Raw genomic sequence first — 228,361 nt, 5'->3', positions numbered from 1 at the left:
GTGCGTCGGCTGTCGCGTCGGCAGGCCTTGCGGGTGCTCACGACGTCCTCCTCTCCGAGGGCAGGTGGGGCGGGCACGGGGGCCCGGTGGGGTGCGGGCGGGTTCGGGACCCGGCGGGGTGCGGGCGGGGCGGGGCGGGTGTGCTGCTCGGCTCCGTCGGGGACGCGTCGTGGTGGGGCGGGCGCCGACCCGCCCCACCACGTGCGGTCACGGCGCGGGCGTGGGCGTCGTGGCCGTGAAGTCCGTCCCCGAGCGCACCTGCTCCAGGGTGACCGCGAGGCCGCCGAGGGTGGTCGTCTCCTGCACGGACACCTGGTCGGGCGTCCCGTAGGCGAAGGTCGCGGTCACCACGACCGTGAGGTTCGCGGTGGCGTCGGCACCGGTCTTCACCTCGGTCCGGTCCACGACGACGGCGTCGGTGTCGGTCGGGCTGCCGGCGGCCCGCCCCTCGCGGGGTGCCCGGAAGCGGAGCGTGGTGTCCGCGCCCAGGGCGACGTCGCTCGCCAGGACCTTGCCGTCGGCGTCGCGGACGTCGTACGTGACGCTCATGCCCGTCGGCAGCGTCGCCGCGGGGTCCGCGGTGTCGACCTTCAGCTCGGCGACGAGGTTGTCACCCTCGAGCGCGACCTGGAACCCGTACGTGCCCTCGGCCACGTCGCCGGGGACCATCCGCCAGGTGTCGATGTCGATGGCGTGCGGGCCGTCGGCGCGGTCGTCCGATACGTCCTGCCAGGCGGGCGTGCCCACCGGCGCGACGTCCAGGTTGCCGTTCGTGATCACGCCGCCGGCGACCGAGGCGCTGTCGCTCCACAGCGCGAAGGTCGTGCCGCCGGCCAGGAGGGCGACGCCGGCTGCCCCGGCGATGACGCCCTTGGTCCTGTTCTTCATGGTTGCCTGCCTCTCTGGTCGACGCCCGGGACGGGCGGTGCAGCACCTCCCGGACGGGAGAATGCGGTTCGGGGGTTCGGGGGTTCGGGGGTTCGGGGGGTTCGGAGGACGAGGTGCCCGGGCTGCCCGGTCAGGGCCGCGGGACCACCTGGCGCCCGGCGGTGCACGTGACGTGGGCGCCCGCCGCCAGCTCGGCGACGGTCACGTCGGTGCCGCTGCCGTGCGCGCCGCAGTCGAGGTGGAGCGGTTCGTCGGTCACGAGCGGGTCCCCGTCGCGGGTCTCGGTCACCAGGTCGGCGACCGACACCTGCCGCACCGGCAGCGAACCGGTGTTCCGCACGACGTAGCTCCAGGTCACCGTGGTCCCGGGGGCGAGGGTCGCCCCGCTGGGCAGCGGCACGCCGTCGACGGCCGCGGTCTTCTCCACGCTCAGCCCGACGCCCGGCAGGTCGACGGCCGCGCACCGGCCCGCCAGCTGCGTGACGGACCCGTCCTCGCAGGTGACCGGGTCGTCGTCACCGGGGGGCACCGTCGTCGCGAGGGCGACGTTGCGGACCGCGGTGTCGGGGGCGTGGGGGATACTCGTGATCGTCAGCTCGTACGTGAGCGTCACCGTGGCACCGGCCGCGAGGGGCCCGGACCACGTGATCCGGTCGCCCTGGACCACGACCGTGCCGCTGGACGCCGTGACGGCGCCGACGGTCCCGTACGGCAGCGCAGCGCCCAGGTCGTCGACCACGTGCGCCGGCCGCTCGGCGGGGAACCCCACGTTCCCGGTGTTGGTGACCGTGACCGTGTACCGCACCGTCCCGGTCTCGGCGGTCACGTAGGGGACGTCCGCGGACTTCGTCAGCGCGAGCCGCGTCACCAGCAGCTGCACCGGCCAGTCCTCGGTCTCCCCGGCCAGCACGGGGCCGGTGCCGGAGCCGAGCTCCGCCGCCGCGGTCGAGGTGCGCAGCCGCAGGAACGACGCGCCGCCGACCGCGTCCGCGGGCACCGACGACCAGGTGAGGGTCACGGTGCCGCCGTCGGGCGAGGCGCCGGGGCACGGCACGACGTCGGACCGTTCGTCGTCGTCGAACCTCCCGTCGCCGTCCCAGTCGAGCCAGGCGGCCACGTGCGCGTCGCCCCCGCGGCAACGCGCCGTCGTCAGGGCGTACGAGGCCTGGACGACCGGCTCGACCTCGACCGTCGCCGGGGTGCCGCCCGCGCCGAACACGTCCTCGTCGGGGACGTCGGCGCTCGCGTCGGCACTGAACGGCACCGTCGTGTTCGCCCGGGTGTCGACGCCGAGGCCGGTGGGCGGGCCGCCCCGGGTCGCGACCGGGGTGGTCACCTGCCCGCAGCCGGACCCGCACACGGTCCCGGCCAGGCGGGTCGTCCCCCACCACAGCTCCCCGCCGCTCCACGTCGGCCGCACGAGCGCACCGGCCACGCCGTAGCTCTGCGGTGCGTCACCGTGGTCGACGCCGAGCACGTAGCCCACCGCTGCGGCGCTGTAGCCCTCGCCGAGCAGCTCGACCTCGAGCTGCTCGACGTCCTGGGCCAGCAGGACGGCCGTGGCGGACCCGTCCGCGCACTGCTCCGCCTCGTTGGAGAGCCGCGCCGACCAGTCCCGGCCCGACTGCGTGACGTCGACGGTCGCGGTGTGCGTCCGGTTCGCGCAGCGCCCCTGGTAGCGGTCGACGACGCGCCACGGGGAGCCCGTCGACGACTGCGCCGTCGCCCGGACGTGCTCGACCACCCACTCGCTCGCGGGGTTCTCACCCTGGCTGAGCGACTCGGCCTCGGCCAGCACCAGCCCGCCGAGCTCGACCGGGTCGCTGCCCAGGCGGCGGCCACCCGCGCGACCGCCCTGGTCGTAGCGCACGACCTCCGCCTCGCAGGACACCGTGAACCGGGTGAGGCCGAAGTCGGTCACCTGCCGGATCCCCGCGGGCGGCATGCCGGGGTAGAGCTGCCCGAGCCCGTCCGTCGACCGGCCGGTCGTCCCGTCCCCGTTCTGCCAGGTGTTCCCGCTGGGCGTGTACGCGGCCACGGGGCCGTCGCCCGACAGGTCGGACAGCGTGCAGGTGACCTCGAGCCACGTGTCGTCGCCCATCGCGTGCCAGTTGGTGACCGTGGTCCCGTCCGCGATCCGGCGACCCGCCTGCGCCCAGGAGATCCAGGCGATCTCCGGGGCCTTCGCGCTCGGGTGCGGCGCCCCCGTGGCGTACACCGGCGCGCCGGTCGTGCTGCCGACGAGCGGCTCGTCCGCCGCACCCGCCGGCAGCACGTCCGCCGCGGGCACGAGCGCCAGGGCCAACCCCAGGACCGCGGCGCCCGCGACGACGCGAGCAGGGCCGCGGGTGGGGGCTGCGGCTCGTGACCGGCGACCACCGACCGGATGCATGCCGTGCGTGCGCATGCCGTTCCTCCTGCTGCGTCCTCTCACCAGCCACCGGGAGGGAGCGGTCGTTGCTCCGTCCGGGTGGTGGACTCCAGTACGCACGCCCGACCGGGTGAACGTCCAGTACGTCAAACGGGGCAACGGCAGGACATGTCGGCGTTGTCCGGCGCCCCGTGACGGGATCGCCGATCGCTCACCCGGAGGCGGTCGGGACCTGCGTCCCACGGGACGCGCAGGTCGTCTCGTGGCGTACGTCACTCCGGGGTGGCGGTGCGGCCCGGGCACGCGGGAGCGCGCCGGACCGGCCGGCGCGGGGGGTACGGCGGCGGGTCGGGCGAACGCTCGTCCGTTCGCCGGCGAGTCCTACCGCGGCGCCGGCGACACCCCGCGCGGGTCCGCCTCCGAGGCGTCGCGACGCCGCCGGGCGGCACCCAGCAGCAGCGACCCGGTACCGATGCCGACCACCGCGAGCAGCGCGGCACGCACCGCCTCGAGGCCGGTGAGGGCGAGCGCCGCGGAGCGATCAGGGGATCGAGCTCGCTCACCGTGTCCGAGGGCCGCGTCCGACGAGACGCCCGGCCCCGTGCTGATGCCGTCTCCGCCCGCCTGGGGCACACCCGACCCGGACGAGCCTGGCTCGGTCGCACCGGGCACTCGCCCGTCGAGCCGCAGCAGGAACTCGTAGGTCGCTCGTCGGGGCGCCACGTTGGCCCGGTTGCCGGAGTCGGCCTCGAGCGGCAACGCCGTCACGAGGGTGACCTCGGTGCTCGCGCCGCGCGGCAGCGGGACGTCGACGACCGCGGTCCGGCCCGCTGCGGCCAGCTGGCGGAACGACGCGCTGCCGTCATCCGACGCCGTCCGCCAGGCGAGCGTCAGGTCGGAGTAGAAGTCCCCCTGCGGCACACCGGTCGCGTGATGGACGTCGCGGGCACCGGGGTCGAGCAGGTCGACCGCGTGGACCCATCCACGCAGCACCGCGTCCGTGGGACCGTCGTTCCTGACGGTGATGGTGCGCCCCTGCACGTCCCCCGGGACGACCACGGGGGTGCCGGAGAAGGACGTCGAGGTCGTCGAGTACGTCGACCCGTCCCAGGCCAGACTGACGGTCGGCCCTTGCCACGCTGTCGCGAGCGCGTCGTCCTGGGCCGCGGCCGCGCCGGGTCCTGCGCCGAGCACGAGCAGTGCCCCGATGGTGAGCGTGACCCCCGCCCTGCGTGCCCGGGTCACTCGCCCGCCCTGAAGGTCGTGAACGAGAAGGTCACGCGGTGCGTACCCTCGTTCGCGGGGACGAAGGTCTTGCGCACCTGGGCGCTCCAGCCGTCCTGGTCGCTGACCGTGCCAGCCGCTGCGCCGCTCGACGTCGTCACGCCGGCGGTGACGGACGCCTGGTTGTCGTACGTGCCCTTCATCGGCTGGAACGCGGCCGCGAGGCACCAGTACTCCGTCGTCAGGGCCGTGGTCGTGCTGTAGTCGGCCGTGACGGGGGCAGACCCCGTCGTCTCCTCGCCGACCACGCCGGCCCGGCAGTCGGCCATCCTCGGGACCTTGACGAGCCGGAGGACCGAGTCGGCGAAGACCCCACCGGGCGCGATCTGGCGTGACACCGTGTACCGCAGCCCTCGGTGGCCTTGCGCCAGCGCATCGACCTGGATCGGGATGAACACCGACCCGGTCGTGTAGAGCGTCTCCGCCGCGCCGGGTCCGAACCTGAACTCGACGGTGTCATCGGGTCCGGTGGCGTAGTCGGCGAGGGGCCCCGCCGGAGCGGGTGCCCCGGCACCGAAGACGACGACGCCGGCCGGCATGCTCGCGGTGACCTGCTCGACGTCGCGCCACAGGGCCAGCGTCCCGCCACCGGCGGCACCCACCAGGCCCGCCACGGCGACGGTCAGCACGAGCACCACCACGGTCGGTAGGCCGACCAGCCGTTCCCGCAGGCCGGTCACGGTGTCGTGAACCCGTCGCCGGCACGCACCTGCTGGAGGTCGAGCTGGAGCGCGCCGTTGACGGACGTGGCAGGCGGGGCTGCCAGAGCCGCCGGGGGGACGACGCGGTCGGAGCCACCCCACACCACGGTGGCAACGACCTCCCACTCCGACACGTCGCTGCCCAGCCGCGCCGGTGGCAGCGTCACGGGCGTCCCGAGCTGCGTCGGCCCGCTGACGACCTGCGAGCCGGACCTCACCACGTACGTGCCGGCGACACCCGCCGGGACGGACGTCGCGGGCAGCCACCGGACGCTGAGCTGCGCGCGCAGGTTGTCGCCCTCGAGAGTCGTCCGGAACCTCTGGGCGACGGTGAACGAGTCGCCGGGGACCGCGAGGTGGTCCGCCGCACCGCCCGCGCCGCTGTCGATCCGGTGGCCGGTCAGGCCCGGTGACGTCTCGGCCCAGTGCACGCCGCCGACGAGCTCGAGGTCGAGATCGCCGGAGCGCAGGACGCCGATCGAGGCCTCGGCGTCGGTCGACCACAGGGCATAGGTGGCACCCCCCGCGACCGACGCCACCAGGACGGCGGACAGCGCGACCGCGGCGATGCGGCGGCCCCTCACGAGACGACCTGCACGCTCGACGCGCGCTGCTCGGCGGAGTCGGCCGCAGGGGTCCGGGCGGTTTCCGCGCGGCTCTCCGGGGTCTCCTCGCCGGGTCCGGCTGCGGCACGGGCGGCGCTGCGGGCGCGGTCGGGGGTCAGCACCATCCACGCCCCGTACACGAGCAGCGCGACGGCGGCACCCATGACGACGGCGGAGCGGTGCTGGCCGACCGCCAGCGTCACGTGCCCCACGTAGGGGACGCGGTAGACGACCTCGGCCTTGATCTGCTTGGCCTGCAAGGGCTCGTCGTCGGCACCGTTGGCGTCGCCGCGGGTGACCCAGCGCGGGCCGTCGGACGTCGACCGCACCTCGACGACACGGTGCGTCACGAGCGTGGGGTCGTCCGGCAACGGCTGGAAGGAGACGACATCACCGGTCCGCACCTCGGCGGCGGCGTCCTTGACACCGCGGACCACCACGACGTCGCCGGGGTTGTACGTCGGAACCATCGAACCGGTGAGGACGGTCAGCGCGGCACCGTCGAGCATGCGCGGGACGACCACGAGGGCGACGGCCAGTGCGAGTGACGCCAGGAGCGCGGCCGTGGTGAGACTGGAGAGGACTCCGGCGAGCCGGCTGTCACGAGTCGTGGACAACTGCGTCATGGCGTCCTCCTGTCCGTGCGGACCGATGTCGGGGAGCGTTGGAGACCCGGGCGGCGGGGCGGAGCGCGCCGCACGCCGCCCGGGTGGCCAGTCAGAAGCCCGCAACCTCTGCGGAGCCGCGGACCTGCGTGAGGCTGACGCCCACCTGGCCCAGGGTGAAGACGTCCGCCTGCACGTTCTCCCGCCGGTCTGCGGCGAAGTCGACGGTCACCACCACGTGCACGTCCGCGATGGCGGCGCCGCCCGGTCCGGTCGCGCCGTCCACCACGACGTTGCTCGCGTTCTTCAGGCTCGGGCCGGCGTCCCCGCCGACGAACGTCAGCTTGCCCCCGACCACCTTGCTGGTGATCTCGGCCGCGTCCTTGTCGTACACCTTGTACGACGCGGTCGCGCCGTTGGCGGCGAGGCTCGGGAAGTTCGACAGGTCCAGCTTGGCGGCCAGGTTGTCGCCCTCGAGCTTGACGTCGAACGAGTACGTGGCCTCGGCACGGTCGCCGGGAACGATCTTCCACTGCGTCAGGTCGACCGTGTGGGCGGGCAGATTGGTCACCGGCGTCACGGCGCCGCCGTCGGTCCGGTCGGCGGAGACGTCGTACCACGTCGGGGCGCCGACGGGCTCGATGTCGAGGTTGCCGGAGGTGATCACTCCACCGTTCTGCGTCGCGGAGTCGCTCCACGTCGCGAACGTCGCGCCGCCCGCGAGGAGTGCGATACCGGCGGTCCCGGCGATGATGCCCTTGGTCTTCTTGTTCATGGTCGTGCCCTTCTGGTCGGTCCGCCCGGAGGCGAGAGCTGGGACGTCCGGGCGGAGGCCCCGAGGTGTGGAACAGTCGGTGGAGACGGCGGTGGTCGCGTGGATCGAGGGGGTCACAGCACCCCCGACGACTGGCAGTGGACCTCCTGGTCAGGAGCCAAGGACGCGATGCTCACGGTGGTCGGGCCCTTCACCACGGCGACCCCGGGACAGGTGATCTCGGCCCAGCTCTCCGTCCCGGTGCCACCCCGCGGGGTCGTCGTGACCCGGTCGCCCAGGACGATGTCCCTGAGGGGCGTCTGGCCTGTGTTGCGTACCGTGTATCGCCAGACCAGCGCCGTCCCGGCCTGCCGCTGCTGCGCCGCGGCCAGCGGGCTGGTGAACCCGGTGTCGGTCGCGCGGTACGCGCGTTTGACCAGGTCGACCGACGCCCGCAGGTTCACCACGGTGCACGTGTGGCTGCGCCCACGCTCGAGGGTCAGCCGGTACGGGTTCACCGTTACCGTGGACGAGGGAGTCGTCTGGTCGTTGCGCCGGCAGCTCACCCGGTCGAACACGAATCCCGCCTGGACGGTCTCGGTGACCTGCACGACCCGCGTCGGGTCGGGCACCGGGATCGTCGCGACGGCGGAGCCGTCGGTGCCGGTGACGAGGGGTGAGCCCAGCGCGTCGACCGAGAACGACCAGCCACCGGTCGGGACGGCTGCGGTCCCGCTGGGGATCGTCGTGCTGATGAGCGTCAGCGTGGTCGGCGCGACGTAGCTGCCGAGGAAGGTGCACGTGATGGGGACGGCGGCGCTTCGCGCGGCTTCGGGCACGTTCGCCAGCACGAGGCGGCGCGCGGCCAGGTCGACGGTCGCACCCGATGCCAGACCGGTGCCCTCACCGTCGACGCAGGTGATCGCCGTCAGCTCCCACCCGGCGCCTGCCACGCCGTCGGTCAGCGTGAGCGTCTCCCCCGTCGCGCGGAACTCACGGGCCGCGAGGGCCACACTGCTGCCCGGTCCCGTGATCGCGGTCGGGGTGAGCGTGAAGGCCGGGGCCTTCCACGGGGAGCCCGCGAGTGTGGAGTCCGAGGTGAAGGTGCTGGCGGGGATCACCGCGGGAGCATCGCCCACGGCCGCGACCTGCTTGACCACCGTCACCGGGCGGATCTGGTCGAGGCGGGCCCACAGGCACGCGACGGTGGTCGTCGCCTCGACCGTGGAGATCGTGCTGGAGAGCGTGCCGGTCGGACTCTGGGCGCACTGCGCGTTCCCGGTCCCGGCCGACGTGAAGCCCTGGACGCTCAGTCGGTAGGACATCCCGTCGAGGGTGACCGTCTCGGCACGGATGAGGTTGCTGAACGTCACGGTCCCGGCAGGCTCGTCGAGGACGTACTCCGTCGAGAACCGGTTCCCGCCGACGCCGAGGCCCAGCGCACCCCTGAACGACGTGGCGGCCGTCTGGACGCGACTGTTCTGGTGGCTGAACGTGCCGAGCAGGAACGAGCTGCCGGCCGGGACGCTCGCAGTGGCCCCCGGGGTCAGGCTGATGACGCTCTGCCCGGGCGCCCGCTCCTGGTACCGGATGATCCCGGACCAGAACTCCCTCGCACCGTATCCGACCGCATCGAGGGTGGCCGGGCAGGGCGACGCCGCGTCACTCTCCCAGGTGGACCATCCGAAGACGTACCAGAACCGCGTCTCCCGCATCGGGCGCCCGTGAGCAGCACGCACCTGACCGTTCGACCATGTACCCGAGGCCGGGTCGAACTTCACGCAGTTGCTGGTCGTGTCGCCGGTCCCGCTGGCTCCGGTGTGGTTGGTGAGGCTGGCCTCGATGACGCCGACCGGTGCGGCAGCGGCCGGGGCCGCGGTGGCCACTCCCACGACCGGCGCAACACCCAGGCCCAGGACGAGCGCGAGCACAGCACCGAGGGAAGCTCGACGCGTGCCCCTCCGCGGCCCGTGGCCCACCACTGCGCGCATGTCCCGTGATCCCCTGTCATCCGATCGGCCGCGGTGCCCTCCGCTCCTCGTGAGCGGGGCTCCCGGACGGCCGTCCAGGACTCCAGTAGGTCATCCGTCCAGGAGGGCGTCCACCGCGGGGAACCGCCGCAGAGCGGACGCGTCGGACCTACTCCCCCACAACGACGGGTGCTAGTTCCCAGCCTCCGACACCTTTCACCCTGCCCTTCGAAAGTTGAAAACGCTTGCCGCGCGCACCCGGCCGACCCGTGCTAAGTCGTAGGCCTCCTGACCGCAGTGTTGAGCCGATCGCACGCTCCCGACCCGTCCGAAACCTTTCGAGAATAGTCACACCCGACGATGTCGCGGTCACTCCCGGGTACGACGAAGCGGGCGGCCCCGGGATCTCTCCCGGGACCGCCCGCTTCGGGTGGTCCAGCCGTGCGGACGTCAGGCGGGGCGTCAGCCCTGCGCGACGCTCCCGCCGGCGGCCTCGATCTTCTCCTTGGCGGAGGCGGAGCACTTGTCCACGTCCACCGCGACCTTGACGGTCAGCTCGCCGTCACCCAGCACCTTGACGGGCTGGCCCTTGCGGACCGCGCCCTTGGCGACCAGGGACTCGACCGTCACGTCGCCGCCGTCGGGGTACAGCGCCGAGATCTTGTCCAGGTTGACGACCTGGTACTCGACGCGGAACGGGTTCTTGAAGCCGCGGAGCTTGGGCAGCCGCATGTGCAGCGGCATCTGCCCACCCTCGAAGCGGTCCGGCACCTGGTACCGGGCCTTGGTGCCCTTGGTACCGCGGCCGGCCGTCTTGCCCTTGGACGCCTCACCACGACCCACACGGGTCTTGGCGGTCTTGGCGCCCGGGGCCGGACGCAGGTGGTGCACCTTGAGGGTGCCACCGGCGCCGGGCTGGGCAGCGGCCTCGGCGGCAGCCTTGGCGGCAGCCGTCGGGGCCTTCTTCTTCGCGGGGGCCTTCTCGGCCTTCGCGGAGGACTCGGCCGTGGCGGAGTCGTCCTTGGCGGCCGCAGCCGTCTTGGTCGACTTCTTCTCCGCAGCCGGAGCGGACTCCGTCTTCGCGGCGGCCTTCTTCGCCGGAGCCTTCTTGGCGGCCTTGGGCGCCTCGGTGGTCTCCGTCGTCTTCTCGTCGGCCTTCTTGTCGTCGGCCATGGTCACTCGACCTCCTCGACCGCGACGAGGTGCGTCACCGTCTTGACCATGCCGCGGATCTCAGGGCGGTCCTCCTTGACGACGACGTCGCCGATCCGCTTCAGGCCCAGGGTGCGCAGCGTGTCGCGCTGGTTCTGCTTTCCGCCGATGGCGGACCGGGTCTGGGTCACCTTCAGACGCGCCATCACGCACCTGCCTTCGCGGCCACAGCAGCGGCACGGCCCTCGGCCTGCGCCCGCAGCAGCGAGTGCGGCGCGACGTGGTCGAGCGGCAGCCCACGACGGGCGGCCACGGCCTCGGGCTCCTCGAGGGAGCGCAGGGCCTCGACCGTGGCGTGCACGATGTTGATCGCGTTGGACGACCCGAGCGACTTGCTGAGCACGTCGTGGATGCCGGCGCACTCGAGCACCGCACGCACCGGACCACCGGCGATCACACCGGTACCCGGCGACGCGGGACGCAGGAACACGACACCGGCGGCCTTCTCACCCTGGACGGGGTGAGGGATGGTGCCCTGGATGCGGGGGACGCGGAAGAAGTTCTTCTTCGCCTCCTCGACACCCTTGGCGATCGCCGCGGGCACCTCCTTGGCCTTGCCGTAGCCGACACCGACCGTGCCGTCACCGTCGCCCACCACGACGAGCGCGGTGAAGCTGAACCGGCGGCCGCCCTTGACGACCTTGGCGACACGGTTGATGGTCACGACGCGCTCGACGAACGCGCTCTTCTCGGCGGCGTCACCGCGCCGCCCGCCGTCACGACGGCCGCCGTCCCGGCGGTCGCCGCCGGTGCCACCGGCACCGGTGTTGCTGCGCTGAGGAGCAGCCATCAGAAAGTCCTCTTCTTCGATGCGGAGTTCGTCGTCACAGGTTCAGACCACCCTCGCGGGCGCCGTCAGCAACTGCGGCCACGCGACCGTGGTACTTGTTGCCGCCGCGGTCGAACACGACCGCCTCGACGCCGACGGCCTTGGCACGGGCGGCGATGAGCTCGCCGACCTTCTTGGCCTTGGCGGTCTTGTCGCCGTCGTTCGCGCGGAGGTCGGCCTCGAGCGTCGACGCGGACGCGACGGTCTTGCCGATCGCGTCGTCGACGACCTGGGCCGTGATGTGCCGCGCGGAGCGCGTCACGACGAGACGGGGACGAGCGGCCGTACCGACGACCTTCTTGCGAAGGCGCAGGTGGCGGCGACGACGGGCGATGGACGTGCCCTTGCCCTTGATGCCGATAGCCATGGCTTACTTCCCAGCCTTTCCGACCTTGCGGCGCACGTTCTCGCCCGCGTACCGCACACCCTTGCCCTTGTACGGCTCGGGCTTGCGGATCTTGCGGATGTTCGCGGCGACCTCGCCCACCTGCTGCTTGTCGATGCCCTGCACCGAGAACTTGGTCGGCGCCTCGACGACGAACGTGATGCCCGCCGGCGGCTCGACGACGACCGGGTGGCTGAAGCCGAGCGCGAACTCGAGGTTGTCGCCCTTCGCCGTCACGCGGTAACCGGTGCCGACGATCTCGAGCTTCTTGATGTAGCCCTCCGTGACACCGGTGACCAGGTTGGCCAGCAGCGTGCGGGTCAGGCCGTGCAGCGAGCGCGAAAGGCGCTCGTCGTCGGGACGCGTCACCACGAGGGCTCCCGCGTCGTCGCGGTCCACCACCAGGGGGGCGGCGACCGTGTGGCTGAGCGTGCCCTTCGGGCCCTTGACCGTCACGAGGCGGTCGTCGATGGTGACATCGACGCCTGCCGGCACCGGGACGGGGATCCTGCCGATTCGAGACATGGCTGTTCTCCTCTCCGTCTCGGACTTACCAGACGTAGGCGAGGACTTCCCCACCCACGCCCTTCTTGGCGGCCTGCTTGTCGGTCAGCAGCCCCGAGGACGTGGACAGAATTGCCACACCCAGGCCGCCGAGCACCTTCGGCAGGTTGGTCGACTTGGCGTACACGCGCAGGCCCGGCTTGGACACGCGCTTGACACCGGCGAGCGCACGCTCGCGGTTGGGGCCGTACTTCAGCGTGATCGTGAGGTTCTTGCCCACGGGCGCGTCCTCGACGGTCCAGCCGGAGATGTAACCCTCGGCCTGCAGGATCTCGGCGATGTGGCTCTTGAGCTTCGAGAACGGGATCGTCACCGTGTCGTGGTGCGCCGAGTTCGCGTTGCGCAGACGCGTCAGGAAGTCTGCGATCGGGTCGGTCATGGTCATCGGGCGTCAGCCCTTTCTCGCCGGGGTATCCGCGGCCCTGGGACAGGGCCGCGGACCTACCGACGTCAGGAGGGTGTTACCAGCTGCTCTTGGTCACGCCGGGGAGCTCGCCACGGTGGGCCATCTCCCGCACGCAGATCCGGCACAGGCCGAACTTGCGGTACACCGAGTGCGGGCGACCGCACTTCTGGCACCGCGTGTACCCGCGGACCGCGAACTTCGGCTTCGCGGCCGCCTTGTTGATGAGGGCGGTCTTCGCCATGTCAGTTCTCCTTGAACGGGAAGCCGAGGAGCTTGAGGAGCGCGCGGCCCTCGTCGTCCGTGGTCGCGGTGGTCACGATCGTGATGTCCATGCCGCGCACACGGTCGATCTTGTCCTGGTCGATCTCGTGGAACACGGACTGCTCCACGAGGCCGAACGTGTAGTTCCCGTGCCCGTCGAACTGCTGCGGCGACAGGCCGCGGAAGTCGCGGATGCGCGGCAGCGCGGTCGACAGCAGGCGGTCGAGGAACTCCCAGGCACGGTCGCCGCGCAGCGTGACGTGCGCGCCGATCGGCATGCCCTCACGCAGCTTGAACTGCGCGATGGACTTGCGCGCCTTGGTGACCTGCGGCTTCTGGCCCGTGATCTGGGTCAGGTCGCGGATCGCGCCCTCGATGAGCTTGGAGTCCTTCGCGGCCTCACCGACGCCCATGTTGACGACGACCTTGACCAGCCGCGCGACCTGGTTGATGTTCTCGTGGCCGAACTGCTCGAACAGCGCCGAACGGATCTCGTCGTTGTAGCGCGTCTTGAGGCGCGGCAGGGCCGGGGCCTCGATGGTGGTCTCGGTCATCAGATGTCCTTACCGGAGCGCTTGGCGACGCGGACACGCACGGTGCGCGTGCGTCCGTCGCGCTCGACCTGCTCGGTGCGGTAGCCGACCCGGGTGCCCTTCTTGGTCTCCGGGTCCACCAGCATCACGTTGCTGATGTGGATGGGGGCCTCGATCGTCTCGATGCCACCGGTGCGGGTGCCGCGCGAGGTCTGGCCGGCCTTCGTGTGCTTCTGCACACGCTGGACGCCCTCGACGACGACGCGCTGCGTCTCGGGGAGGACCTCGAGGACGCGCCCCTGCTGGCCCTTGTCGCGGCCCGAGATGACGACGACGAGGTCGCCCTTCTTGATCTTGGCCATGGTCAGATCACCTCCGGAGCGAGCGAGATGATCTTCATGAACTTCTTGTCACGCAGCTCACGGCCCACGGGGCCGAAGATGCGCGTGCCACGAGGCTCACCGTCGTTCTTGAGGATCACGGCCGCGTTCTCGTCGAACTTGATGTAAGAGCCGTCGGGACGCCGACGCTCCTTGCGGGTACGGACGATGACGGCCTTGACGACGTCGCCCTTCTTGACGTTGCCACCGGGGATCGCATCCTTCACGGTGGCGACGATGACGTCGCCGATACCGGCGTAGCGACGGCCGGAGCCGCCGAGCACACGGATGCAGAGGATCTCCTTGGCACCCGTGTTGTCGGCGACACGCAGTCGCGACTCCTGCTGGATCATCTAGCTACTCCTGTCGTCTGGCGGGTTCTCGCTCACGCGATGGCGGCGAGCCTGGCCATCCGGATGGTTGCCGTGGTGCACACGCCGCGGGCGGGAGACCCGCCCGCGTCGTGGGCAACTGTCGTGGTGCTGTGCTGCTCGTGGCCTCGCGGCCGCGGCAGGGTTACTTGGCCTTCTCGACGACGTCGAGGAGCCGCCACCGCTTGGTGGCGGACAGCGGCCGGGTCTCCATGATCTCGACCAGGTCGCCGACGCCGGCGGCGTTCAGCTCGTCGTGGACCTTCACCTTGCTGGTGCGGCGGATGACCTTGCCGTACAGCGGGTGCTTGACGCGGTCCTCGACCTCGACGACGACGGTCTTGTCCATCTTGTCGGACACGACGTAGCCGCGGCGCGTCTTGCGGTACGCGCGGTGGTCCGCCGTGGCCGTGGTGTGCTCGTGCTTCGTGGTCATTGCTGCCTCACTCCGCGCTCGGGGCGGTACGGATGCCGAGCTCGCGCTCGCGCAGGATCGTGTAGATGCGCGCGATGTCGCGACGGACGGCCTTGAGACGCCCGTGGCTCTCGAGCTGACCGGTCGCGGACTGGAAGCGGAGGTTGAACAGCTCCTCCTTGGCCTTCTTCAGCTCGGCGACCAGCTTCTCGTCGTCGAAGGTGTCCAGCTCGCTGGGAGCCAGCTCCTTGGTTCCGATAGCCATCAGTTACCACCCTCGCGCACGATGAAACGTGTCTTCATCGGGAGCTTGTGCTGCGCGCGGCGCATGGCCTCACGCGCGAGCGGCTCCGGGACGCCGGCGAGCTCGAACATCACTCGACCCGGCTTGACGTTGGAGATCCACCACTCCGGCGAGCCCTTGCCGGAACCCATGCGGGTCTCGGCGGGCTTCTTGGTGAGGGGACGGTCCGGGTAGATGTTGATCCAGACCTTCCCACCACGCTTGATGTGGCGGGTCATCGCGATACGTGCAGCCTCGATCTGCCGGTTCGTGACGTAGGCGGGCTCGAGAGCCTGGATGCCGTACTCACCGAACGAGATCGTGGTGCCACCCGTGGCAGCGCCGGAGCGCTTCGGGTGGTGCTGCTTGCGGTGCTTCAGCCTGCGCGGGATCAGCACGGCTCAGGCCTCCGTTCCGGACTCGGTGGGCGCAGCCTGCTCCGCGGGCGCCTGCTCGGCGGCCGGGGCGGCAGGAGCGTCCTGACGCTCGGGACGACGACCGCCACCGCGGGGACCACGGTCACCACGGTCGCCGCGCGGGCCGCCACGCGAGGGACGCGGAGCCTGCGAAGCCTGCTCGCGGGCCCACTCCTTCTCCGTGACGTCACCCTTGTAGACCCAGACCTTGACGCCGATGCGCCCGAAGGTCGTGCGGGCCTCGAAGAAGCCGTAGTCGATGTTCGCGCGCAGCGTGTGCAGCGGCACACGACCCTCGCGGTAGAACTCCGTACGGCTCATCTCCGCGCCGCCGAGGCGACCGGAGACCTGCACGCGGATGCCCTTGGCACCCGCACGCTGGGCCGACTGGATGCCCTTGCGCATGGCGCGGCGGAACGAGACGCGGCTCGCCAGCTGCTCGGCGATGCCCTGGGCGACCAGCTGAGCCTCGATCTCGGCGTTCTTGACCTCGAGGATGTTCAGCTGGACCTGCTTGCCCGTGAGCTTCTCGAGCTCGCCACGGATGCGGTCGGCCTCCGCACCACGACGCCCGATGACGATGCCCGGGCGGGCGGTGTGGATGTCGACGCGCACACGGTCACGGGTGCGCTCGATCTCGACCTTGGCGATACCGGCGCGCTCGAGACCCGTGCTCATGAGCTTGCGGATCTGCACGTCCTCGCGCACGTAGTCGCGGTACCGCTGGCCCGGCTTCGTCGAGTCCGCGAACCACCGCGACCGGTGGTCGGTCGTGATGCCGAGGCGGTACCCGAGCGGGTTGACCTTCTGTCCCACTAGCGGGTCCCTCCCTTGGTGGACGTCGCCTTCTCGCGCTGCGAGACGACGACCGTGATGTGGCTCGTGCGCTTGTTGATCCGGCCGGCGCGACCCTGCGCGCGCGGACGGAAACGCTTGAGCGTCGGGCCCTCGTCGACGAAGACCTCCGAGATGAAGAGGTCTGCCTCGTCGAGCCGCTCGCTGTTCCGCTTGGCCCCCTCGACCGCATTCGCGACCGCGGACTGCACCGTCTTGAGGACGGGCTCTGCCGCGGCCTGCGGCGCGAACTTCAGCACCGCCACGGCCTCGGCCGCCTGCTTGCCACGGATGAGGTCCACGACGCGGCGGGCCTTCTGGGGCGTGACGCGGACGAACCGCGCCTTCGCCTTGGCTTCCATCGCTGTCCTGCTCTCTTGTCTCTGCCGTCAGGGCGTCACCAGGCTGACCCGGGGGTCAGCGGCGACGACCCTTCCGGTCGTCCTTCTCGTGGCCGCGGAACGTCCGCGTGGGGGCGAACTCGCCGAGCTTGTGCCCGACCATCGACTCCGTCACGAACACCGGGGTGTGCTTGCGGCCGTCGTGCACCGCGAAAGTGTGGCCGAGGAAGTCCGGCGTGATCATCGAACGACGAGACCACGTCTTGATGACGTTCTTCGTGCCGGCCTCGTTCTGAGCGTCGACCTTCTTCTGGAGGTGGCCGTCGACGAACGGGCCCTTCTTGAGGCTGCGAGGCATTCTCTCGGGCTCCTATCAGCGCTTCTTGCCGGTGCGCCGACGGCGCACGATGAGCTTGTCGCTCGGCTTGTTCGGACGACGGGTGCGGCCCTCGGGCTGACCCCACGGGCTCACCGGGTGGCGGCCACCGGAGGTCTTGCCCTCACCACCACCGTGCGGGTGGTCGATCGGGTTCATGGCGACACCACGGACGGTCGGGCGCTTGCCCTTCCAGCGCATGCGGCCGGCCTTGCCCCAGTTGATGTTCGACTGCTCGGCGTTGCCCACCTCGCCGACCGTGGCGCGGCAGCGCAGGTCGACGTTGCGGATCTCACCGGACGGCATGCGCAGCTGCGCGTACGGGCCGTCCTTGGCGACGAGCTGCACGGACGCACCAGCCGAACGGGCGATCTTCGCGCCGCCACCGGGCTTGAGCTCGATGGCGTGGATGACCGTACCGGTCGGGATGTTGCGCAGCGGCAGGTTGTTGCCGGGCTTGATGTCGGCACCCGCGCCGGCCTCGAGCATGTCACCCTGCGACACCTTGTTGGGGGCGAGGATGTACCGCTTCTCGCCGTCCGCGTAGTGCAGCAGCGCGATGCGCGCGGTGCGGTTCGGGTCGTACTCGATGTGCGCGACCTTGGCCGGCACGCCGTCCTTGTCGTGACGACGGAAGTCGATCACGCGGTAGGCACGCTTGTGACCGCCACCCTGGTGGCGCGTCGTGACGCGACCCGTCGAGTTGCGCCCACCCGTCTTGTGCAGCGGGCGGACGAGCGACTTCTCGGGCTGCGAGCGCGTGATCTCGACGAAGTCGGCAACGCTCGAGCCACGGCGGCCAGGCGTCGTCGGCTTGTACTTACGGATTCCCATGGGAGTTCGTCCTCTATCGCTCTCGGTCAGCCGACCGGTCCGCCGAAGATGTCGATCGAGCCCTCGCGGAGGGTGACGATCGCACGCTTCGTGTTCTTGCGGCGGCCGATGCCGAAGCGGGTCCGGCGGGCCTTGCCCTGACGGTTCGCGGTGTTGACCGACTCGACCTTGACGCCGAAGACCTGCTCGACGGCGATCTTGATCTCGGTCTTGTTGGCACGCGGGTCGACGAGGAAGGTGTACTTCCCCTCGTCCAGCAGGCCGTAGCTCTTCTCCGAGACGACCGGCGCGATCAGGATGTCGCGCGGGTCCTTGCCGGCGGCGGTCACTTCGTCTCCTCGTTGGCCTCGGCCTCGGTCGCCACGGCCTTCGCGCCCTTGACCGGGCCCGCGAGGAACGCGTCGAGCGCACCCTGCGTGAAGACCACGTCGTCCGAGATGAGGACGTCGTAGGTGTTGAGCTGGTCGGCGACGAGCAGGTGGACCCGCTCGACGTTCCGCAGCGACTTCCAGGTGATCTCGTCCTGGCGCTCGACGACCACGAGCACGTTCTTGCGACCGGAGAGGTTGTCGAGGACCGCGAGAGCGGACTTGGTCGACGGGACCTCGCCCGGGGCGAAGCCCGTGACGACGTGGACGCGGCCGGCACGCGCGCGGTCCGAGAGAGCACCGCGGAGCGCCGCGGCCTTCATCTTCTTCGGGGTCCGCTGCGAGTAGTCGCGAGGGGTCGGGCCGTGGACGACGCCACCGCCCGCGAACTGCGGCGCACGGGTCGAGCCCTGACGGGCGCGGCCGGTGCCCTTCTGCTTGTACGGCTTCTTGCCACCACCGCGGACCTCGCCGCGGCTCTTGGTGTCGTGGGTGCCCTGGCGCGCGGCAGCGAGCTGGGCGACGACGACCTGGTGGATCAGCGGGACGTTCGTCGTGACGTCGAAGACGTCACCGGGCAGGTCGGCCGTACCGGCCTTCTTGCCCTTCTCGTCGAGGACGTCGACGGTCAGCGTGTCGCTCATCGAGGTCACGCACCCTTCGCAGCGGAACGCACGACCACGACGCCGCCCTTGGGGCCGGGAACCGCGCCCTTGACGAGCAGCAGACCCCTCTCGACGTCGATCGCGTGCACGGTCAGGTTCTGGGTCGTCTGGCGGTCCACGCCCATACGACCGGCCATGCGCAGGCCCTTGAAGACGCGCGACGGGGTCGATGCCCCACCGATCGAGCCGGGCTTGCGGTGGTTGCGGTGCGCACCGTGGGAGGCGCCGACGCCGGAGAAGCCGTGACGCTTCATCACACCGGCGGTGCCCTTGCCCTTGGTCGTACCGGTCACGTCGACCACCTGGCCGGCCTCGAAGGCCGCCGCGGTGATCTCCTGGCCGAGGGTGTACTCGGCCGCGTTCGACGTGCGGATCTCGGCCACGTGCCGACGGGGGGTGACCCCCGCCTTCTCGAAGTGGCCCTTGAGCGGCTTGGTGACCTTGCGCGGGTCGATCTGGCCGTAGGCCAGCTGCACCGCGGTGTAGCCGTCGCTCTCAGCGGAGCGGACCTGCGTCACGACGTTCGTACCCACGGCGAGGACCGTGACGGGCACGAGGCGGCCTGCCTCGTCCCACACCTGGGTCATGCCGAGCTTGGTGCCGAGCAGCGCCGTGACGGGGCGCGCGTTCTGCTGGGTAGCCATGAAGATCAGTCCCTTCCCAGCGATCAGAGCTTGATCTCGATGTTCACGTCCGCAGGCAGGTCGAGTCGCATGAGCGAGTCGACGGCCTTCGGCGTGGGGTCGATGATGTCGATGAGCCGCTTGTGCGTTCGCATCTCGAAGTGCTCGCGGCTGTCCTTGTACTTGTGGGGCGACCGGATGACGCAGAAGACGTTCTTCTCCGTCGGCAGCGGCACCGGACCCACGACCGACGCACCAGCGCGAGTCACCGTGTCGACGATCTTGCGCGCCGAGCTGTCGATGACCTCGTGGTCGTAGGACTTGAGCCGGATGCGGATCTTCTGTCCCGCCATGGCGTCGTCTACTTCTCTCTCTCGAAAAACCGGTCCTGTCCGACCCCCGCACTCGGGCGTGTCGCCTTGCGCGACACGCCTCTGCGCTGCGTACCGTCTCCGGGACAGGGGCCGTGGTTGTCGACCGCTCCCCACCGGGTCACCCCGAGGTCCGAGCGTTCGCCACGTCTGTTCGCCCGGCCGACAGGCGCGCGAGAACGCACACCCCGGCGGGCAACCCCGACAGTCTGCCAGACCGGGGCCGGAAAGGCCAACCCCCGAGGTCAGGGGCCCGCGGGGGCGTCGGCGGAGCTCGTTCGCTCCCCACCGGGCCTGCTCACGTGCCGCACGACCGCCGCCGGCGGCGCAGCCCGTGCGGGACACCGGCGGGGACGACGCAGGGCCCGGGAGCGGTGCTCCCGGGCCCTGCGTGGTGGATCAGCCCCGGGGGGCGATGATCACTTGATGATCTTCGTGACCCGGCCCGAGCCGACGGTGCGGCCACCCTCGCGGATGGCGAAGCCGAGGCCCTCCTCCATGGCGATGGGCTGGATCAGCGTGACGGAGATCTCCGTGTTGTCGCCGGGCATGACCATCTCGGTGCCCTCGGGCAGCGTGATGACACCGGTGACGTCCGTCGTCCGGAAGTAGAACTGGGGACGGTAGTTCCCGTAGAACGGGTTGTGACGCCCACCCTCGTCCTTGGACAGGATGTAGACCTGGCCCTCGAACTCGGTGTGCGGCGTGATCGAGCCGGGCTTGACGACGACCTGGCCGCGCTCGACCTCCTCGCGCTTCGTGCCGCGCAGGAGCAGACCGACGTTCTCGCCGGCCTCGGCGTAGTCGAGCAGCTTGCGGAACATCTCGACGCCGGTGACGGTGGTCTTGATCGCCTTCTCCTTGATGCCGACGATCTCCACCTCCTCGTTCACCTTGAGCTGACCGCGCTCGACGCGACCGGTGACGACCGTGCCACGACCGGTGATCGTGAAGACGTCCTCGATCGGCATGAGGAACGGCTTGTCGATCTCGCGGACCGGGTCCGGGACGTTCTCGTCGACAGCGTCCAGCAGGTCCTCGACGGACTTGACCCACTGCGGGTCGCCCTCGAGCGCCTTGAGGCCGGAGACGCGCACGACCGGCGCGTTGTCGCCGTCGAACTCCTGCGACGACAGCAGCTCGCGGACCTCCATCTCGACGAGCTCGAGGATCTCCTCGTCGTCGACCATGTCGGCCTTGTTCAGCGCCACGAGCAGGTACGGAACGCCGACCTGGCGGGCGAGCAGCACGTGCTCACGCGTCTGGGCCATCGGGCCGTCGGTCGCCGCGACCACGAGGATGGCGCCGTCCATCTGCGCCGCACCCGTGATCATGTTCTTGATGTAGTCGGCGTGACCGGGGGCGTCGACGTGCGCGTAGTGACGCTTCTCGGTCTGGTACTCGACGTGCGCGATGTTGATGGTGATACCGCGCTGCTTCTCCTCCGGCGCCTTGTCGATCTCGTCGAACGGCGTGAAGGGGTTGAGCTCCGGGTACTTGTCGTGCAGCACCTTCGAGATCGCGGCGGTCAGCGTCGTCTTGCCGTGGTCGACGTGACCGATGGTCCCGATGTTGACGTGCGGCTTCGTCCGCTCGAACTTCGCCTTGCCCACTGGGTGTCCTCCTCAGGACTTGGTAGAGATTGCCCGACGGCAGCCACCTGACGGTACCTGCTCGACGTGCGGTCCTACGGGTCGGATGTGTAGCTGGAACTGCAGGGTTCGACCTGTGGGACTACTCGCCCCGGGTCTTCTTGATGATCTCTTCGGCAACGTTCCGAGGAACCTCGGCGTAGCTGTCGAACTGCATCGAGTACACGGCACGGCCCTGGGTCTTGGACCGCAGGTCCCCGACGTACCCGAACATCTCCGAGAGCGGCACCTGGGCGCGGACGACCTTGACGCCGGTCGCGTCCTCCATCGACTGGATCATGCCGCGACGGGAGTTGATGTCGCCGATGACGTCGCCCATGTACTCCTCGGGCGTCCGCACCTCGACGGCCATGATCGGCTCGAGGAGGGCCGGGTCCGCCTTGCGCACCGCCTCCTTGAGGATCATCGAGCCGGCGATCTTGAACGCCATCTCCGAGGAGTCGACGTCGTGCGCCGCACCGTCGAGCAGGATCGCCTTGACGCCCACCAGCGGGTAGCCCGCGAGGACGCCCAGCTGCATCGCGCTCTGGATGCCTGCGTCGACCGACGGGATGTACTCCCGCGGGATGCGACCACCGGTGACCTTGTTCTCGAACTCGTACAGCTCGCCCTCGGCGGGGTCCAGCGGCTGGAAGGTCATCTGGACCTTCGCGTACTGGCCCGAGCCACCGGTCTGCTTCTTGTGCGTGTAGTCGATCTTCTCGACCGCACGGCGGATGGTCTCGCGGTACGCGACCTGCGGCTTGCCGACGTTGGCCTCGACCTTGAACTCGCGACGCATGCGGTCGACGAGGATGTCGAGGTGGAGCTCGCCCATGCCGCCGATGACGGTCTGGCCGGTCTCCTCGTCCAGGCGGACGCGGAAGGTCGGGTCCTCCTCGGCGAGCTTCTGGATGGCCGTGGAGAGCTTCTCCTGGTCACCCTTCGTCTTGGGCTCGATCGCCACGTCGATGACGGGCTCCGGGAAGGTCATGGACTCGAGGATCACCGGCGCGCTCGGGTCGCACAGGGTGTCACCGGTGGTGACGTCCTTCAGACCGATGAACGCGTAGATGTGCCCGGCCTGCGCCTCGGGGACGGGGTTCTCCTTGTTGGAGTGCATCTGGAAGAGCTTCCCGATGCGCTCCTTCTTCCCCTTGGTCGAGTTGAGCACCTGGGCGCCCTGCTCGACCCGGCCCGAGTACACCCGGACGTAGGTCAGCTTGCCGAAGAACGGGTGCGCGGCGACCTTGAACGCGAGGGCCGCGAACGGCTCCGTCGCGTCCGGGTGACGCTCGACGACGATCTCCTCGTCCTTGACGTCGTGGCCGGCGACGGCCGGGACGTCCAGGGGCGTGGGGAGGTAGTCGATGACGGCGTCGAGCATGGGCTGCACGCCCTTGTTCTTGAACGCCGAGCCGCACAGCACCGGGTAGGCCTCGGAGGTGATCGTGAGCTGGCGGATGCCGGCCTTGATCTCCTCGACCGTGAGCTCCTCGCCACCGAGGTACTTCTCGAGCAGGTCCTCGCTGGTCTCCGCGACGGCCTCGATGAGCTCGGCCCGGTACTGCTCGGCCTTCTCCTGCAGATCGGCGGGGATGTCCTCGATCTCGTACTTCTCGCCGAGGGCGGTCTCGCCGCGCCACACGAGGGCACGCATCTCGACCAGGTCCACGACACCGATGAAGTCGTTCTCGGAGCCGATCGGCAGCTGGATGACCAGCGGCTTGGCCTTGAGGCGCTCGACGATCGTCTTCACCGTGAAGTAGAAGTCCGCACCGAGCTTGTCCATCTTGTTGACGAAGCAGATGCGCGGGACGTCGTACTTGTCGGCCTGACGCCAGACGGTCTCCGACTGGGGCTCCACGCCCTCCTTGCCGTCGAACACCGCGACGGCGCCGTCGAGGACGCGCAGCGAGCGCTCGACCTCGACCGTGAAGTCGACGTGGCCGGGCGTGTCGATGATGTTGATCTGGTTGTTCTTCCAGTAGCAGGTCGTCGCGGCCGACGTGATGGTGATGCCGCGCTCCTGCTCCTGCTCCATCCAGTCCATCGTCGAGGCGCCGTCGTGCGTCTCACCGATCTTGTAGTTGACCCCCGTGTAGAACAGGATCCGCTCGGTGGTCGTCGTCTTGCCGGCATCGATGTGGGCCATGATGCCGATGTTGCGGACCTTCGTGAGGTCCGTGAGCACGTCCAGTGCCACGTGATAGCCCCTTGTCGGTTGGCTTGAGGTCGGTGCCGTCCGCGCCGCCGCGGGCCGTCCCTGTCGAGCAGGGCCGGCCCACGGCGGCGGCCGGGATCACCAGCGGTAGTGCGCGAACGCCCGGTTGGACTCGGCCATCTTGTGCATGTCCTCGCGACGCTTCACCGCGGCACCCAGGCCGTTGGAGGCGTCGAGGATCTCGTTCATGAGGCGCTCGGTCATGGTCTTCTCGCGACGAGCACGCGAGAAGTCCGTCAGCCAGCGCAGCGCGAGCGTGGTGGCACGCACCGGACGGACCTCGATCGGCACCTGGTAGGTCGCACCACCGACGCGGCGGGACTTGACCTCGATGGACGGACGCACGTTGTCCAGCGCGCGCTTGAGCACGACGACCGGGTCGGACTGCGTCTTCTCACGGACGCCCTCGAGCGCGCCGTAGACGATGGACTCCGCGACGGTCTTCTTGCCGTCCAGGAGAACCTTGTTGATGAGCTGCGTGACCACCGGCGAACCGTAGACGGGGTCGACGATCAGCGGCCGCTTCGGAGCGGGACCCTTGCGAGGCATCTGTCTCAGCCCTTCTTCGCGCCGTAGCGGCTGCGTGCCTGCTTGCGGTTCTTCACGCCCTGCGTGTCGAGCGCGCCACGCACGATCTTGTAACGGACACCGGGCAGGTCCTTCACTCGACCGCCGCGGACGAGCACGATGGAGTGCTCCTGCAGGTTGTGGCCGACGCCGGGGATGTACGCGGTGACCTCGATGCCCGAGGAGAGGCGGACACGCGCGACCTTGCGGAGCGCGGAGTTCGGCTTCTTCGGGGTGGTCGTGTAGACGCGGGTGCAGACACCGCGTCGCTGGGGGGAGCCCTTCAGGGCAGGCGTCTTCGACTTGTTCGTCTTCGCCTGCCGGCCCTTGCGGACCAGCTGCTGGATCGTAGGCACTACGTCTCCGTCTGTCGGTGTTCTCTGGTCTGACCGGCACCCGTCACCCAGGACGGCCGGCTCGTCCCGGATCGTCGCCCGTCGCGCGACTACCCCGGAGGTCTTTCCTCCCGCACCGACCCCCGCGCCCGGGCGTGTCGCCCCGGTCCTCTACCCGGCGACCGTCCCTGAGGGACCGTTCCGGTGGGAGGTGGGGAGCCACCCGGTGCCTCTCGTCCCCACCCCGGAAAGGGGCGGTCGACCGAGTGCACGCGCAAGGGCCCGACGGCGCGGGCACGGTGTCCTACGTTACCCGGCGCGGAACGGGGCGTCAAAGGTGCCGATCACAGCCACGCCGGAACGCCGTCGGGGCGGGCACGGGACGCCCGAGGGGCCCGTCGGACGAACCGACGGGCCCCTCGGGGACGGACGACGAGGACGACGTCAGCGGTAGTCGCCGAAGTCGATGTCCTCGAGCGGGATCGCGTCGCCGGAGCCGAGGCCCAGCGCCGGGAAGTCGATCTCGTCGTAGCCGAAGGCCGGGTACAGCTCGGCCTTCGCCTCCTCGGTCGCCTCCACCGCCACGTTCCGGTACCGGGGAAGCCCGGTGCCGGCGGGGATGAGCTTGCCGAGGATGACGTTCTCCTTCAGACCCAGCAGCGGGTCGGACCGGCTCGACATCGCGGCCTCGGTGAGGACCTTGGTCGTCTCCTGGAAGGACGCCGCGGACAGCCACGAGTCGGTCGCGAGCGACGCCTTCGTGATGCCCATGAGCTCCGGACGACCCGAGGCCGGCTGACCACCCTCGGCGACAGCCCGCCGGTTGAAGTCCTCGAAGCGACCGCGCTCGGCCAGCTCGCCGGGCAGCAGGCCCGTCTCACCGGAGTCGAGCACCGTCACGCGCCGCAGCATCTGCCGCACGATGACCTCGATGTGCTTGTCGTGGATGTCCACGCCCTGGGAGCGGTAGACCTCCTGGACCTCGTCCACCAGGTGCTTCTGCGTGGCGCGCGGGCCGAGGATGCGCAGGACCTTCTTGGGGTCGACCGCACCCTGGACCAGCTGCGTGCCCACCGAGACGTGGTCGCCGTCCTGCACCAGCAGGCGCGACCGCTTGGTGATCGCGTAGCGGATCTCCTCCGAGCCGTCGTCCGGGGTGAGCACGAGTGCACGCGCCCGGTCGGTCTCCTCGATGGTGATCCGGCCCGAGAACTCCGCGATGTGCGCCTCACCCTTGGGGGTGCGGGCCTCGAAGAGCTCCTGGACACGCGGCAGACCCTGCGTGATGTCGTCGGCCGAGGCCACACCACCGGTGTGGAACGTCCGCATCGTCAGCTGGGTGCCGGGCTCACCGATCGACTGGGCCGCGATGATGCCGACGGCCTCGCCGATGTCGACGAGCTTGCCGGTGGCCAGCGACCGGCCGTAGCACTTGGCGCACGTGCCGACGCGGGACTCGCAGGTGAGCACCGAACGGATCTTGAGCTCGGTGACACCGGTCTCGAGCAGACGGTCCAGCAGGACGTCGCCGACGTCGTCACCGGCGTGGCCGATGATCTCGCCCTCCACCTCGATGTCGGTCGCGAGCGTCCGCGAGTACACGGACGTCTCGACCTTGTCGTGACGACGCAGCGTGCCGTCCGCCGCCGCCACGCCGATCGGCATGGTCAGGCCGCGCTCGGTGCCGCAGTCCTCCTCGCGGACGATGACGTCCTGCGAGACGTCCACCAGACGACGCGTGAGGTAGCCCGAGTCGGCGGTCCGCAGAGCGGTGTCCGCCAGACCCTTGCGGGCACCGTGCGTCGCGATGAAGTACTCGAGGACGGACAGGCCCTCGCGGTAGTTCGCCTTGATCGGGCGCGGGATGATCTCGCCCTTCGGGTTGGCCACCAGACCACGCATGCCCGCGATCTGGCGGACCTGCATCCAGTTGCCTCGTGCACCCGAGCCGACCATCCGGAACACCGTGTTGCGGGCCGGGAAGTTGGCCTGCATCGCCTTGGCGACCTTGTCGGTGGCGTTCGTCCAGATCTCGATGAGCTCCTGGCGACGCTCGTCGTCGGTGATCAGGCCCTTGTCGTACTGGCCCTGCACCTTCGCCGCACGCGCCTCGTGCTCGTCGAGGATCTCCTGCTTGACCGCCGGGGTGGCGACGTCGGAGATCGCGATCGTGACGCCCGAGCGGGTGGCCCAGCGGAAGCCGGCCTCCTTCAGCGCGTCGAGCGAGGCCGCGACCTCGACCTTCGGGTACCGCTCGGCGAGGTCGTTGACGATCGCCGAGAGGCGCTTCTTGTCGACCACACCGTTCTCGTACGGGTAGTCGACCGGCAGCAGCTCGTTGAACAGCGCGCGGCCCAGCGTCGTCTCGAACAGCAGCGGCTGACCGGTCTCCCAGCCCTCCGGCGCGTGCTCCTCGTCGAGGACCAGGTCGTCGAACCGGATCTTCACGACCGCGTTGAGGTCGAGGCTCCCCTGGTCGAACGCCATGATCGCCTCGGCCACCGAGCTGAACGCCCGGCCCGCGCCCAGCGCGTCCTCCTTGTCCGACGTCAGGTGGAACAGGCCGATGATCATGTCCTGCGAGGGCATGGTCACGGGCCGGCCGTCGGACGGCTTGAGGATGTTGTTGCTCGAGAGCATGAGGATGCGGGCCTCGGCCTGCGCCTCGGCGCTCAGGGGCAGGTGGACGGCCATCTGGTCACCGTCGAAGTCCGCGTTGAACGCGGCGCAGACGAGCGGGTGCAGGTGGATCGCCTTGCCCTCGACCAGCTGGGGCTCGAACGCCTGGATGCCCAGACGGTGCAGCGTGGGCGCACGGTTCAGCAGCACCGGGTGCTCGGTGATGACCTCCTCGAGCACGTCCCACACGACCGGGCGCGCGCGCTCGACCATGCGCTTGGCCGACTTGATGTTCTGCGCGTGGTTGAGGTCCACCAGGCGCTTCATCACGAACGGCTTGAACAGCTCGAGCGCCATCTGCTTGGGCAGACCGCACTGGTGCAGCTTCAGCTGCGGGCCGACGACGATGACCGAACGGCCCGAGTAGTCGACGCGCTTGCCGAGCAGGTTCTGGCGGAACCGGCCCTGCTTGCCCTTGAGCATGTCGGAGATCGACTTCAGCGGGCGGTTGCCGGGGCCCGTGACGGGACGACCGCGGCGGCCGTTGTCGAACAGCGAGTCCACGGCCTCCTGGAGCATCCGCTTCTCGTTGTTGACGATGATCTCCGGCGCGCCCAGGTCCAGGAGCCGCTTGAGGCGGTTGTTCCGGTTGATGACGCGGCGGTAGAGGTCGTTGAGGTCCGACGTGGCGAAGCGGCCACCGTCGAGCTGGACCATCGGGCGCAGGTCCGGCGGGATGACCGGGACCGCGTCGAGGACCATGCCCGTCGGCGAGTTGTTCGTCGTGAGGAACGCGTTGACGACCTTGAGCCGCTTGAGGGCGCGGGTCTTGCGCTGGCCCTTGCCGCTGCGGATGGTCTCGCGCAGCGACTCGGCCTCCGCGACCAGGTCGAACGCCTCGAGGCGCTTCTGGATCGCCGAGGCGCCCATCGAGCCCTCGAAGTAGTTGCCGTACCGGTCCTGCAGAGCGCGGTACAGCATCTCGTCACCCTCGAGGTCGGCGACCTTGAGGTTCTTGAAGCGGTCCCAGACCTGCTCGAGCCGGTCGAGCTCGGCGTCCGCACGCTTGCGGATCTGCGCCATCTCGCGCTCGGCGGAGTCACGCACCTTGCGGCGCGCGTCGGCCTTGGCACCCTCGGCCTCGAGCTCGGCCAGGTCGGCCTCGAGCTTCTGGGCGCGGGCGTTGATGTCGTTGTCGCGGCGGTCCGAGATCTCCTTCTTCTCCAGGTCGATCTCGTTCTGGAGGTTGGGGAGGTCCTCCTGGCGGCCGTCCACGTCGACCCACGTGATCATGTAGGCCGCGAAGTAGATGACCTTCTCCAGGTCCTTCGGCGCCAGGTCGAGCAGGTAGCCGAGCCGGCTGGGCACACCCTTGAAGAACCAGATGTGCGTGACCGGGGCGGCCAGCTCGATGTGGCCCATGCGCTCACGGCGCACCTTCGAGCGCGTCACCTCGACGCCGCAGCGCTCGCAGATGATGCCCTTGAAGCGCACGCGCTTGTACTTGCCGCAGTAGCACTCCCAGTCCCGGGTGGGACCGAAGATCTTCTCGCAGAAGAGCCCGTCCTTCTCCGGCTTGAGGGTCCGGTAGTTGATGGTCTCGGGCTTCTTCACCTCGCCGTGCGACCAGGCACGGATGTCGTCGGCCGTGGCCAGGCCGATGCGCAGCTCGTCGAAGACGTTGACGTCGAGCAAGGGGGTCCTACTTCCTTCGCTTGCCGGTTTCGTGAACCAGCGGAACGGAAATCGTGCTGAGGGGTGCGGGCACCCGGTCCGGCGTCACGTGCGTGGCACCGGACCGGGGCTCGACGTCAGATCTCTTCGACGCTGCTGGCGTTCGGGCGCCGCGACAGGTCGATGCCGAGCTCTTCCGCGGCGCGGTAGACCTCGTCGTCGTTCTCCTTCATGTCGATGGACACGCCGTCCGAGGACAGCACCTCGACGTTCAGGCAGAGCGACTGCATCTCCTTGAGCAGGACCTTGAACGACTCCGGGATGCCGGAGTCCGGGATGTTCTCGCCCTTGACGATCGCCTCGTAGACCTTCACGCGGCCGGGGACGTCGTCCGACTTGATGGTGAGGAGCTCCTGCAGCGTGTAGGCGGCGCCGTACGCCTCCAGGGCCCACACCTCCATCTCGCCGAACCGCTGGCCACCGAACTGCGCCTTACCACCCAGCGGCTGCTGCGTGATCATCGAGTACGGGCCGGTCGACCGGGCGTGGATCTTGTCGTCCACGAGGTGGTGCAGCTTGAGGATGTACATGTAGCCGACGGACACCGGCTCGGGGAACGGCTCACCGGAGCGGCCGTCGAACAGCCGCGCCTTGCCGTCGCCCTTGACCATGCGCTCGCCGTCACGGTTCAGCGTCGTGGAGCCGAGCAGGCCGGTGAGGGTCTGCTCGGGCACGCCGTCGAAGACGGGGGTCGCGACGGGGGTGCCGGGCTCGGAGCGGTGCGCGATGGCCGGGACGCCGTCCTTCCACTTCAGGTCGCCCTCGGCCAGCTCGATGTCCCAGCCCTGCTTGGCGATCCAGCCCAGGTGCGTCTCGAGCACCTGCCCCACGTTCATGCGCCCGGGGACGCCGAGCGGGTTGAGCACGACGTCGACCGCCGTGCCGTCCTCGAGGAACGGCATGTCCTCGACGGGCAGGATCTTCGAGATGACGCCCTTGTTGCCGTGACGGCCGGCGAGCTTGTCGCCGTCCGTGATCTTGCGGCGCTGGGCGATGTACACGCGGACCAGCTCGTTGACACCGGCGGGCAGCTCGTCGCCGTCGTCGCGGCTGAACGTGCGGACCTCGATGACCGTGCCGGACTCGCCGTGGGGCACCTTGAGCGACGTGTCGCGGACCTCGCGGGCCTTCTCGCCGAAGATCGCACGCAGCAGGCGCTCCTCCGGGGTCAGCTCGGTCTCGCCCTTGGGCGTGACCTTGCCGACGAGGATGTCGCCCGCCGCGACCTCGGCGCCGATGCGGATGATGCCGCGCTCGTCGAGGTCGCCCAGGACCTCCTCGGAGACGTTCGGGATGTCCCGCGTGATCTCCTCGGGGCCCAGCTTGGTGTCGCGCGCGTCGACCTCGTGCTCCTCGATGTGGATCGAGGACAGCACGTCGTCCTGCACGAGGCGCTGCGACAGGATGATCGCGTCCTCGTAGTTGTGGCCCTCCCACGACATGAACGCGACCAGCAGGTTGCGTCCGAGCGCGAGCTCGCCCTCGTCCGTCGCCGGGCCGTCGGCCAGCACGGAGCCGGGCTCGACACGGGCGCCGTGCTCGACCAGCACGCGCTGGTTGTAGCAGGTGCCCTGGTTGGAGCGGCGGAACTTGGCGATGCGGTACGTCGACGTGGTCGCGTCGTCGTTGGCGACGACGACCAGGTCGGCGGAGACCTCGGTGACGACACCGGGCTTGGTCGCCACGACGACGTCGCCGGCGTCGACCGCCGCACGCCGCTCCATGCCGGTGCCGACCAGCGGCGCCTCGGAGCGGACCAGCGGCACGGCCTGACGCTGCATGTTGGCGCCCATGAGCGCGCGGTTGGCGTCGTCGTGCTCGAGGAACGGGATCAGGGCCGTCGCGACCGACACCATCTGGCGCGGGGAGACGTCCATGTAGTCGACGTTCGCACCGGGCACCAGGTCGGGCTCGCCGCCCTTGGTGCGCACGAGGACGGCGTCCTCGACGAACGAGCCGTCGCCGTTCAGCGGCGCGTTCGCCTGGGCGATGATGTGCCGGTCCTCGTCGTCCGCGGTGAGGTAGTCGACCTCGTCCGTGACCTTGCCGTCGACGACGCGGCGGTACGGCGTCTCGACGAAGCCGAACGGGTTGATCCGCCCGTAGGTCGCGAGCGAGCCGATGAGGCCGATGTTCGGGCCCTCAGGGGTCTCGATCGGGCACATGCGGCCGTAGTGCGAGGTGTGGACGTCGCGGACCTCCATGCCGGCGCGGTCGCGGGACAGACCACCCGGGCCGAGGGCCGACAGACGCCGCTTGTGCGTCAGGCCCGCGAGCGGGTTGTTCTGGTCCATGAACTGCGACAGCTGGCTCGTCCCGAAGAACTCCTTGATGGAGGCGACGACGGGGCGGATGTTGATCAGCGTCTGCGGCGTGATGGCCTCGACGTCCTGCGTCGTCATGCGCTCGCGCACGACGCGCTCCATCCGGGACAGGCCCGTGCGGACCTGGTTCTGGATGAGCTCGCCGACCGCGCGGATGCGACGGTTGCCGAAGTGGTCGATGTCGTCGGTCTCGACGCGGATCTCCACCTGCTCGCCACCGCGCGTGCCGGGCAGCGTGGCCTTGTCGATGTGGAGCGCCGCGAGGTACTTGATCGTCGCGACGACGTCGGACAGCGTCAGCACCGAGTCGGACAGCGGGGCGTCCTGGCCGAGCTTCTTGTTCACCTTGTAGCGGCCGACCTTCGCCAGGTCGTAGCGCTTGGGGTTGAAGTAGAAGTTCTCGAGCAGCGCGCGGCCGGCCTCGACCGTCGGCGGCTCGCCCGGGCGGATCTTGCGGTACAGGTCGAGCAGGGCCTCGTCCTGGGTCTGGACGTGGTCCTTCTCGAGGGTGTCGATGACCGCCGGGTACTCGGCGAACTCCTCGCGGATCTCGGACTCCGTCATGCCGAGCGCCTTGAGCAGCACGGTCGCGTTCTGCTTGCGCTTGCGGTCGACGCGGACGCCGACGTTGTCGCGCTTGTCGATCTCGAACTCGAGCCACGCGCCACGGCTCGGGATGACCTTGGCGGTGAGGACGTCCTTGTCGGACGTCTTGTCCGCGGTGCGCTCGAAGTAGACGCCCGGGGAGCGGACGAGCTGCGAGACGACGACGCGCTCGGTGCCGTTGATGATGAAGGTGCCGCGCTCGGTCATGAGGGGGAAGTCACCCATGAACACGGTCTGCGACTTGATCTCGCCGGTCGTGTAGTTGACGAACTCGGCGGTGACGAACAGCGGCGCGGCGAAGGTGAAGTCCTTCTCCTTGCACTCCTCGGCCGTGTACTTCGGCGGCTCGAAGCGGTGCTCGCGGAAGGAGAGCGACATGGTCCCGCCGAAGTCCTCGATCGGCGAGATCTCCTCGAAGATCTCCTCGAGGCCCGCGGTCTCCGGGACGTCGGTGCGACCGGCCTCGAGGGCGGCGGCCACGCGGGCCTGCCAGCGCTCGTTGCCCAGCAGCCAGTCGAAGCTCTCGGTCTGCAGACCGAGCAGGTCGGGGACCTCGAGCGGCTCGTGGATCTTGGCGAAGGAGATGCGGCGGGATGCGGTGCGGTTCGCGACGGCGTCGGCGGACGGTGCAGAAGGGATGCGCGAGGCAGCCAAGAGGGGTCCTTCCCTGCGGATCGTGGCACGCTGCGCCGCCTGGCGAGGCGCGATCACCGGCCACAACACGAGGTCACGACGCGCACGTACGTCGGGGCCGGAGTCGGGCTATCTGAGATCGCGGGCACAGGCCAGCGCAAAGCGCTAGCGTACGCGCCTTCATGGGCACCGTCAAGCACACCCACGGGCAGGCCCGCTGCGGGCCGCACCGCCCGCACCGGCGACCTCGTCGTCGCCGCGTGCCATGGTGGCACAACCTCCCCCGCGGGGGAAACGCAGGACCCGCGTCGCGCGACCGGTCTCCCCGCACCGGGCCGCCGCCCGCACGGACAGCACGAGGCCCGGCCCCCTGACGGGGACCGGGCCTCGGGAGTGCACCGCCGGCCCGAGGGCCGGCTCAGATCACTTGAGGGTGATCGTGGCGCCGGCGCCCTCGAGGGCAGCCTTGGCCTTCTCGGCCGTCTCCTTGTTGACACCCTCCAGGACCGGCTTCGGCGCGCCGTCGACGAGGTCCTTGGCCTCCTTCAGACCGAGGCTCGTGAGCGTGCGCACCTCCTTGATGACCTGGATCTTCTTGTCGCCGGCGGCCTCGAGGACGACGTCGAACGAGTCCTTCTCCTCCTCGGCCGGGGCGTCGGCGCCACCGCCGGCCGGCGCGGCGACGGCCACGGCGGCGGGGGCAGCGGCGGTGACCTCGAAGGTCTCCTCGAAGGCCTTCACGAAGTCCGACAGCTCGATGAGCGTGAGCTCCTTGAACGCGTCGATGAGCTCGTCGGTGGTGAGCTTCGCCATGGTGGCGGTTCCTTCCGTTCGGACCCACCGTCCGGTCTCGGACGGCGGGAGGTGCTGGGGCTTGCTACGAGAGCGTGCGGCCGGAGCGTCGGGCTCAGGCTGCGGCGTCGGACTCCTGCTTCGCGCGCAGGGCCTCGACGGTGCGCACGGCCTGCGAGGCAGGAGCCGTGAACAGGTACGCGGCCTGGTAGAGCTTGGCCTTCATCGCGCCGGCCGCCTTGGCCAGCAGGACCTCGCGGGACTCGAGGTCCGCGAGCTTGGTGATGTCCGCAGCGGTCACGGGGCGGCCGTCGACGACGCCCGCCTTGATGACCAGTGCAGGGTTCGCCTTGGCGAAGTCACGCAGTCCCTTGGCCGCCTCGACCGGGTCACCGGTGACGAAGGCGATCGCCGACGGGCCCTCGAGCGCGTCGTCGAGGCCCTCGAGGCCGGCTTCCTTGGCCGCGATCGCGGTCAGCGTGTTCTTCACCACGGCGTAGTTCGCGTTGCCGCTGAGCGCCTTGCGCAGGGTCTTGAGCTGCGCGACGGTGAGCCCGCGGTACTCGGTCAGCACGGCCGCGTTCGAGCCGCGGAAGCGCTCCGTCAGCTCCGCGACAGCGGCAGCCTTGTCCGGCCTCGCCATGGCATTCCTTCCGATGGTGGTGCCACCGGTCGTCTTCCTGGCTGCCGTGAGACGACAAGAGCCCCGCGCAGGCGCGGGGCTCGAAGGCACGGCGATCCGGCACGGACCTTCTCAGGCCACGGCCGGGCACTCACATGCATCTGAACTCTCACCTGCGCAGGCCCCCGCGTCACGCGGAGCTTCGGCCGGTCCGACGAGCGGACCGACGACCGGCGGTCTTGGGCCACACGAGACTACGGCACGCCCGGCGTGCAGCCAAATCCGTCACGCGGCACCGTGGGCGACGAACGTGCACCAGTTGACGAACCCTGCCGGGGTGTCGCGGTCGATCTCGCCACGGGCGCCGTGCAGCGCCCGTGCCATCGTCTCGCCCGCCGCCAGCCGGCGGTGCAGCCCGAGCATGAGGTCCACGACCTCGACGTCGGGCACGGCGGCGATCGAGGCGACGATCCCCGCCGTCCCGCGCGCGAGCAGGCTGCTGACGAATCCCAGGACCTCGTCCCCTGCGTACGCGACGTCCGCTCCGGAGTGGCAGGACGCCAGGACCAGCCGCCGTGGTGCCACCCCCGCGGCATGCAGCTCCTGCACCGTGAGCCGGCCGTCCGCGAGGGACACCGAGGAGAACATCGGGCTGTCCGTACGCAACGAGCCGTGGCACGCCAGGTGCGCGACGTCGACACCACCCAGCGCGCGGACGACGGCCTCGGGGGTGGCGTCACCGGCGTGCAGCACCCGTGCCGAGGGGTAGATGCCCCGGAGTGCGTCGACCTCCTCGCGGGCACCGACGAGGTCGGGGCCCGCGACGAGCGCCTGCCCGTCCGCCGCCTCCCTCCCCCGGGCGATCGTCCGCTGCCACAGCGACGCCGACGGGGCCAGGCTCACGGGGCCGGGGTGCAGCGCCGACCACGGGACCCCGTGCAGCACGCCCACGGGGACGACGACGAGCTCGTCGTCGGGACCCACCCGCAAGGGCTCGACCAGCGCGGCCGCCAGTGCGTGGAGCCTGAGGTCCGCGCTCGCCCGGGCGGCGGCCGCCGCCGCGGCGCCGCGAGGGTTCGCGAGTCGCCGCAGGGCGAAGACCAGCGCCCGCAGGTGCGTGACCACCTCCCGCTCGGCCCCGAGATCGACGGTCCGGGCGCGCGACCCGTCGACCACCACCGCGACGAGGTCGCCACCGGAACGGCCCAGCTCCACGAGGACCCTCCCGTCCAGGTCCGTCCGCAGGCGGGCGAGGCTCCACCGCCCTGCGCCGGCCCGGGGCACTCGCGCGTCGTCGCGCCAGCTCGACGGCGACACGCGGTCGTGGGCGTCGGTCGGGGTGGCGCCCGCCGCCGGCGAGCCGGGCACCACCTGCGGCAGCGCGGTCAGCGCGAGCCCGCGGGTCCGTTCCATCCAGGCGAGCACGGCACCCGGGCGGCTCGTGCGTCGCAGGACCTCGAGCCCGATCGCGCCGAGCTCCGCGCCGTGTCCGGACGCGAGCGCGCGCAGCTCCATCGTCGGCAGGCTCTCGCGGTGCGCCGCCAGGTCCCGCAGGCCTGCCGCACACTGCCGGACAGCGTCGTCGTGGTCCCCGCGGAGCTGCGCCGCGCGTGCGGCCGCGACCCGCCCCTTGATGCGCACGGGCAGGGCGCCGTCGGCGGCCAGCCGGGCGGCCTGCGCGTACGACGCCAGCGCGTGGCCGACGTCACCGTGCGCGTCGGCCAGCCGGCCGGCCAGGACGTGCGCACCGACCGCCGCCGCGACGTCGCCCGCGGCGACCAGGCGCGACGCGGCCCTGCGCACCTCGGCGGACTGACCGCGTGCGGCCGTGCCCAGGAGGTGGGCCGCCTCGAGCTCGACCAGCAGCGCGTGGTCGCGCCAGCGGTCGTGGCGCTGCCCGACGGCCGCCCGACGCAGCGACGAGCCGACGCGTGCCGCGGCCTCGAGGTCGCCGGACAGCAGCAGCACGCGGCCGCGCCGGAGGCCCGCCTCCAACGCGAGCAGGGGCAGCCCCAGACGCTCGAACTCGTCCTCGGCGCGTGCGGCGGCGGCCACCGCCTCGGGCAGCAGACGCAGGTCCGTCATGGCGTCCGCGTACTCCGTGAAGTACTCACCGAGCGGGATGCCCGCCTCCGAGTAGACGCTCGACGCCTGCTCGAAGTCCCGCATGCCGGAGGCCAGACGGCCCGCACGCACCTTGATCCACGCGCGGGTCTGGAGTGCCGGGGCCAGCATCGCCGGCCCGGCTCCCTGGGCGAGCCGCACCGCCCGCTCCACCGCCCGCAACGCGTCCGCGTGCGCCGCGCGCTCCGCCAGGACCATCGCCAGGTTGTTCCCTGCCACGACCGCGGTCCCCGTCTGGAGCCCAGGACTCTCGAGCACCTGCCGGTACCCCCGCTCGGCGGCGGCGAGCCGGCCGGCGTTGTGGTCCAGCACGCTGCGGGCGAGCCGGGCGCGGCCGACCGCCTGCCGCTCGTCGGGCGCCAGGCCCATCGCGGCCGACGCACGCAGGGCCCGGTCGAGGTCACGGCGCGCCCCCGCCAGGTCGCCGAGCTCCTGGCGGACGTACGCGCGGCTGACCCGCGCTGCGGCCTCCGCCCCCGTGAGGTCTCGGCGCCGCGCGACCGTGACCGCCTCGTCGAGGAGCGCACGCGCGGTCTCGGTCTCGAGCCGCACCCGGTGCGTCCAGGCGAGCGCCCGCAACGCGAGGACCCGGAGCTCGCTGTCCCTCGTCCGTCGTGCCCGCTCGAGCGCCGCCTGCGCGCGCACCTCCACGGGGGCCGGGTCCGCCTGGTGCGCGTCCACCACGCCCCAGAGGTGTATCAGGAGCTCGGCTCGGCTCTCCTGCTCGCCGTACGACCGGTCCCGTGGCGGCGCGCCGTGCGTGGACCGCGCCCTCACCATCCGTCGATCGTATGCCGACCGCACCGTTCCCAGGAGGACAAGTGAGCGTGTACCGGACCGACCCTGCGTCCCTCGGGCGGCCGTTCGGCCGGGACTACGGCGCTGCCGTGCCCGGCTCCGCACCGGATGCCGCGCTGCGACGGGTGGTGGCACGGCAGGCGGCCGAGCTCGCACGTCGCTCGGACGACCGTGGCGTCCGCGACCGCGGCGACACGATCCGGGAGCGCGTCCGCGGTCGCTGGGCACGCACCGACCGCCGCGTCGACGTCCTGCGAGGGCCGGGTGACGAGGAGAAGTCCTTGGTCATCGGCGGCGAGGTGCTCGTGGGCGCGGCGTCGTGGCCCGACGTGGCGGACGAGGCGGCGCGGGACGGGCTCACCCGCGTCGAGGTCGGCTGCGCGGAGCTGGAGGACCGGGTCGTCCGTCTCCGCACGGACGGTGCGGACGCGACCGCGCGCCTCACACGGTTCGTCCGCGACCTCCGCGCGCAGGGGCACGCCGTGTCCTTCAGCTATGTGACGCCCCTCGCGCCCGTCATGAAGGGATGCTCCGGCGTGCCGGCGCCGGGCCTCGCCGCGTTCGCCGAGTACGGGCCCGTCGACCCCTCCTTCGGCCACGGCGTCCGTGTCGCCGTGATCGACACGGGGATCGCCGAGGCGCGTCGCGGCGACGGTTGGCTCTCCGGCGTCGCCCGCGTCGCGGACGGTTCCCCGACGGGCGCGAACATCGACCTCCTCGACGCCGATCCCGCGGACGGCTACCTCGACGTCTCCGCGGGCCACGGGACCTTCGTCGCCGGCATCATCGCCCAGGTCGCGCCCGGAGCCGAGATCACGGCCCACCGGGCCCTGACGACCAGCGGGACCGCGACCGACATCCAGGTGGCGTGCGCACTGATCCGGGCGGTGCGGGAGAACGCCCAGGTCGTCAACCTCTCCCTGGGGACCGAGACGTACTTCGACGAGCCGCCCGTCGCCTTGACGGCTGCGCTCGACGTGGTGCGCGAGATCGAGACGACGCGCGGCTGGGAGAGCGTGATCGTCGCCGCCGGCGGCAACGGCGGCGGCACCTCCCCCGTCTGGCCGGCCGCGTTCGGGCGGGTCGTGTCGGTCGCCGGCCTGACCTCCGCGCTACGCCCCAGCCTGTGGTCCAGCCGGGGCCACTGGATCGACGTCTCGACGGTGGGCGAGGGCCTCGTGTCCACGTACGTCTCCGGGCGGCAGTCCCCCGACGTCGTCGCGGAACCCCAGCAGTTCCTCGGGGACCCCTGGGCGCGGTGGACCGGCAGCTCGTTCGCCGCCCCGCAGGTGGCGGGGGCGATCGCGCGCGCCATGACGGAGCACTCGCTCTCGGCCACGCAGGCGGTGCGGGAGCTCGTGGCCGCCGGCAGGCCCGTCGCCGGCTTCGGCAAGGCGCTGCAGATCCTGCCGGGAGGATGACGTGCTGGGCACCTGCATCGTCGAGCGTCATGATGGCATTCGGGACATGTCCGACAGGCGAGGGGGCCGTGCCGTGAGCAGCCGACAACAGCTGGGCGGACCGTACGAGGGACGCACCGCGACGCAGCTCGTCGAGGGTGCCCTCACGGGTGACGAGGGATCCTGGTCCGAGATCGTGCGCCGGCACGCGAACCTCGTGGCGGCACGTGTCCGGCAGTTCCGGCTCACGCCGCAGCAGGCGGAGGACGTCGCGCAGACCGTGTGGCTCAACCTTCTCGAGCACCTCGGCGACCTGCGCGAGCCGGAGGCGCTGCCGGGCTGGATCTCGACCGCGACGCGGCACGAGTGCATCCGCACGGCGAACCTGTCCCGCCGGTCGGTCCCGGTCGACCCGACGACCGGGCGCCTCGACGCGCAGGACGACACGGAGCCCGACAGCGACCTCCTGCGCGACGAGCGGCACGCGGCCCTGCGCGCCGGCCTGGCCGAGCTGCCCTCGCACCAGCGCGACCTGCTGCTCCTGCTGTCGACCGACCCGCCCCCGAGCTACCAGGACGTGTCCGCGCGCCTGGGCATCCCGGTCGGGTCCATCGGCCCGACCCGGCAGCGCGGCCTCGCCCGCCTGCGCCGGACGGACGCCATCCGCACCTACCTCGCGACGCCCGCCGGCGTCGTGTCACGCGAAGGAGGCCGCGATGTCCTGGCACTCGGATGACCTGAGCCTCCCCCAGCCCCGCCCCGCGGACGCGTGGGAGAACGACGACGTGCTCGCGGCCGACCTCGTCCGTGCGCTCACCGAGGAGGAGACCCTCCGCCGCGTCACCGCCACCGCGTCCACGGCGTTCCGCGCCCACCGCGGGATGCTCGCGCTGCGCGAGGAGCTGGCGACCGACCTGCTCCTGCTCTCCCTGGTCCACGACTCGAGCGCCGGGGACCTGGCCGCCGGGGACCTGGCCGCTGGGGTCCGCGACCGCACCGGCAGACCGTCGCGGACCCTCGTCTTCGAGGGTGACGGCGTCGGGGTCGAGGTGGAGGTCACGGACGGTCTGGTCGAGGGCCAGCTGATCCCGGCCCGGCCCGGCCACGTCGAGCTGCGCCGACCCGACGGCGACGTCGCGCGCGCCGAGACGGACGAGGTGGGGTACTTCCGCCTCGAGGCCCGGACCGCGGGGCCGGTCCGGCTCGTCTGCGAGACGGCCGACGGGACCTGCGTCACCGAGTGGCTGCCCTGGTGAGGGGCTGACGCACCGGTTCGCCGGTGCGTGCACGGGGCCCGGTCCGCAGGGGGGACCGGGCCCCGTCGCGCGTCGGGTGCGCAGGGGCGGACCCACCCCGGACGCACGACGGCCCGGCACCCTCGCGGGTGCCGGGCCGTCGTCGTCGGTGGGGCGACCGTCAGGCCGCGTCCTCCTCCGTGAGGTTGCGCGTCTTGCTCTGGTCCAGCGGGATGCCGGGGCCGTTGGTGGTCGAGAGGGTCGCCTTGGTGATGTAGCGGCCCTTCGACGCGGACGGCTTCAGACGCAGGATCTCGTCGAGCGCGGCGGCGTAGTTCTCCACCAGCGCGGTCTCCGAGAAGGAGGTCTTGCCGATGATGAAGTGCAGGTTCGCGTGCCGGTCGACACGGAACTCGATCTTGCCGCCCTTGATGTCGGACACGGCCTTGGCCACGTCCATCGTCACGGTGCCGGTCTTCGGGTTCGGCATGAGGCCGCGGGGCCCGAGGACCTTGCCGAGGCGACCGACCTTGCCCATGAGGTCCGGCGTGGCGACGGCGGAGTCGAAGTCCGTCCAGCCGTCGGCGACCTTGGCGATGAGCTCGTCGCCACCGACCTCGTCGGCGCCGGCCGCGCGGGCCTGCTCGGCGCGCTCACCCGTGGCGAACACGATGACGCGGGCCGTCTTGCCGGTGCCGTGGGGCAGGTTGACCGTGCCACGGACCATCTGGTCGGCCTTGCGGGGGTCGACACCGAGGCGGAACGCGACCTCGACGGTCGCGTCGTACTTGGTGGTCGACGTCTCCTTGGCGAGGCGCACGGCCTCGAGCGGGGAGTAGATCCGGTCGGCGTCGATCTTCTCGACGGCGGCGCGGTACGCCTTGCTGTGCTTGGGCATCTGCCTGTTCTCCTTCGTCAGCAGTCGTGGTCATGCGGGCCGCACACGGGCCCTGCCACGTGCCCGCCGGCGCAGGTCGCGCCGGCGGACGGGTCGTTCGGGGGCTGGGTCAGCCCTCGACCTTGATCCCCATGGAACGCGCGGTCCCGGCGATGATCTTCTCCGCCGCGGCCAGGTCGTTCGCGTTGAGGTCCTCGAGCTTGGTGGTGGCGATCTCGCGCACCTGGTCGGCCGTCAGCGTCGCCACCTTGACGGTGTGCGGCGTCGGCGAGCCCTTGGCCACGCCCGCGGCCTTCTTGATCAGCTCGGCGGCCGGCGGCGTCTTCGTGATGAAGGTGAACGAGCGGTCCTCGTACACCGTGATCTCGACGGGGATGACGTTGCCGCGCTGCGACTCCGTCGCCGCGTTGTACGCCTTGCAGAACTCCATGATGTTCACGCCGTGCTGACCGAGCGCGGGCCCGATCGGCGGTGCGGGGGTGGCCGCGCCGGCGTTGATCTGGAGCTTGATGAGGCCGGTGACCTTCTTCTTCGGGGGCATGATGCCTTCCGTTCCTTCTCGTGGGCCGACGCCGTGGGCGATGACCCGGTTGCAGGGCCCCGCGGCGCGGGGCGGTCAGCAGGTCAGATCTTCGAGACCTGGCTGAAGGACAGCTCGACCGGGGTCTCCCGGCCGAAGAGGGAGACGAGAACCTTGAGCTTCTGGTTCTCGGGGTTGATCTCGGAGATCGTCGCGGGCAGCGTGTCGAACGGGCCGCCGTCGGTGACCGTGACGGACTCGCCGACCGTGAAGTCGACCTCCACCGGCGTGGCCGTCGCCTTCGCGGACTGCTGCGCGGGCGTCTTCGCCTCGATGGTGGGCGCCAGCATCGAGAAGACCTCGTCGAGGGTCAGCGGCACCGGCTGGTGCGTGTGGCCGACGAACCCGGTGACGCCGGGCGTGTGACGCACGGCGCCCCACGACTCGTCGGTGAGGTCCATGCGGACGAGGACGTAGCCGGGGATCCGCACGCGCTTGACGACCTTGCGCTGCGCGTTCTTGATCTCCACGACCTCCTCCATGGGGACCTCCACCTGGTGGATGTAGTCCTCCATGTTGAGGCTCTGCGTGCGCGACTCGAGGTTCGCCTTCACGCGGTTCTCGTACCCCGCGTAGGAGTGGATGACGAACCAGTCGCCCGGGAGCCGGCGCAGCTTGGCCTTGAACGCGGCGACCGGGTCCTCGTCGGGGTCGATCTCGTCGTCCGTCGCGACCGGCGCGTCGTCGTCGGCGACCTCGTCGGCGGCGGCGTCGTCCTCGGTGGTCTCCTCGGCGACGTCGCCGGCCTCCGTGTCGTCGACCTCGTCACCCGCGGTCACCTCGACGGCCTCGACCGACGCCAGGGCGTCCGCCAGCTCGGCCTCGGCGCCCGGCGTGGGCTCCTGCGACTCCTGCGACACGTGCAACCTGCTTTCTCCGATGGTGGGCCGGCGTGCGCGCCGGCGGTGCGCGGCTCGCCCGCGCGGGTGGGGTGGTCGCCGGCTCGGTGGCCGGCGGGCGTCACCCGAAGATCCAGAACGTCAGCTTCCCGATACCCAGGTCGATCAGCGTGACGAAGAGCATGACGACCGTGACGAACACGAGCACGACGCCGGTGTAGGTGACGAGCTCCTGCCGCGTGGGCCGGACGACCTTCTTGAGCTCGGACACGACCTGGCGCACGAAGAGGGCGATGCGCGCGAAGAACCCGCGCTTCTCCTCGCCGCGACGCGGCGCGTGCTCGCTCCTGCTGGCGGCCGAGCCCTCGGCGTCGGACGCCGCGGCGGCAGCGGTATCGCTCACGTCTGGCCCCTGTCTCGTCGTCGTGCGGCACCCGGACGGGCGCCGCGGTTCGCGGACGCACGGGCTTCACCGACGCGACGCGCCGGACCGACCGGCGGTCCTGCTCACGACGCCGACCCGGACCTCGAGGAGTCCCGAGGTCGGGCCGGTCCGCGTGCGCAGGGCAGACAGGACTCGAACCTGCAACCTGCGGTTTTGGAGACCGCTGCGCTACCAATTGCGCCACTGCCCTACGACGGCCTGGTCGCCACGACGTCGCACCACCGCGCCGGGCCGGAGCTCGGCTTCGGGCGTGCTTCATCATGGCGGACGTCAACCGCCGGTGGCCCACTGTACGCGACGCCGGGCGCGGGGTCGAACCCGTCCCGGCAGGACGTCGGAGCCGCGTGCACCGCCCCCCGCTCGCCGACGTGGCACGGACCGTCGCACGTCACCCGCACGGACGACACCGGACACCGGCGTACCACCCCGTGATATCCGGTGGCCGTGCACCCGCGGGGCTCTGCGAGGATGGTCCCGTGAGCCAGCACAGCGCACCGACGACGACGTCCACCCGCGCACGGGTCTCCGAGCGCATCGCCGCGATCGCGGAGTCCGCGACGCTGGCGGTCGATGCCAAGGCCAAGGCGCTCAAGGCCGCCGGCCGGCCCGTGATCGGCTTCGGCGCCGGCGAACCCGACTTCCCGACGCCCGACTACATCGTCGAGGCCGCGGTGCGCGCCGCCCAGGACCCGGTGAACCACCGCTACTCCCCCGCGGCCGGCCTGCCGGTGCTGCGCGAGGCGATCGCCGCCAAGACGCTGCGCGACTCGGGCTACGAGGTGAAGCCCTCCGACGTGCTGGTGACCAACGGCGGCAAGCAGGCCGTGTTCCAGGCGTTCGCGGCGGTCCTCGACCCGGGCGACGAGGTGCTGCTGCCCGCGCCGTACTGGACGACCTACCCCGAGGCGATCGCGCTGACGGGCGCCGTGCCCGTCGAGGTCGTCGCCGGCGTCGACCAGGGCTACCTCGTCACGGTCGAGCAGCTCGAGGCCGCGCGCACGCCGCGCACGAAGGCGCTGCTGTTCAACTCCCCGTCGAACCCCACGGGCGCCGTGTACTCCCCCGAGCAGACCGCGGAGATCGGGCGCTGGGCGCTGGAGCACGGCATCTGGGTCATCACCGACGAGATCTACGAGCACCTCACCTACGACGACGCCGTGTTCACGCCGATCGTCCGCGCGGTGCCCGACCTCGCCGACACCACGATCGTGCTCAACGGCGTCGCCAAGACCTACGCCATGACGGGGTGGCGCGTGGGCTGGATGATCGGCCCCAGCGACGTCATCAAGGCCGCGACCAACCTGCAGTCGCACCTGACGTCCAACGTCGCCAACGTCTCGCAGCGCGCGGCGGTGGCCGCCCTGACGGGTGACCTGTCGGCCGTCGAGGCGATGCGGGCGGCGTTCGACCGCCGCCGCCGCACGATGGTCGAGATGCTCTCGGCGATCGACGGCGTGCGCTGCCCCGCACCGCAGGGCGCGTTCTACGCCTACCCGTCCGTCGAGGGCCTGCTGGGCCGCACGATCCGCGGCGTCACGCCGACGACGTCGGCCGAGCTCGCCTCGCTGATCCTCGACGAGGTCGAGGTCGCGGTGGTCCCCGGCGAGGCGTTCGGCCCCAGCGGGTACCTGCGGCTGTCGTACGCCCTGGGGGACGACGACCTCGTCGAGGGCGTCACGCGGATCCAGGGCCTGCTGGCCGAGGCCGTCTGACCTGCCGACCCGGGGTCCACCGGTCGGTGGACCCCGGGAACGACCGTGCGGTCCTCGCGCCACGGCACCCCGGGGGCGCAGGCTGGGACCCATGACGACGACGAAGGCCCCGGCCGTCCTGGTCGAGGGCCTGCACAAGCGGTACGGCGAGAAGCGCGCCGTCGACGGGCTGGACCTGCGCGTCGAGCACGGCGAGATCGTCGCGGTGCTCGGGCCGAACGGCGCCGGCAAGACGACGACGGTCGAGACCCTCGAGGGGTTCCGCCGCGCCGACGCCGGGCACGTCCGTGTCCTCGGGGAGGACCCGGCGACCGCGGGACGCGCGTGGCGCTCCCGCCTGGGCGTCGTCCTGCAGGACAACCAGGACCTCGCGGAGGTCACGGTCCGGGAGATCGTGCACCACGTGGCCGGGTTCTACCCGGCGCCCAGGGACCCGGAGCGGGTCATCGACGCGGTCGGGCTGCGCGAGAAGGCGGCGGTCCGCACGCGAGCCCTGTCCGGTGGACAACGGCGGCGGCTCGACGTGGCGCTCGGTGTCGTGGGCGATCCCGAACTGCTGTTCCTCGACGAGCCCACCACGGGGTTCGACCCGCAGGCGCGGCACGACTTCTGGGACCTCGTGGAGTCCTTGCGCGACGAGGGCACGACGATCCTGCTGACCACGCACTACCTCGAGGAGGCGGAGCGGCTGGCCGACCGCGTGGTGGTCGTCGCGCACGGCCGCGTCGTCGCGGAGGGCGCCCCGGACGACCTGGGCGGTCGCCGGGCACGCCGCGCCCGCGTGCGGTGGACCGTCGACGGCACCACGCACGAGGAGGCGACGGACACGCCGACCGCGCTGGTGGCGCGGCTCGCCGCGGACCTGCGCCGCCCGGACGGCGAGGTCCCGGGGCTGCAGGTGCTGCGGCCCACGCTCGAGGACGTGTACCTCGGGCTCATCGGCGACGACGCGAGCCGCACGGCTGACGAGGAGGCGGCACGATGACGACGCCCCCCACCGGCGCGCACGCCCGTTCCGCCGCGCGGAGCGTCCCGCGGCTGCCCGGCGTCGGCCGCCTGGCCCTGGCCCGCACCGCCTTCGAGGTCCGCGTGTTCTTCCGCGAGCGCGACGCCGTGGTCTTCGTGTTCGCGTACCCGATCCTCATGCTCGCGATCTTCGCGACCGTCTTCGGGTCCGACGAGGAGCTGGTCCCGGGCTCCGGGGTGTACTTCCCGCAGTACTTCCTGCCCGGGATGGTCGCCACCGGCGTCATGCTGTCGAGCTTCCAGAACCTCGCGATCTCGATCGCCGCGGAGCGCGACGACGGCACCCTCAAGCGGCTGCGGTCCACACCGCTGCCCCCGACCGCGTACTTCCTGGGCAAGACGGGGCAGGTGCTCGTCACGGCGGGCGTCCAGACGGCCCTGCTGCTCGGCGTCGCCGCCCTCGCGTTCGACGTCCCGCTGCCGACCGAGGCGGGGCGGTGGTGGACCTTCGCGTGGGTCTTCGTGCTCGGCACGGCGGCGGGGTCGGTCTGCGGGGTGGCCTACTCGTCGGTGCCGCGCACGGGACGGTCCGCCAGCCCCGTCGTGATCCCGGTGGTGCTGGTGCTGCAGTTCGTCTCCGGCGTCTTCTTCCAGTTCAACGAGCTGCCGACGTGGATGCAGCAGCTGGCCTCGGTCTTCCCCCTGAAGTGGATGGCGCAGGGCATGCGCTCGGTGTTCCTGCCCGACGAGGCCGCCGTGCTCGAGCCGTCGGGATCGTGGCAGCACGGCCCGACGGCGGCGGTGCTGGTTGCGTGGCTCGTCGTCGGCCTGGTCGTCGGGGTCCGGACGTTCCGCTGGCGGCGCCGGGACGACGGGTGACGGCCGTCGCGGCGGACGGTCCGGCCCGTGGCAGAGTCGCGCCCGTGAGCACCGTGGACGCGCAGCCCGGGCCGGTCGAGCGGCACGGGTTCTGGATGCGCATGCTGATGATGTACGACCTGGTCTTCGTCGGGATGTCGGCGGTGTACCTGGTGGCGGTGCTGATCCAGGCCGACGGGTTCACCGAGGCGCGCGTGGCCGTCTCCACGATGCTGCTGCTGGCGCTGGCCTACGTCCTGGTCGGGCGGCGCGCCGCGCGGCGTGGGAGTGCGCGGCTCGCGGACGCGTACCTGGCGGTGCTCGTCGTCGTCGTGGTCGTGCAGGTCACCGGCGGGGACATCGGCTCCGCGCTCCTCTTCCTCGCGTCCACGCAGATCTGGTTCTTCGCGCGGACGCGCGTCGCCGGCGTCGTGTGGGCCGTGTGGGCCGTGTCCCTGACGGTGGCCATCACGGTCGCCGCGGTGCTGCGCATCGGGGCGACGGGTCAGGAGATCACGGAGATCGCCGCGCAGTTCGGCACGGCGCTGATGTTCGCGGTGGTGCTCGGGCTGTGGATCACGCAGATCGCCGAGCAGAGCGAGGTGCGTGCGCACCTGCTCGAGGAGCTGCACGCGACGCAGGACGCGCTCGCCGCGTTCCACCACGCCGCCACGCAGGGGCCACCCGTGTCACGCTGCACCTGACACGGGCGGACCGCGCGGTCGTCCTCGAGGTCGCCGACGACGGGCCCCCGACGTCCACGTGCTGGTGCTGACGACGTACGAGACGGACACCGACATCCTGCGGGCGGTCGAGGCCGGCGCGACCGGCTACCTGCTCAAGGACACGCCGCGCGACCAGCTGGTGGCCGGCGCGCGCGCCGCCGCGCGCGGGGAGTCCGCCCTCTCGCCGTCCGTCGCCGGGCGCCTGGTCCGGCAGGTGCGCGGCGAGCGCACCGAGCGGCTGACCCCGCGGGAGCGGCAGGTGCTGGCGGGCGTCGCCCGAGGGCTGTCCAACGCCGCGGTCGGGCGCGAGCTGTTCATCGCCGAGGCGACGGTCGAGACCCACCTGCTGCGCGCGTTCGCCAAGCTGGGCGTCGACGACCGGACGCGCGCGGTCACGGTCGCCATCGAGCGGGGCATCCTGCCCGCTCCCTGACGGCTCCGCGGCGTCGCGACCCGCCGCCCCGCGCCGTGTCCGGGCGGCTCCGGACGACCCTTCTGCCCCGGTTGTCGCACGTCCATACTGAGCCCATGCGGAACGGGCCGGCGTCGGGGCGCACCCTCGCCGCGCCCTCGGAGGCCCTGCGGGCGACCGGTGCGCGCGTCACGGTCCGCGGCCGGCTCATGACCGCCGTCGTCGTCCTCACCGCGGCCGCGATGACCGTCGCCGGCCTCACCGGGCTCGCGCTGCAGCTGCGCGCGACCGACGCCCGCATCGACGAGTCGCTGACCCGGGCCGTCAGCGCGCTGCGGACGAGCCAGACCGAGGGCGAGACCCAGCCGGACGGCACCCGGGTGCCGTGGACGTCCGTCCGGTCGCTGCTGCGCGACGCGGTCGAGGCCCGTGTGCCCGCCGAGCACGAGGGCATGCTGTCGATGGTCGACGGCACGTTCCACCTGCGCCCGGCCGACGAGACGCGGGCGATCCGGCTCGACACGGACGAGGAGCTGCTCGCGTGGCTCGCGGCCCTGGCCCCCGACGACCGGCTCGCGGACACCCCGCAGACCGTGCGCACGTCGGTCACCGAGTACCGGCTCGTGGTCGTCCCGGTCCTGCTCGCCGCGGACCCCGCCGCGACCGGCGCGTTCGTCGTGGCCACGGACCGCACGGCACAGACCGCGGGGGTCTGGCGGATCTTCCTCACCTACTCGGTCGTCGGCCTCGTGGCGCTGGCGGTGACGTCGCTGGTGGCGTGGTTCGTGGTGGGGCGCATGCTGCGCCCGGTGCGGGTGCTGCGCGACACGGTGCGACGGGTCACCGGCTCGGACCTGTCCGAGCGCATCACGGTCACCGGCAAGGACGACCTCGCGGACCTCGCGTCCTCCGTGAACTCGATGCTGCAGCGTCTCGAGCGCGCGTTCGGGTCCCAGCGCGAGCTGCTCGACGACGTGGGGCACGAGCTGCGGACGCCCCTGACGATCGTCCGGGGGCACCTCGAGCTGCTCGACCCCGCCGACGAGTCCGACGTGCGGGCCACGCAGTCCCTCGCGCTCGACGAGCTCGACCGCATGCAGCGGCTGGTGGACGACCTGGTGACGCTCGCGACCGTCGACCGCCCGGACTTCGTGCGTCGCGCGCCGGTCGACGTCGGACGCCTCACCGACGACGTGCTCGAGAAGGCCCGCGGGCTGGGCGAGCGGCGGTTCGTCGTCGTGGCCCGAGCGGACGTCGTCGCGGACGTCGACGCGCAGCGCATCACGCAGGCGTGGCTGCAGCTGCTGGCCAACGCCGTGCGGTTCTCGGCACCCGGCTCGACGGTCCGCCTGGGCAGCGAGGTCGCGAACGGCCGGCTGCTGGTGTGGGTGCGCGACGAGGGTCCCGGTGTGCCGCCCGAGGAGGAGGCCCGCATCTTCGAGCGCTTCCACCGCGGCCAGGCCGACCGCGTGCAGCACGGCGCCGGGCTCGGGCTGCCCATCGTCGCGGCGATCGCCGCCGCCCACGGCGGGCGCGTCTTCCTGGAGCACCCGCCCCCCGGCGCCGGTCCCGGCGTCGGGTTCGTCCTCGACCTTCCCGCCGTCGGTCTCGTCGACGGCGGGTCCGAGTCCCTCGAGCTCGTGGAGCCGCACCGATGACGCACATCCTGATCGCCGAGGACGAGGAGCGGATCGCCGCCTTCGTCGCCAAGGGCCTGCGCGCCCACGGGTACGAGGCCACCGCCGTCCTCACGGGCGAGGCGGCGCTGGAGCGGGTCGAGGCCGGTGGGGTGGACCTGCTGGTGCTCGACCTGGGACTGGGCGACATGGACGGCTTCGACGTCCTGCGGTTCCTGCGTGCCGAGGGGTACGCCCTGCCCGTGATCGTCCTGACCGCACGCTCGTCGGTGACCGACACGGTCACCGGCCTGGAGTCCGGGGCGGACGACTACATGGCCAAGCCGTTCCGGTTCGAGGAGCTCCTGGCGCGGGTCCGTCTGCGGCTGCGCAGCCAGCCCGCGGCCCCGTCCCGGGGCAACGTGCTGGCCCACGGACGTCTGCAGCTCGACCTGCGCACCCGGCGGATGCGCGTCGGGGACGCCGAGGTCGACCTGTCGGCCCGCGAGTTCGCGCTCGCCGAGACGTTCATGCGCAACCCGGGTGACGTGCTCACCCGCGAGCGCCTGCTCTCGGAGGTCTGGGGGTACGACTTCGACCCCGGCTCGAACGTGGTCGACGTCTACGTGCGGTACCTGCGGCGCAAGCTCGGTGCCGAGCACTTCGACACCATCCGCGGCGTCGGCTACCGGCTGGTGGACGCACCGGCCTGACGCCACCCCGCGCGGGCCCGGGCCCGCGCGACCGGCACCGTGCCGGCTGGCAGACTGGAGGCGATGCGCGACCTCAGCCTGCTGCCCAAGGCACACCTGCACCTGCACTTCACGGGGTCGATGCGTGTGGAGACGCTCGCCGAGCTCGCGGAGCTGCACGGCATCCGTCTGCCCCACGCGCTGCTGGACGCCGACCCGCTGGTGGTGCCGGCCGACGAGCGCGGCTGGTTCCGGTTCCAGCGCATGTACGACGCGGCCCGCGCGTGCGTGCGCTCCGAGGCGGACATGCGCCGGATCGTCGCGGAGGCCGCGGCGGACGACGCCGCGGAGGGCTCGGGCCGGCTCGAGATCCAGGTGGACCCCACGTCGTACGCACCGTACGTGGGCGGCATCACTCCCGCGCTGGAGATCGTGCTCGACGAGGCGCGGGCCGCGCAGGCCGCCACCGGCGTCGAGGTGGGCGTCGTGGTCGCCGCCTCGCGCATGCGGCACCCGCTGGAGGCGCGGACGCTGGCGCGGCTCGCGGCGCGGCACGCCGGCGACGGTGCGGGCGGCGTGATCGGGTTCGGCCTGTCGAACGACGAGCGCCGCGGGGAGACCGAGCAGTTCGCCCCCGCCTTCACGATCGCGCACCGTGCGGGGCTGCGGTCCGTCCCCCACGGTGGGGAGCTGCTGGGCCCGGCGCACGTCGAGGAGGTGCTCGACCACCTGCGCCCGGACCGCCTGGGGCACGGCGTGCGCAGCGCGGAGGACCCGCGGGTGCTGGCCCGCGTGGTCGACGAGGAGGTCGCGCTCGAGGTCTGCCCCGCGTCGAACGTGTCGCTCGGCGTGTACCCGACCGCCCGGGACGTGCCGCTGCGGGCCCTCGTGGACGCCGGGGCCCGGGTCGCGCTCGGCGCCGACGACCCGCTGCTCTTCCGCTCCCGCCTGGCCGACCAGTACCGCATCGCGCGCGAGGACCACGGGTTCGACGACCACGCGCTGGCGGACCTGGCGCGCGCGTCGATCACGGCGAGCGCGGCCTCACCGGCAGCCCGCGCCCGGCTCCTGGCCGGCGTCGACGCCTGGCTCGCGACGGAGCCGACGCAGGGCTGACGCGGTCCTACGGTCCGGTGGCGTCCGTCGCGTTCAGAGCGTGACGCCCACCAGCACCGGCTCGGGCTCCAGGACCACGCCGAAGCGGTCGCGCACGCCGTCGCGCACGGTCCGCGCGAGGGCGAGGAGGTCGTCCGCGCGCGCGTCGCCCCGGTTCGTGAGCGCCAGGGTGTGCTTGGTCGACAAGGCCGCCGGTCCGGGCCCCCCGAACCCGCGCGTGAAGCCCGCGTGCTCGATGAGCCACGCGGCGCTGGTCTTCACCGCGCCGTCCGGCATCGGCCAGCGCGGGGCGTCGGCCGGCAGCGCGTCCGCGTCCGGGAGCACGGGGTTGGTGAAGAACGAGCCCGCGCTCCACGTGTCGTGGTCCGCGGGGTCGAGCACCATGCCCTTGCGGGACCGCAGCGCCAGCACCGCCGCGCGGACCTCGGCGAGGGGGGCACGCTCACCGACGGCGACGTCGAGCGCGCGGGCGAGCTCCGGGTACGCGACGGGCGCGGAGAGCGAGCCCTCCTTCATCTGGAAGGTCACGTCGAGCACGACGTACCGCGGCGTCGGCCCCCACGGCGCGGCGTGGTCCGCCGGGTCCGGGCGCATCGAGCGCTTGAGCACCGACGTGCGGTAGCCGAACCCGAGGGTGACGAACGGCAGGGTCCGCACGCGCCCGCGGCCGCGGTCCCACACCCGGACCTGGGCGACGGTCTGGGCGACCTCCTGCCCGTACGCGCCCACGTTCTGCACGGGGGTCGCGCCCGTCGACCCCGGGATCCCGGACAGCGCCTCGACGCCGACGAGCCCGTGGTCGACGGCGTAGGCGACGACGTCGTCCCACACCGTGCCGGCCGGGACGGTCACGGTCACCCCGCCGCACGCCGACGCGTCGGGGACGTCGATGCCGCCGCGGACGTCACGCACGACCACCCCGGGGAACCCCGCGTCACCCACCAGCACGTTGGACCCACCGCCCAGGACCAGCAGCGGCTCGCCGGCGGCGTCGGCCGCCCGAACCGTCCCGACCAGCTCCGCCTCGGTCGCGGTCTCGACGTAGCGGGCGGCGGGCCCGCCGACGTGCAGCGTCGTGAGGTCCGCGAGCGCGGGGGTGCCGCTGTACGTCGGGACGGCCGGGCGGGCCGGCTCGGGGGCCGGGCCGGGCAGGGCGCAGGTGTCGAGCTCCACGCGACCAGGCTAGTCCGCGGGGCCGTCCACCACGTCCGCAGGGGCGGCGTGACGCACGGGCAGGGGGCGTGCGGCACCGGTCACGGCGAGCCCCAGCACGACGGGCACGAGGATGGCGAGCAGCGCCTGCCGGTAGCCGACGTGCTCGGCGAGCAGGCCCAGCAGCGGCGGGCCGGCGAGGAACGCGGAGTAGCCGATGGTCGACACGACGGCGACGCGCTGCGCCGCGCGCACCGGGTCGTCCGCCGCGGCGCTCATGCCCACGGGGAACCCCAGGGCGGCGCCCATGCCCCAGACCACCACGCCCGCGAGCGCCAGCCAGAGCTGGTCGGCCAGGCCGAAGACGAGCAGGCCGACGCCTGCCAGCAGCGCGCACAGCCGCAGCACGACGACGCGGCCGTACCGGTCGAGCAACGACGTGCCGAGCATCCGCATGGCAGTCATCGCGGTGACGAAGAGCGCGAACCCGACGGCGCCCGTGGCGTGGGTGGTGCCGAACCCGTCGACCACGGCCAGGCTGACCCAGTCGTTGGCTGCCCCCTCGGTGAGCGCGGCGGCCAGCACCACCAGGCCGATGAGCAGGGTGCGCGGCTCGAGCCACGCGCCGACCGCGGCCCGGGCGCCGCGGGGCGCGGCCGCCCCGGTCGACGCGGGGTCGCCCGGGTGCGCCGGTTCGGCGAGGAACGAGCGGACCGCGACGGCCGTGGCCACGCAGGACAGGGCGACGACGACGGGGAGGTGGACCTGCACCGGCACGTGCAGGGTCGCCAGGACGGCGGCGACGCCCGCGGCACCCATCGTCCCGAAGGAGAACCCCGCGTGGTACCGCGGCATGACGGTGCGGCCCAGCCGCTGCTCGACGACCGCGCCCTCGAGGTTCATCGCGGCGTCCCACACCCCCGCCCCGACGCCGACCAGCACGAGACCGGCCCCCACGAGCACCACCAGGTCGAGCGCGACCCCGACCGACGCGACGGCGTACCCGGCCCCGTTGACGACGGCGAAGGCCAGGACCGTGCGCCGGGCGCCCAGCCGTTCCACGACCATCCCCGACAGCGGCAGCGCGACCAGCGACCCCATGGCCCCGATCAGCAGCAGCACCCCCATGCGCTCGGGGGTCAGGCCGAGCGCGTCGCGCACCGCGGGCAGCCGCGCCGCCCACGAGGCGAAGTTGACGCCGGAGAGCAGGAACACGGCGAACACCGCCGCCGAGGCGACCCGGACCTCACGGGTCGGGGTGCTGCGGACCTCCTCCACGGGGCTCATCGTGCTCCTCCCGGTGCGGCGGGTCGATCGGGTGTGCGGCGGCGGCGCGGGCGCGGCGGAGGCACCGGACGGTGCCGGCGGACGCGCGCGACGCGGTGCGGGGCGTCGCCCGACGCAGCCGCCGGGGCGGGGCCGTCCGGCGTCCCCGGGCCGGTCGGGCCGGGGTCGTCGGCGGGCGGGCGCGGGGTGGGGACGGGTGCCACCGCGGCGGCCGGGCGGCGTGCGACGGCCGGTGCCACCACGACGCTGGCGGTCATCGCGACGACGATGAGCACGAGCGCGTGACGCGCACCCACCGACTCGGCCGCCAGGCCGAGCACGGGCGGCGCCACGAGGGAGGCCATGGAGGCGAAGGCGGACACCACGGCGACACGGCCGGCCGCGCGGACGGGCTCGTCGGACGCGGCGGCGATGCCGATGGGCACCGCGAGCGCGGCCCCCGCCCCCCACAGCAGGACGCCCGCACCGGCGAGGCCGAGCGTGGGGGCGAACCCGAACACCAGGAGGCCGACGACCGACGCGACGCCCGACGCCCGGAGCACGGCGACGCGCCCGAACCGGTCGAGCAGCCGCGTGCCGAGCAGGCGCACCACGGTCATCGCGGCCACGAACAGGCCCAGCACGGCCCCGCCGACGGACTCGGTACGACCGAACCCGTCGACGACCGCGAGGGACAGCCAGTTGTTGGCGGCGCCCTCCGAGAACGCCGCGGCCAGCACGACGACGCCCACGAGCAGCGTGCGCGGCTCACGCCAGGCGTCGAGCGCCGTACCCAGGCGTCGCGCGCCGTGCTGCAGGCGGGAGGTGCCGGCGGCACGCACGACCGCCCGGACCCCTGCACGCTCCCCCGCCTCGACCTCGGAGGGCGGCAGCACGACGCCCCGCAGGGACGCGAGGCGCCACACCACCACGACGGCGGCGGTGACGGGCAGCTGGACGCCCACCGGGACCCCGACGGCCGAGGCGAGCGCACCGGCGCCGGACCCGACGACGGCGCCGACGGAGAACGCGGCGTGGAACTGCGGGATCACGGTGCGCCCGAGCGCGCGCTCGACGCGGGCGGACTCGACGTTCATGGCGACGTTGCCGAGGGCCACGGCCACACCGTTGAGGAAGATGCCCACGGCGAGCAGGGCGCGCGAGCCGACCGTCGGCCCGACGCCGAGCAGCACCAGCGCCGTGCCCAGCAGCACCGTGGCGCCGACCAGCACCCGGCGGGTGCCGAGGCGCTGCAGCACGATGCCGGAGACGGTGACGGTGACCAGCGAGCCGACGGAGCCGACCAGGAGGAGCAGCCCCAGGTCCGCGGTGCCGAGGTCGAGCAGGTCGCGCACGGTGGGGATGCGCGCCAGCCAGCTCGCGAACGCGGTGCCGGCGACGGCGAACAACCCGACGAGCAGGAGGCGGGCGCGGGCGACGGCCGGCAGGTGGGGGCGGGTCACGGGAGGGCTCCGGGGTACGGGTGCTGCGGGCCGGGCGCCGTGGGCGACCCGGCCTCGAATCGATTCGATCGATGGGGTGCGCGATCGAATCGATATGAGGGGACGTGACCATCCTGCGGGTACGCTGACGGCGACGTCAAACGTCGCCCCACGCCCCTCGCCGGCCCCGGAGGTCAGCCCTGTCCGTGCAGCGCACCACCCTGGCCGACGTCGCAGCGAGCGCCGGGGTGTCCGTCTCCACCGCCTCGCTGGCGTTCTCCGGCTCCGGGCCCATCGCGGAGGCCACCCGCGCGCGGGTCCTGGAGGCCGCGCAGCAGCTCGGGTACGCCGGCCCCAACCCGCTGGGCCGCCAGCTGCGCCGCGGCCGCTCCGGCATCGTCGGCGTCATCATGGGCGACGCCCTGCGCCGCGCGTTCCGCGACCCCGTCGCCGTCCAGGTCCTCGACGGCCTGACCGCCACCCTCGGACCCCGCGGGCTCGGCGTCCTGCTCATCCCCGGCCCCGACGACGCGTCGCAACCCGCGGTCGACCCGCTGCTGGGGTCCGCGGCGATGGACGTCGCCGTGCAGATGTGGGGTGGCACCAGCGACGACCCGGTGCTGGAGATGCTGCGACGCCGCGGCACGCCCGCGGTCCTCGTCGAGGGCACGCCCCAGCCGGACGTGGCCGCCGTCGGCATCGACGACCACGGGGGCATGGCCGAGCTCGCGCGGCACGTGCTCGAGCTGGGGCACACCCGCATCGCCACGGTCACGCTGCCGTTCGACCGTGAGCGTGCCGAGGGCCCCGCGGACCCCCGGCGCCTGGCCCAGCTCTCCTGGGAGATCACCCGACGCCGGCTCTCCGGGCTCACCGACGCCGGGGTCTCCCCCACCCTCGTCTACGAGACGCCCGCGTCCCTGGTCGAGAACGGCGCCGCCGCCGGGCGCGCGCTGCTGTCCGGCCCGGACCGCCCCACGGCGATCGTCTGCCAGTCGGACCTGCTGGCCTCCGGCGTCGTGCTCGCCGCCCGTGAGCTGGGCCTGCGGGTGCCGCAGGACGTGTCGGTCGCCGGGTTCGACGGGCTCGACCTGCCCTGGCTGGCCCCGGACGTGCTGACCAGCGTGGCCCAGCCCCTGGCCGAGAAGGGCGCGGCGATCGGGCAGGCGGTCGAGGACCTGCTCGCGGGCCGGATGCCCGGGCCCCGGGTGCTCCCGGTGCAGCTGCGCGTCGGCACCACGACCGGACCCGTCCCCCAGGGCGCCTGAGGCCCTCGACGGACGACCGCCTGGTCCGACCGGCCCGACCGCCTGCGCGCGGACCCGGTCAGACGAGCCGGACGACCGCCTGCGCGCGGCCCAGCACGCGCGCACCGTCCACGCTCACCGTGAGGTCGAGACGGACGGTCCGGGCCTCCGCGTCGAGTGCGCCCACGGTCGCGACGACGTCGACGACGACCTCCCCCGGGTCCGGGACCACGACGGGGCGCGTGAAGCGCACCTGGTAGTCCACGACGGCTCCCGGGTCACCGGCCCAGTCGGCCACGACGGCCGCCGCCGCACCCATGGTCCACATGCCGTGCGCGATGACGCCCGGCAGGCCCACGGCCGTGGCGACCCGCTCGTTCCAGTGGATCGGGTTGAAGTCGCCGGACGCACCGGCGTAGCGCACGAGCCGTGCGCGGTCGACCGTCACGGGACGGCGGGCGACCTCCTGGCCCACGGCGAGGTCGGCCAGGGCGGGACGGGCGGGCGCGGCGGTCATGCCGCGTCCTCGGGCCGTACGGCCAGCGTCGAGACGACGGTCGCGACGGCGCCGCCGTCCTCGTCGACGATCTCGCAGCGCGTGGTGACCATCGACAGGCCGGCGCGCTGCGTCACGGCGTCGACGTGCAGCGCCGCGCGCAGCCGGTCACCGGCGTGGATCGGCCGGTGGTGCGTGAACCGCTCGTCGGCGTGGACCACGCGGCTGAAGTCGATGCCTGCCGCCGGGTCCTGCACGTACTGCGCCTCGGTGCGCTGCGCGACCACCACGGCGAACGTGGGCGGGGCGATCACGTCGGGGTACCCGAGCGCGCGAGCCGCCTGCGGGTCCGTGTGGGCCGGGTGCGTGGCACCCGTCGCCTCGGCGAACTCCCGCAGCTTCTCGCGCGAGACCACATACACGTCGCCGGGCGGGTAGGCCCGCCCGGCGAAGGAGGTGTCGACCGGCACGTCGGTCAGTCGTGGCGCGTGGCCCGCGTCAGCGGGTCTCGCGGTGCACCGTGTGCTTGTTGTCACGCGGGCAGTACTTCTTCATCTCGAGCCGGTCGGGCGTGTTCCGACGGTTCTTCTTGGTGATGTAGTTCCGCTCCTTGCACTCCGTGCAGGCGAGCGTGATCTTCGGGCGGACGTCCGCGCTCTTGCTGGCCATGTTCGTGTCACCTCTCGCGCCCCGCTGGGGCTGCGCTCTTCTCCTGGCGCGCGCCGGCCGACGCGCGCTGCTGCGACGGATGATCGCCGTACGTGGTAGCGGGAGCGGGATTCGAACCCGCGACACCACGATTATGAGCCGTGTGCTCTAACCACCTGAGCTATCCCGCCACAGCGGTCGTGCCCTGGGCCGGCCGTCCGAGGACGACCGGCCCGTGACACACCACAGAGCCCCGAAAGGGAATCGAACCCTTGACCTTCTCCTTACCATGGAGACGCTCTGCCGACTGAGCTATCGGGGCAGCGCGGACCAGAGTACACGGGCACCGCCGTGGTCGGAAATCGGCTCCGCAGCACCCCCGTCCGGACCCCTCCGTCGGCCGCCCGTGCGGGATCCGAAGCGTTTCAGTTCGTCGCGCGCGCGGGGGGTGCGTGCCACGATCCGGCGCATGCGCACCCACCCGCGCGGTCGCCTCGCCGCGGCCGCCGCCCTGTCCGCCACCCTCCTCCTGACCGCCTGCAGCGGCGACCAGGGCGTCGACCCCTCGACTGCCGACTGGCCCGCGGCCGTCACCCCCGCCGACGCCGACGGCGAGTTCTGGGTCGTCTGGACCGCGATCGCCGAGAACGGCGACGACCCGGCGCTGGCCACGGAGGTCGAGCGCCTGGCCGACGAGGGCTACGAGGTGGATCCCTGGGCCCCGAGCTGCCAGTCCGGCGCCCAGGACGCGCTCAGCGGCCTCACGGGCTACGGCGAGCCGGTGGGCGTCGGGGTGGCGTTCGGCTCCGAGGAGGACGCCGGCGTCTTCGACACCCGCGACGAGGGCAGCACCGTGAGCATCACGAAGGGCACCTGGACCTGCTGAGGCACCCCGCGCCGCGCCACGGCGCACGTCACGGGCGACACGACCCCGGGGACGACGGAGGGGCCGTCCTGGTCAGGACGGCCCCTCCGGTACGTGGCGGGTGAGGGATTCGAACCCCCGTAGGCGTTGCCAGCTGATTTACAGTCAGCCCCCTTTGGCCACTCGGGTAACCCGCCAAGGAGCACCGACCCGTCGGCCACGTCGACCCCCACGGACGGCGGGACCGGCGCGTCCGCGCGAGCGGCGTGCGGATGGAAGGATAGCAAGTCCGAGGGGGCCTCGCGCACATCGGCCCGTGGCCGGACCCGCGACCGGGGTCCGACGGCACCTGACGTGCCCCGCCCACCCCCTCGTCGGACGGACCAGCAGGCGCCCCCACCGGGGGCCGGGAGGGAGCAGCATGGCGAGCGAGTCGTCGTTCGACGTCGTCAGCAAGGTCGACCGCCAGGAGGTCGACAACGCGCTGAACCAGGCCGCGAAGGAGATCGCGCAGCGCTACGACTTCAAGGGCGTGGGGGCGTCCATCGCCTGGAGCGGCGAGAGCATCCTCATGGTCGCCAACTCCCCCGAGCGCGTGCTCGCGGTGCTGGACGTCTTCCAGACCAAGCTGATCAAGCGCAACATCTCGCTGAAGTCGCTCGACACGGGCGACGGCGAGCCCAAGCCCTCGGGCAAGGAGTACCGCCTGGCCGCCTCCATCAAGGAGGGCCTGAGCAGCGAGGTCGCCAAGAAGCTCGCGAAGACGGTCCGCGACGAGGGGCCCAAGGGCGTCAAGACGCAGATCCAGGGCGACGAGCTGCGGGTCTCCGCCAAGAGCCGTGACGACCTGCAGGCCGTCATCGCGCTGCTCAAGGGCGCCGACGTGGACGCGGCGCTGCAGTTCGTCAACTACCGCTGACGGTCCGCACAGCGCGCAGGCCGACCGGGTGACCGGTCGGCCTGCGGCAGCGCGGCGCTCAGTAGCGGGTGACGGGCCCGCCCGCCATGGCCTCGAGCCGGGCGATCCGGTCCGGCATCGGCGGGTGGGTCGCGAAGAGGCGACCGACGCCGGCGCCCCGGAACGGGTTGGCGATCATGAGGTGGGAGACGTCCACCAGCTCACGGTCCTGGGGCAGCGGCCGGGCGTTGGCCCCGGCCTCGAGCTTGCGCAGCGCGGACGCCAGCGCCAGCGGGTCACCGGTGAGCCGCGCACCGTCCTCGTCCGCGTCGTACTCGCGGGTGCGGGAGATCGCGAGCTGCACCATGGTCGCGGCCAGGGGCGCGAGGAACACCATCAGCAGGCTCGCCAGGGGGTTGCCGCCCTCGCGTCGGTCCCCGCCGCCGAAGAACATGGCGAACTGGGCCAGCGAGGTGATGACACCGGCGACCGCCGCAGCGACCGACGACGTGAGGATGTCGCGGTTGTAGACGTGCATCAGCTCGTGCCCCAGCACGCCGCGCAGCTCGCGCTCGTCCAGGATGGCGAGGATCCCCTCGGTGCAGCACACCGCGGCGTTCTGGGGGTTGCGGCCCGTCGCGAACGCGTTGGGCGCCATCGTCGGCGACACGTACAGCCGCGGCATGGGCTGCCGGGCGGCCGTCGAGAGCTCGCGGACGATGCGGTACATCGTGGGCTGCTCGATCTCGCTGACCGGTCGCGCCCGCATGGCGCGGATCGCGATCTTGTCCGAGTTCCAGTAGCTGTACGCCGTCATCACGAGGCCGATCGCCGTGAACAGCCAGAGGTACTGCGGCCCGCCGCCCAGCAGCCAGCCGATGCCCAGCAGCACGGCCCACAGGGCGCCGAACAGCGCCGCCGTCTTCAGCCCGTTGTAGTGCCGGTGACCCATCTGCGTCCTCGTCCTCCCCGCGTCCGGCACCCACGTCCGTCCGCACCTGTCACAACGCCACGCGCCGGGCCGACGTTCCCCGGCGCGCCACCGTGGACGGCGCCGCACCACCCGGGCGGCGCTCGTATCCTTGCCCCGCCCCGATGCCGTGGTGACCCCGCCCGCCCGCATCCCCTGGAGACCCCATGCGCCCCGCCCGCCTCACCGCCCTCGCCGTCGCGGCCGCCCTGACGCTGGCAGCGTGCGCGCCCGCGGACGACTCCCCCACCGCGGCGACCACGGACGGCACGCTGCCGACCGTGACCCCCGGGGTGCTGACGTTCGCCACGTCCGACCCGGCGTACGAGCCGTGGGTGGCGGGCAACGACCCGGCGAGCGGCGAGGGCTTCGAGGCCGCCGTCGCGTACGCGGTGGCCGAGGAGCTCGGGTTCGACGCGGACGACGTGGCCTGGGTGACGGCGGGCTTCGACCAGATCATCGCGCCCGGGGCCAAGTCGTTCGACGTGGCGGTCAACCAGGTCTCCATCAGCGACGAGCGCCGCGCCAACCTCGACTTCTCCTCGCCCTACTACACGACCGCGCAGGCCGTCGTGACGCTGGCCGGATCCCCCGTCGCCGACGCCACGGGCCTCGCCGACCTCGCCGGTGCGCGCATCGGGGCGATGGTGGGCACCACGAGCCTGACGGCCGCGCAGGAGATCGTCGCGCCCGACGCGGACGTCTCGGTGTTCAACGACAACGACCAGGTCAAGCAGGCCCTGACGTCCGGGCTGGTCGACGCGGTCGTGGTGGACCTGCCGACCGCGCTGTACATCACGGCCGCCGAGCTCGAGGACGGCGTGCTGCTGGGCCAGCTGCCGGACAGCGCGGGCGGTGACGAGTTCGGCCTGGTGCTCGACAAGGGCTCGGCGCTGACCGCGGCCGTGTCGCAGGCCGTGGACGCGCTGCGCGAGGACGGGACGCTCGCCGGGCTCGAGGCCGAGTGGCTGACCGACGCGGCCGGCGCGCCCGTCCTGCGGTGAGCCGGACGTGACCGCCCCCGCCGGCCACGCGGTACCCGCACAGGCGCCGTGGACGCCGTCCCCGGTGCAGCGCGAGCGGGACGCGTACCGCCGTGCACGGGCACGCCGCTCCACGCTCGCCGCGCTGGTCTCCACCGTCGCGCTGACCGCGGTCGTCGTGCTCGGCGTGCGGGCCGCGCCCGGGTGGCCGCGGGTGCAGGCCTCGTTCCTCGACCCCGAGGTCGCGCTGGCGTCGCTGCCACGCGTCCTCGAGGGGCTGTGGCTGAACGTCCGGGTGATGGCGGTGTGCGCTGTCGTCATCGTGGTCGTCGCGCTCGGGCTGGCGCTGGCCCGCACCCTGCACGGGCCCGTGTTCCTCCCGCTGCGGCTGCTGGCCACCGCGTACGTCGACGTCTTCCGTGGGCTGCCGCTGATCCTCGTGCTGCTGCTGGTCGGGTTCGGCGTGCCCGGGCTGCGCCTGCAGGGCGTCCCGACCTCGGCGGTGGTGCTCGGCGGGGTGGCGCTCGTGCTCACGTACTCGGCGTACGTCGCCGAGGTGTTCCGCGCCGGCATCGAGTCCGTGCACCCCTCGCAGGTCGCCGCCGCCCGTTCGCTCGGGCTCACCCGCGGGCAGACCCTGCGGCACGTCGTGCTCCCGCAGGCCGTGCGCCGGGTCGTGCCCCCGCTGCTCAACGACCTCGTGTCGCTGTCGAAGGACTCCGGGCTCATCTCGATCCTCGGGGCCGTCGACGCCGTCCGGGCCGCCCAGATCGCGACGGCCACGCACGCCAACTTCACCCCGTACGTCGTCGCCGGCGTCCTGTTCGTGCTGCTCACCATCCCGCTGACGCGCCTGACCGACGTGCTGGCGCGGCGCTCCGGGTGGCTGGGCGCGCAGAGCGGCCTGGCCGGGGCGGGGGCGCTGCGGTGACCGGGGCACTCGACACCCCGCTCCTCGCGGTACGCGACGTGCGCAAGAGCTTCGGCGAGCACGTCGTGCTCGACGGGCTGTCCCTGGACGTGCACGCCCACCGCGTCGTCGTGCTCATCGGCGCCTCCGGGTCCGGCAAGTCGACGCTGCTGCGGTGCGTGGACCTGCTGGAGGACGTCGACGACGGCGTGATCGAGCTGGAGGGCCGCGACATCACCGACCCGCGCCTCGACGCCGACGCGGTGCGTGCCCGGATGGGGATGGTGTTCCAGTCCTACAACCTCTTCCCGCACCTGCGGGTGCTGGACAACGTGACGCTCGCCCCGCGGCTCGTGCACCGCACGGCGCGGCGGCAGGCGCAGGACGAGGCGATGGCCGTGCTGGAGCGCGTGGGGCTGGCGGACAAGGCGCGCGCGTTCCCCGACGAGCTCTCGGGCGGGCAGCAGCAGCGCGTCGCGATCGCCCGTGCCCTGGTGGGCCGGCCGGCGGTGCTGCTGCTCGACGAGGTCACCAGTGCGCTGGACCCGGAGCTGGTGGGCGAGGTCCTCGACCTGCTCGGTGAGCTGAAGGACACCGGCCTGACGATGCTGCTGGCGACGCACGAGATGGCGTTCGCCCGCGACGTCGCGGACGAGGTGTGCTTCCTGCACGCCGGCCGGGTGCACGAGCGCGGCCCGGCCGCGCAGGTCCTGGGCGACCCGCTCGAGGCCCGCACCCGGGAGTTCGTGCGGCGGTTCACCGCCTGACGCCGCACCGCCCCGCGTGCGGGGCCCGGCACGGCGCTGCCCCGGACGGATCGACCGTCCGGGGCAGCGGTCGTGCTCAGTCCTGCGGGAGCTCGCGACCCAGGGCCACCGCGACCATGTGCTCACGCGGCACGAGCTTGACGCGCTCGCGCCCGTGCGGCTCGCCCAGCGACCGCTCGTACGCGTCCAGCAGCTCCCAGCCCTGCCACTGGATGGCCTCGACGCCCCGCTGCTCGAGGAAGTCCACCACGGCCTGCGGGTCACGCTCGGTGGCCGTGAAGAAGGCCTCGCCCCCCTCGGCGACGTCCTCGCCGAGGTGCCGGATCGTCTCGGACGCGTCGGACTTGGTGTGCCCGATGAGGCCCACCGGGCCGCGCTTGATCCAGCCCGTCGCGTACACCCCGGGCATCTGGTCGCCGTCGACGTCGATGACGCGGCCCTCGCGGTTGGGGATGACCCCCGCGACCTCGTCGAACGGGATGTCGACCAGCGGCGAGCCGAAGTAGCCGACGGCGCGGTAGACCGCCTGGACCGGCCAGTCGTGGAACTGCCCGGTGCCGGTGACGTTGCCGTCCCCGTTCAGGGCGGTGCGCTCGGTGCGCAGGCCGACCACCTTGCCGTCCTCGCCCAGCACCTCGACCGGCTTGTGCAGGAAGTGCAGGTGGATGCGGCGCGAGGCGGTGAGGTCCTCGGGCTCCTTGAGCGTCCAGTCCGTGAGGGTCTTGACGACCTGCTTGGTCTGGTTGCTCGAGTGGATGGCGGCCATCGAGCCGTCGTCGAACTCGAAGTCCTCGGGGTAGACGATCGTGTCGACGTCCGGCACGTGACCGAGCTCGCGCAGCTCCAGCGGCGAGAACTTGGCCTGCGCCGGCCCGCGGCGCGCGAACACGTGCACGTCCGTGACGGGGTTCTGCTTGAGGATGTCGTAGACGTTGGCCGGGACCTCGGTGGGCAGCAGGTCGTCCGCGTGCTTCGCCAGGATGCGTGCGACGTCGAGCGCGACGTTGCCGGCGCCGAGGACGGCGACGTGCTGCGCCTCCAGCGGCCACGTGCGCGGGACGTCGGGGTGCCCGTCGTACCAGGAGACGAAGTCCGCGGCGCCGTAGGAGCCGTCCAGGTCGATGCCGGGGATCGGCAGCGCCGCGTCCCGGATCGACCCGGTCGAGAAGATGACCGCGTCGTAGAAGGTGCGCAGGTCGTCGAGCTTGAGGTCCGTGCCGTAGTCCACGTTCGCCAGCAGCCGGATGTCCCCCCGCTCCAGGACCTTGTGCAGCGCGACGATGATCTGCTTGATGCGCGGGTGGTCGGGTGCCACGCCGTAGCGGACCAGGCCGAACGGCGCGGGAAGCCGCTCGAAGAGGTCGATGCTGACGTCGAGACCGGTCTTCGACAGGATGTCAGCCGCGTAGATGCCGGCCGGGCCGGCGCCGACGATCGCGACGCGCAGGGTCGGGGTGCTCACGTGACCAGGTTGCCTTCCGCTGTGGGGGCGCTCGCACGTCGGACGTCCGGACCCGCTGCGGGCTGCCCCTGCGGCCGTACGCCTCGCCGTCGGTGCGAGAGCAGTGCGCGGACAAGTCTAGGACGGTACGCCGACGATGCTCGACGTCCACTCCACGATACGGACATCCCGCCATGCGGACACCGGGTCGCGCAGCCCCGCGGGCTTACAGTCACCCCGTGCCCGCACCCGCCACCACCCCGCGCGCCGGGCTCGCCGCCGGGGTCGCGGCGTACGCCCTGTGGGGCGCGCTCCCCCTGTACTTCCCGCTGCTGGCGCCCGCCGGGCCGTTCGAGGTCATCGCCCACCGCGTGGTGTGGTCGCTGCTGTTCTGCCTCGTCCTGCTGCTGGTCACGCGCACCTGGGGCGCGTTCGTCGACATCCTGCGGGACCCCGGGCTCGTCCTGCGCCTCACGCTGGCGGCCGTCCTGCTGGCCGTCAACTGGCTGGTGTTCGTCCACGGCGTGACCACGGGCCACGTCGTCGACGCGGCGCTCGGGTACTTCATCAACCCGCTCGTGACGATCGCGCTGGCGGTGGTCGTGCTGGGCGAGCGCCTGCGCCCCGTGCAGTGGGCAGCCGTCGCCTTCGGCGCCGCCGCCGTCGTCGTGATCACCGTCGGGTACGGGCGCCCGCCCTGGATCGCCCTCGTGCTCGCGGCGAGCTTCGGCACCTACGGGCTCATCAAGAGCCGCCTCGGGCCCCGCGTCGGCGCGCTGCCCGGCCTGGCGGCCGAGACCGCCGTGCTCGTGCCCGTGGCGCTCGGCTACCTGCTGTGGCTGCACGTGGTCGGCCAGGGCACGTTCGCACCCGGCCTGCACGGCCTGGCCCTGATGGGCACCGGGGTGCTCACCGCGGTCCCCCTGCTGCTGTTCAACTCGGCCGCGCGACGCCTGCCGCTGTCGACCGTCGGGCTGCTGCAGTACCTGACGCCCGTGCTGCAGCTGGCGATCGGGGTCCTGGTGGCGGGCGAGCGGATGCCGCCGGCGCGCTGGTGGGGATTCGGGCTGGTGTGGGTGGCGCTGATCGTGCTCACGGTGGACGGCCTGCGGCACGCCCGGCGCCGTCCGGTCGCGGCGGCGCAGGTCCCGTCCGGCCCACCGGCCGCCTGACCGGCGGCCCGTCCTGCGGGGCGGACGTCAGTCGTCCTCGACCCGCGCCTCACGGTCGCCCAGCCGGACGGTCCACCCCGCGCCGACCACCGCGCGCGCGCCGGCGGGCAGCACCCGGGCCGCGCCGGCGGGATCGACGACGACGGTCCCGTTGGTGGAGCCGCGGTCGCTCACCCAGATCGCCGCACCCTCGTCCTCGACGGGCTCCGGCCCGAACTCGGCGTGCACCCGCGACAGGGAGCGTGCGGCGTCGCTCAGCACGACGACGTGCAGGATGTCCTGGCCGTCCTCGGCGCGCGGCCCCCGGCCCACCAGCCCTCGGCCGACGACCCGCACACGCTCGCCGGTGTCGAAGTGCAGGGCCAGCGTGCCGGTGCGACGCCGCAGCGTGCCGGGGTCGCGCACCCGGGTGTGCTCCAGCTCGGCCAGGTCGTCCTCGGTCGGCAGCGCCGGCGCGGGGGCCGGCGTCACGGGCGGGCGCGCCCCGCCCCGCTCACGCCGCCCGCCCTCGGGCGGCGGAGGGAGCAGGTCGGGCCGGGCCGCGACCGGTGCCGGGGCGGGGTCCAGGGCGGGTGCCGGGCGCACCCAGTCGGGGGCCGGGGGTGCGGGCGGCGCGGCCGGCGCCACCGGCGGCAGCGGGAACGGCGCGGCCGGTGCGGCGCCCACGGCGGGGAACCCGTCCGTCGACGGTGCGGCCGCGACCCCGGAGGTCGTCGACGTCGGCGCGTCTCCCACCGGCGACGCGTCACGCCCCGGCGGCGGGGTCGGCGTCCACGGAGCGGCGGACCGCGGTGCCGTGCCGCGCGTCGCCGTGGGACCGGCAGGGGTCTGCGCCTGTGCACCGACCCCGACGACCGCGGTACCGGACGCCCTGTCGTGCCAGCCGCGGCGCTGCGGCGAGGAGTCCCAGGCGGCCGACGCGGCCACGACCCAGTTGCCCACGCCCGCGACCAGCGCCCCGAGCCCCACCACCAGCTGCCGGACGAACGCGCGCGGCACACCCGGCGCACCACCCGTGCGCGCGTCGACCGTCCGCAGACCCGTGAGGTACGCACCGAGCGTGGCCCCCCGCAGCCCCTCGGCGAGCAGCTGGCCGAGACCGATGAGCGGCACGACCACCAGCGTCACCGGAGCCGCCCCACCGTCGCTCACGCGGGCGACGAACACCATGAGGAGCGCCACGACGACCAGCAGCAGCAGGTCGATCGCGTACGCGAGGACGCGCGGCCCGACGCCCGGCACCGCGCCCGCGTCCGCAGCGGCGGGCCGGGGCGAGCGCCCGGCGGCACGCACGTCACGGGCGGCCGCGGCCGCGTCGTACCGGGCGGCCGTCGCGGGACCGGCGGTGGCGGCCCGGTGCGTCGCGACGCCCACGGCCGTCCGGGCGTCCGTGGGCACCGACGGCGCGGGCGGGCGGTCCTCCGCACCCCGCGGCACCGCGCCGAGCGGCAGGGCACCCGACGCGGGTCGGGCCTCACCGTCGCCGGCGTCGTCCTCGTCGACGGCGGGTCGCGCGATCAGCGGCACACGCGCCCCGCAGACCGCGCAGGACTCCGCGTCCGGGGCGAGCGGCATGCCGCACGAGGCGCAGCGGGGTGCCGAGGCACGGGTGCTCACAGACGCTCCTCGAGGGTCGGGTGGGCCGTCATCGTGCCATGCCGGCGGCGTGACCACCGGCAGGCGAGGGGGTGACTCCGAGCGCGTCCACGACGACCACGGTGACGTTGTCCTGCGCGCCCGCCGCCAACGCCTCGCGCACCAGCCGGTCGGCCGCCGCGCCCGGGTGGCGCTCCGCCCGCAGCACCGCCTGCACCCGGGCGTCGGGCAGGGCGTCGGTCAGGCCGTCGGAGCACACCACCATCCGGTCCCCCGCGCTCACGGGGAACATCCGCAGCTCGGGGTCGACGTTCGACGACGCCCCACCGAGCACCCGCGTCACGACGTGGCGTCGCGGGTGGCGCGGCGCGTCCTCCACCGCGACCAGGCCCTGCTCGACCAGCTCGGCGACCTCCGAGTGGTCCCGCGTGAGCTGCTCGAGCATGCCCCCGACCATGCGGTAGGTGCGCGAGTCGCCGACGTTGAGCACCACCCAGCAGGGCACCCCCGCGTGCTCGGTGACGACCACCCCGGTCAGGGTCGTGCCGGGCCGGCGCTCCCCCTCGGCGGGCAGGTCCCGGACACGACGGTGCGCCTCGCGCACCACGCGCGTGACGTCGTCCAGCGTGGGTGCGGTCCCGGCCAGGGTCGCCACCACCTCGACGGCGAGCCGGGACGCGACCTCACCGGCCTCGTGGCCGCCCATGCCGTCGGCGACGACGAACAGTCCGTCGGCCGCCCAGGCCGTGTCCTCGTTGGTCTCCCGGGCCGCCTGGTCCGTGGCGACGCCGGACCGCAGCCGCACGCCTCCGGCCATCACCCCGCCCGCGTCACGAGGCCCGGTCGACGAGCGCGTCGGCGAACGCGACCAGGGCGTCCTTGACCGGCCCGGCGGGCAGCGGTGCGAGCTCGGTGACGGCCTGACGGGCCAGGTCGACGGCGCGGCGGCGCGTGAGGGACACGACCTCGTGCTCCCGCAGCGCCGCGACGGCCGCCGAGAGGTCGGCGTCGTCCGACAGGTCCGCGTCGAGCAGGGCGAGCACGTCCCGGTCCGCAGAGCCGGCGGGCGCCGAGGCCGCGCGCGAGCGCAGCAGCAGCGCGGGCATGGTCGGCACGCCCTCACGCAGGTCCGTGCCGGGCGTCTTGCCGGTGACGGTGCCGTCGGAGGTGAGGTCGATGACGTCGTCGGCCAGCTGGAACGCGACACCGATGGTCTCGCCGAACTGCGTGACGGTGTGCACCACGTCGGGGCGGCACCCGGCGAACATCGCGCCGAAGCGCGCGGACGTCGCGATGAGCGAGGCCGTCTTGTCGGCCAGCACCTGCAGGTAGTGGGTGACGGGGTCCTCGTCGGGGCGCGGCCCGACCGTCTCGTGCAGCTGGCCCAGGCAGAGCCGCTCGAACGTCTGCGCCTGGATCCGCACGGCCTCGGGACCGAGCCCCGAGACGATGGACGACGCCCGCGCGAACAGCAGGTCGCCGGTGAGGATCGCGACGGAGTTGCCCCAGACCTCGTGCGCGGACGGCGCACCGCGCCGCAGCGGCGCGGAGTCCATGACGTCGTCGTGGTAGAGCGTCGCCAGGTGCGTCAGCTCGACGACCGCGGCCGCGTCCACCACCTCGCGCCGGCCACCGTCGCCGAGCTCGGCCGTCAGCAGGGTGAGCAGCGGGCGCAGCCGCTTGCCGCCCGCGTTGACGAGGTGGCTCGAGGCGTCGTGCGCGATCGGGTCGGCGTACGTGACCGCGTCGCGCAGGAGCTCCTCGACGAGCCGGAGACGCCCGGTCAGCCGCTCTGCGAGGGCGGCGTCGTGGAGCGGGAGGGCAAGTGCGGTTGTCACGGCACGAACCTATCCGCCCCACGGCGCAACGGCGGAACCGGACGCCGACGATGTCCGTTCGCTCCCGGTTCGCGCCGCACCCCGCGCGTCCGGGTGCTCACGGCAGCAGGAGCGCCACGGACGCGATCGCGTCGAGCACGGCCGACGGGGCGACCCCGAGCACGACAGTGAGGACGGCGCAGACCCCGACCGCGACGGCCGTGAGGCCCTCCCCGGCGGCGACGGTCGTCCGGGCGGCGCGCACGGGCTCCGCGACGGCGACGGCGGGTGCCCCGACGGTGTCGGCGGGCTCGACGGCGGTCGTGACCTCCGGCGTCACACCGGGGGTCGCGTCCGACGTGAGACCGGGCGCGGGCTCACCGGCGACGCCCGGCGCCTCCTGCGGGTCGGTGAAGAACATCAGGACGATGATCCGGACGTAGAAGAAGGCCGCCGCCGCGGAGGCCAGCACACCCACCAGGGCGAGCTGCCAGGCACCGCCCTCGACCGCCGCGGAGAAGACCGCGAACTTGCCGACGAAGCCCGCGGTCAGCGGGATGCCCGCGAAGGACAGCAGGAACAGCGTGAAGGTGACCGCCGCGAGGGGATGGCTGCGACCCAGGCCGGCCCACTGCGACAGGCGTGTGGCCTCCCCGAGCACGACCGGGGCGTCGTCGTCGCCGGTGCGCTGCTCACGCACCAGGCTGACCAGGCCGAACGCGCCGACCGTGGCCGCACCGTACGCCAGCAGGTAGAACAGCACGGCGGTGATGCCCGCCTCGTCGAGCGCCACGATGCCCGCCAGGACGAACCCGGCGTGCGCGATCGACGAGTACGCCAGCAGCCGCTTGACGTCCGTCTGGACGAGCGCGGCGACGGTGCCGACGACCATCGTGACGATGGCCACGATCCACAGGACCACCTCGAGGTCCCACGCCATGGTCGGGAGCATCCCGTAGACGACCCGCAGCAGCGCCCCGAAGGCCGCCACCTTGGTGCACGCCGCCATGAAGGCGGTGACCGGGGTCGGCGCCCCCTGGTACACGTCCGGGGTCCACATGTGGAACGGCACGGCGCCGACCTTGAAGAACAGCCCGGCCAGGAGCAGCAGGGCCCCCACGACGAGGAGCCCCTCCATCCCGTTGGGCGTGGTCGTCGCGGCCGCGATGTCCGCGTACCGCAGGGACCCGGCGTACCCGTAGAGCAGACCGATGCCGAACAGCATGAGGGCGGAGACGAAGGCCCCCAGCAGGAAGTACTTCATCGACGCCTCCTGCGACAGCAGGCGGCGGCGGCGTCCCATGCCGGACAGCAGGTACAGCGGGAGGGACAGGACCTCGAGCGCGACGAACAGCGTCAGCAGGTCGGTGGTCGCGGGGAACAGCATCATGCCGCCGGTGGCGAACAGCAGCAGCGGGTAGACCTCGGTCTGGCGCAGCCCCTTGCGCCGGGCCAGCTCCTCGTAGTCCGAGCCGGGCACGGCCGCCGCGGACGGCGCGAACGCGTCCTCGCCGCCGGCGACCCGGTCCGCGAACAGGAGCGTGGACAGCAGGGCGAGCAGCGCGATGGTCGCCTGCAGCACGAGCGTGGGCCCGTCGACGACCAGCGAGCCGGCCAGCACGTCGGTGCCGCCCGTCCGCTCGACGTCGGACCACAGCGCGGCGACGGCCAGCAGCGCCCCGGCCAGGGCGCCCAGCGTGAGGACCAGCTGGACGGTCCGCCGGCGGGCGGCGGGCACGAACGCCTCCACGAGCACACCCACGACGGCGGCCAGCAGCACGACCAGCAGGGGCGTCATCGGCCCCCATGCGATCTCCGGGGCGGTGAAGCCGCTCACTGGTCACTCCCTTCCGTACCGGCGGGGGTCGCGGTGCTCACCGCGGGCTGGACGTCGTCGAGGCCCAGCTGGGCGACGCTCTCGACCGCGGGCGGCCGGACGAGGTCGAGCGCCGGGCCGGGCAGGAACCCGAGGACCAGCATGAGCGCGATCAGCGGGCCCACGACCCACCGCTCGCGGCCGGACGCGTCGGGCAGCTCTGCCAGCTCGGGGCGGACCGGACCGGTGAACACCCGCTGGTAGAGCCAGAGCACGTAGATCGCGGCGAGCACGACGCCCAGCGTCGCGACGACGGCCGCGGCGGGGTGGCGGGCGAAGGTGCCGACGATGACGAGGAACTCGCTGACGAAGGTCGACAGCCCGGGCAGCGACAGCGCGGACAGGCCGACCACCAGGAACAGACCCGCCATGACGGGGACGACCTTCTGCAGCCCCCCGAAGTCGACGATCTGCTGCGAGCCGCGCCGCGCCGCGAGGAAGCCGACGAGCAGGAACAGCGCACCCGTCGACAGGCCGTGGTTGACCATGTAGAACGACGAGCCCGCGATCGACGTCGACGTGAAGGCGAAGATGCCCAGGACGATGAAGCCGAAGTGCGACACCGAGGTGTACGCGACCAGACGCATCATGTCCTTCTGCCCGATCGCCAGCAGGGCGCCGTAGAGCACCGAGACGACCGCGAGCACGATGATCGCCGGCGCCGCCCAGCGGGAGGCCTCGGGGAACAGCGGCAGGCACAGCGTCAGCATCCCGAACGTGCCGACCTTGTCGAGCACGCCGACGAGGAGCGTCGAGGTCCCGGCGGGCGCCTGCTGCGCCGCGTCCGGCAGCCACGTGTGCACCGGGAACATCGGGGCCTTGATCGCGAAGGCCAGGAAGAAGGACAGGAACAGCCACTTCTCGACCGTCGGGTCGAGATCCAGCCCGACCAGGTTCTCGGTGAGGAAGCCCTCCGGGCCGCCGGGGCCCTGCAGGTACAGCGCGATGACGCCCACGAGCATGATCAGCCCGCCGGCCAGCGAGTACAGCAGGAACTTCACCGCGGCGTAGCGCCGCTGCGCGCCGCCGAACGCCCCGATCATGAAGTAGACGGGGATGAGCATCGCCTCGAAGACGACGTAGAACAGGAACACGTCCCGCGCCGCGAACACCAGGACGATGAACGCCTCGAGCAGCAGCACGAGCGCCAGGTAGTGGCGCAGCCGGTCGGTGGGGCCGTCGGCGGAGCCCTGCTCGCGCCAGGCCGCCAGCACGACGAGCGGCACGAGCACCGCGGACATCGCGATCAGCGCCAGGCCGACGCCGTCCACGCCGAGGGCCCAGGACACGCCGAGCGCCGGGATCCACGGGGCGGTCTCGACGAGCTGGTGCGTCGCCGCGGCGCCCGTGTCGAAGGCCGCGAAGGCCCCGACGACGAGCGCGACCTCGGCGAGCGCGAACCCGAGCGCGACGGCACGCGTGCGCGGTCGCGCGCCGGCGGGCAGCAGCCACAGGGCCACGGCTCCGAGCAGCGGCAGCACCACCAGCGCGGTGAGCCAGGGGAGGTTCGACATCTGTTCCGGTTCTCCTGTCGACTCTTCGGTCAGCCGCGCACGGCGAGGACGACGAACGCGAGCACGACCACACCGACGACCATGCCGGCCGCGTAGGAGCGGGCGTACCCGTTCTGCGCGCGACGCACCAGGTCGCCGAGGGCGACGGTGGCGCGGCCGAGGCCGGTGACCGCCCCGTCGACCACGGCCTTGTCGCCGTACACCAGCGACCGCGTCAGGTACTGGCCGGGCTCCACCAGCAGCGCGTCGTTGACGGCGTCCTGGTGGAGGTCCACGCGGGCGGCGCGCGTCAGCGCGGTCCCCAGCGGCGGTGTCACCGGCACGGTCGAGACCGCGTACCGGCGCCACGCCAGCACGAGCCCGAGGGCGACGGCGATGAGCGTGAGGGCGATGAGCACGGGGACCGCGAGGACCGGCTCCTCGTGCTCGGTGTGCCCCACGGACGGCTCGAGCCACTCGACGAACCCGACCGTGCTGAGCACCCAGCCCAGGCCGACCGAGCCGACCGCGAGGACGATCATCGGCCACGTCATGAGGGCGGGCGACTCGTGCGGGTGCTGCTCGGAGCCGTCACGCCGGGTGCTCCAGCGCTTCTGGCCCTCGAACGTCATGAAGAACAGGCGCGACATGTAGAACGCGGTGATGCCGGCGCCGACGAGGGCCACGGTGCCGAACACCCAGGCGCGCCACGGCTCGCCGTCCACGGGGACGAACGCGGCCTCGATGATCTTGTCCTTGCTGAAGAACCCGGCGAACGGCGGGATCCCGAGGATCGCCAGCCAGCCGGCCATGAACGTGAAGTACGTGATCTTCATGTACCGGCCCAGGCCGCCGAAGCGGCGCATGTCGACCTGGTCGTCCATGCCGTGCATGACGGACCCGGCACCCAGGAACATGCCGGCCTTGAAGAAGCCGTGCGTCACGAGGTGGAAGATCGCGAAGGCGTAGCCGATGGGCCCGAGGCCCGCGGCGAGCACCATGTAGCCGATCTGGGACATCGTCGAGGCGGCGAGCGCCTTCTTGATGTCGTCCTTGGCGCAGCCGACGATCGCACCGAACAGCAGCGTGATCGCGCCGACGACGGCGACGACGAGCTGGGCGGTGGGCGCCGCGGTGAACACCGCGCCCGAGCGGATGATGAGGTAGACGCCCGCCGTGACCATGGTCGCGGCGTGGATCAGCGCCGAGACCGGGGTGGGGCCGGCCATCGCGTCGCCGAGCCAGGACTGCAGCGGGAACTGCGCCGACTTGCCGCACGCGGCGAGCAGCAGCGCCAGCCCCACGAGGGTCAGGGTGCCCTCGGAGGCCCCGGCCACCCCGGCGTCGACGGTCGCGAAGTCCAGGCTCCCGAACGTGGCGAACAGCAGCCCCATCGCGACCAGGAGACCGACGTCGCCGACACGGTTGGCGACGAACGCCTTCTTCGCCGCCACCGCGTACGGCGTGTGGTGGTTCCAGAAGCCGATGAGCAGGTACGACGCGAGACCCACGCCCTCCCAGCCGACGAACAGCAGCGCGTACGAGTCCGCCAGGACCAGCAGCAGCATGGCCGCGACGAACAGGTTGAGGTACGCGAAGAACCGGCGGCGGGACGCGTCGTGCTCCATGTACGCCACGGAGTACACGTGGATCAGGGTGCCGACGAAGGTCACCAGCAGCACGAACGTCAGCGACAGCGGGTCCACGCGCAGTCCGGCGCCGATGCTCAGCGCACCGGCGTCCAGCCAGGTGCCGAGGTCGACGTCCTGGACGCGCTGGTCCGCGGGCAGCCCGAGCAGGCCGACGAGCAGGACCAAGCCGACGACGAAGGACGCCGCCGAGGCCAGCACGCCGAGCCAGTGGCCCCACCGGTCGGCGCGGCGTCCGAGCAGCAGCAGCACCGCGGACGACAGCAGCGGCAGCGCCACGAGCCATACGGCCGCCTGGGCGCCGGACCAGGCGACGGAGGAGACGCCACCGGCGGCCGTCGGCACGACGGCAGGGGCGGTCAGGGTGATCAGGGTGTGCACGTCGGAGCCCCTCAGCTCTTCAGCAGGTTGACGTCGTCGACGGACGCCGAGCGTCTGGTCCGGAAGATCGACACGATGATCGCCAGGCCGACCACGACCTCGGCCGCCGCGACGACCATCACGAAGAACGCGAGGACCTGGCCGGACAGGTTGCCGTGCATGCGCGAGAACGTGACGAGCAGCAGGTTCGTGGAGTTGAGCATCAGCTCGACACCCATGAACACGATGATCGCGTTACGGCGCAGCAGGACCGTGGTCGCACCGATCGCGAACAGGATCGCGGCCAGGACCAGGTAGTGGGTCAGGCTCACCGGCCGTCCTCCTCGGGGGTCGCGTCCTCGGCCGGGGCCTGCGGCTCGCGGATGGTCACCGCACCCTCGACGGGGCCGTCGGGCCCGCCGCGGTACGACTCGTCGGACGTGAACGTGCCCGCGCCGACGGCCCAGCCGCCGGCGAGCACCCGGTCGATCCGCGCGGCGTACGCCCGCGCGTCGGCCTCCTGGCCGCGGACCCGCAGCACGCGCGGGACGGAGCTCTCCAGCGGCGTGCCGTCGGGGCCGAGCGCGGGGACGTCCATCGCGTTGTGGCGGGCGTAGACGCCCGGGGCCGGCAGCGACACGGGGTGGCCGCCGGTGCGCAGCCGGCGCTCGGCCAGCTCGCGCTGCCCGACCTTCGGCGTGAGGCGGCCGCGGTGCGTCAGCACCAGCGCGCCGAGCGCGGCGGTCACCAGCAGCGCACCGACCACCTCCATCGCCAGCACGTGCTGCCCGAAGATCAGGTAGGCGACGGCCTGCGGGTTGGACGGCAGGTTCGCGTCGGCCAGGCCCGTGGGCGGACCGTAGGTCGCCCGCCCGACGACGCCGGCGAGCACCACGGCCAGGCCGAGGCCCGCGAGGGCCCCGAGCCACCGCTGGCCCCGGATCGTCTCGACCAGGGAGTCCGAGCGGTCGACACCGACCAGCATGAGCACGAACAGGAAGAGCATCATCACGGCGCCGGTGTAGACGACCACCTGGACGACCCCGAGGAACTCGGCTCCCTGCGCGACGTACATGAACGCCAGCGAGATCATGATGAAGATGACCGCCAGGGCCGCGTGCACCGCCTTGCGGGCGAACAGCAGGCCCAGGGCGGCGAGCACCATGAGCGGTCCGAGCGTCCAGAACAGCACCGCCTCCGCGGTGCTGGTCTGGCCGGACTCGGTGAGCGCGCCGGCGGCCGCCGGCAGCACGGTCAGGAGCGGGCTCACCGGGCACCTCCCTGGCGGTGGGCGGCCGCCGTGATCGCACGCTGCGCGAGACGCGTCTCGCCGAGGTCCGGCACGGTCGCGCCCTTCGCGGCGTTCTCCGGAAGCGTCGGGTCGTCCGGGCGGTGCTCGGCGACCCACGCCACCTGGTCGTCGGTCACGCCGGTGACCTCGCCGCGGTAGTAGTCGGTGTCGGTCGTGCCCTCGACCATCGGGTGCGGCGTCGCGAGCTGGCCCGAGCGCAGCGGGGCCAGCAGGTCCTGCTTCTCCCAGATCATGCCGGGGCGGGTCGGGCCGGCGAGCTCGTACTCGTTGGTCATCGTCAGCGCCCGGGTCGGGCACGCCTCGATGCACAGGCCGCAGAAGATGCAGCGCAGGTAGTTGATCTGGTAGACGCGGCCGTACCGCTCCCCCGGCGAGAACTGCGCCTCGGGGGTGTTGTCCCCGCCCTCGACGTAGATCGCGTCCGCGGGGCACGCCCACGCGCACAGCTCGCACCCGATGCACTTCTCGAGCCCGTCGGGGTACCGGTTGAGCTGGTGCCGCCCGTGGTAGCGGGGCTTGGTGGGCACCTGCTCACGCGGGTACTGCTCGGTGACGGTGGGCTTGAACATGTTCGCGAACGTGACGCCGAAGCCGGCGACCGGTGCGAGCAGCTCGCTCAGGCCCGAGCGCTTCTCGATGAGCGACTCGTAGCCCTCGGTCGGCCGGTCGACCTCGCCGCCGCCGCGCGCGGTGCGCTGCACCTGCGCGTCGCCGCCGGCCGGTCGGACCGCGCCGGGCGCCGCCTTCTTCTTGCGCTGCTCAGCCACCGCGCACCTCCAACGGGGTCTCGGGTCCGGACGTGTCGCCGGTGTCGGTCGCGGCCAGGCGTCGCTGCGCGCGCGGGGACGGCGGCAGCACCTGCCCCGGCAGCGGCGGCACCGGGTAGCCGTCCGCGAAGGGGTCGATCTCCTGCGGGCCGGTCGGCCGGGGCGTTGGCTCCCGCCGCTTGTCCGGCACCAGGAACGAGATGACCAGGCCCACCAGCACGAGGCCCGCGAGGACGAACAGCAGGGTGCGCAGGTCGACGTCCCACAGCCGGCGCGCGGCCTGCACGAACGTCACGCAGACCACCCAGGCCAGCGCGGCCGGGATGAGCACCTTCCAGCCGATCTTCATGAACTGGTCGTACCGGAACCGGAGCACGGAGCCGCGGATCCAGACGAACAGGAACATGAACAGCCAGACCTTGGCGACGAACCACAGGAACGGCCACCAGCCGGTGTTGAACATGCCGTCGTTGATGGCCGACAGCGGCCAGGGGGCGCGCCAGCCACCGAAGAACAGCGTGGTGGCCACGGCCGAGACGTTGAGCATGTTGATGTACTCGGCCAGGAAGAACCACGCGAACTTCATCGACGAGTACTCGGTGGTGTAGCCACCGACGAGCTCGCCCTCGGCCTCGGGGAGGTCGAACGGCAGGCGGTTGGTCTCGCCGACCATGGAGATGACGTAGATGACGAACGCCGGCAGGAGCGGCAGGAACCACCAGATCTGCGTCTGGGAGTCGACGATCTGCGACGTCGACATGGACCCGGCCATGATGAACACGCTGACCAGGGACAGGCCCATCGCCAGCTCGTAGGAGATGACCTGGGCCGTGGACCGCACGCCACCGAGCAGCGGGTAGGTCGAGTTCGAGGACCAGCCACCGAGCACGATGCCGTACACGCCGACCGCGGCGCAGGCCAGGATGTACAGCACGGCCACCGAGAAGTCGGTCAGCTGCAGCGGGGTGACGACGCCGAAGATGCTGACCTCGGGCCCGAACGGGATGACCGCGTACACGAGCAGCGAGCACAGCACCGCGATCATCGGCGCGAGGATGTAGACGAACTTGTCCGCCGCCTTGACGGTGACGTCCTCCTTGACCAGGAGCTTCATCGCGTCGGCGAGCGACTGCAGCAGGCCCAGCGGCCCGTGCACGTTCGGCCCCGGCCGCAGCTGCATGCGTCCCACGACGCGGCGCTCGAACCAGATGGCGATGAGGACGCTCGTCAGCAGGAAGACGATGATCCCGACGGCCTTGACCAGCCACACCCAGAACACGTCCTGGCTGAAGTCCGCCGTCACCGGGGCGACCGCACCGTCGCCGACGGCTGACGCCAGCGCCATGGGCAGTACGCTCATGCCCGCTCCTCCTCGTCCACGCGGACGCCGGCGACGGCCTCCGCGGCCTCGCCCGTGAGCCCGGATGCGGCGTGCGCCGTCACCTCGGGGTGGTCCGACCGTCCGACGCGCTCGAGCCGGACCACGGTCCCGCCGACCGCACCGAGCAGGTCGCGCACGGCACCGCCCCGGGGGTTGGTCGGCAACCAGACCACGTGGTCGGCCATGTCCGTGACCTGCACGGGCGCGGTGACCGTGCCGCGGTCGGTGCTGACGGCGACCTCGTCGCCGTCCGCCAGGCCCGCGGCCGCCGCCGTGGCCGCCGACATGCGCGCGACCGACCGCTTGGCCGTGCCGGCGAGGTACGGCTCACCGTCCTGCAGCCGGCCGGCGTCGAGCAGCTGGTGCCACGTCGCGAGCACCGCGTGGCCCGGGGGCACCGCGGGCGGCTCGGCGGGTGCGGTCGACGGGGCGTCGACGCGCACGCCGTCCCAGCCGCCGAGCTGGTCGAGCTCGCCGTGGACGTCCGCGACCGACCGCAGCCCGAGGTCCGCGCCGAGCGCGTCCGCGAGGCGGTCCAGCACCCGGAAGTCCGAGAGCTGCGTGGTCGTCAGCGCCTGCGCGAACGGCCTCGGGCGCCCCTCCCACGTGACGAAGGTGCCGGGCTTCTCGACCGGCGGGGCCACGGGCAGCACCACGTCGGCGCGGTCGGTGACCTCGCTGCGGCGGACCTCGAGGGAGACCAGGAACGGCACCGCGTCGAGCGCGGCACGGGCCAGCGCCGGGTCCGCGTGGTCCGCGGGGTCCACCCCGCCGACGACGAGCGCGCCCAGGCGACCGTCGGCCGCGGCGGCCAGGATCTCGTCGGCGCTGCGGCCGGGTGTCGCGGGCAGGTCGTCCACGCCCCAGACCGCGGCGAGGTCGACCCGAGCGGAGGCGTCGGCGACGGGACGCCCGCCGGGCAGCAGCGTGGGCAGCGTGCCCGCCTCGATCGCCCCGCGCTCGCCCGCACGGCGCGGGATCCACGCGACACGGGCCCCCGTGCGCTCGGCGAGCCGCAGCACGGCCGTGAGGGCGCCCGGCACGGTGGCCGCGCGCTCCCCGACGAGGATCACGGCACCGTCGGCGGCCAGGGCCTCCGCGGTCTCGCCCAGCGCGTCGCGCGCACCCGCGGCGATCGCGTCGAGCACCTCGGGCTCGGTGCCCGGGGCGGCCGCGAGCAGCGTGCCGTCGAGCCGCTCGAGGCCCCGGCTGGCCAGCGCGGCCACCGAGAACACCCGCGTGCGGCCGGCGACCACGGAGGACCGCAGCCGCAGGAAGAGGATGCCGCCCTCCTCCTCGGGCTCGTACGCGACGCACAGCACGCCCGGTGCGGCGACCAGGTCGCCGAACGTCACCTGCAGCGTGCGGCCCGCGACGTGGTGACCGAGGAACGCGGTCTCCTCCGCCGAGTGCGGCCGGGCGCGGTGGTCGACGTCGTTGGTGCCGAGCACCACCCGGGCGAGCTTGGCGTACGCGTAGGCGTCCTCGAGCGTGAGGCGGCCGCCGGGCAGCACACCGACGCCGGACCCGTCCGCGCCGAGCGCGGCCTGCAGGCCGGCCGCCGCGGTGTCCAGCGCCTCGGTCCACGAGCACGGCTCGAGCTCGCCGCGCGTCCCGTCCGGGAGCCGGCGGCGCACCAGCGGCGTCGTGACGCGGTCCGGTGCCGACTGCCAGTGGAACGCGAAGCGGTCCTTGTCGCTGATCCACTCCTGGTTCACGGCCGGGTCGTCGCCCGCCAGGCGGCGCAGCACCACGCCGCGGCGGTGGTCCACCCGGATCGCGGACCCGTTGGCGTCGTGCTCCGCGATCGACGGCACCGACACGAGGTCGAACGGCCGCGAGCGGAACCGGTACGCCGCCGACGTCAGGGCACCGACCGGGCAGATCTGCACCGTGTTGCCGGAGAAGTAGGACGCGAAGGGGCGTCCGCTGGTGTCGAGCGTCGAGGCGCCGACCGGGACGTCGCCCGCGAAACCGAGCACCTCGGTGTCGAACGTGCCGATCTGCTGCTGCGCGCCGCGCTTCTGCAGGTCGATCCAGACGTCGCCGGCGATCTCCTCGGAGAACCGGGTGCAGCGCTGGCAGAGCACGCACCGCTCACGGTCGAGCAGCACCTGCGTCGACACCGCGATCGGCTTGGGGAAGGTCCGCTTGACGTCGACGAACCGGGTCGCTGCCCGGCCGTTGCTCATCGCCTGGTTCTGCAGGGGGCACTCGCCGCCCTTGTCGCAGACGGGGCAGTCGAGCGGGTGGTTGATGAGCAGCAGCTCCATGACGCCGTGCTGGGCCTTGTCGGCCTCGGGCGACGTGTGCTGCGTCTTGACCTGCATGCCCGGCGTGGCCTGCAGCGTGCAGGAGGCCTGCGGCTTCGGCATCTTCGCCAGGTTGCCGTCGCGCCCGGGCGCCCACACCTCGACGAGGCACTGGCGGCAGGCGCCGGCGGGTGCCAGCAGCGGGTGGTCGCAGAACCGCGGGATCTGGATCCCCAGCTCCTCGGCGGCCCGGATGACGAGCGTGCCCTTCGGCACGGTCGTCTCGATCCCGTCGACGCTGAACGTGACGGTGTCCGACGGCTCGGCGGGCGCGGGCGGCGGTGCCGCCGGCACCAGCGGCGTCGTCTGCGTACCCCGAGGGGTCGTGATCGTCATGCGTGCACCCCCGCCAGCTGCGTGCTGCGACGCGGCGTGTAGTCGAAGAGCGCGGCGCGCTCCGGCGGGAAGAGGACGTCGGCGGGCGTGTGCGTGCCCGCCTCGAACTCCTCCCGGAAGTACTGGATGGCGCTGGTCACCGGGCTGGTGGCGCCGTCGCCGAGCGCGCAGAACGCGCGGCCCAGGATGTTGTCGCACAGGTCGAGCAGCAGGTCGATGTCCGCCGACGTGCCCTGCCCCGCCTCGAGGCGGCCCATGATCTGCGCGAGCCAGAACGTGCCCTCGCGGCAGGGCGTGCACTTGCCGCAGGACTCGTGCTTGTAGAACTGGATCCACCGCGACACGGCCTTCACGACCGAGACCGTCTCGTCGAAGATCTGCAGCGCGCGGGTGCCGAGCATGGAGCCGGCCTTGCCGACCGACTCGTAGTCGAGCGGCACGTCGAGGTGCTCCGCGGTGAAGATCGGCGTCGAGGAGCCGCCCGGGGTCCAGAACTTCAGCTCGTGGCCCTCCCGCACGCCGCCCGCCATCTCCAGCAGCTCGCGCAGCGTGATGCCCAGCGGGGCCTCGTACTGGCCCGGCCGCGTGACGTGGCCGGACAGCGAGAACAGGCCGTGACCGGCGGACCGCTCCGTGCCCATCGAGGTGAACCAGTCGGCACCGCCGACGAGGATCCCCGGCACCGACGCCACGGACTCGACGTTGTTGACGACCGTGGGGCGCGCGTACAGGCCTGCGACGGCCGGGAACGGGGGCTTGAGGCGCGGCTGGCCGCGCAGGCCCTCGAGCGAGTCGAGCAGCGCCGTCTCCTCGCCGCAGATGTACGCACCGGCGCCCGCGTGGACCGTGATCTCCAGGTCGAAGCCCGACCCGAGGATGTCGGTGCCCAGGTAGCCGGCCTCGCGCGCCTCCCGCACGGCCTCGAGCAGGCGGCGGTAGACGTGCACGACCTCGCCGCGCACGTAGATGAACGCGTGGTGGCACCCGATGGCGTAGGACGTGATGATCACGCCCTCGATGAGCTCCTGCGGGCTCGCCATCATCAGCGGGATGTCCTTGCAGGTGCCGGGCTCGGACTCGTCGGCGTTGACCACGAGGTAGCGCGGCCCGCCGTCGGGCGCGGGCAGGAAGCCCCACTTCATGCCCGTGGGGAAGCCGGCACCGCCGCGGCCGCGCAGGCCCGAGTCCTTCACCGTCGTCACGACGTCGGCCGGGTCCATGCCCAGCGCACGACGCAGACCGCGGTAGCCGCCGTCGGCCTCGTAGCGCGCGAGCTTCCACGACCGGTCCGCGTCCCAGTGCGCGGACAGCACGGGGGTCAGGGTCGTCATCACGACTCCTTCGCGTCGTCGGACTTCTGCTTGCGCTGCTCGCCGGCCGGCGAGACGTCGGCAGGGGTCGTCTCCGGGCGGTCGGCGCTCGACTGCGTCTCGCCCGCGTCCGGCTCGCCGTGCGTGGCTCCCGTCGCGGCGGCACGCTCGTCCGCGTCGAACGACGGGGCCGTCCAGCCGCGCTCCTTCGCCAGGAGCGTGCCGCGCAGCGTCGCCTCACCGGCGCCCACGCCCTCGTCGGCGCGGCCGTCCGGGAAGCCGGCCAGCACGCGGCTCATCTGCTTGAACGTGCAGACCGACGACGCGCCGCGGGTCGGCGCCACCGGCGCACCCTCGACCAGCTTGTCGACGACCTCGACCGCCGAGGCCGGGGTCTGGTTGTCGAAGAACTCCCAGTTGACCATCACCACGGGCGCGTAGTCGCAGGCCGCGTTGCACTCGATGCGCTCGAGCGTGATCGCGCCGTCGTCCGTGGTCTCGTCGTGCCCGATCCCGAGGTGCTCGCTGAGCTCCTCCCAGATCGCGTCGCCGCCCATGACCGCGCACAGCGTGTTGGTGCACACGCCCACGGTGTAGGTGCCGTTGGGGTGGCGCTTGTACTGCGTGTAGAACGTCGCGACGGCCGACACCTCGGCGGTCGAGATGCCGAGGGTCGCCGCGCAGAACGCGATGCCCCGCGGGCTGACGTAGCCGTCCTCCGACTGCACCAGGTGCAGCATCGGCAGCAGCGCGGAGCGTGCCTGCGGGTAGCGGGCGATGATCTCCTGCGCGTCGGCGGTCAGCCGGGCGCGGGTCTCGTCGTCGTACCCCGTGGCGTGCCGCTCCCCCGGGGTCCGGCCGTGGTCGTGGGGCGCTGCTGCGCCCGCGTGCTCGACGGACATCAGCGGTCCACCCCTCCCAGCACCGGGTCGATCGACGCCACGGCGACGACGACGTCGGCGACCTGCCCGCCCTCGCACATCATGGAGACGGCCTGCAGGTTGTTGAACGACGGGTCGCGGAAGTGCGCCCGGTACGGCTTGGTCCCGCCGTCGGAGACGAGGTGCACGCCCAGCTCGCCGCGCGGGTGCTCGACGGTCTGGAAGACCTGCCCGGCCGGGACGCGGAAGCCCTCGGTCACCAGCTTGAAGTGGTGGATGAGGGACTCCATCGAGGTGCCCATGATCTCGCGGATGTGGTCCAGCGAGTTGCCCATGCCGTCGGTGCCGATGGCCAGCTGCGCCGGCCAGGCGATCTTCTTGTCCGCGACCATGACGGGTCCCGGCTCGGCGAGCCGCTCGAGGCACTGCTCGACGATCCGCATCGACTGGTAGCACTCCTCGATCCGCACCAGCAGACGTCCCCACGAGTCGGCCGTGTCGTTGGTCGGCACGTCGAAGTCGTAGGTCTCGTAGCCGCAGTACGGGTCGGTCTTGCGCACGTCGTACGGCAGGCCGGTGGCGCGCAGCAGCGGCCCGGTGACACCGAGCGACATGCAGGCCGCCAGGCTCAGCACGCCGACGTCCTTCATGCGCGCCTGCAGGATCGGGTTGGCCAGCATGAGGTCCTCGAGCTGACGCATGTAGCCCCGGACCTTGCCCAGCGCCTCGCGGACCGAGTCGATCGCGCCCGGGGGCACGTCCTGCGCGACACCGCCGGGGCGGATGTACGCGTGGTTCATGCGCAGGCCGGAGATCATCTCGAAGATCTTGAGGATCTCCTCGCGGGCCGTGAAGCCCAGGATCATGATCGTCGTGGCGCCCAGCTCGTTGCCGCCCGTGGCCAGGAAGACCAGGTGCGACGAGATGCGGTTGAGCTCCATCATCAGCACGCGGATGACGGACGCCCGCTCGGGGACGTCGTCCGTGATGCCGAGCAGCTTCTCGACCGCGAGGCAGTAGCCGGCCTCCTGGAACAGCGGCGCGACGTAGTCCATGCGGGTGCAGAAGGTCACGCCCTGGGTCCAGGTGCGGAACTCCATGTTCTTCTCGATGCCCGTGTGGAGGTAGCCGATGCCGGCCCGGGCCTCGGTGACGGTCTCGCCGTCGATCTCGAGCATGAGCCGCAGCACGCCGTGGGTGGACGGGTGCTGCGGGCCCATGTTGACGACGATGCGCTCCTCGCCGAGGCGCGCGGCCTCCTCGGCGATGTCGGACCAGTCGCCGCCGGAGGCCTCGAACGAGGGCACGCCCTCGGTCTCGGACAGCGGCACGTGACGGGTCGCGTGGGGGGTCTGCGACGTGGGGGCGGTCATCAGCTGTACGACCTCCGCTGGTCCGGGGGCGGCACGGTGGCGCCCTTGTACTCGACCGGGATGCCGCCGAGGGGGTAGTCCTTGCGCTGGGGGTGGCCCGGCCAGTCGTCGGGCATCTCGATCCGCGCCAGGCCCGGGTGGCCGTCGAACACGATCCCGAAGAAGTCCCAGGTCTCGCGCTCGTGCCAGTCGTTGGCGGGGTACACCGCCGTGGTCGAGGGGATGTGCGGGTCGCCCTCGGCGACCGCGACCTCGAGCCGCAGCCGTCGCCCGTGGGTCACCGACACCACGTGGTAGACGGCGTGCAGCTCACGTCCCGCGTCGTGCGGGAAGTGCACGCCCGACACCCCGAGCGACAGCTCGAAGCGCAGGTCCGGGTCGTCACGCAGCGCCTGCGCGACCTCGACGAGGTGCTCGCGCGCGATGTTCAGCGTGAGCTCGCCCCGGTCGACGACCACCGACTCGACCGCGGCCGCGTAGCCGGTGCCCGACTCGTCGAGCACCTCGGCCAGCACGTCGACGACCTCGTCGAACCAGCCGCCGTAGGGCCGCTCGCTCGGGCCGGGCATCGCCACGGTCCGCACGAGGCCGCCGTAGCCGGACGTGTCGCCGGTGCCGCTCACGCCGAACATGCCGGTGCGGACGTCGACGATGTCCAGCGGTGTGCGCGGTGCGGTGGTCGGGTCGGGGCCCGCGGGCAGGTTCTGGGAGCCGGCCTCGAGGGCCGCAGCGCTGGTGCGCTGCGTCCCGGCGGGGGCGGGCTCGCCCGGCTTGACCGCCGCGGACGCGTCCGCCTTCTCGGCCGTCGGCTTCGTGCCCTCGGTAGGACGGTCGGCCGTCGGGGACGTGGCGTCCTCGCGCGGGCTCGACACCGCCTCGGGCTTGGTGCCCGTCGTCGGGTCGGTGCCCTCGGGGGTGCCCCCGGCGGGCGTCGTGCGCTCGTCGCTCATCGCAGCAGTCCCGTCATGTGCGACGTCGGGGTCGCGGCCATCGCGGCCTCCTGCGCCTTGCGGGCGGCCTCCTGGCGGTTGACGCCGAGGGGCTCGTCCTGGATCTGCTGGTGCAGCGCGAGGATCGCGTGCAGCAGCATCTCGGGGCGCGGAGGACAACCGGGCAGGTAGATGTCGACCGGGACGATGTGGTCGACGCCCTGCACGATCGCGTAGTTGTTGAACATGCCGCCGGAGGACGCGCAGACGCCCATCGACAGCACCCACTTGGGCCCGGCCATCTGGTCGTAGACCTGCCGCACCACGGGAGCCATCTTCTGGCTGACCCGACCGGCGACGATCATGAGGTCGGACTGGCGCGGGGAGGCACGGAAGACCTCCATGCCGAGGCGCGAGATGTCGTACCGGCTGGTGCCGGCGGCCATCATCTCGATCGCGCAGCACGCGAGCCCGAACGTCACGGGCCACAGCGATGCCTTGCGGAAGTAGCCGACGAGGTCCTCGACCGTCGTCAGCAGGAAGCCCGAGGGCGCTTCCTCGATGCCCATGTCAGCCCCTCCTCAGGGTCGGTCGGCTGCGCGTCGTGGCGGGTTCGGGGCGCTGCTGCATCAGTCCCACTCCAGACCGCCGCGCTTCCACTCGTAGACGAACGGCACCGTGATGATCAGCAGGAACGCCATCATGGCCACGAGGCCGTACGTCGCGAGCTCCGTGAAGCCGACGGCCCACGGGTAGAGGAAGACGACCTCGATGTCGAAGATGATGAAGGTCATCGCGACCAGGTAGTACTTGATCGGGAAGCGCCCGCCGCCGATGGCGTGGGGCGTCGGCTCGATGCCGCACTCGTACGCCTCGAGCTTGGCGCGGTTGTAGCGCTTGGGTCCGAGGATCGCGCTCGCGCCGACACCACCCAGGGCGAGGACGGCCGCGATCCCGATCATCACCAGGAGCGGGATGTACGGGTTGCTCATCGAGCGGTCCTCCTCGTCGACGACGCCGGGCCGGTGGTCCGGGCGGTGCGGGTGCGGGGCGTGGTGCCGGGTGCGTCAGGCATCGGGCGCCAACCGGGCGAGTCCGGCGATGACGCGGTCCACGACGTCGCCCCCTCGCGGTTCGTAGCAGTCGGCCAGCAGCTTGAGCACGAACTTCATCAGCAGCGGCCGGGGCAGACCGTACCGCGTGCACACGTGCATCACCTGCGGGTGCTCGATGAGTCGCACGAAGATCCGACCGAGCGTGTAGTACCCGCCCAGGTCGTCCTTCATGCGCTGCTGGTACGTCGCGAGGGACCGCTCACGACCGGCGGCGGACCCGCGCGCCAGCCCTTGCGCGATGGCGTCGGCCGCGACGCGCCCGGCCTGCAGGCCGTAGGCGATGCCCTCGCCGTTGAACGGGCTGACCATGCCGGCCGCGTCACCGGCGAGCAGCAGGCCGTCGGCGTAGAGCGGCCCGCGGTTGAAGCCCATGGGCAGCGCCGCGCCGCGGACGGGTGCGGTCTGGTTCTCCGGGGTGAACTCCCACTCGGCGGGCGCGTTGGCCATCCACCGGGCGAACAGGTCCTTGTAGTCGACCTTGGTGGCCGCGGCCGTCGAGCTGACCGAGCCCAGGCCCACGTTCGCGGTGCCGTCGCCGAGGGCGAAGATCCAGCCGTAGCCGGGCATGAGGTTGGACCGGCCGGGCGCACCGTCCCACAGCTCGAGGTGCGACTCCATCCAGGGGTCCTGGTGCCGCGGGGTGCGGAAGTAGGTCCGCACGGCGACGCCCATCGGGCGGTCGTCGCGCTTGGTGCGTCCGACGGCGGTCGCGAGCCGGGCGGAGACGCCGTCGGCGGCCACGACCACGGGGGCGCGGTAGGTGACCTCGTCGCCCGCGTCGACCGTCCGGCGACCGTCGGTACCGACGGCCCGCGCCCGCACGCCCACGACGCGCCCCGTGCGCTCGTCCCGCACCGGGGCCGTCACGGACGTGCCCTCGAGGAGCTTGGCGCCGGCGGCACGGGCGTGCTCGGCGAGGATCTGGTCGAACGACGTGCGCGCCCGGGCGAGGCCGTAGGACGGGTAGCTCGAGAGCTCGGGCCACGGCAGCTCGAGGCGGTGCCCGCCGCCGATCACGCGCAGGCCCTTGTTGCGGATCCAGCCGTCCTGCTCGCGGATCGGCACACCCATGCGGACGAGCTCGGCCACCGCGCGGGGCGTCAGGCCGTCGCCGCAGATCTTGTCGCGCGGGAAGGTCGCCTTCTCCAGCAGCAGGACGTCGAGCCCGGCGGCGGCGCAGTGGTACGCCGCGGAGGCGCCGGCCGGACCGGCGCCGACGACGATGACGTCTGCGTCATCGGTCGTTCCGTCCACCCTTGCCACCCCACTTGTGACGACGTTCACGTGCGACTCCGGCGAGTGTAACCAGCCCCTCAGACGCTGTCTGCGAAGGGTTGGCTTACCTCAGCGGAGCCCCGGGACGAACGTCCCGGTGAGGCGCCCGGAGCGGTGCCGACGACCCGTCGCGAGGCGTCCCGAGGGGACCGGAGCACCGTACGACGACCATCGTCGCCGACGACGCCGACGCCCGCAGCGCGGGGCGGCGCGCAGCGCACACCCCCCGGCCCGCCCCGCGGGCGGCCGGTGCGCGACGAGCGTCACACCGGACGCGCGCGGACGGGGTCGCTCAGGGGCGCCGGGCGCGGTGCAGCGCGACGACGCCGCCCGTGAGGTTGCGGAACGCGACCTGCTCCCAGCCCGCCGCACGCACCAGCCGGCCCAGCTCGCGCTGGTCCGGCCACTCCCGGATGGACTCCGCGAGGTACACGTAGGCGTCCGGCTCCTTGGACACCGCGCGGGCCACCGGCGGCAGCGCACGCATGAGGTAGTTCGTGTACACGGCGCGGAACGGCGCGAACGTGGGCTGCGAGAACTCGCACACCACCAGGCGCCCACCGGGCCGCGTCACCCGCAGCAGCTCACGCAGCGCCGCGTCGACGTCCGCCACGTTGCGCAGGCCGAACGACATGGTCACGGCGTCGAACGACGCGTCGGCGAAGGGCAGGTGCAGCGCGTCGCCCGCCACGAACGGCAGGTCGGGGCGGCGGCGCCGACCGACCCGCAGCATCCCGGTCGACAGGTCGCACGGCACCACGTGCACGCCGGCGTCGGCGAGGGGCTCGCTCGACGTGCCCGTGCCGGCCGCGAGGTCGAGGACCGTCTCGCCGCGCTGCGCGTCGAGCGCGGCGAGCGTGGCGCGGCGCCACGCACGGTCCTGACCCAGGGAGATCACGTCGTTGGTGACGTCGTACCGGCGCGCGACGGCGTCGAACATGGCGGCGACGTCGCGGGGGTCCTTGTCGAGGGCGGCGCGAGGCATGTGCCCATGGTCGCAGGTCCGCGCACCGGTCCGCGCACCGTGCTCGGGTAGCGTGGACGCGGCGCCGCCGGCGGCGCCGCACGACCGACCCGGGGGCCTCACCACCCATGCCGCAGTACGCGATCCTCGTCCAGCCCTCGGCCAACCGGGTGTACTCCCGCAACGCCGCGCGCCTCACCCGCAACGAGCTCCTCGCGCTCGACGAGCTGCTGCTCGACGGGCGCCTGCGCGCCCTCGGCGGACCGGTGGAGCGCACGATGGGCGGCGTCCCGTACCTCGTCGTCCCCGTCGCGGACCCGGAGCCCGAGGACCTGCGGGTCCTGGCGAACCTCTCCTCCCTGTTCGCGCTGTTCGAGCTGCGCGACGACGGCGCGCTCGTCCCGCTCGACGTCGAGCGGCTCGACCGCTACGACGACGACCTGCTGACGATCCTCAAGTACGTCGGCAAGACCAACGAGCAGCTCACCCGGCTCCTGCTGAACCTGACGGCCGCGGCCGCCACGACCCGCGAGGAGCTCCTCGGGTCCCGGCTGCGGGTGCTCGACCCCATGTGCGGGCGCGGCACCACGCTGAACCAGGCGCTCATGTACGGGTGGGACGCGTACGGCGTCGACGTCGACCGGCGCGACGTCGAGGCGTACACCGCGTTCGCCACCCGCTGGCTGCAGGACAAGCGGCTCAAGCACCGCTCGGCGTCGACGCGGCTGCGCATCGCCGGGAAGACCCTGGGGCGGCGCACCACGTTCACGCTCGCCGCCGACAAGGACCTGTTCCGGGCCGGCGACGTGCAGACGCTCGAGATCACGCAGGGTGACACGCTCGACGTCGACCGCACGTACCGCGCCGGGTTCTTCGACGTGGTCGTGGCCGACGCGCCGTACGGCATCCAGCACGGGTCGGTCACCGGACCGCGCACCCCGTCGCGGGCGCCGGGCGAGCTGCTCGCCGACGCCCTCCCCGGCTGGGTCACGGTGCTGCGCCGCGGCGGCGCGCTCGGGCTGTCGTGGAACACCAAGGTGCTGCCGCGCCGGGACCTCGTCGCGATGCTCGTCGACGCGGGCCTCGAGCCGCTGGACGGCGAGCCGTTCCTCGACCTGTCGCACCGCGTCGACCAGGCGATCGAGCGCGACGTGGTGGTGGCCCGCAAGCCGCGCTGAGACGCAGGTCGCACCGCCCCGGGGCGAGCCCGCGGCGGTGAGGGCCTACCCTGAACGCGATGAGCACGTCGCCCAGCTCCCCCGTCACCGGGGGCGTCCCGCACCCTCTCGTGGTCCGCACCGTCGAGTGCCACGACCTGCCCGCGGACGGGTCGGCCGACCCGGCGGACCTGCTCGACCTGCTGGGCCCGCAGGCCCCGCTGGCCTGGGTGCGCCGCGGCGACGGCCTGGTGGCCTGGGGCGAGGCCGTGCGCGTCGAGGTGCACGGCGCCGACCGGTTCGCGGCCGCCGAGCGCGCGTGGCACGAGGTCCTCGCGCGCGCGATCGTCCGGGACGAGGTGCGCCTGCCCGGCACCGGGCCGGTCGCCTTCGGCTCCTTCGCCTTCGACGACGACTCCCCCGCCGGTGGCGTCGTCGTGGTCCCGCGCGTGGTGGTGGGCCGGCGCGACGGCCGGACGTGGCTCACGACCGTGAGCACCGCGGGCGAGCTGGGCGCCGCGCCCCGCCTGGCGGACGTCCTGCCGCCGCGCACCGAGCCCCGCGCACCGGGCGACGTCACCTACTCGGACGGCGCCGTGACCGCGGACGACTGGATGGACGTGGTGGCGCGCGGCGTCGCCGCGATCCGGTCGGGCGAGGTCGAGAAGGTCGTGCTCGCGCGCGACGTGCGCGCCCGCACCGAGCACCCGCTCGACGTGCGGTGGGCGCTGCAGCGGCTCGCGGACCGGTACCGGTCGTGCTGGACCTTCAGCGTCGACGGCATGATCGGCGCGACGCCCGAGCTGCTGGTGCGCTCCGAGCGCGGGCTCGTGACGTCCCGGGTGCTGGCCGGCACGATCCGGCGCACCGGCGACGACGACGGCGACATGGCACGGGCCGCGATCCTCGCGCACTCCTCCAAGGACCTCGAGGAGCACGAGTACGCGGTCACGTCGGTCGCCCGCGCGCTCGCGCCCTTCTGCTCGTCGTCGAACGTGCCCGACGTGCCGTTCGTGCTGTCGCTGCCCAACGTGCTGCACCTCGCGTCCGACGTGACGGGTGTGCTCGCCGCCCCGCAGGGCGACGGCGCGCACCCCTCGTCGCTGGCGCTGGCCGCGGCCCTGCACCCCACCGCCGCGGTGTGCGGCACCCCGACGCAGGCGGCGCGCGCGCTCATCACCCGCATCGAGGGCATGGACCGCGGCCGGTACGCCGGACCCGTGGGCTGGTTCGGTGCCGACGGCGACGGCGAGTGGGGCATCGCCCTGCGCTCCGCCGAGGTGGACCGGCACGACCCGCACCGCCTGCGGCTGTTCGCCGGCTGCGGCGTCGTCGCGGCCTCCGACCCGGCGGCCGAGCTCGCCGAGTCGCGCGCGAAGCTCGACCCGATGCGGTACGCGCTGTCCTGACACGCGTCGTCCTGACACGCGTCGTCCTGACACGCGCCGCGCCCGCAGGGACGCCGAGGGCCCGCCGCGAGAGGGGGATCGCGGCGGGCCCGGTCGTGCGGTGGACGGCGTGGGGCGGGACCGTCAGCCCTGGCCCTGCTGCTGCTGCAGCCACTCCCAGAGCTGCTCGGGGGTGAGACCGCCGGGCAGGGACTGGTCGTCCTGACCCTGGCCGCCCTGGCCGCCCTGACCCTGGTCCTGGCGCGGCTGGGCCGAGCCGAGGTCGTCGGGGCGCGTGGCGAGCGTGACGTCGAGCTCGCGCGTCTGGCCGTCGCGCACGACCGTGAGGGTCACGTCGTCGCCCGACGACAGGGACCGCACGAAGGCCGTGAGCGCCTCGGCGCCCCCCACCGGGTCGTCGTCGATGGCGACGATGACGTCACCGGCCTGCAGACCGGCCGCGGCGGCCGGGGAGCCCTCGTTGACGGACTCGACGACGGCACCGCGGCGCGTGACGCCGTCGGCCGTCGCGACGCCGGCGGACAGCGTGACCCCGAGGAACGCGTGCTCGGCCTGGCCGTCCTCGATGAGCTGCGCGGCGACGTCGCGGGCGAGGTCCGACGGGATCGCGAACCCGAGACCGATCGAGCCGGACTGCGCGCTGAGCGTGGCGATCGAGGACGTGATGCCGATGACCCGGCCCGTCGCGTCGAACAGCGGCCCGCCGGAGTTGCCGGGGTTGACGGCCGCGTCGATCTGGATCGCGTTGGTCACCGCCGCCTCGGCCCCGCCGTCCTCCACCGTGGAGACCGGGCGGTCGACGGCCGAGACGATGCCGGTGGTCACGGTGTTGGCCAGGCCCAGCGGGTTGCCCACCGCCATGACCGGCTCGCCGACCCGGACCTCGTCGGAGTTGCCGAACGCGGCCGGCTGCAGGTCGTCGGGGGCGTCGAGCAGCTGCACGACGGCCAGGTCGGTGCTGGGGTCGGTGCCGACGACCTCACCCTCGAGGATCCGGCCGTCGGTCAGCGTCACCTGCACGTTGCCCTGCGCACCGGACACGACGTGGCTGTTGGTCAGCACGTGGCCCTCGTCGTCGATGATGACGCCGGAGCCCTGGCCACCGCCGGACTCCGTCTGGACCTCGATCGCGACGACCGAGGCCTGCACGGCGGCCGCGACGGCCTGCCAGTCCGGGTCCGCGGCGCTGGAGCCCGTGACCGGCACCTGGTCGGTCGAGGAACGGCCCACGTCGGCCAGCGAGGCGGACCGCGACGACGACCCGCCCTGGTCCAGCAGACCGGCGGCGGCGACGGAGCCGCCACCCACCACGAGGCCGACGACGGCGGCCGACGCGATCCACAGCCAGGCACGCGAGCGGCGGCGCGGCTTCTCGCCGGGTGCCTCACCCGGCGCCGACGCCGGCGCCGGTGTGGCCCACGGGTCGTGCGCGGGAGCGGCCGTGGCCGTCGCGGTCGGGGCGTTCCCGGACGTGGTCGGGGCACCGCCGGCCTGCGCGCGCTGCGCGGCCTCGTAGCGTGCCCACTCCTGCGCGGGCGACAGCCGCGCGGTGCCCTGCGGGGGGACGGCACCGTGCGGCGGCACCGCACCGTGCGGGGGGACGGCACCGTGCGAGGGGACGGCACCCTGCGGCGGGACGGGGGTGGTCGGCTGGTTCTGGGGGTGGCTGCCGGGCTGCGGCTCGGGCGTGGTGGTCATGGCTGCCTCCTTCTCGACATCCATCACACCGCGTCGTCCTGGGATCGGCCTCCCAGGCGGCTGGGAACTTCCTGTGGGCCCGCCAGGAGGGATGCGGGCGCCGGCTCAGGCGCCCGGTGACAGGGCCTTGTCCACCGCCGCCGCGACCTCGGCGGCGAGGCGCTCGGCCAGGTTGCGACGCTGCGTGCGGTCGACGCGGACCTCGACGACGCTCGTCCCGGTGCCGGGCGACGCGAGCGCCGGCAGCAGGCCGTCGGTGTCGACCACGCGGGTGTGCCGCACGCCGTAGGCGGCGCACAGCGCGGCGACGTCCACGCCGTGCGGGGTGGCGAACACGCGCTCGAAGACGTCGGCACGCTCGGGCGCACCGTGCTCCAGGGTCGTGAACACCGAGCCGCCGTCGTCGTTCGCGACGACGATCTGCAGGTCGACCGCCGGCTCGGCGGGCCCGCGCAGCAGGCCGCCCACGTCGTGCAGGAAGGTCAGGTCGCCCAGGTACGCCCGCACCCGGCGCCGCGGCAGGGCGAGCGCGACACCGGTGGCGGTCGCGACCGTGCCGTCGATGCCTGCCAGCCCCCGGTTCGCGAGCACCAGCGGCGCGAGGTCCCAGCGTGCGACGAGGTCGAGGTCCCGCACGGGGCTGGAGGACCCGACGACGAGGACGTCGTCCGGCGCGCTGGCGCGCGCGACCGCCCGCGCGAGCGCCCAGCCGCTGACGCGCGGGCCGCTGCGGGAGCGACGGCCGTCCTCCGGGGCGTCGAGCGCACCGGCGAGCACGTCCTGCGCCGCCGCGTCGGCCGTGCGCCAGGCGTCGAGCCACCCGGCCGGGGCCCCGACCCGGCCCTGGCGCATGCGCGCGGGCACGTCGAGCAGCACCTGGGAGGCGTTGCGGGCCGCGTCGGGCCAGTCCGCGCCGCGGGGCGCGACCACGAGGACGTCCACGTCGGGGCGCGCCAGCAGCGCCTGGACGGGCCGCGTCAGCGTAGGGCGGCCGAGCACCACGACACGCCCCGTGCGCCCGCCGAGGCGCTCGTCGGCGAGCAGCAGGCGGTACGCACCGATCGCGGTGGGGCCCTGCCGCGCGCCCGAGGACGGCTCGGCCAGCAGCGGCCAGCCGTTGGCCTCCGCGAGGCGGGTCGCCGCAGGGCCGGCTCCGTCACCGGCGACGACGACGGTCGGCACCGGTCCGCGCGCACGCCGCGACGGGCGTCCGGCGTCGGCCGGCTGGTCGAGGACGTCGACCACGACGGGCACCGTCCCGGTGAGCAGCCCGGCGGGCTCGGCGGGCAGCGCCCGTGCGGCCACGTGGGTCAGGCCCGCGTCGGACGGCGCGGGCCACGGCTCGTCGCCGGGCACGAGCGGGTCGCGGAAGGCCAGGTCCAGGTGCACCGGCCCGGGGTCCTGGGTCCGCGCACCGGTCGCGGCGGCCACCGCGCGGGACACCGTGCGCCGCAGGTCGCGGTCCTCGCCGGGGCGTCCCACGGGGGCGGGCACGTCGACGGCCAACCGCACCGCCGCGCCGAAGATCCCCACCTGCTCGGTCGTCTGGTTGGCGCCCGTGCCGCGCAGCTCGTGCGGGCGGTCGGCGGTGAGGACGACCAGGGGCAGCCCCGCGTGGTGGGCCTCGAGCACCGCGGGGTGCAGGTTGGCGACCGCGGTGCCGGAGGTCGTCACGACCGCCACCGGCCGCGCCGGCACGGGGCCGCGGTCGCCGACGTGGGCCGACGCCTTGCTCAGCCCCAGGGCGAGGAAGCCCGCGTCCCGCTCGTCGATCCGCACGTGCAGCCGCAGCGCGGGCGCACCCGCGGGCCGCTCGTCGTCGGGACGCGCGGCGTCGGCCAGCGCGTAGGCCAGCGGCGCGCTGCGGGACCCCGGCGCGAGGACGACGTCGCGCACGCCCAGCGCCGCCAGCGCCTGCACCAGCACCCGTGCGGCGGCGACCGCGGGGGCCGGCACGGCCGGGTCGCCCGGCGTCGCGGCGGCCGGGGCCCGGCGCCGGCGGCGCGGTGCGGACGGGTCGTCGGGGGTCACGCCGGTCATCATGCCCGACCCGTCACGGCGGCGAGACGCGCCTGCCAGTGCGCGACGACCGCCGGTGGCGCGGCGGCCGCCGCCAGCAGCCGCGGTGCCGGCTCGGGCCGACGGACCTCGATCATCCCGTCGCGGGGCAGCAGCGGGTCCTCGACCAGGTCCTCGGCCAGCAGGGCGGCGGTGGCGAGCCCGCAGGCGTGCGGCAGGTCGGGCAGGGCGGCAGCGAGCGCCAGACCGGCGGCCAGCCCGACCGAGGACTCGAGCGCGGACGACACGACCACGGGCAGGGCCAGCCGCTCCGCCAGCTCCAGGCACGCGCGCACGCCCCCGAGCGGCTGCACCTTGAGCACGACGACGTCGGCGGCCTGCAGCCGCGCGACCGCGAGGGGGTCGTCCGAGCGACGCACGGCCTCGTCGGCCGCGAGCGGCACGTGCGTGCGACGGCGCAGGGCGGCGAGGTCCTCGACGCCCGGCACGGGCTGCTCGGCGTACTCCAGCCCGCCGGCCGCCCGGTCGAGCGCGGCGAGGCGCACCACGGCCGTGTCGACGTCCCACGCCGCGTTGGCGTCGACGCGCACGGCACCGTCGGGACCCAGCGCGTCACGCACCGCCTCGAGCCGGGCCTCGTCGGCACCGGCCGGCTGCCCCGGCTCGGCCACCTTGACCTTCGCGGTGCGGCAGCCACCCGAGCCGCTGACGATGCGGTGCGCGAGCCCGGGGTCGACGGCGGGGACCGTGACGTTCACCGGGACGTGCGTCCGCACCGGCGCCGGCCAGCCCTCGTCCGCGGCCTCGCGCGCCGCCCGCCACCAGCGGGTCGCGGCCACGTCGTCGTAGTCGCGGAACGGGCTGAACTCCCCCCAGCCGGCGTCACCCCGCACCAGGACGCCGTCGCGGCGCGTCAGCCCGCGGAACCGGGTGCGCAACGGCACGTCCCACACCACGGCCTCCGGCTGCGCGCTCACGGCTCCAGGCTACGGCGCTCGTTAGGGTGGGCCGGTGAACGACAGCGGCACCCCTGCCCCCCTGCCCGTGCGCGTCTCCGAGACGTTCGACCCGACCCGCTGGCGCGACGTCGAGGGGTTCGAGCACCTCACGGACGTGACGTACCACCGGGGGCGCGCCCGCCCGACCCGCGAGCAGGTCGCCGCGGGCGCCGCCGAGCGGGACCTCCCGGTGGTACGCATCGCCTTCCACCGGCCCGAGGTGCGCAACGCGTTCCGGCCCCACACGGTCGACGAGCTGTACGCGGTGCTCGACCACGCCCGGACCACGTCCGACGTGGGCACCGTGCTGCTCACGGGCAACGGCCCCTCGCCCAAGGACGGCGGGTGGGCGTTCTGCTCCGGCGGCGACCAGCGCATCCGCGGCCGGGACGGCTACCGGTACGCGGACGGTGACACGGCCGCCGCTGTCGACCCGGCGCGCGCGGGACGCCTGCACGTCCTCGAGGTGCAGCGGCTGATCCGGACGATGCCGAAGGTCGTCGTCGCGCTGGTGAACGGCTGGGCGGCCGGCGGGGGGCACTCCCTGCACGTGGTGGCCGACCTGACGATCGCGAGCCGGGAGCACGCGCGGTTCATGCAGACCGACGCGAACGTCGGGTCGTTCGACGGCGGGTACGGCTCCGCGCTGCTCGCGCGGCAGGTGGGGCAGAAGCGCGCCCGGGAGATCTTCTTCCTGGCCCGCGAGTACTCGGCGGACGACGCGTACGCGTGGGGTGCGGTCAACGACGTGGTCGACCACGCGGACCTGGAGGACGCCGGGCTGGAGTACGCGCGGATCGTGGCGACCAAGTCGCCGCAGGCGGTGCGGATGCTGAAGTTCGCGTTCAACCTGGCGGACGACGGCCTGGCCGGGCAGCAGGTGTTCGCGGGCGAGGCCACGCGTCTGGCCTACATGACCGACGAGGCGGTCGAGGGCCGCGACGCGTTCCTGCAGCGTCGGGAGCCGGACTGGTCAGGCTTCCCGTACGCGTACTGACTCTCGTGCGGTGAGGGTGCGCCGGGCGCGGTGACGCGTCAGGCGCCGCCGACCCACGAGGCGAGGTCGACGAGCGTGGCGACCATCGCGCCACCACCCACGAGCAGGGCGACGAGCACGAGGCCCGAGGCGACGACCGCGACGGCCGACCGCAGGGAGCGGTCCTCCACGGCGGGACGGGGCGCACGCGCCGGACGGACGGTGACGGGGAGCGAGGTCTCGGTGGCCATGCGACAAGCCTGGCCGGGCACCGGCCGCCACCGCGTCGGCCTGCAGGACCGCGCAACGGCGCGGTCCTCTCGTCCCCGCGGGTGCCGCCGGTCCCCCGCAGGGACGAGGCGGGCTCCCGCGGGGTCCACCCCGGGGTGCACGGCTCCCCGCCGGCCGCGTGGTGCGGGGCCCGCGCCGGCGCCCGGCGCAGGCGGCCGGGTCGCGTCAGGAGACGGTGAGCGACCCGCTGCCGGCCGGCACCAGCTCGACCCACGTGTTGCCGGGCGCGAGCGTCGCGTCCGACCCGTCGGGCATCAGCAGCCGCAGCGGCTGGTCCTGCGCGTCCTTCTGCCAGCGCACGGGCACGGTCCGGCCGCCGGTCGCCACGACCGCGTCCCCGGAGCCGACCAGCTCGTACGTCGGGACCGGTGCACCACCCTGCGCACCGAACCCGGTGTCGGGGTGGGCCGCGGTGATCATGACGACGTTGACCGCGGAGAGCCGGGCGCCGCCGGCCGCGACCGCCGGCTCGGCGCCCTCGGAACGCAGCCAGGTGCCGGTCGCGGCGTCCCACGTCCACACCGGGTGCGACTGCCCGGAGAGGCGCAGGTCGAGCGTGCCGGCCGGCGTGCCGGCCGTCGCGGCGGCGGCCTGCTCGGCCGTGCGGGCGAACGCGAACTGCTCGGGCGGCGCCGTGCGGCCGGCCTCGGCGGTCCCCCACCACGTGCTGAGCGACCCGTAGACGTTGTGGGGCGCGCGCCGGGCGCTCACCCGGTACAGGCCCGGCGCACCGGCGTCGTGGGACACGACCTGCACGCCGGACGCGTTCACCAGGTCGAGGATGCCGCCCTGCCCGCCCGAGAACGCGAACAGCCCGTGCAGGGGCGCCACGATCAGGGGGTCCATCGGCCGCACGGAGCGGATCGGCCCGACCTCCTCGGGGGCCTGCGAGTGGAACACTGCGACGAACCGCGACACCTCGAACTCGACGATCGTCTCCCAGACCACGTCGGCCTGCTCGAGCCCCGCCTGCGGGCGCGCGGCGGAGGTGTTCTCCACCTTCACCGCGATGGCGGGCCGCGGGTCGGGGACGCCGGCGACACCCGTCAGCGGCCACGTCGGCGGGACGTCCGGTGCGGGGACGGCCTGCTTGTCGGCGACGACCTCGGCGCGCTCCGTCACCGTGGGCGCGGGCTCGGCGGCCGGCGACCCGCAGGCAGCGAGAGCGAGGGCGCCGATCGCGACCAGTGCGCCGGACCGTGCCCGCCACCTGCGCGTCGTGCGCGTGCGTCCCACCGTCGATGCCATGCGTCCGTCTCCTGTTCCCCACCGGCACGACCCGGCGTGCGCCCGTGCGCACCGGGTGCCGGTCGCGCCCCGGCCCGACCGCCGCGGTCGGACCGCGGGACACTCTACGACGCGCACCTCGGTGGGCCGGTGAGGCGGTGGTCCCGGAGCCCGGTGACGGCGCGGCGCACGGTCGGCCGCCCGACCACCTACGCTGTGCAGGTGGACCGGCCGCTGCGCGACGTGCCCGCGCAGGCGCGGGACGTCGTCCCTGCACTGACCGCGGCGATCGAGGGCACGGGCCCCGCGGTGCGGGCGCTCGACGACGCCGGACCGACCCCCCGCGCCGGCGCGCACGTGCCCGCGGACGTGGCGGTGGTCGTGCGCACCTCGGGCTCGACCGGTCGGCCGCGCGACGTGATGCTGTCGGCCGCGGCCCTGCGGGCCTCCGCCGACGCCACCGCGGCACGACTCGGCGGCCCGGGCAGCTGGCTCCTGGCGCTGCCCGTGCACCACGTCGCCGGCCTGCAGGTGGTGCTGCGCTCCGTGCTGGCCGGCCGCGGCCTCGCCACGCTGCCCGACGGGCCGTTCCGTGCCCCCGTCTTCACACGCGCGGCGCGTGCGGCCACCGACGGGCCGGGACCGCACTACACGTCGCTGGTCCCCACGCAGCTCGTCCGGGTCCTCGACCACCCGGAGGCCACCGCCGCCGCGCTGGCCTTCGACGCGATCCTCGTGGGCGGCGCCGCGTGCCCTCCCCCGCTGCTCGCCCGCGCGCGCGCCGCCGGGCTGCGCGTGGTCACGACCTACGGCATGACGGAGACCTGCGGGGGCTGCGTGTACGACGGGCGCCCGCTCGACGGCGTGTCCGTGGCGGTCGACGCCGAGCAGCGGGTGTCGCTGGCCGGGCCGGTGCTGGCCACGGGGTACCTGCACCGCCCGGACCTGGACGCGACGACCTTCGTCACCACGCGCGACCGGCGCTGGCTGCGCACGGCCGACCGGGGACGGCTGGACGACGGCGTGCTGCACGTCCTCGGCCGGCTCGACGACGTGCTGGTCACGGGCGGCGTCAAGGTCGACCCCCTGGCCGTCGAGGAGGTCGTCGCCGGTCTGCCCGGGGTCCGGGAGGTCTGCGTGGTCGGCGTGCCCGACCAGCACTGGGGCGAGTCGGTCGTGGCGGTCGTCGTCACCCACGACGGCGCCGTCCCGCCCCTGACGGCGCTGCGCACGGCCGTCGCGTCGGCGCTGGGCCCGGCGAGCGCGCCGCGCCAGGTCCTGGTGGTCGACGAGCTGCCCCTGCGCGGCCCCGGCAAGCCCGACCGGCGGGCCGTCGCCCGCCTCGCGGCCCGGCGCATGTCCGAGCACCGCACCACCTGATCCGCACCGACCGACGCCCGCACGCGCGACCGGTCCTGCCGCCGCGTCACCCGCCCCGCACCCGTCCCACGAACAGGAGCACGATGGCCACCGCCTCCGACTGGCTCGCCGGTGCACGCCCCCGCACGCTGCCCGCCGCCGTCGCCCCCGTGCTCGTCGGCACCGGTGCCGCTGCCCAGGTCGACGCCGCGCACACCGGGCGGGCGCTGCTCGCCGCGGGGGTCGCGCTGGCGCTGCAGGTGGCCGTCAACTTCGCCAACGACTACTCCGACGGAGTCCGCGGCACCGACGTGGACCGGGTGGGGCCGATGCGCCTGACGGCGTCGGGCACCGCGGCGCCCCGGCAGGTGCGCACCGCGGCGTTCGCGGCCTTCGGCGTCGCGGGGCTGCTCGGGCTCTGGCTCGTCGCCCTGTCCGGTGCGTGGTGGCTGCTGGCCGTCGGCGTGCTGTGCGTCGTCGCCGCCTGGACGTACACCGGCGGGCGCCGGCCGTACGGCTACCTGGGCCTCGGCGAGGTCGGGGTGTTCGTGTTCTTCGGGCTGGTCGCCGTCCTGGGCACCACGTACACGCAGGCCGGGACCGTCACGTGGCCGTCCGTGGTCGGAGCGGTCGCGGTGGGGCTGCTCGCGTGCGCGCTGCTCATGGCGAACAACCTGCGCGACGTGCCCACCGACGTCCTGGCGGGCAAGCGGACGCTCGCGGTGCGGCTCGGGGACCACCGCGCGCGCCGGGTGTACGCGGGCATGGTCGTGCTGCCGGTCCTGCTGGGCGCGGTGTGCGCGGTCGTGGCGCCGTGGTCCCTGCTGGTGCTGCTGCTGCTCGGCCCCGCGGTGCTGCTCGCGGTGGCCGTGCTGGCCGGCGCCCGCGGCATCGCCCTCGTGCCGGTGCTCGGTGGCACCGGGCTGCTCGAGCTGGGCTTCGGGGTGCTCCTGGGGGTCGGGCTCGCGCTGTGACCCGCGGGGCGCGGGTCAGCGCTCCGCGGCGCCGGTGCCGCGCCGCACGGCCGACGCCTCGGTGTCCTCGTCCCGGGCGTCCCGGGCCGCGGCCCCGCCGGACGCCCGTCGCCGCGCGGCGCGGGCGGCCAGGTGCAGGGCTGCGGCGTCACGCTGCCGCGTGAGGAACACGTACGACAGCCCGAACGCGAGCACCGCACCGAGCGCCGGTGCGAGCCAGGAACGCATCCCCACCCCCCACAGCACGCCGGTGGCGACCAGGAAGAGGGCGATGCGCAGCAGGGAGTACGTCACGACGGGCACCCCCCCAGGGTAGGCGTCCCGCAGCGCGCATAGGGTGGACAGGTGCTCAGGTACCTGCCGATCGTGATCGTCGTCGCACTGTCCGTCTACTGCGTCTTCGACGTGCTGGGCAGCGACGAACGCCGCCGGCGCGGGCTGTCCCGGCCGCTGTGGCTGGTCGTCGTCCTGGTGCCGCTGCTCGGCGCGGTCGCGTGGCTGCTGGCCGGGCGGGGCGCGTCGCAGGGCGGCGTCGCGCGACGCCCCGCGGGCCCGGTGGCCCCGGACGACGACCCGGAGTTCCTGTTCCGGCTCGACCAGGAGCGCCGCCGCCGCCAGCAGGAGCGGGACGCGGGCGGGACGGGCACCGGCGCGACGGGCACGGACGACGCCCCCGGCGCACGGGACGGCGGCGCACCGCGGTCCGACGACGGCACCGCCGACGGCACCGGGCCGGCGGCCAGCGACGACGCACCGTCCGCCTGACGGTCAGGACGACCCGAGGTCGGTACGGGGGCCCGTGAGGACGCCGCCGTCGACCTGACGGGACGGCACGACCCGGCAGACGCCCTGCCGACCCCCTGGCACGCGAACGCCCCGCCCCGCGGCACGAGGCCGGGCGGGACGGGGCGGGCGGTCGGGCTCAGAGCCCGGAGTACGAGTGCTTGCCGTCGATGAACAGGTTGACGACCGTGAAGTTGGCGAGCACCACCGTGTACGCGACGAACACGAGGTACGCGGCCTTGCGCCCGGACCAGCCGCGCGTGGTCCGCGCGTGCAGGTAGGCGGCGTAGACGACCCACGCGACGAAGGTGCCGACCTCCTTGGGGTCCCAGCCCCAGTAGCGGCCCCACGCCTCCTCCGCCCAGATGGACCCGCCGATGAGCGTCAGGGTCCACAGCACGAAGCCGACCGCGTGCTGACGGAACGACGAGGCCTCGAGCCGCCGGGCGTCCGGCACCTGCTCGAGCCACGCGAACGCCGGGCCGGTGACGCGGGCGCCGTGCAGCGCACGACGCACACCGTCGAGCCGCGACCAGGGGCGCTCCAGGCGGGTGCGTCCGGTGGCCCGCGCGTCGCGCAGCACCTGCAGCGCGGTGGTCGCGAAGGCGACCGTGAAGATGCCGGTGGCGAGGATGGCGACGCCGACGTGCAGGACCAGCCAGTAGTGCTGCAGGGCGGGCTGCACGGCGTCGGCGCGCACGTGCAGGGTGTTGAGCGCGAGCACGAGCGCGAGCACGGAGATGCCGGACACCAGCACCCCGACGAACGCGATCGGGTACCGGCGCTGCACCACGACGAGCGCGGCCAGCGCGCAGAACACGCCCACGATCGTGAACTCGTACATGTTGGCGGTCGGCCACCGGCCGGCCGCGACGCCGCGCAGCACGATGGCCACGAGCAGCAGCAGCGCACCGAGGGTGAGCGTCGAGCGTGCGATGCCGGCGGCCCGGCCGCCCGCCGTGCCCGCAGCCGTGCCGTCACCGGCCACGGCCGTGCCCGCCGGGGGCGTCGCGGGTGCGCCGGCCCCCACCAGCGCGGGGACGCGGACGTCCCGTGCGGCCTCGGTGAGCCGGGTGAGGTCGACGGAGTACGCGATCAGCGCGAGCGTGAGCGCTGTGGCAGCCGACCAGACGAAGAGGTCGCTCAGCTCGGCGACGGTCATGACCTGTCCTCCTGCGGGACGTCGGGCCCGGTCGGGGTGTGCGACGGGCGGGGGGCGCCGAGCACGTCCGCGAGGACGCGGTCCAGCTCGGGCTGCAGACCGACGTCGTCACCACGGGCGAGGCCGGCAGCCGTGACCACTGTAGCCGCGGAACCGGGACCTTCGTCCGTGGCCGTGGCGGGAGCGGCACGCACCCAGATCCGTCGGCGCGGGGCGAAGAGCGACGCCGTGAGGCCCGCGAGCGCGAGCAGCGAGAACGTCAGCACCCACGTCAGCGACGGGTCGTGGCGCAGGTCGAGCGCGACGAACCGGGGAAGGTCGTCGAACGTCAGGGTGCCCAGCCCGTCCGGGAGCTCGACGGTGTCGCCGGGCCGCACGTAGAGGGTGACCACGTCACCGTCCGCGTCGACGGCCTGCTCCATGCGCGACTCGTCCAGGCGGTACACGTTCTGCGGCACCCCGGTGTCCAGCCCCAGGTTGCCCGACCACACCGACAGGACCAGCAGCGGGTCGTCGGGCTGCGGGTGGACCGAGCGCCACAGCCCGGGCACGGGCTCCTGCGCGGTCGGCAGCAGGAACCCGACCAGCCCGACCTGCGGCTGGTCGCCCGACACGTCGGGGACCTTGACGACGCCGCGCGAGGTGTACACGTCGTCCTGCGGCAGGAACGGCACGGGTCCGGAGAACGCGACCTCCCCGGCCGCGTCGTGCACCGTGACGGCCGGCGCGTAGCCGTTGCCCTGCAGGTACACCTTCGCCCCGCCGGCGACCGTGGGGTGGTTGACCTTGATGGTGCGGTCCTCCGGCTCGCCGCCGGGCTCCGTGACCGTGACGTGCGCCGTGAAGTCGCGCGACTGCAGGGTCTCGGGGTCGAACCGCGCCTCGAAGTCGTCGAGCCGCATGGTGAACGGCACGAGGTCCGCGGGGTCGAACGCGGAGCCCCGCTCGAACGTGTCGTACGCGGCCTGCACGTTGGCGAACCCGGTGCCCTGCACGACGATGGCCTGGCCGCGGTAGTGCAGCATCTGGCCGGTCGCGATCGCGATGAGCAGCCCGACGAGCGCGAGGTGGAACACGAGGTTGCCGGTCTCGCGCAGGTACCCGCGCTCGGCGGACGCCGACCAGACGCCGGCGCCCTCGTCGTGCACGTCGACGCGGAAGCCGGGCACACCGAGCCGGCGGCGGCGCAGCACGGCCGCGGCGCGCTCCACGACGTCGCGCGGCGCGTCGGGGGACGTCCCGCCGCCCTGCGCGGGGAACCGCCCGAGCCGCCGCGGGGTGCGCGGCGGGCGGCCGCGCACGGCCGTCAGGTGCACGCGGGTGCGCGGCAGGATGCAGCCGATCAGGGAGACGAACAGCAGCAGGTAGATCGCCGAGAACCAGACCGACGCGTAGACGTCGAAGAACCCCAGACGGTCCAGCCAGGGCCCCGCTGCCGGGTGGTCGGTGAGGTACGCCGCCACCCCGCCGGGGTCCTGCGGGCGCTGCGGGAACATCGTGCCCGGCACGGCGGCGACGGCCAGCAGCACGAGCAGCAGCAGGGCGACGCGCATGCTCGTGAGCTGCCGCCACGCCCAGCGCAGCCAGCCGCGCAGCCCGAGGGCGGGCAGCGCGTCGGCCCGGGCCGGCGCGGTCGGCTGCTCGCCACCGTCGGTGAAGGCGTCGTCGAGGCCCTCGGGCCGGTAGCCCGGGGTCGTGGCGGGACCCGCGTCGGGGGTCACGGGGCCGCTCACAGCGCCGGCACGAACGGGTCGCCACCGGTCAGGGCGCCCTGCAGCCAGGCCGCCCACGTGCCCCACGCACCGGTGAGGAGCGCGACGCCGAGCACGACGAGGACGGCGCCACCGGTGCGCTGGACGGCGAGCCGGTGCCGCTGCAGCCAGCGCACGGCGCGCTGCGAGCGCTGCAGCCCGAGGCCGACGAGCACGAACGGCAGGCCCAGGCCCACGCAGAACACGGCCGCGAGCAGCGCGCCGCGCCCCGCGGACCCACCGGTGAGGGACAGGGTCAGGATCGCGGCGAGCGTCGGCCCGATGCACGGGGTCCACCCGAGCCCGAACGCGACACCGAGCAGGGGCGCACCCCACACGCCCGCGCGCGGCGCGAGCCGCGGCCGGCGCGCGGCCTGCAGGAAGGGCACGGCCCCGAGGAACGCGAGGCCCAGCACGACGGTGAGCGCGCCGAGCACGCGGCTCACCGGGTCCTGCCACTGCCACAGCGCGGCGCCGAGCGTGCCGGCGAGGGTGCCGAAGGCCACGAACACGAGGGTGAAGCCCGCGACGAAGAGCGTCGCGCCCAGCAGCAGCGTCCGACGACCCGCCGGCGTGGGCAGCGGCACCGCGGCACCGTCCGCGGCGGCCGGCAGCGCAGTGGCTCCGGCGTCGGCCGGCACGGCCGTCGGGCGGACGTCGGCCGCGGCGGTGGCGGGCGCGGCGGTCACGGGCGCGGCGGTGGCCGCGCCCAGGCGGACGACGCCCGTCGCGTCCACGAGCCCGAGCCGCGCGCCCGGTGCTCGGCGCACGCCACCGACGAGCCCGCCGAGCAGCCCGAGGTAGCCGGGCACCAGCGGCAGGACGCACGGGGACGCGAAGGACACCAGGCCCGCGAGCAGCGCGACGGGGACGGCGAGCAGGAGGGAGCCGTCGACGACGGTCGCGCCGAGCCCGGCGGTGAGCACCCCGCTCACCGCGCACCCCCCGCGGGTGCACCCGGCGGCGGGACGACCGTGGCCGCCGGCCCGGAGGCCGAGGCGTCCGGCGTGCTCCCGGCACCGGCCGCGTCCCGCGCCGACGGGTCCTCCGCCAGCAGGTCCTCGACCAGCGCGCGCAGCGTCGAGGGCTCGACGAGCCCGAGCACGCGCGCGGCCACGCGGCCCTCGCGGTCCAGCAGCACGGTGGTGGGGACCGCGTTGACGGGGACGACCCCCTGCAGCGCGGCGATCGCGGTACCGCTGGTGTCGTCGAGCGACGGGTAGGGCACGGCGAGCTGCCGCTGGAACGCCTGGGCGGTGCCGGCGGCGTCCCGGCTGTTGATGCCCAGCACCCGCAGGCCCTGGTCGGCGTAGTCGGTGGCGACGGCCGCGAGGTCGGGCGCCTCCGCCCGGCACGGCGGGCACGCGGCGTACCAGGTGTTGAGCAGCACGACGTCGCCGCGCCACTGCGCCAGGTCGTGCGCACCGCCCTCGTAGTCGGTGCCGGTGATCGTCAGGGGGCCGACACGGTCGTCCGGTGCCCACGTGGTGGTGGACCCGTCGCCGGACTGGTAGCCCTGGTCGACGACGTCCGGCACGTCCCCCGCGGGGTCGTCGGTGCCGCACCCGGCGAGCAGGAGGGCGAGGGTCGTGGCCAGGGCCGCGGGGACGAGGGCGGCGCGGTGCCGGCGGGCGGGGCGGCGACGCACGTCAGGCCCCTGCGACGGGGGACGCTCCGGGCAGCAGGGACGCGGCGGGCTCGCCGTAGCCGACGCCGACCAGCGTGTCGTCCTCGAACCGGAGCGTCGTGAGGGAGGCGAGCGCGCACTGCCGGCGGCGGGGGTCGTGCCACAGGCGGCGGTTCTCGAGCGCCCGGCGCGTCACCCAGATCGGCAGCTGGTGGCTGACGAGCACGGCCTCGTGGCCGCGCGCGGCGGCGCGGGCGGCGTCGACCGCGGCGAGCACCCGGTCGACCTGCTCGGCGTACGGCTCGCCCCACGACGGGCGGAAGGGGTTGCGCAGGAAGGGCCAGTGGGCCGGGTGCCGCAGCGAGCCGTCGCCGACGCCGAAGGTCATGCCCTGGAAGTGGTTGTCGGCCTCGATCAGCCGGTCGTCCGTGCCGACGGGCACACCGAACGCCGCGGCGATGGGTGCGGCGGTCTCCTGCGCGCGCTGCAGCGGGGAGGACGTGACCACGACCACGTCGCGCCGGGGCGCGCCCTGCTCGCCGGCCAGCGTGGCGGCGACGAGCTCGGCCATCCTCAGCCCCCGCTCGGACAGCCGGTAGCCGGGCAGTCGGCCGTAGAGCAGACCTTCGGGGTTGTGCACCTCACCGTGCCGCAGCAGGTGGACCGTCGTGGCGACCATGTGCACAGTGTCGCAAAGTCTGCGCCGTGCCCGTGCGCGCGTCGGCGGGCTCAGGGTGCGGCGGCCCCGTCGGCGGCGGGCGGGCACCCCGGGCCACGCAGGTGCGTGACGACGACGCGCATCGCCGCGCCCAGCGCGGCCAGCTGGGCGTCGTCCAGCACGTCGACCAGGTGCCGCCGCACGGACTCGACGTGACCCGGTGCCGCGGCCACGAGCACCTGCCACCCGTGCTCGGTCAGCACGCAGTTCACGCCGCGGGCGTCGTCGGGTGCGGGCTCCCGCCGGACGATGCCGGCGCGCTCCATGCGGGCGACGGTGTGCGTCAGCCGGCTGCGGGAGTGCGCGAGGTCGTCCGCGAGCTCGGACATGCGCAGGGCGCGGCGCGGCGCCTCGGAGAGCCGCACCAGCACCTCGTACTCCCCCATCGACAGCCCGCTGCTCTCGTCCAGCTCACGCCCCAGGACGTCGAACAGCAGCGCGGTCCCGTCGCGGAACGCGCGCCAGTCCCGCTGCTGCGTGGCGGAGAGCCAGCGCACGTCGTCGGGCACGGGTGTCCTCCTCGGGGTTGCGGTCGGCAGCCCACCGTAGTAGAAATGTCAACAACAGTTACTTGTCGAATCAACGAAATCGTTCGGCACCAACAGCGGAGGACCCCCATGACCGCTCTGCCCACCGGCCTCACCGCCGGCACCTGGAACCTCGACCCGACGCACACGGACGCGTCCTTCACGGTCCGTCACGCCGGCATCTCCAAGGTCCGCGGCACGGTCGCCGTGACGTCGGGCGCCCTCACCGTCGGTGAGGACCTGGAGTCCTCGGCCGTCTCCGTGACGCTCGACCCGTCGACGGTCACCACCGGTGACGCCAACCGCGACGGCCACCTCAAGAGCGGCGACTTCTTCGACGTCGAGACGTTCGGCGAGTGGACCTTCGTCTCCACCGCCATCCGCACGGACGGCGACAAGCACGTGGTCGTCGGCGACCTGACGATCCACGGCGTCACGCGCGAGGTCGAGCTGGAGACCGAGTTCAACGGCACCGCGGTGGACCCGTTCGGCAACACGCGCGCCGGCTTCGAGGCGACCGTCACCATCTCCCGCAAGGACTTCGGCCTCACGTGGAACGCCGCGCTCGAGGCGGGCGGCGTCCTCGTCGCCGACAAGGTCCGCATCGACCTGGACGTGTCCGCCATCAAGGCCTGACGCACCCCACCGGGGCACCGCGCCCCGACCCCGCCCGCGAGGGCGCGACGTCCCCCGTCGCGCCCTCGCGGCACGTCCGGCCACGGCCGGCACCGCCCCTGGGCGCCCCCGCTCACGACACCCCGCCGCCGGCGCTGCGCGCGCGGTCGTGGAACGCCAGGATCTGCAGCTCGGACGCCACGTCCACCGCCCGCACGTCGACGTGCGGCGGCACGCGCAGCGCGCACGGCGCGAACGTGAGCACCCCCACCACCCCGGCGGCGACCAGCGCGTCGCACACCTGCTGGGCGACGGCCGCGGGCGTCGTCAGCACCGCGATCGTCGCCCCCGTGCGCGCCACCACCTCCGCCAGGTCGTCGGCCGGCTCGACCACGAGCCCGGCCACCGTGGTACCCACCACGGCCGGGTCGGCGTCGACGAGCCCCACCAGCACGAAGCCCCGCTCGGCGATGCCGGCGTAGTTCGCCAGGGCGTGCCCCAGGTTGCCGACGCCCACCAGCAGCACCCGGCGCACGTCCGCCAGCCCGAGGGCCACCGTGATCTGCTCCCGCAGGTGCGCGACGTCGTAGCCCACCCCGCGCCGCCCGTACGAGCCGAGGTACGACAGGTCCTTGCGCAGCTGTGCCGGGGTCACGCCCGCACGCTCCGCCAGCTCGTCCGACGACGTGAGGACGGCACCGGCCGCCGCGGTCGCCTCGAGGGCCCGCAGGTAGCCCGGCAGCCGCCCGACCGTGGCGGACGGCACCGGCTGGCCGTCACGTCCCGCGCGGCCGTCGGCCCCGCGTCGTGCTGCGCTGCGCCGACCGTCCACTGACCCTCCGCACCCGCGTCGCCGGGCACGGCCCCGGCGCCAGGATCACACGCTAGGGCCTGCCGCCCCCCGCCGCGAGAGCCCGCCGCAGGCGCGCCTCGTCGATCCGCCAGTACCCGCGCCGCACCCCGTCGACGTCGACCACCGGCACCAGCTCACCCAGCTCGTCGGCCGGCAGCCGGCCGTCGGGTCCCGGCACGTCGACGTCGACCTCCGCCCAGGTCGCACCGACCTCGCCGCACACCCGCTCGACGAGCGCCCGCGCGTCGTCGCACAGGTGGCAGCCGGCCCGTCCGTACAGCACCACCCGCGGTGCGCTCGTCCCGCTCACGCGCCCACGCTAGCCGTGCCGCCCCCGGCGCCGGCACGCCCCGGCACGTGGGCACGTCGCGGACCCTGCGTCACGTCGGGCCCCGCGCTCGTTACAGTGTCGGGATGCGAACGGGCGACGGCACGGACGAGCCCGCCGTCGTGGCCGCCACCGCGCAGACGCCGCGGGCGGCGCAGGTGGACGACGGCACACGCGTGGCCGCGTTCTTCGACGTCGACAACACGATCATCCGGGGGGCCAGCGCCTTCCACCTCGCCGTCGGCCTGTACCGGCGCGGGTTCTTCCGCAAGCTGGACCTCGTGCGGTTCGCCGGGCAGCAGGCCCGCTACCGGCTGTTCGGCGAGGACAAGGACCAGATCGACGACGTGCGCGCCCGCGCCCTCGACATCATGCGCGGGCACTCGGTGGCCGAGGTGACCGCGATCGCCGAGGACGTCTACGACGAGGTCCTCAGCCTGCGCATCTACCCGGGCACCCAGGCGCTGCTCGACGCCCACCTGGCCGACGGCCACGCGGTGTGGCTGGTGACCGCCACGCCCGTGGAGATCGGCGAGCTCATCGCCCGCCGCCTGGGTGCGTCCGGGGCGCTGGGCACGGTCGCCGAGCACGTGGAGGGCTTCTACACCGGGCGGCTGGTCGGGGACCTGCTGCACGGCGAGGCCAAGGCCGCCGCCGTCCGCGCGCTGGCCGAGCGCGAGGGGTACGACCTGGCCCTGTGCCACGCCTACGGCGACTCCACGAACGACGTGCCGATCCTGTCCACCGTGGGCCGGCCGTGCGCCATCAACCCCGACCGCCGCCTGCGCCGGCACGCGGCCGAGGTCGGGTGGCCCGTGCGCGAGTTCCGCCACCGCCGCCGGCAGGCACGCCGCGGGGTGAACGCCGCGAGCCTGGCGGGCCTGACCTGGGCCGTGGCCGTGGTGGCGCGCGCCGTCCTGCGGTCGGTCCGGCGCCGGATGGGGGCCGTGTGACCGCCACGACCACGTGGTCCGTGCGGACCGCCGACGCGCAGGACGCCGCCGCCCTGGCCGCGCTCGCCGCCGTGACGTTCCCCCTGGCGTGCCCGCCCGGCTCGACGCCCGAGGACCAGCGTGCGTTCCTGGCGGCGCACCTGAGCACCGAGCGGTTCGAGCAGCACGTGGCCGACCCGGCACGTGTCGTGCTGGTCGCCGCGACCCCGGACGGGGAGCTCCTCGGCTACACCGTGCTCGTCGCCGGCGAGCCCGCCGACGAGGACGCGCGCGCCGCCGTCCACATCCGCCCCACCGTCGAGCTGTCCAAGTGCTACGTGCACCCCGACCACCACGGCGCCGGTGTCGCCGCCACGCTCCTGCGCACGTCGTTCGACCACGGCCGCGCGCTGGGCGGCTCGGGCATGTGGCTGGGCGTGAACCAGCACAACGCCCGCGCGCAGTCGTTCTACACCCGTGAGGGGTTCGCCGTCGTCGGCGTCAGGCACTTCCAGGTCGGCGGACGGCTCGAGGACGACTACGTCCTCGAGCGCCCGCTCTGACGACGGCCCGCCGACCCCGCGCCGTTCACCCCCGGTCCGCGGCCTGCTCCTCGCGCGTCGTCGCCACCGGCCACCCGTCCGCGTCCCACGCGAGCTCGCGGACGCCCAGGCGGAAGTCGCCGCCGGCCGCCGCGTCGTACCAGTGGAAGGCGAGGAACCCGCGGGAGTACGACTGCCCGCCGGGCCCCACCATGTCCCCGCGGCCGGCCAGCAGGACCTCGCCGCCGTCCATGGTCATGTCACGGCCCGCACGGTCGACGTACGGGCCCGTCACGTCGCGCGAGCGCCCGACCGCGATGCTGTACGTCGAGTCCGAGCCCCGGCAGCAGGTGTCCCGGGACACGAGGAGGTAGTACCAGCCGTCACGCCGGAGCAGGTACGGCGCCTCGATCGCGTTGGGCGCGCCGACCCGGCTCGCGATGCGCCGCGGCGGGGCGTCGGGGTCGGCCCGCAGGCCGTCCGGCCACGCCAGCTCGACCAGCTGGATGCCGCCCCAGAACGACCCGAAGGCCAGCCACGGCGTGCCGTCGACGTCGAGGACGCCGGCGTCGATGGCGTTCCAGCCGTCGCGCCCCGGCTCGGAGGACAGGACCTCCCCCCGGTCGACCCAGCCGTACGCCGGGTCGTCGGGGTCGAGCGTGGGGCTGGTCATGAGGCCGATGAGCGAGCGGTTGGAGCCGAAGGTCGACGCGGCGTAGTAGAGGTACCAGGTCCCGTCGTGCTCGACGACCTCCGGCGCCCAGAAGTTCTCGACGCCCGGGATGCGCTCCTCCACCCAGGCGGGGCGGGTCGCGGCGTCCCACACCGTCCCGACCAGCTCCCAGGTGCGCCCGTCGTCCGTGGACCGCCGGACCTGCGGGGCACCCAGCCCCACCCGCACGTCACCGGTCGAGAACACGTACCAGGGCTCCCCCGGCTCGCCGACGACGAGGGCGGGGTCGTGCGTCCGCACGTCGCCCACCGGGTCGAGTGCGGTGGCGGCCGGCGGCGCGGGCAGCAGCGTGCGCGGCAGCAGCACCCCGGCGCCGCCGGCGAGCAGGACCGCGACGACCGCGACGGCCGCCCACGCCCGCCGGCGGCGGACGCTCACGCGACGGGTCCCAGGCGCAGCACCGTCCACGACACGGGCGGCAGCTCGGCGCTCAGCCGACCGTCCGCGACCCGGGCCGTCGCGTTGGCCCGCGGGGCGACCGACGTGTCGTCGTCGGCCGTGGCCGACCAGGTGTGGTCGGGGTTGGCCAGCGTCGACGCCTCGACCAGACGCAGCCCCGGCAGGGCGCGCAGGTCCACGTCGAGCGCGGCCGGCGCCCCGGTGGAGCGGTTGACCACGAACACGGCGACGTCGCCGGTCTCCTCGTCCCGCGTCGCGACGGCGTCGACGAGCGCGGCGTCGCCGTAGCGGGCCGTCTCGTACGTCGGGGACTCGACGGCCACCTGCAGCACGTCGCCGCGGGCCCACCGGGCGGCGGCGGCGAACGGGTGGAAGATCGTCTGCTTCCAGACCCGCCCTCCGGGCTCGGTCATGATCGGCGCGATGACGTTGACCAGCTGGGCGAGCGACGCGGCGTGCACCCGGTCGGAGTGCCGCAGCAGGCTGATCAGCAGGTTGCCCACGACGACCGCGTCGGCCACGTTGTACCGGTCCTCCAGCAGCACGGGCGCCACCGGCCAGTCGTCACCGCGCGGCGGGCGGGACTCGGCACGCTTCTGGTACCAGACGTTCCACTCGTCGAACGAGACGTGGATCCGCTTGCTCCTGCGCTGGGCGGCACGCACGGCGTCGGCCGTCGCGGTCACCGACTCCACGAAGTGGTCCATGTCGACCGCGGAGGCGAGGAACGAGCCGAGGTCGCCCTCCTCCTCCCAGTAGTAGGCGTGCGCGGAGATGTAGTCGACCTGGTCGTACGCCTCGGTGAGCACGATGCGCTCCCACTCGCCGAACGTCTCCATCACCGAGCTGGACGAGCCGCAGGCCACCAGCTCGATGCCCGGGTCGACCATGCGCATGGCACGCCCGGTCTCGGCAGCCAGGCGGCCGTACTCGTACGCGGTCTTGTGCCCGGTCTGCCACGGCCCGTCCATCTCGTTGCCGAGGCACCACATCCGCACGCGGTACGGGTCGGGCGCACCGTTGGCCCGCCGCAGGTCGGACAACGCGGTGCCGCCCGGCACGTTGCAGTACTCCAGCAGGTCCACCGCCTCCTGCACGCCGCGGGTGCCGAGGTTGACCGCCATCATCGGCTCGACCTGCGCACGCTCGGCCCAACGCATGAACTCGTCGACACCGACCGTGTTGGGCTCGGTGGAGTGCCACGCGAGGTCGAGGCGGCGCGGCCGCTGCTCGACGGGACCGACGCCGTCCTCCCACCGGTACCCGGACACGAAGTTGCCGCCCGGGTAGCGCACCGTGGACACCCCCAGCTCGCGGGTGAGCTCGAGGACGTCCTTGCGGAACCCGTCCTGGTCGGCCGTGGGGTGCTCCGGGTCGTGGATGCCGGTGTAGACGCAGCGCCCGAGGTGCTCGACGAACGAGCCGAACGTGCGGCGGCGGACGGGCGCGACGCGGAACGCCGGATCGAGGGTGAGGCGGACGGGGATCATCAGGGCTCCTGTCGGTGGTGCGGGTGGTGCAGCTCCACCCACCGCACGCCGTGCGGCGGGACGTCGAGGTCGATCACGCCGAGGGGCTCGGGCGTGGTGACCACGGGGTCGGGCAGGTCGGCGCCGGACCACAGGTCGCGCACCGCCCACGGCCCGCGGCCGGCGTCGGCGTCACCGAGCACCGCGGTCAGCGGCAGCCGCTCGGTGCGCGGGTGGGCACCGGTCCAGAACACCGCGACGTAGACCGACCCGCTGCCGTCGCCGGCACGCGCGGCCCACACGACCACCTCGCCGCTGTCGTGCTCGTCCCCGGCGGGCTCGCGCAGCAGCTCGCGCCCGTCCGTGCCCGTGCGCAGCACGTGTCCCACGGCCGGTGTCGTGAGCAGGGCGATGGTCGCGGGGTCCGAGGTCGGCAGGTCTCCGCCCATCATCAGCGGCGAGCGTGCCATGACCCACAGCGTGAGCAGGGTGCGCTGCTCGTCGGGCGTGAGCCGGCTGCTGCGGTCCTCGCCCCGCTCGGCGCGGATGCCGATGCGCCCGAGCGGCAGCATGTCCGCGTCGGCCCAGCCCCCGGGCCGCTGGTGCGGCGCCCACCGCGCGAGCCGCGCGAAGTTGGCGTGCACGTCCTCCCAGCGGTCCCAGAGGTCGTCGCAGACGCGCCACATCTGCGCGTGCTCGCGCAGCACCGGCAGGTGCTCGGTGGACAGGCGCGTGCCGGGCGACAGGGACAGCACGATGTCCCGGCCGGACCGGGCGATGGCGGTGCCCCACGCCGCGACGGCGTCGGCGTGGAACGGGGCCAGCATGTCGTCGACCTTGACGAGGTCGACGCCCCAGGAGGCGAGCTGCGCGACGAGCCCGTCCAGCCAGTCCTGGGCGCCCGGGTGGGTGTGGTCCAGGCCGACCATGTGCCCGTTCCACGGGCACGTGGACGTGGGGTCGGCGACGTCGGCGGTGGTCCAGCCGCCGTCACCGGGGACCGGCAGCGCCGCGGCCACCGCGCGCCGCGGCACCCCGCGCAGCACGTGCACGCCGAACCGCAGGCCCAGGGCGTGCACCTGCGCGGCGAGCGCCGTGAACCCCGTGCCGTCGGCGGCGGACGGGAACCGGCCGGGTGCCGGCTGGGGGTAGCCGTGCGCGTCGAGCACGAGCCGCGCGTCCTCGACGTAGCCGTGCGGGCGGGCGTCGGGGTCGGACCAGTCGATGTCGACGACGACCGTGTCCCACCCGGACGGCGCCAGGTGCTCGGCCATGAAGCGCGCGTTGGCGAGCACCTCGGCCTCGGTCACGGTCGTGCCGTAGCAGTCCCAGCTGTTCCACCCCATGGGGGGCGTGCGCGCCCACGTCATCGTCAGGCTCCTCCGATCGGCTCTACATCGTTGTAGGCCCCCACCCTGCCCGACGCCGACGAGGGCGTCAACGCGCGGTGGCGACCTCGCGCGCGCGCCGACCGTCGCCCCGCCCCGCACGCCCTCCGCGCCGGCCGCGGCGTCGCCCGGGCGTCGTTACGCGATCGTGGCTTGACCGGCGGCGGATCGCGTGGCACGTTGTGCAACGTTGTAGTTCAACGTTGTAACGCGACGTTTCAGACGGACGTCGGAGAGGTCAACGACGACCAGCAGGGGCGGACGGACGGCACGCAGGACGCAGCCTCCCCGCCCCCACCGCCGTGACCTGACCGACCCATGACAGGGAGGCAGGCAGATGAGGAAGAGCAGGCTGGCCGTCGGCATGACGTGCGTGGCGCTCGTGGGGACCATGTCGCTCACCGCGTGCAGCGGGGGCAGCGGCGACGACGGGTCGCTGACGTTCATGTTCCGCGGCGGACCCGACGAGAAGGCGGCCTACCAGGCCGCCATCGACAAGTTCACCGAGGACACGGGCGTGACGGTGGACGTCATCGTCACCGACGCCGATCAGTACGCGACCAAGCTGCAGGCCGCCGTCGCGGGCAACAAGGTGCCGGACGTGTTCTACATCGAGCAGGCGAACCTGCAGTCGTACGTGGCCTCGGGGGTCCTCATGGACATCACCGACCAGGTCGGCGAGCTCGGCGTCGACCTCGACAACATCTGGGACTACGGCGTCGACTCCTACCGGTTCGACGGCGCGCTGCAGGGCACGCCCGAGGGGCGCCTGTACGGCCTGCCCAAGGACGTCGGCCCGTTCGCGTTCGGCTACAACAAGACGATGTTCGAGGCCGCGGGCATCCCGCTGCCCGACCCCGACGTCCCCCTCACGTGGGAGGAGTACGTCGCCATCTGCCAGCAGCTGACGACGGACACCGACGGCGACGGCACGGTCGACCAGTGGGGCACCGGCCCGAACGTCCAGTGGAACCTGCAGTCGCTGGTGTGGAGCAACGGCGGCGACTTCGTCAACGAGGACCGCACCGAGGTCACCGTCGACACCCCGGAGTTCGCCGAGGCGCTCCAGGAGTTCGCCGACCTCACCACCGTCGACGGCGTCACCCCGTCCGCGGCCGACGCCGCGACGCTCGACACGTACCAGCGCTGGATGGCCGGCGAGCTCGGCTTCTTCCCCGTCGGCCCGTGGGACGTCAGCGTCTACAACGACCTGGAGTTCGAGTACGACCTGATCCCCTGGCCCACCCTCGGTGACGGCGGCTCCGGCACCTGGGTCGGCTCGCTCGGCATCGGCGTCTCCGGCACCACGAACATGCCCGACGAGGCCGTGCAGCTGGTCACCTACCTGTCCGCCGACCCGACGGCGCAGCAGACGCTCGTCGACGCGAACATCCAGGTGCCCAACCTGATCGACATGGCCGAGGAGTGGGCGGCCGAGCCCGACGCGCAGCCCGCCAACCGCAAGGAGTTCCTCGACATCGTGCAGGACTACGGCCGCGCCATGCCGGCCGCCTACACGTACGGCGCGGCCTGGTACGACGAGCTGTGGACCAACATCCAGCCGGTCCTCGACGGCGAGCGGACCGCGGCGGACTACCTCGCCGAGGTGCAGCCGCGCATGCAGGCGCTGCTCGACGAGTCCAACGTCAACGCCGAGCAGGCGTTCGCAGGCTGACCCCCGGGGCCCGGCCGCCGACCACCCGGCGGCCGGGCCCGCCTTCGCACGAGAGGAACCCTGATGTCGCGATCCGCGGCCCCCGAGGCCCCGCCGGCAGTGCCCGGCGCGCAGGGGACGGACGCCGGTGCGTCGCTGCGCACCGCCCGCCAGCGCCGGCAGCTGCACCGCAGCGAGCACCGCTGGGCGATGCTGTTCGTCGCACCACCCGTGCTCGGGTTCCTGCTGTTCACGCTCTACCCCGTGGCGTTCGCCGCCTACGCGTCGCTGACGAGCTGGAACGGGCTGGGACCGATGCGGTTCACCGGCCTGGACAACTACCGACGGCTGCTCGGCGACGAGTACTTCCACCAGTCGCTGTTCAACACGTTCTTCTACATGATCGGGATCCCGATCGGCCTGGCCCTGGCGCTGCTGCTCGCGATCGCCCTGGACCGGCGCATCCCCGGGCGGACCGCGTTCCGCACCATCTACTACGTGCCGGTGATCTCCTCGCTGGCCGCCATCGCGATCGTCTGGCAGTTCGCGTACAACGGCGACTTCGGCCTGGTCAACCAGGTGCTCGCCGTCGTCGGGATCGACGGGCCCAACTGGCTGCAGGACACCGGCACCGTCAAGCCCGCGATCATCCTCATGATGGTCTGGAAGGGCCTGGGCTACTCGATGCTCCTGTACCTGGCGGCCATCCAGTCGGTGCCCGCGTCCCTGCACGAGGCGGCCGCGCTCGACGGCGCCGGATGGTGGCAGCGGCTCTTCCACATCACGATGCCCATGGTGCGACCGGTGACGTTCTTCCTGGTCGTCACGAACATCATCGGCGGCGCGCAGCTGTTCACCGAGATCAACATCATGACGCCGAACGGCGGGCCCGAGTTCAGCTCCGCCTCCGTGGTCTGGTACATCTGGCGCCAGGCCTTCCGCTACCAGCAGATGGGGTACGCGACGGCCATGGCCATGGTCCTCGGCGTCCTCATCCTCGTCATCACCCTGATCCAGTTCCGCCTCAACCGGCGCAACAGCTTCAGCATCGACTGAGGGGCCCGCCATGACCACCATCCCCACCCTGCCCCCGCGCGACCTGGCCACCCGCGGCCGGCGCCCGTCCGGCACCGGTGCGCGCCGCGAGAGCCGCGCCGTCAACGCGCTGCTGCTCGTCGTGCTCTCGGTGTTCGCCCTGGCGATGCTCGCACCGCTGCTGTGGATGTTCACCACCGCCGTGAAGACCAAGCCCGAGGTGTTCGCGCTGCCGCCCGTGCTGTGGCCCGACTCCCCGCAGTGGGCGACGTTCGCACGGATGTGGACCGAGGCCCCGGTGCTCTCGGGCTTCAAGAACTCGATCATCGTCGCCGGCACCGTCACCGTGATCGGCTCGGTGACGTCCTCGATCGCCGCGTTCGCGCTGTCGAAGATGCGCCTGCCGGGCAAGAACGTCATCTTCCTGGCCCTGCTGTCGGGCCTGATGATCCCCTACCCGACCCTGATGATCCCGCAGTTCGTCATGTTCTCGCGGCTGCAGTGGGTGGACACCCTGCTGCCCCTGATCGTGCCGCTGCTGTTCGGCAACATCATCATGATCTTCTTCCTGCGGCAGTACCTGGAGTCGGTCCCCGACTCGCTCATCGAGGCCGCGAAGATCGACGGCGCGTCCTACCTGACGATCTTCGGGCGGATGATCGTGCCGATGATCCGCCCCGCGATCGCGGCGCAGTTCATCCTGTGGTTCATGACGGTCTGGAACGACTACCTCGGGCCGATCCTCTACCTGAACTCCCCCGGCAAGCAGACGCTCCAGGTCGTCATCGCCAACCTCAACGTGGAGTACGCCACGCAGCGCGACTACCCGCTGATCATGGCCGCGTCCTTCGTCGCGCTGCTGCCGATCCTCGTGGTGTTCCTGATCTTCCAGCGGCAGATCATCGAGTCCGTCGCGCTCACCGGCTCCAAGGCGTAGCGCCGTGACGACCCTCGACCCGGCCGGCAGCATCGACACCACCGGCTGGGGGGCCGGGCACGCCCACGACCCGACCGCGGTGCGCGACGACGACGGCACGTACTGGCTGTTCTCGACGGACGCCCACGCCGACGGCCCGGTCCGCGGCGGCGTGCAGGTGCGCCGCTCGGACGACCTGGTGACGTGGACGTTCCACGGCTGGGCGCTGCCCGGCGTGCCGGCCGCCGCGGCGGCCCTCACGGGCGCGACCGGCCTGTGGGCACCCGAGGTCGTGCGCGTGGGCGACCGCTGGCGCATGTACTGGTCGGCGTCGTCGTTCGGCTCCCGGTGCTCGGCGATCGGCCTCGCCGAGGCCGATCACCCGGGTGGGCCGTGGCACGACCGCGGGCTGGTCGTGACGAGCGCGGCGGTGCCGCCCGACGCGACCGGCTCCCCGCACGGCGACGGGCCGCCCAACGCGATCGACGCGGCCGTCGTGGTGGACACCACGGGTGCCGTCGAGCGGCACTGGATGGTCTACGGGTCGTTCTTCGGCGGGATCCACGCCCTCGAGCTCGACCCGGTCACGGGCCTGGCGCTCGACGCCCCGGCACCCGGCGTGCCGAGCCCCGGCCCGGGCGTCCTGCTGGCGCGCCGGGCCCCCGAGGTCGAGGGGGCGGTCGAGGGCGCGTACGTCCTGCCCCGCCCCGGCGGCGGGTGGGCGATGCTCGCGTCGTGGGACTCGCTGTTCTCGACGTACCACGTGCGCGCCGCCGTCGCCGACGAGGTCACGGGGCCGTACCGCGACCGCACGGGCCGCGACCTGCGCGACCCGGCGCACGACGCGGGGACCGTGGTGCTCGCCGGGCACCGGCTCGCCGGCGGCCCGGGCCTGCGGGCGCCGGGCCACGGTGCGGTGCTCACCGAGCCCGCCCGCGACGGCGCACCGGGTCGTCAGCTCCTCGTGCACCACGTGCGCGACGAGGACGACCCCACGCGCCACCGGGTGCAGGTGCGACGCCTGGTGTGGACGCACGACGGCTGGCCGCTGGTCAGCCCGCAGCCCTGGGCGGGGCAGGCCCGCGAGGTCGACGACGAGCCCCTGTGGCCGAGCGACCCCGCGGTCCTCGCCGGCACCTGGGAGGTGCTCGACGTGGGCGCGGACCCGCGGACGGTCCGGCGCACGCACGAGGGCACCCTCGACCTGCTGCACGTGCGCGCGCTCGGCTCCGGGCGCTTCGCCGCGCGCCGGGCCGACGGCACGCCCGTGCAGGCGGTCGTGCTGCCGGCGTGGGACTCCGTGCGGGACGTGGCGGCGCAGGTCGCCGTGCTGCTGGACGACCACGGGCGGGTCACCGCCGCGACCCGGCCCGCCTGACGCGCCTGGGAGGATCGGGGACGTGGACGCGCAGGGATGGACCGGCGGGGTGATGACCGCCCTGCGGTGGGTCGCCCACCTGCTGGCCGTGCAGGCCCTCGTGGTCGTCGGCACCCTGGCCGGGGGTGTCGTCCTGGGACTGTTCCCCGCGCTCGACGCCGGCGGCCGCGTGCTGGCCCGCCTGCCCGCGGGCACGCCCTCCGAGCACGTCTGGCACGACTTCTGGCACGCGTGGCGGGCAGGGTGGCGCCGTGCGGTGCTCGTCGGCGCGCCGCTGTGGCTGGTCGCGGCGGTGCTCGCGGCGGACGCCTGGGCGCTGTCGGCCGCGCAGGGACCGGTGCGCGCGGTGCTCGCCGCGGGCCTGGGGCTGGTCACGGCCTGGGCGGTCGTGGTCCTCGCGTACGCGGCCCCGGTGCTGCGGCGCTACCGCGCGCCCCTGCCGGCGACGTGGCGGTTCCTCGTCCTGGCGCCCGCGCTGGGCCCGGGCACCGCGGTGGGTGTGCTCGGCGTCGCCGCCGTCTGGGCCGCGACGTGCTGGGTCGCCCCGCCGCTCGCGGTGCTCGGCGGCGCGGCGGTGCCGTTGCTGGCCACCGGGTGGCTCGTCGACGTGCGGCTGGACCGGCTCGACGCCCGCTGACGGTCCCGCCGGCCGGCCGCCGCTCAGACGTGCGCGGCGTCGCCGATCGTGGACTCGCGCGCGACGATCGAGAAGTCGGCGACGACCTGGCGGAACGGCCGGTCGTCCTGCGCGCCGTCGATCCGGTCGACGAGCAGGTCGACCGCGGTGGCGGCGATCTGCTCGCGGCCGGGGTTCACGGTCGACAGGGTGGGTGCCGCGTAGGCCGCCTCGTCGATGTCGTCGAACCCGATGACGGCGATCTCGCCCGGCACCTCGACGCGGCGCAGGTGCAGCGTGTGCAGCGCGCCGAGCGCGAGCGCGTCGTTGAGGCCGAACACCGCGTCGATGCCGAGGTCGGCGTCCAGCAGCCGCGCCATGGTCTCCGCGCCCGTCGCGCGGTGCCACAGCCCCGCCTCGCCGACCAGCGCCGGGTCGTACGGCAGCCCGTTCTCCTCGAGCGCCGCGACGTAGCCCTGCACGCGCAGCGCCGCCGAGCCGACCGACTCCCCCGCGTGCGCGCCCACGACGGCGATGCGCCGCCGACCCTGGTCGATCAGGTGCTGCGTCGCGGCCTTGGCGGCCTCGACGTTGCGCATCGTCACGTGGTCGGCCGGGCCGCCGAAGATGCGCTCGCCGAGCAGCACCATGGGGTAGTCGATGCCCTCGAGCTCGCCCACGTCGTCGGGCCCGAGCGCGAGCGGTGAGTAGATGAGGCCGTCGGTGAACTGCCGGCGCTGACCGCGCAGCACCTCGAGCTCCCGCTCGCGCACCGCGCCGGTCTGCTCGATGAGCACCGTGAGGCCGCGCGCCTCGGCGGCCCGGATGACGGAGTCGGCCAGCTCTGCGAAGTACGGGAGCGACAGCTCGGGCACGGCCAGGCCGACGAGCCCGGTGCGCCCGCGGCGCAGGTTCCGCGCGGTGACGTTGAGCTGGTAGCCCAGCTCCGCGATCGCCAGCTCGACCTTCTCGCGGGTGCTGTCGCGGATGTACGGGTACCCGTTGACGACGTTCGAGACGGTCTTGATGGACACCCCGGCGCGCGCCGCCACCTCGTGCATCGTCACAGCACCGCTGCGTCGTCCGTTCACCGTGCGCCCTCGCCCTCGTCGCGGCCCGCGGCCCGTGGGGTCCCTGCCCACGTGGTCCAGCGTGGCAGACGACCTCAGGCTACATCGTTGTAGATGACGCCGGGTCCCGGACACACGTCGGGCCCGGTCATCCGACCGGGCCCGCGGTGCACTGCTCGCCGCGTTGCGGCGTCAGCTCACTTCTTGTTGCGACGCTGGTGACGCGTCTTGCGCAGCAGCTTGCGGTGCTTCTTCTTCGCCATGCGCTTGCGGCGCTTCTTGATGACGGAGCCCATGCGGTCCTCACTCGTGTTCCGGTCACGGCCCGGGGGCCGTGAATGGTGGTCGATCGACGCGCGGTGCGCATCGGGCCGACCCGAATCACCCACGCACGCAGAAGTCCGAGCACCCACCTTACGCGATGGGCCGCCGCGACCGCGAACGGCCGACCGCGCACCCGCAGCGGGTCGTGCTCAGGAGCTGCGCCTCTCCTCGCCGAACGCCTCGGGCTCGACGGTCGCCGACGAGCGCAGGTAGGCGTCGAGCGCGTCCTGCGGCACCCGGAACGACCGTCCCACGCGCACCGCCGGCAGCTCACCCGCGTGCACGAGCCGGTAGACCGTCATCCGCGAGACGCGCATGAGGTCGGCGACCTCGACGACCGTGAGGTACCGCACGCGGGCCGACGGTCCGCCCTGGTCCTCGCCCATGTCCGGCCTCCTGGTGGCCGGGCCGCGCCGGCGTCGCGCACCCGAGGTTCCGGGTGCCAGACCACCTTAGTTGCGCGTGTGACAGGTGGGAAGCACGGGACACCCGCACGGCCCAGCACCCCCGCGCCGGACCCCGGTCAGTCGAGGTCGGGATCCAGCCCCAGCGCCGGGAACACCGCCGCCCGGGTCGCCCGGATCGCCCGGTCCACGTCGTCCGCGGGGTCGTACCCGCGCGACCAGGGCACGAACGTCGCCGGGGCGTCGTCGGTCATGCGGGCCACCGCCTCGCGGCCGTAGCGTTGCCGGACCACGGCCAGCCACTCCTCCGGCACGGGCGTGCTCGGGTCGACCGGCCGGTGCGAGGCGATGCCCAGCAGGTGCGCCCACGTGCGCGGCACCACGTCGAGGATCGCGTACCCGCCGCCGCCCAGCGCGACCCACCGCCCGTCGCTCACCTCGTGCGCCAGGTCGTGCAGCAGGTGCGCCGCCACCCGCTGGGCGTCGACCGACACCCGCAGCGTGGCCAGCGGGTCCAGACGGTGCGTGTCGCAGCCGTGCTGGGTCACCAGCACGTCGGGCGCGAACTCGCGGACCACGGCGGGCACCACGGCGTCGACGGCCCGCAGCCAGCCCGCGTCCCCCGTGCGCGAGGGCAGCGCCACGTTGACGGCCGTGCCCTCCGCGCCCCGCCCGCCGATCTCCGTCGGGTAGCCCGTGCCCGGGAACAGCGCGTGGCCCGTCTCGTGGACCGAGACCGTGAGCACCCGGGGGTCGTCCCAGAAGATGTCCTGCACGCCGTCGCCGTGGTGCGCGTCGATGTCGACGTACGCGACCCGCCGCGCCCCGGACGCGAGCACGTCCCGGATCGCGACCGCGGCGTCGTTGTAGACGCAGAACCCCGACGCGGCCCCGGGCCGGGCGTGGTGCAGCCCGCCGCCGACGTTCACGGCGTGCTGCGTGCGCCGCTCCCACACCGCGCGCACCGCGTCCAGGGTGCCGGCGACGACGCGGGCCGCGGCGTCGTGCATCTGCGGGAACAGCGGGTCGTCGCGCGTGCCCAGCCCGCGCGCCAGGTCCGGGACGCCGTGCTCGGCGGCCGCGTGCACCGCCGCCACGTACGCGGGGTCGTGCACCGTGGCCAGCACCTCGTCCGACGCGGCCCGCGCGCCCACGACCTCGACGTCCGGCCGGTCGAGCAGGCCGAGCTGCGCGGCGAGCGCGATCGCCAGGTCGATGCGGTCCGAGGTCATCGGGTGACCGAACCCGAAGTCGTACCCCAGCAGCTCGGTCGACCACCCGGCCCGCAGGGTCGTCGCCGCACCGGCGTCGCGCGCGGCGGGGTGGGCGTCGGTCGCGGCCATGGGCCACACCGTCCCATCGCACGCCCCACGTGTCGACCCGACGTGCCGCAGGGTGCGCACGCGGTCCCGTGCGCGCGTGGCCCCGGTCCGCGCGTGCCAGAGTGTGCTGTCGGCACGATCAGCGGGAGGCGGGATGGCAGCGGGGCCCGGCCTGCTGTGGCGTGCTCGCGAGTACGTCGACCGGTCCGCGCGGCAGTCGCCGGCCCGCCTCGCCCTCGGGGTGTTCGCGCTGGTCATCGGCGGGATCACGGTCCTGCTGCGACTGCCGTTCGCGACGGCGAGCGGGGAGCGCGCACCCCTGGTCGACGCACTGTTCACCGCGACGTCCGCGACGACCGTCACCGGTCTGGTCGTGGTGCCCACGGGTGAGTACTGGTCCGGCTGGGGGCTGACCGTCATCCTCGTCGCGATCAAGATCGGCGGCCTGGGCGTCATGACCCTGGCGTCCCTGCTCGGCATGGCCGTGTCACGCCGCATCGGGCTCACCCAGCGCCTGCTGGTCTCCTCCGAGACCAAGGTGACCCGCCTGGGCGAGGTCGGCTCGCTCGTCCGGACGGTCATCATCACGTCGACCGTGCTCGAGGTCGCGATCGCCCTGGTGCTGCTCCCGCGCCTGCTGGTGCACGGCGAGCCGCCGGGCACGGCCGCGTGGCACGCCCTGTTCTACGCGATCTCGGCCTTCAACAACGCCGGCTTCGTGCCGACCCCCGAGGGGCTCGCGCCGTTCGTCTCGGACTGGTGGATGCTGCTGCCGATCATCGTCGGCGTGTTCATCGGGTCCCTCGGGTTCCCGGTCATCCTCAACGTCGCCCACTACCTGCGCTCGCCCGGGCGCTGGAGCCTGCACTCCAAGCTGACGATCACCACGAGCGTCGGACTGGTGGTCTTCGGCTCGGTGGTGGTCGCGGCGTTCGAGTGGACCAACCCCGGCACGTTCCACCCGCTCGACGGTGGCGGGACGATCCTCGCCTCGCTGTTCGCCGGCGTCATGCCGCGCTCGGGCGGGTTCTCGACGGTCGACGTCGGGCAGATGCACGAGGGCACGTGGCTGCTGCTCGACGCCCTGATGTTCGTCGGCGGCGGCTCGGCGTCGACCGCCGGCGGCATCAAGGTGACGACCCTGGCCGTCATGCTCCTCGCGATCGTCGCCGAGGGGCGCGGCGACCGCGACGTCGAGGCGTTCGGGCGCCGGATCCCGCGCGAGACGCTGCAGGTCGCCATCGCGGTCGGCTTCATCTCCGCCACCATCGTGCTGATCGCGTCCCTGCTGCTGCTCGCCATGACCGGGCTGACGCTCGACCGCGTCCTGTTCGAGGTCATCTCGGCGTTCGCGACGTGCGGCCTGTCGACCGGGATCACCGCCGACCTGCCGACACCCGCGAAGTACGTCCTCGTCGTTCTCATGTTCATCGGCCGGACCGGCACGATGACGCTTGCCGCGGCGCTCGCGCTGCGCAACCGTCGTCGTGTGATCCGCTACCCGGAGGAGAGGCCCATCATTGGCTGACAGCCTGCGCGCGGGCGGCGGCGAGCCGCGCACCGCACCGCGCACCCCGCGGAAGGGATCCGGCGTCCTGGTCATCGGGCTCGGACGGTTCGGGTCGGCCATCGCCGCGACCCTCGACCGGCTCGGGCAGGACGTGCTGGCGGTCGAGCGCAGCCCGGAGCTGGTCGCCCAGTGGTCCGGGCGCGTCCCGCTCGTCGAGGCCGACGCGGTCAACCCCGAGGCGCTCGAGCAGCTCGGCGCCCGGGAGTTCCCCGTCGCCGTCGTCGGCGTCGGGTCCTACCTCGAGGCGTCGGTGCTCATCACCGGCAACCTCGTCGACATCGGCGTGCCGCAGATCTGGGCCAAGGCCATCAGCTCCGAGCACGCCCGGATCCTGCAGCGCATCGGCGCGCACCACGTCGTCCTGCCGGAGGCCGACGCCGGGTCCCGCGTCGCGCACCTCGTGAGCGGCAAGATGCTCGACTACATCGAGGTCGAGGACGGGTTCACGGTCGTCAAGATGCGCCCGCCCAAGGAGACGCAGGGCTTCACGCTGGCCCAGTCCCGCGTGCGCGAGCGCTACGGCGTCACCATCATCGGGGTGAAGTCACCGGGCATCGACTTCCAGTACGCCACCCCCGAGACACGCATCTCGGCGAACGACCTGGTCATCGTCGGCGGTCACGCCGACCTGCTCGAGAGGTTCGCCGCCCGGCCCTGACCTGCTCACCCGCCCGGCCCGCACGTCGCCCCTCGACCAGGAGACCACCATGGCGAAGAAGTCCGGCACGAAGGCGTCCGAGAAGTCGTCGGGCACGAAGGCGTCCCGGAAGGGGCCCGACGCCCAGGGCACCGGGAAGCACGAGGGCAAGGCGGGCCGCAAGGCACGCCAGAAGGCCGCCGAGAAGTTGGCGAAGGCCGCGCGCAAGGTCGAGAAGGCCGAGCGGAAGGCCGCCGAGGCCGAGCGGAAGGCCGCCGCACGGTCCGCCGCGGCCCGCGAGGCGACGGTCGAGGGCCTGGCCGTGCAGCGGGACGCCGCGATCGAGCTGCTGCGCGTGCGCCCCGGGTTCGTCCTGACGGAGCTGGACGCCGCCGGCACGCCGGGCTTCGACGCGTCGCGCGCGCAGACCCGGGAGGCGCTCGGCGCGATCGGCGGTGAGCTGGCCGAGCTGCAGGAGCGTCTGTACGCCCACGGACGCACCGGGGGCGACCGGTCCGTGCTGCTGGTGCTCCAGGGCCTGGACACGTCCGGCAAGGGCGGGATCGTGCGGCACGTGCTCGGCCTCGTGGACCCCCAGGGCGTCGCCCTGCACGCGTTCGGCGCCCCGACGCCCGAGGAGGCCCGGCACCACTACCTGTGGCGCATCCGGCGAGCCCTGCCCCGGCCCGGCCGCATCGGCGTGTTCGACCGCTCCCACTACGAGGACGTGCTCGTGGCGCGCGTGGACGGGCTGGTCGCGCCCGACGTCTGGGAGGGCCGGTACGACGAGATCAACCGGTTCGAGGCGAAGGCCGTGGCCTCCGGGACGACGGTGGTCAAGGTGCTGCTGTGGGTCTCCCCCGACGAGCAGCTCCGGCGGCTGCGCGAGCGGCTCGAGCGGCCGGACAAGCTGTGGAAGTACGCGCCGTCGGACGTCGACGCGCGGGCCCGGCGCCCCGCGTACGAGGCGGCCTACCAGGACGTGCTCGACCGGACCAGCACCGACGCGGCCCCCTGGTTCGTCGTCCCGGCCGACGACAGGTGGTACGCCCGGCTCGCGGTCAGCGCCCTGCTGCACCGGGCGCTCGCCGACCTCGACCTCGGGTGGCCGGTCCCGGGGTTCGACGTGGCGGAGGAGCTGGCCCGGCTCGACGCCACGCGCTGACGCGCCGGCTCGCCGGTCGGCCGCCCGCGGCGCACGACCCGACGGCGCGGGCACCGGTGCCCGCGCCCGGCCCGCGCGCCGGGGCCGCGGCGGTGCCGTGAGCGCCGTCAGGATCCCGCGGAGGGCCGCCGCTGACGGGGCAGCGCGCCGTGCGGCAGCACCCGCAGGTCGGTGGGGGTGCCGGCACCGGGCGGCACCGGCGCCGCACCGGCGGCGCCGGTAGCGACGGGCTGGGCCGTGCCGGTCCCGGCGACCGCCGGGTGGCCGGACACCGGCTGCGGCGCGCGGCGCTGCGTCGGCAGGAGGGGTGCGGGCGTCGCCCGAGCGGCGTCCGGGGCCTGCACCCGGCGGGGCCGGTGCCGGTGGACGACGGCGGTGCCCGCGGCGGCGGCCAGCAGGAGCGCGCCGGGCAGGAGGTGGCCGCTGCCGCTGAGGAGCGCGCCCGCGGTGGCGAGGGCGAGACCGGCGGCGAGGCGGGTGGTCGGCAGCGCGCTGCGGAGGTACGTGTGCATCATCGACTTCCTTGCCTGGGGAACCGGGGCGCCACGAGGGGCGCCGGACGTCGCGCGCGGCGCGTCCGTCCGGTCAGGCAGGGATCGGCAGGACGTCGCGCTCGGGATCGGTCGGCAGCACGTCGGACGACGGGGACGTCGTCACGCGTGCGGGGACGACCGGTCGCAGGCGGGGCACCGGAGCGGCGGCGGGGCCGGCACGCGGCGTGACGGCACCGGCGCCGGGTGTGCCGCCCCGGGTCGCGAGCGCCACCGGCGCGGGCGTCGTGGGCCGCTCGACCAGCACGGTCGGGACCGTCGGGGTCGACGCGAGCGCGACCTGGCCCGGCGAGGAGTGGGGCGTGGCCGTGACGACGGCCGGGGCCTCGGGCTGGGGTCCGACAGGGCCGGGCGCCGTGGGCCAGGGCGTCCGCAGGGCCGGCGACGTGACGGTCGCCGGGGCGGGTGCGACGGTCTCGATGAGCGCGGCCGTCGTGCCGACGCTCGACGCGTCGGCCGGCGACGCCACCGAGGGCTCGGGGCGCACCAGGGCCGCGGGACCCTGCTCCCGCGGGGAGGCGCGCAGCTCGCGCAGCAGCAGGGCGGCGGCGCCCGCGGCGGTGACCTCGTCCGGGGTCGGTACCGCGGCGACGGGGTCCAGGACGGCACGGTCGGTCGGGACGAGGGTGGCCGTGGCGGGCAGCGCCGGGTCCGTGCGCGTGACGGTCTCCCGGTCGGTGCCGGCGACCGGTCGCACGGTCGCGGGATCCTGGACCGGCTCGTCGGTCGCGGGCGGTGCGGGCTCGTCCGGCGCGGGCTCGACGGCCGGCGCGTCGACCGGCGGCGCCGGGTCCACCGGGGCCGGGTCCACCGGGGCCGGGTCCACCGGGGCCGGGTCCACCGGAGCCGGGTCCACCGGAGCCGGGTCCACCGGAGCCGGGTCCACCGGAGCCGGGTCCACCGGAGCCGGGTCCACGGGCGCAGGGTCCCCCGGGGGATCGGAGGCCTCCGGCGGCACGGTGGAACCGTCCGGGACCGTCGACGCGTCAGGAACCGTGGTCCCGTCCGGGTCCGTGGACCCCGTCGGGGCTCCGGGGTCCCCCGTGGCGGCGTGCGCGACGGCGCCACCGAGCGCGGGACCCGCCCCCCGGGCGACCGCCGCGGCCGGCAGGGCGGGCGCCTCCCCGGGGGTCCGCGCGTGGGCACCGTCCCCCGCGGCGACCTGGACCAGGAGCAGCAGCAGACCGCCCAACGCGGCGAGCAGGACGCGGAGGACCCACGTCTCCGCTCTGCCGCGTCGCTGCGTGTGCATGCCGAACCCTCCCCGGTGCGCCGTACCGACGCACGTCCTGGACAGTATGCGTCCTGAACCGTCCGATTCGCCATGATTCGCCCGCCTCGGGCGCGGACGGGTCCCGCCCTCGCTCCCCGGCCCGCGAGCGGGCGCCGACCTGGCCGTCCACCGCCGACGTCCGGCGTGCCGGCAGGCGGGCCATCGGGCAGGATCGGCGCGTGCTCAGCCGGCCGGGGGTCGTCGCGGTCCTCGTCGTGCTCACGTTCGTGACCACGCCGGTCGCGCTCGTCGGCACGTGGACCCGCAGCACGCTGCTGGACACGGACGACTGGGTGCGCCTGGTGGCGCCGCTCGCCGCGGACCCCCGGCTCCAGGGGGCGGTGGCGGACCGGGTCGCGGGCGGCGTCGTGGCGGCGCTGCCGCTGGACGACGTGGTCGGGCTGCTGCCGGGCACGCTGGGCGACGACGCCGCCGCGGACGTCGAGCGCCGCATCGGCGACGTGGTGCACGAGCGGTCGGTCGAGGTGGTCGACTCCGACGGGTTCGGTGCGGTGTGGGTCGCGGTCAACCGGACGTTCCACCGGCAGCTCGTCGGCACGCTGCGCGACGACCCCGACGCGGCGGCCCGCGTCGACGACCAGGGCCGCACGACGCTGGACCTCACGCGCGTGGCGGACGTCGTGCGCGGTGGCGTGGTCGCCGCCGGCGTCCCGGACGCCGTGGTCCCGCACGTGACCGTCGTCGTGCCGGTGCTGGACGGCGGCACCACCGAGCGGCTGCAGCGCACGGTGGGCCGGGCGGAGGGCGCCGCGGCGTGGGCACCCTGGGCGGCCGGCGCGGCGGCGGCGGGCGCGGTGGCCCTCGCCCGCCGCCGGGCGCGCGCCACGGCCTGGGTCGCCGGGGCCGCGGTCCTCGGTGCGAGCGCCGTGCTCGTCGGCGTGCGCGTGGTGCGCGCCGCCGTGCTCGCCGGGCCGGCGGCGGCGGTCCTGGGCGACCCGGTGGTGGCCCTGGTGGTCGACCACGTGAGCGCGGGCCTCGTGGCGGCGACGGTCTGGACCGGCGGGGTCGCGCTCGTGGTGCTGCTCGCGTCCGCCACGGCGGACGCGAGGGCGTCACGGGCTGCTCAGCACCGCGTCGACGACCACGATGAGCAGGGCCCCCGTGGTGGCGAGGAAGGCCCGCAGGGCCCAGACCAGCGTCCGTGAGTGCGTCCGCACGACGACGCTCCCTTCTGCGCGTCACCGTCGACGCGCTGCGCACGTCACCGTTGACGTGCTCCTCCGACCGTACGACGCGGACGGGGTGCGCGCATCGGCGGACCGGGTGATGTCGCACGTCAGAGGTGGTTTCGTGGCGGTGTGCACGTCGCGCGCGGCACGGAGGGCCCGCACGCACGAGGGCGGGTGCGCCGGCCGCAGCCGCCGCACCCGCCCTCGGGGTCGGACCGGGAGGTCAGAGGCCCTGTGCGACCCGGTAGTACACCTGGTTCCAGCGCACCTGGTCGGCGAACCCGCGACGCGTGGTCGCCTCGTCGATGACCAGCAGCTCGGTGCGCGCGAGCTCGGCGAAGATCTCCCACGCCTCGATCCCGACGGCCGTCGACAGCACGGTGTGGTGCGCGCCGCCGGCGGTCAGCCAGCACTCGGAGGACGTCGTGAAGTCCGGGCGGGGCTCCCACACGGCACGCGCGACCGGCAGGTTCGGCAGGTCGGCCGTCGGGGGGACGAGGTCGACGACGTTGGCCGTGAGGCGGAACCGCTCACGCATGTCGGCCATCGACACGACGACACCGGTGCCGGGGTCGGCGTCGAAGACCATGCGGACCGGGTCCTCCTTGCCGCCGATGCCCAGCGGGTGGATCTCCACGCGCGGCGTCGACGTCGTGAGGGTCGGGCAGATCTCCAGCATGTGCGCGCCGAGGATCTTCTCCGCACCGGGCGTGAGGTCGTACGTGTAGTCCTCCATCAGCGACGCGCCACCGGGCAGCCCGGCGCCCATCACCTTGGCGACGCGCACGAGCACGGCGGTCTTCCAGTCGCCCTCGGCGCCGAACCCGTAGCCCTTGGCCATGAGCCGCTGCACGGCCAGGCCGGGCAGCTGGCGCAGGTCGCCCAGGTCCTCGAAGTTCGTCGTGAACGCCTTGGCGCCGCGCTCGGTGAGGAACCGCTCGAGCGCGATCTCCTGGCGGGCCGCGTACCGCAGCGACTCGTGGCGGTCACCACCGCGCCGCAGCTCCGGGACCACGTCGTACAGGTCCTCGTACTCCGCGACCAGCGCGTCGACGCTCGCGTCGTCGACGGCCGCCACCGCGGCGACGAGGTCGTTCACACCCCACGTGTTGACCGACACGCCCAGGCGGATCTCCGCCTCGGTCTTGTCGCCCTCGGTCACCGCGACGTTGCGCATGTTGTCACCGAACCGCACGAGGGTGAGGTCCTGCGCGGCCTGCCAGCCGGCCGCCGCGCGGGCCCACGTGCCGATGCGCGCGGTCACGGCCGGGTTCGAGACGTGCCCCGACACGGTGGTCCGGGCCAGGCCCAGCCGCGTCGCGATGTACGCGTACTCCCGGTCGCCGTGCGCGGCCTGGTTGAGGTTCATGAAGTCCATGTCGATGCTGTCCCACGGCAGCTCGACGTTGGCCTGCGTGTGCAGGTGCAGCAGCGGCTTGCGCAGCAGGTCCAGGCCCGTGATCCACATCTTGGCCGGGCTGAACGTGTGCATCCACGTGATGACGCCGAGGACCTTGTCGTCCGAGTTGGCGTCGAGGACCGCGCGGCGGATGGAGTCCGAGTCCTTGAGGACCGGCTTCCAGACGACCTTCGCCGGGACGTCGCCGGACGCGTCGAGCGCGGCGGCGACCTCCTGCGACTGCTCGGCGACCTGGCGCAGCGTCTCCTCGCCGTACAGGTCCTGCGAGCCCGTGAGGAACCAGATCTCCTGGTCCGGGTAGGCCTTGCTCATCGGTGCATCTCCCTCGTGGCCGAGCCTCAGTGCTGGCCGTAGACGTTCTGGTAGCGGGCGTACAGCGAGTCGATGTCGCTCTGCGCGATCGGCAGCGGCTCGCCGAGCTGGCGGCTGATGTGGACGGTCCGCGCGACCTCCTCGACCATGACCGCGGCCTTCACGGCGGCCTTGGCGTCCTTGCCGATCGTGAACGGGCCGTGGTTGCGCATGAGCACCGCGGGGCTGCGCGACCCGCGCAGGGTCTCGACGATGCCGCGCCCGATCGAGTCGTCGCCGATCAGCGCGAACGGGCCGATCGGGATGTCCCCGCCGAACTCGTCGGCCATCATCGTCAGCACGCACGGCACGGGCTCGGCGCGCGCCGCCCAGGCCGTGGCGTACGTCGAGTGCGTGTGCACGACGCCGCCCACGTGGGGCATGTGCGTGTAGACGTACGCGTGCGCGGCCGTGTCGGACGACGGCGCCCGGTCCCCCTCGACGAGGTTCGCCTGCAGGTCGCACACGACCATCGACTCCGGCGTCAGCTCGTCGTACGTGACGCCCGACGGCTTGATGACGAGCAGGTCGCGCTCGCTGGGGCCGGCGGGGTCGACGACCACACGCTGCGAGACGTTGCCCGCGGTCCACACGACCAGGCCCCAGCGGGGCAGCTCGGCGTGCAGCGCGCTGACCTTCTCGCGGGCGCGCGCGACGGCCTCGCGGACGTCGGGCCCGTAGGCGTCCAGTGCGGTGGTGGTCATCCGGCCTCCTGCGTCGGTGCCCGCGGTGGCGGGCGTGGTGGTCCGGCGCGCGGGCGCCGGTGCGCGGTCGTGCCGCGCATGGTCTGCGGTGGTGCTCAGAGCACCTCGGTGGCGGTGCGCTCCACGGCCAGGCCGGCCTCGTAGCGCTCCAGCCAGGTGGCGTAGCCCGCGACGTCGGCCGGGTCCGGGTGCACGACCTCGATCTCGGCGTCCGCGAAGACCTGCGTCGTCAGGTAGTCGCCCAGGTCCTGCGTCGCGCCGCTCACCAGGTACCCGGCGAGCACCGCGATGCCCCACGCGCCGCCCTCGCCGGCCGTGCGACCCACGGCGACCGGGGTGTCGACGGCCGCGGCGAGCAGCCGCTGCGCGACGCCGGCAGTGCGGAACAGCCCGCCGTGCGCGTACATCGCGTCGACCTCGACGCCCTCGGCCGCGAGGATCCGCATGCCCAGGCTCAGGGTGCCGAACGCGCCGTACACCTGCGTGCGCACGAAGTTCGCCAGGGTCAGCCGGCTGTCGGGCGTCCGCACGATCAGCGGGCGGCCCTCCTCGAGCCCGGTGACCGGCTCGCCGGCCAGGTAGTTGTACGCCAGCAGCCCGCCGCCGTCGGCCTCGCCCTCGAGCGCCTCGCGCAGCAGGACGCCGAAGACGTCGTCCGGCCCGGCGTCCGAGCCCAGCGCGGTGGCGAACCGGCCGAACACCCCGGCCCACTCCCCCAGCTCGCTGGCGCCGTTGTTGCAGTGGACCATCGCCACCAGGTCGCCCGCGGGGGTCGTGACGAGGTCGATCTCGTGGTGCACGGTCGCGAGCGGCCGCTCGAGCACGACCATCGCGAAGATGCTGGTCCCGACGCTGGTGTTCGCGGTGCGCGGGGCCACCGAGGCGGTCGCGACCATGCCGGTGCCGGCGTCGCCCTCCGGCGGGCACAGCCGGGTGCCGGCGTGCAGCGTGCCGGACGGGTCGAGCAGCGCGGCGCCCTCGTCCGTGAGGTGGCCCGCCTCCTGCCCGGCGACGAGCACCTGCGGCAGCAGGTCGGCCAGGTGGTCGACGGGCAGCCGGTCCGCCACGTGCGCGTCGAACCGCGCGAGCAGGTCGGCGTCGTAGTCGCGGGTCGCCGGGTCCACCGGGAACATGCCCGACGCGTCGCCGACGCCCAGCACCTTGCGGCCGGTCAGGCGCCAGTGCACGTAGCCGGCGAGGGTCGTGATGAAGCGCACCTGCGGCAGGTGCGGCTCGTCGTCGAGCACGGCCTGGTACAGGTGGGCGACGGACCACCGCTGCGGGATGTTGTACCCGAGCAGCTCGGTCAGCTCGGCCGCGGCCGGGCCGGTCGACGTGTTGCGCCACGTGCGGAACGGCACGAGCAGGTCGTCGTCGGCGTCGAAGGCCAGGTAGCCGTGCATCATCGCCGAGACGCCGATCGCGCCCACCGCGGAGGGCCGCACGCCGTGCCGGCGCTCGGTGTCGGCCAGCAGGTCCGCGACCGCCGCCCGCAGCCCGTCCCACACGGCGTCCAGCGAGTACGTCCACGTGCGGTCGACCAGCTGGTTCTCCCACGCGTGCCCGCCGCTGGCCAGCGGCACGTGGTCGTCGCCGACCAGGACCGCCTTGATGCGGGTCGAGCCGAGCTCGATGCCGAGCGTCACCCGACCCTGCTCGATCGCCTCGCGGGCCGGACCGCCGCGGGTCCCGTCGTCGTGCTGCTGCACCATCGCGCGCTGCTCCCTCTCCGGGCCGCGTCGCCCGGGGTCCGTCGTGCCGTCCGGGCGATCGTGCCACGTCCCGCGCCCGAGCGATGTTAACGCTCACATGGACCGCGACGCCACCGCCCCCGGTCAGCCCCCGTGCACCGCACCCCGAGCGCCCGACGACGCCCGCACCACCAGCTCCGGAGCGATCGACTGGTGCCCCGGGGCCCCGCCCGCCAGGGCCTCCGCGACGGCCTGGACCGCCCGCCGCCCCAGCTCGTCGAACCCCTGACGCACCGTGGTCAGCGGCGTGCTGTAGAACGCCGTGCCCGGCTCGTCGTCGAACCCGACGACCGCGACGTCCTGGGGGACCCGCGCGCCGGCCTGCGCGAACGCGGCCAGCAGACCCAGCGCCAGCTGGTCGTTCGCTGCGAAGACCGCGTCCGGCAGCCCGTCGCGCAGCAGCTCCTGCCCCACGGCGAACCCGTCCGCCGCCGACCACCCGCCGCGGCGCTCGGCAGGGACCACCGCGCCCGCCGCCTCGAGGGCCTCGCGCCAGCCGCGCAGACGGTCCCGCGCGTCGTACCACTCCGGCGGCCCCGCGACGTGCACGACCGTGCGCCGGCCCGTCGCCAGCAGGTGCTCCGTCGCCAGCCGGCCGCCGGCCACCTGGTCGACCGCCACCGTGGGCAGGTCGACGCCCTCGCGACCGGACGACACGAGGACGACGGGCACGGGCAGCCGCACCCCGCTGACGGCGTCCACCGTCCCGCTGCGCGGCGCCACGACGACCACGCCGTCGACGCCCTGCGCCAGGAAGTGCTCCACCGCGGCCACGACCTCGCCGCCGCTGAACTCCCGCAGCGTCGCGACCGACACGTAGAAGCCCGCGTCACGCGCCGCCTGCTCGAACGCGACGAGGGTGCTCGTCGGGCCGAAGAGCGCCGAGGCGGGCGTGATCACACCCAGCGTCCCCGTGCGCCGCGTCACCAGGGCGCGGGCCGCGAGGTTGGGCCGGTAGCCCAGCGTGGCGATCGCCTCGAGCACGCGCTCGCGCGTCGCCGGGCGCACGCTCGGGTGGTCGTTGAGGACGCGCGACACGGTCTGGTGGCTGACGCCGGCGAGCGCCGCGACGTCGTTCATCGCCGGCGGGCGCCCGTCGCGCCGCGTGCGCGAGGACGCCGGCCGCCCGGTCGTCGCCGGCCGTGGTTCCGGAGCCACCGCTCAGCCCGCGCCGAGCTCGCGCGACCGTTCCGCCGCCGCGCGCACGCCCGCGACCAGCCCCGCCCGGACGGCGTGCGCGTCCAGCGCCGCGACGCCCGCGACCGTCGTCCCGCCGGGCGACGAGACGCGCTCGCGCAGCACCGCCGGGTGCTCACCGGTCTGCGCGACCATCGCCGCGGACCCCTCGACGGTCGCGACGGCCAGCCGGGAGGCGAGGTCGCGCGGCAGCCCCAGCAGCACGCCGGCCTCGGCCAGCGCGTCGATGACGTAGAAGGCGTACGCCGGCCCCGACCCGGACAGCGCGGTCACGGCGTCGAGGTGCTTCTCGGCGACCCGCTCGACGAGGCCCGTCGCGGCGAGCATCCGCTCGACCAGCGCGAGGTGCTCCGCGCCCGCGGCCCGGCCCGGGGCGATCGCGCTCGCGCCCTTGCCGATGAGCGCCGGGGTGTTCGGCATGACGCGCACCACCGGCGTGCCCGCGGGCAGCGCCGCCTCGTACACCCGCAGGGGCACCCCGGCGGCGACGCTGACGACCAGTGCCCCGGCACGGAGCCCGGGCGCGACCTGCGCCAGCACGGCGGGCACGACGTCGGGCTTCACCGCCAGCAGGACGACCTCGGCCCCGGCGACCGCGTCGTCGTTGCCCGCCGCCCGCACACCGTGCTCGTCGGCGAGCGCGGCCGCCCGCGCGGCGTCCTGGTCGGCCACCGTGATGCGGTCCCCCGGCCAGCCGCCGGTGCGCAGCGCGGCCACGAGCGTGCCGCCCATCACCCCGCCGCCGAGCACCGCGACCGCGGGCGTCCCGCCCTGGTCCTGCGTCGTCATCGTGCCTCCTGCACTCCCGGCCGCGCCGCCGCGGCCAGGGCGAGCCTACGACCAGCGGGTACCGCGCCAGGGCCGCTCCCCCGCCCGCGAGACGTCGATCCAGCCCCGCCCCCGGCCCCCGAGACGTCGATCCAGCCCCGTCCCCGCCCCCGGGACGTCGATCCAGCCCTCACCCCCGCTCGGGCGGGGTCGATCAGGTGGGGGTGAGGAGCCCGTCCGCGAGCAGGCCGCGGACCGTCGGCAGGACGTCGGCGGCGACGTCGGACGCCGGGACGTCGAGCAGCGCACCCAGCGCGCCGATGATCTGCCCCGCGGTGAGCTCCCCGTCGCAGGCCCCGACGAACGCGGCCAGGGCGGTGCCGACCTGCACGGTGCGACCGAACCCGCCGCCCTGCCGCAGGAGCACGACGCGCGGGTCGGACGCACCGGGCTCGAGGTAGCGCTCCTCGGTGACGTCGGGGGCGTGCACCAGCCGCAGGTCCGCCAGCGCGGCGTCGGACAGGCCCGTGACCAGGTCGTGCGCGGCGAGACCCGCGGCGATGACGGGTCCCAGCGGCTGGCGCACCGAGCCGGTGACCGACTCCAGGCGTCGCAGGGTCGGCGGCCCGGCGAGCGGACGGCGCAGCGTGACGACGCCGAACCCGACGGCCGCGACGTCCCGCGACGCCAGGTCGTCCAGCCACGCGCCGTAGCGAGAGGTCCACGCGTCCCGGTCGGCGGGCGTCGTGCCGCCGTCGCGGATCCACGTCTCGGCGTACTGCGCCGGGTCCTGCTCGTCGCGCTGCACGACCCACGCGTCCAGCCCGGACGCGTCGACCCAGGCGCCGATGCGCTCGTGCCACTCCTCGCCGTCGCGCACCTCCCAGTTGGCCAGCATCTGTGCGACCCCGCCGGGCGCGAGCACGGCGCCGACGCCGGTGACGAGGTCGCGCACCAGGTCGTCGCCCGCCCGCCCGCCGTCGCGGTAGTCGTACGCCGGGACGTCGGCACGTCGCGGGGTGATGACGAACGGCGGGTTGCTGACGACCAGGTCGAACGCGTCACCGGCGACCGGCTCGAGCATCGACCCGGCGCGCAGCTCGACACGGCCCGGCCCGAGCCCCGCGAGCGCCGTGGTGAACCGCGCGAACGCCAGCGCCCGCGCCGACAGGTCGGTGGCGACGACGTACTCGGCGTGCCGGCTCGCGTGCAGCGCCTGCACGCCGCAGCCGGTGCCCAGGTCCAGCACCCGGCGGCGGGGGTCGCGGACGGTGGCCTGCGCGAGCGTCACGGACGCCCCGCCGACCCCCAGCACGTGGTCCGTGCGCAGCGCCGCCCCGGTGGCGAGCTCGCCCAGGTCCGAGGCGATCCACCACGCGGCCTCACCCGCGCCGTCCGTGGCGGCGTACGGGCGCAGGTCGACCGTCGCGCGCACCTCGTCGGCGGCGCCGTGGCCGGCCGCGTCGACCAGCCCCAGGCGGCGGGCGCCCTCGACGCCGACGGTCGGCAGCGCCCGGGCGAGGGCGTCGGACCGCACCGACGTACCGAGCACGAAGGCCCGGGTCAGTACGGCTGCCGGGTCGTCACCGGCGGGCGCCTGCGGGGCCGTGGCGCGCAGCGCGGGCAGCGACTCGCCGCGGTCGAGGGCGCCGGACGCGACGGGCCCGAGGAGCTCGGCGACGTGCTCGACGGTGTACCCCGCCGTGGTGAGGTCGGCGCGGAGCGCGTCGAGGAGCTCGGGGACGACGACGGGGGTCTGCGGGGTGGCGCTCACGGGCTCCATCGTCGCAGGCGGCCGAGCGCTCAGGTCGCGGGCAGGTGCAGGTCCACCACGAGGGGACGGTGGTCGCTGGCCACCCCCGCGCCCGCCTCGTCCGGCACGCGGGCGCCGAGCACCGCGAGCCGGGAGTCGGCCAGGACCACGTCGATGCGCAGCCGCGGGACGTCCGCCGGGTACGTGGGCGTGTCCGCGCCGACGACGCTCGCGGCGTCGAGCAGCCCGCCCGCGCCGAGTGCACCCCACGACGGTCCGCCGGGCCGCTCGTTGAGGTCGCCGGCGACGACGAGCGGCGCCCCGCCGCCGCCCAGCAGGCGGCGCCGGACCAGGTCCACGTGCCGGGCGCGCTCCTCGGCCCGCAGCCCGAGGTGCACGACGACGACCCGCACGCCGTCGACGAGCGCGGTGGCGGCGCCCCGCCGGGTGAGCCCCGGCGTGAGCGGCAGCCGCACGGCGTGCGCGCCACGGACCGCGCGGTGCGGCACCACGAGCAGCGCGGTCGTGCGGGCGCCGCGTCCGCCGACCACCACGCGCAGGCCCGTCCGGGACGCGAACCGTCGCAGCCGCGACCGGCCCCGCCACCCGCGCGGCGGCTCCTGGACGGCCAGCACGTCGGGCCGTGCGGCCCGGACCACGTCGACCAGCGCGTGGACGTCGCCGCGCAGGCCACGCAGGTTGTAGGTCATCACCCGCAGGGTGTCGACGTCGCGCGCATCCACCGTCCGTCCCTCCGTCGGTCCACGGGTTGCGCGCGAGCGTACCGGCCGGTGGCGTGGCGTACGTTGGACGCGACCGACGACCGCTGCGCGTGCGCGCACGACGAGGGGACGGACCGTGCGACGTGCGACCACGCTGGCCGCGACGGCCGCGACCTTCCTGCTGCTGGCCGCCTGCACCGACGGCGGTGGCGCCGCGGACCCGTCCGCGCCGGTGACCGCGGGCGCGGACGCGCGGACCCCCGGGGGCACGGCCGGACCAGGTGCCGACGACGAGCCCGTCGCGGTCGACGCCGTCCCGGACTGCCTGCTCGGCACGTGGCGGCTGGACCTCGAAGCGATGCAGGACGACCTGCGCGGCATGCTGACCGGTGCGGGGACCGACCCGGACGCGGTCGAGGTCGTCGTGGGGGGCTCGACGACCTACGAGTTCGCCCCGGAGGGGCGGTTCGACGCCACCGTGGACTCCACGTCGTCGATGACGATCGCGGCCGACGGCGCCGAGCTGTCGTCGTCGTCACGGTCCGCGGGCGACCTGACCGGCACGTGGGCGCTGGCGGGCGACTCGCTGACCATCTCCGACGTCGACACGTCCGGCCTGCGGGTCACGACGACGAGCGCCATGAACGGCGAGGAGCTCGACGTCCCGGACGGCTCCGCCGAGGACGCGATCGAGGCCCTGCCGCCGACCGCGTCGACGGCGACCTGCAGCCCGAGCACGCTGACGCTCGTGTCGTCGCTGCAGGCCGACGAGAGCAGCGAGCCGATCACGCTCACCTACACGCTGCGCCGGTGAGCCGGGCAGCTCGCCGCTGAGCCGGACCTCTGCCGGTCCGGCAGCCCGGGCCCGGCACCGCCCTCCCCCGCGGGGCGCGGAGGAGGGCGGTCGTGGCGTCCGGGCTCAGGGGACCAGCTGGACCTCGTGCTCGAGGCGGCCCTCGCGGTCGACGCGGGCCGCGCGCAGCCGCGACGCGATGACCGCGCCGAACGCGATGGCCGTGGCGACCAGCGCGATGGACAGCCGCACCCCGTGGTTCGCGTCGTCGCCCACCGACACGGCGACGACCGCCGGGGCGATGAGCACGGACACGAGGTTCATCACCTTGATGAGCGGGTTGATCGCCGGTCCGGCCGTGTCCTTGAACGGGTCGCCGACCGTGTCGCCGATGACGGCGGCGGCGTGGGCGGGCGAGCCCTTCCCGCCGTAGTTGCCGTCCTCGATGATCTTCTTCGCGTTGTCCCAGGTGCCGCCGGAGTTCGACAGGAAGACGGCCATGAGGACGCCCGCGCCGATGGCGCCGGCGAGGAAGCCGGCGAGCGGCCCGACCCCGAGGCCGAACCCGACGGCGATCGGGGCGAAGGCGGCCAGCAGACCGGGCGTGGCCAGCTCGCGCAGCGAGTCGCGCGTGCAGATGTCGACCACGCGCGCGTACTCCGGGCGGACCTCGCCGGTCATGATCCCGGGGTGCTCGCGGAACTGGCGCCGCACCTCGAAGACGATGGCCCCGGCCGCGCGGGTCACGGCGTCGATCGCCAGGCCCGAGAACAGGAAGACGGTCGCGCCGCCGAGGATCACGCCGACCAGGGTGATGGGGCTGATGATGTCGTACGACATCATCGCCACGACGAGGTCACCGCCGACGTCGCCCGTGATCTCGGACAGCGCCACCCGCACCGCGTCGGCGTAGGAGCCGAACAGCGCCGTCGCGGCCAGCACGGCCGTGGCGATCGCGATGCCCTTGGTCACGGCCTTCGTGGTGTTGCCCACGGCGTCGAGGTCCGTGAGGATCTGCGCCCCCTCGGGCGACACGTCGCCCGACATCTCCGCGATGCCCTGGGCGTTGTCGCTGACCGGGCCGAACGTGTCCATCGCGACGATGACACCGACGGTGGTCAGCAGGCCGCAGCCCGCCAGCGCGATGAGGAACAGCGCGAGCGGCACCGAGCCGCCCGCCAGCAGGAACACGCCGCAGATCGCGGCCGCGATGATGCCCGCGGTGTACACCGCGGACTCGAAGCCCACGCCGATGCCCGACAGCACGACCGTGGCCGGGCCGGTGAGCGTGGTGCGTGCGACGTGCAGCGTCGGCTTGCTCGTGGTGCCGGTGAAGTAGCCGGTGACCCACAGGATGACGCCGGCCAGCACCACGCCGATGAGCACGGCGGCGGACGCGACGAGCCGCGGGTCGCCCTCGTGGCCCTCGAGCCCTGCGGTGCCGCCGGTGAGCGTGGCGAACGACGCCGGCAGGTACGCGTACGCGGCGACCGCCGCGAGCACGACGCCGACGAGCGCCGAGACGTAGAAGCCGCGGTTGATGGCCGTCAGGCCGCTCTCGGCGCCGCGCACCCGTGTGATCGCCACGCCGAGCGCGGCGACGAGCGCCCCGACCGCGGTGACGATCAGCGGGAAGACCATGCCCTCCTCGCCGAACGCGGCACGCCCGAGGATGAGCGCGGCGACGAGCGTGACCGCGTAGGACTCGAACAGGTCGGCGGCCATGCCCGCGCAGTCGCCGACGTTGTCACCGACGTTGTCGGCGATCGTCGCGGCGTTGCGGGGGTCGTCCTCCGGGATGTTCTGCTCGACCTTGCCGACCAGGTCTGCGCCCACGTCGGCGGCCTTGGTGAAGATGCCGCCGCCGACGCGCATGAACATGGCGAGCAGGGCGGCGCCGAACCCGAAGCCCTCGAGCACCGCCGGGGCGTCCCCGCGGTAGACGAGCACGACCAGCGCCGCACCGAGCAGACCGAGCCCGACGACGGCCATGCCGACGACACCGCCGGTGCGGAACGCGATCCGGGCGCCCTCCGCGCGGCCGTCCGGCCCCGAGGCGGCGGCCGCGACGCGGACGTTGGCGCGCGTGGCGAGCCACATGCCGAGGAACCCGATCGCCGCGGAGAACCCGGCGCCGACGAGGAAGAAGATGGAACGTCCGAGCTTGACGCCGCTGTCCCCCGGCAGCAGGAAGAGCAGGGCGCAGACGATCGCGGCGAACAGCGCGAGGGTCCGGAACTGCCGGCTCAGGTAGGCCGACGCGCCCTCCTGCACGGCCCGGGCGATCTCCTGCATCGAGGCCGTGCCCTCGCCCGCCGCGAGCACCTGACGGCGCAGCACGGCGGCGACCACGAGGGCGGCCAGTCCGACGACGGCGATCGCCGCGACGATCGTGATGCTCGTGGTACCGAGCTCCATGCATCCTCCTCGACACACCGGCGCCGCCCCTGAGCGCGCCGAGCCGCCCGGCCCCGTTGCCGGCGAACCCGGCGAGTCTAGCGACAGGTGTGACGTAGATCGCACCTGCCGACCCGGTCGGGACGCGGGAGGTCAGGACGCGAGCGCGTCCGCCAGCGTGTCGTGGATCGTGAAGACCTGGGTGAGGCCCGTGATGCGGAAGACCTTGAGCAGCCGCTCGGAGTCCACGACGAGCACGAGCCGGCCGCCGATCAGGCGCACGCGCTTGAGGGCGCCCACCAGCAGGCCCAGGCCGGTCGAGTCCATGAACGTCACGCCGGTCAGGTCGACGACCAGGTCGGTGCGACCGTCCGACAGCAGCACGGCCACGCGCTCGCGGAGCCGGTCCGCCGAGGCGACGTCGATCTCGCCCGTGACGTGCAGCACCGTACGCACGCCGAAGTCCTCGGTGGTGACCTGCACGTCCATCGACGTCCTCCCGGCTGTGGCGTCGTGTGCATTCAAGCACCCGCACGGGTGCATCCCCCATCGATCTCGTGATTCGGTGCGCGAGACCCAACCTTTCGGAGGCGTCGTCCGTCACCATGGATGACGGGGCGTGCCGTGCGCTGCCGTGCCGACGACGGGAGCACCGTGACGCCCTGGCCGGATGCGCTGGACGCGCTCGTCCGCACGCGCGGCCGCGCACTCGTCGGGTACGCGTACCTGCTGACGGGCGACGCGCGCGAGGCCGAGGACCTGGTGCAGGACGCCCTGGTCCGCACCTTCACCCGCGGTCGCGGGACACGCGAGGTCGCGTCCGCCGAGGCGTACGTGCGCCGCGCGATCCTCACGACGTACGTCGACGGGTTCCGCCGCCGGCGGCACTGGGCCACGATCCGGCACCTCGCCGCCGTGCCCGAGCCCACCCCGCCCGACGGGCCGGACGCCGGCCCCGAGCCCGTGGTCACCACGCGCATGGCCGTGCAGCAGGCGCTCGCGCTGCTGCCGCCCCGCGAGCGCGCGTGCATCGTCCTGCGCCACTTCGAGGACATGACGGTGGCCCAGGTGGCCGACGCCCTCTCCCTGTCCGTCGGCACCGTGAAGCGGTACCTGTCGGACGCCACCCGCACGCTGGAGTCGCGCCTGGGCTCGCTCGCCGACGACGAGCCCGCGCACCACATCGACGAGGTCCTCGTCGACGTCCGGAGGTCACGATGAGCACACGGCTGGGTCTCGCGCTGCACGACGTCGCCGACGCCGCCGCGCACGCGAGCGCCTTCGGGGACACCGACGACGGCACGACCGTCGCCACCGTCCAGCGGCTCGCGAGCCGCGTGCGGCGCCGACGGGCGACCCGCGCGGCGGGCACCGTCACGGTGGCGGCGAGCGCCGCCGGCGCGGTGGCCCTGGTGGGTCCGCAGCTGACGGCCGACCTGTCCCCCGCCGCGGACCCCGACGCCGACCCGGGCACGTGCCGGTCCTCGGTGGCGACGCTGCCGTCCGGCCCGGACGACGCGCTGGAGGTCGACCTGGGGTTCGCGTCCGCGAACGGCACGGAGACCCTCGGCGGCCCGGGCACCGGTGGCGGCGTCGGCACGTGGCAGGCCGACAGCGTCGACCTGCTGGTGTCCGTCTCCGAGCTGCCCGCCGCGGCGACCGACCCGTCCCGCCTGCGGTTCCTCGTGACGCGCAAGGAGGTCGTCGTCGCGACGGCGCAGCAGCCCGTCGACCGCGCGCCGACACCGTCCGGGCAGGTGCTCGCCGACCTGTACGGCACCGACCGGCTGCCCGTGGAGGACCCCGGTACGACCCTCCACGCCCTGCGGGGCAGCGAGACGTTCTGGACGCAGACCCTGGTGGACGGCAGCCTGGCCGGCCCGGTCGCGCAGCGGACCCCGATGGGGCTGACGGCGTGCGACGGGTCCGGCCCCCTGCTGCCGGGCGAGTACGACGTGTGGGTGACCACCGTCGACGCCGCCGGCACCGCGCACGGCGCAGCGGGACCGTGGGAGCTGACGGTCGCCGCCGCGGACACGCGGCTCAGCGAACGGCTGCCCGACGACTTCCCGCGCGACGTCCCGCTGATCGGCGGGCGCCTGGTGGCCGCCCACCCGCACGGGACCGGCTGGGCGGCGGAGGTCGCCGCCGCCGGCGAGGACCGCGGCCGCGTCGCGTGGGGCCTGCTGGCGGACGCGCAGGCGCAGTCGCACGACGACCCGGTCACCGTGCCGCCCGACCCGTTGTCGGGTGCGACGCCGTGGGACGGGTACCACGTCGACGGCTGGCTGGTCGACGCGATCCCGTCGCGGACCGCGGACGGTGAGCCGTCCGTGGTCTACATCCTGCGACCCGGACCCGACGCCGGAGCGTGACGCCCGCCCTCAGGCGCCCGCCCTCAGGCCCGGTGCAGCCGTTCGCGGCAGCGCCGCCAGGGCCCGCCGGTACTCGTCCGTCGTCCCGTCCGGGCGGACCTGCTGCAGCACGTGGTCGCGCACACCCAGGTCGGCCAGCAGCGCGCTGAGCTCGGCGACGTCGTCGTCCGTCAGCACCGTCGGGTCGACCGTGGTGCGGACCTGCACGTCGACGCCGCTGTCGAGCACCAGCCGCAGGGACGCGAACGCCTTGTCGGCGGCCGTCGTCGGGCCGCCCGTGCGGGTGATCGCGCGGTACAGGTGGGCGGGTGCCTTCACGTCCAGCCCGACCCAGTCGACGTACGGGAGCAGCGCGGGCAGCCGCGCCGGGTAGGCGCCGGCCGTGTGCAGCCCCACCAGGAACCCGGCGTCCTTGACCTGGCGCGCGGCGGCCACGACCCCCGCCTGGCGCGTCGGCTCCCCGCCCGACAGCACCAGCCCGTCGAGCAGGCCGCTGCGCCGGGCCAGCAGGTCGGTGACGTCCGACCACGGCACCACACCGGGCAGGCACGGGTCGAGGATGGCGCTGTTGTGGCAGTAGGTGCAGCGCCAGGGGCACCCCTGCAGGAACGCGGTGGCGACCAGCCGCCCCGGCCAGTCGACCGTGGACAGCGGCACCAGACCCGCGATCTGCAGGGTGTCGGCGGCCGCGTCAAGGGCGGCGCCCGGCGCCGCCGCGTGGGGACCCGCCGGTCCGGGCGCACCGCGCACGGTGCGCCCGGACCCGGTGCCGTCGGGTGTCACGCCCGCGCCCCCGCGGGCTCGAGGAACGGCACGCGCTCGGCGTGCTCGCCCTGCTTGCCGATGTTGAAGGAGCTCACGGGCCGGTGGTAGCCCATGACCCGCGTCCACACCTCGCACGTCGTGGTGACGCCGTCCTCCTCGCACGTGGGACACACGTGGTGCTCACCGGCCAGGTACCCGTGGGCCGGGCAGATCGAGAACGTCGGCGTGACGGTCAGGTACGGCAGCCGGAAGCGGGTCAGGGCCCGCCGCACCAGCTCGCGGCACGCCTCCGGCGTCGAGATGCGCTCCGACATGTACAGGTGCAGGACCGTGCCGCCGGTGTACCGCGTCTGCAGCTCGTCCTGGCGCTCCAGGGCCTCGAACGGGTCGTCGGTGAAGCCCACCGGCAGCTGCGAGGAGTTGGTGTAGTACGGGTGGTCCGGCGTGCCGGCCTGCAGGATCGTCGGGAACCTCTTCTTGTCCTCCTTGGCGAACCGGTACGTCGTGCCCTCCGCCGGCGTCGCCTCCAGGTTGTAGAGGTTGCCCGTCTCCTCCTGGAACTCGACCATCCGGGCCCGCACGTGGTCCAGCACGCGCAGCGCCATCGCGTGGCCGCGCTCGTCGGTGATGTCGTAGAGGTCACCCGTGTAGTTGCGGATCATCTCGTTGAGGCCGTTGACGCCGATCGTCGAGAAGTGGCTGTCGAGCGAGCCGAGGTAGCGCCGCGAGTACGGGAACAGGCCGTCGTCCATGAGCCGCTGGATGGTGGTGCGCTTGAGCTCCAGCGACGTGCGCGCCAGGCCCAGCAGGCGGTCCAGGTCGGCCAGCAGGCCCTCCTCGTCACCGGGGTGCGTGAAGCCCAGGCGGGCGCAGTTGATGGTGACGACGCCGATCGAGCCGGTCTGCTCGCCGGAGCCGAACAGGCCGTTGCCGCGCTTGAGCAGCTCGCGCAGGTCCAGCTGCAGGCGGCAGCACATCGACCGCACGTCGCCGGGCTCCATGTCGGAGTTGATGAAGTTCTGGAAGTACGGCAGCCCGTACTTGGCCGTCATCGCCCACAGCCGCTGCGCGTTCTGCGACTCCCAGGGGAAGTCCTTCGTGATGTTGTACGTCGGGATCGGGAACGTGAAGACCCGGCCCGACGCGTCACCCTCGGTCATGACCTCCATGTACGCGCGGTTGATCATGTCCATCTCGGCCTGCAGGTCGCCGTACGTGAAGTCGCACGGCTCGTCCGCGACGAACGGCGTCTGGTCGGCGAGGTCCGCCGGGCACGTCCAGTCGAACGTGAGGTTGGTGAACGGCGTCTGCGTGCCCCAGCGCGACGGCACGTTGAGGTTGTAGATGAGCTCCTGGATCCCCTGCCGGACCTCCGTGTAGGTCAGCCCGTCGAGGCGGACGTACGGCGCCATGAACGTGTCGAAGCTGCTGAACGCCTGCGCCCCGGCCCACTCGTTCTGCATCGTCCCGAGGAAGTTGACGATCTGCCCGATCGCCGCGCTGAAGTGCCTGGGCGGGCGCGCCTCCACCTTGCCGGGGACCCCGTTGAGGCCCTCCTGCAGCAGGGTGCGCAGCGACCAGCCGGCGCAGTAGCCGGACAGCATGTCGAGGTCGTGGATGTGCAGGTCGCCGTCGCGGTGCGCCTGCCCGACCTCGGCCGGGTAGATCTCGCTCAGCCAGTAGTTGGCGACGACCTTGCCCGCGGTGTTGAGGATCATGCCGCCGAGGGAGTACCCCTGGTTGGCGTTGGCGTTGACCCGCCAGTCGCTGCGGTCGAGGTACTCGCCGACGGTCGACCCGACCTCCACGACGACCGGCGTGCCGGTGCGGCCCTGCTGCGACATGCGTGCGCTCCTTCGGTGTGCTGCTGCGTCCCTCTGAGTGGAACACCAGCCAACGCCGATCGACACAACATGTTGTGGTCCAACACGCGCGACACGCCCACATGTGCGGTGCCGGACCGTCGCGGAGGGCCGCTCAGCGGGACGTAGGTCCCGTCGGCGGGGTGATTCCGGCGACGCGCGTCGCACCGGCGGGTGCGGCGCACGGGTCCGGCGGCAGCAGCTGCGTGAGCCCGTCGAGCATCCCCGGCCACCACCACGCCCAGTCGTGCCCGCCCGTGACCTCGACGACGTGCGGCGACCGGCCGTCCGCCACGAGCGCGGCCGCCAGCTCGCGCGAGCCGCGCAGCACCTCCGGCTCGTGGACCCCGGCCTGCAGGGCCACGCGCACGTGCCGGGGAGCGGCACGCAGCACGTCGCGCAGGTCGAACCGCCACAACGACGGGGACTGCGCCAGCGCCGCACCCACCCGGTCGCCACCCAGGGCCACCAGCCACAGCGCGCCCAGCCCGCCGAAGCTCGCGCCGGTCGCCACGACGCGCGTCGGGTCGGCCGGCAGCGCCCACCGTCCGGCCAGCACCGGCAGCAGGTCGTCGAGGACGAACCGCGTCGTGCCGCCCGGCACCCCCAGCTCCTCCCAGCGCGTGGCCACCGTGCCGGAGTCGACGAGCACCGCCCGCAGCGGCGGCAGGGCACCGTCCGCGACCGCGGCGTCGAGCGACGCGGCCAGCGGCACGGACCGCGCCCACACCTGGCCGTCGTGGACGACCAGCAGCGGCGCCTCCCGGTCGTCGGGCAGGCCCGGCGTGGTGTGCAGCCAGACGCGCCGGGCCCGCCGGTGCGCCGTCGCCGGCAGGACCAGCTCGGCCGGCGGGCTCGGGCGCCCCGGCACCCACCAGCGGTGCGGCGGCGCCGCGGTGCCCTGCGCCACGGACACCGCCGCGTCGTGCATGGTCCCCATGACCCGGGGGTTGGCGGGGTCGGGCCCGCCGGCCATCGCGGCCAGCCGCACCGTGCGCCGGTCGTCCGCGGTGCGCCACGGCGCAGGGCCGCCGCCGCGGTGCGTCGTCAGCACGTACGACCCGCGCCAGTCGCCCGGCAGGCGGTAGGTGATCGTCCAGACGTCGCTGCCCGCCAGGCGCACCAGCTCGCTCGCCCCGACGTCCCGGTGGTCGAGCAGCCCGTTGACCGCCAGCACCACGGCCCGGGCGTCGGCGTCCTCGTACCACCACGTCAGCGTGCACGTGCCACCCTCGTCGACGACGACCGGCGAGCCCGCGGCGCGCAGCCGCGCCAGCAGGTCCCGGCGCCCGTCGTGGTCGGCACCGGCCCACGCACGCTCGACCGGTCCCACCACGCGCGGCACCGGCACCCCGGGCGGGGCGACCGGGTGCCGCTCGTCGAACCGCCGCCCGGCGGCCTCGTGCACGCGCGGCGCCGGACGCACCGCGAGGCGGGTCACGGCGTCCCGGGGCACGGCGTCAGGGCCGGCGCGGCCTCGACCTCGAGCTCGCCGTCCGCCCGGTCGTGGTCCGACTCCACCGCGTACGCGACCTCGCTCAGCCCACGGTGCCAGTACCCGATGACGAGCTGGCGGCGCCGGTCGAAGCCCAGGGCGCGCAGGTGCCGGCGTGCGAACCGGACCACCTGCGACTCCGCGGACACCCACACCCTGGCCCCGCCGCCGCCCGGGATCTCGACACCGGCCATCGCGTCCTGCAGCAGCGTCGTCGTGCCCGGCGGCGCGCCGTCGCGGTGCAGCCACCGCACCTGCACACCCGCCGGCCCCGCGAGCACCTGCTCCTCGGCCGCGTCCGCGACCTCGAGCAGCGCCACGCCACGCGTCGTGGCGGGCAGCGCCTCGAGGATGGCCGCAGCAGCCGGCAGCCCCGTCTCGTCCGCCACCAGCAGCAGCCAGTCGCAGAGCCCCGGCACCAGGCCGCCGCCGCCCAGCAGCCCCAGCCGGTCACCGACCCGCGCGCGCTCCACCCACGCGGACGCCAGGCCCGCGTCCCCGTGGCGGACCAGGTCCACGTCGATCGCGGACCCGTCGGGGTGCACGCGGCGCACCGTGTAGGTGCGCACCCGCTCGCGCTGCCCCGGCTGCCAGGTGTACCGGTGGCCCGCCCGCTCGGGCAGGTCCAGCCGACCGTCCGGCCGGGGGAAGTACAGCTTGACGTTGGGCACCGACCGGCCCGACAGGTAGGCCTCCACCTCCGGCCCCGCGAAGGTGACGCGGCGCATGCGCGGCGTGAGGTCCGTGACGGCCACGACACGCGCGGCGACGGGCAGGTGGGAACGGTCGTCGTGGGTCATGCGGTCCGTCCGGGGAGGCGGGTGGGTGGTGCGCCGGCGGGTGCGCCGGCGGGGAGCTCATGGTCCGGGTCGACCGGGACGACGACGGGTCGGCCCGTGACCGGGTCGGGCAGGCACAGGCAGCGGATGTCGTAGACCTCACCGACGAGCTCGGCGGTCGCGACCTCCTCGACCGGCCCGGAGGCGACCACGCGCCCGTCCTTCATGGCGATGACGTGGTCGGCGTAGCGGAACGCCATCGTCAGGTCGTGCAGCACCGCGACGATCGTGTAGCGCCCGGTCGCGTGCAGGCGCCGGCACAGGCCGAGGACCTCCATCTGGTGCGCCACGTCGAGGAACGTCGTCGGCTCGTCCAGCAGCAGCAGCGGCGTCTGCTGCGCGAGCACCAGCGCCAGCCAGACCCGCTGCCGCTGACCGCCCGAGAGCTCGTCGACCGGCGCGTCCGCGAGCTCGGCGACGCCGGTGGCGGCCATCGCCTCGCGCACGGCCCGCTCGTCGTCGGGCGACCACTGCCGCAGGAAGGACTGGTGCGGGAACCGCCCGCGCCCCACGAGGTCGGCGACCGTGATGCCGTCGGGGGCCAGCGACGACTGCGGCAGCAGGCCCAGGCGGCGCGCGACGTCCCGCGTCGAGTACTCACGGATCTCCCGGCCGTCGAGCACGACCCGGCCGGCCGTGGGCGTGAGCAGGCGCGACAGGGCGCGCAGCAGCGTGGACTTGCCGCAGGCGTTGGGGCCGATGATCGCCGTGAACGAGCCGTCCGGGATCTCGACGTCGAGGTCGGTCGAGACGGTCCGGCCGTCGTAGCCGAGCGTCACGCCGCGGGCCGCGAGCGTGGTCATGGGGTCCTCTCGTCGGGCGGCACGGGTCAGATCCTCCCGGACCGGGTCAGCAGCCACAGCAGGTAGACGCCTCCGAGCAGGCCGGTCATCAGCCCGATCGGCACGGCGGCCGCGAACGGCAGTCGCTGGGTCACCAGGTCGGTGGTCACGAGCAGCAGGGCCCCCAGGAGGCCCGCTGACAGCACGGGCACCCGCGTGGAACGCGTCAGGCGCAGCACCAGCTGCGGTGCCCCCAGCGCGACGAACGCGATGGGGCCGGCCGCCGCGGTCGCGGCCGCGGCGAGCGTCACCGACGCCAGCACCAGCACCAGGCGGGTGCGCTCGACCCGCGCACCGAGCTGCTGGGCGGTGTCGTCGCCCATCGCCAGGAGGTCGAGGTGCCGGGCGTGCGCCAGCACCACGGGCAGCACGACCACGAGGGCGACGGCCACGGTGGTGACGTGGTCCCACGTCCGCCCGTTCACCGAGCCGGCGAGCCAGACCTGCGCACCGGTCACGTCGTCGATGTCGCCGCGGGACATCACCAGGCTGGTCACCGCCTCGAGGACGGCGCCGACCCCGATGCCCACCAGGACGATGCGCGACGACCCGCTCACGCGGCGGCGGACCGACAGCCCGTACACGACGAGCGCGGTGAGCACGCCCGCGCCGACCGCGGCCGCCGCCGTCGCCCCCGGCCCCGCGCCCACCAGGACGATCTGCACGACCGCCCCGGTCGCGGCGCCCGCGGTGAACCCGATGACGTCCGGGGAGCCCAGCGGGTTGCGCGACAGCGACTGCAGCACCGCACCGGCGACGCCCAGGCAGGCGCCGACCAGGATCCCGGTCAGCACGCGCGGCGCACGGATGCGGGTGACGACCGTGCTCGCCGTCGTGTCGCCGCGCCCCAGCAGGACGTCCACGACGCGCGCCGGGGACAGCGCGAGCGAGCCGGTGCCCAGGGCCAGGACCGCGACGCCCAGCAGCAGCACGCCGAGCAGCACGCAGACGGTCACGGTGCGCGGGTGCAGGCGCCAGGACAGGGCCCCGCGGCGCAGGGTGACCGAGGGCGCGGCAGCGGTGGCCGTGCCGGCGGGGGCGGGCGTGGTCGTCACAGGCGCACGAACCTGCGTCGGCGCGCCAGCGCGACGAACACCGGCCCGCCCACGAGTGCGGCCATGACCCCGGCCCCGACCTCCTGCGGGTGGTCCACCAGCCGCCCGGCGACGTCGGCCACCAGCAGCAGGACCGTCGCCGCCATGGCGGACGCCGGCAGCACGCGTCGCTGGTCGGGGCCCACGACGAGGCGCGCCGCGTGGGGCGCCGCCAGGCCGAGGAACGCGACCGGGCCGGCCGCTGCCGTCGCCGCCCCGGCGAGCACCAGCACCGCGACCGTGGCGAGCACGACGGTGCGGCGCAGGTCCAGCCCGAGCGCCGTCGCGAGGTCCTGGCCCAGACTCATCGCGTTGAGGCCGGGCGCGACCGCGACGCACACGAGCGCACCGACGAGCACAGCCCCGGCGACCACGGGCACCACCTCGGCCCCGCGGCCCTGGAACGACCCGGTCATCCACTGCCGCAGGGCCTGCAGCACCCGGTCGCCGGTGTTCAGCACGACCAGGTGGGTCAGCGCGGCCAGCACGATCGACAGCGCGGCGCCGGCCAGCACCAGGCGCACCGGGTTGGTGCCGGCGTCGTGCGCCCGGCCCAGCAGGAACACGGCGACCGCCGCGGCGCCGGCGCCGGCGAACCCGAACCAGACGTAGCCCGCGACCGTCGTGGCACCGAAGAAGGCGATGCCCACGACGATCGCGGCCGCGGCGCCGCCGCTCACCCCCAGCAGCCCGGGCTCGGCCAGCGGGTTGCGCGTGACGGCCTGCAGGACGGCACCCGACAGCCCCAGGGCCACACCGACCAGCAGCACCAGCGCGGTGCGTGGCACCCGCAGCTCCCGCACGACCAGGTGCAGGTCGTTGGTCGCGTCGTACGCCGTGAACGCCGCCCACGTCTCGTGCAGGGGGACGGTGCGCGACCCCAGCGCCAGGCTCGCCGCGGTGAGCAGCAGCAGCAGCAGGGCACCGGTGAGCACCAGCGCGGCCCGGCGCCGACCGGTGGTCGGCGCCGGGCTGGTGCGCTGCGGCGCGGCGGACGCGACGGGCACGGGTCGGTCAGCCCAGGTGCCCGACGACGGTGTCCACCAGCGCGGTCGCGCTGTAGTAGTCGAGGCGGAACGAGGTCGGACCCAGGTCGAACACCTGGCCGGTGGTCACCGCCTCCAGGTTCTGCAGGGTCGGCTCCGCGGTGAGCTCGGCGACGTCGTCGGGGGTGCCCGACAGCAGCCACACCTGCGTCCCGGTGATCGCCGCGGTGAGGTTCTCGAAGGAGACCCACGCGACGTCCTGGCGCACCTGGTCGGAGGTGTCGAGCGCGTCGGGGGCGCCGACGACCTCGAGGCCCAGGTCACCCAGGATGCCCGCCCAGGGGGACGTCTCCTTGGCGACCGCCGAGTCGTCGGTGGGGCCGTTGTAGGAGACAACGGACACCGGACCGTCCGGCACGGTCAGGGAGTCGGCGGCCTCGGCGACGTACGCGTCGAAGTCGGCGATCGCGTCGGCGGCGCCGTCCTCGTGACCGGTGATCTCCCCGAGGTCGGTGGCCAGGTCCTGCCACGACTTGTCCGAGTAGTTGACGACGACCGTCGGGAACAGCTCCGCGATCTGCTCGTACTGGTCGAGCACGGAGTCGGCGCCCGACGTGGAGACGACGACCAGGTCGGGCTCCGCGCTGATGATCGCCTCGAGGTCGAGCTCGAGGTTCGGGTAGAGCACCTCGACGCCGCGCTCGCGCGCCACGTCGCCCCACTGGCGGAAGAACCCGTCCTCGTCCGCGACGGCCGTGCCCGGCGCGGTCGCGGCGCTCGCCACGACGGGGGCACCGATCGCCAGGAGCGTGCCGGTCACCGACGGCGTCGTCGACACGATCCGCTGCGGCGCGGCGTCGAGCGTGAGCTCGCCCTGCTCGTGGGTGACCGTGCGGGGCCACGACGCGTCCTCGGCGCCGGCGCTCGCCGGGGCCGAGGCGGCCGGTGCCGCCGAGGACGACGCGCTGCAGCCCGACAGGGCGAGCGCGACGGTCACCGCGAGCGCGGCCAGGACGGTGCGGGGACGGACGTGCTTCACCTGTGCTCCTCGGGAGGGGGACGACGGCGGACGAGCCGCAGCAGGCGAGAACTTAGCACAGCCTTACCTACGCTCGACGCGCGTGTCGACGACGTCGTCCCTGGTCACGCGGGATGCTGCGGCGGGACGCCCGTTCTCGTCAGGCGCACCTGCTGCCCCGGGCGCAGCTGCGCCGCACGTGCCCGGCCCTCGCGCGTCAGCACCGCGACCACCGGGTAGCCACCCGTCACGGGGTGGTCCGCCCCGAACACCACCGGCTGCCCGTCGGGCGGCACCTGGACGGCCCCGGCGACCAGCCCCTCGGAGGGCGGCTCCCCGAGCGCCCGGCGCGTCAGCGGCGCACCCGCCAGCCGGACGGCGACCCGGTTGCTCGCGGGCGACACGTCCCAGACCGTCCCCCACAGGGCCGCGCGGCCGCGTGCGTCGAGGTGGTCCAGCCGGGGACCGTCCGACGCCGGGAGCAGGACGGGACCGGGGACCTCGACACCCGGCCCCTCGGCAGCCCGGACCTCGGCACCGGGGATCTCGACACCGGGGACGTCGACACCGGGGACCTCGACGCCGGGGACCTCGACGCCGGGGACGGGACCGTCCGGCAGCGGCAGCTCCGGCAGACCGTCGACGTCGTCCCCCAGCGGCAGCACGTCCCCCGGCCGCACCGCCGCCGGCCCGAGCCCCGACAGCACGTCCGCGGAGCGCGACCCGAGCACGGCGGGCACGGCCAGGCCCCCACGCACCGCCACCCAGGTGCGCAGGCCCGCGGGCGGTGACCCGAGCCGCAGCACGGCGCCCGCGGGTGCGCGGACCGCCGCACCGTGCGGCACGGGCGTCCCGTCGAGGTCGGCGGCCACCGGCGCACCGGTCAGGGCGAGGGCCGTGGTCGCCGCGCACCGCAGCACCAGGCCACCCAGCACGACCTCGAGCCCCGCCGCGGACGGCCTGTTGCCGACGAGCCGGTTCGCGCGCCGCAGCGCGTCCGGGTCGGCGGCGCCGGAGCGCGGCACCCCGACCGCCGCCAGTCCCGGCCGACCGAGGTCCTGCAGCAGGAGCAGCGGTCCGGTGGCGAGCACCGTCACCACCGGTGCGCCCGCGGCGGAGGTGACGGCCGGGACCGAGATGACGGACGAGGTCGTGCCGGCGGCCCGGAACGAGATGACCGGTGGGGACGGGGCGACGGGCGAGGGCGAGGAGAGCGGTGAGGGCGAGGCGACCGGTGGGGGCGAGGCGACCGGTGGGGGCGAGGCGACCGGTGGGGGCGAGGCGACCGGTGAGGGCGGGGAGACGGTGCGGTCCGGGGCGCGGGGTGGGGCCGACGGTGGCGCGGCGCGTGGCGCCGCGACGGCGCGTGGGAGGGCCGGGGAGGGCGTGAACCGCACGACGTCGCCCGGCCTCAGCAACGCCGCCGCGTCCCGCCCGCGGCCGACGTCGAACATCGCGACGGACGTCGTGCCCAGCAGCCGCCAGCCGCCGGGCGACGCCGCCGGGTAGACCGCGGTGTAGTCGCCCGCGAGGGCGACGGCACCCGCCGGCACGCGGGTGCGGGGCGTCGTGAGGCGTGGGACGTGCAACCGCGGGTCGACACCCACCACGTACGCGAACCCGGGGGCGAACCCGCCGAACGCGACGCGGTACCCGCCGGGACCGCCTGCGAGGTGCCGCGCGACCACCTCCTCGACGGACAGACCGGTCTCGCGTGCGACCTGCACCAGGTCGGGCCCGTCGTAGACGACCGGGATGTCGACGACCCGACCGGTCGGGTCGTCGACCGCGGCGGATCCGTCGCCGGGGCGATCAGCGGGCGGCCCGGCGGCCGCGGCGCGGGTCACGGCCGCCAGCCACGCCGCGCGACGCCGCACGTCCCCGCGCACGAGGACCGTGCGCGCCGCGGGCACGACGTCCACCACGCCGGGCGGCGGGTCCGTCCGGAGCACCTCCGCGAGGTCGGACACGGCGTCGAGGTCCGCGAGCTCGACGAGGACCGCGTCCTCACCGCACGGGAGGACCCGGGGGCTGCGGCCTCTCGGGTCCGTGCCGGGCGATTCCGTGCCGGGCACGTCCGTGCCGGGCGGTTCCGTCCCGGGCACGTCCCTCCCGGCGGCACGGCTCACCGTGCTGGCCCCTCGCCGCGAGCCGCGCCGCCCGGCGGCGGCACGTCCCCCGCCGCACGGAACGGCCGGACCTCGACGCCCGCGGCGTCCAGCGCGGCGCGCACGGCCGTCGCGATGGCCACGGCTCCGGGGGTGTCGGAGTGCAGGCAGAGCGACAGCGCGTCGACGCGGACGACCGTGCCGTCGACGGCCGTGACGGTCCCCTGGACCGCCATCTGCACGGCGCGGGCGGCAGCGGCCTGAGGGTCCGTGACCAGGGCACCGGGCCGGTCACGCGGGACCAGCGTGCCGTCGGGCGCGTACCCACGGTCGACGAAGGCCTCGGTGACGACGCGGAGCCCGGCGGCGCGCGCGACCGCGTGCACGCGGGAGCCCGGCAGGCCCAGCACGGCCAGTGCGGGGTCGACCGCGAGCACCGCCTCGACGACGGCGCGGGCCTGCGCCTCGTCGTGCACCACCGCGTTGTAGAGGGCACCGTGCGGCTTGACGTGCGTCACGCGTGCACCGACCGACCGGGCCACCGCAGCGAGCGCGCCGAGCTGGTGCGCGACCTGGGCGCGCAGCAGCTCGGGCCGGACGTCCAGACGGCGCCGGCCGAACCCCTCGCGGTCGTCGTACGACGGGTGCGCCCCCACGGCGACGCCGCGCGCCAGCGCCGCCGCGCAAGTCGCGGCCATCGTCGCGGAGTCACCGCCGTGGAACCCCGCGGCGACGTTCGCGCTCGAGACGAGGGTGAGCAGCGCGTCGTCCGCCGACGGCTCGAGACGCCAGGGCCCGTCCCCCTCGCCGAGGTCCGCGTTCAGGTCGATGACACGCACACCGCGATCCTCCCCCACCCCGCCTCCGACGACGCCCCGCCCCACCGGCGGGCCCGCCGCCCGGCGGTCACCGACAGGGGCGGGCGCGGCGCGGCGCGCGGGTCGCACGCTCCCGGGCGGGGTGCAGCGGGTGCGGGCGACAGGGGTGGGAGGATCGGGGGGTGGGGCCGGGCGAGCTGTTCGACGTGCTGCTCGCCGGTGGTCGGCGGGCGGACAGGGCGACCCACGTGCGGCACCTGCCCGCCCGGGAGGGCGCCCGCGCCGACTGGCCCGACTGGGCCGACCCCGACCTGGTGCGGGGCTACCGCGTCCTCGGCGTCGAGCGACCCTGGGAGCACCAGGTCGACGCGGCGGACGCGGCGTGGTCGGGCCGTCACACGGTCCTGGCGACGTCGACCGGGTCGGGCAAGTCGCTCGCCTTCTGGTTGCCGGCGCTGTCGGCCGTGCGTCGCGGGGCCGCCGGGACGCTCCTCGACCCGGGGCGCATCGAGACGGCCCGTCGCCGCCCCACCGTGCTCTACCTCAGCCCCACCAAGGCGCTCGCGGCCGACCAGCTCGCGGGTCTGGAGCGGCTGCTCGTCGCGTCCGGGACGCGTGACGTGCGCGTCGCGACGTGCGACGGCGACACGTCGCGTGACGAGCGTCGCTGGGTCCGCGAGCACGCGGACGTCGTCCTCACCAACCCCGACTTCCTGCACTTCGCGCTGCTCCCCGCGCACGCACAGTGGTCCCGCCTGATGTCGTCGCTCGCGTTCGTCGTGGTGGACGAGTGCCACGCGTTCCGTGGTGTGTTCGGCGCCCACGTCGCGCTCGTGCTGCGGAGGCTGCGTCGGCTCGCCGCGGCGTACGGCACGGCACCGGTGATGGTGCTGGCGTCCGCGACGACGTCCGACCCCGCCGCGAGCGCCGCACGGCTCCTGGGCGTGGCCGCGCAGGACGTCCACGCCGTCACGGTCGACACGTCGCCGGCGGGCCGCAAGACGTTCGTGCTGTGGCAGCCGCCGGAGCTCCCGGGCAGCGGCGGGCCGTGGGCGTCGCTGCTGCCCGACGAGGACCCCTGGGCGACGGTCGTCCCGGTGCCGCGGCGCGACCTGCACGCGGCCGACCCCGGGGACGACGACACCACGCCCGACGTCCTGACGTCCGGCGGCGCGACCCCGCCGGACCTCACCGCGCAACCTGTCGTGCCCGAGGTGGCCGAGGGCACGGGGCCGTTGGGCACCGGTGAGGACCTCGTCGCGCTGCCGCGGGACAACCCGCGGCGGACGGCCACCGCCGAGGTGGCGGACCTGCTCGCCGACCTCGTCGCAGCGGGTGCCCGGGTGCTGGCGTTCACGCGGTCGCGGCGCGGTGCGGAGTCCGTGGCTGCCGCGACCCGCGACCACCTGGGCGCGGTCGACCCGACGCTGCCGTCGCTGGTGTCGTCGTACCGCGGTGGTTACCTGCCGGAGGAGCGCCGCGCCCTCGAGCGGGCCATCCGGGCGGGTCATCTCCGGGCGCTGGCGACCACCAACGCCCTCGAGCTCGGTGTCGACATCTCCGGCCTCGACGCCGTGCTGATCGCCGGCTGGCCGGGCACGCGGGTGTCGTTGTGGCAGCAGGCGGGCCGCGCGGGCCGCGCCGGCGCCGACGGGCTCGTCGTCCTGGTCGCCCGCGAGGACCCGCTCGACACGTACCTCGTGCACCACCCGGAGGCGGCGCTCGACGCCCCGGTCGAGGCCACGGTGTTCGACCCCGGCAACCCCTACGTCCTCGCGCCGCACCTGTGCGCAGCCGCGGCGGAGCGTCCGCTGCGCGCGGAGGAGCTGGAGCTCTTCGGTGACCGCGCGCTCGGGCTGCTCACGGAGCTCACCGAGCGCGGCATCCTGCGTCGACGCGTCTCGGGGTGGTACTGGACCCACGCCGAGCCCGCCAGCCGCATGACGGACCTGCGGGGCGCGGGCGGTCAGCCGGTGCGCGTGGTCGAGACGGCGACGGGACGCCTGCTGGGCACGGTCGACGCGGCCTCGGCCGACGCCACCGTCCACCCGGGCGCGGTGTACGTGCACCTCGGGGCGACCTACGTGGTGGACGAGCTGGACATCGACGACGGCGTGGCACTGGCGACCCGGCGGGACGTCGACCACGGCACATGGGCCCGGTGGATCACCTCGACGGCGGTCGTCGACGTCGAGCGCGAGGTCGCCTGGGGTCCGGTCACGTGGTGCTACGGGCAGGTCGACGTCACCACGCAGGTGGTGGGCTACCAACGACGACGGATCCCGGACCTGCAGGTGCTGTCCACGCACGAGCTCGACCTGCCGGCGCGGACGCTGCGGACCACCGCGGTGTGGTGGACCGCCCCGCCGGAGGTCCTGGCGTCCGCCGGGGTGACACTGGAGACCGCGCCGGGCGCGCTGCACGCCGCCGAGCACGCGTCGATCGGGCTGCTGCCCCTGCTCGCGACGTGCGACCGCTGGGACCTGGGCGGGCTGTCGACGGTGGTGCACCCCGACACCGGCCACGCCACGGTGTTCGTGCACGACGGGCACCCCGGTGGGGCGGGCTTCGCCGAGCGGGGGTTCGGGCTCGGGCCGGTGTGGTTGGCCGCGACGCGCGACGCGATCGCCGCCTGCCCGTGCGCGACCGGCTGCCCGGCGTGCGTGCAGTCGCCCAAGTGCGGCAACGCCAACGAGCCGCTGGACAAGGCAGCAGCCCTCCGCCTGCTCACCACCGTGCTGTCCCACGCCACGAGCGCGCCGGCCTGACCCGCGACGCCCCGCCCCTGCTGCCGCGCGCGGCCCGGCCCGGGCGACCTGGTGCGCGGACCCGAGCAGGGCCGGGACCAGCACCTCGACCGTGACCGTGCCGTGCGGTCCGACCGTGCACGCGGCCACGCTCGCCCCGTTCCTGCCGGCCGCCTCCGCCGCCCGGTCGCACGCACCGGTCCCGCCGTCCGCGAGCAGCTGCGCGCCGGCCAGCGCCGCCAGGTCGGCCCCGGTCGCCGCCCGGGCGGCCGCGACGTGCGCCGAGCCCACGAGCCCGGCACCCGAGGCCAGGGCCACCGCGACGGCGACCACCGCGAGCAGGAGCACCGACCCGGAGCCGGCGTCGCGGGCGAGGGCGGGTCGGGCGCTCACGGCTCCACCCGTGCCGTCGCGCTGGCGCGCGCCTGCAGGCCGCCCGACCACCCGGTGAACGGGACGCTGACGTCGACCGTCACCCACCCGTCCTCCCGCCGCAGGTCCACCTGCCCCGCACGGGCACCGAGGACACGGTGTGCTGCGGCGCCCACCTCCGCGTCGGACTCACCGAGGGCCGCGACGCGCGCACCGGTGCGGGCCGCGTCCACGCAGGCCATCCGCGTGATCGTCGCCGCGCCCGTGGCGAGGACGGCGAGCAGGACCACCGCCACGGCGACCAGGCCCACGGCCAGCTCGGCGGTGACGGCGCCGCGGTCACCGCCGACGACCCCGGCACCGGCGGCCGGGGCGGCACCGCGGCGCCGCCGCGTCATCCGCCGAGCGCCTGCCGCACGATCCCCGTGAGCAGGCTCTTCACCTCGTTCCCCTTGAGCACGACCACCAGCACCCCCGCGAACCCGACCGCCGCCAGCGTCGCGATCGCGTACTCGGCGGTCGCCATGCCCGCGTCGCCCGCCCGGGCGTGCACGGCCCGCAGCCGCGCGGCGGTCGATGCCACCACCGTGCGGCTGCGACCCACCGCGGTCCGCGCCCGCGCCGACCGTGACCTGCCCGGGTGACCGGGCGCCTGCCTCGTCGTCCGTCCCATGCCCCGCTGCTCCTTCGCCCTGGACCGGGCCCGCGACGCGGGCCGGGAGCCGGTCGGCTCCTGCGGCGAGCGTGCTCGCACGGCACCTCGCCGCGGGCGCCGACGTGCTGCACCGGTGGACGACCGGCCGCCACGGGCGGCTGTGGGTGGGTGAGCACCGTGTGTTGACCCACCCGGCGCCCACCCGGCCGGCGGTCACCGACCACCACCGAGCAGGTCGCCGGCCAGGCCGACGACCACCGGGACGAGCCCGAGCAGGACGAACGCCGGCAGGAAGCACAGCCCCAGCGGCAGGGTGAGGCGCACGCCCAGCGCACCGGCGGCGGCGCGCACACCCGCGCGGCGCTCACGTCGCAGGCGCGCGGCGGCGGCCCGCAGCTGCGGTCCGGGCGACGCGCCCGCGCCCCGCCCCGCGTCGAGCGCGCGGCCGAGGGCCGCGACGGACGGGGGCACGCCCGCCCACGCGGACTGCCAGGAGGCACCGAGGCCCAGGGCTGTCCCCACGTGCACGAGCGCTCGCCCCTCGGGGCCCGGCAGGTGCCGTCCCGTCGCGACGAGCGCGGTCGGCACCGCCGCCCCGCCCCGCACGGCGGCGGCGCACAGGTCGAGGACGAACGCGGGGTCGAGGACATCCGGGTCGCCGCGGCCGCGGTGCCCGCGACCTGCGAGGTGGAACCGCCGACCGACCGACCGCCGCGGGGCACCACGGCCCCGCGCGGCCGCGCCGCCCGCGACCCGTCGCGGCGCACGCGCGACGACCCAGGGCGACACCGCCAGCAGCACGGCGGCTGCGACGACCAGCCCGACCACCGCCGGGCTCACGGCCCACCTGCCCGACGTACGAGGGCGGCGACCCAGGCGCGCCCGGCGACGACCAGCAGCACGCCGGTCACGGCCAGCGCGCTGCCCGTCCCGCCGTCCAGCAGGACCCGCCACGGCTGCGCCCCCATGGCCGTGCCGACCACCAGGCCGACCACCGGGAGCAGGGTGAGCACCCGGGCAGTGGCGCGCGGGCCGGCCAGCGCTGCCTCCAGGTCGCCGGCGAGCTCCGCGTCGGCGGCCACCGCGTCGGCGAGGTCCGCGAGCACCTCGGCCAGCGGCGCGCCGGTCTCGGACGCGACGCGGGCCCCCGCGACGACGGCGTGGGCCCGCGATCGCTGCCCGCGCGCACCGGTCCAGGCGGTCAGCACGTCGACGTCGGGCACCTGCCCGTCGACCGCGCTGCCCAGCGCGTGCGCCCAGGCGGCACCGGGCGGTGCCCCGGCCCGGAGCTGAGCCGCCACGGCGTGCAGCAGCCCGGCCAGGTCGGGCTCGGGTCCGGACGGACGTCCGCGCCGGGGCCACGGCCGCCGCTCGCCCGGCGGTCGTCCCGGCAGCCGGCACCGTGGACCGTGCGCACGACCTCCGTGTGCCGCGGGCGGTCGGCGCGCTGGCGGGCCTGCCGCGACGAGCACCGCGAGCGCGACGAGCGCACCGGCGAGGGCGCTCACGGGCCGGCACCGACGCGGACGACACCACGGGTGTGCCGCACGGGCGCGCGGCGGGGTGGTCGCGCCGCACCCGGCGCGGTGGAGGTCGCCGCACCGCGGCACGCCCTCACGGCTCGGGGCCGATCCGCTCGGCCAGGCGCTGCGCGCCCGGACCCGTCCGGGTCGCCCCGTCCTCCCCCACCACGACGGCCGGTGTGACGCGCAGCCCGCCGTCCGTGCCGCGGTCGACCACCGCCACCTCCGCGAGGTACCGGCGCCCGGCGTCCGCCCCGCGCCGGACGCGTCGCACGTGGAGCACCGCGTCGACCGCGCTGGCGGCCTGCGCGGCCACGGCCGCACGGTCGAGACCCGCGAGCGCCGCCAGCGCCTCGAGCCGCGCGGGGACGTCGGCCGCGGTGTTGGCGTGCAGCGTGGCGCAGCCTCCCTCGTGGCCGGTGTTGAGCGCGGCGAGGACCTCCCGCACCTCCGCGCCGCGGCACTCACCCAGCACGATGCGGTCCGGCCGCATGCGCAGCGCCTGCCGCACGAGGTCCGCGAGGCCCACGCCGCCGGCACCGTCGACGTTCGCCGGCCGGCTCGTGAGGCGCACGACGTGCGGGTGGTCGGCGACCAGCTCACCCGCCTCCTCCACCAGCACGATGCGCTGGTCGTGCGGCACCAGGGACAGCAGCGCGGCGAGCAGCGTCGTCTTGCCCGCGCCGGTGGCGCCGGACACGAGCACGTTGCTGCGGGAGCGCACCAGCCCTTCGAGCAGCGGTACGAGCGCCGGGACGACGGCCCGCGCCGCCACCAGGTCCGGGAGCGTGAAGGCGCGCCCCCGCACGACCCGCAGGCTCAGCACCGTGCACGCCTCGGCCAGCGGTGGCAGCACCGCGTGCAGCCGGGTGCCGTCGGGCAGCCGGGCGTCGACGGTCGGCGCCGCGTCGTCGAGCCGGCGGCCCGCGGCGGCTGCGAGCCGCACGGCCAGTGCGCGGACCTCCGCGGGCGTGCCGAGGTCGACCGGGGCACGCACCAGCGCCCCGGCACGCTCCACCCACACGTCCTGGGGTGCGTTGACCAGCACGTCGGTGACGAGCGGGTCGTCGAGCCAGGGCTGCAGCGGACCGGCACCGACCAGCTCGTCCGCGACGGCACGGACCGTCTCCGCCAGCGGTACCGGTCCCAGGAGCGTGCCGTGGGCCCGCAGCGCCTCGTCCACCAGCACCGCGAGGTCGGCGGCTCCCGCCGGACGCACCCGCAGGTCGGCGCGGACCCGGTCCACGACGGCGGCGGGCGCGGCGCGCCGTGCGGGTGCGCTGCTCCGGGCGGTCGTGGTGCCGACCCGGTGCCCGCTCGGTACCACGCTCACGCGGTGAGCCCGAGCCGACGGACCACGCGGTCCGCGGTCCGCGCGGCGCGGCCGCGACCACCGGGCCCGACACGCTCGGCCCGCGCCGCGAGCGCACGGTCCGCGGGTCCGACGTGCCAGACCTCCAGCCCGCTCGCCTCGGCCAGGTCCGCGGCACCGAGGCCCGCCGGCCCCTGGACGACGAGCCCGCACCGGGTCCCCGCCGCGTGGAGCCGCGGGCGCAGCGCGAGGCTGCCCGCGACGCTGCGCAGGTCGGGACGCGCGACCACCACCACGGCGTCGCACGCGGCCAGCGGCGCGTCCCCGTCCACGACGTCCGCGCGGTCGAGGTCGAGCACGAGCGCGCCGACCTCGCAGGCGAGCGCGTGCAGGACGTCGAGCCGCACGCCCGCGTCGACGGGTGCCGGGCGCGTCCGGTCGGCCGACAGCACGGCGCACGCTCCCCAGCGCGGCAGCAGCGCGACGACGTCGGCGCCGCGCACGTCCCCGCCCGCGCCCCGCAGGTCCGGCCACCGCGCACCGTCGACGTCCTCGACGCCGACCACCACGTCCAGACCGCCCCCGCCCCGGTCGAGGTCGACGAGCACGGTCGACGTGCTGCGCGACAGCCGCCGCGCGAGCAGCGCCGCGTGCGTCGACGCCCCGACCCCGCCGGCCGCGCCGACCACCCCCACCACCGTCGCCGTGCGTACCCGTTCCACCGTGCCTCCGTCCGGTGCCGGTCCCAGGTCCGGCGTCGGTCGAGCCTGCCGCCGGGGGTGCGCCGGCACGGCACCCCCGGGCACGTCGGTGGACGACGACCCCGGCGGCGGGACCTGTGGTCGGGTCGACGCACCAGACGGTGCCGCGTGCCGGCGCGTCCGGGGCCCCCGTCCACAGCCCCCGCGGCCCGCGCAACATGCCCGACACCGATGCCGCCTACAGTCCGGCGCATGCTGCTCGACCCCGGTACCGGCCCCGTGCGCGCCGCCACCTACCTGCCGTCCACCCCCGAGAACGTGCTGTGGGGCCGGCTGCCGTGCGCCGGCGACGCCCCGGTCCTCACGGTGGACCCCGGCACCGAGGTCACGGTCGACACCCTCAGCCACGAGGGTCTGCTGGAGGACCAGGGCCGCGACCCCCGCGCGTACTTCGGTGCCCACGGGCTCGCGGACGTGCTGTCCGACGCCGTCGCGCTCGCCGCGTCCGCCCACCCGCACGACCCCCTGCACGACGGCCCCCACGTCGTGACCGGGCCGGTCGCCGTGCGCGGGGCACGTCCGGGCGACGTCCTGGCGATCACGGTGCTCGAGACGCTGCCCCGTGTGCCCTACGGCGTGATCTCCAACCGGCACGGGCGCGGGGCGCTGCCGGGCGAGATGCCGGAGGGTGGCGCCGACGTCGTCAGCGTCCTCGCCCGCCTGGACGCGTCCGGGACACGAGCCGTCATGCCGCGCGCCGCCGGCAGCCCCCGCACCGTCTCGTTCCCCGTGGCCGCCTTCCCCGGCATCCTCGGCGTCGCGGTCGCGGGTGACGAGCGTCCGCACTCGGTGCCGCCCGGCGCGCACGGCGGCAACCTCGACATCAACCTCCTCCGGGCCGGCGCCACGCTGTACCTGCCGGTGCAGGTCGACGACGCCCTCGCCTACGTCGGCGACCCGCACTTCGCCCAGGGCGACGGCGAGGTCGCCCTCACCGCGCTGGAGGCCTCGCTGCGTGTAACGCTGCGGTTCGACCTGCTGCCGCGCGCCGACGCCGTCGCCGCGTTCGGCGCGCTGACCGGTCCCCTCGTGCGCACGGCCGAGCACCTGGTGCCTACGGGCCTCGACCCCGACCTGGACGAGGCGCTGCGCAAGTGCGTGCGTGCATCGCTCGACCTGCTGCAGGCCCGGTTCGGCATGGACCGTGCCCACGCCCTGGCGTACCTGTCGGCGGCGACGGACTTCGACGTGTCGCAGGTGGTCGACCGGGTCACCGGGGTCCACGCCCGGATCCGGCTCGCGGACCTGGCGGAGCCCGCGACCGCGGACGCCTCCGCGGGGCCGATCGCCGGAGCCGGCGCATGAGGACGGACCCGCCCGCCGGCCTGCTCGAGGCCTTCCGCGCCTACGAGCGGGCGCTGGGGACCGACGACCTGGACGCCCTCGACCGGCTCTTCGCGCCCGGTCCGGAGACGCTGCGCGGCGACGCGACGGGCCTGCTGGTGGGGCACGAGCGCATCGCGGCCTTCCGCGGGGCTCGCGGCGGTGCCCCGGCGCGCCGGCTGGTCGAGGTGCACGTGCGCACCGTCGACGACGACCACGCCCTCGTCGTCGCCGTCACGGAGCTGCTGCGCGGCGGCCGCGGTCAGCAGACCCAGCTGTGGGAACGGGGACCCACCGGCTGGGTGGTGGTCGCCGCGCACGTGCACACGTCCGCCGTCGCTGCCGACACCCGCGTGTGGCGCGTCCTGGGGGACCCGCTGGTCGCGGGTGCCGCCGCCGGGCCTCTGGCGCGGCGCGCCGTCGCGGTGAAGGACCTGTTCGCGGTCGCAGGTCAGCGCGTCGGCGCCGGCAACCCGACGTGGCTGGCCGGCGCGGACGTGGCCGTGTCGCACGCGACGGCGGTCGACCGCCTGCTCGCCGCCGGTGCGGACGTGCGGGGCGTGGCTCGCACCGACGAGCTGGCCTACTCCCTCGCGGGCACGAACGCGCACTCGGGCACGCCGCCCAACCCCCGTGCCCCCGGCCGGGTGCCGGGGGGCTCGTCGTCCGGCTCCGCCGCCGCCGTCGCGCTCGGGCAGGCGGACGTCGGCCTGGGGACCGACACGGGCGGGTCGATCCGCGTCCCCGCGTCGTACCAGGGCCTGTTCGGGGTGCGGACGACGCACGGCGCCGTCGCGACGACGGGCCTGGTGCCCCTCGCGCCGACGTTCGACACGGTGGGGTGGCTCACCCGCGACGCGGACCTGCTCGCGGAGGTCGGCGACGTGCTGCTGCCGCCCGGGACCACCGACGCCCGGTCCGGGCGGCTCGTCGTGAGCGACGCCCTGCTCGCCGCCGCCCAGGACGACGTGGCCACCCGGGTCGCGGCGTTCGCGGACGCGGCCGGCGCGACACCGACCGACCGGTGGGACGACGTCGACCTCGGCGCGTGGGCCGAGGTGTTCCGGGTGCTCCAGGCGTGGGAGGCCTGGAGCTCCCACGGCGACTGGGTGCGCGCACACCCCGGCGCGCTCGGCGCGGACGTCGCGGGCCGGTTCGCCGTCGCGTCCACCGTGACGGACGCCGCCGGCCGGGCCGCGGGTGCGGCCCGCGAGTCGATCCGCACCCGGATCGTCGACCTCGTCGGCGACGACGTCCTGGTCCTGCCCGCGACACCGTCCGTCGCACCGCGCCCCGACCCCGCCGAGCTCGACGCCGTGCGGGCGGCCACGCTGCGGCTGACGTGCGTCGCCGGCCTCGGCGGTCTGCCGGCCGTGGTGCTGCCGGCGCACCGGGGGACGGGACCGGGTGACCTCCCGCCGGTCGGACGGCAGGCGCCGCAGCCGGTCGGCGTGTGCCTCGTCGCGGCACCCGGACGGGACCGCGACCTGCTGGCGCTCGCCCGCGACCTCGCCACGTCCGGCTGACCCCCACAGGCACCGGCACCTCCACCGGCACCGGCACCTCCACCGGCACCGCCGTCGGCACGGGCACCGTCCGCAGGTATTCACGCTGCTGAAACAACCGTTTCCCTCGGGGACACATCCGGCGCCTACGGTCGGCGCGGGCGAGAGGACACGGGATGCTGCTGCAGGAGTTCAACGCGTTGCCCGCTGCGGACGCGCAGGCCGTCGTGGGCGCCTGCGCCGACGTGCCGTGGTGGGCGGCGTCCGTCGTCGCGGCGCGTCCCTACCGCTCGGTCGACGCCCTCCGGACCCACGCCGCCGAGCAGGCGCTGGCCTGGGGGCACGTCGACGTCGACCGGGCGCTGGCCGACCACCCCCGCATCGGCGAGCGGCACCGCGGCGACGGCCCGACCGCCGCCATGTCGACGCGCGAGCAGTCCGGTGTGGACACCGCCGACGCGGACGTCGCCGCGCGGCTCGCCGCCGGCAACACGCGGTACGAGCGGCGCTTCGGGCGCGTCTACCTGGTGCGCGCCGCGGGACGCAGCAGCGCCGAGGTCCTCGCGCTGCTCGAGCAGCGGCTCACGCACGACGACCTCACCGAGGCCGAGGTCACCGCGCAGCAGCTCCGCGAGATCGCCCTCCTGCGCCTGACGTCGCTCGTGACCGACGCCCCGGCAGGCCCGACCCCGCACGCCCCGCCGCACACCCGGTCGCCGCGCGCCACGTCCGACGCCCCCGCGCCCACGGTCCCCGCGGCACCCGCGACCGTCCCGGCGGGGGACCCGGTCGCATGACGACCTGCTCCACGCACGTCCTCGACGCCGTCGCCGGCCGCCCGGCCGTCGGCCTCGACGTGACCCTGCTGGCCGGTGACGGCACACCCCTCGAGAGGGGCCGGACCGACGCCGACGGTCGGCTGCGCTGGGCCACGGTCCTGGGCGGCGGCCGGTACGGCCTGCGGTTCGACACGGCGGCGTGGTTCGCGGCCGCCGGCGTCCCGACGGTCCACGCCGCCGTCCACCTGGAGGTGCTGGTCGACGCCGACCAGCCGCACTACCACCTGGCTCTGCTGCTGAGCCCGTTCGCCTACACCACGTACCGAGGGAGCTGACGATGGCCGTGGGAGACGTGGTCCTGGGGACCAACCAGTACGGGAAGGCCGAGGTGCGGCTCGTGCGCGTCACGCGCGACACCGCGGTGCACGAGATCGAGGACCTCACGGTCACCACGCAGCTGCGCGGTGACTTCACCGCCTGCCACACCACCGGCGACAACGCGCACGTCGTGGCCACCGACACGCAGAAGAACACCGTGTACGCGTTCGCGCAGGAGCACGGCGTCGGCTCCCCCGAGCGGTTCCTGCTGCGGCTCGGCCGGCACTTCGTCGAGGACTTCGCGCAGGTCACCGGCGGACGGTTCGCCGCCGACGTGCACGCCTGGGACCGCATCGCGGTGGACGGTGAGCCGCACGACCACGCATTCGTCCGCACGGGCCGCGAGACCCGGCGCACCGTCGTGCAGCTGGGCCGCGACGGGGCGCACGTCGTCTCCGGGTTCACCGGGGCCACGGTGCTGAAGACGACGGGCTCGGAGTTCTGGGGCTTCCCCCGCGACCGGTACACCACGCTCGGGGAGACGAAGGACCGCGTGCTGGCGACGTCGGTGACCGCCTGGTGGCGGTGGGCGAACGCGGACGTGGACTTCGAGACCCGCTACCCGATCGTGCGCGACCTGCTGCTCTCGACCTTCGCGCAGGTGCACTCCCTGGCGCTGCAGCACACCATCTTCGCGATGGGCCGCGCCGTCCTCGAGGCGTGCGACGACGTGGCCGAGGTGCGGCTGTCGTGCCCCAACAAGCACCACTTCCCGGTGGACCTCGAGCCGTTCGGGCTCGAGAACCACAACGAGGTGTTCTACGCCGCCGACCGCCCGTACGGCCTGATCGAGGCTGCCGTGCACCGCGAGGGCGACGCCCCGGCACCGCACGTGTGGGCGTGCGTCCCCGGGTTCGTCTGAGGGCCGCGCCGTGACGACGACCGCACCCGACGACGCCGCGCGTCCCGCGGCACCGGCACCCGGCACCGGCTCCGCGCCCGTCCGCCTCGTCGCACCCGCCCCCGGCGACCTCGTCGCGGCCGTCCGCGGCCGCCAGGTCCTGGTCGACGGCGCCCTGCGCGCCGCGACGCTGCGCGTCGCGGACGGCCGCATCACCGCGGTCGACGCCTACGACGTCCCGGTCGACGGGCCCGTGCTCACGGCCCCGGACCACGCCTACGTGCTGCCGGGCGTCGTGGACACGCACGTCCACGTGAACGAGCCGGGCCGCACGGCGTGGGAGGGGTTCGCCACGGCGACGCGCGCCGCGGCGCTGGGCGGCGTCACAACCCTCGTGGACATGCCGCTCAACAGCATCCCGCCCACCACCACGACGTCCGGCCTGGCCGCCAAGCGGCGCGCGGCGACGGGTCAGCTCTCGGTCGACGTGGCCCTGTGGGGCGGAGCGGTCCCCGGCAACCTGGACGACCTGCACCCGTTGTGGGACGCGGGCGTCATGGGCTTCAAGTGCTTCCTGTCGCCGTCGGGCGTCGACGAGTTCCCACCCCTGGGACCGGCCGCGTTCGACGCCGCGCTGCGGACCGTCGCGGCGTTCGACGGCCTCGTCATCGTCCACGCCGAGGACCCGGCGGTGCTGGCGGACGCCCCCGTGCGCCCCGGCCGCGTCTACCGGGACTTCCTCGCGTCGCGGCCGCACGAGGCGGAGACAGCCGCGATCGCACGGGTCGTCGCGGGTGCCCGGGCGACCGGCTGCCGCGTGCACGTGCTGCACCTGTCGAGCGCCCGCGCGCTGGACCTGCTCGCCGACGCCCGCGCGGAGGGCCTGCCCGTGACGGTGGAGACGTGCCCGCACTACCTGACGTTCGACGCCGAGGCGATCCCCGACGCGTCGCCGGCGCACAAGTGCTGCCCGCCGATCCGTGACGCGGGCAACCGGGAGGCGCTGTGGGACGGGCTGCTCGACGGCATCATCGACGTGGTCGTCACGGACCACTCCCCCGCGACCGCGCAGGAGAAGCTGCGCGGTGACGGGGACCTGCAGCAGGCCTGGGGTGGGGTCGCCGGGCTGCAGGTCGGCTTCCAGGCGGTCGCCCACGGCGCCGCGGCCCGCGGCATCGACGTCGCCCGGGTCAGCCGCTGGATGGCCACGGGGACCGCGGACCTCGTCGGGCTGCCCCACAAGGGCCGCCTCGCACCGGGTGCCGATGCGGACGTCCTCGTGCTCGACCCGCGGGTCCCGCTGCACGTGGACGCGCGCGCGCTGGCCCACCGCAACCCCATCAGCGCGTACGACGGGGTCGAGCTCTCCGCGTCGGTCACGGGCACGGTCCTGCGGGGGCGCGTCGTGGTGCGCGACGGGGCCGTGACCGCGGGCACCGGCCGCCTGCTGGGGCGGCCGTGACCCGGGGCGCACCTCGGCGAAACCTCGGTGAAACGGCCGTTTCGTAGCGTGCGGACCATGACGCTCAACCCGCCGCACCGGCTGCTCATGGGGCCCGGCCCGATCAACGCCGACCCGCGGGTGCTGCGTGCGATGTCCGCGCCGCTGGTGGGGCAGTTCGACCCGGTCATGACCGGGTACATGAACGCGACGCAGGAGCTGTACCGGGGGGTGTTCCGCACCGGCAACGAGGCGACGCTGCTGGTCGACGGCACGGCCCGCGCGGCGATCGAGGCGGCGGTGGTGTCCCTCGTGGAGCCCGGGGACCGCGTGGTCGTCCCGGTGTTCGGCCGGTTCGGGCACCTGCTGGTGGAGATCGCGCGCCGCGCCGGCGCCACCGTCGAGACGGTCGAGGCCCCGTGGGGGGAGGTCGTCGACCCGCAGCGCGTGGCCGACGCGGTCCGGAGGCACCGGCCGCGGCTCGTCGCGGTCGTCCACGGCGACACGTCCACGACGATGCGCCAGCCGCTGGCCGAGATCGGTGCGGTCTGCGCGGAGCACGACGCGCTGCTGTACGTGGACGCCACCGCCTCCCTGGGCGGCAACGAGCTGCACACCGACGCCTGGGGGCTCGACGTGGTGACCGCCGGCCTGCAGAAGTGCCTCGGCGGCCCGTCGGGCAGCGCGCCCACCACGCTGTCGGACCGCGCCCGCGACGCCGTGCGCGCCCGGCGGCACGTCGAGGAGGGGCTGCGGACCGACGAGGACGAGCCCCGTGGTGCGGTCATCCGCTCCAACTACCTCGACCTCGCGCAGATCCTCGACTACTGGGGTCCTCGCCGCCTGAACCACCACACCGAGGCGACGTCGATGCTGTACGCCGCGCACGAGTGCGCGCGCGTGCTGCTGGAGGAGGGCCTGGACGACGCCGTCGAGCGGCACCGGGTGGCGGGCGCCGCGATGCTGGCGGGGGTGCGGGGCCTGGGGCTGGAGGTCTTCGGCGACACGGCGCACCGGATGCACAACGTGGTGGCCGTGGAGGTGCCGGACGGCGTCGTCGCGGACGCGGTGCGCGCGGCGATGCTCGACGACTTCGCGATCGAGATCGGCACGTCGTTCGGCCCCCTGCACGGTCGGGTCTGGCGCATCGGGACGATGGGCGTCAACGCGCGCAAGGACGCGGTGCTCACGACCCTCGCGGCGCTGGAGCACGTGCTGCGGGGTCTGGGCGTGGCCGTCGCCGCAGGTGGCGGCGTCGACGCGGCGCAGGCGGTGTACGCCGCGTGACGACGGCCGAGGTCGTGCTCGCGCGTTGCGACGCGCTGGCCGCGTGCACCGACCGCCCGGGACGCCTGGACCGTCAGCACCTCACGCCGGCGCTGGCCGCGGCCCACCGGCTGACCACCGGGTGGATGACCGGGGCCGGGCTGCGCACGTGGCGCGACCAGGCGGGCAACCTGTGCGGGCGCGTCGAGGGCCGCGAGCCGGGGCTGCCGGCGCTGCTGCTGGGCTCGCACCTCGACACCGTCCCCGACGCCGGCCGGTACGACGGCATGCTGGGCGTGCTCATGGCCGTCGCGGTGGTCGAGCGGCTGCGGGACGAGGTCGCGACGTGGCCGTGCGCGCTGGAGGTCGTCGGGTTCACCGACGAGGAGGGCGCCCGCTTCGGCACCGCGCTCATGGGCTCGCGCGCGCTGGCGGGCACCTGGGACGACACCTGGTGGGCCCTGCGGGACGCGGACGGGACGACGCTGGAGCAGGCCGCCCGCGACTTCGGGCTGGACCCCGCGCTCGTGGGTACCGCGGCACGCCGACCGGCAGACCTGGTCGCGTACCTCGAGGCGCACATCGAGCAGGGGCCGCTGCTGGAGGAGGCCGACCGGTCGCTGGGCGTCGTCACGACCATCGCGGGCGCGCAGCGCTTCCGGGTCGAGGTCGTCGGGGAGGCCCGGCACGCGGGCGGCACGCCGTACCCCCGGCGGCGGGACGCGCTCGTCGGGGCCGCGGAGGCCGTGGTGCTGGTCGAGCGCACCGTGCGGGACTCCGGAGCCATCGCGACGGTCGGGCAGATCGAGGTCGAGCCGGGCGCCGTCAACGTCATCCCGGGCCGTGCCGTCTTCACCGTGGACCTGCGCGCGGCGACGGACGCCGAGCGGGACGCCATGCGCCGCACGCTGCTGACCGGCATCACCGCGGTCTGCGCGGCCCGCGGGCTGACCGTGCACGTCACCGACTTCTACGAGGCGCCCGCGACGCCGTGCGCGGCGCGGCTGCGGGACGCGCTGCGTGAGGGTGTCGCCGCCACCGGCGACACCGACCCGCTGGACGTGTGGAGCCGCGCGGGCCACGACGGCATGGCCGTGTCGGCGGTGACGGACGTCGGCATGCTGTTCGTCCGCTGCCGCGACGGCATCAGCCACCACCCGGACGAGGAGGTCCGCGCGGTCGACGTCGCCGCGGGCCTGGACGCGCTCACCACCGCCGTGCGCGCGGTCGCGACGCGCACCGGGACGCCCGCCGGGGTCCGGGCATGACGACCACCGCACCGAGCCCCACGCCCGCGGCCCTCACCCCCGACCACGCCTCCCCCGCCGGGCCGGACGTCGACGGCCTGCGTCTCGACGAGCGCGTGGCCGCCCGCTACGCGGACCTGCCGCCGCAGGAGCGCCGCGGCGCCGACGTGCTGCTCGAGCACTTCGGTGACCTCGCGACGTACTCCGCCGCGGAGCTCGCGGCCCTGGCCGGGGTGTCCAAGGCGACGATGAGCCGCCTGTTCCGCAGCCTGGGGTTCGACGACTTCACGCAGGTGCGCGAGCACCTGCGTCGCCTGCGGGGCCACGGCCTGCCCGTGACGCTGGCCGCCGCACCGGACCTCGACGCGCACGCCGACGCGGACGGGGTGGCCGTGCGGGCGGCCGTCGCGGCGCTCGCCGTGCACCTCGACGCCGTGGCCGACCTGCTCGCCCACGCCCCGCGCGTCGTCGTGGTGGGGCTGCGCAACAGCTACCCGGTGGCGCTGCACCTGCGCCAGCAGCTCATGCAGGTGCGGCCGCACGTGACGCTGCTGCCGCAGCCGGGCCAGTCGTGGTCCGAGGACGTCGTCGACCTGTCGCCGCAGGACGCGGTGGTGCTGGTGGCGTTCCGCCGCCGGCCGCCGGGGGTGCGGGCGCTCGCCGAGCGGCTGCGCGCGGCCGGCACGCCGGTCGTGCTGCTGGCCGACCCCACGGCGCGGGCCCTGGCCGCGCACGCCACGTGGTGGGTGGAGTGCCCGGTGCAGGCGCGCGGTGCGTTCGACTCGTACGCGGCGGCGTCCTCGGTGGTCGCGGCGCTGGCCGACGCCGTCCTGGCCCGGCGGGGCCGCACGGGTGAGCAGCGCGTCACCGCCATCGACTCGGCGTACCGCACGCTGGGTGAGGTCGAGGCCCGCTGATGGACCTCGACGTCGCCTCCCTGCGCCGGGCCCGCACGCGCGCCGACCTGCGCCTCGCCCCGGGCGAGCAGCTGCTGGCCGGTGGGACGTGGCTGTTCTCCGAGCCGCAGCCCGGGGTGACGGGTCTCGTGGACCTCACCGCGCTCGGCTGGGTGCCCGTGGAACGCGCCGGCGACGGGCTGCGGGTCGCGGCCACCTGCACGGTCGAGCAGCTGGCCGCGTACGTCCCGGACCCGGCGTGGACCGGGTGGCCGCTCGTCGCGGGGTGCGTGGACGCGCTGCTCATGTCCTTCAAGGTGCAGGCGCAGGCGACCGTGGGTGGGAACGTCGCGCTCGCGCTCCCGGCCGGCGCCATGACGGCGCTCCTGGCGGCGCTCGACGCGGTCGCGGTGGTCTGGGCCGCGGACGGCACGGACCGCCGGGAGCCGGTCGCCGACCTCGTCGTGGGCCCCGGTCGCACGACGCTGGCGCCGGGTGAGGTCGTCCGCGCCTTCGACGTGCCCGGCCACGCGCTGCGCGCCCGGACCGCGGTGCGGCAGATCTCGCTCACGGCCGTCGGTCGCTCGGCGTCCCTGGTGGCCGCGCGGCGCGACGAGGACGGGACGCTGACGCTGACGGTGACGGCGGCGACACCCCGACCGGTGCAGCGCCGGTTCACGGGCCCGCCGACGTCGTCGCAGGTCACCGACGCACTGGCCGGCCTGGAGTGGTTCGACGACCTGCACGGCGCGCCCGACTGGCGCCGCGCCGTCACCACGCTGCTCGTCGACGAGGTGCTGGCGGAGGTGACCGCATGAGGGTCGACGGTCAGGACGTCACCGCCGAGCCCGCCCCCGGCCAGTGCCTGCGCACCTTCCTGCGGCAGGCGGGGCACGTCGCGGTGAAGAAGGGCTGCGACTCCGGGGACTGCGGCGCGTGCACCGTGCTGGTCGACGGGCAGCCGCGGCACTCGTGCCTGGTCCCGGCGGTGCGCGCGGTGGACTCCGAGGTGACGACCGCCGCCGGGCTCGGGACACCCGACGCGTTGAGCCCCGTGCAGGAGGCGTTCGTCGACGCGCAGGGCTTCCAGTGCGGGTTCTGCACCGCCGGCATGGTGGTCACGGCCACCGCGCTGGCCGACGAGGACGGGCACGTGCACCTCGACGAGGACGGGCTGGTCCGCCGGCTCAAGGGCAACCTGTGCCGGTGCACGGGGTACCGCGCGGTGCGCGACGCCCTGGCCGGGAAGTCGAACGTCGTGCGCGAGGGGGGTGTCGGGGACCCCGTGGCGGCTCCCGCGGGCCGGCGGATCGTGTGCGGGCGCGAGCCGTTCACGCTGGACGAGACGCCGACCGGTCTGCTGCACCTGGCGGTGCTCGGCGCGCCGCACGTGCACGCCCGGGTCCTGTCGATCGACACGACCCGCGCGCAGGCGCTGCCCGGTGTGCACCTGGTGCTGACGCACCGCGACTCCCCCGACGTGCTGTTCTCGACGGGCCGGCACCAGCACCGCACGGACGACCCGGACGACACCCGCGTCCTGGACGACGTCGTGCGGTTCCACGGGCAGCGGGTGGCCGCGGTCGTCGCGGACTCCGTCGCCGTCGCCCGGGCTGCGTGCGCGCTGATCGACGTGACGTACGAGCCCCTGCCCGCCGTGCTCGACCCCGAGGAGGCGCGCCGGCCAGGTGCGCCGCTCGTCCACGGCGACAAGGACGCGGTCACCTCCCGCATCGCCGACCCGTCCCGCAACGTCGTCGCCGCGAGCCACGGTGAGGTCGGCGACCTGGCCGCGGCCCTGGCGGCGTCCGCGCACGTGGTGCGGGGCACGTGGCGCACGTCGCGGGTGTCCCACGCGGCGCTCGAGACGCACGCGGCCGTCGGGTGGCTCGACGACGACGGCCGGCTCGTGGTCCGCACCAGCACGCAGGTGCCGTTCCTGGTGCGCGAGGAGCTGTGCCACCTGTTCGGGCTGGACCGCGAGCGCGTGCGGGTCGTCGCGGCGCGGGTCGGCGGCGGGTTCGGCGGCAAGCAGGAGCTGCTCACCGAGGACCTGGTGACCCTGGCCGTGCTGCGCACCGGGCGACCCGTGCAGTACGAGATGACCCGTGAGGACGAGCTCACGCTGGCGCCCTGCCGGCACCCGGTGCGCGTCGAGGTCACGCTGGGCGCCGACACCGACGGGCGGCTGACCGCGATGCACCTGGACGTGCTGTCGGACACCGGCGCGTACGGCAACCACGGGCCGGGTGTGCTGTTCCACGGCATCCACGAGTCCGTCGCGCAGTACCGGTGCCCGGTCAAGCGCGTCGACGCCGAGGCGGTCTACACGCACCAGCTGCCGTCGGGGGCGTTCCGCGGGTACGGGCTGGGGCAGGTGCTGTTCGCGCTCGAGTCGGCGGTGGACGAGCTGGCGCGCGAGGTCGGGCTCGACCCGTTCGAGATGCGGCGGCGCAACGTCGTGCGGCCGGGTGACCCCTTCCTCGTCAACCACGCCGACACGACGACCGACCTGGGCTACGGCGTGCGAGAGCCGGGCGACGACACCCCGTCGTACGGGCTCGTCGAGTGCCTCGACCTCGTGCAGGACGCGCTCGGCACGACACGGGCCGGTGACGCCGTCGCGGTCCCGGCCGGTGACCGGTGGCGGGTGGGCGAGGGGGTGGCGGTCGCCATGATCGCGACCATCCCGCCGCGCGGGCACCACTCGACCGCGACCGTCTCCGTCGACGCGTGCGGGCGCTACGAGGTGGCGGTCGGCACCGCCGAGTTCGGCAACGGCACGTCCACCGTGCACGTGCAGCTGGTCGCCACGACGCTGGGCACCACGCCGGACCGCGTGCGGCTACGGCAGTCGGACACCGACCGCGCCGGGTTCGACACCGGGGCGTACGGGTCGACAGGGTCCGTGGTGGCGGGGCGCGCGGTCGCGCAGGCGGCGGCGCTGCTGCGCGAGGACCTGGTCGCGGCGGCGCGGGCGGTGGCCGACGGCGCGTCGGGAGCGTGGAGCGACGTGGCGGCGAGCGGCGCGGCGCCGGGCGACGCGGCGGGTGCGGGGGTCTGGGCCGGCGCCCCCGCCGACGACGTCACGGTCGTCGTCGGCGCGGACGGCGTGCGCGTCGGCGACCGCCTGGTGACGTTCACCGAGCTGGGCCCGCGGTCCGCGGAGGGCTCGCACCACGGCAGCCCGCGGTCCGTCGCCTTCAACGTGCACGGGTTCCGCGTGGCCGTCGACACCGCGACCGGCACGGTGCGGATCCTGCAGTCCGTGCAGGCCGCCGACGCGGGCGTCGTCCTCAACCCCGAGCAGCTGCGCGGGCAGATCGAGGGCGGGGTCGCCCAGGGCATCGGCTCGGCGCTGCAGGAGGAGACGGTCCTGGTCGACGGGGTCGTGACGTCCCGGACGTTCCGCGGCTACCGCGTCCCGCAGCTGGCCGACGTCCCGGCGACCCGCGTCCTGCTCGCCCGCACCCGCGACGGCCTGGGCCCGCACGGCGCGAAGTCCATGAGCGAGGCCCCGTACAACCCGGTCGCCCCCGCGCTGGCCAACGCGGTGCGCGACGCGCTGGGCGTGCGCCCGCACGAGATCCCGATGACGAAGGACCGGGTGTGGCGGCTGGCGCGGGGGGCGGCAGCGTCCTGAGGCACTGGTGTCACGACGGTGACCGTCGGCCCGTCGGTACGCGTCACGGCCGGTCGTCACCAGAACCATGTCCGTCAGGGCGTCACCGAGCAGCTCCTTGAGCCAGAGCAGGTGGCGGACGTCCCGGGCGGTGGGCGCGGCCGTCGTCGTGACCTCGACGGCGACCAGCCGCCGCCTGCGTCCTTCGACGTGGAGGTCGACCTCGTGCTCGCCGCCTCGGGTGCGCAGGTGCGAGACGCGGCCGTCCGCCGCCTGCGCGAACACCCGGAGCGTGAGTGCCACGAGAGACTCGACGAGCCCGCCGAGCAGCGTCCCGTCGCGTTGCACCTCGACCCGGCCGTCGTCCCCGCGGACCAGCGCGTCCGGTGCTCGACGCGATGCACCACGCGTTCATCCCCGCCCACGGTCTGCGCCCGACGGGCACGCACCACGAGATCTACCTGAGCGACGCCCGTCGCACGGCGCCCGAGCGACTGCGCACGATCCTGCGTCAGCCGGTCGAGTCGTCGTGACGGATCGCTCGATGCCGCCGGCGACCGTCCCTCTCGTCCGCGACGCCCGGCCGGCGGACGTCGCGGCGGGTCAGCGGCCGTGGAGCGGGCCGGTCGTCGTCGACAGGGGCCGGGCCGTCGCTCCGTGCCGCGTCGTCACGAGCTCCGCCAGGATCGACAGCGCCGTCTCGGCCGGCGTCGAGCCGCCCAGGTCCAGGCCGATCGGTGAGCGCAGCCGCGTGAGCGCCGCACCGCTCACCCCCGCCGCCCGCAGCGCCTCGACGCGCCGGTCGTGCGTCGTGCGCGAGCCCATCGCCCCGACGTACCGTGCCGGCGAGGCCAATGCCGTCACCAGCGTCGGGACGTCGACGCGCTGGTCGTGGGTCAGGACGACGACCGCGTGCGCGGCCGTCAGCGGGTGCGCCGCGAGCCAGCGGTCGGGCCAGTCGCGGACGACGGCGTACGCGTCGGGAAACCGTTCCTTGGTCGCGAACAGCGGGCGCTGGTCGAGCACGGTCACGGCGTACCCGCACGCCGCGGCGAGGTGCGTGAGCGCGACCGCGTGCTCGCCCGCGCCGACGACGAGGAGCGGGTGGGCGGCGGGCGTCCGCAACGTGACCAGCGGCTCGGCGGTGGCGGCACGGCCGTCGTCGGCGGGCTCGGGGCACGCCGCCTCGGTGGCCCACGCGCCGCCGTCGGCGTCGAGCACGACGCACGCGTCCAGGCCCTCGGCGGCGCGGCGCACCTGGTGCAGCGCACCGGCCGGCAGCGCGGACACCTCGTGGACCAGCACGGTGATCGTGCCGCCGCACATCAGGCCCGGCTCACCCAGGTCGTCGTCGATCCCGTAGGACGTCACGTGGGCCTGCCCGCCGTCCAGCACCGAGCGGCACCGCTCGACGAGGTCCGCCTCGACGCAGCCGCCCGACACGCTCCCCGCCACCGTGCCGTCCGAGCCGACGACGAACGACGCGCCCACGCCACGCGGCGCGCTGCCCTCGACGCGCACGAGCGTCGCCGCCGCGACGCGCTGGCCGGCGTCGAGGCGACGGCAGATCTCCGCGGCCTGGTCGAGCATGCCTGCGACGCTACGAAATGATTGTTTCGAGAACCGGCGCGCGGGGGTAACGGTGCCGAAACAGCCGGGTCGGACGATCGACGGCAGGACAACGAGAGGACCTGCCATGTCGATCGTCGTGGACCCCGTCGCCGGCACCGCGCACCACGCCGCCTCCCCGCCCGACGTCGACGCGCGGACCGACGTCGACGCCCGCTGGCTGGCACGCGCCGTGGATCTCGCCACCGCCAACGTCGCCGAGGGCGGCGGACCGTTCGGCGCGGTGGTCGTCGCGAGCGGCGTCGAGGTCGCCGTCGGGCAGAACCGCGTGACGCGGGACCTGGACCCCACGGCGCACGCCGAGGTGCAGGCCATCCGGGCCGCGTGCCGCGCCGCGGGGACGTTCGCGCTGGACGGCATGACGCTCTACACGTCGTGCGAGCCGTGCCCCCTGTGCCTGGCCGCGTGCCTGTGGGCGCGGCTCGACCGGGTCGTGTTCAGCGCCGACCGCGAGGACGCCGCCCGCGGGGGGTTCGACGACTCCGCCTTCTACGAGCTGTTCGCCCGGGACCGGGCGACCTGGGACCGCACCCGCGTCGTCGGGCGGCGCCTGCCCGGGTCCACCGACCCGTTCGACGCGTGGCTGGCCCACACGGCACGCACCTCGTACTGAGCGCGGCACCCCGGCGACGACGGCCCGAGACCGAACCGTGACCCCGGCCGGGTGCACGTTTACACCCGGGACACAGCGCCGCACCCGGGCCGACACGACCCGTCCGTAGCGTCACGCCCCGCAACGTCCGTTTCACAGCATCTGCGTCCTACCGCCCGTCCCCCGCCGTGCCGGCGAGCAGCGATCGCACGGTGCCACTGCGCGAACCCCCTCGCGCCCGTTCCCGATGGAGTGCCGATGACCCTCCCCCCGCACCCCCGCACCCGTGGTGCCCGCCGTGCCCGCGTGGCCGCCGCGGGCGCCGCCCTGGCACTCGTGCTGGCCGCCTGCTCCTCGGGCGCCGACGCCGAGGCGGGCGACGACGGTGAGAGCACCGACCTCGGCGCGATCACGGTCCAGCTCTCCTGGATCAAGAACGCCGAGTTCGCCGGTGAGTTCTTCGCGGACAGCAAGGGCTACTTCACCGACGCCGGGTTCTCCTCGGTCACGCTCAACGCGGGCCCGGGCGCGACCGAGTCGATCGTGCTCTCCGGCGGGGCCGACTTCGGCCTGTCCAACGCCGTGTCGGTGGGCCAGGTCGTGGCGGAGGAGGACGCGCCGCTGAAGATCGTCGGTACCACGTTCCAGAAGAACCCGTTCACGATCCTGTCGCTGGCCGACGGCGGGAACATCGCCACCCCCGAGGACCTCAAGGGCAAGCGCATCGGGGTGCAGGCCGGGCCCAACGAGGCGCTGTTCGACGCGCTGCTCGCGATCAACGAGATCGACCCGTCCGAGGTCACCAAGGTCCCGGTCGAGTACGACCCGTCCCCGCTGGTCAACGGCGAGGTCGACGGCTTCCTCGCGTACGTCACCAACGAGTCCATCACGGTGGAGGCCGAGGGCAACGCGGTGACGAACCTGCTCTTCGCGGACAACGGCCTGCCGTTCGTCGCGGAGTCCGTCGTGACGACGGACGAGATGATCGCGAACGAGCCGGAGAAGGTGAAGGCCTTCCTCGCCGCCGAGATCCGCGGCTGGAAGGACGCCGTCGCCGACCCGGAGGAGGGCGCGCGGCTGGCCGTCGAGGAGTACGGCGCCGACCTGGAGCTCGACCTGGCCAAGGAGGTCGCGCAGGCGACGATCCAGATCGACCTCATCGTCACCGACGAGACGACGACGAACGGCCTGTTCACGATCTCCGACGCGCTGATCGCGCAGAACCTGACGACGCTCGCGGCGGCCGGCATCGAGCTGGAGGCCGAGGACCTGTTCGACCTGTCCCTGCTGACGGAGCTGCTCGAGGAGCAGCCCGACCTCGCGAAGTGAGACGTCCGTGACGGATGTGCAGCACGACGCCGGTGCCCGGCGGACCCCCGCGGGTCCGCTGGGCACCGGCGTGCGCCTCGACGGCCTGGGCAAGACGTTCACGTCCGGCCGTCGCCACGTCACCGCGCTGCAGGACACGACCCTGTTCACCGACAAGGGCAGCTTCCTGTCGCTGCTCGGGCCGTCGGGGTGCGGCAAGTCGACGATCCTGCGGATCCTGGCCGGGCTGGAGGAGCCCACGACGGGCTCGGCGCTCGTCGAGGGACGCACCCCCGTGGAGCTGCGCGCGGAGCACGCGCTCGGCATCGCGTTCCAGGACTCGGCGCTGCTGCCGTGGCGCAGCGTGGTGGCCAACATCCGGCTGCCGTTCGAGGTCGCCCGGACCCCGGTGGACGACGCGCTCGTCGCCGACCTCGTGCGGCTCGTCGGCCTCGAGGGGTTCGAGAAGGCCAAGCCCGCGCAGCTCTCCGGCGGCATGCGGCAGCGCGTGTCCATCGCCCGGGCGCTGGTGGTGCAGCCGTCGGTGCTGCTGCTCGACGAGCCGTTCGGCGCGCTGGACGACATGACCCGCCAGCGCCTCAACCTCGAGCTGCTGCGCATCTGGACCGCGAAGCCCGCGACGACGCTGATGGTCACCCACGGCATCGGCGAGGCGATCTTCCTGTCCGACCAGGTCGCGGTGATGAGCCCGCGACCCGGCCGGGTCAAGGAGGTCCTGCAGGTCGACCTGCCGCGACCGCGCACGCCGGAGATGATGCGGACGCCGGAGTTCCACGCGCTGCACGACCACGCGTCCGAGCTCCTGTTCGGCGGTGCCGCGGCGCCGGAGGGCGGGGCGTGAGCGCCGCCGCGGACGTCGCGCCCGGCGACGCGGCGGGCGGCACGGCGACCAGCACCGCACCCGGCGGCACGGCACCCGCCGCCGCCCCCGCGACGACCAGCGGTGCGCGGCGGCTCGCGGGTCTCGGCCGTCGGGCCGCCCCCGGCGCGGCCGGCGTCCTCGGCATCGTCGCGGTCTGGTGGCTCGGCGCCGTCACCGTGCTCGCCGACAGCACCCTGCCCACGCCCCTGGGCGTGCTGCAGGGCTTCGCGGCGGACGGCGTGGGCTTCTACGTGACGCACCTGTCGGTCACGCTCCAGGAGGCGGTGCGGGGCTTCGCGGTCGGCAACGGCCTGGCCCTGCTCCTCGCCTCGCTGGTGCTCCTCGTCCCCGCGCTCGAGCGGCTGATCATGCAGGTCGCGGTCATCAGCTACTGCCTGCCGCTCGTCGCGATCACCCCGATCCTCTACATCGTCATCGGCCCGCCGCCGTCCGGTGAGCCGTCCGGCACCGCCGTCGTGCTCGCCGCGCTGTCGGTCTTCTTCACCACCGTCGTGGGCGCCGTGCTCGGCTTCCGGTCCGCGGACCCCGCGAGCCTCGACGTCGTCACCGTCTTCGGCGGTGGGCGCTGGCAGCAGCTGGTCCGCGTCCGGCTGGTCGCGGCGCTGCCGGGCATCATCGGCGCCCTGCAGGTCGCCGCGCCCGCCGCGCTGCTCGGCGCGATCCTCGGCGAGTACATCGGCGGTGTCGACCGGGGCGTCGGCCCGGCACTCGTCAACGCCGGGCAGTCCCTGAACGCCGAGCGGGCGTGGGGCATCGCGCTCGTGTGCGGCCTGGTCGCCGGCGCGGGGTACGGGCTGTTCGCGCTGCTGGCGCGCCTCGTCACCCCGTGGGCCGGCGGACGCGAGGGGGGTGCGTCGTGACGGCGCCCGCCACCGCACCGGTCGTGCCCGAGCAGCCCCGCCGGGCTCGCGCGCACCCGGCCTGGGGCCGCGTGGGCCGCGTGCTGCTCGACGCGACCGCCACCACGGTCGTCGTCCTGGTCGCGTGGGTCGCGCTGCTCGCCGTGCTCGACGTGTCCCCGTACGTCGGCAAGGGTCCCGCGCAGGTGTGGGAGTACCTGGTGAGCGACCCCGACGCCGTCGAGCACCGCACCGAGGTGCTGGCGCTCCTGGGTCGCACGCTGACCGACGCGTCCATCGGCTTCGTCACCGGCATGACCGCTGCGCTCGTGCTGGCCGCGGCCATGGTGCTCTCGCGCACCGCCGAGGGCGCGATCATGCCCGTCGCGATGCTCTTCCGGTCCGTGCCCCTCATCGCGCTGGCACCGGTGATCGTCCTGCTCGTGGGGCGGGGCGTCGCCTCGGTCGCGGTGATGAGCGGCATCGTCGTGCTGTTCCCGGCGCTCGTGACGATCGTGCTGGGGCTGCGCTCCGCGTCGCCGCAGATGCGTGACGTCGTCACGGTCCTGGGCGGCGGGCCGCGCACGGTGCTGCGGCTCGTGCAGCTGCCCGCGGCCCTGCCGGCGGTGTTCGCGGCCGTGCGGATCTCGGTGCCCGGGGCCATCACCGGTGCCCTGATCGCCGAGTGGCTGGCCACGGGCGGGGGCATCGGGTACGGCGTCGTGTCAGCCGTCGGGCGGGCGCAGAACACGAAGGTGTGGGCGCTGGTGGTCGTGGTGACCGTGGCGTCGCTCGTGCTGTACACGCTCGCGCAGCTGCTGGAGCAGTGGGTCCTGGCGCGGTTCGGACCGGCGGCGGGGCGTGCCTGAGCACCTGCTCGGGCTCGTCCTGGCCGCCGGGGCCGGGACCCGCATGGGCCGACCCAAGGCGCTGTGCGTCACCGACGGCGTGCCGTGGCTGCACCGGGCCGCGGACGCGCTGCGCGGCGGCGGGTGCGCGGGCGTGCGCGTCGTGCTCGGTGCGGCCGCGGACGACGCCCGCGCGCTGGTGCCGGTCGGCGCCGACGTCGTCGTCGCCGGCGACTGGGCGTGCGGCATGGGCGCGTCGCTCGCCGCGGGGCTGTCCGGCCTGGACGCCTCCCCCGCCACGGCGGTCGTCGTCACGCTGGTCGACCTGCCGGACCTCGACGCGCGCGCCGTGTCCCGGGTGGCCGCCGGACCCGTCGGCCCGGGCGACCTGCGCCGCGCGACCTTCGGGGGCGTGCCCGGGCACCCGGTGCTGCTCGGCCGGGACCACTGGGCCGCCCTGCGGCGGTCGCTCGCCGGCGACGCCGGTGCCCGCGACTACCTGCGCACCCACCCGCCGGTGACCGTCGACTGCACGGGCCTGCCCGGCGGGACGGACCGCGACACCCCCGGCTGAACGCGCGATCCAGCGCCTGTCCGTCCCTCCCGCTACGCTCGCGCAGGTCAGGGTCCTCGTCCCCGATCCGCGGAGCGTCATGGCCGACCAGCAGCCCGTCGACCCGTCGCGCGGCGCGCCGCCACGCAGCGGGCCGCCGCGTGCGCGGCACGCCCGGCCTGCCGCGTTCTTCGACCTCGACAAGACGATCATCGCGACGTCGTCGGCGACGGCCTTCTCCCGCGGCTTCCTCGCCGAAGGGCTGCTGACGCGCCGCTCCGTCGTCGCGTCCGCGTACGCCCAGCTCGCGTACCTGCTGGGCGGTGCCGACGAGACGGCGACGGAGCGCCTGCGGGCGCAGCTGTCGCGCACCGTGGTGGGCTGGGACGTCGACCTCGTGTCGGCGGTGGTCCGCGAGACCCTGCACCAGTCCATCGACCCCACGGTGTACGCGGAGGCGGTCGAGCTCATCAGCGCCCACCAGGCAGCCGGGCGCGACGTCGTGGTCGTGTCGGCATCCGGCGCCGAGGTCGTCGAGCCGATCGCCGAGATGCTGGGTGCGGACGCCGTCGTCGCGACGCGCATGGCCGTGGCCGACGGCCGGTACACCGGCGAGATCGACTTCTACGCCTACGGCGAGAACAAGGCCGTCGCGATCCGCGAGCTGGCGGAGACCCGCGGCTACGACCTGGCCACCAGCTTCGCGTACTCGGACTCCGTGACGGACGTCCCCATGCTCGCGGCCGTCGGGCGGGCGCACGTCGTCAACCCCGACCGCGCGCTGCGCCGCATCGCCGAGGAGCGCGGCTGGGAGGTCCTCGCCTTCCGTCGCCCGGTGCCGCTGCGCCGGCTCGACACGCAGGTGCGCGTGACCACCGGCGCCGTGCTCACGGGGCTCGCCGCGGCGGCCGTCGCGGTGTGGTGGTGGCGCCGACGGCGACGTCCCGCGTGACGGTCCGCGGTTCTCACCATGCGGCCAGGGAGCGCCGCTGACCTGGGAGGACACCCGTGGGGGTTGCAGCCGCCCCGTGGGCGGGTATAGGACACCACCTGAAGGACCGCGGGAGCACCCACGCGCAGGATCGCCCCCCTAGGGCGGGTCGACCGGGCTGGTCCCGGAGCGACCGAGAGGTTGCACGCATGATCACTCCCGCGGTCCTCACCCTCGTCGACGGACCGCCTGCCCCGGACGTCGCTCAGGCGCCCGACGGGCCGGTCGCCCGGCGCCCCGCCAGGACCTCGTCGGCCACGCCGCGCGCGACCTGCGCGCCCCGGACCACGGCCCCGGCGTACGCCACGACCCAGGCCGCGACCGCGTCGGGGTCGCCCGCCGCGTAGCGCGCCGCACCCGCGAGGTACACCGGCGGTGCCTCCTGCCACACCACCTCCGGCAGCACCGTCCCCGTGGGGTCCAGCCCTGCGCGCACGGTCAGCAACCGTGCAGCCGCGCGGGCGACCACGCCGTTGGCCGCGGCGAACGGCCGGACGGCCAGCAGCTCGCCGTGCACGACCGCCACGGCCACGAGCGCCGGCGCCCGCGTGGCACCGGCGTCGGCGAGCACGGCCGCGGTCCGCGCCGACGCCAGGTCCGGCGGCGGCGCCGCGCCCAGACCGCGCAGGTCCCCCGGGGCCCCGGTGCGCGGCCTGCCCACCAGGTCCGCCGGCAGCAGGTCCGCCGCCGCGGCCGCGTGCAGCCGCGCGAGCACCTGCGGCAGCGGCGCACCCGGGGCGCCACCGCGGGCCCCCAGCGCGGGCAGCTGCGAGTCCACGACACCCTGCGCCCGCAGCGCACCCGCTGCGACCGCCTCCGCACCGCCCGTCGGCGCCGCCGTCCCGGTGTCCCAGGCCCGCACGGCCGCCACGCCGACCGGCGCCCCGTCGAGCGCCGCCGACGCCGCCGCGGCGCGCAGACCGGCCTCGGCCCGCACCTCGCGCCACCGCCGCCGGAAGGCCTCGTGCCAGCGCAGCTCCTCGCACGCCGCGCGCGCCGCGGCCACGGCGTCGGTCACGCCGGGCAGGTCGACCAGGCCCGCGAGCGGGTCGTCCCCCCGACGGCTCACGCGGTGAACTCGGCCTCGCCCCGCGCCGGCAGCGCCGCCGCCACGCGCGCGGCCATGTCCGGTGCCATGGGCGGCAGGTCGTCCAGGTCGAACCAGCGCGCGTCGGTGTTCTCGCCGTCGGCGGGGAACGGCTCGCCCGAGACCCAGCGGCAGCGGAACGTCAGGTCGAGGTACTGGGACCGGTCACCGTTGGCGTAGACGACCGGGCCCACCACGCTCACCTGCGCCAGCCGCTCGGCGACGGCCTCCACGTCGGCCTCCTCGCGGACCTCGCGCAGCGCAGCGACGGCCGGCTCCTCGCCCGGGTCGACGATGCCCGTGACGGGCGTCCACTCCCCCGTGTCCGCGCGGCGCACCAGCAGCAGCGCCGGACGCGGGCCGTCGTCCCGCAGCACGACAGCGGTCACCCCCGGCATCCAGAGCAGGTCGTTCCCGACGCGCTCGCGCAGGGACAGGACGTAGGGCGGGATCGACACCCGGCGATGCTACGCACCGCACCAGGGCCGCACCAGGGCCGCACCAGGTTCACACCGGGCCCGTCGGTCGGCGTGGCCGGAGGCGCTGCGGTCACCCGGACGTCCACAATGTCCGCATGGTCCTCGCGCCGTCCGTCTCGTCGTCCATCACCGCCCGGCTGGAGGTCCGCGCCCGCCCGACGGCGGTCTCGGACCTCACCACCGCGATCGAACGGTCCGGCGGCATCGTCACCGCGCTGGACGTCACCGCGTCCTTCCACGAGACGATGACCGTCGACGTCACGTGCGCCACCCGCGACACCGACCACGCCGCGGACGTGGTCCAGGCCCTGGACGAGCTCGAGGGCGTGGTCGTGCAGCGGGTGTCCGACCGCACGTTCCTCATGCACCTGGGCGGCAAGCTCTCGATCGAGTCCAAGGTGCCGCTGCGCAACCGGGACGACCTGTCGATGGCGTACACGCCCGGCGTCGCCCGCGTCTGCCGCGCGATCGCGGACCACCCCGAGGACGCCCGGCGCCTGACGATCAAGCGCAACACCATCGCCGTGGTCACCGACGGCACCGCGGTGCTCGGCCTCGGCGACATCGGCCCGCTGGCGGCGCTGCCCGTGATGGAGGGCAAGGCCGTGCTGTTCAAGCGGTTCGCCGGCATCGACGCGTTCCCGATCTGCCTCGACACGACCGACGTGGACCGCATCGTGGAGACGGTGGTGGCGATCGCCCCCGCCTTCGCCGGCATCAACCTCGAGGACATCTCCGCCCCGCGGTGCTTCGAGATCGAGCGCCGCCTGCGCGAGCGCCTGGACATCCCCGTCTTCCACGACGACCAGCACGGCACCGCGATCGTCGTGGTCGCGGCCCTGACCAACGCGTTGCAGGTGGTCGGCAAGCGCATCGGTGACGTGCGCGTGGTCATGTCCGGCGCGGGCGCGGCGGGCACGGCCGTGCTGCGGCTGCTGCTCGCCGCGGGGGTGCGGGACGTCGTCGTCGCCGACATCGACGGGGTCGTGCACCGCGACCGGCCCGGGCTGAGCCCGTCGCTGCGGTGGACCGCGGAGGCCACCAACCACCGGGGCCTGACCGGCACGCTGCGCGACGCGGTCGTCGACGCCGACGTCTTCATCGGCCTGTCGGCACCCGACGTCATCACCGGGGACGACGTGGCACGCATGGCCCCCGACGCCATCGTGTTCGCACTGGCCAACCCGCGCCCGGAGGTGGACCCCGACGACGCGGCACGCCACGCGGCCGTCGTCGGCACGGGGCGCTCCGACTTCGCCAACCAGATCAACAACGTGCTGGCGTTCCCGGGCGTCTTCCGCGGGCTGCTCGACGCGCAGTCCCGCACCGTCACGGAGTCGATGCTGCTCGCCGCGGCGTACGCGCTGGCGTCGGTCGTGCACCCGGACGAGCTGAACCCCACGTACATCGTCCCCAGCGTCTTCAACGCCGAGGCCACGTCGGCCGTCGCGGCGGCGGTGCGCCAGGCGGCCGAGGCGGAGCAGGGGCATGCCGGCCCCCGCCCCGAGACCGGTGAGATCGCCGCGGTCCGCCTGCGCACCACCTGACGCGAGCGGCCCCGCGTGCCCCGGCACACGGACGGGCCCCGCTCCGGTGGTCCGGAGCGGGGCCCACGGTCGCGATCAGCCCTTGACGGAGCCGAGCATGATCCCGGACACGAAGTACCGCTGCACGAACGGGTAGATGCAGAGGATCGGGATGATCGTCAGGATCATCGTCACCGCCTGGATGTTCGCCGAGATCGCCTCCTTGGTGGACCCGGCGGCGGCCGCGCCCTGGGAGGCTGCCGAGGACGCCCCCGCGATCATGTTGCGCAGGTACAGCGTCACCGGGAACAGCTCCTGCTTGTCCAGGTAGAGGAACGCGGCGAACCAGTCGTTCCAGATCGCCACCGAGTAGAAGAGGATCATCGTGGCGATGACCGGCTTCGACAGCGGCAGCACGATCCGCCGGAAGATGCCCCACCAGCCGAGCCCGTCGATCTGCGCGGCCTCCTCGAGCTCGGAGGCCATGTTCTCGAAGAACGACTTCATGACCAGCAGGTTGAACACCGAGATCGCCCCCGGCAGGACGACGGCCCACATCGTGTTCTTCAGACCGAGGGTCTGGATCAGCACGTAGTTGGGGATCAGGCCACCGTTGAAGAACATCGTGAAGACGGCGATGCCGATCAGCAGGTTGCGCCCGCGCAGCTGCTTCCTCGCCAGCACGAACGCCAGGAGCGTGGTGAGCACCATGGCGATCGTGGTCCCGACGAGCGTGTAGATCACGGTGTTCTTGTACGACGACCAGAACAGGTCGTTCGCGATGACGACCTTGTACGTGTCGAGGTTGAAGCCGATGGGCCACACGTTGACCAGGCCCGCCTTGACGGCGCCCGCGCTGCTGAACGACTGCGCGAGCACGGTGACGAACGGGTACAGCATGAGTCCGCACAGCAGCACGAGGAACGTGCCGTTGAACCAGGTGAAGGCCTTGTAGCCCTTCGAGTCCTTCGGGCCGACGGGCTTGCCACCCCCGGCCTCCGGGCCCGCTGTCAGGGCGCTCTGGGTCACCACAGGCTTGCTCCCACCACTCGTCGCGACACGAAGTTCGCGGAGAGGATCATCACGAGGCCGATGATCGCCTGGAACAGGCCGATCGCCGTCGCGTAGCTGAAGTTGTTGGACACGAGACCCACGCGGTAGAGGTACGTCGAGACGACGTCACCGGTGGCGTAGGTCAGCGGGTTGTAAAGGAGGAGGACCTTCTCGAACCCGACGTTGAGGAACAGGCCGATGTTGAGGATGAGCAGCGTGATCATCGTCGGCCGGATGCCCGGCAGGGTGACGTGCCACGTCTGGCGCAACCGGCCGGCACCGTCGATGCGTGCGGCCTCGTAGAGCGAGGCGTCGACCGTGGTCAGGGCGGCGAGGTAGAGGATCGTCCCCCAGCCGACGGTCTGCCAGACCTCGGAGCCCACGTAGACCGTGCGGAACCACTCCGCTCGCTGGAGGAACGGGATCGCCTCCCCGCCCATCGCCTCGATGACCTGGTTCACGGTGCCCTGCAGCGACAGCAGCTGCATCACCATGCCGACGACGATGACGACCGACAGGAAGTGCGGCAGGTACGAGATCGACTGGATCACGCGCTTGAAGGCCGACTTGCGGACCTCGTTGAGCAGCAGCGCCAGGACGATCGGCAGCGGGAAGCAGAAGAGCAGCGTGAGCCCGCCGAGGATGACGGTGTTGGCGAAGACGTTCCAGAAGTTCGGGTCGTTGAGGAACAGCTGGATGTACCGCATACCGACCCACTCGTCACCGAAGATGCTGCCGCCGGGTCGGAATCGGCGGAAGGCGATGATGTTGCCGAACATCGGCACGTACCGGAAGACGAGCAGGAACAGCACGGGGACCAGGGCCATCGCGTACAGGACCCAGTCGCGCCGCAGCGCGACCCGCCAGTTCACCTTGCCGGCGCGCCGCGGGCGCGGGGCCGGTCGTTCCGGGGAGGGTACGACGACCCCCTCGGGAGGCGTCGTCGTCGCGAGGGCGTCGCCCGTCGCATGAGCAGCGCTCATGTCTCACTCCTTCGTGAGCGGGATCGGAGGCCCGGTGGGCCGGCCCCGTCGCAGGGACCGGCCCACCGTGCCTGGTGGAGCGTCAGCTCAGGATCAGCTGTTGGCCCGCTCGTAGGCCCCGTTGATGAGGTCCATGTAGCCCGACAGGCCCTGGCCCTCAAGGCCGCTCACGTAGTCGTCCCACTCCGACAGGTCGCGCTGCCCGAGGATGAAGGCGAGCGTCGCCGTGTCGACCGTGTCCTTCAGCGGCGTGCCGAGCAGCGAGGACTGCTCGAGCTCCGCCTCGTCCAGCGGGTGCGGCGGCATCGGGTCGCGCGGCGTCCGGGTCTCCTGGATGGCCTCGATGTACTCGACGTACGCCGGGGTGTTGTAGGACGTCTTCAGCTCGATGGACTCGGTGGAGCCGGTGAGCACGTCGTTCGCGAAGCCGAGGTCCTTCTTGAGGTCGATCGTCCCCGACGGGTTGAGGTTGAGCTGCTTCAGCGTGTACTCCGGGTTGAGGGTGTACTTGCCCTCGGCGTCCTTCGTGTAGTGCGTGCCCTCGACGCCCCACTGGATCAGCTCACGGGCCTCGGGGTTGTAGTACAGCCAGTCCGTGAAGTGCAGCAGGTCGCAGAAGTTCTCGTCCTTCGCGGCGTCAGCCGTGAGCATGAAGCCGTTCCAGAAGTTGCGCGGCTCGACCATCTGGCCGGCCGGGCCGCCCGGGGGCGCGATCTGGACGAGCTCGTAGTCCGTGACACCGGCCGCGTCGAGCGCCGTGGCGAACTCCTGGACGGTCCACGAACCACCGGAGGCCGCGAAGACCTTCTCGGACGCGACCTTCTCGGTCACCGTGCCGCCGCCGCTGTCAGCCGCGGTGAAGGACTCGGTGTCGAGCAGGCCCTTCTCGGTCAGCCCGTTGAAGTAGGTGAGCATGTCCTTGTAGCCGTCGGTGGTACCGGCGTACACGAACTCACCGGCCTCCTCGTCCCACCAGGCGCCGTCGCCGAAGCCCCAGCCCGCGACGGTGCCGAAGGCGTGGGCCGCGTAGTTGGTGATGGCCCCACCCTCGAAGCCGTCGGCCAGCGGCGTGGAGTCCGGGTACTTGGCCTTGATGAGCTCGAGGCCCTTCTGCATGTCCTCCCACGTCTCGGGGACCGGCGCACCGACCTCGTCGAAGACGTCCTTGCGGATGATCACCGAGAACATCGGCACCGAGACCTCGTGCAGGCCCGGCGTCATGTAGTACTTGCCGTCCTCCTGGCGCAGGTCGTCGACCATGTCGACGAGGTCCCACTCCTCCGTGTACTTCTTGAAGTTCGGCATGTAGTCCGCGTAGTCGCTCAGCGGCACGACGGCGCCGGACGCGGCGAACTGCTGCTCCTCGCCCGTGTAGATGAGCGGGATGATCTGCGGCGCGTCACCGGCGCTGATGAGCAGCGAGCGCTTCTCCTCGTGGTCGCTGAAGGGGATGTTCGTCAGCTTGAGCTTGACGTTCGTCCGCTTCTCGATCTCGTCGAAGAACTCCCAGCTGTCCGTGATCGGGTAGTCCGCCCAGTCCGTCCACAGCAGGGAGAACTCGCGCGGCTCGGCCGCCTTCCACTGCTCGTCGGCGACGCTCTCCGTCGAGCACTCGAGGTCCGTGGCCTCACCGTCGGCGTCGGTCGAGCCGCCGCCACCGCTGCCGCAGGCGGCGAGCGCCAGCGCACCCACCACCGTCAGCGCCCCCGCGGCGCGCGCCGAGCGCGCCCGCCGTCCTGCCAGATGTCCCGCACGTGCCATCAGGGCTCTCCTCTTCGAGATCCGGTCCCAGGCGACGACCCGGGCGTTGGAGCAGGGAAAACGACACCGCTGACGCGTGCGGTCCGCCGCGTCGCGCCACCGGCCCGACGGACCGTCGGCGTCGTCGCCGGGGCCAGTCGGAAGTATCGTCAGAAGTGAAGTATTAACGATACATCTGCCGATGTGCCGGGACGCTATGCGCCCCCGTGGCCGCCGGTCAAGTGACCTCTGCGGTCGTTACCGGATCGACGCCGAGCGCGTGTTCCGGACGGGTGCTTTCGTCCCACCCGGGGCCTCTGACCGGGGGGGACGATGATGCCGTGCTCACGATCACCGAAGCCGTCGCCGCGCACGCCGACGCCGCCACGCACAAGGTCGACCTGACCCGGTCCCCGGGTCTGTTCCTGGTCCGGACGATGCTGGCCGGTGCCTACATCGGCATCGGCGTCCTCATCATGGTCACCGCCGGCGGTCCCCTGACCGTCGCCGGCTCGCCGTGGGCGCCGCTCGTCAACGGCGCCGTGTTCGGCATCGCGCTGACCATCGTGCTCGTGGCCGGCGGCGAGCTCGCCACGAGCGCCATGATGATCCTCACCCAGGGCGCGATGACCCGGCGCGTCACGTGGGGCCGGGCGGGCCTGACGCTGCTCGCGTGCCTGGGCGGCAACCTGCTCGGCGCGATGGCCTTCGCCGGCCTCCTGCACGTGTCGGGGGTGCTGGCCCCCGGGACCGCCGGCGGCGAGGCGATCGCGGGGATGATCGCGCACAAGGCGGAGGCCACCACGGCACAGCTGGTCGTGCGCGGCGTCCTGTGCAACCTGCTCGTCTGCCTGGCCGTGTGGTGCTGGGCGCGGCTCACGAGCGAGACCGCCCGGATCATCGCGGTCTTCGCCTGCGTGCTGGTCTTCATCACCTCCGGCTTCGAGCACGTCGTGGCCAACATGACGACGTTCTCGCTGGGCCTGTACGGCGGGCTGCCCGACGCGACGGTCGCGGAGTTCGCCCGCAACCTCGTGGCCGTGGGCGTCGGCAACACGATCGGCGGCGCGCTGCTGGTGGGGGCGGCCTACGCGTACGGCGCGCGCGTCCCCGCGCTGCCGGGCGCGGACGCCCACGAGCCCGCCACCACCGACGCCGCACCGCCCGCCTCCCCCGCGGACGACGGCCGCACGCCCGCCCCGGCGGCGGACGCGGACCCCTCGGGCCCCGACGCGGTGGCCCCGGCGCCGCCGCTGCCGGTCGGCCGCGGCTGACGGGACGCGCGCGCCGAACGGCGGGCGGCGCACGCGCGCAATAGCGTGGCCCCGCAGGGCGTCGCACGACGCGCCACCCCGACCCGAGGAGCACGCGTGAGCACCACGGACCCCGAGCGCCCGGGAGACCGGCCGACCACGGGCGGCACCCCGGGTGCGACCCCCGTCGACGCGGGCGAGACGGACACCGGTCGGCACGCGGTGCAGCGACCCGCTCCCACGCCGCCCGACCCCGCCGGCGGACGGCCTGCGGCACCGGCCGCGGCACCGCCCACCGCACCACCCGCCGCACCACGCGCAGCCCCGGGCGCGACGTCCGGCACCGACGCCCCTCGGCCCTCCGACGGGACCGGCGACGCAGAACCGGCGCGTGACGCCGGGACGTCCACGGACGGCGCGGCCACCGGCGACGAGCTCTTCCCCGACCCCAACGCCCCGCGCACCCCCCGCACGGGCACCCACGTGCTCGGTGTGCTCGTCGGCCTCCTGCTGGCACCCGTCGCGCTCGGCCTGCTGCTGCTGGGCCAGAGCCGCATCCTGCGGGTCCAGGTCGACGGCTGGGACGCCTCGCTCGAGCTGCTGGGCATCGTGCTGGTCAGCACCGGCGCCGTGCTCCTCGCGGCGCTGCTGCTGCTGGGCCTGTGGACCGCGGCGGCGCCCGTGACGGCCGGCCTCGTGCTGGGCGTCGTCGGCGGGGTGCAGCTGTACGCGCCGGGCATCGCACGCTCCAGCACGCTCGAGGTCGTGGGGTCCGACGCGTGGCACCTCACCACCACGCAGGTGACGGTCGCCGGCACGTCGGGGACGTCGATCACGGCCGGTGTGCTGCTGCTGACCGGCGGCGTGACCATCGCGCTCGCACGACGGCACGGCGTCCGGCTCGGCGCCTTCCGCGAGCGCAACCGGACGCTCTGACGGCACGGTCCGCGCCGCGAGGCGGTGCGCACGGACGGCTCCCGGGACTAAGGTCCGGTGACGAGGACCGCACTGGTCAGCCCCACCGTCGCACCGAAGCCGCTGCGTAGGAGACACCGTGACCGAACCGTCTGCCGCCCCGACGACCCCGCCGCCGCCGGCCGCGGAGCCCTCCACGGGGCTGGAGAACCTGCTGTCGGAGGAGCGTCGCTTCCCGCCGTCCGCCGAGTTCGCCGCCCAGGCCAACGCGACCGCCGACGCGTACGCGTGGGCCAACGCGGACCGGCCCGGCTTCTGGGCGGACCAGGCGCGTGAGCTGCTCACCTGGTCGACCCCGTTCACGCAGACGCTCGACTGGTCCGACGCCCCGTTCGCCCGGTGGTTCGCGGACGGTCGGCTGAACGCGGCGTACAACGCGGTGGACCGGCACGTCGAGGAGGGCCGCGGCGACCGGGTCGCGCTGCACTTCGAGGGCGAGGGCGGTGACACCCGGACCCTGACGTACGCGGACCTGCAGCGCGAGGTCTCCAAGGCGGCCAACGCGATCACCGCGCTGGGCGTGGGCACGGGCGACCGGGTCGCGATCTACCTGCCGCTGATCCCCGAGGCCGTCGTGACGATGCTCGCGTGCGCGCGCATCGGCGCGCCCCACTCCGTGGTCTTCGGCGGCTTCTCCGCCGAGGCGCTGAGCTCGCGCATCCTCGACGCCGAGGCCAAGCTCGTCGTCACGTCCGACGGCGGGTTCCGCCGCGGCAAGCCGTCCGCGCTGAAGCCCGCGGTGGACGAGGCGCTCGCCAAGGGCGCCCCCACCGTCGCGCACGTGCTCGTGGTGCGGCGCACGGGTCAGCCCGTGGAGTGGACGCCGGGCCGCGACGTCTGGTGGCACGACGCGGTCGAGGCGGCGTCCTCGCAGCACACGCCCGTGGACGTCGAGGCCGAGCACCCGCTGTTCATCCTGTACACGTCCGGCACCACGGGGAAGCCGAAGGGCATCTTCCACACCACCGGCGGCTACCTCACGCAGGCGGCGTACACGCACCTCAACGTCTTCGACCTCAAGCCGGAGACCGACGTGTACTGGTGCACGGCGGACGTCGGCTGGATCACCGGGCACACGTACGTCGTGTACGGGCCGCTGCTCAACGGGGCCACCCAGGTCATCTACGAGGGCACGCCGGACACGCCGCACCGGGGGCGCTGGTGGGAGATCGTCCAGAAGTACGGCGTGACGATCCTCTACACCGCCCCCACGGCCATCCGCACCTGCATGAAGTGGGGCGAGGAGATCCCCGGGGAGTTCGACCTGTCCTCCCTGCGCGTGCTCGGGTCGGTGGGCGAGCCCATCAACCCCGAGGCGTGGATGTGGTACCGCCGCGTCATCGGTGGCGACCGCACGCCGATCGTCGACACGTGGTGGCAGACCGAGACGGGCGCGATCATGATCAGCCCCCTGCCCGGCGCCACCGAGGCCAAGCCCGGGTCCGCGCAGGTGCCGCTGCCGGGCATCGCGGCCGACGTCGTCGACGACGACGCGAAGCCCGTGCCGAACGGCGGCGGCGGCTACCTCGTCGTCACCGAGCCGTGGCCGTCGATGCTCCGCGGCATCTGGGGCGACCCCGAGCGGTACAAGGACACCTACTGGTCGCGGTTCACCGACCTCTACTTCGCCGGCGACGGCGCCAAGAAGGACGCCGACGGGGACATCTGGCTGCTGGGCCGCGTGGACGACGTGATGAACGTGTCCGGGCACCGGCTGTCGACCACCGAGATCGAGTCGGCGCTGGTGTCGCACCCGTGGGTGGCGGAGGCCGCCGTCGTCGGCGCGACGGACGAGACGACGGGCCAGGCGGTGGTCGCGTTCGTCATCCTGCGCGGCGACGCCACGGAGGCTGCCGGCGCCGAGGCCTCGACCGTGCAGGAGACGCTGCGTACCCACGTGGCCAAGGAGATCGGGCCGATCGCCAAGCCGCGGCAGATCCTCGTCGTCGCCGAGCTGCCGAAGACGCGCTCCGGCAAGATCATGCGGCGCCTGCTGCGGGACGTCGCGGAGCACCGGAAGGTCGGTGACGCGACGACGCTGGCGGACTCCTCGGTGATGGACCTCATCGCCCAGGGGCTCGCGCGGCCCACCGCGTCGACCTCGGACTGACACCGGGCACAGGGGCGCCCCGGGCCGGGACCGACACCGCCCGGCCCGGGCGCTCCGCGGGTCGCGGTGGACCCGGACGAAGCGCGGGGTCCGGACGACCCGCCGCACCCCTTCCCGGGTCGCGCGGCCACGGACCGGGTTCCCGGCGTCGACGGACCGCTGCTGCCCGCACCCGTGCCGAGGGCGCGCGGAAGGCGCGATCCGCGGCGAAACGCTTCACCGATGGGAGGCGTCCCGGGCCCGCTGGTTGTCTGACCGCCGCACCCACCTGCCGGTCGGTGGGAGGGCGCGCCCCGGACACCTTCGCGGAACGAGGACGTCGATGAAGAACATCTCCCTGCGCGCTGCCGCTGCCTGCGGCACCGCGCTCCTGGTACTCGGCGGGTCGACCGTCGTGGCCACCACCGCCACCGCGGCCGACCCCGTCGGCCTGCACATCTCCGGCACGCAGCTGGTCGAGCAGGACGGCACGCCGTTCGTCGCCCGCGGCGTCAGCCACGCCCACACCTGGTACACCCAGGAGACCGACCGGGCCGTCCCGGCGATCCGTGCCGCCGGCGCCAACGCGCTGCGCGTCGTGCTGTCGAACGGCGGACGCTGGACGCGGAACGACGCCGCGGACGTCGCCGACGTCATCGAGCTGTGTCGCACCAACCAGCTGGTCTGCATGCTCGAGGTGCACGACACCACCGGCTACGGCGAGCAGTCCGGCGCCGTCACGCTCGACGCCGCCGCCGACTACTGGGTGTCCCTGAAGCCCGTGCTGCAGGGCACCGAGGACTTCATCCAGGTCAACATCGGCAACGAGCCGTACGGCAACGACGACGCGGTGTCCGCCGGGTGGGCCGCCGACACGGCGGCCGCGGTGCGGAAGCTGCGCGCCGCGGGCCTGCGCCACAACATCGTCGTCGATGCGCCGATGTGGGGTCAGGACTGGAAGGGCATCATGCGCGACCAGGCGCAGACCGTCGCCGCCGCCGACCCGGACGGCAACACGCTGTTCTCGGTGCACATGTACGGCGTGTACGCGCAGGCGTCGACCATCACCTCGTACCTCGACGCGTTCGAGGCGAAGGGCCTGCCGCTGGTCATCGGCGAGTTCGGGTACGACCACTCGGACGGCAACCCCGACGAGGCGACGATCATGCGCGAGGCCGTCGAGCGCGGCATCGGCTACTACGGCTGGTCCTGGTCGGGCAACGGCGGCGGTGTCGAGTACCTCGACATGGTCACCGCGTTCGACCCGGCCCGGAAGACCACCTGGGGCACGCTGATCTTCGACGGCGTCAACGGCATCAGGCAGACCGCCCGGACGGCGACGTTCTTCTCCGGCGCCACGCCCACGCCCACGGTGAGCCCCACGGCGACGCCCACGGTCACGCCGACGCCGACGGTCACGCCGACCGTGACCCCGACGGCGGCCCCCGGCCCGACGGCCACGCCGACGCCCGGCTCCGGCACCGCCTGCACGGCCCGGCTGACGGTGGCCAACGCCTGGCCCGGTGGCTTCCAGGCCTCCGTCGACGTCACCGCGGGCGCGGGGTCGATCGGGGGCTGGACGACGACGTTCAGCCTGCCGGGCGGCGCCGCCGTCGCGCAGGGCTGGAGTGCCGCGTTCAGCACCACCGGCTCGACGGTGACCGCCACCAACGCCGCGTGGAACGGCTCCCTGGGCGCCGGCCGGACCGTCACCTACGGGTTCATCGGATCGGGCACCGCCCCGACCGGGACCGTCCCGGTCACCTGCCGCTGACACCACCTGATCGGGCGTGCGCGTCCACCCGTCGGCCCCGCCCCTCCCCCGGGGCGGGGCCGACGTCCGTGCGACGTGAGCGTGTGACCGGCGATCCGGCCGTACCCGGAGCGTGCTCGGCCGAGGGCCGGCCGCACCGAGCGTCAGCGGCGCACCGACCGCCGCGCCGCACCCGGGCTGCGCCACGTGGTGACCGCGCCCGGGTCGACCGCACCGCTGCGGCGCCACCGGACCCGGTCGCTCCTCGCCCGCCCACAGCCCATCCGGCGGTTGGTCGGTCCACCGGCCGCCGTGGCCACACCGCCGGCGCGGTCGCGGTGGTGCAGCGTGTGACGCATGCCCACGCCCTCCGCCCGCTCCGGTCGGGGAGGTGCGCCGCCGGTACCTGCGGGCGTGCGGCAGGGAAGGCGACCCGGCCGAGGGTGGCAGAGCCCGGCGCGAGGCCTGCACCACGCGCCGGACCGACGGCCGCTCGAGGCCTGGCAGCAGGTGCTGCCGCCGTCCGCCGCCTTCTCGCACCTCACGGCCGCCGGGCTGCACGGCTGGTGGCTCCCCCAGCTGCCGGACGGTCTGCCTGTCCTTGTCGACCAGGCCGAGCACGACCATCGCACACGGCTGCCGGGCATCCGCGTCACCCGGACCGCCGGCCCCGTCCCCAGCACGGACGTCGACGGCCTGCGCGTCGCGACGGCGGAGCAGACCCTGCTGGCGTGCTCGCGTGACCTCGCCCTGCTCGACGTCATCGTGCTCGTGGACGCCGCGCTGCGTGCGGGCTGCAGCGTCGACGCGGTGCTGGACGCCTGCCGGCCGGGGCGTCGGGGCGTCGTCGTCCTCCGGCAGGCGCTCGCGCTGGCGGACCCGCGCAGCGAGTCCCCGTGGGAGACCGTGCTCCGTGTCATGCACGTGCTGCTCGGTGCGCAGGTGGTCCCGCAGCACGTGGTGCGGGACGACTCGGGCGTGTTCGTCGCCCGCGGTGACCTGTGGCTCACGGGGACGACCACCCTGCACGAGTACGACGGCGCGGTCCACCGGGAACCCGGTCGGCACACGGCCGACCTGCGTCGGGCCCGTGCTCTCACCGCGGCCGGCTGGACCCGCCGCGGGTACACCGTTGCCGACCTACGGGACCGTCCGGTGGGCGTCGCGCGGGACGTCGACGCCGCGCTCGGACGCGAGCACGACCCCGCGCGCGTCCGCCCGTGGCTCACCCTGCTCGCCGGGTCCACCTTCACCCCGTCCGGCCGCGCCCGTCTGACCCGCCGGCTCCGCCCTCGCTGACCCCGCCTGCCCGGCTCCGCCCGGCAACGACCTACCTCCGGTCGACCACTGGTCACCTGGGAGCACCCGGCACCCCCGGAACAGCCCCCAACCGACCAGTGGTCAGCACACCGAGCACGCCGCCCGCACGACACCCACCGCACCAGCACCAGCACCCCGACGACGACCACTGGTCACCTGGGAGCACCCAACGCCCCAGGAACAGCTCCCAACTGACCAGTGGTCGACGTGGCGGCGGCTCGGAGTGGCGGCGACCGACGTGGCGGCGGGCCGACGTGGTGACCGGGTCATCCGACGACGCCGCGCCGGGCCAGCTCGTGGGGCTCGGTGGCGGCGTGCGGCTCAGGCCCGTCGCGGCGTGCTCACCAGCGCAGCTCGCGACGCAGGCGGCGCACGGCCTCCCGGCCCGCGCGGTTGGCGCCGACGGTCGACGCGCTCGGCCCGTACCCGACGAGCTGGAGGCGGGGCTCGGCCACGACCTGGGTGCCGTCCATGACGATGCCGCCGCCCGGCGAGCGCAGCCCGAGAGGCGCCAGGTGGTCGAGCGAGGCCCGGAACCCGGTCGCCCACAGGATCGTGCGCGCCTCGACGAAGGGTGGGCCCGGCACCCAGCCGCCCGGTGCCGTCCCCGACCGCGCGTCCGCCGCGGCGGTCGGCCCGGGGGTCGTCGGCCCGGCGGCCGTCGGCCCGGGGGTCGTGGCCGGGTCCCACACCACGCCGTCGTCGACGAGGCGCGAGAACATCGGGCGGGCGCGCAGCACACCGGCCTCGATCCCCGCGCGGTACGCGGGGGTCAGCGGCAGGCCGGTGACGGAGACGACGGACTCGGGCACCAGCCCGGCGCGCACCCGGTCGTCCACGCGGGCCACCGCGTCGCGGCCCAGCTCGGGGGTGAACTCCTCGTCGACCCACGCGGGCGGGCGGCGGGTCACCCAGGTGGTCGTGGTCACGTCGGCGACCTGCAGCAGCAGCTGCACGGCCGAGGTGCCGCCGCCGACCACGACGACGTGCCCGTCCGCCAGGTCGGCCGCGCTGCGGAAGTCCCGGGCGTGCAGCTGCCGACCCCGGAACGCACCGCGTCCGGGGTACGCCGGCCAGAAGGGCTTGCCCCAGGTGCCGGACGCGTTGACGATCCCGCGTGCCGACCACACGACCACCGCGTCGGGGTGGTCGACGTGCCGCGTGGTGACGAGGAACCGGGGCTCGTCGCCGTCCGGTGCGCGGTCCACCCGCTCGACGCGCACCGGCCGCTGCACGTTGAGGCCGAACGCCTCCTCGTACTGGGCGAAGTAGTAGGGCACCGCGTCCGCCGCCGGCTCGGCCGGGTCGGCGACCGCCAGCGGCATGCCCGGCAGGTCGTGCACGTGGTGCGCGTCGGCCATGGTCAGCGAGCGCCAGCGGTGCTGCCACGCACCCCCGGCGCGGTGGTTCGCGTCGAGCACGACGAACGTGCCGCGCGCGCGTTCCCAGCCGCGCGACCCGACCGCGACGAGCCCCGTGCGGGCCAGGTGGTAGGCGGTGGACAGCCCGGCCTGCCCGGCCCCCACGACGACGACGTCGACGTCGACCGTCCTCGGCGCCCGCGGCGCCCGGAGCGCACGGCGACCGCCGGCAGCGGGGGTGGCGACGGGGTGCTGAGGCATGGCGCAACCACGCTACCGGCAGATCCTGGACGACGGTCCATCCCCGAGCGGGCCCCGGGCACCGGGCGGCACCCACCGACGGCCGGGCGCCGCGCACCCGGGCAGTGGCCCGCCTGACGTGGGCGCGGTGCGCGGATCACCCGGCGGTCCCCCCGCCCGGCGCGCGGCACGTGGTGGGATGGACGCATGGCCCCCGGCACCGAGGTCCCGACGATCACCGCCGTCACCGGAGCGCTGCCGCCCGCACGGGCGACGGCAGTGCGCACGCTGCACCAGGACGCCGCCCGCGCCGACGGTGTCGCCCCGCTGTCCGAGCAGCCGCTGCTGTGGCTGCTCGACGAGCAGGCGCCGGTCGTCCACCTCCTCGTCACGGACGACGGCTCCGGCCCCGACGGGCCCGTCACCGGGTACGCCCAGCTCGACGTGGGCAGCGCCGGCACGGTGCGCGCCGAGCTGGTCGTCGCCCCGGGGCACCGGCGCCGCGGCGTGGCCCGCGCGCTGCTGGCCCGCGCGATGCAGGAGGCCGCGACGGTGCCCGGTCGGCGGCTGCACGTGTGGGCGCACGGCGACCTGCCGGCGGCACGCGCGGCGGCACGCGCCGTCGGCATGGTGGTGGTGCGCGAGCTGTGGCGCATGGCGACCGACCTCGCACGCACCCCGCCGCCGGCCGCCGCGCTGCCGCCCGGCGTGCAGGTCCGCGCGTTCGTCCCCGGGCAGGACGAGGACGCGTGGCGACGGGTCAACGCCCGGGCATTCGCCCACCACCCCGAGCAGGGTCGCATGACGTCCGCCGACCTGCGTGCCCGCGAGGGCGAGGCCTGGTTCGACCCGGCCGGGTTCCTGCTGGCCGAGCGGGACGGGAAGCTGCTCGGGTCGGTGTGGACCAAGGTGCACCCGGCCGACGAGGCCCCGGACGGCGCGCCCGGGCAGGAGGTCGGCGAGATCTACGTGGTCGGCGTCGACCCGGACGCGCAGGGCCTGGGCATGGGCCGCGCGCTGACGGCGCTGGGCCTGGCGCACCTGCGGGACCGCGGGCTGCGCACCGTCATCCTGTACACGGGCGCGGAGAACACCGTGGCGGTGCACACCTACGAGCGGGCCGGGTTCACCCGCACGGCCGTGGACGTCATGTACGGGCCGCCGCCGGTGGGCGCCCCGCCGGGGGACGTCGCCCCGGCGCGTGCGTCGGACGACACGACGACGCCCGACGGCGATGCCACGATGGGTTCATGACCGACGCCCCTGCGATCGATCCCGCCCTGGCCGAGCGGATCGCCGAGCACGTGGAGACCGCGGCCGAGCCGCCGACCACGGACAGCGACGCCCTGCCCGACGACCGGTTCCTCGACCGGGAGCTGTCCTGGCTCGCCTTCAACCAGCGCGTCCTGGAGCTGGCGGAGGACGAGAGCCTGCCCCTGCTGGAGCGCGTGCGCTTCCTCGCCATCTTCGCGTCGAACCTCGACGAGTTCTTCATGGTCCGGGTGGCGGGGCTCAAGCGCCGCATCGCGACGGGCATCGCCGTCACGGCGGCGTCCGGGCTGTCACCGCGCCAGGTGCTCGAGGCGATCAGCGAGCGCGCGCACGCCCTGATGGAGCGTCACGCGCGCGTGCTGTCGACCGTCGTGCAGCCGGCGCTGGCGGCCGAGGGCATCACGATCGTGCGCTGGGACGACCTGGGCGACGCGGAGCAGGACCGCCTGCACAAGTTCTTCCGCCGGCAGATCTTCCCGGTGCTGACCCCGCTCGCGGTGGACCCGGCGCACCCGTTCCCGTACATCTCCGGGCTGTCGCTGAACCTGGCGGTCAGCGTCGTCAACCCGGCCAGCGGCAAGGAGCACTTCGCGCGCGTCAAGGTCCCGCCGCTGCTGCCGCGCTACATCGCCGTGGATGCGGCGGGGCGGCCGTCGGCACCCGTGCCGCAGACCGCGGCGCCCGAGCGCGGACCGATGTCGTTCGTGCCGGTCGAGGACGTCATCGCCCAGCACCTCGACATGCTGTTCCCCGGCATGGAGGTCCGCGAGTTCCACACGTTCCGCATCACCCGCAACGAGGACGTGGAGGTCGAGGAGGACGACGCCGAGAACCTCCTCAAGGCGATGGAGAAGGAGCTCCTGCGCCGGCGCTTCGGCCCGCCGGTGCGCCTGGAGCTGGCCGAGGGCATCAGCCCGCGCGTGCGCAAGCTGCTGGTGCGCGAGCTCGGCATGTCCGAGGACGACGTGTACGAGCTGCCCGCGCCGCTCGACCACACGGGCCTCAACCTCATCGCCGACCTGGACCGCCCCGAGCTGCAGTTCCCGCGGTTCGTGCCGGCGACGCACCGCCAGCTCGCGGAGGTGGAGTCCGCGACGCCCACGAACGTCTTCGCGGCCATCCGCGCCCGCGACATCCTGCTGCACCACCCGTACGACTCCTTCTCGACGTCGGTGCAGACGTTCCTCGAGCAGGCGGCCGCCGACCCGGCCGTGCTGGCGATCAAGCAGACCCTGTACCGCACGTCGGGCGACTCCCCCATCGTCGACGCGCTCATCGACGCCGCGCAGGCCGGCAAGCAGGTCCTCGCGCTCGTCGAGATCAAGGCGCGGTTCGACGAGCAGAACAACATCTCGTGGGCCCGCAAGCTCGAGCAGGCCGGCGTGCACGTGGTGTACGGGATCGTCGGGCTGAAGACGCACTGCAAGCTGTCGCTGGTGGTGCGCCAGGAGGCCGACGGCCTGCGCCGCTACAGCCACGTGGGCACGGGCAACTACCACCCGCGGACCGCCCGGCTGTACACCGACCTGGGCCTGCTGACCGCGGACCCCGACGTCGGCCAGGACCTCACCCGCCTGTTCAACCAGCTGTCCGGCTACGCGCCGAAGTCGCGGTTCCACCGCCTGCTGGTGGCGCCGCGCTCCGTGCGCACCGGCCTGGTCGAGCGCATCGAGCGCGAGGCTGCGGCGGCACGCCGCGGGGACCCGGCCTGGATCAAGATCAAGGTCAACTCGATGGTCGACGAGACCACGATCGACGCCCTGTACCGCGCGTCGCAGGCCGGCGTCCCGGTGGACATCAACGTGCGCGGGATCTGCGCGCTGCGCCCCGGCGTGCCCGGGCTGTCGGAGAACATCCGGGTGCGCTCGATCCTCGGCCGGTTCCTGGAGCACTCCCGCGTCTTCGCGTTCGCCCACGCCACCCCCGACGAGGGTGACGGCTTCGAGGGGCCCGAGGTCTTCATCGGGTCGGCGGACCTCATGCACCGCAACCTCGACCGCCGGGTGGAGGCCCTGGTGCGGGTGGCCGACCAGGCCCAGATCACCGAGCTCGTCGAGTACCTCGACGAGACGATGGACGACGGCACGTCGTCCTGGCACCTGGGCCCCGACGGCGAGTGGGCCCGTCACACGCAGGGCGCGGACGGGCCGCTGGTGGACCTGCAGGAGGTCCTCATCCACCGGCAGAGGCGGCGGCCGGGCGCCGCACGGTGAAGGCCGTCGCCGCGGGTCCGGTCGAGGCGGCCGGCGCGCTCGTGTGGCGGGAGCGGGCCGGACGGCTGCAGGTCGCGCTCGTGCACCGCCCGCGCTACCGCGACTGGTCCTGGCCCAAGGGCAAGCTGGACCCGGGCGAGCTGCCGCCGGTCGCGGCCGTGCGCGAGGTCGAGGAGGAGACGGGGCTGGCGGTCGTCCTGGGGCTGCCCCTGCCCGGTCTGGAGTACCGGCTGGCCGACGGGCGGCCGAAGGTCGTGCACTACTGGGCGGCCCGCGTGGCCGGGCGGGGCGACGAGGCGCCGCTGCGGGCGCGTCCGCCCGTGCCGCACGCCGACCGCTCCGAGATCGACTTCTGGGAGTGGTTCGACGTCGCGCAGGCGGGGACGCGGCTCACGCGCCGCGCCGACCGCCGGCCGCTGGACGCGCTCGTCGAGGCCCACGCGAAGGGCCGCCTGGACACCCGAGCCCTGGTGGTCGCCCGCCACGGGCAGGCACGCAAGCGCAGCCTCTGGGACGGCACGGAGGACGACCGTCCGCTGACGGGCCTGGGGCTGCGCCAGGCGACCGCGATGACCCCGGCGCTGGCCGCGTTCGGGGTGCAGCACGTGGTGACGAGCCGCTGGGAGCGCTGCGCGGCGACGGTGGCGCCGTACGCCGTGGCCGCGGGGGTGGACCCGCAGGTGGCGGACGTGCTCACCGAGGCCGAGCACGACGCCTCACCGGCCCGCGTGGGCGGGACGGTCCGCGAGCTGCTGGACGGCCGCCGGGACTCGGTGCTGTGCACGCACCGTCCGGTGCTGCCGACCGTGCTCGACGTGCTGGCCGAGCACAGCCGCCGCCCGGTGGCCGACCAGCTGCCGCGCGGCAACCCGTTCCTGGCCCCGGCGGAGCTGCTCGTGGCGCACGCCGGGCCGACACCGCGCGGGGTGCGGGTGCTGGCCGTGGAACGTCACCGGTCGCCGGTCCCGGCGGCCTGACGCCGCTCAGCCCAGGATCGGGTGCAGCACCCAGAAGACGACGGCCGCCACCAGCGCGGCAGCCGGGATCGTGAGGATCCAGGCACCCGCGATGTTCTTGGCGACGCCCCACCGCACGGCCGACAGCCGCTTGGTGGCACCGACGCCCATGATCGCGGACGTGATGGTGTGCGTCGTGGAGACCGGTGCGTGCAGCGCGAAGGCGTTGACGTACAGCACGACCGCGGAGACGGACTCGGCGACGAACCCGCGGGCGGGGTCGAGCTCGATGATCTTGCGTCCCAGCGTGCGCATGATGCGCCACCCGCCCGCGTACGTGCCGGCCGAGATGGCGGCCGCCGCGGCGAGCTTGACCCACAGCGGGATGCCCTCGTCCGGGTTCGCCCAGCCGGCGGTGAGCAGCGCCAGGTAGATGACGCCCATGGTCTTCTGCGCGTCCTGCAGGCCGTGCCCCAGCGCCATGGCGGCGGCCGAGACGGTCTGCGCGATGCGGAACCGGCGGTTCACACGGGTCGGGGGGCGGTTGCGGATGAGCCACAGCAGCCCGACCATCACCGCGAACGCCAGGCCGAAGCCGATGAGCGGCGAGAAGATCATCGGCAGGACGACCTTGTCGACGATCGCCGAGCCGTAGATGCCGAAGCCGGCGGCGAGTCCCGCCCCGACCAGCCCGCCGATGAGGGCGTGCGTGGACGACGAGGGCAGGCCGAACCACCACGTGACCAGGTTCCACGCGATCGCGCCGACCAGTGCGCAGAGCACGACCACGAGCGCGGAGTGCGGTGGTTCGCCCTGCAGGTCGACGATCGACGTGGCGATGGTCTCGGCCACCTCGGTGCCGAGCAGCGCACCGGCGAAGTTCATGACGGCCGCCATGATCAGCGCCGCACGCGGGGTCAGCGCGCGCGTCGAGACCGACGTGGCGATGGCGTTGGCGGCGTCATGGAAGCCGTTCGTGTAGTCGAACCCGAGAGCGAGCGCGACGACGAAGACGACGAGCACAGGTTCCACGGGTGCTCAGGACTCCTTGAGCGCGATCGTCTCGACCGTGTTGGCCACCTTCTCGAAGGCGTCCGCCGCGTCCTCGAGCTTCTCGACGATCTCCTTGAGCTTCATCAGCAGGATCGGGTCGGCGATCTCGTCGAACATCTGCGCGAGCAGCTTGCGGTGCGACTTGTCCGCCTGGTTCTCGAGGCGGTTGACCTCGACCCAGTACTCCTGGAGCGAGTCCATGGACCGCAGGCGCGGCATGGCCTCGGCGGTGAGCTCGGCGGCGCGCTGCAGCACCTGGACCTGGTCGGACACGCGTGCCGGCAGCTCGTCGACCTTGTACAGGACGATGAGGTCGGACGCCTCGTCCATGTAGTCCATGCAGTCGTCGAGGCTCGACGCCAGGTCGTAGATGTCGTCCCGGTCGAACGGGGTGACGAACGTCTGGTTGAGGCGGCGCATGATCGTGTGCGTCGCGTCGTCGGCGGCGTGCTCGGCCTCCGCCATCCGCTTGTTGATCTCCTTGCGGGTGGCGCGGTCGGCCCCGAGCATCTCCGCCAGCAGGTTCGCACCCGTGACGAGATGCGTCGCGGACGCAGCGAAGAGGTCGAAGTACGAGGTGTCGCGCGGTGTCAGGCGCAGGCGCACGGAGGGCTCCGGGTCGTCGACTGGTGATGAGCCCCGGGATGGGGCCGTTGCTCAGCGTAACGGGCGCAGTACCGGGCTCATGACGGACCGAGGTCTCATGCGGGACGCCGCCGCGTGGTGCACCCTCGCGTGCGAGACGACGCCGGGCCGGAGCGCCTCTCGGCGCGTGGCCGCTCGAAGCGGCTGATGATGGAGCCCGGGGCTACCGACCCGGCGTCGCCCGCCCAGTGTACGCGGCGGACGTCACTCCAGCCGGTCGACCCTCCACAGCTGCGCCGCCCGCGCGAGCTCCTCGGCCGTGCGGACCAGGGAGGCGGCGCCGCGCGTCTGGCGCACGGCCGCCCGGGGGTCCAGCTCCTCGAGGTGGTCCGCGTCGAAGGCGGCACCGGTGGCCAGGACCTGGCAGAACGCCGCCGCACGCTCCAGCGCGACGGCGAGGTCGCCGGTGTACACGCCGGACAGCACGGCGTCCGCGACCGCGCGCACGTCCTGCGGGCCGGGCGCGTCGACCACGCCCGCGACCACGTCGTGCACGGGTGCGGCGGCCACGCCCTGGCGGTACCGGTCGGCGACCGTCGCCGGGTCGCGCCGCACCCACTCCCGCAGCACGTACAGGCGCCACAGCGCGCCCGGCAGCGTCTCCGGCGGGCTGTCCGCCCACATCGCCGCCACGACGTCGAGGCCCTCGGTCTCGACGAGCGCCACCAGGCGCGCCACCACCTGCGGGTCCTCCGTGGCCCGGCCGTGGCGCACGAGCGCACCCGCCGTGGTGTGCGCGATCTCGTCGCGCAGCGCCGGGTCCAGGTCGCCCGGCAGCTCGTCGGCCAGGGCAGGGTCCATGACGACGGGGCGGTGGTGCCGTCGCCCACCCCCCGAGCCGCCCGCCGTGCCCGTGCCGTTCCCGTCGGTGCTCATCGCGGCATGATCCCCCCGCGGCGTCCGGCGCACCAGTCGCCGCCCGCGGGACCGCCGCCCCGCCCCGGGTGCGCGCCGCACGGGGCGGGTTCACAGTGAGTCTGACCGGGAGGGGCCCGGGCTTGGCGGAGGTGTGCTGACCATGACCGACGCAGGATCGGGGCAGGGGTCGCCCGCGGGAGCGACGAAGTACAAGGGCAAGGCGATCGCCCTGGCGGTCGCGGCCGCCGTGGGCGGGTTCCTCTTCGGGTTCGACTCCTCGGTGATCAACGGCGCCGTGGACGCGGTCGAGGGCACCTTCGAGCTGTCCGGCGTCGTCACCGGGTTCGTGGTGGCCGTCGCGCTGCTCGGGTCGGCCCTGGGCGCGTGGCTCGGGGGCCGACTGTCCGACCGCTGGGGCCGGACACGCGTCATGGTCCTGGGAGCGGTCCTCTTCTTCGTCTCCTCGGTGCTCTCGGCGTTCGCGTTCTCCGCGTGGGACCTGGCGATCTGGCGCGTCGTGGCCGGTGTCGGCATCGGCATCGCGTCGGTCATCGCCCCCGCGTACATCGCGGAGATCGCCCCGGCGTCGCTGCGGGGCCGGCTCGGGTCCCTGCAGCAGCTCGCGATCACGCTGGGCATCTTCGCCGCCCTGCTGTCGGACCAGCTGCTCGCGACGGCGGCCGGCGGCGCGTCGCAGGAGCTGTGGTTCGGGCTCGCGGCGTGGCGGTGGATGTTCCTGGTGTGCGTCGTGCCGGCGGCGGTGTACGGGATCCTCGCGCTGCGGATCCCGGAGTCGCCGCGCTACCTCGTGGCGCAGGGGCACCGCGAGGAGGCCAAGGCGGTCCTCACGGACGTCCTCGGAGCGGACGAGGACCCCGAGGAGCGCGTCGCGCAGATCGAGACCACGATCCGCACCGACCGGGAGCTGGCGAACCAGGCGAGCCTGCGCGGCCCGGTGCTGGGGCTGCTGCCCGTCGTGTGGGTGGGCATCCTGCTGTCGGTGTTCCAGCAGTTCGTCGGCATCAACGTGATCTTCTACTACTCCACCACCCTGTGGCAGGCCGTCGGGTTCGAGGAGAGCCAGTCGTTCCTCATCTCCACGATCACGGCCGTGACCAACGTGCTGGTGACGTTCATCGCCATCGGGCTCATCGACAAGGTGGGGCGGCGCCCGCTGCTGCTCATCGGCTCGGCCGGCATGACCGTGGCGCTGGGCACGATGGCGTTCGCGTTCACGAAGGCCACGGGGACGGGCGACGCGATCAGCCTGGAGGGGTCGTGGGGCGTGATCGCCCTGGTGGCGGCGAACGCGTTCGTCGTGTTCTTCGGAGCGACGTGGGGCCCGCTGGTGTGGGTGCTGCTCGGCGAGATGTTCCCCAACCGCATCCGTGCGGCGGCGCTCGGCGTCGCCGCGTCGGCGCAGTGGGTGGCCAACTTCCTCATCACGCTGTCGTTCCCCGAGATGCTCGACCGCTTCGGTGCGTCCATCCCCTACGCGATGTACGCGACGTTCGCGCTCATCTCGTTCTTCTTCGTGCTGACCAAGGTGCCCGAGACCAAGGGCGTGCAGCTGGAGGACATGGAGGGCCTGAAGGTCCAGCGGCGCGGCCGGGCCGCGGCCACCTGACCCGCGGCCACCTGACCCGCGGCGGGGCGACGCCCCGTCGTCCGCCGCCGCCGTCCCCACCCGGGCCGGCGGCGGTGGCGCACCGGCCCGGATCACCCCCCAAAGATGTTGCCCGGGGTAACGATCGGACGTAGTGTTGCCCCGAGCAACTGTCGGCACCCGCGACCGCGCCGCCCCGCCCGGTCCCGCCCGACGCGCCCCGCCCGACCACCGCCCGACCGCCGACGACGCCCGGTCGACACCTCACCCGCGCCCGGAAGCGAGCACCGTCTGTGAGCACCACTCCCCCCGTCGACGGCACCACAGTCGACCGCCCCACCCCTGCGGGCGACACCCCCGCACCGATGACGCACCGCGAGGTCCTCGAGGCCCTGTCCGGGATCCTCCTGGGGATGTTCGTGTCGATCCTCGCGACGAGCGTGGTGTCGACGTCCCTGCCCCGCATCATCACCGACCTCGGCGGCAGCCAGTCCGCGTTCACCTGGGTCGTCACCGCGACCCTCCTGACCACCACCGTCTCGACGCCCATCTGGGGCAAGCTCGCCGACCTCGTCGACCGCAAGCTGCTCATCCAGCTGGCGCTGGCGATCTCCGTCATCTCCTCGGCGCTGGCCGGCCTGGCCCACACCACCGAGATGCTCATCGGCATGCGCGCCCTGCAGGGCATCGGCGCCGGCGGCCTGACCGCGCTGGGCACCGTGCTCATCGCGGACATCATCAGCCCCCGCGAGCGCGGGCGGTACATGGGCCTCATGGGCGCCGTCATGGCCGTCGGCATGGTCGGCGGCCCCCTGCTCGGCGGCGTCATCACCGACGCGGCCGGGTGGCGCTGGAACTTCTTCGTCGGCCTGCCCTTCGCCGTCGCCGCGATCGTCGTGCTGCAGCGCACCCTGCACCTGCCCGGCCTGGTCAGGCGCCGCGTGCAGATCGACTGGGCGGGCGCGGTCCTGCTCTCGGCGTCGATCGCCACGATCCTGCTGTGGGTGACGTTCGCCGGGTCCTCGTTCGACTGGCTGTCGTGGCAGACCGCGGTCATGGTCGGCGGCGCCGCGCTCGGCGTCGTGGCAGTGGTCTGGGTCGAGTCGCGCGCGGCCGAGCCGATCATCCCGCTGCACCTGTTCCGCAACCGCACCGTGGTGCTCACGGTCCTCGCGTCCGTCGCGGTCGGGATCGCGCTGTTCGGGACCCAGGTCTTCCTCAGCCAGTACATGCAGCTGGCACGCGGCAAGACCCCGACGGAGTCGGGTCTGCTCACCATCCCGATGGTCCTGGGCACGTTCCTCGCCTCGACGCTGTCGGGTCGGGCGATCTCCCGCAGCGGCCGCTACAAGAAGGTCATGGTCGCCGGTGCGGTCCTGCTGACCGCCGGCCTGGGCCTCATGGGCACCATCGACGAGAGCACGAGCTTCACGCTCGTCGGGCTGTACATGCTGGTCATCGGCTCCGGCGTCGGCATGCTCATGCAGAACCTCGTGCTCGCGACGCAGAACACGCTGCCGATCACCGACATGGGCGCCGGCACCGCGACGGTCGCGTTCTTCCGCACGCTCGGCGGGGCGATCGGTGTGTCCGCGCTGGGCGCCGTGCTGTCCACGCGCGTGTCGCACCGGATCGCCGACGGCCTGACGGGCCTCGGGGTGGACCCCGCCGCGCTGGGCTCCGGCGGTGCGGCGTCCCTGCCGGACCTCGCGACGCTGCCCGGTCCGGTCCGGCTGGTCGTCGAGCACGCGTTCGGGGCCGGCGTGGCCGAGCTCTTCCTCATCGGGGCGCCCGTCGCGCTGCTGGCGCTGGTCGCCGTGGTGGCGCTGCGGGAGGTCCCGCTGGGTCGGGCGTCGGGGCTCGAGCAGCGGCTCGCCGCGCAGGCCGCGCAGTCCGACCAGGAGCAGCCGGCCGCGGCCCGCTGACGACGCCGCCCCGTGCCGGGGCACGGCCCGCCCGCCCGCGTCAGCGTGGGTCGGCGGGCCGTCCCGCGCCCCGGACCAGGTCGTCGTTGAGACGGCCCAGCAGGTCGGCCAGCCGCAGCAGCTCGTCGTCCTGCCATCCCTCGAGCGAGCGGTGCAGGTACTCCTGGCGCGCGGCGCGCGCGTGCGCCATCCGCCGCTCCCCCTCGGCGGTGAGCTCGAGGGGCTGGCTGCGCGAGTCGTGCGGGTCCGGGCGCCGCACCAGCAGCCCCAGCCGCTCCAACCGGGTCACCTGGCGCGACATCGTGCCGCGCCCCACCCCCAGCAGCTCCGCGAGGTCGCTCGTCCGGGTCCCCGGTGTCCGGGCGACGGCCGACAGCAGCAGGTACGCGGAGCCGTCGAGGTCGGGGTGCACGGACCGCGCGACACCGGCGGAGGCCGCCCGCGCCCGGCGCAGGAACAGCCCCAGCTCCCGCTCGACACGCAGCACGGGCTCGTCGCTCATGCGCCCATCCTCCCGCAGCGCGCCGGTCGGTCAGCGCGCCCAGGTCGTGCGGCGGCGGGCCACCTGGGCGATCGCCGGGACCCGGGCCGGGTCGAGCCGCTCGGGCAGCCGGCGGAAGACGTTCGGCACCTCGTGCCGTGCCACGACGAGCGCGTCCTGCGGCGGGTCCTGCACATCGCGCTCGAGGTCACCGGTGACCACGAGCACCGCGCGCACGCTCACCCCTGCGCACCCGGCGGACTGCAGCAGCCCCTGCACCCGGCCCGCCTCGAGCCGCGCGTCGCGCAGGTACGGCACCGCACGGCCGTCCACCTGCAGCGTGCGGGCCGCGACCCGCACGTGACTGCCGGGGTGGCGCCGCTCGGTCACGGTCCAGATCCCGCCCGGTCCGACCAGCAGGTGCTCGACGACCGTGCCCTGACGCCCCAGCGGCACGTCGTGCAGGACCTGCCAGCCCTCCTCGGCGAGGCGCTCCAGCCGCGAGCCCACCGGGCTGCCGCGCTCACCGCGGGGGTGGTCCTCGTCCTCGCCCGGCCACGCCCCCGCAGCCATGCCCTCGAGCGCGTCGATCGAGGCGAGCGAGGAGGTGACGGGCAGCACGAGCTCCGGGACGTCGGAGCGCAGGTACGCCTGCGCCGCGCGTCGCACCCTGGCCTCCAGGACGGGGTCGTCCGCGACGACCTCGCCGGACTGGAGGTCGACGGAACCCACGCGCGCACCCGTCTCGTGCGTCACGTAGAGGCGGTCGGCACCGTATCGCCGCCATCGCCGAACAGTCAGGACCTCGTCCACGTCCGCATTATCGGCACGGTGTGCCGTGCACTTCAGTCCTGTCCAGGACGGACTTCGTGACGGGCGGCGTGTCGCGGCGTGTCGTCACCCGCTCGGCCCTCAGCCGGCGGTCGGGCCCGCACCGCCGGGGGACGACTCACCCGTCGGCTCGAAGGTCAGGCTGACGGAGTTCATGCAGAACCGGTCGCCTGTGGGGGTCTGCGGGGCGTCGTCGAACACGTGGCCCAGGTGCGACCCGCAGCGCGCGCAGCGGACCTCGGTGCGGACCATGCCGTGGCTGCGGTCGGTCAGCAGCTCCACGCGGTCGCCGGCCAGCGGGGAGAAGAAGCTGGGCCACCCGCAGTGCGAGTCGAACTTGGTGTCCGAGCGGAACAGCTCGTTGCCGCACGCCCGGCACCGGTAGACGCCCGCGCGCTTCTCGTCGAGCAGCTCACCCGTCCACGCCCGCTCCGTGCCGGCACGGCGCAGCACCGCGAACTCCTGGGGCTCGAGCTCGAGCGCCCACTGCTCGTCGGACTTGGTGACGGGGTACGTGCGGGGGTCGGTCACGGTCGTGCTCCTTCCGGTCCCGCCCGCGCGGCGGCACCGACGGTGACAACACGCGACGCCGCCGACGCGTTCCCTTCCCGCCCCGCCGGACACGCGCGGCCCGCGGGGGCAGCCGCACCCCGGACGCCCCACGGCATACCCTGGCGGGCGAGCCCCCCGCCCACCGGGGCCCCGAGCCGTGAGGTGCACGTGCCAGCTGGTCGCCGACGTCCGAGTCCCACGCGCCGGTTCGCCGTCGTGAGCCTCGTCGGGATGGTGCTGGTGGGCGTGGCACTGGTGCTGGTGACCTCGACGCAGCTGCGGGGGCAGGCGCTGCGCGACGGCACCGGCTCGGCGGCGCGCGTCGCGGTGTACGCCGCCGGTGTGGTGCCCTCCTCGGCGTTCGCCACCGGTGTGCTGTCCCCCGCCGAGCAGGCGGCCGTGGCGACGGCCACCCGCGGGTTCGACGACGAGCTCGTCGAGCTGCGGCTGTGGAGCGCCGACGGGCGGCTCATGTACTCGTCGGACGCGGCGACCACGGGCCTGCCGCACGCGGACCGCCTGGCCCGCGTCATGCAGTCGGGCACGCCGGACGCCCTGGTCCAGCCCGACGTGCGCGCCGGGCGTGCGGCCAACGACCAGCGCACCGTGCTCGACGTCTACGTGCCGGTGACGCTGGCCGACACGGCGACGCCCGACGCCCGGGACGACGTCGCCCCCGACGACCGGGTGGGCGCGGCGGAGGTCATGCTCGACCGCACGGCCACCCAGGAGACGCTGCGCTCGACGACCCGCACCGTCGGCCTCGTCGTCGTCGGCAGCCTGGCGCTCCTGTGGCTGCTGCTGTTCCGCATCGTGCACGCGACGTCGCGCCGGCTGCGCACGACCGCGCTGGAGAACGCGCGCCTCGCCCTGCTGGACTCCCTGACGGGGCTGCCCAACCGGCGGCTGCTGTCCGACCAGATGCAGCGGGCGATCGACCGCGTCGCCGACGAGGGGGCACGCGTCGGGCTGATCCTGCTGGACATCGACCGGTTCAAGGACATCAACGACACCCTGGGGCACGACCAGGGCGACGAGCTGCTGCAGCAGGTGGCCGAGCGGTTGCGCCACGCGCTGCGGGACGACGACGTGGTGGCGCGCCTCGGCGGCGACGAGTTCGCGATCCTGCTGCCGGACGTGCGGACGGTCGCCAACGCGGAGCGCCTGGCGCGTCGCGTGCGGGGCCTGTTCGCCCAGCCGTTCGAGCTCACCGACATCGCGCTGCACGTCGAGACGTCCGTGGGGGTGGCGTGCCTGCCCGACCACGCGTCCGACGCCTCGTCGCTCATGCGGACCGCGGACATCGCGATGTACGCGGCCAAGCACCACCGTGCCGGTGTCAGCGTGTACTCGCCCGACGCGGACGACTCGTCCCCGGCCCGCCTGGTGCTGCTCGGTGAGCTGCACCAGGCGCTCGAGGAGCGCGCCGGCGACCTGCCGGCGCAGCTCGAGATGCACTACCAGCCCAAGATCGAGCTGTCCTCGCAGCGCACCGTCGGGCTGGAGGCGCTGATCCGCTGGCGCCACCCGACCCGCGGCCTGCTGCCGCCGGGCGTCTTCGTGCCGCTGGCCGAGCAGTCGGGCCTCATCCACCGCGTCACGACGTTCGCGCTCGAGGAGTCGGTGCGCCAGCTCGCGCGCTGGCAGGAGCAGGGGCACCGGGTCCCGGTCGCGGTCAACCTGTCCGCGCACGACGTCGCGAGCCCTGCCGTGGTCGACACGATCGAGCAGCTCCTCGCGGAGCACGGGGTCGCGCCGTCCCTGCTCGAGGTCGAGATCACCGAGACGGCGCTCGTCGCGGACCCCTCGCGGGTGGTCCCGGTGCTGGAGCGCCTGCGGGCCCTGGGCGTCGCCGTGGCGATCGACGACTTCGGCACGGGGACGACCTCGATCTCCCAGCTGCGCGACCTGCCGGTGGCGGAGCTGAAGATCGACCGCCTCTTCGTCGCCGACCTGGGCGAGGGCGGCCGCGCGGGGTCGGAGGTCGTGGTGCAGGCCATGGTGGACCTGGCGCACTCGTTCGGGCTGCGCGTGGTGGCCGAGGGCGTCGAGGACGAGGCGACGGCCCGCACGCTGGCCCGCCTGGAGGTCGACCGTGCGCAGGGCTACCTGTGGGCCCGACCGGCCCCGCCCAGCGACGTGCACCCGCCCGGCACCCCGTCGCTTCACCCCATCGGGTGACGCGCGGCCGGAACGCTCAAGGTTCGTGTCCGGCGCGCCGACTCCTGCCGATGAGGGTGGGGTGGATCCGCGGACGGCGGTGACGCGCCGACCGCCCCGGGCACGCAGGAGGGACCGGCCATGATGGACGAGCTGCTCGAGGAGATGATCGACCCCGCGCCGTCGCGGCAGGACGTCGCACGGCACCGGCGCGCGTGGGCCACCGGCTCGATCCTCGTGCTCGCCGCCGTGGGCGTGACGTCGCTGACCACGTCGGCGCTGTTCACCGACCAGGACACGCTGCCCGGCGCACTGCGGACGGGCACGTTGGTGCTCGCCGCCGAGGGCGCGTCGTTCGAGATGCCCGTGGGCGGGCTGGCGCCCGGTGGCACCGTGGTCGCGCCCGTCACCGTGCGCAACACGGGGTCGCTGGAGCTGCGGTACGCCGTGAGCCTGTCGGCGGCGCCGGGCGGTGACGACGCCGCGGACCTCACCGGCCGGCTGCGCACGCGCATCCTCGAGGACGCCACGTGCACGCTCACGAGCGTCGAGGACGCCCGCGTGCTCGGGGACTCCCAGGAGCTGGTGGACCAGGAGTTCGGCCTGCCGCGGACGGTGACGCCGATCGTGGGCAGCCCGGACACCGGCGCCCAGACCGGTGACCGCGTCCTGGCCGCCGTCACCGGCGCGGAGACGCTGTGCGTCCGGGTCGACATGGCGCTCGCGGCGGGCAACGAGTACCAGAGCACGTCCGCCGCGCTGACGTTCCAGGTCGACTCCGAGCAGACGGTGAACAACTGATCCGACCGTGAGCACCGCGACGGCCAACCGGCCCCTCGTCGAGCGCCGCGCCCCCCGGGCGACGGTGCGGCCCCGCGTGCCGTGGTGGCGCCGGACCACCGGCGTGGCGCTGTGGGCCGTGGTCGTCGTGGGCGTCGCGGCGTACCTGGCGTCGCTGGCGGTGCCGCTGTGGTTCCAGGCGCAGGGCGAGCGGCTGCTCATCGTCACGTCGGGGTCGATGGCCCCGCAGTTCCTGGCGGGCGACGTCGTGGTGCTGCACGCGGTGACGGAGCCGTCGGAGCTCAAGCCGGGCCTCATCGTCACGTTCCAGCCGGTGGGCTCCTCGGGCCTGGTCACGCACCGCATCGTCTCGTTGCACAACCTGCCGGCGATGAAGGAGGTCGACGACGGCTCCGGGCGGATGGAGCCCCTGGTCACCCCCGACGGCTCCCCGGTGCTGCAGGCGTACATCCGCACGCAGGGCGACGCCAACCCCGGGCCGGACGCCAACGCGACCCCGGTCGAGCGGGTGCGCGGGGTGGTGCTCGACGTGCACCGCGGCTGGGGTTCGCTGCTCACGTGGGCGACGTCGGCCCAGGGGCGTGCCGTGATGCTGGTGCCGCCGCTGCTGGCACTGGCGACGCTCGAGGTGATCTCGGTCGTGCAGGCGCGCCGGGCACGGCCGGTGCGTCAGCACCACGAGGACCGGAGGGTCGATGCGTTCGTCGGTGAGTGAGCACGCCCCCGGCGCGGGCGTGCGACGCGGCACGCGCGTGCGGCTGGGCCTGCTGCTGCTGCTGGCCGTCGCCGGGCTGGTGGCGCAGACGCCCGGCCTGACGGGCGCCCTGATGACGGACACGGACCTGCTGACGACGGTGGTCTCCACGCGCCCGGACTTCTCGTCGCCGACGACCGCCCCGCCCACGGAATAGTCGCGCGGCCACCGCGGTTGAGGGGCCTTATCGATGCAAACGCATCGACCTGGACCAGCGAGGTGCACCATGCAGTTCGGGATCTTCTCCGTCGGCGACGTCACGACGGACCCCACGACCGGCCGGACACCCGACGACACCGAGCGCGTGCGCGCCATGCTCACGATCGCCGAGCACGCCGACGCCGCCGGGCTCGACGTCTTCGCCACCGGCGAGCACCACAACCCGCCGTTCGTGCCGTCGTCCCCCACGACCATGCTCGGCTACCTCGCCGGCCGCACGAAGAACATCGTGCTGTCCACGGCGACGACCCTCATCACCACCAACGACCCCGTCCGCCTGGCCGAGGAGTACGCGATGCTCCAGGTCATCAGCGACGGGCGCATGGACCTCATGATGGGCCGCGGCAACACCGGGCCCGTCTACCCGTGGTTCGGCAAGGACATCCGCCAGGGCATCCCGCTCGCGATCGAGAACTACGCCCTCCTGCGCCGCCTGTGGCAGGAGGACGTCGTCGACTGGAGCGGCACGTTCCGCACCCCGCTGCAGGGCTTCACCTCCACCCCCCGCCCGCTCGACGGCGTCGCCCCCTTCGTGTGGCACGGCTCGATCCGCTCCCCCGAGATCGCCGAGCAGGCCGCGTACTACGGCGACGGGTTCCTGCACAACGCGATCTTCTGGCCCATGGAGCACACCGCGCAGATGGTGAGCTTCTACCGGCAGCGGTACGAGCACCACGGGCACGGCCGCTCCGACCAGGCGATCGTCGGGCTCGGCGGGCAGGTCTTCATGCGCAAGAACAGCCAGGACGCGTGGGACGAGTTCCGCCCGTACTTCGACAACGCGCCCGTCTACGGGCACGGCCCGTCGATGGAGGACTTCACGCGCGAGACGCCGCTGACCGTCGGCAGCCCGCAGCAGGTCGTCGACCGGTACGGCGCCTTCTGGGAGCAGGTCGGCCACTACCAGCGCCAGCTGTTCCTCATGGACCACGCCGGCCTGCCCCTCAAGACCGTCCTCGAGCAGATCGACATCCTCGCCGAGGACGTCGTGCCCGTGCTGCGCCGCGAGGCGGAGTCGCGCCGCCCCGCGGACGTGCCGGCGAACCCGCCGACGCACGCCGAGCGTGTGGCCGCCGCCCGCGCCGCCGGGCAGCAGGCCGCGCAGCCCGTCGCGGCCGCCGACCACTGGACCGGCCGCACCGCCGAGGACGACCTCGCCGCGGCCGACGCCGCCACCCGCTGACGGACCCGGTCGCCCCCGCGCGGGGGCGACCGGCGTCCCGCCCCACCCGCGCCCGGGCGCACCCAGCCCCACCCAGGAGGACCCATGCCGTCCCGTTCCCTCGTCGTCGTCTCCGGCGGCCTGTCGCAGCCGTCGTCGACGCGGCTGCTCGCCGACCGGCTGACCGAGGCCACCGTCGCCGACCTCACCGCCCGCGGCATCGACACCGTGGTCGAGGTCGTCGAGCTGCGCCCGCTCGCCCACGACGTCGTCGACATGACGCTGACGGGCTACGCCCGCCCCGCCCTCGCCGCCGCCCAGAGCGCGCTCGCGGGTGCCGACGGGGTCGTTGCCGTCTCCCCCGTGTACGCCGCGTCCTACGCGGGGCTCTTCAAGTCGTTCGTCGACGTGCTGGACCCGCAGGCGCTGCGCGGGACGCCCGTGCTGCTGGGCGCCACCGGCGGCACCGTCCGCCACTCGCTGGCGCTCGAGCACGCGATGCGCCCGCTCTTCGCGTACCTCCAGGCGGACGTGGTCCCGACCGCCGTCTTCGCGGCCACCGACGACTGGGCCGACGCCGGTACCGAGCAGGTCTCGTCGCTGCCGGCGCGTGTGCGGCGCGCGGCGGCCGAGCTCGCGACCCGTGTCGCGGCACGCGAGCCCGTCACCCGTGGCGGGCTCTACGACGCCGTGCCGTCGTTCGAGGACATGCTGGGCGGCGCCTGAGCACCGTCCCGGGCGACCGGACGACGACGGGGCCGACCACCGCGTGGTGGTCGGCCCCTCGCGCACCCGCGCGCGTGTCAGCCCACGGCGGGCGCGGACCGGGTCACTGCGGCGTCAAGGTGAACGACGTCGCGGTGCCCGACGCCTCGACGTCGAGCTGCTGGGCAGCGAGCGTCCGGGACGTGCGGGCGTCCACGTAGACGCGGGCGTCGCCCTCCGCCACGACGTCGTCACCGGGGTCCGGGCCGGCGACGAGCGCGAGCTCGAAGCCTCCGGAGTCCTGCTCGGCGATGCGCAGGCCGCCCTCGTCGGGCAGGCCGGCACGGCTGGTCAGGGTCTCGACGGCGGTGCGGGCGTTCTCGGTCAGGGTGAGCACGGCTGCTCCTCTCCGATGGCCTGGTGACGTCGGCCGGGACGCCCGGCCCCGCGCCTGCGGTGCACGAGGGGTCGCACCGCGGGCGGGGCGACGTGCCCCGGTCCGACGCCGTCGGACGTCCACCACCGTGACCCGGCGGCGCGCGGGTCCGCAACCGCACGTCCGCTGCGCGAGACCCCTCGCGACACACCGCGCCCCGGGCTGCGGGGGCCCGTGTCGGCCCCTACCCTTTGCCGGCCGAGCGGCCCTCGGGGGCCGTCAGCGCGTGACGTCCACGACGAGTGCCCGGTGGTCGGACAGCCCGAGGTCGAGCGCCTGCCCGCCGCCGGCCGCCCGCAGCCCGGGACCGGCCAGCACGTGGTCGAGCTGCCGCACGGGCTCGGCGACCGGGAAGGTGTCCGCGACCACCAGCGAGCGCAGCCCGGACAGGCGCGCGGGCTGCTCCCCGGCGAGGTTCAGGTCGCCCATGACGACGGTCGGGCCGGGCAGGGTGCGCGCCACGCGCACCAGGTGGCGCAGCTGGCGCACGTTCCACCCGGGGATGAAGGTCAGGTGCGTGCCGACCACGGTCACCGGGCCCCGGTCGTCCTCGACGACCGCCGCGAGCGCAGCGCGCGGCTCGTCGCGCACGAACGCGGGCCAGCGGGCACCGGGGAAGCGCACGGGTGCGCGGCGCCGCAGCGTGGGCAGCGTCAGCACGTGCCACGCCTCGACGGGCCGGCGGGACAGCAGCGCGATCCCGTACGCCGCGGTGTCGGGCTGCTCCTCCCCCGTGCCGGCGACCCACAGACCGGGTTCCCCGTGCAGGGTCGCGACGAACCGGTGGTGGGGGGCGCCCATCGCCTCGGCGGCCACGGCGGTGAGGTCCGCCCCGTGCGAGCGGGTCTGCGCCCGGTCCACCTCCTGCAGGGCCAGGACGTCCGCGTCGAGCCGCCGCACGGCGTCGGCGAACCGGTCCAGGTCGACCCGCCCGTCCCCGAGCGAGCGCCCGTGCAGGATGTTGAAGGTCGCGAGCCGCACCTCGCGATTGTCACCGGTGGGTGCGCCCCTCGCACGCCGCGGACCCGGGCGGCGCACCCCTCGCGCGGCGGGTCCCGCTCGGCGCGCGGCCCGCGCCGAGCCGGTGTAGACACCGTGCATGCACCAGACCCCGACACCGACGGACGCCCCGCCGCCCCTCACCGGTGCGGCCCCGGCGCCGCTGCCCGTGCCGGCCGGGGCCGCGACCCCCGACGACCGCGCGGCCCTGCAGGACGGCCTGCGCCGCACGGCCGTCGCGCTGCTGGACGCGGGCATCCCGTTCGCCCTGGTGGGCGGGTACGCGGCCTGGGCGCGCGGTGCGCCGGAGCCGAGCCACGACGCGGACTTCGCGGTCGCGGAGGAGGACGTCGACGCGGCCCGTGCGGCACTGGCCGCCGCCGGCCTGGACGTCCAGCAGCCCGCCGAGAACTGGCTGTTCAAGGCCTACCACCACGGCCAGCTCGTCGACGTGATCTTCCGGATGGTCGGCGACCCGGTGACCCACGAGCAGCTGGCGCGTGCCGACGAGCTCGAGGTGCTCGCCGTCCGTATGCCCGTGCTGCCGGCCACCGACATCATCTCGGCCAAGATGCGGGTGCTGGGCGAGCACTACTGCGACTTCACGTGGCTGCTGCCCATGGCGCGCGCCCTGCGCGAGCAGATCGACTGGGACCGGGTCCGGACCGAGATCGCCGACCAGCCGTACGCGCGGGCGTTCCTGTTCCTCGCCGACGAGCTGGGCCTGACGGGCAGCCCGGGCGAGCGGCTGACCCCCGGTCCCGGCCGCACGGGCCCCGGCTCCGAGGAGTGAGACCCGCCGGTGCCGCGCGCCGCGGGACGGCACGCGGCACCATGGCGGGATGGACGTCGACGACGTACGGCGGCTGGCGCTGGCGCTGCCGGACGTCACCGAGCGGTCGAGCTGGGGCGAGCCCGCGTGGTTCCACCGCCGGCTGGTCGCCCGCATGTGGGACACGCACCGCCTGACGGTGCACGTCGAGGACGACGGCGAGCGACGGGCGCTGGCGGCGCAGGAGCCGGACGTTTACTCCACGACCGACCACCACCGCGGCACGGACCTCGTGCTCGTCGACCTACGGGCCGCCGACGCCGACCTGGTGCGCGCCCACCTGGCGGAGTCGTGGTGGTGGGCGGCTCCCGACGCGCTGCGCCGACGTCACGCCCACCTGGGCCCCGACGCGTCGGCGGGTGGGTCCGGCTGACGTCCGGCGGCGTCACCCGGCGTCGGCGTCCGCGGGGACGTCGGAGATCCGCAGCGCCTCCACGAGGTCCCGGTAGAGCTCGTCCGACGCGAGGAGCTCGGCGTGCGTGCCCCGCGCACGGACCGTCCCGTCCTCCAGGACGAGGATCGTGTCCGCGTCGACGACCGTCGACAGCCGGTGCGCGACCGTGACGACCGCACCGGTGGTCGACAGCACGCGGATCGCGTCGTGCACCGCGGCCTCCGTCAGGCCGTCGACCTGCGCGGTGGCCTCGTCGAGCAGCATCACCTGCGGCCGGCACAGCAGTGCGCGTGCCAGCGCGATGCGCTGCCGCTGGCCGCCGGACACCGACGTCTCGGTCAGCCTGGTGTCCAGGCCGTCCGGCAGCGCGTCGAAGGCGCCGTCGAGCCGCACCGCCGCGAGCGCACGGCGCAGCTCCTCGTCCGTCGCGGCGGGGTTGCTGAACAGCAGGTTGTCCCGGATCGTGCCGGGCACGACGGGCGTCTCCTGCTCGACGTACGCGAAGCGGGAGCGCACGTCGGCGTGGCTCCAGCCGGCGTACGGCCGCCCGTCCAGCAGCAGCTGCCCCGACTGCGGCTCCAGGAACCGCAGCAGCAGCGAGAACACGGTCGTCTTGCCGGCGCCGGACGGCCCGACGAGCGCCGTGTGCCCGTGCCGCGGGACCGTCAGCGACAGCTCGCGCACCGCCGGCGGCAGGCCGGGACCGTAGGCCGCCGTGACGTCGCGCAGCTCGATCACGGGGACGTCGGGTCCGTCGGCGGACGCGGGTCGCGTGGCCGACGGCGCGGTCGCCGCGTGGGGTTCCACGTCCATCGCGGCGACCTCGCTGATCCGACCCGCCGCCGCGATCCCGGACTGCAGCTGCGTGAGGGACTGCGTGAGGTCGGTGATGGGCCCGACGATGTTGAAGGCGTAGAGCAGGAACGCCACGAGGCTGGAGACGGCGAGCTCGCCCTGGCCGACGCGCCACGCGCCGAGCCCGAGGATGACGATGATGGCGAGCTGGATCCCGCCCCACGAGACGCTCCACGCGACCGCCGCGGTCCGCACGGCGCGCACCGCGTGGTCGCGCGCCTCGCGGGCGGCACCGAGGACCGTGGCCGCCTGGCGGTCCTCCGCACGGCTGGACTTGACGGTGCGGACGGCGCGCAGCGACCCCTCCAGCGTGCCGCCGAGCGTGCCCAGCGCCTCCTGCGAGGCCCGCTCGGCCGCCCCGATGCCCGGCAGGAGGACGGCCATGAGCGCGCCGACGACCACGATCGCGGCGATGGTCGTGCCCAGCAGCACGCGGTCGAGCACGCCCATGAGGACGAGGGTGCCGACGAGTGCCACGGCCCCGTTGACCAGCCCGACGATGCTGGACGACGTCGCCTCGCGCAGCAGCACGGTGTCCGACGTGACGCGCGTGACGAGCTCGCCGGTGGGGCGGCCCGTGACCGCGGCGACCGTGGCCCGCAGGTAGCGGCGCACGAGCGACTCGCGCGCGTCGAGGACGATCCGCTCGGCCAGCGTCCCCATGAGCACCCACTGCACGTAGCCCACGACCGACCCGACGACGAAGAGCGCGAGCAGCCACCCGACGGGCCGCGCCAGCGACTCCCCCGTGCCGAGGGTGTCGAGCACCCACTTGGTGACCATGGGGGTGGCGAGGGACAGCCCGGTGCCGGCCAGGCCGAGCACGAGGCCCACGCCGAGCGTGCGGCGGTGCGGCCGGACCAGGTCGAGCAGGATGCGCAGGCGGCGGCGCCCGTCCGGCTCGGCTGCGGCAGGTGTCTCGGGCTGTGACGGCGCGGCGACCATCGTGCGATTGGAACATCTTAGTTCCACTATGGTCAATGGAGTTCCGCTCCGATTGCCAGGAGTACCGTTTCGCTCGTGGCGAACCAGGCACCTCCCCCCACGACCGGTCCCCGCGCCCGGACCCGGCAGGCGATCCTCGACGCCGCCGTCCGTGCGCTCGCCGACGACCCCTCGGCCTCCCTGGGTCGGGTCGCCGAGCTGGCCGACGTCGGCCGGACCACGCTGCACCGCTACTTCCCGGAGCGTGACGCCCTGCTCACCGCCGTCGGCGCCCACGCCGCCGCCGGCCTCACCGCCGCCCACGCACGGGCGCGGCTCGACGACGGCACGGCGCTCGACGCGCTGCTGCGTGTCGCGCAGGAGTACCTCGAGCTGGGCGACCTGCTGACCGTGCTGTTCACGGGCACCGTCCCCGAGGACTCCTGGGCGCAGGACCCGACGAACGACGCCGCCCTGGGCGCCCTGTACGCGCGGGGCCTGCGCGACGGCTCGATCGACCCACGGTTCGACGCCGAGTGGACCCTGGGCGTCGTGTGGTCCGCCCTGCACCTCGCGTGGTCGACCATGAGCACCGCCCGCGCCGACCGCCACGCCGTGGTCACCCGCCTGCTGCTCACCCTCGAGAAGGCGCTCGCACCGGAGCCCCCCGACCTGCGATGACGCACGCCGTGGGCAAGGATGGAGCATGCCTGACACCACCACCCCCACCCTGTCCCTGCCCGGCGGGCACATCCCCGTCCTGGGCCTCGGCACGTGGCAGTCGGAGGGCTCCGACGCGGAGCTCGCCGTCAGCACCGCGCTGCAGCTCGGCTACCGGCACGTCGACACGGCCACCGGCTACGGCAACGAGGCGCAGGTCGGCCGCGCGCTCACCACGCGCGGCATCGACCGCGACGACGTCTTCCTCACGTCGAAGCTGCCCCCGGACCACGCGGGGCGCGAGCGGCAGACGCTCGCCGAGTCCCTCGTCGCGCTCACGACCGACCACCTCGACCTGTGGCTGATCCACTGGCCCCCGGGCAAGGAGGCCCGCCCGGACGTCTGGCAGCGGTTCCGCGAGGCGCGGGACGAGGGCCTCACGCGCTCGATCGGGGTGTCGAACTACTCGATCGCGCAGATCGACGAGCTGATCGCGGCGACGGGCGAGGCGCCGGCCGTCAACCAGATCCCCTACTCCCCCGTCGACCACGACCCGGAGCTGCTGGCGGCGCACCGTGAGCGCGGGATCGTCGTCGAGGGCTACAGCCCGCTCAAGCGCACCGACCTGGACGCCGAGCCGATCGTCGCGGCGGCGCGCGCGCACGGGGTGACGCCGGCGCAGGTCGTGCTGCGGTGGCACATCGAGCACGACGTCGTGGTCATCCCCAAGTCCGTCAGGCGCGAGCGCATCGAGGAGAATCTCGCGGTGCTCGGCTTCACGCTGACGCCGGACGAGGTCGCGGCGATCGACACGCTGGGACGCTGACGACACGACGCACCTGCTGCGGACGTGGCTCGGACGTGCGCGTCCGGGCCACGTCCACGCCGAGGCGGGGGGACGCCGGGAGGGTGGCTCGGGGGGCGTAAGACCCGGTCGACGGCTGTGGTCGCGCTCCCACATCGCACGTGCTCGCCGCCGTCGCGGAGCGACCGGCGAGCACGTCGGGCGCTCGGCCTACCGAGGGCCGGGCCCGTGTCCTGCGATCGGCGTCACGCCGTTGTGCCGCCGATCGCAAGGTCTACCGGACAACCGGACGTGACGTCAACCACAGCCGGTCCCCGACGGCCGCCACGGGCGGGACCGCCCAGCGGCCGGCCGAGGAGCGCGCCCCGGCCGCTGGACGGCCGGGGCGCGCGTGTCACCGGCCGGTCACCACCCGCCCGCGACGGCACGCACGAGCTCGCCGTCCGCCGTGTCGCCGGACAGCTCCCAGAAGAACGCCCCGCCGAGCCCCTTGCTGCGCGCCCACGTCATCTTGGACGCGACGGTGGCGGGCGTGTCGTAGCCCCACCACTGGTCGCCGCAGCGTGCGTAGGCGGTACCGCCGACCGTCCCGGTCGACGGGCAGCGCGCCTTGAGGACCTCGTAGTCCTCGATGCCCTGCTCGTACGTGCCCGGCGCCGGCCCGGTCGCGGTGCCGCCCGGCGCGGTCTGCGTGACGCCGCTCCACCCCCGCCCGTAGAAGCCGACGCCGAGCAGGATCTTGCGCGCGGGCACGCCCTTGGCGACGAGCTTGTCGACCGCGGCCTGCGCGTGGAAGCCCTCCTGCGGGATGCCGGCGTAGGACGTCAGCGGCGAGTGCGGCGCCGTCGGCCCCTGGGGGGCGAACGCGCCGAAGTAGTCGTACGTCATCGGCATGATCCAGTCGAGCTTCTTCGCACCCGCCGCGTAGTCGGCGGCGTCGATCTTGCCGCCCGGGGAGCCGTCGGCCGTGATGGCGGCCGTGACCAGGTTGCTCGTGCCGAACTTCGCGCGCAGCGCGGTGACGACACGGTCGAACGCCTGGGGGCCGGACGTGTCGCACGTCAGGCCGCACGCGTTGGGGTACTCCCAGTCGACGTCGATGCCGTCGAACACGTCCGCCCAGCGCGGGTCCTCGACGAGGTCGTAGCAGGACTGCGCGAACGCCTCGGGGTCCGCGGCGGCCTGGGTGAAGCCGCCGGACCAGGTCCAGCCGCCGAACGACCAGATGACCTTCAGGCCCGGGTGCATGGCCTTGAGCTTGCGGAGCTGGTTGAAGCTGCCGCGCAGCGGCTGGTCCCACGTGTCCGCGACGCCGTCGACCGAGTCGGCCGCGGTGTAGGCCTTCTCGTAGTCCGCGTAGGGGTCGCCGATGGAGCAGCGCCCGCCCGTGGTGTTGCCGAACGCGTAGAGGATGTGGGTCATGCGGTCGGCAGCGCCCGACGTGTGGATGTTCTTCACGTGGTAGTTGCGGGCGTAGACGCCCCACTCGGCGAAGTACCCGACGACCTTGCCGCCGCCCGGAGGCGGCGTCGTGGGCGTGGGGGTCGGCGTGGGGGTCGGGCTCGTCGTCGGGGTCGGGCTCGTCGTGGGCGTCGGCGTGCCACCGGTGCACGTGCCGCCGTTGACGCTGCAGGCGGTGGGGCCGCCGTACCGGCCCGAGGCGACGTAGCCCCAGCTCTGCGAGGTCCCGGGCGCGAGCGGACCGGCCCAGCCCTTCTTGACCGCCCGGTAGTCCTGGCCGTCGCGGGTGACGTCGCTGTCCCACGCGCTGGTGATCGCGACGCCCGCGGGGAGCCGGAAGTCGACGGCCCAGGTGGGCACGCTCGTCGTGCCGGTGTTGGTGACCGTGACCGCGACCTGGTGACCCGTCCCCCAGTCGCCCTGCGCCGCGAACGTCACGGTGATGCCGCCGGCCGCGCTGGCCGTCGGTGCGGCCACCAGGCCTCCGGCGACGACCGCGAGGGCGGCGACGGCGGCGGCCAGCGCACGGCGGCGGCGGGGGCGACCGGCGCCCGGTGGGTCCTGCGAAGCGTCCTGCGTCCTGCTGCTCGACATCTCGACTCCCGTTCGTCGAATATGTAAGGACTACGTACTAATCGGACACCCACGACGCTAGGCCTGCGCGGATCGTGCGGTCAATGATGTGATGACTATGGAAAACGTTCGCCATTACTCCGGTGCGGCCCGCCACCGACGCGTCCGCGCAGGTCTGCGCGACCGACGACTCGTTCAGGTGAACGGCCCCCGGGGTCGGCTCGCGGGCCGCGCGCCGGTTCAGGGGACGACGACGGTCATGCCCGCCGCCCCGGCGGTCGGCAGACCGGCGAGAGCCGCAGCGGCCTCGTCGAGGCCGATCGTGCGACCCACGAGGCTCGCCGGCGCCAGCCGGCCCGCCGCGATCTGCGCGAGCATCGCGGGGTACTCGTGGGCGGCCATGCCGTGGCTGCCGTGCACCGACAGCTCCCACCCCACGACGCGGCCCATCGGCAGCGCCGTCCACGCGTCGTCGCGCAGCAGCAGCCCCACCTGCACGTGCCGGCCGCGGCGACGCAGCGCCAGCACCCCCGCCTGGGCGGTGGCCGGGCTGCCGAGCGCGTCGAGCGACGCGTGCGCCCCGCCACCGGTCACCTCGAGGAGCCGGGCGGCGAGCGCCGCCGGCGGGTCGTCGCCGGGGTCGACGGTCAGGTGGGCGCCGGCCGCCCGCGCCGCCCGTCGCGCCGCCGGCGCGGGGTCGACCGCGACGACCCGGGCACCGGCGGACGCTGCGACCATGACGGCCGACAGGCCGACGCCGCCACAGCCGAGGACGACGACCTGGTCGTCCGGCCGCACGGCGGCGTGCACGGTGACGGCGCGGTACGCGGTCGCGAACCGGCAGCCCAGCGCGGCGGCGACGACCGGCGCCATGCCCGGCGGTACCCGGACCAGGTTGGTGTCGGCGCGGTCGAGCGCCACGAGCTCGGCGAACGAGCCCCACTGCGTGAACCCGGGCTGGGTCTGGTCGGGGCAGACCTGCTGGTCGCCCGCACGGCACGTCGCGCACGCACCGCACGCCATGACGAACGGCACGGTGACGACGTCGCCCACGGCCCAGCGCCGCACGTCGTGCCCGGCCTCGACGACCGTGCCGGCCAGCTCGTGACCCGGCACGTGGGGCAGGCGCACGTCGTCGTCGTGGCCCTGCCAGGCGTGCCAGTCGCTGCGGCAGACGCCCGTGGCGGCGACACGCACGACGACACCGTCACGCGGGCACGAAGGGTCGGGGACCTGCCTGACCTGGGGCGTCGCCCCGAACTCGTCCACCACGACCGCGCGCACGGGCCCATCCTGCCCGCTGACGGCACAGGACCGGCCCCCGCCACCCTCCGGCGGGAGACCGGCCCTGCCCGCGGGCGGTCCGCCCGCCGGCGGTCAGGCGGCGAGGAACTCCAGCAGGGCCGCCGTGACCTCGTCCGCGTGGGTCCACAGCAGCCCGTGCGGCGCGCCCTCGATCTCGACGTACGTCGCCTCGGGGAGCAGGGCGGCGAACGCGCGGCCCGTCGCCTCGACCGGCAGGATCCGGTCGCCCGAGCCGTGCAGGATCAGCGTCGGGACGTCGATCTTCGCGACGTCGTCACGGAAGTCGGTGTGCCACGTCGGCACGACCGCCCACGCGGCCCACGGCGCGGAGCCGGCGGCCACGGCCCACGACCCGCGCACGGCGGCCTCGCTGATCCGGGTGCCGAGGTTCTCGTCGAGGTTGTAGAAGTTGGTGAAGAACTCGTCGAACCACGCGTAGCGGTCACGCTGCGCAGCCTCCGCGATGCCGTCGAACGCGCTCTGCGGCAGGCCGAGCGGGCTCTCGTCGGTCTGCAGCAGGTAGGGCTCGAGCGCGGCGAGGAACGCGGCCTTCGCGACGCGGCCGGAGCCGCGGGTGCCGAGGTAGCGACCCACCTCCCCCGTCCCCATGGAGAACCCGACCAGCACCGCGTCACGCACGTCGAGCGCCGTCAGGACGGCGTCGAGGTCCGCGGTGAAGGTGTCGTAGTCGTAGCCCTGGGTCGTCGCGGTCGAGCGGCCGAAGCCCCGGCGGTCGTACGTGATGACGCGGTAGCCGGCGTCGAGCAGGGCTACGGCCTGCTTCTCCCACGAGTGGCCGTCGAGCGGGTAGCCGTGGATGAGCACGACGGGCTGCCCGGTGCCATGGTCCTCGTAGTACAGCTCGACGGGCTGGTCGGTGGCGGTGCTGGTGATGAACGGCATGGCGGTTCTCCTTCGCTCGGCGGGCGCCCGGGGCGTCCGGTGCACTGTCGTACGGTCGATCGGGAACGATTACATCGTGCACGATCTAATAGTGGACGTCAACACCGCGTACGATGCTGTGCATGGACGACAGGCCCGCACTCCCCGACGGCATCTCGCTGGAGACGATGCTGTGCTTCGACCTCTACTCCGCGTCCCGCGCGATGACCGCGGTCTACCGGCGCGAGCTGGACCCGCTGGACCTCACGTACCCGCAGTACCTCGTGCTGGTCGTGCTGTGGACCCGGGGTGAGCAGACCGTCCGGCAGGTCATCGACCGGCTGTACCTGGACTACGGGACCGTCTCGCCGCTGCTCAAGCGGCTGGAGGTGCGCGGGCTCGTCGAGCGCCGGCGCCGACCCGACGACGAGCGGTCGGTGAGCGTCGCCCTGACGCCGGCCGGCGAGGCGCTGCGCGAGCGGGTGGCCCACCTGCCCGCGCGCGTCGGCGAGGCCTTCGGGCTCGCACCGGACGAGATGGCCGAGCTCGCACGGCTGCTCGGCACCGTCAAGCGCCACGCCACGGGCACCGACGCCCCGCACGGAGCCCGGGCACCGGCCCGCCCGGCCTGAGCCACCGGCGCGCCGTCACCCGTCGGGATCGAGAAGACCCTCGTCGAGACGCCAGGGGCCGACCTCGACGGTCGCACCTGGCAGCACGTCGAGCGTGACCGGCGGCACGAGGTCGACCGCGGGTCCGTCCGTGACCGCCCGGACGGTGACGCCGACGGCCACGTCGGGGTCCTGCGACGTCGACATGGCGCGCCACCGGGCCTGCGCGAGCGCGGCGGCGCCGGGTTCCAGCACGTCCTGCGGCGGCACGTCGGGTGCGACGAGGTCCGGCAGCTGGGTGACGTCGGGCGTCCGGGTGCCGGACTGCCGCGTGAACGCGAGGGTCGGCACCCCCGACAGCACACACGACGACGCTCCCGTCCACGTCGCGCGCAGCACGAGGAACCGGGCGCCGAGCGCCGCGTCCACGGCCGCGACCTCGAGCCGCAGACCGTCGGCGGTGCAGGCGGGGGTCTGCACGGGCGCTGCCTGGCCGGACGCGTCCGGGGCTCCGGTGCCCGGTGCGTCGGGGCCCGCGTCGACGGGACCACCGAGGACCCCGTCCAGCGCACCGCCGTCGGTCGTCACGTGGTAGCCCAGCGGCGGTCCCGCGCGCAGCACGGAGGCCAGCCGGGACGCGACGTGGGACCGGTGGGCGTCGTCCTCCACCCGGACCGTGAGGTCGGGCGACGCGGGCTCACCGCCCCGCAGCACGACGCGCCACACCCCCTCCCAGGCCGCGACGTCGACCGCCAGCGCCACCGCCTCGGCGTCCGGCCAGGCCCCGGGGTGCACCTGCGACACCTCGAGCCAGTGGTCGAGCGCCTCGACCGTCGTGACCGGCAGGTCCCGCCCGGCGACGGCGGTCAGCGCGTCGGCGACCGCGTCCCCGCCCGCCACGACGACCCGCCCGGCCTCGGGCCCGAACCACACCTCGGCGACCCCGGGCACGCGACGCACCGCCAGCGCGTCCACCGCCAGGTCGGCGTCG

The 228,361-nt window shown here is 74.3% G+C and carries 218 protein-coding genes, 4 tRNA genes and 2 pseudogenes (2 of these 224 running past the window's edge); 81 read left to right on the top strand and 143 right to left on the bottom strand.

The features are described 5' to 3' along the window. The 39 genes from BMZ16_RS05190 to BMZ16_RS05000 all read right to left on the bottom strand — a co-directional run. A protein-coding gene (locus BMZ16_RS05190) for a signal peptidase I (protein WP_177199592.1) crosses the window boundary here: on the bottom strand, positions 1–41 show its start. Its footprint begins 604 nt before the window's first position; the window shows 41 of its 645 coding nt (coding positions 1–41); its start codon is at positions 39–41; the stop codon falls past the left edge of the window. 166 nt (positions 42–207) lie between these two features. After that, entirely contained in the window at positions 208–888 is a 681-nt protein-coding gene (locus BMZ16_RS05185) for an alternate-type signal peptide domain-containing protein (protein ID WP_089798447.1), read from the bottom strand. A 130-nt stretch (positions 889–1,018) separates the two neighbouring features. Then, positions 1,019–3,295, bottom strand: a complete 2,277-nt coding sequence (locus tag BMZ16_RS05180; RefSeq protein ID WP_143082759.1) for a CshA/CshB family fibrillar adhesin-related protein — start codon at positions 3,293–3,295, stop codon at positions 1,019–1,021. A 345-nt stretch (positions 3,296–3,640) separates the two neighbouring features. Next, positions 3,641–4,504: a hypothetical protein gene (locus BMZ16_RS05175; protein ID WP_089798445.1), complete on the bottom strand. Its 864-nt coding sequence runs from the start codon at positions 4,502–4,504 to the stop codon at positions 3,641–3,643. Then, entirely contained in the window at positions 4,501–5,223 is a 723-nt protein-coding gene (locus tag BMZ16_RS05170; protein ID WP_089798444.1) for a SipW-dependent-type signal peptide-containing protein, read from the bottom strand. The genes BMZ16_RS05175 and BMZ16_RS05170 overlap by 4 nt, the downstream gene beginning before the upstream one ends. Next, the gene (locus BMZ16_RS05165) at positions 5,220–5,828 is read right to left on the bottom strand and encodes a hypothetical protein (protein WP_089798443.1); all 609 of its coding nucleotides are present in this window, start codon (positions 5,826–5,828) and stop codon (positions 5,220–5,222) included. Before BMZ16_RS05165 ends, BMZ16_RS05170 begins: the two co-directional genes overlap by 4 nt. Then, the gene (locus BMZ16_RS05160) at positions 5,825–6,475 is read right to left on the bottom strand and encodes a signal peptidase I (protein ID WP_089798442.1); all 651 of its coding nucleotides are present in this window, start codon (positions 6,473–6,475) and stop codon (positions 5,825–5,827) included. The genes BMZ16_RS05165 and BMZ16_RS05160 overlap by 4 nt, the downstream gene beginning before the upstream one ends. Before the next feature lie 91 nt (positions 6,476–6,566). Beyond that, positions 6,567–7,229: an alternate-type signal peptide domain-containing protein gene (locus BMZ16_RS05155; RefSeq protein ID WP_089798441.1), complete on the bottom strand. Its 663-nt coding sequence runs from the start codon at positions 7,227–7,229 to the stop codon at positions 6,567–6,569. A 113-nt stretch (positions 7,230–7,342) separates the two neighbouring features. Continuing rightward, positions 7,343–9,139: a prealbumin-like fold domain-containing protein gene (locus tag BMZ16_RS05150; RefSeq protein WP_089798440.1), complete on the bottom strand. Its 1,797-nt coding sequence runs from the start codon at positions 9,137–9,139 to the stop codon at positions 7,343–7,345. Between the two features lie 501 nt (positions 9,140–9,640). Beyond that, on the bottom strand, positions 9,641–10,351 hold the full coding sequence (gene rplO / locus BMZ16_RS19530; RefSeq protein ID WP_089798439.1) for a 50S ribosomal protein L15: 711 nt from the start codon (positions 10,349–10,351) through the stop codon (positions 9,641–9,643). Positions 10,352–10,353: 2 nt separating this feature from the next. After that, positions 10,354–10,536 carry a 50S ribosomal protein L30 gene (gene rpmD, locus BMZ16_RS05140; RefSeq protein ID WP_013117860.1) on the bottom strand — a complete coding sequence of 61 codons (183 nt, stop codon included), beginning with the start codon at positions 10,534–10,536 and terminating at the stop codon, positions 10,354–10,356. Beyond that, positions 10,536–11,180 carry a 30S ribosomal protein S5 gene (rpsE, locus tag BMZ16_RS05135; protein WP_089798438.1) on the bottom strand — a complete coding sequence of 215 codons (645 nt, stop codon included), beginning with the start codon at positions 11,178–11,180 and terminating at the stop codon, positions 10,536–10,538. The genes rpmD and rpsE overlap by 1 nt, the downstream gene beginning before the upstream one ends. Positions 11,181–11,214: 34 nt before the next feature. Further along, a complete protein-coding gene (gene rplR, locus BMZ16_RS05130) occupies positions 11,215–11,586 on the bottom strand; it encodes a 50S ribosomal protein L18 (RefSeq protein WP_089798437.1) in 372 nt (123 codons plus the stop codon). 3 nt (positions 11,587–11,589) lie between these two features. Beyond that, a complete protein-coding gene (gene rplF, locus BMZ16_RS05125) occupies positions 11,590–12,129 on the bottom strand; it encodes a 50S ribosomal protein L6 (protein ID WP_089798436.1) in 540 nt (179 codons plus the stop codon). A gap of 25 nt (positions 12,130–12,154) precedes the next feature. Further along, positions 12,155–12,553 (bottom strand): 30S ribosomal protein S8, encoded by a 399-nt coding sequence (gene rpsH / locus BMZ16_RS05120; protein WP_046528981.1) that lies wholly within the window; start codon positions 12,551–12,553, stop codon positions 12,155–12,157. Between the two features lie 76 nt (positions 12,554–12,629). Then, positions 12,630–12,815 (bottom strand): type Z 30S ribosomal protein S14, encoded by a 186-nt coding sequence (locus BMZ16_RS05115; protein ID WP_046528982.1) that lies wholly within the window; start codon positions 12,813–12,815, stop codon positions 12,630–12,632. Between the two features lies 1 nt (position 12,816). Then, positions 12,817–13,389: a 50S ribosomal protein L5 gene (rplE, locus tag BMZ16_RS05110; protein ID WP_089798435.1), complete on the bottom strand. Its 573-nt coding sequence runs from the start codon at positions 13,387–13,389 to the stop codon at positions 12,817–12,819. Further along, on the bottom strand, positions 13,389–13,730 hold the full coding sequence (gene rplX, locus BMZ16_RS05105; RefSeq protein WP_013117867.1) for a 50S ribosomal protein L24: 342 nt from the start codon (positions 13,728–13,730) through the stop codon (positions 13,389–13,391). Before rplX ends, rplE begins: the two co-directional genes overlap by 1 nt. A gap of 2 nt (positions 13,731–13,732) precedes the next feature. After that, positions 13,733–14,101, bottom strand: a complete 369-nt coding sequence (rplN, locus tag BMZ16_RS05100) for a 50S ribosomal protein L14 (protein WP_013117868.1) — start codon at positions 14,099–14,101, stop codon at positions 13,733–13,735. A 163-nt stretch (positions 14,102–14,264) separates the two neighbouring features. Then, complete coding sequence (gene rpsQ, locus BMZ16_RS05095; RefSeq protein WP_089798434.1) at positions 14,265–14,555, bottom strand: 30S ribosomal protein S17; 291 nt, start codon at positions 14,553–14,555, stop codon at positions 14,265–14,267. Between the two features lie 7 nt (positions 14,556–14,562). Beyond that, positions 14,563–14,799: a 50S ribosomal protein L29 gene (gene rpmC / locus BMZ16_RS05090; protein WP_089798433.1), complete on the bottom strand. Its 237-nt coding sequence runs from the start codon at positions 14,797–14,799 to the stop codon at positions 14,563–14,565. Then, a complete protein-coding gene (rplP, locus tag BMZ16_RS05085; RefSeq protein ID WP_089798432.1) occupies positions 14,799–15,215 on the bottom strand; it encodes a 50S ribosomal protein L16 in 417 nt (138 codons plus the stop codon). The genes rpmC and rplP overlap by 1 nt, the downstream gene beginning before the upstream one ends. 3 nt (positions 15,216–15,218) lie before the next feature. Further along, the gene (rpsC, locus tag BMZ16_RS05080; RefSeq protein WP_089798431.1) at positions 15,219–16,049 is read right to left on the bottom strand and encodes a 30S ribosomal protein S3; all 831 of its coding nucleotides are present in this window, start codon (positions 16,047–16,049) and stop codon (positions 15,219–15,221) included. Beyond that, positions 16,049–16,429, bottom strand: a complete 381-nt coding sequence (gene rplV, locus BMZ16_RS05075; protein ID WP_089798430.1) for a 50S ribosomal protein L22 — start codon at positions 16,427–16,429, stop codon at positions 16,049–16,051. The genes rpsC and rplV overlap by 1 nt, the downstream gene beginning before the upstream one ends. 55 nt (positions 16,430–16,484) lie before the next feature. Further along, positions 16,485–16,766, bottom strand: a complete 282-nt coding sequence (gene rpsS, locus BMZ16_RS05070; protein WP_013117874.1) for a 30S ribosomal protein S19 — start codon at positions 16,764–16,766, stop codon at positions 16,485–16,487. A gap of 15 nt (positions 16,767–16,781) precedes the next feature. Then, positions 16,782–17,618 (bottom strand): 50S ribosomal protein L2, encoded by an 837-nt coding sequence (rplB, locus tag BMZ16_RS05065; RefSeq protein WP_089798429.1) that lies wholly within the window; start codon positions 17,616–17,618, stop codon positions 16,782–16,784. Between the two features lie 26 nt (positions 17,619–17,644). Beyond that, positions 17,645–17,947 carry a 50S ribosomal protein L23 gene (gene rplW / locus BMZ16_RS05060; protein ID WP_089798428.1) on the bottom strand — a complete coding sequence of 101 codons (303 nt, stop codon included), beginning with the start codon at positions 17,945–17,947 and terminating at the stop codon, positions 17,645–17,647. Beyond that, a complete protein-coding gene (gene rplD / locus BMZ16_RS05055; protein ID WP_089798747.1) occupies positions 17,944–18,630 on the bottom strand; it encodes a 50S ribosomal protein L4 in 687 nt (228 codons plus the stop codon). The genes rplW and rplD overlap by 4 nt, the downstream gene beginning before the upstream one ends. Positions 18,631–18,635: 5 nt before the next feature. After that, positions 18,636–19,295 (bottom strand): 50S ribosomal protein L3, encoded by a 660-nt coding sequence (gene rplC / locus BMZ16_RS05050; RefSeq protein ID WP_089798427.1) that lies wholly within the window; start codon positions 19,293–19,295, stop codon positions 18,636–18,638. Positions 19,296–19,318: 23 nt separating this feature from the next. Next, positions 19,319–19,627 carry a 30S ribosomal protein S10 gene (rpsJ, locus tag BMZ16_RS05045; protein WP_013117879.1) on the bottom strand — a complete coding sequence of 103 codons (309 nt, stop codon included), beginning with the start codon at positions 19,625–19,627 and terminating at the stop codon, positions 19,319–19,321. Between the two features lie 437 nt (positions 19,628–20,064). Then, positions 20,065–21,258: an elongation factor Tu gene (gene tuf / locus BMZ16_RS05040; RefSeq protein ID WP_089798426.1), complete on the bottom strand. Its 1,194-nt coding sequence runs from the start codon at positions 21,256–21,258 to the stop codon at positions 20,065–20,067. A 121-nt stretch (positions 21,259–21,379) separates the two neighbouring features. Beyond that, positions 21,380–23,482, bottom strand: a complete 2,103-nt coding sequence (fusA, locus tag BMZ16_RS05035; RefSeq protein WP_089798425.1) for an elongation factor G — start codon at positions 23,480–23,482, stop codon at positions 21,380–21,382. Positions 23,483–23,578: 96 nt separating this feature from the next. Then, a complete protein-coding gene (gene rpsG, locus BMZ16_RS05030) occupies positions 23,579–24,049 on the bottom strand; it encodes a 30S ribosomal protein S7 (protein ID WP_089798424.1) in 471 nt (156 codons plus the stop codon). 5 nt (positions 24,050–24,054) lie between these two features. After that, on the bottom strand, positions 24,055–24,423 hold the full coding sequence (gene rpsL / locus BMZ16_RS05025; RefSeq protein WP_013117883.1) for a 30S ribosomal protein S12: 369 nt from the start codon (positions 24,421–24,423) through the stop codon (positions 24,055–24,057). Between the two features lie 423 nt (positions 24,424–24,846). Next, positions 24,847–28,716, bottom strand: a complete 3,870-nt coding sequence (locus BMZ16_RS05020) for a DNA-directed RNA polymerase subunit beta' (RefSeq protein WP_089798423.1) — start codon at positions 28,714–28,716, stop codon at positions 24,847–24,849. A 116-nt stretch (positions 28,717–28,832) separates the two neighbouring features. Continuing rightward, on the bottom strand, positions 28,833–32,339 hold the full coding sequence (rpoB, locus tag BMZ16_RS05015) for a DNA-directed RNA polymerase subunit beta (protein ID WP_089798422.1): 3,507 nt from the start codon (positions 32,337–32,339) through the stop codon (positions 28,833–28,835). A gap of 402 nt (positions 32,340–32,741) precedes the next feature. Continuing rightward, positions 32,742–33,131: a 50S ribosomal protein L7/L12 gene (gene rplL, locus BMZ16_RS05010; RefSeq protein WP_089798421.1), complete on the bottom strand. Its 390-nt coding sequence runs from the start codon at positions 33,129–33,131 to the stop codon at positions 32,742–32,744. Between the two features lie 94 nt (positions 33,132–33,225). Further along, the gene (gene rplJ, locus BMZ16_RS05005) at positions 33,226–33,753 is read right to left on the bottom strand and encodes a 50S ribosomal protein L10 (RefSeq protein WP_089798420.1); all 528 of its coding nucleotides are present in this window, start codon (positions 33,751–33,753) and stop codon (positions 33,226–33,228) included. A 264-nt stretch (positions 33,754–34,017) separates the two neighbouring features. Next, positions 34,018–36,636 (bottom strand): CHAT domain-containing protein, encoded by a 2,619-nt coding sequence (locus tag BMZ16_RS05000; protein ID WP_143082758.1) that lies wholly within the window; start codon positions 36,634–36,636, stop codon positions 34,018–34,020. Between the two features lie 41 nt (positions 36,637–36,677). Between BMZ16_RS05000 and BMZ16_RS04995 the strand changes: the two genes are divergently transcribed. From BMZ16_RS04995 to BMZ16_RS04985, 3 genes are all read left to right on the top strand, one after another. Then, positions 36,678–38,075 carry a S8 family peptidase gene (locus BMZ16_RS04995; protein WP_177199591.1) on the top strand — a complete coding sequence of 466 codons (1,398 nt, stop codon included), beginning with the start codon at positions 36,678–36,680 and terminating at the stop codon, positions 38,073–38,075. A gap of 73 nt (positions 38,076–38,148) precedes the next feature. After that, on the top strand, positions 38,149–38,790 hold the full coding sequence (locus tag BMZ16_RS04990) for an RNA polymerase sigma factor (protein ID WP_089798417.1): 642 nt from the start codon (positions 38,149–38,151) through the stop codon (positions 38,788–38,790). After that, positions 38,771–39,310 carry a hypothetical protein gene (locus BMZ16_RS04985; RefSeq protein ID WP_089798416.1) on the top strand — a complete coding sequence of 180 codons (540 nt, stop codon included), beginning with the start codon at positions 38,771–38,773 and terminating at the stop codon, positions 39,308–39,310. The genes BMZ16_RS04990 and BMZ16_RS04985 overlap by 20 nt, the downstream gene beginning before the upstream one ends. 160 nt (positions 39,311–39,470) lie before the next feature. Here the strand turns inward: BMZ16_RS04985 and rplA are convergent, their stop codons facing one another. The 5 genes from rplA to BMZ16_RS04960 all read right to left on the bottom strand — a co-directional run bounded on the left by rplA (position 39,471) and on the right by BMZ16_RS04960 (position 42,241). Next, positions 39,471–40,187 (bottom strand): 50S ribosomal protein L1, encoded by a 717-nt coding sequence (rplA, locus tag BMZ16_RS04980; protein WP_089798415.1) that lies wholly within the window; start codon positions 40,185–40,187, stop codon positions 39,471–39,473. Between the two features lie 109 nt (positions 40,188–40,296). Further along, on the bottom strand, positions 40,297–40,728 hold the full coding sequence (rplK, locus tag BMZ16_RS04975; RefSeq protein WP_089798414.1) for a 50S ribosomal protein L11: 432 nt from the start codon (positions 40,726–40,728) through the stop codon (positions 40,297–40,299). 83 nt (positions 40,729–40,811) lie between these two features. Next, positions 40,812–41,627, bottom strand: coding sequence for a transcription termination/antitermination protein NusG (gene nusG, locus BMZ16_RS04970; protein WP_089798413.1), 816 nt, complete (start codon positions 41,625–41,627; stop codon positions 40,812–40,814). 100 nt (positions 41,628–41,727) lie between these two features. After that, complete coding sequence (secE, locus tag BMZ16_RS04965) at positions 41,728–42,009, bottom strand: preprotein translocase subunit SecE (protein ID WP_089798412.1); 282 nt, start codon at positions 42,007–42,009, stop codon at positions 41,728–41,730. A gap of 159 nt (positions 42,010–42,168) precedes the next feature. Next, a tRNA-Trp gene (locus BMZ16_RS04960) sits at positions 42,169–42,241 on the bottom strand. A 286-nt stretch (positions 42,242–42,527) separates the two neighbouring features. Here BMZ16_RS04960 and BMZ16_RS04955 point away from each other — a divergent pair. The 8 genes and pseudogenes from BMZ16_RS04955 (at position 42,528) to BMZ16_RS04920 (ending at position 50,148) form a co-directional block, all read left to right on the top strand. Beyond that, positions 42,528–43,763: a pyridoxal phosphate-dependent aminotransferase gene (locus BMZ16_RS04955; protein ID WP_089798411.1), complete on the top strand. Its 1,236-nt coding sequence runs from the start codon at positions 42,528–42,530 to the stop codon at positions 43,761–43,763. Between the two features lie 91 nt (positions 43,764–43,854). Beyond that, positions 43,855–44,748, top strand: coding sequence for an ABC transporter ATP-binding protein (locus tag BMZ16_RS04950; RefSeq protein WP_089798410.1), 894 nt, complete (start codon positions 43,855–43,857; stop codon positions 44,746–44,748). Beyond that, complete coding sequence (locus tag BMZ16_RS04945; RefSeq protein ID WP_089798409.1) at positions 44,745–45,608, top strand: ABC transporter permease; 864 nt, start codon at positions 44,745–44,747, stop codon at positions 45,606–45,608. The genes BMZ16_RS04950 and BMZ16_RS04945 overlap by 4 nt, the downstream gene beginning before the upstream one ends. Positions 45,609–45,652: 44 nt before the next feature. Next, positions 45,653–46,291, top strand: a complete 639-nt coding sequence (locus tag BMZ16_RS04940; protein WP_143082757.1) for a hypothetical protein — start codon at positions 45,653–45,655, stop codon at positions 46,289–46,291. A 46-nt stretch (positions 46,292–46,337) separates the two neighbouring features. Next, positions 46,338–46,745, top strand: a pseudogene (locus tag BMZ16_RS04935) (DNA-binding response regulator); the annotation flags it as partial. Between the two features lie 95 nt (positions 46,746–46,840). Then, a complete protein-coding gene (locus BMZ16_RS04930) occupies positions 46,841–48,382 on the top strand; it encodes a sensor histidine kinase (protein WP_089798407.1) in 1,542 nt (513 codons plus the stop codon). Beyond that, entirely contained in the window at positions 48,379–49,053 is a 675-nt protein-coding gene (locus tag BMZ16_RS04925) for a response regulator transcription factor (protein WP_089798406.1), read from the top strand. The genes BMZ16_RS04930 and BMZ16_RS04925 overlap by 4 nt, the downstream gene beginning before the upstream one ends. A 63-nt stretch (positions 49,054–49,116) precedes the next feature. Further along, complete coding sequence (locus BMZ16_RS04920) at positions 49,117–50,148, top strand: adenosine deaminase (protein WP_089798405.1); 1,032 nt, start codon at positions 49,117–49,119, stop codon at positions 50,146–50,148. A gap of 33 nt (positions 50,149–50,181) precedes the next feature. Here BMZ16_RS04920 and BMZ16_RS04915 read toward each other — a convergent pair whose 3' ends face one another. Genes BMZ16_RS04915 through BMZ16_RS04905 form a run of 3 tightly spaced genes read right to left on the bottom strand, consistent with a single transcriptional unit; the run spans position 50,182 to position 54,029 of the window. Then, positions 50,182–51,321, bottom strand: coding sequence for a UDP-N-acetylmuramate dehydrogenase (locus BMZ16_RS04915; protein ID WP_089798404.1), 1,140 nt, complete (start codon positions 51,319–51,321; stop codon positions 50,182–50,184). A gap of 9 nt (positions 51,322–51,330) precedes the next feature. After that, a complete protein-coding gene (locus BMZ16_RS04910; RefSeq protein WP_089798403.1) occupies positions 51,331–52,587 on the bottom strand; it encodes an MFS transporter in 1,257 nt (418 codons plus the stop codon). Then, the gene (locus tag BMZ16_RS04905; protein ID WP_089798402.1) at positions 52,584–54,029 is read right to left on the bottom strand and encodes an MFS transporter; all 1,446 of its coding nucleotides are present in this window, start codon (positions 54,027–54,029) and stop codon (positions 52,584–52,586) included. Before BMZ16_RS04905 ends, BMZ16_RS04910 begins: the two co-directional genes overlap by 4 nt. Positions 54,030–54,208: 179 nt before the next feature. Here BMZ16_RS04905 and BMZ16_RS04900 point away from each other — a divergent pair, with 179 nt between their 5' ends. Beyond that, complete coding sequence (locus BMZ16_RS04900; protein ID WP_089798401.1) at positions 54,209–55,276, top strand: LacI family DNA-binding transcriptional regulator; 1,068 nt, start codon at positions 54,209–54,211, stop codon at positions 55,274–55,276. 58 nt (positions 55,277–55,334) lie between these two features. On the opposite strand, the gene BMZ16_RS04895 is transcribed toward BMZ16_RS04900, so the two are convergent. From BMZ16_RS04895 to BMZ16_RS04875, 5 genes are all read right to left on the bottom strand, one after another. Beyond that, on the bottom strand, positions 55,335–55,772 hold the full coding sequence (locus BMZ16_RS04895) for a MaoC/PaaZ C-terminal domain-containing protein (RefSeq protein WP_089798400.1): 438 nt from the start codon (positions 55,770–55,772) through the stop codon (positions 55,335–55,337). Beyond that, entirely contained in the window at positions 55,769–56,221 is a 453-nt protein-coding gene (locus BMZ16_RS04890) for an FAS1-like dehydratase domain-containing protein (protein ID WP_089798399.1), read from the bottom strand. The genes BMZ16_RS04895 and BMZ16_RS04890 overlap by 4 nt, the downstream gene beginning before the upstream one ends. A 28-nt stretch (positions 56,222–56,249) precedes the next feature. Next, positions 56,250–56,420: a 50S ribosomal protein L33 gene (gene rpmG / locus BMZ16_RS04885; RefSeq protein WP_089798398.1), complete on the bottom strand. Its 171-nt coding sequence runs from the start codon at positions 56,418–56,420 to the stop codon at positions 56,250–56,252. A gap of 93 nt (positions 56,421–56,513) precedes the next feature. Continuing rightward, positions 56,514–56,590, bottom strand: a tRNA-Met gene (locus BMZ16_RS04880). A gap of 58 nt (positions 56,591–56,648) precedes the next feature. Further along, positions 56,649–56,721 (bottom strand) — tRNA-Thr (locus tag BMZ16_RS04875). A 147-nt stretch (positions 56,722–56,868) separates the two neighbouring features. Here BMZ16_RS04875 and BMZ16_RS04870 point away from each other — a divergent pair. Continuing rightward, entirely contained in the window at positions 56,869–57,285 is a 417-nt protein-coding gene (locus BMZ16_RS04870) for a hypothetical protein (protein WP_089798397.1), read from the top strand. Between the two features lie 94 nt (positions 57,286–57,379). On the opposite strand, the gene BMZ16_RS04865 is transcribed toward BMZ16_RS04870, so the two are convergent. Continuing rightward, positions 57,380–57,461 (bottom strand) — tRNA-Tyr (locus BMZ16_RS04865). Positions 57,462–57,685: 224 nt separating this feature from the next. Here BMZ16_RS04865 and BMZ16_RS04860 point away from each other — a divergent pair. Next, complete coding sequence (locus BMZ16_RS04860) at positions 57,686–58,183, top strand: YajQ family cyclic di-GMP-binding protein (protein WP_089798396.1); 498 nt, start codon at positions 57,686–57,688, stop codon at positions 58,181–58,183. A gap of 58 nt (positions 58,184–58,241) precedes the next feature. Here the strand turns inward: BMZ16_RS04860 and htpX are convergent, their stop codons facing one another. Beyond that, positions 58,242–59,114: a zinc metalloprotease HtpX gene (gene htpX / locus BMZ16_RS04855; RefSeq protein ID WP_089798395.1), complete on the bottom strand. Its 873-nt coding sequence runs from the start codon at positions 59,112–59,114 to the stop codon at positions 58,242–58,244. 185 nt (positions 59,115–59,299) lie between these two features. Here htpX and BMZ16_RS04850 point away from each other — a divergent pair, with 185 nt between their 5' ends. From BMZ16_RS04850 to BMZ16_RS04840, 3 genes are read left to right on the top strand one after another with little or no spacing between them, the layout of a single operon-like run. Continuing rightward, positions 59,300–60,136 carry an ABC transporter substrate-binding protein gene (locus BMZ16_RS04850; protein WP_089798394.1) on the top strand — a complete coding sequence of 279 codons (837 nt, stop codon included), beginning with the start codon at positions 59,300–59,302 and terminating at the stop codon, positions 60,134–60,136. Between the two features lie 7 nt (positions 60,137–60,143). Continuing rightward, the gene (locus BMZ16_RS04845) at positions 60,144–61,046 is read left to right on the top strand and encodes an amino acid ABC transporter permease (protein WP_089798393.1); all 903 of its coding nucleotides are present in this window, start codon (positions 60,144–60,146) and stop codon (positions 61,044–61,046) included. Beyond that, positions 61,043–61,792, top strand: a complete 750-nt coding sequence (locus BMZ16_RS04840; protein WP_089798746.1) for an amino acid ABC transporter ATP-binding protein — start codon at positions 61,043–61,045, stop codon at positions 61,790–61,792. The genes BMZ16_RS04845 and BMZ16_RS04840 overlap by 4 nt, the downstream gene beginning before the upstream one ends. 76 nt (positions 61,793–61,868) lie before the next feature. On the opposite strand, the gene BMZ16_RS04835 is transcribed toward BMZ16_RS04840, so the two are convergent. After that, complete coding sequence (locus BMZ16_RS04835; protein WP_089798392.1) at positions 61,869–63,254, bottom strand: FAD-dependent oxidoreductase; 1,386 nt, start codon at positions 63,252–63,254, stop codon at positions 61,869–61,871. 218 nt (positions 63,255–63,472) lie between these two features. On the opposite strand from BMZ16_RS04835, the gene rarD reads away from it, so the two are divergent. Further along, a complete protein-coding gene (rarD, locus tag BMZ16_RS04830; protein ID WP_255366361.1) occupies positions 63,473–64,405 on the top strand; it encodes an EamA family transporter RarD in 933 nt (310 codons plus the stop codon). Between the two features lie 27 nt (positions 64,406–64,432). Here the strand turns inward: rarD and BMZ16_RS04825 are convergent, their stop codons facing one another. The 19 genes from BMZ16_RS04825 to BMZ16_RS04735 form a co-directional block, all read right to left on the bottom strand. Next, complete coding sequence (locus tag BMZ16_RS04825) at positions 64,433–66,022, bottom strand: RDD family protein (RefSeq protein ID WP_143082756.1); 1,590 nt, start codon at positions 66,020–66,022, stop codon at positions 64,433–64,435. A gap of 28 nt (positions 66,023–66,050) precedes the next feature. After that, on the bottom strand, positions 66,051–66,818 hold the full coding sequence (locus BMZ16_RS04820) for a PP2C family protein-serine/threonine phosphatase (protein ID WP_089798389.1): 768 nt from the start codon (positions 66,816–66,818) through the stop codon (positions 66,051–66,053). Positions 66,819–66,831: 13 nt separating this feature from the next. Next, a complete protein-coding gene (locus BMZ16_RS04815; RefSeq protein WP_089798388.1) occupies positions 66,832–67,839 on the bottom strand; it encodes a polyprenyl synthetase family protein in 1,008 nt (335 codons plus the stop codon). A gap of 97 nt (positions 67,840–67,936) precedes the next feature. Continuing rightward, the gene (nuoN, locus tag BMZ16_RS04810) at positions 67,937–69,655 is read right to left on the bottom strand and encodes an NADH-quinone oxidoreductase subunit NuoN (RefSeq protein ID WP_089798387.1); all 1,719 of its coding nucleotides are present in this window, start codon (positions 69,653–69,655) and stop codon (positions 67,937–67,939) included. Then, positions 69,652–71,208, bottom strand: coding sequence for an NADH-quinone oxidoreductase subunit M (locus BMZ16_RS04805; RefSeq protein ID WP_089798386.1), 1,557 nt, complete (start codon positions 71,206–71,208; stop codon positions 69,652–69,654). The genes nuoN and BMZ16_RS04805 overlap by 4 nt, the downstream gene beginning before the upstream one ends. A 29-nt stretch (positions 71,209–71,237) precedes the next feature. Further along, positions 71,238–73,217, bottom strand: a complete 1,980-nt coding sequence (gene nuoL / locus BMZ16_RS04800; protein WP_089798385.1) for an NADH-quinone oxidoreductase subunit L — start codon at positions 73,215–73,217, stop codon at positions 71,238–71,240. A gap of 11 nt (positions 73,218–73,228) precedes the next feature. After that, positions 73,229–73,528 (bottom strand): NADH-quinone oxidoreductase subunit NuoK, encoded by a 300-nt coding sequence (gene nuoK / locus BMZ16_RS04795; RefSeq protein WP_089798384.1) that lies wholly within the window; start codon positions 73,526–73,528, stop codon positions 73,229–73,231. Beyond that, entirely contained in the window at positions 73,525–74,466 is a 942-nt protein-coding gene (locus BMZ16_RS04790; protein WP_089798383.1) for an NADH-quinone oxidoreductase subunit J, read from the bottom strand. Before BMZ16_RS04790 ends, nuoK begins: the two co-directional genes overlap by 4 nt. Then, positions 74,463–75,275 carry an NADH-quinone oxidoreductase subunit NuoI gene (gene nuoI / locus BMZ16_RS04785; RefSeq protein WP_369822485.1) on the bottom strand — a complete coding sequence of 271 codons (813 nt, stop codon included), beginning with the start codon at positions 75,273–75,275 and terminating at the stop codon, positions 74,463–74,465. The genes BMZ16_RS04790 and nuoI overlap by 4 nt, the downstream gene beginning before the upstream one ends. Next, the gene (nuoH, locus tag BMZ16_RS04780) at positions 75,268–76,635 is read right to left on the bottom strand and encodes an NADH-quinone oxidoreductase subunit NuoH (RefSeq protein ID WP_089798382.1); all 1,368 of its coding nucleotides are present in this window, start codon (positions 76,633–76,635) and stop codon (positions 75,268–75,270) included. The genes nuoI and nuoH overlap by 8 nt, the downstream gene beginning before the upstream one ends. Further along, a complete protein-coding gene (locus tag BMZ16_RS04775) occupies positions 76,632–79,304 on the bottom strand; it encodes an NADH-quinone oxidoreductase subunit G (RefSeq protein WP_089798381.1) in 2,673 nt (890 codons plus the stop codon). The genes nuoH and BMZ16_RS04775 overlap by 4 nt, the downstream gene beginning before the upstream one ends. Next, positions 79,301–80,635, bottom strand: a complete 1,335-nt coding sequence (gene nuoF, locus BMZ16_RS04770) for an NADH-quinone oxidoreductase subunit NuoF (RefSeq protein WP_177199589.1) — start codon at positions 80,633–80,635, stop codon at positions 79,301–79,303. Before nuoF ends, BMZ16_RS04775 begins: the two co-directional genes overlap by 4 nt. After that, on the bottom strand, positions 80,635–81,516 hold the full coding sequence (gene nuoE / locus BMZ16_RS04765; protein WP_089798379.1) for an NADH-quinone oxidoreductase subunit NuoE: 882 nt from the start codon (positions 81,514–81,516) through the stop codon (positions 80,635–80,637). Before nuoE ends, nuoF begins: the two co-directional genes overlap by 1 nt. After that, positions 81,516–82,868, bottom strand: coding sequence for an NADH-quinone oxidoreductase subunit D (locus BMZ16_RS04760; RefSeq protein WP_089798378.1), 1,353 nt, complete (start codon positions 82,866–82,868; stop codon positions 81,516–81,518). Before BMZ16_RS04760 ends, nuoE begins: the two co-directional genes overlap by 1 nt. After that, positions 82,868–83,569: an NADH-quinone oxidoreductase subunit C gene (locus tag BMZ16_RS04755; RefSeq protein WP_089798744.1), complete on the bottom strand. Its 702-nt coding sequence runs from the start codon at positions 83,567–83,569 to the stop codon at positions 82,868–82,870. Before BMZ16_RS04755 ends, BMZ16_RS04760 begins: the two co-directional genes overlap by 1 nt. A 245-nt stretch (positions 83,570–83,814) precedes the next feature. After that, positions 83,815–84,366, bottom strand: a complete 552-nt coding sequence (locus BMZ16_RS04750; protein ID WP_089798377.1) for a NuoB/complex I 20 kDa subunit family protein — start codon at positions 84,364–84,366, stop codon at positions 83,815–83,817. Between the two features lie 60 nt (positions 84,367–84,426). Further along, positions 84,427–84,789: an NADH-quinone oxidoreductase subunit A gene (locus tag BMZ16_RS04745; protein WP_089798376.1), complete on the bottom strand. Its 363-nt coding sequence runs from the start codon at positions 84,787–84,789 to the stop codon at positions 84,427–84,429. A 75-nt stretch (positions 84,790–84,864) separates the two neighbouring features. Then, entirely contained in the window at positions 84,865–86,166 is a 1,302-nt protein-coding gene (locus BMZ16_RS04740; RefSeq protein ID WP_089798375.1) for a geranylgeranyl reductase family protein, read from the bottom strand. 313 nt (positions 86,167–86,479) lie between these two features. Further along, positions 86,480–87,172 carry a demethylmenaquinone methyltransferase gene (locus BMZ16_RS04735; protein WP_089798374.1) on the bottom strand — a complete coding sequence of 231 codons (693 nt, stop codon included), beginning with the start codon at positions 87,170–87,172 and terminating at the stop codon, positions 86,480–86,482. Between the two features lie 107 nt (positions 87,173–87,279). Here BMZ16_RS04735 and BMZ16_RS04730 point away from each other — a divergent pair, with 107 nt between their 5' ends. Further along, positions 87,280–88,329, top strand: coding sequence for a TRM11 family SAM-dependent methyltransferase (locus BMZ16_RS04730; RefSeq protein ID WP_089798373.1), 1,050 nt, complete (start codon positions 87,280–87,282; stop codon positions 88,327–88,329). Positions 88,330–88,388: 59 nt separating this feature from the next. Next, complete coding sequence (locus tag BMZ16_RS04725; protein WP_089798372.1) at positions 88,389–89,717, top strand: isochorismate synthase; 1,329 nt, start codon at positions 88,389–88,391, stop codon at positions 89,715–89,717. Positions 89,718–89,840: 123 nt separating this feature from the next. Here the strand turns inward: BMZ16_RS04725 and BMZ16_RS04720 are convergent, their stop codons facing one another. From BMZ16_RS04720 to BMZ16_RS04710, 3 genes are all read right to left on the bottom strand, one after another. Further along, complete coding sequence (locus BMZ16_RS04720; RefSeq protein WP_255366360.1) at positions 89,841–91,415, bottom strand: S1C family serine protease; 1,575 nt, start codon at positions 91,413–91,415, stop codon at positions 89,841–89,843. Between the two features lie 105 nt (positions 91,416–91,520). Next, positions 91,521–93,458, bottom strand: coding sequence for a 2-succinyl-5-enolpyruvyl-6-hydroxy-3-cyclohexene-1-carboxylic-acid synthase (gene menD / locus BMZ16_RS04715; RefSeq protein WP_089798370.1), 1,938 nt, complete (start codon positions 93,456–93,458; stop codon positions 91,521–91,523). Continuing rightward, the gene (locus tag BMZ16_RS04710; protein WP_089798369.1) at positions 93,455–94,411 is read right to left on the bottom strand and encodes an o-succinylbenzoate synthase; all 957 of its coding nucleotides are present in this window, start codon (positions 94,409–94,411) and stop codon (positions 93,455–93,457) included. The genes menD and BMZ16_RS04710 overlap by 4 nt, the downstream gene beginning before the upstream one ends. Positions 94,412–94,445: 34 nt before the next feature. Here BMZ16_RS04710 and BMZ16_RS04705 point away from each other — a divergent pair, with 34 nt between their 5' ends. Further along, on the top strand, positions 94,446–95,429 hold the full coding sequence (locus BMZ16_RS04705; protein WP_089798368.1) for a 1,4-dihydroxy-2-naphthoyl-CoA synthase: 984 nt from the start codon (positions 94,446–94,448) through the stop codon (positions 95,427–95,429). A gap of 38 nt (positions 95,430–95,467) precedes the next feature. On the opposite strand, the gene BMZ16_RS04700 is transcribed toward BMZ16_RS04705, so the two are convergent. Beyond that, positions 95,468–95,659, bottom strand: a complete 192-nt coding sequence (locus tag BMZ16_RS04700) for a hypothetical protein (RefSeq protein WP_089798367.1) — start codon at positions 95,657–95,659, stop codon at positions 95,468–95,470. Between the two features lie 205 nt (positions 95,660–95,864). Continuing rightward, entirely contained in the window at positions 95,865–96,947 is a 1,083-nt protein-coding gene (locus BMZ16_RS04695) for a DUF3048 domain-containing protein (protein WP_089798366.1), read from the bottom strand. A 201-nt stretch (positions 96,948–97,148) separates the two neighbouring features. On the opposite strand from BMZ16_RS04695, the gene menE reads away from it, so the two are divergent. Together menE and BMZ16_RS04685 are read left to right on the top strand one after the other, a co-directional pair. Continuing rightward, positions 97,149–98,306: an o-succinylbenzoate--CoA ligase gene (gene menE / locus BMZ16_RS04690; protein ID WP_089798743.1), complete on the top strand. Its 1,158-nt coding sequence runs from the start codon at positions 97,149–97,151 to the stop codon at positions 98,304–98,306. Positions 98,307–98,389: 83 nt separating this feature from the next. Continuing rightward, complete coding sequence (locus tag BMZ16_RS04685) at positions 98,390–99,259, top strand: 1,4-dihydroxy-2-naphthoate polyprenyltransferase (RefSeq protein ID WP_089798365.1); 870 nt, start codon at positions 98,390–98,392, stop codon at positions 99,257–99,259. 15 nt (positions 99,260–99,274) lie between these two features. Here BMZ16_RS04685 and BMZ16_RS04680 read toward each other — a convergent pair whose 3' ends face one another. Continuing rightward, positions 99,275–99,562, bottom strand: coding sequence for a DUF4229 domain-containing protein (locus tag BMZ16_RS04680; protein ID WP_089798364.1), 288 nt, complete (start codon positions 99,560–99,562; stop codon positions 99,275–99,277). A 42-nt stretch (positions 99,563–99,604) separates the two neighbouring features. Here BMZ16_RS04680 and BMZ16_RS04675 point away from each other — a divergent pair, with 42 nt between their 5' ends. After that, on the top strand, positions 99,605–100,024 hold the full coding sequence (locus BMZ16_RS04675; RefSeq protein ID WP_089798363.1) for a PLDc N-terminal domain-containing protein: 420 nt from the start codon (positions 99,605–99,607) through the stop codon (positions 100,022–100,024). A 157-nt stretch (positions 100,025–100,181) separates the two neighbouring features. Here the strand turns inward: BMZ16_RS04675 and ccsB are convergent, their stop codons facing one another. The 6 genes from ccsB to BMZ16_RS04645 are packed head-to-tail and all read right to left on the bottom strand — an operon-like array spanning position 100,182 to position 105,809. Next, positions 100,182–101,204 carry a c-type cytochrome biogenesis protein CcsB gene (ccsB, locus tag BMZ16_RS04670; RefSeq protein WP_089798362.1) on the bottom strand — a complete coding sequence of 341 codons (1,023 nt, stop codon included), beginning with the start codon at positions 101,202–101,204 and terminating at the stop codon, positions 100,182–100,184. Next, entirely contained in the window at positions 101,201–102,925 is a 1,725-nt protein-coding gene (locus tag BMZ16_RS04665; RefSeq protein ID WP_089798742.1) for a cytochrome c biogenesis protein ResB, read from the bottom strand. The genes ccsB and BMZ16_RS04665 overlap by 4 nt, the downstream gene beginning before the upstream one ends. An 8-nt stretch (positions 102,926–102,933) precedes the next feature. After that, the gene (locus BMZ16_RS04660; RefSeq protein WP_089798361.1) at positions 102,934–103,890 is read right to left on the bottom strand and encodes a cytochrome c biogenesis CcdA family protein; all 957 of its coding nucleotides are present in this window, start codon (positions 103,888–103,890) and stop codon (positions 102,934–102,936) included. Next, positions 103,887–104,603, bottom strand: a complete 717-nt coding sequence (locus BMZ16_RS04655) for a TlpA family protein disulfide reductase (protein WP_089798360.1) — start codon at positions 104,601–104,603, stop codon at positions 103,887–103,889. The genes BMZ16_RS04660 and BMZ16_RS04655 overlap by 4 nt, the downstream gene beginning before the upstream one ends. Position 104,604: 1 nt before the next feature. Further along, positions 104,605–105,261: a histidine phosphatase family protein gene (locus BMZ16_RS04650; RefSeq protein WP_089798741.1), complete on the bottom strand. Its 657-nt coding sequence runs from the start codon at positions 105,259–105,261 to the stop codon at positions 104,605–104,607. 50 nt (positions 105,262–105,311) lie between these two features. Next, the gene (locus BMZ16_RS04645) at positions 105,312–105,809 is read right to left on the bottom strand and encodes a MarR family winged helix-turn-helix transcriptional regulator (protein ID WP_255366358.1); all 498 of its coding nucleotides are present in this window, start codon (positions 105,807–105,809) and stop codon (positions 105,312–105,314) included. Positions 105,810–105,917: 108 nt separating this feature from the next. On the opposite strand from BMZ16_RS04645, the gene BMZ16_RS04640 reads away from it, so the two are divergent. Then, positions 105,918–106,463: a YceI family protein gene (locus tag BMZ16_RS04640; RefSeq protein WP_089798358.1), complete on the top strand. Its 546-nt coding sequence runs from the start codon at positions 105,918–105,920 to the stop codon at positions 106,461–106,463. Positions 106,464–106,575: 112 nt separating this feature from the next. On the opposite strand, the gene BMZ16_RS04635 is transcribed toward BMZ16_RS04640, so the two are convergent. Continuing rightward, on the bottom strand, positions 106,576–107,274 hold the full coding sequence (locus BMZ16_RS04635; RefSeq protein WP_089798357.1) for a redox-sensing transcriptional repressor Rex: 699 nt from the start codon (positions 107,272–107,274) through the stop codon (positions 106,576–106,578). 52 nt (positions 107,275–107,326) lie between these two features. Then, complete coding sequence (locus tag BMZ16_RS04630; RefSeq protein ID WP_089798356.1) at positions 107,327–107,605, bottom strand: glutaredoxin family protein; 279 nt, start codon at positions 107,603–107,605, stop codon at positions 107,327–107,329. A gap of 104 nt (positions 107,606–107,709) precedes the next feature. Here BMZ16_RS04630 and BMZ16_RS04625 point away from each other — a divergent pair, with 104 nt between their 5' ends. Further along, positions 107,710–108,576 (top strand): HAD family hydrolase, encoded by an 867-nt coding sequence (locus BMZ16_RS04625; protein WP_089798355.1) that lies wholly within the window; start codon positions 107,710–107,712, stop codon positions 108,574–108,576. Then, positions 108,573–109,118, top strand: coding sequence for a GNAT family N-acetyltransferase (locus tag BMZ16_RS04620; protein ID WP_089798354.1), 546 nt, complete (start codon positions 108,573–108,575; stop codon positions 109,116–109,118). Before BMZ16_RS04625 ends, BMZ16_RS04620 begins: the two co-directional genes overlap by 4 nt. A gap of 25 nt (positions 109,119–109,143) precedes the next feature. Here the strand turns inward: BMZ16_RS04620 and BMZ16_RS04615 are convergent, their stop codons facing one another. Genes BMZ16_RS04615 through BMZ16_RS04605 form a run of 3 tightly spaced genes read right to left on the bottom strand, consistent with a single transcriptional unit; the run spans position 109,144 to position 113,068 of the window. Next, positions 109,144–110,208 (bottom strand): arabinan endo-1,5-alpha-L-arabinosidase, encoded by a 1,065-nt coding sequence (locus BMZ16_RS04615; protein ID WP_177199587.1) that lies wholly within the window; start codon positions 110,206–110,208, stop codon positions 109,144–109,146. Then, positions 110,205–111,719: an arabinosylfuranosidase ArfA gene (locus BMZ16_RS04610; RefSeq protein WP_089798353.1), complete on the bottom strand. Its 1,515-nt coding sequence runs from the start codon at positions 111,717–111,719 to the stop codon at positions 110,205–110,207. Before BMZ16_RS04610 ends, BMZ16_RS04615 begins: the two co-directional genes overlap by 4 nt. Then, positions 111,719–113,068 (bottom strand): glycoside hydrolase family 27 protein, encoded by a 1,350-nt coding sequence (locus BMZ16_RS04605; RefSeq protein ID WP_089798352.1) that lies wholly within the window; start codon positions 113,066–113,068, stop codon positions 111,719–111,721. Before BMZ16_RS04605 ends, BMZ16_RS04610 begins: the two co-directional genes overlap by 1 nt. A 355-nt stretch (positions 113,069–113,423) precedes the next feature. On the opposite strand from BMZ16_RS04605, the gene BMZ16_RS04600 reads away from it, so the two are divergent. The 5 genes from BMZ16_RS04600 (at position 113,424) to BMZ16_RS04580 (ending at position 118,706) form a co-directional block, all read left to right on the top strand. After that, entirely contained in the window at positions 113,424–114,761 is a 1,338-nt protein-coding gene (locus BMZ16_RS04600) for an ABC transporter substrate-binding protein (protein WP_089798351.1), read from the top strand. Positions 114,762–114,824: 63 nt separating this feature from the next. Continuing rightward, the gene (locus BMZ16_RS04595; RefSeq protein ID WP_089798350.1) at positions 114,825–115,796 is read left to right on the top strand and encodes a carbohydrate ABC transporter permease; all 972 of its coding nucleotides are present in this window, start codon (positions 114,825–114,827) and stop codon (positions 115,794–115,796) included. Between the two features lie 10 nt (positions 115,797–115,806). Then, a complete protein-coding gene (locus tag BMZ16_RS04590; protein WP_089798349.1) occupies positions 115,807–116,712 on the top strand; it encodes a carbohydrate ABC transporter permease in 906 nt (301 codons plus the stop codon). A 4-nt stretch (positions 116,713–116,716) separates the two neighbouring features. Continuing rightward, the gene (locus BMZ16_RS04585; RefSeq protein ID WP_089798348.1) at positions 116,717–118,069 is read left to right on the top strand and encodes an arabinan endo-1,5-alpha-L-arabinosidase; all 1,353 of its coding nucleotides are present in this window, start codon (positions 116,717–116,719) and stop codon (positions 118,067–118,069) included. A gap of 22 nt (positions 118,070–118,091) precedes the next feature. Continuing rightward, positions 118,092–118,706 carry a YesL family protein gene (locus tag BMZ16_RS04580; RefSeq protein ID WP_089798347.1) on the top strand — a complete coding sequence of 205 codons (615 nt, stop codon included), beginning with the start codon at positions 118,092–118,094 and terminating at the stop codon, positions 118,704–118,706. 23 nt (positions 118,707–118,729) lie between these two features. On the opposite strand, the gene BMZ16_RS04575 is transcribed toward BMZ16_RS04580, so the two are convergent. From BMZ16_RS04575 to BMZ16_RS04560, 4 genes are all read right to left on the bottom strand, one after another. Further along, on the bottom strand, positions 118,730–119,746 hold the full coding sequence (locus BMZ16_RS04575; RefSeq protein WP_089798739.1) for a LacI family DNA-binding transcriptional regulator: 1,017 nt from the start codon (positions 119,744–119,746) through the stop codon (positions 118,730–118,732). Between the two features lie 206 nt (positions 119,747–119,952). Beyond that, a complete protein-coding gene (locus BMZ16_RS04570; protein ID WP_003792170.1) occupies positions 119,953–120,051 on the bottom strand; it encodes a 30S ribosomal protein bS22 in 99 nt (32 codons plus the stop codon). A gap of 177 nt (positions 120,052–120,228) precedes the next feature. Next, the gene (locus BMZ16_RS04565; protein ID WP_089798346.1) at positions 120,229–120,465 is read right to left on the bottom strand and encodes a helix-turn-helix domain-containing protein; all 237 of its coding nucleotides are present in this window, start codon (positions 120,463–120,465) and stop codon (positions 120,229–120,231) included. Between the two features lie 137 nt (positions 120,466–120,602). Continuing rightward, a complete protein-coding gene (locus BMZ16_RS04560) occupies positions 120,603–121,826 on the bottom strand; it encodes an acetoin utilization protein AcuC (protein ID WP_089798345.1) in 1,224 nt (407 codons plus the stop codon). Positions 121,827–121,959: 133 nt separating this feature from the next. Between BMZ16_RS04560 and BMZ16_RS04555 the strand changes: the two genes are divergently transcribed. From BMZ16_RS04555 to BMZ16_RS04545, 3 genes are read left to right on the top strand one after another with little or no spacing between them, the layout of a single operon-like run. After that, positions 121,960–123,333: a TrkH family potassium uptake protein gene (locus tag BMZ16_RS04555; protein WP_089798344.1), complete on the top strand. Its 1,374-nt coding sequence runs from the start codon at positions 121,960–121,962 to the stop codon at positions 123,331–123,333. Between the two features lie 4 nt (positions 123,334–123,337). After that, positions 123,338–124,033 carry a potassium channel family protein gene (locus BMZ16_RS04550; RefSeq protein ID WP_177199611.1) on the top strand — a complete coding sequence of 232 codons (696 nt, stop codon included), beginning with the start codon at positions 123,338–123,340 and terminating at the stop codon, positions 124,031–124,033. A 49-nt stretch (positions 124,034–124,082) separates the two neighbouring features. Continuing rightward, positions 124,083–125,177 (top strand): PPK2 family polyphosphate kinase, encoded by a 1,095-nt coding sequence (locus BMZ16_RS04545; RefSeq protein WP_089798343.1) that lies wholly within the window; start codon positions 124,083–124,085, stop codon positions 125,175–125,177. A gap of 107 nt (positions 125,178–125,284) precedes the next feature. Here BMZ16_RS04545 and BMZ16_RS04540 read toward each other — a convergent pair whose 3' ends face one another. Together BMZ16_RS04540 and BMZ16_RS19190 are read right to left on the bottom strand one after the other, a co-directional pair. Next, positions 125,285–125,689, bottom strand: a complete 405-nt coding sequence (locus tag BMZ16_RS04540) for a hypothetical protein (RefSeq protein WP_143082755.1) — start codon at positions 125,687–125,689, stop codon at positions 125,285–125,287. A gap of 73 nt (positions 125,690–125,762) precedes the next feature. Next, positions 125,763–126,980 (bottom strand): hypothetical protein, encoded by a 1,218-nt coding sequence (locus BMZ16_RS19190; protein WP_177199586.1) that lies wholly within the window; start codon positions 126,978–126,980, stop codon positions 125,763–125,765. Positions 126,981–127,180: 200 nt separating this feature from the next. Here BMZ16_RS19190 and BMZ16_RS19185 point away from each other — a divergent pair, with 200 nt between their 5' ends. Then, positions 127,181–128,167, top strand: a complete 987-nt coding sequence (locus BMZ16_RS19185) for a hypothetical protein (protein WP_177199585.1) — start codon at positions 127,181–127,183, stop codon at positions 128,165–128,167. Positions 128,168–128,414: 247 nt separating this feature from the next. On the opposite strand, the gene araA is transcribed toward BMZ16_RS19185, so the two are convergent. The 7 genes from araA to BMZ16_RS04495 form a co-directional block, all read right to left on the bottom strand. Next, entirely contained in the window at positions 128,415–129,923 is a 1,509-nt protein-coding gene (gene araA / locus BMZ16_RS04525) for an L-arabinose isomerase (protein WP_089798339.1), read from the bottom strand. Positions 129,924–129,949: 26 nt separating this feature from the next. Next, the gene (locus BMZ16_RS04520) at positions 129,950–130,666 is read right to left on the bottom strand and encodes an L-ribulose-5-phosphate 4-epimerase (RefSeq protein ID WP_089798338.1); all 717 of its coding nucleotides are present in this window, start codon (positions 130,664–130,666) and stop codon (positions 129,950–129,952) included. Positions 130,667–130,761: 95 nt separating this feature from the next. Beyond that, positions 130,762–132,378, bottom strand: a complete 1,617-nt coding sequence (locus BMZ16_RS04515; protein ID WP_089798337.1) for a xylulokinase — start codon at positions 132,376–132,378, stop codon at positions 130,762–130,764. A gap of 123 nt (positions 132,379–132,501) precedes the next feature. After that, the gene (locus tag BMZ16_RS04510) at positions 132,502–133,497 is read right to left on the bottom strand and encodes a LacI family DNA-binding transcriptional regulator (RefSeq protein WP_089798336.1); all 996 of its coding nucleotides are present in this window, start codon (positions 133,495–133,497) and stop codon (positions 132,502–132,504) included. Positions 133,498–133,578: 81 nt separating this feature from the next. Beyond that, the gene (proC, locus tag BMZ16_RS04505; protein ID WP_089798335.1) at positions 133,579–134,403 is read right to left on the bottom strand and encodes a pyrroline-5-carboxylate reductase; all 825 of its coding nucleotides are present in this window, start codon (positions 134,401–134,403) and stop codon (positions 133,579–133,581) included. Between the two features lie 193 nt (positions 134,404–134,596). After that, positions 134,597–136,165: a DUF7059 domain-containing protein gene (locus tag BMZ16_RS04500; RefSeq protein ID WP_089798334.1), complete on the bottom strand. Its 1,569-nt coding sequence runs from the start codon at positions 136,163–136,165 to the stop codon at positions 134,597–134,599. A gap of 20 nt (positions 136,166–136,185) precedes the next feature. After that, positions 136,186–136,878: an endonuclease/exonuclease/phosphatase family protein gene (locus BMZ16_RS04495; protein ID WP_143082753.1), complete on the bottom strand. Its 693-nt coding sequence runs from the start codon at positions 136,876–136,878 to the stop codon at positions 136,186–136,188. 115 nt (positions 136,879–136,993) lie between these two features. Between BMZ16_RS04495 and BMZ16_RS18890 the strand changes: the two genes are divergently transcribed. Further along, the gene (locus tag BMZ16_RS18890; protein ID WP_143082752.1) at positions 136,994–137,671 is read left to right on the top strand and encodes a hypothetical protein; all 678 of its coding nucleotides are present in this window, start codon (positions 136,994–136,996) and stop codon (positions 137,669–137,671) included. 105 nt (positions 137,672–137,776) lie between these two features. Here the strand turns inward: BMZ16_RS18890 and BMZ16_RS04485 are convergent, their stop codons facing one another. Both BMZ16_RS04485 and BMZ16_RS04480 read right to left on the bottom strand, forming a co-directional pair. Then, positions 137,777–140,068 (bottom strand): sodium-translocating pyrophosphatase, encoded by a 2,292-nt coding sequence (locus BMZ16_RS04485; protein WP_089798331.1) that lies wholly within the window; start codon positions 140,066–140,068, stop codon positions 137,777–137,779. Between the two features lie 132 nt (positions 140,069–140,200). Continuing rightward, positions 140,201–140,536 carry an STAS domain-containing protein gene (locus BMZ16_RS04480; protein ID WP_089798330.1) on the bottom strand — a complete coding sequence of 112 codons (336 nt, stop codon included), beginning with the start codon at positions 140,534–140,536 and terminating at the stop codon, positions 140,201–140,203. A 165-nt stretch (positions 140,537–140,701) separates the two neighbouring features. Here BMZ16_RS04480 and BMZ16_RS04475 point away from each other — a divergent pair, with 165 nt between their 5' ends. Both BMZ16_RS04475 and BMZ16_RS04470 read left to right on the top strand, forming a co-directional pair. Further along, positions 140,702–141,268 carry a SigE family RNA polymerase sigma factor gene (locus tag BMZ16_RS04475; RefSeq protein WP_177199584.1) on the top strand — a complete coding sequence of 189 codons (567 nt, stop codon included), beginning with the start codon at positions 140,702–140,704 and terminating at the stop codon, positions 141,266–141,268. Then, positions 141,265–142,422, top strand: coding sequence for a hypothetical protein (locus BMZ16_RS04470; RefSeq protein ID WP_089798328.1), 1,158 nt, complete (start codon positions 141,265–141,267; stop codon positions 142,420–142,422). Before BMZ16_RS04475 ends, BMZ16_RS04470 begins: the two co-directional genes overlap by 4 nt. Positions 142,423–142,431: 9 nt before the next feature. Here the strand turns inward: BMZ16_RS04470 and BMZ16_RS04465 are convergent, their stop codons facing one another. The 10 genes from BMZ16_RS04465 to BMZ16_RS04420 all read right to left on the bottom strand — a co-directional run bounded on the left by BMZ16_RS04465 (position 142,432) and on the right by BMZ16_RS04420 (position 154,270). Then, a complete protein-coding gene (locus BMZ16_RS04465; protein ID WP_255366357.1) occupies positions 142,432–143,205 on the bottom strand; it encodes an anaerobic ribonucleoside-triphosphate reductase activating protein in 774 nt (257 codons plus the stop codon). Beyond that, entirely contained in the window at positions 143,202–145,031 is a 1,830-nt protein-coding gene (locus BMZ16_RS04460; RefSeq protein WP_089798327.1) for a ribonucleoside triphosphate reductase, read from the bottom strand. The genes BMZ16_RS04465 and BMZ16_RS04460 overlap by 4 nt, the downstream gene beginning before the upstream one ends. 133 nt (positions 145,032–145,164) lie before the next feature. Further along, positions 145,165–146,505: an enterochelin esterase domain-containing protein gene (locus tag BMZ16_RS04455; RefSeq protein ID WP_143082751.1), complete on the bottom strand. Its 1,341-nt coding sequence runs from the start codon at positions 146,503–146,505 to the stop codon at positions 145,165–145,167. Next, entirely contained in the window at positions 146,487–147,344 is an 858-nt protein-coding gene (locus BMZ16_RS04450) for a siderophore-interacting protein (protein WP_089798325.1), read from the bottom strand. Before BMZ16_RS04450 ends, BMZ16_RS04455 begins: the two co-directional genes overlap by 19 nt. Beyond that, complete coding sequence (locus tag BMZ16_RS04445; RefSeq protein ID WP_089798324.1) at positions 147,341–148,186, bottom strand: ABC transporter ATP-binding protein; 846 nt, start codon at positions 148,184–148,186, stop codon at positions 147,341–147,343. Before BMZ16_RS04445 ends, BMZ16_RS04450 begins: the two co-directional genes overlap by 4 nt. Before the next feature lie 26 nt (positions 148,187–148,212). Then, positions 148,213–149,280 (bottom strand): FecCD family ABC transporter permease, encoded by a 1,068-nt coding sequence (locus tag BMZ16_RS04440; protein ID WP_255366356.1) that lies wholly within the window; start codon positions 149,278–149,280, stop codon positions 148,213–148,215. After that, positions 149,277–150,326, bottom strand: coding sequence for a FecCD family ABC transporter permease (locus tag BMZ16_RS04435; protein ID WP_089798323.1), 1,050 nt, complete (start codon positions 150,324–150,326; stop codon positions 149,277–149,279). Before BMZ16_RS04435 ends, BMZ16_RS04440 begins: the two co-directional genes overlap by 4 nt. Positions 150,327–150,333: 7 nt before the next feature. Then, positions 150,334–151,344 carry a Fe2+-enterobactin ABC transporter substrate-binding protein gene (fepB, locus tag BMZ16_RS04430; RefSeq protein ID WP_089798322.1) on the bottom strand — a complete coding sequence of 337 codons (1,011 nt, stop codon included), beginning with the start codon at positions 151,342–151,344 and terminating at the stop codon, positions 150,334–150,336. A gap of 104 nt (positions 151,345–151,448) precedes the next feature. After that, positions 151,449–153,428, bottom strand: coding sequence for a 5-oxoprolinase subunit B/C family protein (locus BMZ16_RS04425; RefSeq protein WP_143082750.1), 1,980 nt, complete (start codon positions 153,426–153,428; stop codon positions 151,449–151,451). A gap of 20 nt (positions 153,429–153,448) precedes the next feature. Further along, positions 153,449–154,270: a LamB/YcsF family protein gene (locus tag BMZ16_RS04420; protein ID WP_089798320.1), complete on the bottom strand. Its 822-nt coding sequence runs from the start codon at positions 154,268–154,270 to the stop codon at positions 153,449–153,451. A gap of 161 nt (positions 154,271–154,431) precedes the next feature. Here BMZ16_RS04420 and BMZ16_RS04415 point away from each other — a divergent pair, with 161 nt between their 5' ends. After that, positions 154,432–157,017: a DEAD/DEAH box helicase gene (locus BMZ16_RS04415; RefSeq protein ID WP_089798319.1), complete on the top strand. Its 2,586-nt coding sequence runs from the start codon at positions 154,432–154,434 to the stop codon at positions 157,015–157,017. Between the two features lie 42 nt (positions 157,018–157,059). Here BMZ16_RS04415 and BMZ16_RS20025 read toward each other — a convergent pair. The 7 genes and pseudogenes from BMZ16_RS20025 to BMZ16_RS04385 all read right to left on the bottom strand — a co-directional run. Continuing rightward, positions 157,060–157,389, bottom strand: a pseudogene (locus BMZ16_RS20025) (Rv3654c family TadE-like protein); the annotation flags it as partial. Next, a complete protein-coding gene (locus tag BMZ16_RS04405) occupies positions 157,386–157,766 on the bottom strand; it encodes a TadE family type IV pilus minor pilin (protein ID WP_255366355.1) in 381 nt (126 codons plus the stop codon). The pseudogene BMZ16_RS20025 and the gene BMZ16_RS04405, both read right to left, overlap by 4 nt. Next, entirely contained in the window at positions 157,763–157,972 is a 210-nt protein-coding gene (locus BMZ16_RS04400) for a DUF4244 domain-containing protein (protein WP_255366354.1), read from the bottom strand. The genes BMZ16_RS04405 and BMZ16_RS04400 overlap by 4 nt, the downstream gene beginning before the upstream one ends. Positions 157,973–158,236: 264 nt before the next feature. Further along, positions 158,237–158,863 (bottom strand): type II secretion system F family protein, encoded by a 627-nt coding sequence (locus BMZ16_RS18885; RefSeq protein ID WP_255366353.1) that lies wholly within the window; start codon positions 158,861–158,863, stop codon positions 158,237–158,239. Next, positions 158,860–159,495 (bottom strand): type II secretion system F family protein, encoded by a 636-nt coding sequence (locus BMZ16_RS04395; RefSeq protein ID WP_304441037.1) that lies wholly within the window; start codon positions 159,493–159,495, stop codon positions 158,860–158,862. Before BMZ16_RS04395 ends, BMZ16_RS18885 begins: the two co-directional genes overlap by 4 nt. Before the next feature lie 142 nt (positions 159,496–159,637). Continuing rightward, entirely contained in the window at positions 159,638–160,873 is a 1,236-nt protein-coding gene (locus BMZ16_RS04390; RefSeq protein WP_369822489.1) for a TadA family conjugal transfer-associated ATPase, read from the bottom strand. A 2-nt stretch (positions 160,874–160,875) separates the two neighbouring features. Continuing rightward, the gene (locus BMZ16_RS04385) at positions 160,876–161,580 is read right to left on the bottom strand and encodes a CpaE-like family protein (RefSeq protein ID WP_255366350.1); all 705 of its coding nucleotides are present in this window, start codon (positions 161,578–161,580) and stop codon (positions 160,876–160,878) included. Between the two features lie 231 nt (positions 161,581–161,811). Between BMZ16_RS04385 and BMZ16_RS04380 the strand changes: the two genes are divergently transcribed. The 12 genes from BMZ16_RS04380 (at position 161,812) to BMZ16_RS19180 (ending at position 175,450) form a co-directional block, all read left to right on the top strand. Continuing rightward, positions 161,812–162,924, top strand: a complete 1,113-nt coding sequence (locus BMZ16_RS04380; protein WP_177199583.1) for an acetamidase/formamidase family protein — start codon at positions 161,812–161,814, stop codon at positions 162,922–162,924. Further along, entirely contained in the window at positions 162,921–164,468 is a 1,548-nt protein-coding gene (locus BMZ16_RS04375; protein ID WP_089798316.1) for an amidase, read from the top strand. Before BMZ16_RS04380 ends, BMZ16_RS04375 begins: the two co-directional genes overlap by 4 nt. A 155-nt stretch (positions 164,469–164,623) precedes the next feature. Then, positions 164,624–165,244 carry a 2-oxo-4-hydroxy-4-carboxy-5-ureidoimidazoline decarboxylase gene (gene uraD, locus BMZ16_RS04370; protein WP_089798315.1) on the top strand — a complete coding sequence of 207 codons (621 nt, stop codon included), beginning with the start codon at positions 164,624–164,626 and terminating at the stop codon, positions 165,242–165,244. Next, complete coding sequence (gene uraH, locus BMZ16_RS04365; RefSeq protein ID WP_089798314.1) at positions 165,241–165,561, top strand: hydroxyisourate hydrolase; 321 nt, start codon at positions 165,241–165,243, stop codon at positions 165,559–165,561. Before uraD ends, uraH begins: the two co-directional genes overlap by 4 nt. 2 nt (positions 165,562–165,563) lie before the next feature. Next, on the top strand, positions 165,564–166,466 hold the full coding sequence (gene pucL / locus BMZ16_RS04360) for a factor-independent urate hydroxylase (RefSeq protein WP_177199582.1): 903 nt from the start codon (positions 165,564–165,566) through the stop codon (positions 166,464–166,466). A 10-nt stretch (positions 166,467–166,476) separates the two neighbouring features. Beyond that, positions 166,477–167,907, top strand: coding sequence for an allantoinase AllB (gene allB, locus BMZ16_RS04355; protein ID WP_089798313.1), 1,431 nt, complete (start codon positions 166,477–166,479; stop codon positions 167,905–167,907). Between the two features lie 57 nt (positions 167,908–167,964). Continuing rightward, a complete protein-coding gene (locus BMZ16_RS04350) occupies positions 167,965–169,173 on the top strand; it encodes a pyridoxal-phosphate-dependent aminotransferase family protein (RefSeq protein WP_255366349.1) in 1,209 nt (402 codons plus the stop codon). After that, positions 169,170–170,420, top strand: coding sequence for an allantoate amidohydrolase (locus BMZ16_RS04345; RefSeq protein ID WP_089798312.1), 1,251 nt, complete (start codon positions 169,170–169,172; stop codon positions 170,418–170,420). The genes BMZ16_RS04350 and BMZ16_RS04345 overlap by 4 nt, the downstream gene beginning before the upstream one ends. Then, positions 170,417–171,316, top strand: coding sequence for a MurR/RpiR family transcriptional regulator (locus tag BMZ16_RS04340; protein ID WP_089798311.1), 900 nt, complete (start codon positions 170,417–170,419; stop codon positions 171,314–171,316). Before BMZ16_RS04345 ends, BMZ16_RS04340 begins: the two co-directional genes overlap by 4 nt. Beyond that, positions 171,316–172,113 carry an FAD binding domain-containing protein gene (locus BMZ16_RS04335; RefSeq protein WP_089798310.1) on the top strand — a complete coding sequence of 266 codons (798 nt, stop codon included), beginning with the start codon at positions 171,316–171,318 and terminating at the stop codon, positions 172,111–172,113. Before BMZ16_RS04340 ends, BMZ16_RS04335 begins: the two co-directional genes overlap by 1 nt. Next, entirely contained in the window at positions 172,110–174,938 is a 2,829-nt protein-coding gene (locus BMZ16_RS04330) for a molybdopterin-dependent oxidoreductase (protein WP_089798309.1), read from the top strand. Before BMZ16_RS04335 ends, BMZ16_RS04330 begins: the two co-directional genes overlap by 4 nt. 365 nt (positions 174,939–175,303) lie before the next feature. Beyond that, a complete protein-coding gene (locus BMZ16_RS19180; RefSeq protein ID WP_369822491.1) occupies positions 175,304–175,450 on the top strand; it encodes a hypothetical protein in 147 nt (48 codons plus the stop codon). 70 nt (positions 175,451–175,520) lie between these two features. Here BMZ16_RS19180 and BMZ16_RS04320 read toward each other — a convergent pair whose 3' ends face one another. Next, positions 175,521–176,507, bottom strand: coding sequence for an XdhC family protein (locus BMZ16_RS04320; RefSeq protein WP_089798308.1), 987 nt, complete (start codon positions 176,505–176,507; stop codon positions 175,521–175,523). Positions 176,508–176,613: 106 nt separating this feature from the next. On the opposite strand from BMZ16_RS04320, the gene BMZ16_RS04315 reads away from it, so the two are divergent. The 7 genes from BMZ16_RS04315 to BMZ16_RS04285 all read left to right on the top strand — a co-directional run bounded on the left by BMZ16_RS04315 (position 176,614) and on the right by BMZ16_RS04285 (position 182,542). After that, complete coding sequence (locus BMZ16_RS04315; protein WP_089798307.1) at positions 176,614–177,159, top strand: nucleoside deaminase; 546 nt, start codon at positions 176,614–176,616, stop codon at positions 177,157–177,159. A 237-nt stretch (positions 177,160–177,396) separates the two neighbouring features. Continuing rightward, entirely contained in the window at positions 177,397–178,467 is a 1,071-nt protein-coding gene (locus BMZ16_RS04310; RefSeq protein ID WP_089798306.1) for an ABC transporter substrate-binding protein, read from the top strand. A gap of 7 nt (positions 178,468–178,474) precedes the next feature. Further along, complete coding sequence (locus tag BMZ16_RS04305) at positions 178,475–179,308, top strand: ABC transporter ATP-binding protein (protein WP_177199581.1); 834 nt, start codon at positions 178,475–178,477, stop codon at positions 179,306–179,308. Then, on the top strand, positions 179,305–180,210 hold the full coding sequence (locus BMZ16_RS04300) for an ABC transporter permease (RefSeq protein ID WP_089798304.1): 906 nt from the start codon (positions 179,305–179,307) through the stop codon (positions 180,208–180,210). The genes BMZ16_RS04305 and BMZ16_RS04300 overlap by 4 nt, the downstream gene beginning before the upstream one ends. Then, positions 180,207–181,058 (top strand): ABC transporter permease, encoded by an 852-nt coding sequence (locus BMZ16_RS04295; RefSeq protein ID WP_255366348.1) that lies wholly within the window; start codon positions 180,207–180,209, stop codon positions 181,056–181,058. Before BMZ16_RS04300 ends, BMZ16_RS04295 begins: the two co-directional genes overlap by 4 nt. Beyond that, a complete protein-coding gene (locus BMZ16_RS04290) occupies positions 181,051–181,611 on the top strand; it encodes a nucleotidyltransferase family protein (protein WP_089798303.1) in 561 nt (186 codons plus the stop codon). Before BMZ16_RS04295 ends, BMZ16_RS04290 begins: the two co-directional genes overlap by 8 nt. A gap of 79 nt (positions 181,612–181,690) precedes the next feature. Further along, the gene (locus tag BMZ16_RS04285) at positions 181,691–182,542 is read left to right on the top strand and encodes an HAD family hydrolase (protein ID WP_089798302.1); all 852 of its coding nucleotides are present in this window, start codon (positions 181,691–181,693) and stop codon (positions 182,540–182,542) included. A 244-nt stretch (positions 182,543–182,786) separates the two neighbouring features. Here the strand turns inward: BMZ16_RS04285 and BMZ16_RS04280 are convergent, their stop codons facing one another. Both BMZ16_RS04280 and BMZ16_RS04275 read right to left on the bottom strand, forming a co-directional pair. Beyond that, the gene (locus BMZ16_RS04280) at positions 182,787–183,650 is read right to left on the bottom strand and encodes a Fic family protein (RefSeq protein WP_089798301.1); all 864 of its coding nucleotides are present in this window, start codon (positions 183,648–183,650) and stop codon (positions 182,787–182,789) included. After that, a complete protein-coding gene (locus tag BMZ16_RS04275) occupies positions 183,647–184,126 on the bottom strand; it encodes an NUDIX hydrolase (protein ID WP_089798300.1) in 480 nt (159 codons plus the stop codon). The genes BMZ16_RS04280 and BMZ16_RS04275 overlap by 4 nt, the downstream gene beginning before the upstream one ends. Before the next feature lie 116 nt (positions 184,127–184,242). Here BMZ16_RS04275 and BMZ16_RS04270 point away from each other — a divergent pair, with 116 nt between their 5' ends. Continuing rightward, positions 184,243–185,694, top strand: a complete 1,452-nt coding sequence (locus BMZ16_RS04270; protein WP_089798299.1) for an NAD-dependent malic enzyme — start codon at positions 184,243–184,245, stop codon at positions 185,692–185,694. 75 nt (positions 185,695–185,769) lie between these two features. Here the strand turns inward: BMZ16_RS04270 and BMZ16_RS04265 are convergent, their stop codons facing one another. The 3 genes from BMZ16_RS04265 to BMZ16_RS04255 all read right to left on the bottom strand — a co-directional run bounded on the left by BMZ16_RS04265 (position 185,770) and on the right by BMZ16_RS04255 (position 189,470). Further along, on the bottom strand, positions 185,770–186,702 hold the full coding sequence (locus tag BMZ16_RS04265; protein ID WP_255366347.1) for a carbohydrate ABC transporter permease: 933 nt from the start codon (positions 186,700–186,702) through the stop codon (positions 185,770–185,772). Then, positions 186,699–187,709, bottom strand: a complete 1,011-nt coding sequence (locus tag BMZ16_RS04260) for an ABC transporter permease (protein ID WP_089798298.1) — start codon at positions 187,707–187,709, stop codon at positions 186,699–186,701. Before BMZ16_RS04260 ends, BMZ16_RS04265 begins: the two co-directional genes overlap by 4 nt. A 93-nt stretch (positions 187,710–187,802) precedes the next feature. Next, positions 187,803–189,470 carry an ABC transporter substrate-binding protein gene (locus BMZ16_RS04255; protein WP_089798297.1) on the bottom strand — a complete coding sequence of 556 codons (1,668 nt, stop codon included), beginning with the start codon at positions 189,468–189,470 and terminating at the stop codon, positions 187,803–187,805. Between the two features lie 320 nt (positions 189,471–189,790). On the opposite strand from BMZ16_RS04255, the gene BMZ16_RS04250 reads away from it, so the two are divergent. The 5 genes from BMZ16_RS04250 (at position 189,791) to BMZ16_RS04225 (ending at position 196,818) form a co-directional block, all read left to right on the top strand. Then, entirely contained in the window at positions 189,791–190,723 is a 933-nt protein-coding gene (locus BMZ16_RS04250; protein WP_089798296.1) for a formate/nitrite transporter family protein, read from the top strand. Positions 190,724–190,819: 96 nt separating this feature from the next. Further along, positions 190,820–191,638: a hypothetical protein gene (locus BMZ16_RS04245; protein WP_089798295.1), complete on the top strand. Its 819-nt coding sequence runs from the start codon at positions 190,820–190,822 to the stop codon at positions 191,636–191,638. A gap of 118 nt (positions 191,639–191,756) precedes the next feature. Next, positions 191,757–193,787 carry an acetate--CoA ligase gene (gene acs, locus BMZ16_RS04240; RefSeq protein ID WP_369822484.1) on the top strand — a complete coding sequence of 677 codons (2,031 nt, stop codon included), beginning with the start codon at positions 191,757–191,759 and terminating at the stop codon, positions 193,785–193,787. Positions 193,788–194,109: 322 nt separating this feature from the next. Beyond that, positions 194,110–195,540: a cellulase family glycosylhydrolase gene (locus tag BMZ16_RS04235; RefSeq protein WP_089798294.1), complete on the top strand. Its 1,431-nt coding sequence runs from the start codon at positions 194,110–194,112 to the stop codon at positions 195,538–195,540. 336 nt (positions 195,541–195,876) lie between these two features. After that, on the top strand, positions 195,877–196,818 hold the full coding sequence (locus tag BMZ16_RS04225; RefSeq protein ID WP_143082747.1) for a hypothetical protein: 942 nt from the start codon (positions 195,877–195,879) through the stop codon (positions 196,816–196,818). 362 nt (positions 196,819–197,180) lie between these two features. Here the strand turns inward: BMZ16_RS04225 and BMZ16_RS04220 are convergent, their stop codons facing one another. Further along, on the bottom strand, positions 197,181–198,461 hold the full coding sequence (locus BMZ16_RS04220) for an NAD(P)-binding domain-containing protein (RefSeq protein WP_089798291.1): 1,281 nt from the start codon (positions 198,459–198,461) through the stop codon (positions 197,181–197,183). Between the two features lie 186 nt (positions 198,462–198,647). On the opposite strand from BMZ16_RS04220, the gene mshD reads away from it, so the two are divergent. From mshD to BMZ16_RS04205, 3 genes are read left to right on the top strand one after another with little or no spacing between them, the layout of a single operon-like run. Then, the gene (gene mshD / locus BMZ16_RS04215; protein WP_089798290.1) at positions 198,648–199,694 is read left to right on the top strand and encodes a mycothiol synthase; all 1,047 of its coding nucleotides are present in this window, start codon (positions 198,648–198,650) and stop codon (positions 199,692–199,694) included. Beyond that, the gene (locus BMZ16_RS04210; protein ID WP_089798289.1) at positions 199,691–201,925 is read left to right on the top strand and encodes an RNA degradosome polyphosphate kinase; all 2,235 of its coding nucleotides are present in this window, start codon (positions 199,691–199,693) and stop codon (positions 201,923–201,925) included. The genes mshD and BMZ16_RS04210 overlap by 4 nt, the downstream gene beginning before the upstream one ends. After that, positions 201,922–202,902 (top strand): NUDIX hydrolase, encoded by a 981-nt coding sequence (locus BMZ16_RS04205; RefSeq protein WP_089798288.1) that lies wholly within the window; start codon positions 201,922–201,924, stop codon positions 202,900–202,902. The genes BMZ16_RS04210 and BMZ16_RS04205 overlap by 4 nt, the downstream gene beginning before the upstream one ends. Positions 202,903–202,908: 6 nt before the next feature. Here the strand turns inward: BMZ16_RS04205 and BMZ16_RS04200 are convergent, their stop codons facing one another. The 3 genes from BMZ16_RS04200 to BMZ16_RS04190 all read right to left on the bottom strand — a co-directional run bounded on the left by BMZ16_RS04200 (position 202,909) and on the right by BMZ16_RS04190 (position 205,380). Beyond that, complete coding sequence (locus BMZ16_RS04200) at positions 202,909–203,913, bottom strand: inorganic phosphate transporter (RefSeq protein ID WP_089798287.1); 1,005 nt, start codon at positions 203,911–203,913, stop codon at positions 202,909–202,911. A gap of 6 nt (positions 203,914–203,919) precedes the next feature. Beyond that, positions 203,920–204,540, bottom strand: a complete 621-nt coding sequence (locus BMZ16_RS04195) for a DUF47 domain-containing protein (RefSeq protein ID WP_089798286.1) — start codon at positions 204,538–204,540, stop codon at positions 203,920–203,922. Between the two features lie 243 nt (positions 204,541–204,783). Further along, positions 204,784–205,380 (bottom strand): hypothetical protein, encoded by a 597-nt coding sequence (locus BMZ16_RS04190; protein ID WP_089798726.1) that lies wholly within the window; start codon positions 205,378–205,380, stop codon positions 204,784–204,786. 217 nt (positions 205,381–205,597) lie between these two features. Here BMZ16_RS04190 and BMZ16_RS04185 point away from each other — a divergent pair, with 217 nt between their 5' ends. Both BMZ16_RS04185 and BMZ16_RS04180 read left to right on the top strand, forming a co-directional pair. Then, entirely contained in the window at positions 205,598–207,064 is a 1,467-nt protein-coding gene (locus tag BMZ16_RS04185) for a sugar porter family MFS transporter (protein WP_089798285.1), read from the top strand. 272 nt (positions 207,065–207,336) lie between these two features. Further along, a complete protein-coding gene (locus BMZ16_RS04180) occupies positions 207,337–208,968 on the top strand; it encodes an MFS transporter (RefSeq protein WP_369822483.1) in 1,632 nt (543 codons plus the stop codon). A 40-nt stretch (positions 208,969–209,008) separates the two neighbouring features. Here the strand turns inward: BMZ16_RS04180 and BMZ16_RS04175 are convergent, their stop codons facing one another. The 3 genes from BMZ16_RS04175 to msrB form a co-directional block, all read right to left on the bottom strand. Then, positions 209,009–209,470, bottom strand: a complete 462-nt coding sequence (locus BMZ16_RS04175) for a MarR family winged helix-turn-helix transcriptional regulator (protein WP_089798283.1) — start codon at positions 209,468–209,470, stop codon at positions 209,009–209,011. Between the two features lie 30 nt (positions 209,471–209,500). Then, positions 209,501–210,181 carry a nuclease-related domain-containing protein gene (locus BMZ16_RS04170; RefSeq protein WP_255366346.1) on the bottom strand — a complete coding sequence of 227 codons (681 nt, stop codon included), beginning with the start codon at positions 210,179–210,181 and terminating at the stop codon, positions 209,501–209,503. 180 nt (positions 210,182–210,361) lie between these two features. Beyond that, on the bottom strand, positions 210,362–210,811 hold the full coding sequence (gene msrB / locus BMZ16_RS04165; RefSeq protein ID WP_089798281.1) for a peptide-methionine (R)-S-oxide reductase MsrB: 450 nt from the start codon (positions 210,809–210,811) through the stop codon (positions 210,362–210,364). Between the two features lie 237 nt (positions 210,812–211,048). On the opposite strand from msrB, the gene BMZ16_RS04160 reads away from it, so the two are divergent. From BMZ16_RS04160 to BMZ16_RS04135, 6 genes are all read left to right on the top strand, one after another. Further along, on the top strand, positions 211,049–213,013 hold the full coding sequence (locus BMZ16_RS04160) for a putative bifunctional diguanylate cyclase/phosphodiesterase (RefSeq protein ID WP_255366344.1): 1,965 nt from the start codon (positions 211,049–211,051) through the stop codon (positions 213,011–213,013). Between the two features lie 120 nt (positions 213,014–213,133). Then, positions 213,134–213,793 carry a TasA family protein gene (locus BMZ16_RS04155; RefSeq protein ID WP_089798280.1) on the top strand — a complete coding sequence of 220 codons (660 nt, stop codon included), beginning with the start codon at positions 213,134–213,136 and terminating at the stop codon, positions 213,791–213,793. Positions 213,794–213,800: 7 nt separating this feature from the next. Beyond that, positions 213,801–214,508, top strand: a complete 708-nt coding sequence (locus tag BMZ16_RS04150) for a S24/S26 family peptidase (RefSeq protein WP_255366343.1) — start codon at positions 213,801–213,803, stop codon at positions 214,506–214,508. After that, positions 214,501–214,704 (top strand): hypothetical protein, encoded by a 204-nt coding sequence (locus tag BMZ16_RS04145; RefSeq protein WP_089798279.1) that lies wholly within the window; start codon positions 214,501–214,503, stop codon positions 214,702–214,704. Before BMZ16_RS04150 ends, BMZ16_RS04145 begins: the two co-directional genes overlap by 8 nt. Positions 214,705–214,773: 69 nt before the next feature. Then, positions 214,774–215,949 (top strand): LLM class flavin-dependent oxidoreductase, encoded by a 1,176-nt coding sequence (locus BMZ16_RS04140; protein ID WP_089798278.1) that lies wholly within the window; start codon positions 214,774–214,776, stop codon positions 215,947–215,949. A gap of 84 nt (positions 215,950–216,033) precedes the next feature. Continuing rightward, positions 216,034–216,654 (top strand): CE1759 family FMN reductase, encoded by a 621-nt coding sequence (locus tag BMZ16_RS04135; protein ID WP_089798277.1) that lies wholly within the window; start codon positions 216,034–216,036, stop codon positions 216,652–216,654. 103 nt (positions 216,655–216,757) lie between these two features. Here the strand turns inward: BMZ16_RS04135 and BMZ16_RS04130 are convergent, their stop codons facing one another. Both BMZ16_RS04130 and BMZ16_RS04125 read right to left on the bottom strand, forming a co-directional pair. Continuing rightward, positions 216,758–217,030 carry an iron-sulfur cluster assembly accessory protein gene (locus BMZ16_RS04130; RefSeq protein WP_089798276.1) on the bottom strand — a complete coding sequence of 91 codons (273 nt, stop codon included), beginning with the start codon at positions 217,028–217,030 and terminating at the stop codon, positions 216,758–216,760. Between the two features lie 258 nt (positions 217,031–217,288). After that, positions 217,289–218,050: an endonuclease/exonuclease/phosphatase family protein gene (locus tag BMZ16_RS04125; RefSeq protein ID WP_089798275.1), complete on the bottom strand. Its 762-nt coding sequence runs from the start codon at positions 218,048–218,050 to the stop codon at positions 217,289–217,291. Positions 218,051–218,168: 118 nt separating this feature from the next. Here BMZ16_RS04125 and BMZ16_RS04120 point away from each other — a divergent pair, with 118 nt between their 5' ends. Together BMZ16_RS04120 and BMZ16_RS04115 are read left to right on the top strand one after the other, a co-directional pair. Next, the gene (locus BMZ16_RS04120; RefSeq protein ID WP_089798274.1) at positions 218,169–218,861 is read left to right on the top strand and encodes a nucleotidyltransferase family protein; all 693 of its coding nucleotides are present in this window, start codon (positions 218,169–218,171) and stop codon (positions 218,859–218,861) included. A 49-nt stretch (positions 218,862–218,910) separates the two neighbouring features. Beyond that, positions 218,911–219,273, top strand: a complete 363-nt coding sequence (locus tag BMZ16_RS04115; protein WP_089798273.1) for an MmcQ/YjbR family DNA-binding protein — start codon at positions 218,911–218,913, stop codon at positions 219,271–219,273. Positions 219,274–219,285: 12 nt separating this feature from the next. On the opposite strand, the gene BMZ16_RS04110 is transcribed toward BMZ16_RS04115, so the two are convergent. Next, positions 219,286–221,094: an ABC transporter ATP-binding protein gene (locus BMZ16_RS04110; RefSeq protein ID WP_218143308.1), complete on the bottom strand. Its 1,809-nt coding sequence runs from the start codon at positions 221,092–221,094 to the stop codon at positions 219,286–219,288. Between the two features lie 75 nt (positions 221,095–221,169). Between BMZ16_RS04110 and BMZ16_RS04105 the strand changes: the two genes are divergently transcribed. Together BMZ16_RS04105 and BMZ16_RS04100 are read left to right on the top strand one after the other, a co-directional pair. After that, the gene (locus tag BMZ16_RS04105; RefSeq protein WP_177199580.1) at positions 221,170–221,754 is read left to right on the top strand and encodes a TetR/AcrR family transcriptional regulator; all 585 of its coding nucleotides are present in this window, start codon (positions 221,170–221,172) and stop codon (positions 221,752–221,754) included. A 25-nt stretch (positions 221,755–221,779) separates the two neighbouring features. Then, on the top strand, positions 221,780–222,559 hold the full coding sequence (locus BMZ16_RS04100; protein ID WP_089798271.1) for an aldo/keto reductase: 780 nt from the start codon (positions 221,780–221,782) through the stop codon (positions 222,557–222,559). Between the two features lie 384 nt (positions 222,560–222,943). Here the strand turns inward: BMZ16_RS04100 and BMZ16_RS04095 are convergent, their stop codons facing one another. From BMZ16_RS04095 to BMZ16_RS04085, 3 genes are all read right to left on the bottom strand, one after another. Continuing rightward, positions 222,944–224,593, bottom strand: coding sequence for a glycosyl hydrolase family 18 protein (locus BMZ16_RS04095; RefSeq protein ID WP_089798270.1), 1,650 nt, complete (start codon positions 224,591–224,593; stop codon positions 222,944–222,946). 219 nt (positions 224,594–224,812) lie between these two features. Next, the gene (locus tag BMZ16_RS04090; protein WP_089798269.1) at positions 224,813–225,856 is read right to left on the bottom strand and encodes an alcohol dehydrogenase catalytic domain-containing protein; all 1,044 of its coding nucleotides are present in this window, start codon (positions 225,854–225,856) and stop codon (positions 224,813–224,815) included. 93 nt (positions 225,857–225,949) lie between these two features. After that, positions 225,950–226,780 carry an alpha/beta fold hydrolase gene (locus tag BMZ16_RS04085; protein WP_089798268.1) on the bottom strand — a complete coding sequence of 277 codons (831 nt, stop codon included), beginning with the start codon at positions 226,778–226,780 and terminating at the stop codon, positions 225,950–225,952. Positions 226,781–226,902: 122 nt separating this feature from the next. Here BMZ16_RS04085 and BMZ16_RS04080 point away from each other — a divergent pair, with 122 nt between their 5' ends. Next, positions 226,903–227,391, top strand: a complete 489-nt coding sequence (locus tag BMZ16_RS04080) for a MarR family winged helix-turn-helix transcriptional regulator (protein WP_177199579.1) — start codon at positions 226,903–226,905, stop codon at positions 227,389–227,391. A gap of 15 nt (positions 227,392–227,406) precedes the next feature. On the opposite strand, the gene BMZ16_RS04075 is transcribed toward BMZ16_RS04080, so the two are convergent. Next, positions 227,407–228,361 carry the 3' portion of a DUF4232 domain-containing protein gene (locus BMZ16_RS04075; protein ID WP_143082746.1) on the bottom strand. It continues 506 nt past the right edge of the window, so the window shows 955 of its 1,461 coding nt (coding positions 507–1,461); its start codon lies off the right edge, out of view — the gene reads right to left on this strand; its stop codon occupies positions 227,407–227,409.

It is taken from the genome of Cellulomonas sp. KH9 (assembly GCF_900114185.1).
In the GTDB taxonomy this organism is placed as follows: domain Bacteria; phylum Actinomycetota; class Actinomycetes; order Actinomycetales; family Cellulomonadaceae; genus Cellulomonas.
This window is presented reverse-complemented; position numbering and strand designations above follow the sequence as displayed.

Bases quoted from the DNA above. Each gene is read 5' to 3' on its own strand.
- BMZ16_RS05185 (WP_089798447.1), bottom strand. From the start codon at position 888: ATGAAGAACAGGACCAAGGGCGTCATCGCCGGGGCAGCCGGCGTCGCC.
- BMZ16_RS05180 (WP_143082759.1), bottom strand. From the start codon at position 3,295: ATGCGCACGCACGGCATGCATCCGGTCGGTGGTCGCCGGTCACGAGCC.
- BMZ16_RS05160 (WP_089798442.1), bottom strand. From the start codon at position 6,475: ATGACGCAGTTGTCCACGACTCGTGACAGCCGGCTCGCCGGAGTCCTC.
- BMZ16_RS05155 (WP_089798441.1), bottom strand. From the start codon at position 7,229: ATGAACAAGAAGACCAAGGGCATCATCGCCGGGACCGCCGGTATCGCA.
- rplO (WP_089798439.1), bottom strand. From the start codon at position 10,351: ATGGCCGACGACAAGAAGGCCGACGAGAAGACGACGGAGACCACCGAG.
- rpmD (WP_013117860.1), bottom strand. From the start codon at position 10,536: ATGGCGCGTCTGAAGGTGACCCAGACCCGGTCCGCCATCGGCGGAAAG.
- rpsE (WP_089798438.1), bottom strand. From the start codon at position 11,180: ATGGCTGCTCCTCAGCGCAGCAACACCGGTGCCGGTGGCACCGGCGGC.
- rplR (WP_089798437.1), bottom strand. From the start codon at position 11,586: ATGGCTATCGGCATCAAGGGCAAGGGCACGTCCATCGCCCGTCGTCGC.
- rplF (WP_089798436.1), bottom strand. From the start codon at position 12,129: ATGTCTCGAATCGGCAGGATCCCCGTCCCGGTGCCGGCAGGCGTCGAT.
- rpsH (WP_046528981.1), bottom strand. From the start codon at position 12,553: ATGACCATGACCGACCCGATCGCAGACTTCCTGACGCGTCTGCGCAAC.
- BMZ16_RS05115 (WP_046528982.1), bottom strand. From the start codon at position 12,815: ATGGCGAAGACCGCCCTCATCAACAAGGCGGCCGCGAAGCCGAAGTTC.
- rplE (WP_089798435.1), bottom strand. From the start codon at position 13,389: ATGACCGAGACCACCATCGAGGCCCCGGCCCTGCCGCGCCTCAAGACG.
- rplX (WP_013117867.1), bottom strand. From the start codon at position 13,730: ATGGCCAAGATCAAGAAGGGCGACCTCGTCGTCGTCATCTCGGGCCGC.
- rplN (WP_013117868.1), bottom strand. From the start codon at position 14,101: ATGATCCAGCAGGAGTCGCGACTGCGTGTCGCCGACAACACGGGTGCC.
- rpsQ (WP_089798434.1), bottom strand. From the start codon at position 14,555: ATGACCACGAAGCACGAGCACACCACGGCCACGGCGGACCACCGCGCG.
- rpmC (WP_089798433.1), bottom strand. From the start codon at position 14,799: ATGGCTATCGGAACCAAGGAGCTGGCTCCCAGCGAGCTGGACACCTTC.
- rplV (WP_089798430.1), bottom strand. From the start codon at position 16,429: ATGGAAGCCAAGGCGAAGGCGCGGTTCGTCCGCGTCACGCCCCAGAAG.
- rpsS (WP_013117874.1), bottom strand. From the start codon at position 16,766: ATGCCTCGCAGCCTCAAGAAGGGCCCGTTCGTCGACGGCCACCTCCAG.
- rplB (WP_089798429.1), bottom strand. From the start codon at position 17,618: ATGGGAATCCGTAAGTACAAGCCGACGACGCCTGGCCGCCGTGGCTCG.
- rplD (WP_089798747.1), bottom strand. From the start codon at position 18,630: ATGAGCGACACGCTGACCGTCGACGTCCTCGACGAGAAGGGCAAGAAG.
- rplC (WP_089798427.1), bottom strand. From the start codon at position 19,295: ATGGCTACCCAGCAGAACGCGCGCCCCGTCACGGCGCTGCTCGGCACC.
- rpsJ (WP_013117879.1), bottom strand. From the start codon at position 19,627: ATGGCGGGACAGAAGATCCGCATCCGGCTCAAGTCCTACGACCACGAG.
- rpsG (WP_089798424.1), bottom strand. From the start codon at position 24,049: ATGCCTCGCAAGGGTCCCGCTCCGAAGCGGCCGCTGATCGTCGACCCC.
- rplL (WP_089798421.1), bottom strand. From the start codon at position 33,131: ATGGCGAAGCTCACCACCGACGAGCTCATCGACGCGTTCAAGGAGCTC.
- rplJ (WP_089798420.1), bottom strand. From the start codon at position 33,753: ATGGCGAGGCCGGACAAGGCTGCCGCTGTCGCGGAGCTGACGGAGCGC.
- BMZ16_RS05000 (WP_143082758.1), bottom strand. From the start codon at position 36,636: ATGGTGAGGGCGCGGTCCACGCACGGCGCGCCGCCACGGGACCGGTCG.
- BMZ16_RS04985 (WP_089798416.1), top strand. From the start codon at position 38,771: ATGTCCTGGCACTCGGATGACCTGAGCCTCCCCCAGCCCCGCCCCGCG.
- rplA (WP_089798415.1), bottom strand. From the start codon at position 40,187: ATGCCCAAGCACAGCAAGGCGTACCGCGCCGCCGTCGAGAAGATCGAC.
- rplK (WP_089798414.1), bottom strand. From the start codon at position 40,728: ATGCCCCCGAAGAAGAAGGTCACCGGCCTCATCAAGCTCCAGATCAAC.
- BMZ16_RS04950 (WP_089798410.1), top strand. From the start codon at position 43,855: ATGACGACGACGAAGGCCCCGGCCGTCCTGGTCGAGGGCCTGCACAAG.
- BMZ16_RS04945 (WP_089798409.1), top strand. From the start codon at position 44,745: ATGACGACGCCCCCCACCGGCGCGCACGCCCGTTCCGCCGCGCGGAGC.
- BMZ16_RS04930 (WP_089798407.1), top strand. From the start codon at position 46,841: ATGCGGAACGGGCCGGCGTCGGGGCGCACCCTCGCCGCGCCCTCGGAG.
- BMZ16_RS04925 (WP_089798406.1), top strand. From the start codon at position 48,379: ATGACGCACATCCTGATCGCCGAGGACGAGGAGCGGATCGCCGCCTTC.
- BMZ16_RS04920 (WP_089798405.1), top strand. From the start codon at position 49,117: ATGCGCGACCTCAGCCTGCTGCCCAAGGCACACCTGCACCTGCACTTC.
- BMZ16_RS04910 (WP_089798403.1), bottom strand. From the start codon at position 52,587: ATGAGCCCCGTGGAGGAGGTCCGCAGCACCCCGACCCGTGAGGTCCGG.
- BMZ16_RS04895 (WP_089798400.1), bottom strand. From the start codon at position 55,772: ATGACCGCCGCGCCCGCCCGTCCCGCCCTGGCCGACCTCGCCGTGGGC.
- rpmG (WP_089798398.1), bottom strand. From the start codon at position 56,420: ATGGCCAGCAAGAGCGCGGACGTCCGCCCGAAGATCACGCTCGCCTGC.
- BMZ16_RS04870 (WP_089798397.1), top strand. From the start codon at position 56,869: ATGCGCACCCACCCGCGCGGTCGCCTCGCCGCGGCCGCCGCCCTGTCC.
- BMZ16_RS04860 (WP_089798396.1), top strand. From the start codon at position 57,686: ATGGCGAGCGAGTCGTCGTTCGACGTCGTCAGCAAGGTCGACCGCCAG.
- htpX (WP_089798395.1), bottom strand. From the start codon at position 59,114: ATGGGTCACCGGCACTACAACGGGCTGAAGACGGCGGCGCTGTTCGGC.
- BMZ16_RS04850 (WP_089798394.1), top strand. From the start codon at position 59,300: ATGCGCCCCGCCCGCCTCACCGCCCTCGCCGTCGCGGCCGCCCTGACG.
- BMZ16_RS04820 (WP_089798389.1), bottom strand. From the start codon at position 66,818: ATGGCCGGAGGCGTGCGGCTGCGGTCCGGCGTCGCCACGGACCAGGCG.
- BMZ16_RS04805 (WP_089798386.1), bottom strand. From the start codon at position 71,208: ATGTCGAACCTCCCCTGGCTCACCGCGCTGGTGGTGCTGCCGCTGCTC.
- nuoH (WP_089798382.1), bottom strand. From the start codon at position 76,635: ATGAGCGTACTGCCCATGGCGCTGGCGTCAGCCGTCGGCGACGGTGCG.
- BMZ16_RS04775 (WP_089798381.1), bottom strand. From the start codon at position 79,304: ATGACGATCACGACCCCTCGGGGTACGCAGACGACGCCGCTGGTGCCG.
- nuoF (WP_177199589.1), bottom strand. From the start codon at position 80,635: ATGACGACCCTGACCCCCGTGCTGTCCGCGCACTGGGACGCGGACCGG.
- nuoE (WP_089798379.1), bottom strand. From the start codon at position 81,516: ATGTCCGTCGAGCACGCGGGCGCAGCAGCGCCCCACGACCACGGCCGG.
- BMZ16_RS04760 (WP_089798378.1), bottom strand. From the start codon at position 82,868: ATGACCGCCCCCACGTCGCAGACCCCCCACGCGACCCGTCACGTGCCG.
- BMZ16_RS04750 (WP_089798377.1), bottom strand. From the start codon at position 84,366: ATGGGCATCGAGGAAGCGCCCTCGGGCTTCCTGCTGACGACGGTCGAG.
- BMZ16_RS04745 (WP_089798376.1), bottom strand. From the start codon at position 84,789: ATGAGCAACCCGTACATCCCGCTCCTGGTGATGATCGGGATCGCGGCC.
- BMZ16_RS04735 (WP_089798374.1), bottom strand. From the start codon at position 87,172: ATGCCTCGCGCCGCCCTCGACAAGGACCCCCGCGACGTCGCCGCCATG.
- BMZ16_RS04730 (WP_089798373.1), top strand. From the start codon at position 87,280: ATGCCGCAGTACGCGATCCTCGTCCAGCCCTCGGCCAACCGGGTGTAC.
- BMZ16_RS04725 (WP_089798372.1), top strand. From the start codon at position 88,389: ATGAGCACGTCGCCCAGCTCCCCCGTCACCGGGGGCGTCCCGCACCCT.
- BMZ16_RS04720 (WP_255366360.1), bottom strand. From the start codon at position 91,415: ATGACCACCACGCCCGAGCCGCAGCCCGGCAGCCACCCCCAGAACCAG.
- menD (WP_089798370.1), bottom strand. From the start codon at position 93,458: ATGATGACCGGCGTGACCCCCGACGACCCGTCCGCACCGCGCCGCCGG.
- BMZ16_RS04700 (WP_089798367.1), bottom strand. From the start codon at position 95,659: ATGGCCACCGAGACCTCGCTCCCCGTCACCGTCCGTCCGGCGCGTGCG.
- BMZ16_RS04695 (WP_089798366.1), bottom strand. From the start codon at position 96,947: ATGGCATCGACGGTGGGACGCACGCGCACGACGCGCAGGTGGCGGGCA.
- BMZ16_RS04685 (WP_089798365.1), top strand. From the start codon at position 98,390: ATGGCCACCGCCTCCGACTGGCTCGCCGGTGCACGCCCCCGCACGCTG.
- ccsB (WP_089798362.1), bottom strand. From the start codon at position 101,204: ATGACCGTCGCCGAGCTGAGCGACCTCTTCGTCTGGTCGGCTGCCACA.
- BMZ16_RS04650 (WP_089798741.1), bottom strand. From the start codon at position 105,261: ATGGTCGCCACGACGGTCCACCTGCTGCGGCACGGTGAGGTGCACAAC.
- BMZ16_RS04640 (WP_089798358.1), top strand. From the start codon at position 105,918: ATGACCGCTCTGCCCACCGGCCTCACCGCCGGCACCTGGAACCTCGAC.
- BMZ16_RS04625 (WP_089798355.1), top strand. From the start codon at position 107,710: ATGCGAACGGGCGACGGCACGGACGAGCCCGCCGTCGTGGCCGCCACC.
- BMZ16_RS04610 (WP_089798353.1), bottom strand. From the start codon at position 111,719: ATGATCCCCGTCCGCCTCACCCTCGATCCGGCGTTCCGCGTCGCGCCC.
- BMZ16_RS04605 (WP_089798352.1), bottom strand. From the start codon at position 113,068: ATGACGTGGGCGCGCACGCCCCCCATGGGGTGGAACAGCTGGGACTGC.
- BMZ16_RS04600 (WP_089798351.1), top strand. From the start codon at position 113,424: ATGAGGAAGAGCAGGCTGGCCGTCGGCATGACGTGCGTGGCGCTCGTG.
- BMZ16_RS04595 (WP_089798350.1), top strand. From the start codon at position 114,825: ATGTCGCGATCCGCGGCCCCCGAGGCCCCGCCGGCAGTGCCCGGCGCG.
- BMZ16_RS04590 (WP_089798349.1), top strand. From the start codon at position 115,807: ATGACCACCATCCCCACCCTGCCCCCGCGCGACCTGGCCACCCGCGGC.
- BMZ16_RS04575 (WP_089798739.1), bottom strand. From the start codon at position 119,746: ATGCACGAGGTGGCGGCGCGCGCCGGGGTGTCCATCAAGACCGTCTCG.
- BMZ16_RS04570 (WP_003792170.1), bottom strand. From the start codon at position 120,051: ATGGGCTCCGTCATCAAGAAGCGCCGCAAGCGCATGGCGAAGAAGAAG.
- BMZ16_RS04565 (WP_089798346.1), bottom strand. From the start codon at position 120,465: ATGGGCGAGGACCAGGGCGGACCGTCGGCCCGCGTGCGGTACCTCACG.
- BMZ16_RS04560 (WP_089798345.1), bottom strand. From the start codon at position 121,826: ATGGCCGCGACCGACGCCCACCCCGCCGCGCGCGACGCCGGTGCGGCG.
- BMZ16_RS04555 (WP_089798344.1), top strand. From the start codon at position 121,960: ATGGCAGCGGGGCCCGGCCTGCTGTGGCGTGCTCGCGAGTACGTCGAC.
- BMZ16_RS04545 (WP_089798343.1), top strand. From the start codon at position 124,083: ATGGCGAAGAAGTCCGGCACGAAGGCGTCCGAGAAGTCGTCGGGCACG.
- BMZ16_RS04540 (WP_143082755.1), bottom strand. From the start codon at position 125,689: ATGCACACGTACCTCCGCAGCGCGCTGCCGACCACCCGCCTCGCCGCC.
- BMZ16_RS19190 (WP_177199586.1), bottom strand. From the start codon at position 126,980: ATGCACACGCAGCGACGCGGCAGAGCGGAGACGTGGGTCCTCCGCGTC.
- araA (WP_089798339.1), bottom strand. From the start codon at position 129,923: ATGAGCAAGGCCTACCCGGACCAGGAGATCTGGTTCCTCACGGGCTCG.
- BMZ16_RS04520 (WP_089798338.1), bottom strand. From the start codon at position 130,666: ATGACCACCACCGCACTGGACGCCTACGGGCCCGACGTCCGCGAGGCC.
- BMZ16_RS04515 (WP_089798337.1), bottom strand. From the start codon at position 132,378: ATGGTGCAGCAGCACGACGACGGGACCCGCGGCGGTCCGGCCCGCGAG.
- BMZ16_RS04510 (WP_089798336.1), bottom strand. From the start codon at position 133,497: ATGAACGACGTCGCGGCGCTCGCCGGCGTCAGCCACCAGACCGTGTCG.
- proC (WP_089798335.1), bottom strand. From the start codon at position 134,403: ATGACGACGCAGGACCAGGGCGGGACGCCCGCGGTCGCGGTGCTCGGC.
- BMZ16_RS04500 (WP_089798334.1), bottom strand. From the start codon at position 136,165: ATGGAGCCCGTGAGCGCCACCCCGCAGACCCCCGTCGTCGTCCCCGAG.
- BMZ16_RS04485 (WP_089798331.1), bottom strand. From the start codon at position 140,068: ATGGAGCTCGGTACCACGAGCATCACGATCGTCGCGGCGATCGCCGTC.
- BMZ16_RS04480 (WP_089798330.1), bottom strand. From the start codon at position 140,536: ATGGACGTGCAGGTCACCACCGAGGACTTCGGCGTGCGTACGGTGCTG.
- BMZ16_RS04470 (WP_089798328.1), top strand. From the start codon at position 141,265: ATGAGCACACGGCTGGGTCTCGCGCTGCACGACGTCGCCGACGCCGCC.
- BMZ16_RS04460 (WP_089798327.1), bottom strand. From the start codon at position 145,031: ATGTCGCAGCAGGGCCGCACCGGCACGCCGGTCGTCGTGGAGGTCGGG.
- BMZ16_RS04450 (WP_089798325.1), bottom strand. From the start codon at position 147,344: ATGACCCACGACGACCGTTCCCACCTGCCCGTCGCCGCGCGTGTCGTG.
- BMZ16_RS04445 (WP_089798324.1), bottom strand. From the start codon at position 148,186: ATGACCACGCTCGCGGCCCGCGGCGTGACGCTCGGCTACGACGGCCGG.
- BMZ16_RS04405 (WP_255366355.1), bottom strand. From the start codon at position 157,766: ATGACGCGGCGGCGCCGCGGTGCCGCCCCGGCCGCCGGTGCCGGGGTC.
- BMZ16_RS04380 (WP_177199583.1), top strand. From the start codon at position 161,812: ATGCTGCTCGACCCCGGTACCGGCCCCGTGCGCGCCGCCACCTACCTG.
- BMZ16_RS04375 (WP_089798316.1), top strand. From the start codon at position 162,921: ATGAGGACGGACCCGCCCGCCGGCCTGCTCGAGGCCTTCCGCGCCTAC.
- uraD (WP_089798315.1), top strand. From the start codon at position 164,624: ATGCTGCTGCAGGAGTTCAACGCGTTGCCCGCTGCGGACGCGCAGGCC.
- uraH (WP_089798314.1), top strand. From the start codon at position 165,241: ATGACGACCTGCTCCACGCACGTCCTCGACGCCGTCGCCGGCCGCCCG.
- pucL (WP_177199582.1), top strand. From the start codon at position 165,564: ATGGCCGTGGGAGACGTGGTCCTGGGGACCAACCAGTACGGGAAGGCC.
- BMZ16_RS04350 (WP_255366349.1), top strand. From the start codon at position 167,965: ATGACGCTCAACCCGCCGCACCGGCTGCTCATGGGGCCCGGCCCGATC.
- BMZ16_RS04340 (WP_089798311.1), top strand. From the start codon at position 170,417: ATGACGACCACCGCACCGAGCCCCACGCCCGCGGCCCTCACCCCCGAC.
- BMZ16_RS04335 (WP_089798310.1), top strand. From the start codon at position 171,316: ATGGACCTCGACGTCGCCTCCCTGCGCCGGGCCCGCACGCGCGCCGAC.
- BMZ16_RS04330 (WP_089798309.1), top strand. From the start codon at position 172,110: ATGAGGGTCGACGGTCAGGACGTCACCGCCGAGCCCGCCCCCGGCCAG.
- BMZ16_RS04320 (WP_089798308.1), bottom strand. From the start codon at position 176,507: ATGCTCGACCAGGCCGCGGAGATCTGCCGTCGCCTCGACGCCGGCCAG.
- BMZ16_RS04315 (WP_089798307.1), top strand. From the start codon at position 176,614: ATGTCGATCGTCGTGGACCCCGTCGCCGGCACCGCGCACCACGCCGCC.
- BMZ16_RS04310 (WP_089798306.1), top strand. From the start codon at position 177,397: ATGACCCTCCCCCCGCACCCCCGCACCCGTGGTGCCCGCCGTGCCCGC.
- BMZ16_RS04285 (WP_089798302.1), top strand. From the start codon at position 181,691: ATGGCCGACCAGCAGCCCGTCGACCCGTCGCGCGGCGCGCCGCCACGC.
- BMZ16_RS04270 (WP_089798299.1), top strand. From the start codon at position 184,243: ATGGTCCTCGCGCCGTCCGTCTCGTCGTCCATCACCGCCCGGCTGGAG.
- BMZ16_RS04260 (WP_089798298.1), bottom strand. From the start codon at position 187,709: ATGAGCGCTGCTCATGCGACGGGCGACGCCCTCGCGACGACGACGCCT.
- BMZ16_RS04255 (WP_089798297.1), bottom strand. From the start codon at position 189,470: ATGGCACGTGCGGGACATCTGGCAGGACGGCGGGCGCGCTCGGCGCGC.
- BMZ16_RS04235 (WP_089798294.1), top strand. From the start codon at position 194,110: ATGAAGAACATCTCCCTGCGCGCTGCCGCTGCCTGCGGCACCGCGCTC.
- BMZ16_RS04225 (WP_143082747.1), top strand. From the start codon at position 195,877: ATGCCCACGCCCTCCGCCCGCTCCGGTCGGGGAGGTGCGCCGCCGGTA.
- BMZ16_RS04220 (WP_089798291.1), bottom strand. From the start codon at position 198,461: ATGCCTCAGCACCCCGTCGCCACCCCCGCTGCCGGCGGTCGCCGTGCG.
- mshD (WP_089798290.1), top strand. From the start codon at position 198,648: ATGGCCCCCGGCACCGAGGTCCCGACGATCACCGCCGTCACCGGAGCG.
- BMZ16_RS04210 (WP_089798289.1), top strand. From the start codon at position 199,691: ATGACCGACGCCCCTGCGATCGATCCCGCCCTGGCCGAGCGGATCGCC.
- BMZ16_RS04190 (WP_089798726.1), bottom strand. From the start codon at position 205,380: ATGGACCCTGCCCTGGCCGACGAGCTGCCGGGCGACCTGGACCCGGCG.
- BMZ16_RS04185 (WP_089798285.1), top strand. From the start codon at position 205,598: ATGACCGACGCAGGATCGGGGCAGGGGTCGCCCGCGGGAGCGACGAAG.
- BMZ16_RS04175 (WP_089798283.1), bottom strand. From the start codon at position 209,470: ATGAGCGACGAGCCCGTGCTGCGTGTCGAGCGGGAGCTGGGGCTGTTC.
- BMZ16_RS04155 (WP_089798280.1), top strand. From the start codon at position 213,134: ATGATGGACGAGCTGCTCGAGGAGATGATCGACCCCGCGCCGTCGCGG.
- BMZ16_RS04140 (WP_089798278.1), top strand. From the start codon at position 214,774: ATGCAGTTCGGGATCTTCTCCGTCGGCGACGTCACGACGGACCCCACG.
- BMZ16_RS04135 (WP_089798277.1), top strand. From the start codon at position 216,034: ATGCCGTCCCGTTCCCTCGTCGTCGTCTCCGGCGGCCTGTCGCAGCCG.
- BMZ16_RS04120 (WP_089798274.1), top strand. From the start codon at position 218,169: ATGCACCAGACCCCGACACCGACGGACGCCCCGCCGCCCCTCACCGGT.
- BMZ16_RS04115 (WP_089798273.1), top strand. From the start codon at position 218,911: ATGGACGTCGACGACGTACGGCGGCTGGCGCTGGCGCTGCCGGACGTC.
- BMZ16_RS04110 (WP_218143308.1), bottom strand. From the start codon at position 221,094: ATGGTCGCCGCGCCGTCACAGCCCGAGACACCTGCCGCAGCCGAGCCG.
- BMZ16_RS04100 (WP_089798271.1), top strand. From the start codon at position 221,780: ATGCCTGACACCACCACCCCCACCCTGTCCCTGCCCGGCGGGCACATC.
- BMZ16_RS04095 (WP_089798270.1), bottom strand. From the start codon at position 224,593: ATGTCGAGCAGCAGGACGCAGGACGCTTCGCAGGACCCACCGGGCGCC.
- BMZ16_RS04085 (WP_089798268.1), bottom strand. From the start codon at position 226,780: ATGCCGTTCATCACCAGCACCGCCACCGACCAGCCCGTCGAGCTGTAC.
- BMZ16_RS04080 (WP_177199579.1), top strand. From the start codon at position 226,903: ATGGACGACAGGCCCGCACTCCCCGACGGCATCTCGCTGGAGACGATG.